The 177,651-nt window shown below is 65.1% G+C and carries 162 protein-coding genes and 1 pseudogene (1 of these 163 running past the window's edge); 61 read left to right on the plus strand and 102 right to left on the minus strand.

The window, feature by feature from the left end:
- From ACXJMY_RS03520 to ACXJMY_RS03530, 3 genes are all read right to left on the minus strand, one after another.
- Positions 1-154: the start of a glutathione peroxidase gene (locus ACXJMY_RS03520; protein ID WP_456617936.1), read on the minus strand. It extends 323 nt beyond the left edge of the window; 154 of the gene's 477 nt are visible here — the first part of the coding sequence; the start codon lies at positions 152-154; its stop codon lies off the left edge, out of view.
- Between the two features lie 2 nt (positions 155-156).
- On the minus strand, positions 157-1,557 hold the full coding sequence (locus tag ACXJMY_RS03525) for an amidase family protein (RefSeq protein WP_456617937.1): 1,401 nt from the start codon (positions 1,555-1,557) through the stop codon (positions 157-159).
- Between the two features lie 258 nt (positions 1,558-1,815).
- On the minus strand, positions 1,816-2,073 hold the full coding sequence (locus ACXJMY_RS03530; protein ID WP_456617938.1) for a DUF6894 family protein: 258 nt from the start codon (positions 2,071-2,073) through the stop codon (positions 1,816-1,818).
- 249 nt (positions 2,074-2,322) lie between these two features.
- On the opposite strand from ACXJMY_RS03530, the gene pqqA reads away from it, so the two are divergent.
- The 10 genes from pqqA to ACXJMY_RS03580 all read left to right on the plus strand — a co-directional run bounded on the left by pqqA (position 2,323) and on the right by ACXJMY_RS03580 (position 12,336).
- Positions 2,323-2,403, plus strand: coding sequence for a pyrroloquinoline quinone precursor peptide PqqA (gene pqqA / locus ACXJMY_RS03535; RefSeq protein WP_007595659.1), 81 nt, complete (start codon positions 2,323-2,325; stop codon positions 2,401-2,403).
- Positions 2,404-2,535: 132 nt separating this feature from the next.
- Positions 2,536-3,465, plus strand: coding sequence for a pyrroloquinoline quinone biosynthesis protein PqqB (gene pqqB, locus ACXJMY_RS03540; RefSeq protein WP_456617939.1), 930 nt, complete (start codon positions 2,536-2,538; stop codon positions 3,463-3,465).
- Positions 3,462-4,241: a pyrroloquinoline-quinone synthase PqqC gene (pqqC, locus tag ACXJMY_RS03545; RefSeq protein WP_456617940.1), complete on the plus strand. Its 780-nt coding sequence runs from the start codon at positions 3,462-3,464 to the stop codon at positions 4,239-4,241. Before pqqB ends, pqqC begins: the two co-directional genes overlap by 4 nt.
- Positions 4,242-4,252: 11 nt before the next feature.
- Positions 4,253-4,564: a pyrroloquinoline quinone biosynthesis peptide chaperone PqqD gene (pqqD, locus tag ACXJMY_RS03550; protein WP_456617941.1), complete on the plus strand. Its 312-nt coding sequence runs from the start codon at positions 4,253-4,255 to the stop codon at positions 4,562-4,564.
- Positions 4,561-5,760, plus strand: a complete 1,200-nt coding sequence (gene pqqE, locus ACXJMY_RS03555) for a pyrroloquinoline quinone biosynthesis protein PqqE (RefSeq protein ID WP_456617942.1) — start codon at positions 4,561-4,563, stop codon at positions 5,758-5,760. Before pqqD ends, pqqE begins: the two co-directional genes overlap by 4 nt.
- Positions 5,750-6,736: a prolyl aminopeptidase gene (gene pip / locus ACXJMY_RS03560; RefSeq protein WP_456617943.1), complete on the plus strand. Its 987-nt coding sequence runs from the start codon at positions 5,750-5,752 to the stop codon at positions 6,734-6,736. The genes pqqE and pip overlap by 11 nt, the downstream gene beginning before the upstream one ends.
- A 15-nt stretch (positions 6,737-6,751) precedes the next feature.
- Entirely contained in the window at positions 6,752-7,429 is a 678-nt protein-coding gene (locus ACXJMY_RS03565) for a hypothetical protein (RefSeq protein ID WP_456617944.1), read from the plus strand.
- 238 nt (positions 7,430-7,667) lie between these two features.
- On the plus strand, positions 7,668-9,467 hold the full coding sequence (locus ACXJMY_RS03570) for an FAD-dependent oxidoreductase (RefSeq protein WP_456617945.1): 1,800 nt from the start codon (positions 7,668-7,670) through the stop codon (positions 9,465-9,467).
- A complete protein-coding gene (locus tag ACXJMY_RS03575; RefSeq protein ID WP_456617946.1) occupies positions 9,437-11,284 on the plus strand; it encodes a 2-oxoacid:acceptor oxidoreductase subunit alpha in 1,848 nt (615 codons plus the stop codon). The genes ACXJMY_RS03570 and ACXJMY_RS03575 overlap by 31 nt, the downstream gene beginning before the upstream one ends.
- Positions 11,281-12,336 (plus strand): 2-oxoacid:ferredoxin oxidoreductase subunit beta, encoded by a 1,056-nt coding sequence (locus tag ACXJMY_RS03580; protein ID WP_456617947.1) that lies wholly within the window; start codon positions 11,281-11,283, stop codon positions 12,334-12,336. The genes ACXJMY_RS03575 and ACXJMY_RS03580 overlap by 4 nt, the downstream gene beginning before the upstream one ends.
- On the opposite strand, the gene ACXJMY_RS03585 is transcribed toward ACXJMY_RS03580, so the two are convergent.
- The 3 genes from ACXJMY_RS03585 to ACXJMY_RS03595 all read right to left on the minus strand — a co-directional run bounded on the left by ACXJMY_RS03585 (position 12,337) and on the right by ACXJMY_RS03595 (position 15,255).
- The gene (locus ACXJMY_RS03585) at positions 12,337-12,783 is read right to left on the minus strand and encodes a DUF4399 domain-containing protein (RefSeq protein WP_456617948.1); all 447 of its coding nucleotides are present in this window, start codon (positions 12,781-12,783) and stop codon (positions 12,337-12,339) included. It abuts the gene before it with no gap.
- 17 nt (positions 12,784-12,800) lie between these two features.
- The gene (locus tag ACXJMY_RS03590) at positions 12,801-14,402 is read right to left on the minus strand and encodes an SUMF1/EgtB/PvdO family nonheme iron enzyme (RefSeq protein WP_456617949.1); all 1,602 of its coding nucleotides are present in this window, start codon (positions 14,400-14,402) and stop codon (positions 12,801-12,803) included.
- A 268-nt stretch (positions 14,403-14,670) separates the two neighbouring features.
- A complete protein-coding gene (locus tag ACXJMY_RS03595; RefSeq protein ID WP_456617950.1) occupies positions 14,671-15,255 on the minus strand; it encodes an STM3941 family protein in 585 nt (194 codons plus the stop codon).
- Between the two features lie 209 nt (positions 15,256-15,464).
- Here ACXJMY_RS03595 and ACXJMY_RS03600 point away from each other — a divergent pair, with 209 nt between their 5' ends.
- From ACXJMY_RS03600 to ACXJMY_RS03625, 6 genes are all read left to right on the plus strand, one after another.
- On the plus strand, positions 15,465-16,085 hold the full coding sequence (locus ACXJMY_RS03600; protein WP_456617951.1) for a hypothetical protein: 621 nt from the start codon (positions 15,465-15,467) through the stop codon (positions 16,083-16,085).
- Positions 16,086-16,126: 41 nt separating this feature from the next.
- Complete coding sequence (locus ACXJMY_RS03605) at positions 16,127-16,576, plus strand: DsrE family protein (RefSeq protein ID WP_456617952.1); 450 nt, start codon at positions 16,127-16,129, stop codon at positions 16,574-16,576.
- Positions 16,577-16,880: 304 nt separating this feature from the next.
- Positions 16,881-17,204 (plus strand): ArsR/SmtB family transcription factor, encoded by a 324-nt coding sequence (locus ACXJMY_RS03610; protein WP_456617953.1) that lies wholly within the window; start codon positions 16,881-16,883, stop codon positions 17,202-17,204.
- Positions 17,201-17,632 (plus strand): SRPBCC family protein, encoded by a 432-nt coding sequence (locus ACXJMY_RS03615; protein ID WP_456617954.1) that lies wholly within the window; start codon positions 17,201-17,203, stop codon positions 17,630-17,632. The genes ACXJMY_RS03610 and ACXJMY_RS03615 overlap by 4 nt, the downstream gene beginning before the upstream one ends.
- A gap of 58 nt (positions 17,633-17,690) precedes the next feature.
- Entirely contained in the window at positions 17,691-17,903 is a 213-nt protein-coding gene (locus tag ACXJMY_RS03620; RefSeq protein ID WP_456617955.1) for a hypothetical protein, read from the plus strand.
- On the plus strand, positions 17,900-18,361 hold the full coding sequence (locus ACXJMY_RS03625) for a DUF1801 domain-containing protein (RefSeq protein ID WP_456617956.1): 462 nt from the start codon (positions 17,900-17,902) through the stop codon (positions 18,359-18,361). Before ACXJMY_RS03620 ends, ACXJMY_RS03625 begins: the two co-directional genes overlap by 4 nt.
- Positions 18,362-18,620: 259 nt before the next feature.
- Here the strand turns inward: ACXJMY_RS03625 and ACXJMY_RS03630 are convergent, their stop codons facing one another.
- From ACXJMY_RS03630 to ACXJMY_RS03645, 4 genes are all read right to left on the minus strand, one after another.
- Positions 18,621-20,156 carry a SpoVR family protein gene (locus ACXJMY_RS03630; RefSeq protein ID WP_456617957.1) on the minus strand — a complete coding sequence of 512 codons (1,536 nt, stop codon included), beginning with the start codon at positions 20,154-20,156 and terminating at the stop codon, positions 18,621-18,623.
- Positions 20,153-21,427: a YeaH/YhbH family protein gene (locus ACXJMY_RS03635; RefSeq protein ID WP_456618096.1), complete on the minus strand. Its 1,275-nt coding sequence runs from the start codon at positions 21,425-21,427 to the stop codon at positions 20,153-20,155. The genes ACXJMY_RS03630 and ACXJMY_RS03635 overlap by 4 nt, the downstream gene beginning before the upstream one ends.
- Positions 21,428-21,446: 19 nt before the next feature.
- Entirely contained in the window at positions 21,447-23,390 is a 1,944-nt protein-coding gene (locus ACXJMY_RS03640) for a PrkA family serine protein kinase (protein WP_456617958.1), read from the minus strand.
- Positions 23,391-23,689: 299 nt separating this feature from the next.
- Positions 23,690-24,298: an STM3941 family protein gene (locus ACXJMY_RS03645; RefSeq protein ID WP_456617959.1), complete on the minus strand. Its 609-nt coding sequence runs from the start codon at positions 24,296-24,298 to the stop codon at positions 23,690-23,692.
- A 311-nt stretch (positions 24,299-24,609) separates the two neighbouring features.
- On the opposite strand from ACXJMY_RS03645, the gene ACXJMY_RS03650 reads away from it, so the two are divergent.
- From ACXJMY_RS03650 to ACXJMY_RS03675, 6 genes are all read left to right on the plus strand, one after another.
- Positions 24,610-27,459, plus strand: a complete 2,850-nt coding sequence (locus ACXJMY_RS03650) for a bifunctional transaldolase/phosoglucose isomerase (RefSeq protein WP_456617960.1) — start codon at positions 24,610-24,612, stop codon at positions 27,457-27,459.
- 13 nt (positions 27,460-27,472) lie between these two features.
- The gene (gnd, locus tag ACXJMY_RS03655; protein ID WP_456617961.1) at positions 27,473-28,471 is read left to right on the plus strand and encodes a phosphogluconate dehydrogenase (NAD(+)-dependent, decarboxylating); all 999 of its coding nucleotides are present in this window, start codon (positions 27,473-27,475) and stop codon (positions 28,469-28,471) included.
- Positions 28,472-28,538: 67 nt separating this feature from the next.
- Positions 28,539-30,050 (plus strand): glucose-6-phosphate dehydrogenase, encoded by a 1,512-nt coding sequence (gene zwf / locus ACXJMY_RS03660; protein ID WP_456617962.1) that lies wholly within the window; start codon positions 28,539-28,541, stop codon positions 30,048-30,050.
- Positions 30,050-30,799: a 6-phosphogluconolactonase gene (pgl, locus tag ACXJMY_RS03665; protein WP_456618097.1), complete on the plus strand. Its 750-nt coding sequence runs from the start codon at positions 30,050-30,052 to the stop codon at positions 30,797-30,799. The genes zwf and pgl overlap by 1 nt, the downstream gene beginning before the upstream one ends.
- Positions 30,786-31,388, plus strand: coding sequence for a gluconokinase (locus tag ACXJMY_RS03670; RefSeq protein ID WP_456617963.1), 603 nt, complete (start codon positions 30,786-30,788; stop codon positions 31,386-31,388). The genes pgl and ACXJMY_RS03670 overlap by 14 nt, the downstream gene beginning before the upstream one ends.
- A complete protein-coding gene (locus ACXJMY_RS03675) occupies positions 31,385-32,197 on the plus strand; it encodes an HAD family hydrolase (protein ID WP_456617964.1) in 813 nt (270 codons plus the stop codon). Before ACXJMY_RS03670 ends, ACXJMY_RS03675 begins: the two co-directional genes overlap by 4 nt.
- A gap of 4 nt (positions 32,198-32,201) precedes the next feature.
- Here ACXJMY_RS03675 and ACXJMY_RS03680 read toward each other — a convergent pair whose 3' ends face one another.
- Complete coding sequence (locus ACXJMY_RS03680; protein WP_456617965.1) at positions 32,202-34,004, minus strand: glycoside hydrolase family 15 protein; 1,803 nt, start codon at positions 34,002-34,004, stop codon at positions 32,202-32,204.
- A gap of 30 nt (positions 34,005-34,034) precedes the next feature.
- Complete coding sequence (gene malQ, locus ACXJMY_RS03685; RefSeq protein WP_456617966.1) at positions 34,035-35,996, minus strand: 4-alpha-glucanotransferase; 1,962 nt, start codon at positions 35,994-35,996, stop codon at positions 34,035-34,037.
- A 204-nt stretch (positions 35,997-36,200) separates the two neighbouring features.
- Between malQ and ACXJMY_RS03690 the strand changes: the two genes are divergently transcribed.
- Genes ACXJMY_RS03690 through treY form a run of 6 tightly spaced genes read left to right on the plus strand, consistent with a single transcriptional unit; the run spans position 36,201 to position 50,223 of the window.
- Positions 36,201-38,159 carry a maltotransferase domain-containing protein gene (locus ACXJMY_RS03690; protein ID WP_456617967.1) on the plus strand — a complete coding sequence of 653 codons (1,959 nt, stop codon included), beginning with the start codon at positions 36,201-36,203 and terminating at the stop codon, positions 38,157-38,159.
- A 12-nt stretch (positions 38,160-38,171) separates the two neighbouring features.
- Positions 38,172-41,465, plus strand: coding sequence for a maltose alpha-D-glucosyltransferase (gene treS, locus ACXJMY_RS03695; RefSeq protein WP_456617968.1), 3,294 nt, complete (start codon positions 38,172-38,174; stop codon positions 41,463-41,465).
- Entirely contained in the window at positions 41,458-43,605 is a 2,148-nt protein-coding gene (glgB, locus tag ACXJMY_RS03700; protein ID WP_456617969.1) for a 1,4-alpha-glucan branching protein GlgB, read from the plus strand. The genes treS and glgB overlap by 8 nt, the downstream gene beginning before the upstream one ends.
- Before the next feature lie 3 nt (positions 43,606-43,608).
- A complete protein-coding gene (gene glgX / locus ACXJMY_RS03705) occupies positions 43,609-45,687 on the plus strand; it encodes a glycogen debranching protein GlgX (RefSeq protein ID WP_456617970.1) in 2,079 nt (692 codons plus the stop codon).
- Entirely contained in the window at positions 45,684-47,438 is a 1,755-nt protein-coding gene (treZ, locus tag ACXJMY_RS03710; RefSeq protein ID WP_456617971.1) for a malto-oligosyltrehalose trehalohydrolase, read from the plus strand. The genes glgX and treZ overlap by 4 nt, the downstream gene beginning before the upstream one ends.
- A 1-nt stretch (position 47,439) precedes the next feature.
- Complete coding sequence (gene treY / locus ACXJMY_RS03715) at positions 47,440-50,223, plus strand: malto-oligosyltrehalose synthase (protein ID WP_456617972.1); 2,784 nt, start codon at positions 47,440-47,442, stop codon at positions 50,221-50,223.
- Positions 50,224-50,226: 3 nt separating this feature from the next.
- Here treY and ACXJMY_RS03720 read toward each other — a convergent pair whose 3' ends face one another.
- On the minus strand, positions 50,227-50,544 hold the full coding sequence (locus ACXJMY_RS03720) for a polyhydroxyalkanoic acid system family protein (protein WP_456617973.1): 318 nt from the start codon (positions 50,542-50,544) through the stop codon (positions 50,227-50,229).
- Between the two features lie 179 nt (positions 50,545-50,723).
- On the opposite strand from ACXJMY_RS03720, the gene ACXJMY_RS03725 reads away from it, so the two are divergent.
- A complete protein-coding gene (locus ACXJMY_RS03725; protein WP_106945843.1) occupies positions 50,724-50,888 on the plus strand; it encodes a DUF3309 family protein in 165 nt (54 codons plus the stop codon).
- Positions 50,889-51,001: 113 nt separating this feature from the next.
- Here the strand turns inward: ACXJMY_RS03725 and ligD are convergent, their stop codons facing one another.
- Positions 51,002-53,677: a DNA ligase D gene (ligD, locus tag ACXJMY_RS03730; RefSeq protein ID WP_456617974.1), complete on the minus strand. Its 2,676-nt coding sequence runs from the start codon at positions 53,675-53,677 to the stop codon at positions 51,002-51,004.
- A 120-nt stretch (positions 53,678-53,797) separates the two neighbouring features.
- Here ligD and ku point away from each other — a divergent pair, with 120 nt between their 5' ends.
- Complete coding sequence (gene ku / locus ACXJMY_RS03735; RefSeq protein WP_456617975.1) at positions 53,798-54,682, plus strand: non-homologous end joining protein Ku; 885 nt, start codon at positions 53,798-53,800, stop codon at positions 54,680-54,682.
- Positions 54,683-54,779: 97 nt separating this feature from the next.
- Here the strand turns inward: ku and ACXJMY_RS03740 are convergent, their stop codons facing one another.
- The 6 genes from ACXJMY_RS03740 to ACXJMY_RS03765 form a co-directional block, all read right to left on the minus strand.
- The gene (locus ACXJMY_RS03740) at positions 54,780-55,469 is read right to left on the minus strand and encodes a response regulator (RefSeq protein WP_456617976.1); all 690 of its coding nucleotides are present in this window, start codon (positions 55,467-55,469) and stop codon (positions 54,780-54,782) included.
- Entirely contained in the window at positions 55,466-58,189 is a 2,724-nt protein-coding gene (locus tag ACXJMY_RS03745) for a DUF4118 domain-containing protein (protein WP_456617977.1), read from the minus strand. The genes ACXJMY_RS03740 and ACXJMY_RS03745 overlap by 4 nt, the downstream gene beginning before the upstream one ends.
- A 40-nt stretch (positions 58,190-58,229) precedes the next feature.
- Entirely contained in the window at positions 58,230-58,835 is a 606-nt protein-coding gene (locus ACXJMY_RS03750; RefSeq protein WP_456617978.1) for a K(+)-transporting ATPase subunit C, read from the minus strand.
- 109 nt (positions 58,836-58,944) lie between these two features.
- Positions 58,945-61,059 carry a potassium-transporting ATPase subunit KdpB gene (gene kdpB / locus ACXJMY_RS03755; RefSeq protein ID WP_456617979.1) on the minus strand — a complete coding sequence of 705 codons (2,115 nt, stop codon included), beginning with the start codon at positions 61,057-61,059 and terminating at the stop codon, positions 58,945-58,947.
- Positions 61,060-61,108: 49 nt separating this feature from the next.
- Positions 61,109-62,812, minus strand: coding sequence for a potassium-transporting ATPase subunit KdpA (kdpA, locus tag ACXJMY_RS03760; RefSeq protein WP_456617980.1), 1,704 nt, complete (start codon positions 62,810-62,812; stop codon positions 61,109-61,111).
- Between the two features lie 112 nt (positions 62,813-62,924).
- On the minus strand, positions 62,925-63,014 hold the full coding sequence (locus ACXJMY_RS03765; protein WP_456617981.1) for a K(+)-transporting ATPase subunit F: 90 nt from the start codon (positions 63,012-63,014) through the stop codon (positions 62,925-62,927).
- 619 nt (positions 63,015-63,633) lie between these two features.
- On the opposite strand from ACXJMY_RS03765, the gene ACXJMY_RS03770 reads away from it, so the two are divergent.
- From ACXJMY_RS03770 to ACXJMY_RS03815, 10 genes are all read left to right on the plus strand, one after another.
- The gene (locus ACXJMY_RS03770; protein WP_456617982.1) at positions 63,634-64,101 is read left to right on the plus strand and encodes a hypothetical protein; all 468 of its coding nucleotides are present in this window, start codon (positions 63,634-63,636) and stop codon (positions 64,099-64,101) included.
- 21 nt (positions 64,102-64,122) lie between these two features.
- Positions 64,123-64,401 (plus strand): hypothetical protein, encoded by a 279-nt coding sequence (locus ACXJMY_RS03775; RefSeq protein ID WP_456617983.1) that lies wholly within the window; start codon positions 64,123-64,125, stop codon positions 64,399-64,401.
- Between the two features lie 132 nt (positions 64,402-64,533).
- Positions 64,534-64,788, plus strand: coding sequence for a hypothetical protein (locus tag ACXJMY_RS03780; RefSeq protein ID WP_456617984.1), 255 nt, complete (start codon positions 64,534-64,536; stop codon positions 64,786-64,788).
- 24 nt (positions 64,789-64,812) lie between these two features.
- Complete coding sequence (gene dapA / locus ACXJMY_RS03785; RefSeq protein ID WP_456617985.1) at positions 64,813-65,730, plus strand: 4-hydroxy-tetrahydrodipicolinate synthase; 918 nt, start codon at positions 64,813-64,815, stop codon at positions 65,728-65,730.
- A 26-nt stretch (positions 65,731-65,756) separates the two neighbouring features.
- On the plus strand, positions 65,757-66,152 hold the full coding sequence (locus ACXJMY_RS03790; protein WP_456617986.1) for a hypothetical protein: 396 nt from the start codon (positions 65,757-65,759) through the stop codon (positions 66,150-66,152).
- Positions 66,153-66,264: 112 nt separating this feature from the next.
- Positions 66,265-66,456 (plus strand): hypothetical protein, encoded by a 192-nt coding sequence (locus tag ACXJMY_RS03795; RefSeq protein ID WP_456617987.1) that lies wholly within the window; start codon positions 66,265-66,267, stop codon positions 66,454-66,456.
- An 18-nt stretch (positions 66,457-66,474) separates the two neighbouring features.
- Positions 66,475-66,876: a hypothetical protein gene (locus tag ACXJMY_RS03800; RefSeq protein WP_456617988.1), complete on the plus strand. Its 402-nt coding sequence runs from the start codon at positions 66,475-66,477 to the stop codon at positions 66,874-66,876.
- A gap of 90 nt (positions 66,877-66,966) precedes the next feature.
- A complete protein-coding gene (locus ACXJMY_RS03805) occupies positions 66,967-67,095 on the plus strand; it encodes a hypothetical protein (protein WP_456617989.1) in 129 nt (42 codons plus the stop codon).
- A 168-nt stretch (positions 67,096-67,263) separates the two neighbouring features.
- A complete protein-coding gene (gene upp / locus ACXJMY_RS03810) occupies positions 67,264-67,899 on the plus strand; it encodes a uracil phosphoribosyltransferase (protein WP_456617990.1) in 636 nt (211 codons plus the stop codon).
- Positions 67,900-67,932: 33 nt separating this feature from the next.
- Positions 67,933-69,516: an AMP-binding protein gene (locus tag ACXJMY_RS03815; protein ID WP_456618098.1), complete on the plus strand. Its 1,584-nt coding sequence runs from the start codon at positions 67,933-67,935 to the stop codon at positions 69,514-69,516.
- A 6-nt stretch (positions 69,517-69,522) separates the two neighbouring features.
- Here the strand turns inward: ACXJMY_RS03815 and ACXJMY_RS03820 are convergent, their stop codons facing one another.
- The 11 genes from ACXJMY_RS03820 to ACXJMY_RS03870 form a co-directional block, all read right to left on the minus strand.
- On the minus strand, positions 69,523-70,434 hold the full coding sequence (locus ACXJMY_RS03820; protein WP_456617991.1) for a flagellin: 912 nt from the start codon (positions 70,432-70,434) through the stop codon (positions 69,523-69,525).
- A 13-nt stretch (positions 70,435-70,447) separates the two neighbouring features.
- Positions 70,448-72,223 carry a flagellar hook-associated protein FlgK gene (gene flgK, locus ACXJMY_RS03825; RefSeq protein WP_456617992.1) on the minus strand — a complete coding sequence of 592 codons (1,776 nt, stop codon included), beginning with the start codon at positions 72,221-72,223 and terminating at the stop codon, positions 70,448-70,450.
- Between the two features lie 18 nt (positions 72,224-72,241).
- Positions 72,242-72,697 (minus strand): flagellar protein FlgN, encoded by a 456-nt coding sequence (locus ACXJMY_RS03830; protein ID WP_456618099.1) that lies wholly within the window; start codon positions 72,695-72,697, stop codon positions 72,242-72,244.
- A 15-nt stretch (positions 72,698-72,712) separates the two neighbouring features.
- Positions 72,713-72,973 (minus strand): hypothetical protein, encoded by a 261-nt coding sequence (locus ACXJMY_RS03835; RefSeq protein WP_456617993.1) that lies wholly within the window; start codon positions 72,971-72,973, stop codon positions 72,713-72,715.
- Between the two features lie 3 nt (positions 72,974-72,976).
- Positions 72,977-74,242, minus strand: a complete 1,266-nt coding sequence (flgE, locus tag ACXJMY_RS03840; RefSeq protein ID WP_456617994.1) for a flagellar hook protein FlgE — start codon at positions 74,240-74,242, stop codon at positions 72,977-72,979.
- Between the two features lie 19 nt (positions 74,243-74,261).
- Positions 74,262-74,927 carry a flagellar hook assembly protein FlgD gene (locus ACXJMY_RS03845; RefSeq protein ID WP_456617995.1) on the minus strand — a complete coding sequence of 222 codons (666 nt, stop codon included), beginning with the start codon at positions 74,925-74,927 and terminating at the stop codon, positions 74,262-74,264.
- 399 nt (positions 74,928-75,326) lie between these two features.
- Positions 75,327-75,599 (minus strand): hypothetical protein, encoded by a 273-nt coding sequence (locus ACXJMY_RS03850; protein WP_456617996.1) that lies wholly within the window; start codon positions 75,597-75,599, stop codon positions 75,327-75,329.
- A 170-nt stretch (positions 75,600-75,769) separates the two neighbouring features.
- Entirely contained in the window at positions 75,770-76,198 is a 429-nt protein-coding gene (locus tag ACXJMY_RS03855; RefSeq protein WP_456617997.1) for a flagellar export chaperone FliS, read from the minus strand.
- Complete coding sequence (gene fliD, locus ACXJMY_RS03860; RefSeq protein ID WP_456617998.1) at positions 76,198-77,883, minus strand: flagellar filament capping protein FliD; 1,686 nt, start codon at positions 77,881-77,883, stop codon at positions 76,198-76,200. The genes ACXJMY_RS03855 and fliD overlap by 1 nt, the downstream gene beginning before the upstream one ends.
- 79 nt (positions 77,884-77,962) lie before the next feature.
- Positions 77,963-78,787, minus strand: coding sequence for a flagellin (locus ACXJMY_RS03865; RefSeq protein ID WP_456617999.1), 825 nt, complete (start codon positions 78,785-78,787; stop codon positions 77,963-77,965).
- Positions 78,788-78,928: 141 nt separating this feature from the next.
- Positions 78,929-79,627, minus strand: coding sequence for an RNA polymerase sigma factor (locus ACXJMY_RS03870; RefSeq protein ID WP_456618000.1), 699 nt, complete (start codon positions 79,625-79,627; stop codon positions 78,929-78,931).
- 513 nt (positions 79,628-80,140) lie between these two features.
- Here ACXJMY_RS03870 and ACXJMY_RS03875 point away from each other — a divergent pair.
- Genes ACXJMY_RS03875 through ACXJMY_RS03885 form a run of 3 tightly spaced genes read left to right on the plus strand, consistent with a single transcriptional unit; the run spans position 80,141 to position 84,484 of the window.
- Positions 80,141-82,555: a hypothetical protein gene (locus tag ACXJMY_RS03875; protein ID WP_456618001.1), complete on the plus strand. Its 2,415-nt coding sequence runs from the start codon at positions 80,141-80,143 to the stop codon at positions 82,553-82,555.
- 60 nt (positions 82,556-82,615) lie between these two features.
- Positions 82,616-83,935, plus strand: coding sequence for a hypothetical protein (locus ACXJMY_RS03880; RefSeq protein ID WP_456618002.1), 1,320 nt, complete (start codon positions 82,616-82,618; stop codon positions 83,933-83,935).
- Positions 83,936-83,947: 12 nt separating this feature from the next.
- Positions 83,948-84,484 carry a hypothetical protein gene (locus ACXJMY_RS03885; RefSeq protein WP_456618003.1) on the plus strand — a complete coding sequence of 179 codons (537 nt, stop codon included), beginning with the start codon at positions 83,948-83,950 and terminating at the stop codon, positions 84,482-84,484.
- A gap of 4 nt (positions 84,485-84,488) precedes the next feature.
- On the opposite strand, the gene ACXJMY_RS03890 is transcribed toward ACXJMY_RS03885, so the two are convergent.
- The 6 genes from ACXJMY_RS03890 to ACXJMY_RS03915 are packed head-to-tail and all read right to left on the minus strand — an operon-like array spanning position 84,489 to position 91,450.
- Positions 84,489-85,736: an acetyl-CoA hydrolase/transferase family protein gene (locus tag ACXJMY_RS03890; RefSeq protein WP_456618004.1), complete on the minus strand. Its 1,248-nt coding sequence runs from the start codon at positions 85,734-85,736 to the stop codon at positions 84,489-84,491.
- A 7-nt stretch (positions 85,737-85,743) separates the two neighbouring features.
- Positions 85,744-87,297, minus strand: coding sequence for a class I adenylate-forming enzyme family protein (locus tag ACXJMY_RS03895; protein ID WP_456618005.1), 1,554 nt, complete (start codon positions 87,295-87,297; stop codon positions 85,744-85,746).
- A 31-nt stretch (positions 87,298-87,328) separates the two neighbouring features.
- Positions 87,329-88,495 carry an acyl-CoA dehydrogenase family protein gene (locus ACXJMY_RS03900; protein ID WP_456618006.1) on the minus strand — a complete coding sequence of 389 codons (1,167 nt, stop codon included), beginning with the start codon at positions 88,493-88,495 and terminating at the stop codon, positions 87,329-87,331.
- 39 nt (positions 88,496-88,534) lie between these two features.
- The gene (locus ACXJMY_RS03905; protein WP_456618007.1) at positions 88,535-89,824 is read right to left on the minus strand and encodes a TRAP transporter large permease; all 1,290 of its coding nucleotides are present in this window, start codon (positions 89,822-89,824) and stop codon (positions 88,535-88,537) included.
- 12 nt (positions 89,825-89,836) lie between these two features.
- Positions 89,837-90,391 carry a TRAP transporter small permease gene (locus ACXJMY_RS03910; RefSeq protein ID WP_456618008.1) on the minus strand — a complete coding sequence of 185 codons (555 nt, stop codon included), beginning with the start codon at positions 90,389-90,391 and terminating at the stop codon, positions 89,837-89,839.
- Between the two features lie 30 nt (positions 90,392-90,421).
- Positions 90,422-91,450, minus strand: a complete 1,029-nt coding sequence (locus ACXJMY_RS03915) for a TRAP transporter substrate-binding protein (protein ID WP_456618009.1) — start codon at positions 91,448-91,450, stop codon at positions 90,422-90,424.
- Positions 91,451-91,677: 227 nt separating this feature from the next.
- Here ACXJMY_RS03915 and ACXJMY_RS03920 point away from each other — a divergent pair, with 227 nt between their 5' ends.
- The 4 genes and pseudogenes from ACXJMY_RS03920 (at position 91,678) to ACXJMY_RS03935 (ending at position 95,010) form a co-directional block, all read left to right on the plus strand.
- The gene (locus ACXJMY_RS03920; RefSeq protein WP_456618010.1) at positions 91,678-92,880 is read left to right on the plus strand and encodes a CaiB/BaiF CoA transferase family protein; all 1,203 of its coding nucleotides are present in this window, start codon (positions 91,678-91,680) and stop codon (positions 92,878-92,880) included.
- A gap of 30 nt (positions 92,881-92,910) precedes the next feature.
- Positions 92,911-93,378 (plus strand): annotated as a pseudogene (locus tag ACXJMY_RS03925) (MaoC family dehydratase); the annotation flags it as partial.
- Positions 93,378-94,229: an HpcH/HpaI aldolase/citrate lyase family protein gene (locus ACXJMY_RS03930; RefSeq protein WP_456618011.1), complete on the plus strand. Its 852-nt coding sequence runs from the start codon at positions 93,378-93,380 to the stop codon at positions 94,227-94,229. The pseudogene ACXJMY_RS03925 and the gene ACXJMY_RS03930, both read left to right, overlap by 1 nt.
- A 37-nt stretch (positions 94,230-94,266) precedes the next feature.
- Positions 94,267-95,010 (plus strand): IclR family transcriptional regulator, encoded by a 744-nt coding sequence (locus ACXJMY_RS03935; RefSeq protein ID WP_456618012.1) that lies wholly within the window; start codon positions 94,267-94,269, stop codon positions 95,008-95,010.
- Between the two features lie 10 nt (positions 95,011-95,020).
- On the opposite strand, the gene ACXJMY_RS03940 is transcribed toward ACXJMY_RS03935, so the two are convergent.
- The 11 genes from ACXJMY_RS03940 to ACXJMY_RS03990 all read right to left on the minus strand — a co-directional run bounded on the left by ACXJMY_RS03940 (position 95,021) and on the right by ACXJMY_RS03990 (position 107,546).
- The gene (locus ACXJMY_RS03940; protein WP_456618013.1) at positions 95,021-95,437 is read right to left on the minus strand and encodes a hypothetical protein; all 417 of its coding nucleotides are present in this window, start codon (positions 95,435-95,437) and stop codon (positions 95,021-95,023) included.
- Positions 95,438-95,590: 153 nt separating this feature from the next.
- Positions 95,591-96,382 carry a transporter substrate-binding domain-containing protein gene (locus tag ACXJMY_RS03945; RefSeq protein WP_456618014.1) on the minus strand — a complete coding sequence of 264 codons (792 nt, stop codon included), beginning with the start codon at positions 96,380-96,382 and terminating at the stop codon, positions 95,591-95,593.
- 197 nt (positions 96,383-96,579) lie between these two features.
- Positions 96,580-97,371: a fumarylacetoacetate hydrolase family protein gene (locus ACXJMY_RS03950; protein WP_456618015.1), complete on the minus strand. Its 792-nt coding sequence runs from the start codon at positions 97,369-97,371 to the stop codon at positions 96,580-96,582.
- A 60-nt stretch (positions 97,372-97,431) separates the two neighbouring features.
- Positions 97,432-99,591 carry a carboxypeptidase-like regulatory domain-containing protein gene (locus ACXJMY_RS03955; RefSeq protein WP_456618016.1) on the minus strand — a complete coding sequence of 720 codons (2,160 nt, stop codon included), beginning with the start codon at positions 99,589-99,591 and terminating at the stop codon, positions 97,432-97,434.
- Positions 99,592-99,654: 63 nt separating this feature from the next.
- Positions 99,655-100,473, minus strand: coding sequence for an alpha/beta fold hydrolase (locus ACXJMY_RS03960; protein ID WP_456618017.1), 819 nt, complete (start codon positions 100,471-100,473; stop codon positions 99,655-99,657).
- Complete coding sequence (locus ACXJMY_RS03965) at positions 100,473-101,261, minus strand: SDR family NAD(P)-dependent oxidoreductase (RefSeq protein WP_456618018.1); 789 nt, start codon at positions 101,259-101,261, stop codon at positions 100,473-100,475. Before ACXJMY_RS03965 ends, ACXJMY_RS03960 begins: the two co-directional genes overlap by 1 nt.
- 9 nt (positions 101,262-101,270) lie before the next feature.
- On the minus strand, positions 101,271-102,242 hold the full coding sequence (locus ACXJMY_RS03970; protein WP_456618019.1) for a Bug family tripartite tricarboxylate transporter substrate binding protein: 972 nt from the start codon (positions 102,240-102,242) through the stop codon (positions 101,271-101,273).
- Between the two features lie 40 nt (positions 102,243-102,282).
- Positions 102,283-103,719 (minus strand): MmgE/PrpD family protein, encoded by a 1,437-nt coding sequence (locus ACXJMY_RS03975; RefSeq protein WP_456618020.1) that lies wholly within the window; start codon positions 103,717-103,719, stop codon positions 102,283-102,285.
- Positions 103,720-103,736: 17 nt separating this feature from the next.
- Complete coding sequence (locus tag ACXJMY_RS03980) at positions 103,737-105,191, minus strand: MmgE/PrpD family protein (protein WP_456618021.1); 1,455 nt, start codon at positions 105,189-105,191, stop codon at positions 103,737-103,739.
- Positions 105,181-106,215 carry a PdxA family dehydrogenase gene (locus tag ACXJMY_RS03985; RefSeq protein WP_456618022.1) on the minus strand — a complete coding sequence of 345 codons (1,035 nt, stop codon included), beginning with the start codon at positions 106,213-106,215 and terminating at the stop codon, positions 105,181-105,183. Before ACXJMY_RS03985 ends, ACXJMY_RS03980 begins: the two co-directional genes overlap by 11 nt.
- A gap of 17 nt (positions 106,216-106,232) precedes the next feature.
- Positions 106,233-107,546 (minus strand): cation:dicarboxylate symporter family transporter, encoded by a 1,314-nt coding sequence (locus ACXJMY_RS03990; RefSeq protein ID WP_456618023.1) that lies wholly within the window; start codon positions 107,544-107,546, stop codon positions 106,233-106,235.
- A gap of 136 nt (positions 107,547-107,682) precedes the next feature.
- Between ACXJMY_RS03990 and ACXJMY_RS03995 the strand changes: the two genes are divergently transcribed.
- Both ACXJMY_RS03995 and ACXJMY_RS04000 read left to right on the plus strand, forming a co-directional pair.
- Positions 107,683-108,648: a LysR family transcriptional regulator gene (locus ACXJMY_RS03995; protein ID WP_456618024.1), complete on the plus strand. Its 966-nt coding sequence runs from the start codon at positions 107,683-107,685 to the stop codon at positions 108,646-108,648.
- A gap of 66 nt (positions 108,649-108,714) precedes the next feature.
- A complete protein-coding gene (locus tag ACXJMY_RS04000; protein WP_456618025.1) occupies positions 108,715-109,614 on the plus strand; it encodes a LysR substrate-binding domain-containing protein in 900 nt (299 codons plus the stop codon).
- Between the two features lie 220 nt (positions 109,615-109,834).
- Here the strand turns inward: ACXJMY_RS04000 and ACXJMY_RS04005 are convergent, their stop codons facing one another.
- From ACXJMY_RS04005 to ACXJMY_RS04040, 8 genes are all read right to left on the minus strand, one after another.
- Positions 109,835-111,325 carry an amidase gene (locus ACXJMY_RS04005; RefSeq protein ID WP_456618026.1) on the minus strand — a complete coding sequence of 497 codons (1,491 nt, stop codon included), beginning with the start codon at positions 111,323-111,325 and terminating at the stop codon, positions 109,835-109,837.
- 16 nt (positions 111,326-111,341) lie between these two features.
- Entirely contained in the window at positions 111,342-112,139 is a 798-nt protein-coding gene (locus ACXJMY_RS04010) for an FAD binding domain-containing protein (protein WP_456618027.1), read from the minus strand.
- Positions 112,140-112,150: 11 nt separating this feature from the next.
- Positions 112,151-114,538 (minus strand): xanthine dehydrogenase family protein molybdopterin-binding subunit, encoded by a 2,388-nt coding sequence (locus ACXJMY_RS04015; RefSeq protein ID WP_456618028.1) that lies wholly within the window; start codon positions 114,536-114,538, stop codon positions 112,151-112,153.
- 2 nt (positions 114,539-114,540) lie between these two features.
- On the minus strand, positions 114,541-115,026 hold the full coding sequence (locus ACXJMY_RS04020; protein WP_456618029.1) for a (2Fe-2S)-binding protein: 486 nt from the start codon (positions 115,024-115,026) through the stop codon (positions 114,541-114,543).
- Between the two features lie 27 nt (positions 115,027-115,053).
- Positions 115,054-116,157, minus strand: coding sequence for an ABC transporter ATP-binding protein (locus ACXJMY_RS04025; protein WP_456618030.1), 1,104 nt, complete (start codon positions 116,155-116,157; stop codon positions 115,054-115,056).
- Between the two features lie 7 nt (positions 116,158-116,164).
- Positions 116,165-117,055, minus strand: a complete 891-nt coding sequence (locus tag ACXJMY_RS04030; RefSeq protein WP_456618031.1) for an ABC transporter permease — start codon at positions 117,053-117,055, stop codon at positions 116,165-116,167.
- Positions 117,052-117,930 (minus strand): ABC transporter permease, encoded by an 879-nt coding sequence (locus tag ACXJMY_RS04035; protein WP_456618032.1) that lies wholly within the window; start codon positions 117,928-117,930, stop codon positions 117,052-117,054. The genes ACXJMY_RS04030 and ACXJMY_RS04035 overlap by 4 nt, the downstream gene beginning before the upstream one ends.
- Before the next feature lie 84 nt (positions 117,931-118,014).
- Complete coding sequence (locus ACXJMY_RS04040) at positions 118,015-119,364, minus strand: ABC transporter substrate-binding protein (RefSeq protein WP_456618033.1); 1,350 nt, start codon at positions 119,362-119,364, stop codon at positions 118,015-118,017.
- A 247-nt stretch (positions 119,365-119,611) separates the two neighbouring features.
- Between ACXJMY_RS04040 and ACXJMY_RS04045 the strand changes: the two genes are divergently transcribed.
- Positions 119,612-121,102, plus strand: a complete 1,491-nt coding sequence (locus ACXJMY_RS04045; protein ID WP_456618034.1) for a hypothetical protein — start codon at positions 119,612-119,614, stop codon at positions 121,100-121,102.
- A gap of 6 nt (positions 121,103-121,108) precedes the next feature.
- Here the strand turns inward: ACXJMY_RS04045 and ACXJMY_RS04050 are convergent, their stop codons facing one another.
- A complete protein-coding gene (locus ACXJMY_RS04050) occupies positions 121,109-122,410 on the minus strand; it encodes an MFS transporter (RefSeq protein ID WP_456618035.1) in 1,302 nt (433 codons plus the stop codon).
- Between the two features lie 527 nt (positions 122,411-122,937).
- On the opposite strand from ACXJMY_RS04050, the gene ACXJMY_RS04055 reads away from it, so the two are divergent.
- From ACXJMY_RS04055 to ACXJMY_RS04065, 3 genes are read left to right on the plus strand one after another with little or no spacing between them, the layout of a single operon-like run.
- Positions 122,938-124,152 carry an ABC transporter substrate-binding protein gene (locus ACXJMY_RS04055; RefSeq protein ID WP_456618036.1) on the plus strand — a complete coding sequence of 405 codons (1,215 nt, stop codon included), beginning with the start codon at positions 122,938-122,940 and terminating at the stop codon, positions 124,150-124,152.
- A 7-nt stretch (positions 124,153-124,159) separates the two neighbouring features.
- Complete coding sequence (locus tag ACXJMY_RS04060; RefSeq protein WP_456618037.1) at positions 124,160-125,893, plus strand: FAD-dependent oxidoreductase; 1,734 nt, start codon at positions 124,160-124,162, stop codon at positions 125,891-125,893.
- An 18-nt stretch (positions 125,894-125,911) separates the two neighbouring features.
- Positions 125,912-126,706 carry an IclR family transcriptional regulator gene (locus tag ACXJMY_RS04065; protein WP_456618038.1) on the plus strand — a complete coding sequence of 265 codons (795 nt, stop codon included), beginning with the start codon at positions 125,912-125,914 and terminating at the stop codon, positions 126,704-126,706.
- Positions 126,707-126,891: 185 nt separating this feature from the next.
- Here ACXJMY_RS04065 and ACXJMY_RS04070 read toward each other — a convergent pair whose 3' ends face one another.
- The 8 genes from ACXJMY_RS04070 to ACXJMY_RS04105 form a co-directional block, all read right to left on the minus strand.
- Positions 126,892-127,671: an SDR family NAD(P)-dependent oxidoreductase gene (locus ACXJMY_RS04070; protein ID WP_456618039.1), complete on the minus strand. Its 780-nt coding sequence runs from the start codon at positions 127,669-127,671 to the stop codon at positions 126,892-126,894.
- Positions 127,672-127,728: 57 nt separating this feature from the next.
- Positions 127,729-128,319 carry a thiamine pyrophosphate-dependent enzyme gene (locus ACXJMY_RS04075; protein ID WP_456618040.1) on the minus strand — a complete coding sequence of 197 codons (591 nt, stop codon included), beginning with the start codon at positions 128,317-128,319 and terminating at the stop codon, positions 127,729-127,731.
- A 5-nt stretch (positions 128,320-128,324) separates the two neighbouring features.
- Positions 128,325-128,885: a thiamine pyrophosphate-binding protein gene (locus ACXJMY_RS04080; RefSeq protein ID WP_456618041.1), complete on the minus strand. Its 561-nt coding sequence runs from the start codon at positions 128,883-128,885 to the stop codon at positions 128,325-128,327.
- Between the two features lie 255 nt (positions 128,886-129,140).
- Positions 129,141-129,842, minus strand: coding sequence for a GntR family transcriptional regulator (locus ACXJMY_RS04085; RefSeq protein ID WP_456618042.1), 702 nt, complete (start codon positions 129,840-129,842; stop codon positions 129,141-129,143).
- 108 nt (positions 129,843-129,950) lie between these two features.
- A complete protein-coding gene (locus ACXJMY_RS04090; protein ID WP_456618043.1) occupies positions 129,951-130,694 on the minus strand; it encodes an aspartate/glutamate racemase family protein in 744 nt (247 codons plus the stop codon).
- Between the two features lie 9 nt (positions 130,695-130,703).
- Complete coding sequence (locus ACXJMY_RS04095) at positions 130,704-131,969, minus strand: NAD(P)/FAD-dependent oxidoreductase (protein ID WP_456618044.1); 1,266 nt, start codon at positions 131,967-131,969, stop codon at positions 130,704-130,706.
- Positions 131,970-131,972: 3 nt separating this feature from the next.
- On the minus strand, positions 131,973-133,634 hold the full coding sequence (locus ACXJMY_RS04100; protein WP_456618045.1) for a thiamine pyrophosphate-binding protein: 1,662 nt from the start codon (positions 133,632-133,634) through the stop codon (positions 131,973-131,975).
- A gap of 147 nt (positions 133,635-133,781) precedes the next feature.
- Positions 133,782-134,699: an NAD(P)-dependent oxidoreductase gene (locus ACXJMY_RS04105; RefSeq protein ID WP_456618046.1), complete on the minus strand. Its 918-nt coding sequence runs from the start codon at positions 134,697-134,699 to the stop codon at positions 133,782-133,784.
- A gap of 103 nt (positions 134,700-134,802) precedes the next feature.
- Here ACXJMY_RS04105 and ACXJMY_RS04110 point away from each other — a divergent pair, with 103 nt between their 5' ends.
- Both ACXJMY_RS04110 and ACXJMY_RS04115 read left to right on the plus strand, forming a co-directional pair.
- Positions 134,803-135,639 carry a transporter substrate-binding domain-containing protein gene (locus tag ACXJMY_RS04110; protein ID WP_456618047.1) on the plus strand — a complete coding sequence of 279 codons (837 nt, stop codon included), beginning with the start codon at positions 134,803-134,805 and terminating at the stop codon, positions 135,637-135,639.
- Between the two features lie 62 nt (positions 135,640-135,701).
- On the plus strand, positions 135,702-136,352 hold the full coding sequence (locus ACXJMY_RS04115; RefSeq protein WP_456618048.1) for a TetR/AcrR family transcriptional regulator: 651 nt from the start codon (positions 135,702-135,704) through the stop codon (positions 136,350-136,352).
- A 285-nt stretch (positions 136,353-136,637) separates the two neighbouring features.
- Here ACXJMY_RS04115 and ACXJMY_RS04120 read toward each other — a convergent pair whose 3' ends face one another.
- From ACXJMY_RS04120 to ACXJMY_RS04145, 6 genes are read right to left on the minus strand one after another with little or no spacing between them, the layout of a single operon-like run.
- Positions 136,638-137,423, minus strand: a complete 786-nt coding sequence (locus ACXJMY_RS04120) for an ABC transporter permease (RefSeq protein WP_456618049.1) — start codon at positions 137,421-137,423, stop codon at positions 136,638-136,640.
- Positions 137,420-138,277: an ABC transporter permease gene (locus ACXJMY_RS04125; RefSeq protein ID WP_456618050.1), complete on the minus strand. Its 858-nt coding sequence runs from the start codon at positions 138,275-138,277 to the stop codon at positions 137,420-137,422. Before ACXJMY_RS04125 ends, ACXJMY_RS04120 begins: the two co-directional genes overlap by 4 nt.
- A 28-nt stretch (positions 138,278-138,305) precedes the next feature.
- On the minus strand, positions 138,306-139,364 hold the full coding sequence (locus ACXJMY_RS04130) for an ABC transporter substrate-binding protein (protein WP_456618051.1): 1,059 nt from the start codon (positions 139,362-139,364) through the stop codon (positions 138,306-138,308).
- 29 nt (positions 139,365-139,393) lie between these two features.
- Positions 139,394-140,701 carry an NAD(P)/FAD-dependent oxidoreductase gene (locus tag ACXJMY_RS04135; protein ID WP_456618052.1) on the minus strand — a complete coding sequence of 436 codons (1,308 nt, stop codon included), beginning with the start codon at positions 140,699-140,701 and terminating at the stop codon, positions 139,394-139,396.
- A gap of 15 nt (positions 140,702-140,716) precedes the next feature.
- Entirely contained in the window at positions 140,717-141,433 is a 717-nt protein-coding gene (locus ACXJMY_RS04140; RefSeq protein ID WP_456618053.1) for an HAD family hydrolase, read from the minus strand.
- A gap of 36 nt (positions 141,434-141,469) precedes the next feature.
- Positions 141,470-142,552: an ABC transporter ATP-binding protein gene (locus ACXJMY_RS04145; protein ID WP_456618054.1), complete on the minus strand. Its 1,083-nt coding sequence runs from the start codon at positions 142,550-142,552 to the stop codon at positions 141,470-141,472.
- Positions 142,553-142,763: 211 nt separating this feature from the next.
- Between ACXJMY_RS04145 and ACXJMY_RS04150 the strand changes: the two genes are divergently transcribed.
- Entirely contained in the window at positions 142,764-143,702 is a 939-nt protein-coding gene (locus ACXJMY_RS04150) for a LysR family transcriptional regulator (protein ID WP_456618055.1), read from the plus strand.
- A gap of 178 nt (positions 143,703-143,880) precedes the next feature.
- Here the strand turns inward: ACXJMY_RS04150 and uxuA are convergent, their stop codons facing one another.
- The 6 genes from uxuA to ACXJMY_RS04180 all read right to left on the minus strand — a co-directional run bounded on the left by uxuA (position 143,881) and on the right by ACXJMY_RS04180 (position 150,106).
- Complete coding sequence (gene uxuA, locus ACXJMY_RS04155) at positions 143,881-145,071, minus strand: mannonate dehydratase (RefSeq protein ID WP_456618056.1); 1,191 nt, start codon at positions 145,069-145,071, stop codon at positions 143,881-143,883.
- A gap of 15 nt (positions 145,072-145,086) precedes the next feature.
- Positions 145,087-146,136 carry an L-idonate 5-dehydrogenase gene (locus ACXJMY_RS04160; protein WP_456618057.1) on the minus strand — a complete coding sequence of 350 codons (1,050 nt, stop codon included), beginning with the start codon at positions 146,134-146,136 and terminating at the stop codon, positions 145,087-145,089.
- A complete protein-coding gene (locus ACXJMY_RS04165) occupies positions 146,133-147,539 on the minus strand; it encodes a TRAP transporter large permease (protein ID WP_456618058.1) in 1,407 nt (468 codons plus the stop codon). The genes ACXJMY_RS04160 and ACXJMY_RS04165 overlap by 4 nt, the downstream gene beginning before the upstream one ends.
- A 4-nt stretch (positions 147,540-147,543) precedes the next feature.
- A complete protein-coding gene (locus ACXJMY_RS04170) occupies positions 147,544-148,122 on the minus strand; it encodes a TRAP transporter small permease (protein WP_456618059.1) in 579 nt (192 codons plus the stop codon).
- A 108-nt stretch (positions 148,123-148,230) separates the two neighbouring features.
- The gene (locus tag ACXJMY_RS04175; RefSeq protein ID WP_456618100.1) at positions 148,231-149,190 is read right to left on the minus strand and encodes a sialic acid TRAP transporter substrate-binding protein SiaP; all 960 of its coding nucleotides are present in this window, start codon (positions 149,188-149,190) and stop codon (positions 148,231-148,233) included.
- A gap of 88 nt (positions 149,191-149,278) precedes the next feature.
- Positions 149,279-150,106, minus strand: a complete 828-nt coding sequence (locus ACXJMY_RS04180) for a FadR/GntR family transcriptional regulator (RefSeq protein WP_456618060.1) — start codon at positions 150,104-150,106, stop codon at positions 149,279-149,281.
- A gap of 140 nt (positions 150,107-150,246) precedes the next feature.
- Between ACXJMY_RS04180 and ACXJMY_RS04185 the strand changes: the two genes are divergently transcribed.
- Positions 150,247-151,716, plus strand: a complete 1,470-nt coding sequence (locus ACXJMY_RS04185; RefSeq protein WP_456618061.1) for a mannitol dehydrogenase family protein — start codon at positions 150,247-150,249, stop codon at positions 151,714-151,716.
- Positions 151,717-151,816: 100 nt separating this feature from the next.
- Positions 151,817-152,224, plus strand: a complete 408-nt coding sequence (locus ACXJMY_RS04190) for a nuclear transport factor 2 family protein (RefSeq protein WP_456618062.1) — start codon at positions 151,817-151,819, stop codon at positions 152,222-152,224.
- Between the two features lie 57 nt (positions 152,225-152,281).
- Here ACXJMY_RS04190 and ACXJMY_RS04195 read toward each other — a convergent pair whose 3' ends face one another.
- Complete coding sequence (locus ACXJMY_RS04195; RefSeq protein ID WP_456618063.1) at positions 152,282-152,998, minus strand: HAD family hydrolase; 717 nt, start codon at positions 152,996-152,998, stop codon at positions 152,282-152,284.
- A gap of 155 nt (positions 152,999-153,153) precedes the next feature.
- Here ACXJMY_RS04195 and ACXJMY_RS04200 point away from each other — a divergent pair, with 155 nt between their 5' ends.
- Positions 153,154-154,005 (plus strand): SDR family oxidoreductase, encoded by an 852-nt coding sequence (locus ACXJMY_RS04200; protein WP_456618064.1) that lies wholly within the window; start codon positions 153,154-153,156, stop codon positions 154,003-154,005.
- Positions 154,006-154,098: 93 nt separating this feature from the next.
- On the opposite strand, the gene ACXJMY_RS04205 is transcribed toward ACXJMY_RS04200, so the two are convergent.
- The 3 genes from ACXJMY_RS04205 to ACXJMY_RS04215 form a co-directional block, all read right to left on the minus strand.
- Positions 154,099-154,986 (minus strand): dienelactone hydrolase family protein, encoded by an 888-nt coding sequence (locus tag ACXJMY_RS04205; RefSeq protein ID WP_456618065.1) that lies wholly within the window; start codon positions 154,984-154,986, stop codon positions 154,099-154,101.
- Between the two features lie 100 nt (positions 154,987-155,086).
- Positions 155,087-156,379 carry an MFS transporter gene (locus tag ACXJMY_RS04210; RefSeq protein WP_456618066.1) on the minus strand — a complete coding sequence of 431 codons (1,293 nt, stop codon included), beginning with the start codon at positions 156,377-156,379 and terminating at the stop codon, positions 155,087-155,089.
- A 121-nt stretch (positions 156,380-156,500) separates the two neighbouring features.
- Positions 156,501-156,788 (minus strand): hypothetical protein, encoded by a 288-nt coding sequence (locus tag ACXJMY_RS04215; RefSeq protein WP_456618067.1) that lies wholly within the window; start codon positions 156,786-156,788, stop codon positions 156,501-156,503.
- Positions 156,789-156,855: 67 nt separating this feature from the next.
- On the opposite strand from ACXJMY_RS04215, the gene ACXJMY_RS04220 reads away from it, so the two are divergent.
- On the plus strand, positions 156,856-157,434 hold the full coding sequence (locus tag ACXJMY_RS04220) for a MarR family winged helix-turn-helix transcriptional regulator (protein WP_456618068.1): 579 nt from the start codon (positions 156,856-156,858) through the stop codon (positions 157,432-157,434).
- Positions 157,435-157,447: 13 nt separating this feature from the next.
- Here ACXJMY_RS04220 and ACXJMY_RS04225 read toward each other — a convergent pair whose 3' ends face one another.
- A complete protein-coding gene (locus ACXJMY_RS04225) occupies positions 157,448-158,401 on the minus strand; it encodes a hypothetical protein (RefSeq protein WP_456618069.1) in 954 nt (317 codons plus the stop codon).
- An 810-nt stretch (positions 158,402-159,211) separates the two neighbouring features.
- Here ACXJMY_RS04225 and ACXJMY_RS04230 point away from each other — a divergent pair.
- Positions 159,212-159,982: a response regulator transcription factor gene (locus tag ACXJMY_RS04230; RefSeq protein WP_456618070.1), complete on the plus strand. Its 771-nt coding sequence runs from the start codon at positions 159,212-159,214 to the stop codon at positions 159,980-159,982.
- A gap of 125 nt (positions 159,983-160,107) precedes the next feature.
- Here the strand turns inward: ACXJMY_RS04230 and ACXJMY_RS04235 are convergent, their stop codons facing one another.
- The 20 genes from ACXJMY_RS04235 to ACXJMY_RS04330 form a co-directional block, all read right to left on the minus strand.
- Complete coding sequence (locus ACXJMY_RS04235; protein WP_456618071.1) at positions 160,108-160,566, minus strand: hypothetical protein; 459 nt, start codon at positions 160,564-160,566, stop codon at positions 160,108-160,110.
- Entirely contained in the window at positions 160,563-161,075 is a 513-nt protein-coding gene (locus tag ACXJMY_RS04240; protein ID WP_456618072.1) for a flagellar biosynthesis protein FlgN, read from the minus strand. The genes ACXJMY_RS04235 and ACXJMY_RS04240 overlap by 4 nt, the downstream gene beginning before the upstream one ends.
- A gap of 39 nt (positions 161,076-161,114) precedes the next feature.
- Complete coding sequence (locus ACXJMY_RS04245; protein WP_456618073.1) at positions 161,115-161,597, minus strand: rod-binding protein; 483 nt, start codon at positions 161,595-161,597, stop codon at positions 161,115-161,117.
- On the minus strand, positions 161,594-162,013 hold the full coding sequence (locus ACXJMY_RS04250) for a hypothetical protein (RefSeq protein ID WP_456618074.1): 420 nt from the start codon (positions 162,011-162,013) through the stop codon (positions 161,594-161,596). Before ACXJMY_RS04250 ends, ACXJMY_RS04245 begins: the two co-directional genes overlap by 4 nt.
- Before the next feature lie 5 nt (positions 162,014-162,018).
- On the minus strand, positions 162,019-162,771 hold the full coding sequence (gene fliR, locus ACXJMY_RS04255) for a flagellar biosynthesis protein FliR (RefSeq protein ID WP_456618075.1): 753 nt from the start codon (positions 162,769-162,771) through the stop codon (positions 162,019-162,021).
- Positions 162,768-164,849: a flagellar biosynthesis protein FlhA gene (gene flhA, locus ACXJMY_RS04260; protein ID WP_456618076.1), complete on the minus strand. Its 2,082-nt coding sequence runs from the start codon at positions 164,847-164,849 to the stop codon at positions 162,768-162,770. The genes fliR and flhA overlap by 4 nt, the downstream gene beginning before the upstream one ends.
- Before the next feature lie 73 nt (positions 164,850-164,922).
- The gene (gene fliQ, locus ACXJMY_RS04265) at positions 164,923-165,189 is read right to left on the minus strand and encodes a flagellar biosynthesis protein FliQ (RefSeq protein WP_456618077.1); all 267 of its coding nucleotides are present in this window, start codon (positions 165,187-165,189) and stop codon (positions 164,923-164,925) included.
- A complete protein-coding gene (gene flgD / locus ACXJMY_RS04270; protein ID WP_456618078.1) occupies positions 165,186-165,599 on the minus strand; it encodes a flagellar hook assembly protein FlgD in 414 nt (137 codons plus the stop codon). The genes fliQ and flgD overlap by 4 nt, the downstream gene beginning before the upstream one ends.
- 14 nt (positions 165,600-165,613) lie before the next feature.
- Positions 165,614-166,024, minus strand: coding sequence for a flagellar biosynthesis repressor FlbT (gene flbT / locus ACXJMY_RS04275; RefSeq protein ID WP_456618079.1), 411 nt, complete (start codon positions 166,022-166,024; stop codon positions 165,614-165,616).
- Entirely contained in the window at positions 166,024-166,368 is a 345-nt protein-coding gene (gene flaF, locus ACXJMY_RS04280; protein ID WP_456618080.1) for a flagellar biosynthesis regulator FlaF, read from the minus strand. The genes flbT and flaF overlap by 1 nt, the downstream gene beginning before the upstream one ends.
- A 68-nt stretch (positions 166,369-166,436) precedes the next feature.
- Positions 166,437-167,483 carry a flagellar hook-associated family protein gene (locus ACXJMY_RS04285; RefSeq protein WP_456618081.1) on the minus strand — a complete coding sequence of 349 codons (1,047 nt, stop codon included), beginning with the start codon at positions 167,481-167,483 and terminating at the stop codon, positions 166,437-166,439.
- Positions 167,484-167,486: 3 nt separating this feature from the next.
- A complete protein-coding gene (flgK, locus tag ACXJMY_RS04290) occupies positions 167,487-168,962 on the minus strand; it encodes a flagellar hook-associated protein FlgK (RefSeq protein ID WP_456618082.1) in 1,476 nt (491 codons plus the stop codon).
- A 34-nt stretch (positions 168,963-168,996) separates the two neighbouring features.
- A complete protein-coding gene (locus tag ACXJMY_RS04295; protein WP_456618083.1) occupies positions 168,997-170,229 on the minus strand; it encodes a flagellar hook protein FlgE in 1,233 nt (410 codons plus the stop codon).
- Positions 170,230-170,319: 90 nt separating this feature from the next.
- Positions 170,320-170,901, minus strand: coding sequence for a transglycosylase SLT domain-containing protein (locus ACXJMY_RS04300; RefSeq protein WP_456618084.1), 582 nt, complete (start codon positions 170,899-170,901; stop codon positions 170,320-170,322).
- Positions 170,852-172,192 (minus strand): flagellar hook-length control protein FliK, encoded by a 1,341-nt coding sequence (fliK, locus tag ACXJMY_RS04305; RefSeq protein WP_456618085.1) that lies wholly within the window; start codon positions 172,190-172,192, stop codon positions 170,852-170,854. The genes ACXJMY_RS04300 and fliK overlap by 50 nt, the downstream gene beginning before the upstream one ends.
- Complete coding sequence (locus ACXJMY_RS04310; protein WP_456618086.1) at positions 172,189-173,376, minus strand: chemotaxis protein; 1,188 nt, start codon at positions 173,374-173,376, stop codon at positions 172,189-172,191. Before ACXJMY_RS04310 ends, fliK begins: the two co-directional genes overlap by 4 nt.
- Positions 173,373-174,698, minus strand: a complete 1,326-nt coding sequence (locus ACXJMY_RS04315) for a MotB family protein (RefSeq protein ID WP_456618087.1) — start codon at positions 174,696-174,698, stop codon at positions 173,373-173,375. Before ACXJMY_RS04315 ends, ACXJMY_RS04310 begins: the two co-directional genes overlap by 4 nt.
- Positions 174,699-174,704: 6 nt before the next feature.
- Positions 174,705-175,400 carry a hypothetical protein gene (locus ACXJMY_RS04320; protein ID WP_456618088.1) on the minus strand — a complete coding sequence of 232 codons (696 nt, stop codon included), beginning with the start codon at positions 175,398-175,400 and terminating at the stop codon, positions 174,705-174,707.
- A complete protein-coding gene (fliF, locus tag ACXJMY_RS04325) occupies positions 175,397-177,022 on the minus strand; it encodes a flagellar basal-body MS-ring/collar protein FliF (protein ID WP_456618089.1) in 1,626 nt (541 codons plus the stop codon). Before fliF ends, ACXJMY_RS04320 begins: the two co-directional genes overlap by 4 nt.
- A gap of 298 nt (positions 177,023-177,320) precedes the next feature.
- A partial coding sequence (locus ACXJMY_RS04330) for a flagellin (protein WP_456618090.1) occupies positions 177,321-177,651 on the minus strand: 331 nt, incomplete at its 5' end.

The following is a 177,651-nucleotide window of genomic DNA, read 5'->3' on the forward strand; positions in this document are numbered from 1 at the left end:
GATCGCGATAGAGATCCTCCAGGCCGCGATATTGCGGCGTGAAGCCGCATTTGCTCGCGGTGTTGACGATCAGGAGCACCTGCCCCTCGAAGCGGCGCAGGGCGACTTCCTCGCCGAGAAGCGAGTTGGCCTTGAAGTCGTAGATCGCAGACATCGCTAACCCACGGGATCGATCGGCGACGGCGGCACGCCGCCCGCCTCGATCGCTTCGCCGGCGAGCAGACACAGATCCTCGCGGTAACGGCCGGACACGATATGCACGCCGACGGGGGCCTTGCCGACGAGACCGGTCGAGACCACCAGGCCCGGCAGGCCCATGAAGGGAATCGCGATCTGCGGCAATTGCGCCTCCCAGACGCGCTTGAAGGACTCGTCATCCTTGCGGTCGAGATGGTCGGGGAACGGCAGTTCGCCGGACACCGGTGTCAGCACCACCGCATACTTTTCGAAGAACAGCATCCAGTCGCGGGTCAGCGTGGCGCGGCGGGTCAGGGCCTTGGCGTAGTTCGCCTGGTCCATTGGCGTGACCTTGGCGCGGTTGCCGCGCAGGCAGGCCAGCGCGCCGGGATCGCCCTCGCGCTCGGCCATTTCGAGCTGCGCCTCGTAGCCGTCGCCGAGCCAGAGCTTGGTCTGCCACTCGACCGCCTCGCGCATTGGCGGCGTGTTCTCGATGGTCTCGACCGTCCAGCCCGCGCGTTCGAGGCGCTTGCCGGCGTCGGTCACCGCCGCCTTCACCTCCGGCGTGGTCGCAAGGCCGTCCGGGTTGAGGCAGATCGCGGCGCGCTTCGGCCGCGCGGGGCCTTCCAGCGGCGCCGGCACATACCAGGGGTCGCGGATGTCGCGCGCCGACATGGCCGCAAGCGAAATCCTGATGTCGTTGACGGTGCGCGCCAGCGGCCCCGACACCGCCATGATCTGCGGGCCGATCGGGCGTTCCGGCAGCGCCGGATTGAAGGCGGGGATGCGGCCGAGGGTCGGCCGCAGGCCATGCACGCCGCAGGCATAGGCGGGATAGCGGATCGAGCCGGCGATGTCGGTGCCATGGGCGATGTGGCCGATGCCGGCCGCGACCGCCGAGCCGGCGCCGCCGGACGAGCCGCCCGGCGTCAGCGAGGCATCGCGGGGGTTCTTGGTGTCGCCGTGGACCAGGTTGGTGGTGAACCAGCGATAGGAGAAGGCCGGGCAATTGGTGCGGCCGAGCAGGATGGCGCCCGCTTTACGGAAATTGGCGACCACCGGATTGTCCTCGCGCGCGATCAGGTCGCGCTGAAGCTTGAGGCCGTTGGTGGTGGCAAAGCCCTCCTGGTCGACATTGGCCTTGATGGTGACGGGCACCCCGGCCAGCACGCCGGGATCCTCGCCCCGGGCGATGGCGGCATCGACGGCGTCGGCCTGCTTGAGCACATCCTCCGGCCGGTGGTCGATCACCGCATTGAGCTTGGGATTGACCGCATCGAGCCGGGCAAGGCCGGCCTTGGCCGCCTCCCTGGCGGATACCTTCCGGGACTTGACGAGGGTGGCGAGGTCGGCGGCCGACAGGCGCCAGAGATCTTGCATGGCTTGCTCCGTATAACCGGCGTCTTTTAGCGCCGGGAACGCGGCAAAGCCATGCAGATTTCGCAGGGAAAATGGGGGATGTCAGTGCCGTCCTGGTCTCACCACAGGCACGCTGCAACCTCTCCCGCTTGCGGGGGAGGTCGACGCGCGAAGCGCGGCGGGTGGGGGCTTTCTCCTCTGGGGGATTGTCCCGTTGCGGATGCACCCTCTCCCCAACCCTCCCCCGCAGGCGGGGGAGGGAGCGCACCTCGCGTGCCTCTAGTGCCTCGTCGCCGACTGAACCGGCATATCCAGCAGCGCCTCGGTGAAGGGAAATTCGAGCACGATCTCGCCGGCGACGTCGGTGACCTCGATGACCGCCTCCATGAGCGCCGGCTGGGCGCCCTCGGATTTCACCACTTCCAGGATCATCTGGCGGGCGACCTCCCAGGCGCGATCGGGATTGCGCAGATCCTCGCCTTCAGGATCCACGATCAATTCATCGCCGATACGGGTGTTGAAGAAGTATTTGGGCATCACCGAGATCCAATTGGGTCGCCTGTACCGGATTGAAAGCTGCACTGCACTCACAACTGCTTTATCAGGACAGGGTTCACGACCGAATGCGCCAAGCGCAAGACTGCCTCACCAAATACGGTGTTCCAACCGCGATATTTCGCGGCGCAACATGGACTTCTCGGGAAGATTTCACTAGCGAACTTTTGTGCTCGCGGTAATTTAACCCATGGGCGGACGCGTCCGAATTCTAGAAAATGGAGAGCCGAAATGGCCTGGAAAGCCCCGAAGATCGTCGAAGTGCCGTGCGGCATGGAAATCAACATGTATGTGAGCGCCACCCGCAAGTAAGCGGTTGGCGAGTTCGCGTTCAGCGCAGGTGGATCTTTCGGTCGGATTCTTTCGGTCACAATGCGTTTCCGGAAGACAGGATTTGTGTCGGCCTGAGACCCACCTCGCGACGTTGCTTCCAGGAGACGGATCATGCTTCGCGTCGTCGTCCTGGGCGCCGCAGCCGGCGGCGGAGTTCCGCAATGGAATTGCGGATGCGAGGGCTGCCGGGCGGCCCGTACGAACGGCCATGAGCTTCAGCGGACGCAAGCCTCGGTCGCCTTCAGCGGCGACGGCGAGCACTGGTTCCTGATCAACGCCGCGCCCGATCTCCGCCAGCAGTTGAATGCCGCGCCACAGCTGCATCCCAGGCAAGGCGCGCTGCGCCATACCCCGATCGCCGGCGTGATCCTGACCAATGGCGAGGTGGACGCGGTTGCGGGCCTGCTCTCGATGCGCGAGGGCTCGCCATTCACGATCTACGCCCATGAGAAGGTGCTGGCGATCCTGAAGGCCAACAGCATCTTCAACGTGCTGAACGAGAAGAACGTGCGGCGGCAGCCGATCGGAATTGCCGAGCCGTTCCAGCCGCGGCTGCCCGATGGCGCGCGCGCAGGCGTCGAGGTGCTGGCCTTCGCCGTACCGGGCAAATCGGCCTGGTATCTCGAAGGCACGGCGCATCCGGGCGGCGAGACCGGCGATGGCGACACGCTGGGCCTGAAGGTCACCGACAAGGCCACCGGCAAGTGCTTCTACTTCATTGCCGCCTGCGCCGAGGTGACCGACGCGCTCAAGGCGGAGATCGATGGCGCCGCACTGGTGTTCTTCGACGGCACGGTTTGGCAGGACGACGAGATGATCAGGGCCGGGCTCGGCCACAAGACCGGCAAGAGCATGGGCCATGTCGCAATGTCCGGCGCGGACGGCGCGATCGCGCGGCTTGCCGATCTCACACTCGACAGGAAGATGTTTCTGCATATCAATAACTCGAACCCGGCGCTGCTGCCCGGCTCAATCGAGCGCAAGGCCGCCGAGGCGGCGGGCTGGCAGATACCCGCCGACGGAACGGAGATCGTGCTGTGAATGCCGCGTCACTGACAGGAATGACCGCGCTCTCGATCGGCAAGGACATCAGGCTCAACTCGGCCGAGGAGCTCGAGGCGACGCTGCGCCATATCGGCGCGACGCGCTATCACAGCCTGCATCCGTTCCATAAGCTCTTGCACGGCGGCAAGCTCAACAAGGGCCAGGTGCAGGCCTGGGCGCTCAACCGCTACTATTACCAGAGCACGATCCCGATCAAGGACGCGGTGGTGATCTCGCGCTTCCGCGACCGCGCCACGCGGCTGGAATGGCGCCACCGCATCGAGGACCATGACGGCGATGTCGGCTCCGAGGGCGGCATCGAGCGCTGGCTCAAGCTGACCGAGGGCCTCGGCCTCGACACATCTTACGTGGAATCCACCGAGGGCATCTTGCCGGCGACGCGCTTTGCGGTCGAAGCCTATGTCCATTACTGCCGCGAAAAAAGCCCGCTGGAGGCGATCGCCTCCTCGCTCACCGAATTGTTCGCGCCCAACCTGCACGAAGAGCGCATCTCCGGCATGCTGGAGCATTACGACTTCGTCAATCCTGACATCATGAGCTACTTCAAGCGGCGCCTGGCGCAGGCGCCGCGCGATGCCGGTTTTGCGCTCGACTATGTCAAGGCGCATGCGCGGACGCCGGAGGAGCGCGCATCCGTGTGCAATGCGCTGATCTTCAAGACCAACGTGCTGTGGGTGCAGCTCGACGCGCTCCAGCACGCCTATGTCGAGGGCCACATTCCACCGGGTGCGTTCGTGCCCAAGGCGAGCTGAGAGGAACAGCGATGGCCGGGCCGCGGAACATCAGCGTCAGCGAGACAAGCCGTCCCGTGCTGCCGCGGCATGCCAAGCTGAAATATGACGAAACGCGACAAGTCTGGGTGATCCTGGCGCCGGAACGGGTGCTGGCGCCGGACGAGATCGCGGTCGAGGTCTTGCAGCTCTGCAATGGCGAGCGCAGTGTCGGCGACGTTTCCGACCAGCTGGCGGCGAAATACGCCGCGCCGCGCGAGGCGATCCTCGCCGACGTCATCGTCATGCTGCAGGATCTCGCCGACAAGGGCTTCCTCACCGAGGCCCGGGAGAAGACGTCATGAGCGATGTGCTCGGTAATCCGGCTCTGCCGCCCGACGCCAGCGACAGTCTCGCGGTGCTGGAGAAGAGCCGCTCGACGGCGGAGACCTTTGGCATCCCGCTCGCCGTGCTGCTCGAGATCACCCATCGCTGCCCGCTGCAATGCCCCTATTGCTCCAACCCGGTCGAGCTCGACCGCTCGGGCAAGGAGCTGACCACCGAGGAATGGAAGAAGGTCCTGAGCGAGCTTGCCGAGATCGGCGTGCTCCAGGTCCACTTCTCCGGCGGCGAGCCGACCGCGCGGAAGGACCTCGTCGAGCTGGTCAAGCATGCCAGCGACGTCGGCCTCTACACCAACCTCATCACCTCGGCCGTGCTGCTGACGCGCGACAGGCTGAGCGATCTCGCGGACGCCGGRCTATGCCATGTGCAGATCAGCTTCCAAGGCGTTGAAGAGGGGTTGGCTGATCGTGTCGCCGGCTACAAGAACGGCCACCGCAAGAAGCTCGAAGTGGCAAAATGGACGCGCGAGCTGGATCTGCCGTTGACCGTGAATGCGGTGATGCACCGGCAGAACCTGCACCACCTCCCCGACATCATCCAGATGTCGATCGATCTCGACGCCGACCGGCTCGAGGTCGCCAATGTGCAATATTACGGCTGGGCGCTGAAGAACCGCGCCGCGCTGATGCCGACGGTGGCGCAGCTCGACGAGTGCACCCGTATCGTCGAGGAGGCGCGCGAGCGGCTCAAGGGCACGCTCGCGATCGACTATGTGGTGCCGGACTATTATGCGCTGCGGCCGAAGAAGTGCATGGGCGGCTGGGGCCGGCAGTTCTTCAACATCTCCCCGGCCGGCAAGGTGCTGCCGTGCCACGCCGCCGAGAGCATCACCGGGCTCGACTTCTTGTCCGTGCGCTCCAACCATTCGATCGCCTGGATCTGGCAGAACTCGGACGCCTTCAACCGCTATCGCGGCACCGGCTGGATGAAGGAGCCGTGCAAGAGCTGCGAATTCCGCGAGATCGATTTCGGCGGCTGCCGCTGCCAGGCCTTCGCGCTGACCGGCGATGCCGCCAACACCGATCCGGCCTGTGCGCTGTCGCCGCTGCACGAGACCATCTTCAAGCAGGCCGAGCGCGAGGCCGAGGGCGAGACCAACCGCTTCCTCTACCGCAACTTCGCCGGCGGCACTTTGGAATCCGAGAATGGTGCCTGACGCCGACGCGGCCGCGGCGGCAAAACGCGCCGATCCCTTTACGCCGCTGACCTCCGACATGCTCGATGTCGGCGACGGCCACGAGCTCTATGTCGAGAGCGTCGGCCGCGCCGACGGCATCCCCGCGGTCTATCTGCATGGCGGGCCCGGCAGCGGCTGCCAGCCCGACCATCGCCGGCTGTTCGATCCCGACCGTTTCTGCGCGGTGCTGTTCGACCAGCGCGGCTGCGGCCGCAGCCGGCCGAAGGGATCGCGCGCCCACAACACGACGGCGCATCTGATCGCGGACATGGAGAAGATCCGCGACAAATTCGGCTTCGAACGCTGGATGGTGGTCGGCGGCTCCTGGGGCGCGACGCTGGCGCTGGCCTATGCGCAAGCCCATCCCGCGCGCGTCTCCGGCATCGCGCTGCGCGCGACCTTTCTGGGTACGCGGGCCGAGGTCGAGACGGCCTTCACCTCGCGCCTGGCGCAGTTCTATCCCGCGCTCCACGCGGATTTCCTGAGCGTGCTGCCGCCGGAGGAGCGGGACCGGCCGATCGAGGCCTATTGGCGCCGCATCCTCGACGCCGATCCGGCCGTGCATGGTCCGGCGGCGCGGGCGTGGCACGACACCGAGCGCGCCTTGTCCGAGCACAAGCCGGCAAAGCCGCGGCTGGATCTGGCCTCGCTGAACGTCTGGCGCACCTTGCCCGCGACGCCGTTCATGGAGGCGCATTATTTCGTCAACGACAGCTTCATGACCGAAAACCAGTTGTTGCGAAACGCAGGGCAATTGGCCGGCATTCCCGGCATCATCATCCAGGGCCGCTACGATCTGTTGTGCCCTCCTGAGACATCGCACGGGCTCGCGCAGGTCTGGCCGGGTTCCGAGATTCGCATCGTGGAAGAAGCCGGACATTCGCTCTATGATACCGGCGTCAGGGACGCGGTCATGAAGTCGATCGCCGATCTTGCGTCGAAGGCCGCGCGATAAGAGGACAACAACAAAATGCCGCTCGCCGGGAAAGGCATGCTGCTGACGTCGATGAATATCGACGCAGCCGATGAAGCCGATTTCAACCGCTGGTACGATCGCGAGCATCTGGAAGAGCGCGTCGCGATCGACGGCTTTCTGGAGGCGCGGCGCTATGTCGCGCATGCCGCCAACCCCAAATATCTCAGCCTCTATTCGACCGCGACACTCGACGTGCTCGACAGTCCCGCCTACCGGGCGCGGCTCGCGGGCCCGACCGACTGGTCGCGGCAGAGCATGGCGCGCTTCAAGAACATGCTCCGCGTGGTCGCGCGCATCACCATCAGCAACGGGACAGGCCGCGGCGCCGCGCTCGGCGTGGTGCGGCTGCGCCCGACGCCCGACAATGCGGGGACGTGGCGTGATGCACTGCAAGAAAGGCTGGCGCCGGAAAAACTCGACGGCATCATCTCGATGCATCTGCTGGAGAGCGAGCCCGAGTTGTCGGGCGCAACCGCCGGCATTCCGGCGGCGCGAAACGAGGGCGCGCGCGACTGGTTCGTGCTGATCGACGGCACGCATGTCGGCGCGGTCTCGGCTGTCATCGCCGAGCGCTTCACCGGCCCTGCTGCATCGCCCTTCCCGCTGCCCGTCTCCGTCGGCACCTACAGCCTGATGTGGGATCTTGCGAAGAGCGACATCGCGCGCAGCTGAAGCAATCCGACGCATTGCAACATATTGCACCGCCGCATGCTTGCGCGCAGCCGTTAATGCTGTGTGCGCGCAGCTCCCATGAAAGCCGGTGATCACCCAAATTTGCCGTTGTACTTCGGAACGGTTCTAATAAGCTAACCCAATGACGTCATTCAGAAACCAGATCGAGGCGCATTAAGCGTTCGCCAAGCTCAAGAAAAGGCCGCCGGGTCTTTGAGCCTGCGCGGACAGGGTAGGAATGAAACCGACCGATATCGCGGCCCCCGACTACTTTCACAAAGTGGTCGATTGCCAATGGGCCTGTCCTGCACACACCCCGGTTCCCGAATACATCCGACTGATCGCACAAGGCCGCTACAGCGACGCCTACATGGTCAATTGGAAATCGAACGTGTTTCCCGGAATTCTGGGACGCACCTGCGATCGTCCATGCGAGCCGGCATGCCGCCGCGGCCGCGTCGAGGAAACGCCGGTCGCGATCTGCCGCCTCAAGCGCGTCGCCGCCGACTTCAAGGACGACATCAACCACCGTCTGCCGCGCCCCGCAGCGAAGAACGGCAAGCGCGTTGCATTCGTCGGCGGCGGCCCGGCGTCGCTGACGGTGGCGCGCGATCTCGCGCCGCTCGGCTATCACTGCACGGTGTTCGACGGCGATCCCGAAGCCGGCGGCATGATGCGCACGCAGATCCCGAAATTCCGTCTGCCCAATTCGGTGATCGACGAGGAGACCGGCTACATCCTCAACCTCGGCGTCGAGTTCAAGGGCGGCCATCGCATCGAGAGCATGAAGGCGCTGCTTGCGGAAAAATACGACGCGATCTTCGTCGGGTCCGGTGCGCCGCGCGGACGCGAGCTCGACATTCCCGGCCGGAAGGAGGCCGCCGCCAACATCCATATCGGCATCGACTGGCTGTCCTCGGTGTCGTTCGGCCACACCGACAAGATCGGCAAGCGCGTGATCGTGCTCGGCGGCGGCAACACCGCGATGGATTGCTGCCGCACCGCGCGCCGGCTCGGCGGCGAGAACGTCAAGGTGGTCGTGCGCTCCGGCTTCGAGGAGATGAAGGCCTCGCCCTGGGAGAAGGAGGACGCGATCCACGAGGATATTCCGATCCTCAACTACATGGTGCCCGTGGCATTCAAGCATGTCGCGGGCAAGCTCATCGGCGTCACCTTCCAGAAGGTGAAGGCCGAATACGACGCCAAGGGCCGTCGCAACCTGGTGCCGTCAGGCGAGCCGGACGAGACGATCACCTGCGACGACGTGCTGGTCGCGGTCGGCCAGGAGAACGCCTTCCCCTGGATCGAGCAGGACTGCGGCATCGAGTTCGACAAATGGCACATGCCGAAGGTCGACCCCAAGACCTTCGTCTCGACCAACCCAAAAGTGTTCTTCGGCGGCGACGCCGCGTTCGGTCCGAAGAACATCATCTGGGCGGTGGCGCAGGGCCATGACGCCGCGCTGTCGATCCACAAGCTGCTGTCGGGCGAGGACATCACCGAGCGGCCGCTGCCGGAGGTGCATGTCTCCTCGCAGAAGATGGGCATCCACGAATGGAGCTATGACAACGATATCTCCGTCGACAAGCGCTTCAAGGTGCCGCATCGCGACAAGGTGATCGCGCTGAAGGACATCCGCACCGAGGTCGAGCTCGGCTACGACGTCAAGCTCGCGCTCGGCGAAGCCCATCGCTGCCTGAACTGCGACGTGCAGACGGTGTTCTCGACTTCGCTCTGCATCGAGTGCGATGCCTGCGTCGACATCTGCCCGATGGACTGCATCACTTTCACGGAGAATGGCGAGGAAGCCGATCTGCGCCAGCGCCTGAAGGCGCCGTCGCCGCATCCCGACCAGGATCTCTACGTGTCCTCTGATCTCAAGACCGGGCGCGTGATGGTGAAGGACGAGGATGTCTGCCTGCATTGCGGGCTGTGCGCCGAGCGCTGTCCCACCGGAGCCTGGGACATGCAGAAGTATTTGATCGAAATGACTCACGCAGGTTCAGCATGTCCGACAAAAAGCCGATCAGCAGCGTAAACGACTTCGTCGTCCGCTTCGCCAACGTCAACGGATCGGGCTCGGCCAGCGCCAATGAAATGTTCGCGCGCGCGATCCTGCGTCACGGCGTGCCGGTGTCCCCGCGCAACATCTTCCCCTCCAACATCCAGGGCCTGCCGACCTGGTACGAGGTGCGGGTGACGGAAGAGGGCCATCTCGGCGCCCGCGGCGGCGTCGACATGATGGTGGCGATGAACCCGCAGACCTGGGACAAGGACGTCGCCGGCATCGAGCCTGGCGGCTATCTGTTCTACGATTCCACCAAGCCGATGCCGTCGACCAAATTCCGCGACGACATCACCGTGATCGGCGTTCCCCTGACCGCGATCACCAACTCGACCTACACCGATCCGCGCCAGCGCCAGCTGTTCAAGAACATCATCTATCTGGGCAGCCTCTCGGCGCTGCTCGACATGGATCCGAAGCTGATCGAGCAGCTGATCGGCGAGCAGTACAAGGGCAAGGAGAAGCTGCTCTCCTCCAACGTCCACGCGCTGCATCTCGGCCGCGACTGGGCGCTGCAGAACCTGAAATGCCCGATCGGGCTGCGGGTCAAGAAATCCGACAAGGTCGGCGACCGCATCTTCATCGAGGGCAACAGCGCGGCTGCGCTCGGCGCCGTCTATGGCGGCGCGACCGTGTGCGCGTGGTATCCGATCACGCCGTCATCGTCGGTGGCCGAGGCCTTCACCGCCCACTGCAAGAAGTACCGGCACGATCCCGAAACCGGCAAGGCGAAATACGCCATCGTGCAGGGCGAGGACGAGCTGGCTTCCATCGGCATCGTCATCGGCGCGTCCTGGAACGGCGCCCGCGCCTTCACCGCGACCTCGGGCCCTGGCATCTCGCTGATGACGGAGTTCATCGGCCTGTCATATTTTGCCGAGATTCCGGCCGTGATCATGAACATCCAGCGCGCCGGCCCCTCGACGGGYATGCCGACTCGCACCCAGCAATGCGACATCATCGCCTGCGCCTACGCCTCGCATGGCGACACCAAGCACGTCCTGCTGTTCCCGGAAGATCCCGCCGAGGCGTTCGAGTTCGCGGCCGCGGCCTTCGACCTCGCCGAGCGGCTCCAGACCACGATCTTCCTGATGCTCGACCTCGACATCGGCATGAACCACCGCCTCTGCCGCCCGCTGAAGTGGGACGATTCGCGGCAATATGACCGCGGCAAGGTCATGACCGCGGAGATGCTCGAGGAGGGCCGCGATTTCGGCCGTTATCTCGACGTCGACGGCGACGGCATCCCGTACCGCACCTATCCCGGCACGCACCCGACCAAGGGCTCCTACTTCACGCGTGGCACCTCGCGCGACCGCTATGCGCGCTATTCGGAGGAAGGCACGGTCTATGCCGACAACATGCAGCGTCTGGTGCGCAAGTTCGAGACCGCACAGGATCTGGTGCCGCGGCCGCTCCAGGCCAATGCGGAACGGCCGACCAAGTACGGCGTGATCTATTTCGGTTCGACCTCGCCCGCGATGGACGAGGCGATCGGATTGCTCGAGCTACGCGGCCATCAGCTCGACCGCCTGCGCATCCGCGCCTTCCCGTTCCACTCCAGCGTGGCGAGCTTCCTCGCCGAGCACGACTTCGTCTACGTGGTCGAGCAGAACCGTGACAGCCAGCTCCGCCAGCTCATCGTCAACGAGAACGGCATCGACCCGGTGCGGCTCGTCCCGATCGTGCATTACGACGGTTCGCCGATCACCGCCCGCTTCATCGCAAAAGCCATTGGCGACCACCAGGATCACCTCAAGGTGACCCCGCTCCGCAAGGCCGTGTCATGACCTATATTGCCAAGCCAAAGTTCCATCATCCCGGGCTGAAGAAGAACGAGCTCGGCTACACCCACCGCGACTACGAGGGCAAGATCTCGACGCTGTGCGCCGGCTGCGGCCACGATTCGATCACGGCCTCGATCATCGAAGCCTGCTACGAGCTCTCGATCGAGCCGCACCGGGTGGCGAAGATCTCCGGCATCGGCTGCTCGTCGAAGACGCCGGACTATTTCCTCGGCAATTCGCACGGCTTCAACTCCGTGCACGGCCGCATGCCGTCGGTGCTGACCGGCGCCAATCTCGCCAACCGCGACCTGATCTATCTCGGCGTGTCCGGCGACGGCGATTCCGCCTCGATCGGCTTCGGCCAGTTCGCGCATTCGATCCGCCGCGGCGTCAACATGACCTATATCGTCGAGAACAACGGCGTCTACGGCCTGACCAAGGGCCAGTTCTCGGCGACCGCCGACCGCGGCTCCAAATCCAAGAAGGGCGTCACCAACACCGACAACGCCATCGATCTCGTCGCGATCGCGTTGCAGTTAGGGGCGACCTTCGTCGCGCGCTCATTCTCCGGCGACAAGAGCCAGCTCGTGCCGCTGATCGCGGCCGCGATCGGCCACAAAGGCGCATCCTTCATCGACGTCATCAGCCCCTGCATCGCCTTCAACAACCACGCCGGTTCGACCAAGAGTTTCGACTATGTCCGCGAGCACAATGACGCGGTGAACCGGCTCGACGTACTGGTCGGCCGCGATCCGATCGCCGTCGACTATGCGCCGGGCACGGTCCAAATGGTCGAGCAGCACGACGGCAGCAAGATCGCGCTGCGCAAGATCGACGCGGACTACGATCCGCACGACCGTCTCGGCGCCATGACCTTCCTCCAGAAGCACGCGGCCAAGGGCCAGATCGTCACCGGCCTGCTTTATGTCGACCCCGATGCGGACGATCTGCACGAGCATCTCAACACGGTCGAGACGCCGCTCAATACGCTGGAGGCCGACACGCTCTGCCCGGGCTCGGCGGCGCTGGACAAGTTCAACGCCAGCTTGCGGTGATCATCTGCCGCGCTGAGGCGGCTGCCTGACGCGTACGGTGATTTTCTCCGACACGACGGGCGGCTCGAACGGATAGTGCTTCGCATCGCCCAGCACCAGCTGCAGGGTGTGCGTGCCGGGTGGAAGCTCGAGAAATGTTTCGGTCTGCCCCGCGCCGAAATGCAGATGCGACTTGTCCTGCGGGATCGGCTCCTTCGGATCGATGGGGTCGTTGACGTCGACCAGCAGATGATGATGGCCGGCATTCTGGTAGTCGTCGCCGGCATGGGTCACGCCCATGTTGCGCAAGCCGAACCGGACCAGGAATCCGGCGCGCACCCTTTGCCCGTCATACGGGGTGATAAAATATACCTTTGCGTCCTTTGGAGCTGTCTTACCCTGCGAGAAGGCTATGCCCGGGAGCAATGCGAGCACCGCCGACAGCGCAACGCAGCGAAGGATTTGCATCGAATCCACTCCAGCAGTTAAGGACTGAGCGCGACACGGAATCCATGTGTTGGGTAACGAACATTGGTATCGTAACCGTCGCGGTTGGACGCCCGCACGTATCGCGAGTCGTTCTTCCAGGAACCCGAGCGCAGGACGTGCGCGTTGCAGTCCCCACCGCTCCATGCTGAGCCGTCATTGGGCGCGCCCTGATAGGTCTTGTGCCAGCAATCTTCGACCCACTGATCGACGCCGCCACCCATGTCGTAGAGCCCGAATGGATTGGGCTTGAAGCTGCCGACTTTCGCCGGCTGCTCGGCCGCGACATCACCGCAATCCTTGCATCCGGCCATGCCCGGCTGAAGCTTGTCGCCCCACCAATACTTGCCCTGCGTTCCCCCGCGCGCCGCATACTCCCATTCAGCTTCGCTCGGAAGCCGGTAGGGCTTCTTCGTCGCCTGGGCGAGCCAGGCGGCATATTGCTTCGCGTCGGTCCAGCTCACATTGGTGATCGGCGCATTATCCTTGCCGACGGCGGTGAAGCCGCATGCCTTGGCAGCGGCGCAATCGTTCCACTCCTGCACCGTCACCGGATATTTGCCGATCGAGAACGGCTTGATCGTGACCTGGTGGACCGGACGTTCGGTCGGATCATCGTTGCTTCCCATCGCGAAGCTGCCGCCGCGAATGGCGATCATCTCGGGTTCGCGGACCGGCGGCGCCGCCGGGCTTGGCGCTTGACTTGACGCTGAAGTACTTGGTGCTGAAGCACTTGGCGCTGGGGCACTTGCCGCCGGAGCACTTGGCGCTGGAGCGGGCGATGGAGATGATGCCACCAATGAAGGAGACGGCTGCGGCGTTTGTGTCGCTGCCTCTCGCGGTGGAGGTTGCGGGCTCGGTGATGCGACCGGAGCAACAGTCGGCGCGGCAGCCCGCTCGTTCACCCTGCCCGACGGCAGCGCCAGCAGATACCACARCACACCGGCAGCGATCACGAGAAGCGTGACGCCCAGAAAGAAGATCAGGGTATTCTCGCGCCGGCCTCGCGTCCTCCCGACCGCATCTGCGTCCGGCAGCACCCGATAGATGCGCACCGGATCGGTGATGTTCTTGACCTTGCGGTCGCCGAGCGACTCATAGCCGCACACCACCTTGTGCTTGATCTGCTCGTAGATCGCGCCGGAGATATAGACCTGACCGGGTTCGGCGATACCCTCGATGCGCGTGGCGATATTGACGCCGTCGCCATAGACGTCGTCCGGCTCCACGATGACGTCGCCAAGATTGACGCCAATCCGGTATTCGATCCGGGAGTCCCTCGGAAGCGAAGCGTTGCGGCCGACGAGATTCTGCTGAATGACGATGCTGCAGCGAACGGCCTCGACGGGACTGTCGAAGATCGCGATGAAGCCGTCTCCCGTCGTCTTCACCAGACTTCCATGGTGCTCGACGATGCTGGGCTGGATGAGATCCCGCTCGATGCGCTTGACGCGAACATGCGTGCCTTCCTCGTCGGCCTGCATCAAGCGGCTGTAGGAAGCGATGTCCCCGACAATGATCGCGGCGAGACGACGAGGCATCCCGCCATGTGGCGGCGGGTCATCGTGGCTTCCCGATCTGAAGTTGCGAATTTCGCCCATTGCGGGGTACTCCACAAACTTGCAAAGGCGGGCGAGGTTACGACGCAGAATTTCGACTGTCTGTGAAGACTATCACATTGATGATCCGCGACAATGTCGTAGAAATCATCGGCGCCGAGTTCCCAGCCAGAATCGCAGCACGGATTGAACCTTCTCGGACCGACGGCGGACTAAGCCTCGCGCGACCGCCCGGCAATGTCGGCTATGCCTGCTTCGTCCGCCGCAGCGATGCGCGGCATCTGACCCGATGCCAGCGCTTCCTCGCCGCTCAGCTGACGGCCTCGGGCTCCGGTTCAGGCTCCGGCACGGCGTGGCCCGAAGAGGGCGGTCGTCCGGCACCCCAATATTGCTTGCAGGTCTCGAGCAATGTTTCGACGTCCATGGTCAGTCCGCCCGCATTGACGATCACGCCGTCAGCGCCAAGCGCGTTGTTCATCAGCGACAAGGCACGATTCAGGAAGCCCCCGGAGAATCGCTCGGCGACAAGGGGATCGAGCTTGAGCACCACGAACTTCTGCACGCGCTGCTCCCGGAGCAGAATCTTCCGCACGGAGCTCCAGGCAATGGTCTCGTCGGCGAGCCTGGTGTCGCGAATGCCGATGCGGCTGATGAAGACGACCGGCGACCTGGCGGAAGTCAACCTCCAGAGCATCCTGCAGGTGGTAAGGCCGAAAAACACCGCGCCGACATAGCAGGCGGCGACCTGGAACGTGGTGATGTTTTTACCTTGCTGCCACATGAATGCGAGCGCAGCACAGAGCAGCGTCAGCAGCAGACCGACGCCGAAAAACATCAGCAGCCGGCCCCGGGAATAGCCGATCGTGATGTTGGGCAGGTTCTGACCCACGGACATGTTCGACCCCCATCAGCCTTTTGCATCAACTTTGGGTTTACGAACGCCCCCTCTTCCAAAAGATTAGGGCTGGAACCTTGCGCGAGGCTGCCCACGGGAATGCGGGGCACCGGCACTTGAACGCGTGGCGTTCGGCCTGCGACTAACCGCCAGTCGGCTCTCACCGTCCTCCGATGCGGCCGTCAACAGTTCACGCGCCCGGTGCGATCATGAAGCTTGCCCTCCTGCTTCCGCTTGTCCTTGCCGCCTTCGTCGGTGCCGCCCGGGCCGAAGAGGCCGACGACATCCGTGAGGCCAGCAAGGCCGAGGCCGAAACCTTCAACGCGCGGATGTATGCGGGCCCACCCGGCGGCAAGGCCTATGCCTGCTTCGTCCGCCGCTACGATGCCGCGCACCTGGCGCGGCATCCGAAGCAGAAGGTCGCCTCGATGAAGCTGCTGGTCTCGGCGGAATTGGACAAGGAGGACAAGGAGCTCCACAACTCCTTCCGCCTCGGCTTCAGATATCGCCACCGCTCGGGCGATTTCGACTCCAGCGGCTCATGCAACCACGCGGTATTCGCCAAAGAGGGCAACGACGTCCGTCTCGGCTGTGGCGTCGACTGCGAGGGCGGCGGCATCGGCGTTGCACTGTCCAAGGACGACAAGTCGGCGATCGTCCGGCTTGCGAGGGTTAGGGTCTGGCAGAACAACAAGCCGGATGACGATGCCGAGCAATCGCTGGTCGCCGGCGCCGACGACGGGATTTTTCGCCTCGACCGCACCGACACCAGCGAATGCACCTCGCTGGTGACGGACCGCAAGGAACTCGCCGCGCTGCGCCACAAGTGATATGTGTCCGGCAAAGTCGGGCGCCGCCGAGGGAGATCGCCATGAACCGCCGGAACATCTTGTGGAGCGCAGTTTCAGCCTTGGGCGCAGCGCTTGGCGCCTCTGGCGCAAAGGCGGCGACGGAAGCGAGCGCAGGCAACAAGCTCAAGGTCGTCTACCATCTCAGCGATGCCGAGAAGGTCAATTTCGTGCTCGGCAACATCCAGAACCACATCGACGGCGTCGGTGGGCCTGACTATGTGACGATCGCGCTGGTGATCCACGGTCCGGCGCTGAAGGCGTTCCACGCGGCACAGGCCAATCCCGATGTCAGCAAGCGCGTGGGCGACTTCTCCAGGGACGGCGTCGAACTCGCCGCCTGCGGCAACACGATGAAGGTGCAGAACGTCGCGCTCACCGACCTGTTGCCCGGCTTCGTCAGCGCGGAAAAAGGCGGCGTGGTGCGCTTGGCCGAGCTCCAGGCTCAGGGCTATCTCTATCTGCGGCCTTGAGGCACTTCGGTTGCCCCGAAAGGGGTGCGCCCCCTCCCCCGCTTGCGGGGGAGGGCTGGGGAGAGGGTGTCTCCGCAATGAAGAACCCCCAAGAGGAGAAAGCCCTCACCCGACGCCATAGCCGATGCGAAGCATCGGCGTTTTTGAAGAACGGCGGCCAAGGGCCGCCTATGCGACCTCTCCCGCAAGCGGCAGAGGTCAGGGGAGCCCGCGGAGCCCACCTCCCAACCGATCCGCACCGCTCTTGACACACCCATAACTCTACGGTTATGAGTTATCCATAACTGATTGGTTATGGATTTCTATGTCCGCCGCCCACGATCTCCTGTTCAGGACGCTCGCCGATCCGACCCGGCGGGCGATCTTCGAGCGGCTGTGCCGCGAGGGCGAGCAGACGGTCGGGGCACTGACGGCGCGATCAGGCGTTTCCCAGCCAGCGGTCTCGAAACATCTCGGCGCGCTGAAACAGGCTGGCCTGGTGCGCGACCGCCATGAAGGACGGCAGACCCATTACAGCGCGCAGCCCGGCGCGCTCAATCCACTGGTCAACTGGACCAGCCAGATGGCCGGGTTCTGGCAGAACCGGCTCGATGCCCTCGACGATCTCCTGAAGAGGATGGACCAATGACCGAAGCTGCGACCGAGACGCGTTCCGTGGTCATCGAGCGCGAGTTCTCCTTTCCGCCGGAGCGGCTCTGGCGCGCGCTGACGCAGCCTCACCTGATCGAGGAATGGCTGATGAAGAACGACTTCAAGCCAAGCGTCGGTCACCGCTTCAATCTTCGCGGCGAATGGGGCGGCGTGCTGGACTGCGAGGTCCTCGCCATCGAGCCGCAGCGAATGCTCGCCTACACCTGGAATTTCACGCATGAGGACGCCGCCTACGATCTGAAGAGCGTGGTGACCTTCACGCTGACGCCGGCGGGCGCAGGCACCCGTTTGCGCGTGGAGCAAGCGGGCTTCCGTCCCAGCCAGAAGCAGGCCTATGGCGGCGCGCACGCCGGCTGGAAGCAGTTCCTTGCAAAGCTGGACGAGCTGCTGGCGCGGGCGGAGTAGCTCGGCCGCCTGCGTCCATTCCAATCAACTCTCAGAGGAGGTCCCATTGAGTTCGAACATGTGGATTCGACAGATCCATCGCTGGCTGTCCATCGCCTTCACGCTCGCCGTCATCGCCAACATCGTCGCGATGACGCTGCAGCTGCAGGCCGTGTGGATCGGCTTCCTGGCGCTCGTCCCGCTGATTCCGCTGCTTGCGACCGGGCTGTATTTGTTTGCACTGCCCTATCTTGACCGGCGCAGCGGCATGCAGCGCGAGGCGAGGTCATGAAGAAGGCCGTCGCGGTGAAGAAGGCCAGCGCAAAGGACGCGGACGGAGCGTCGGCGTCCAAATCGATCGACGGCAGGATCAAGGAGCTCGGCGACTGGCGGGGCGAGATGCTGGGACGGATTCGCGCCCTGATCAGGGACGCTGACCCCGATGTGGTCGAGGAATGGAAGTGGCGCGGCGTTCCCGTGTGGGAGCACGACGGCATCATCTGCACTGGCGAGACCTACAAGGCCGTCGTGAAGCTGACCTTTGCCAAGGGGGCGGCGCTGGAGGACCCCGCGGGCCTGTTCAATTCCAGCCTCGACGGAAACGTGAGGCGCGCCATCGATATTCGCGAAGGCGAAAAAATCAACGAGAAGGCGCTGAAGGCGCTGATCCGCGCGGCCGTGGCCTTGAATGCCGCCAAGAAGAAGCCGGCCAAGAAACGGCCGGCGCAGAGCACCGCGGGTTCCCGTTGATCGCTTTAGCAGCCGCGAGTTCTGAAACCTCTCCCGCTTGCGGGAGAGGTCGGCATAGGCGGCCCTTGGCCGCCGTTCTTCAAAAACGCCGATGCTTCGCATCGGCTATGGCGCCGGGTGAGGGCTCTCTCCTCTGGGGGAGTCCCAATGTGGAGACACCCTCTCCCCAACCCTCCCCCCGCAAGCGGGGGAGGGAGCGCACCTCCCTCGCGGTCGTTGCAGGGCTAGTTTCATGGCGCTGTAGGAGTTGCCGCCAGCCTCAAGCCGCCGCCGGGATCGGCCGCGGGCTCACGACATATTCGCGCAGGACCTTGTCGTTGGCGTCGACCTCGATCAGCGCGACGTCATAGGTCCAGAGGTCGGCGAGATGCTGGAGCACCCGCTTGGCATCGGTCTCGTTGAGCTGGGCGCCCTTGATGACGCGATGGTGCACGATCAACCGGCGGTCGCCGGACAGATCGACATCGACCACTTCGATATTGGCGTCGATGTAGCCGACGTCATGCTGCCGCGCCAGTTCGCGCCGCACCCGGCGGAAGCCACGCTCGTCGTGGATGGCGTCGACCCGGATGCCGGCGCGCTCCTCGGGATCGTCGTGCAAATGGAACATGCGGAACTGCCGCATCAGCTTGGGGCTCAGGAACTGGCCGATGAAGCTCTCGTCGCGGTAATTGGCCCAGACGTCGCGCAGCACGCCCATCACGTCGTTCTTGCCGGCAATGTCGGGGAACCATTCGCGGTCCTCGTCTTCCGGCCGGGCCACGATGCGCTCGATGTCCTGCATCATGGCGAAGCCGAGCGCATAGGGATTGAAGCCGGAGAAGCGCCGATCGTCGAATTCGGGCTGGAACACCACATTGGTGTGGGATTGCAGGAATTCGAGGAAGTTGCCGTCGGTGAGCCGGCCCTCCTGGTGCAGCTTGGTCATGATGCGATAGTGGACGTAGGTCGCCGTCCCCTCGTTCATCACCTTGGTCTGGCTCTGCGGATAGAAATATTGCGCGATGTGGCGGACGATGCGCAAAAGCTCGCGCTGCCAGGGCGCGAGCCGCGGCGCGCTCTTCTCCAGGAAGTAGAGCAGGTTCTCCTGCGGCAGGCCGAGCAGCTTGCGGCGCCGTTCCATGCTGAGCGCGGCCCGGGTCTTCGAGGCGCCCTTGGGCACGGTGCGCCAGAGGTCGTTGAAGACCTCCTCCTCATGCTGGCGGCGGCGCCCTGCCCGCTTTTCCTCGGCGCGAAGGTCGAGCTTCTTCTTGCCGGGGTAGCGGTCGATGCCGTGCGACATCAGCGCATGCGCGGCGTCCAGCGTGCGCTCGACCTCGACGCGGCCATAGCGCTCCTCGCAACTTGCGACGTAGTTCTTGGCGAAATCGAGATAGTCCAGGATGCCGTCCGCGTCGGTCCACTGCTTGAACAGATAGTTGTTCTTGAAGAAGTGGTTGTGGCCGAAGGCAGCGTGCGCGATCACCAGCGTCTGCATCGTCGCCGTGTTCTCCTCCATCAGGTAGGAGATGCAGGGCGAGGAGTTGATCACGATCTCGTAGGCAAGCCCCATCAGGCCCTTGCGGTAGGAGGCCTCGTGGTAGGCGAAGTGCTTTCCGAACGACCAGTGCTTGTAGAACAGGGGCATGCCGACGGAGGAGTAGGCATCCAGCATCTGCTCGGCGGTGATGACCTCGATCTGGTTCGGATAGACGTCGAGCCCGAGATCGTTCATCGCCACCTCCTCGCAGGCATCGGTGATGCGCTGCAAGGTGTGGAAATTCCAATCCGCGCCTTCGAACAATCGTTCCGTCATGGAGCGGCCTTCTCCTGAGTGTCGCGGCGCTGGAACAGGTCGTGGAACACCGGAAATATCTCGCTGCGCTCGCTGACCTTGCGCATCGAGAGCGGTGCACCGCCGTTACGCAGGCGCTCGTAGAGGGTCCAGAGCGAGGAGTCGGAGAGGTCGAAGGCGCTGCCGCCGGACTCGCCGACCTCGAGATAGGCGAAGAACTGGCAGACCGGAAGGATCTTGTCGGTCAGCAGGAGCCCAGTGAGCTCGCCGTCGGAATAGGAGTTGTCGCCGTCGGAGGCCTGGGCGGCGTAGATGTTCCAGTCCGACGGGTTGAAGCGCTCGCGCACGATCTCGTGCATGGCCTGGAGCGCGCTGGAGACCAGGGTGCCGCCGGAGGCCGGACCATAGAAGAACGTCTGCTCGTCCACCTCCTCGGCGCGGTCGGTGTGGCGGATGAAGACGATCTCGACATGCTTGTAGCGGCGCTTGAGGAACACGTAGAGCAGCATGTAGAAGCGCTTGGCGAGGTCCTTCATGTGCTCGGACATCGAGCCGGAGACGTCCATCAGGCAGAACATCACGGCCTGCGCGACGGGCTTGGGCACCGTCTCGAAGCGGCGATAGCGGATGTCGATCGGATCGATGAAGGGAATCCGCTTCGATTTCGCCTTCAGCTTTTCGAGCTGAGCGAGGAGCACAATGCGCTCGTCCTCGTCGGTGCACGCGGCGATCGCGGCTTCCAGCTCCTCGATCTCCTCCTTGCGGGGACGCTTGAGCGCGATGCGGCGCGCCAGCGCGAGCCGCACCGTCCGGCTGACCGAGATGTTGGCGGGCGAGCCCGAGGTGGTATAGCCGGCGCGCTGGATGCCCTCGCTCTCGCTCTGCGCGATCTTGCGCTTGGCGAGATCGGGAAGCTCGAGATCGTCGAGGAACAGATCGACGAATTCGTCGCGGCTCAGGACGAAGCGGAAGGCATCCTCGCTGTCGCCTTCGCCCGGACCGGAATCCTTGGCGCTGCCCTGGCCGGATCGAGGGAGATAATCGCCCTCGATGAACTTCTTGTTGCCGGGCAGCACCATGTCGCGGGTGCCACCTTCGCGGCGGAAGCGCGGCTCGTGCATGCCGTCGAGCGGGATCGTGACCTCACCACCCTCCAGGACGTCCTTGATGTCGCGTTCCTGCGAGGTCTTCTTGACGGCGCCCTGCACCAGGGATTTGGCCCGACGCAAGAACCGCTGGCGGTTCTCAAGACTCTTGCCGCCTGGATTCAGGCGCCTGTCAATAATGTGAATGGCCACTTTCTCATCCGTCTCAACCGGCCTGCTTTACGCGCATGTACCACTCGACGAGCCGGCGAACCTGACGCTCGGTGTAGCCGCGCTCCACCATGCGTGCGACGAACTCGCCGTGTTTCTTCTCCGTCTCACCGTCCTTTTTGGACCCGAACGAGATCACCGGAAGCAGGTCCTCGACCTGGGAGAATATCCGCTTTTCGATCACATCGCGAATCTTCTCGTAGGAAATCCAGGTCGGATTCTTGCCGCCGTTCTGCGCCCGCGACCGTAACGAGAATTTGACCACCTCGTTGCGGAAGTCCTTGGGGTTGGCGATACCGGCCGGCTTCTCGATCTTGGTCAGCTCCTGGTTCAACAGTTCGCGATCCAGCAGCTGTCCGGTGTCGGAATCCTTGAAATCCTGGTCCTCGATCCATGCATCGGCATAATCGACGTAGCGGTCGAACAGGTTCTGGCCATAATCCGAGTAGGATTCGAGATAAGCCTTCTGGATCTCGTTTCCGACGAACTCGGCGTAGCGCGGCGCCAGGTCGGCCTTGATGAATTCGAGGTAGCGCTTCTCGACTTCCTCGGGCAACTGCTCGCGCTTGATCGACTGCTCGAGCGCGTACATCAGATGCACGGCGTCGGCGGCGACTTCCTGCGGATCGTGGTTGAAGGTCGCAGCCAGGATCTTGAAGGCAAAGCGGGTGGAGACGCCGTCCATGCCCTCGTCGACGCCGGCGGCATCGCGATATTCCTGGACGCTGCGCGCCTTCGGATCGGATTCCTTCAGGCTCTCGCCGTCGTAAACCCGCATCTTGGCGAACACCGTGGAATTCTCGTGCTTGCGCAGCCGCGACATCACCGAGAACCGCGCCAGCGTCTCCAGCGTCGAGGGCGCACAGGGCGCGGCCGCGAGCTCGGAGCCCTGGATCAGCTTCTCGTAGATCTTCTGCTCTTCGGTGATCCGCAGGCAGTACGGCACCTTGATCACGCAGATGCGGTCGATGAAGGCCTCGTTGTTCTTGTTGGCCTTGAAGCTCGACCACTCGGCTTCGTTGGAGTGCGCGAGGATGACGCCGGTGAACGGGATCGCGCCGATGTTCTCGGTGCCGATGTAGTTGCCTTCCTGCGTCGCGGTCAGCAGCGGGTGCAGCATCTTGATCGGCGCCTTGAACATCTCGACGAATTCGAGGATGCCCTGGTTGGCGCGATTGAGGCCGCCGGAATAGCTGTAGGCGTCGGGATCGTTCTGCGCATAGGTCTCGAGCTTGCGGATGTCGACCTTGCCGACCAGCGAGGAGATGTCCTGGTTGTTCTCGTCACCAGGCTCGGTCTTGGAGACCGCGATCTGGCGCAGCCGCGACGGCTGAATCTTGGCGACACGGAATTGCGAGATGTCGCCGCCGAAGGCCTCGAGGCGCTTGTAGCACCACGGGCTCATCAGGCCGGTGAGGCGCCGGCGCGGAATGCCGTACTTCTCTTCCAGCATCGGTCCGAGATGATCGGGATCAAACAGGCTGAGCGGGCTTTCGAACACGGGCGAGAGTTCGTCGCCGGCCTTCAGCACGTAGATCGGCTGCACTTCCATCAGCGACTTGAGCCGCTCGGCGAGCGAGGATTTGCCGCCGCCGACGGGGCCGAGCAGATACAGGATCTGCTTGCGCTCTTCGAGGCCTTGCGCGGCGTGACGGAAGAAGCCGACGATGCGCTCGATGGTTTCTTCCATGCCGTAGAAGCCGGCGAAGGCCGGATAGGTGCGGATCGTGCGATTCAAAAAAATACGGCCAAGGCGGGAATCCTTGGCCGTATCAATCGTCYGGGGTTCGCCGATCGCCGCTAGTAGTCGTTCGGCCGCATTTGCGTATTTCATGGGATCGCTTCGACACGATTCCAGATATTCCGCCATCGACATGTCGTGCTGGCTTCTCGCCTCGAACGACCGAGCGAAAGCGTTGAATAGAGAATCGTTGTACATGATCCCTCTCCGCGTGAGTTCCGCTACACAACTGAACGAAAGCAGCGATCGGACCGTTCCTTAGCGCCACTCTCGAATCAGCGTGAGCACATGACGATCATTCGACACCCGGGCGCCTTCTCGGCGCAACGCACAACGTAGGCACAGGGTGAGTTACGAACAGGCACCTGCCTGTTATTTGAGCGAATCTATACCTGTATTTGCTAATTTCCAGCAAATGTCGCCTCACCGCAACATCCGGGCATTACCGGGGGTAGGCCCATCCGGCACCGCAGCATAGCCGCCGGCCGGCGGCAGCTTTATGACCTTCGTGGGGCCAAGCTTTGCGGGCCGTGATCGCGCTCTCGCCGCAATGCGATGCGTGAATCGCTGGCAGCATGACAGTCGCGGCAGGCACGCAGCAATGTGTCGAAATCCGTCGTCAACCCCTCGGATCGGATGACGACGCGGTCGGCAGACGCAGCGCGGATGCAGGAGAGCTGACGCTGCAAGGCCGGCGTCGGCGTCAGCACGATCACCTTGTGCCCGCGGCAGTCTTCAGCCAAAACCTCCGCAATCGACTCCCACAGCAGAAATTCATTGCCGATGCGGCGATCGCGGATGCCGTAGGGGGTGACGATCACCACCGCGCCCCGTTCGGACGGCAGCATCCAGATCAGCCGGCAGGTGACCAGGGCGAACACCACGACGCCGGCATAGCCGAGCATCGTGTCATAGTCGCCGATGCCGTCCCACCAATCGAAGGCAAGGCTTGCACTGAGCAGCGTCATCGCAAACCCCGCCGCGACCAGCAGTCGCAGGCGCGTAACGCATTGACCGATTTCGAGGTCGTGGGATGCGTCGATACACATCACCGGTTGCGCACCGTCGGCGGCGGCGAGTGCCAGGCCCTCAGGACGTATGTGCATGCTTTCCCCCAGCATCGCGATTCGCGACCGAGCCGACGACCCATCAGGCGGATCGGAATCCGCGGACGGCAGTGCGTGCCGCGACAGGCAGACGTTACGCAACGAGACCTCGGCCGAACCATCCCGGCCAATGACTTTTACGCAAATCCACCAGTGCCGCCTGGATCGTCATGATCGCGACGGAGTTACACTGAGAGTATGACGCCAATACCCTTGATTGGTTCCCTCCCGGGAGCATGTAAGCTAGAGGATAGCGCGTCAGGACCGGCGCGGAAACCCCTCGCCCGCAGGCTTGGAGATAAATAAACATCATGAATCCCGTCAAAGAACTGGAAAAGCACGGACAAGCCGTCTGGCTGGACTTCCTCGCCCGCGGCTTCATCGCCAAGGGCGATTTGAAGCGGTTGATCGAGACCGACGGCGTCAAGGGCGTCACCTCCAATCCCTCGATCTTCGAGAAGGCGATCGGCAGCTCGGACGAATACGACGCCCCGATCGGCAAGGCGCTGAAGCGCGGCGACCGCACCGTCGCCGACCTGTTCGAGGCCGTCGCGGTCGAGGACATCCAGAACGCCGCCGACGTGCTGCGACCGGTCTATGACAAACTCAAGGGCCAGGACGGTTTCGTCAGCCTGGAGGTCTCGCCCTACCTCGCGATGGATACCGCGGGCACGGTCGCCGAGGCGCGGCGGCTCTGGAAGGACGTCAACCGCAAGAACCTGATGGTGAAGGTGCCGGCGACGCCGGAGGGCCTGCCGGCGATCGAGCAGCTGATCGGCGACGGCATCAGCATCAACATCACCCTGCTGTTCGCGAAGGCGGTCTATCTGGAGGTCGCCGAGGCCTATCTCGCGGGTCTGGAGAAGTACGTCGCAGGCGGCGGCGATCCTTCGCATGTCGCGAGCGTGGCGAGCTTCTTCGTCAGCCGCATCGACTCGGTGGTCGACAAGCAGCTCGACGAGAAGATCGCCCGCGCCAACGACCCATCGGAAAAGGAGCGGCTCGCCGCGCTCAAGGGCAAGGTCGCGATCGCCAACGCCAAAGTCGCCTATCAGGACTACAAGCGCCTGTTCTCCGGCCCGCGCTGGGACAAGCTCGCCGCCAGGGGCGCCAGGCCGCAGCGCATGCTGTGGGCCTCGACCGGCACCAAGAACAAGGACTACAGCGACGTCCTCTATGTCGAGGAGCTGATCGGCCCCGACACCATCAACACCGTGCCGCCGGCGACGCTGGACGCGTTCCGCGACCACGGCAAGCCGCGCGACAGTCTCGAGGAGAATGTCGACGACGCCCGCCGCGTGCTGGAGGAGCTGGAGCGCTCCGGCGTCTCGCTCGACGCCATCACCGAGGAACTGGTCAAGGACGGCGTCAAGCAATTCGCCGACGCCGCCGACAAGCTGTATGGCGCGGTCGCCCACAAGCGCGCCACCGTGCTCGGACCCGCGATCGACCGGCAGCAGCTCTCGCTCGGCGACGGGCTCGGCAGGGCGGTGGCCAAGAGCACCGAGGAATGGCGGGCGTCCGCAAAGATCCGCAGGCTCTGGCAGCGCGACAAGTCGGTCTGGACCGGTACGGACGAGGACAAATGGCTCGGCTGGCTCGACAGCGCGGCGAAGGCCGACGTCGCCGACTATGAAGATTATGCCAACCGCGTGAAGGGACAGAAATTCTCCGACGCCGTCGTGCTCGGCATGGGCGGATCGAGCCTCGGGCCCGAGGTGCTGGCGGAGACGTTTGCAAGAAAGTCCGGCTTCCCGAAACTGCACGTGCTGGATTCCACCGATCCGGCGCAGGTGCGGGCGATGGAAGCCAGGATCGACATCGCTAACACCGTGTTCATCGTGTCCAGCAAGTCCGGCGGCACCACCGAGCCGAACGCGATGAAGGATTATTTCCATGAGCGCGTCGCGCAGGCCGTCGGTCCAAAGGTGAAGACCGGCCATCGCTTCATCGCGGTGACCGATCCCGGCTCGTCGCTGGACAAGGCGGCCAAGAAGCTCGACTACGCCCGCATCTTCCACGGCGAGCCCACGATCGGCGGTCGCTATTCGGTGCTCTCGCCGTTCGGGCTCGTGCCGGCCGCAACCGCGGGCATCGACGTCAAGACCCTGATCAAGCACGCGCTCTCGATGGCCCGCTCCTGCGGACCCGACGTGCCGCCGCAGGAAAACCCGGGCGTGCAGCTTGGGCTCGCCATGGGCCTCGCCGGCCTCGAAGGCCGCGACAAGGTCACGATCCTGTCGTCGAAGAAGATCGCCGATTTCGGCGCCTGGGCCGAGCAGCTCATCGCGGAATCGACCGGCAAGGAAGGCAAGGGCCTGATCCCGATCGCCGACGAGCCGCTCGGCGAACCCGCGCTCTACGGCAACGACCGCTTCTTCATCGACATCCGCACCGAAGGCGAGGCGGACGCCGCGCACGACTCGAAGCTTGCAGCGATCGAAGCGGCCGGCCATCCCGTCGTGCGCATCGTCATGAAATCGATCGACCATCTCGGCCAGGAATTCTTCCGCTTCGAGATGGCGACCGCAGTGGCGGGCAGCATCCTCGGCATCAATCCGTTCGACCAGCCGGACGTGGAAGCGGCCAAGATCAAGACCCGCGAGCTCACCGCGGCGGTCGAGAAGACCGGCGCGTTGCCGGCCGAGCAGCCGGTCGTCAGCACCGATGAGGCCGATCTCTACACCGACGAGGCCAACGCCGCGGCGTTGCGCGCCGCCGGCGCCAATGGCGATCTCACCTCGTGGCTGAAGGCGCATCTCGCCCGCTCCCACCACGGCGACTACGTCGCCCTGCTCGGCTACATCGCCCGCGACAAGGCGACGATCGACGCGCTCCAGACCATGCGGCTCGAAGTGCGCGAGAAGCGCCAGGTCGCGACCTGCGCCGAGTTCGGACCGCGCTTCCTGCATTCCACGGGGCAGGCCTACAAGGGCGGGCCCGACAGCGGCGTGTTCCTCCAGATCACCGCGGATGATGCCAAGGACCTTCCGGTGCCGGGCCAGAAGGCGAGCTTCGGCATCATCAAGGCGGCGCAGGCGCGCGGCGATTTCGACGTGCTCACCGAGCGCGGCCGTCGCGCGCTCCGCGTCCATCTGAAGGGCGGGCTCAAGAAAGGTCTCGCAGCGCTCAACGCGGCGCTTAACGACGCGCTGAATTAAAGGAATCTCTCAAATGCAACTCGGCATGATCGGCCTCGGCCGGATGGGCGGCAACATCGTTCGCCGGCTGATGCGTCACGGCCATTCGACCGTGGTCTATGACAAGGACGCCAAGGCCGTCGCCGGCCTTGCCGGAGACGGCGCACAGGGCTCCTCGACGCTGGAAGAGTTCGTCGCCAAGCTGGAGCGGCCGCGCACCGCCTGGGTGATGCTGCCTGCGGGGCGCATCACGGAAGCGACCATCGACACCCTTGCGAACGTGATGCAGGACGGCGACGTCATCATCGACGGCGGCAACACCTTCTGGCAAGACGACGTCCGCCGCGGCAAGGCGCTGAAGCAGCGCGGCATCCACTATGTCGACGTCGGCACCTCCGGCGGCGTCTGGGGGCTCGACCGCGGCTATTGCATGATGATCGGCGGCGAGAAAATCGTGATCGACCGGCTCGATCCGATCTTCGCCGCGCTCGCGCCGGGCGCGGGCGACATTCCGCGCACGGAAGGACGTGAGGGGCGCGATCCCCGCATCGAGCAGGGCTACATCCATGCCGGCCCGGTCGGCGCCGGCCATTTCGTCAAGATGATCCACAACGGCATCGAATACGGCCTGATGCAGGCCTATGCGGAAGGCTTTGACATCCTCAAGAATGCCAGCATCGAAGCCCTGCCGGCGGATCATCGCTACGATTTCGATCTCGCCGATATCGCCGAGGTGTGGCGGCGTGGCAGCGTGATCCCGTCCTGGCTGCTCGACTTGACCTCGACGGCGCTCGCCGACAGCCCGCAGCTTTCGGAATATTCCGGCTTCGTCGAGGATTCCGGCGAGGGACGCTGGACCGTGAATGCCGCCATCGACGAGGCGGTGCCGGCCGAGGTGCTGACCGCCGCCCTCTACGCACGTTTCCGTTCCCGCAAGGAACACACCTTCGCCGAAAAAATTCTCTCGGCGATGCGCGCGGGTTTCGGCGGCCACAAGGAGCCGAAGCAGCCGGACGCTTCGAAGCCAAAGTAAGAAGCTGGAGCAAGAAGCCGAAGCAAGAAGCCGAAGTAACAAGTAACAGAGCGAAGGCCGATCATTCGTGACAAAAGACCCGCAGCCAAAGCGCAAGCCGGAACATTGCGCCTTCGTCATCTTTGGCGTGACCGGAGACCTGACCCATCGGCTGGTGATGCCATCTCTCTACAATCTGGCGGCCGAGAACCTGCTGCCGGACAAATTCTGCGTCGTCGGCGTGGCCCGCAAGGGCCAGTCGGATGGCGAGCTGCGCGACAGCCTGATGAAGGGCCTGCGCCAGTTCGCCACGAGGCCGGTTGACGATGACGTCGCAAAACAGCTTCTGCAATGCGTGACTTTCGTCGAAGCCGACCCGAACGATCCGCCGTCCTTCGACCGCCTGCGCGATCATCTCGATACGCTCGAATGCGCGCAGGACACCGGCGGCAACCGGCTGTTCTACCTCGCGACACCACCGACCGCGTTCGCGCCGACCGCGCGCGAGCTCGGCCGCACCGGCATGATGAAGGAGAACGGCGCCTGGCGGCGGCTGGTGATCGAGAAGCCGTTCGGCACCGACCTCGTGTCGGCGCGCGCGCTCAATGCCGAACTGCTGAAGATCATGGAGGAGCACCAGATCTACCGGATCGATCACTATCTCGGCAAGGAAACGGTGCAGAACATTTTGGTGCTGCGCTTTGCCAACGGCATGTTCGAGCCGATCTGGAATCGCAACCATATCGACCACATCCAGATCACGGTGGAGGAAAAGCTCGGCGTCGGCCATCGCGGCGGCTTCTACGACGCCACCGGCGCGCTGCGCGACATGGTGCCGAACCATCTGTTCCAGCTGATGTCGCTGGTCGCGATGGAGCCGCCGGCCCGTTTCGACGCCCATTCGGTGCGCTCCGAGAAGGCTGACGTGCTCACCTCGATCCAGCAGCCAAGCCGTGAAGAGGCGCTGAAAAATTCGGTGCGCGCGCAATATCTCGCCGGCCGCATCGGCAACGACGCGATCACGGACTATCGCAAGACCGAGGACGTCAAGCCCGGCAGCACCACCGAGACCTTTGTCGCGCTCAAGCTGATGATCGACAATTGGCGCTGGGCCGGCGTCCCCTTTTACTTGCGCACCGGCAAGGCGCTGGGTCACAAGCGCACCGAAGTCGCGATCAAGTTCAAGCAGGCGCCGCTGTCGATGTTTTCGGGCACGGACGTCGACCGCCTGTCGCAGAACTTCCTCACCATCGGCATCGCGCCGACCGAGACCATCGAGCTGCAGTTCAACGCCAAGATTCCCGGACCCAGCATCACCATCGACGGCGTCGAGATGAAGTTCCGCTACGGCGACTATTTCAAAGCCGATCCCTCGACCGGCTACGAGACGCTGATCTACGACTGCATGATCGGCGACAACATCCTGTTCCAGCGCGCCGATGGCATCGAGGCCGGATGGCAGGCGGTGCAGCCGTTCCTGGACGCCTGGAAGAGCGAGGGCACCAACGGCATCGAGACTTATGAAGCCGGCAGCGACGGCCCGGCCTGCGCCGACGAACTGCTCCGGCGCGACGGACGAAGCTGGCGGAAGTTTTCGTGATGGCGGCGGCCGGCCAGCCGGAGCTGATCGTCGCGGCCGATGCGGAGGCCCTCGCGCAAGCCGCGGCCGAGCGGGTGATGGCGCGGATCGCCGCCAATCCCGGGCGCATCGCGATCTGCCTGACCGGCGGCTCCAGCCCGAAGAAGCTCTATCAGCTGCTCGGAAGCGACGCCTGGCGCGGCAAGATCCCGTGGGATCGCGTGCACTGGTTCATCGGCGACGAGCGCTTCGTGCCTGAGAGCGATCCCCTCAACAACATGGCGGTCGCGCGCGCGACCTTTCTCGATCGCAGCGCGCCCTCCGACCATGTCCACCCGATCCCGACCGCGGCTGAAAGCCCGGACCAAAGCGCCGAGACCTATGCGCGCGAGCTGCAGGCCTTCTACGGTTCGGAAAGCCTCGATCCGGCCCGGCCGCTGTTCGACCTGGTTCTGATGGGCGCCGGCCCGGACGGCCACACCGCCTCGCTGTTTCCCGGCTACCCCGAAATCGAGGAAATGCAGCGTTGGGTCGTCGGGGTGCCCAAGGCCAATGTGGCCCCCTTCGTGCCGCGGGTCTCCCTCACCCTGCCCGTCCTTGCATCCTGCCGCGAAATGCTGTTCGAGATTGCGGGACATGACAAGCAGCCGATCTTGACGCGCCTCCTCAATGGCGAGACTCTGCCGGCTGTACGCGCGCGCTCGAATGGTGAGACCATCTGGATGGTCGACCAGGCCGCGCTTCCGGAGGAAATTCGTGGCGGGCGTTGAAGCACCTTGTGCATTGATCGTGATGGGCGTGTCGGGCTCGGGCAAGAGCACGGTTGCGGAAGCGCTGGGCGAGCGGCTCGGCTGGCGGTTCGAGGACGGCGACAGCTTTCACCCCGCCAGCAACGTCGCGAAGATGAGGGCCGGCCATCCGCTCACCGACGAGGACCGCTGGCCCTGGCTCAACGCCATCGCCGACGAGATCGCGCGGGTCTGCGACCGCGGCGAGCACGTCATCATCGCCTGTTCGGCGCTGAAGCACAGCTATCGCGACGTGCTCCTGCGTGGACGCGACGACGTCCGCTTCGTCTTCCTGAAGGGCACGAAGGAGCTGATCGCCGACCGGCTCGCCCGCCGCAAGGGCCATTTCATGCCGCCCGAGCTGCTGACCAGCCAGTTCAGCACGCTGGAGCCGCCCGAGGCGAGCGAGCACGTGATCAGCGTCTCGATCGACGAGTCCGTCGAGGCGATCGTGGACGGCGTCGTGCGGCAGTTGAAACTGGGCGGCGCAACATCCACGGCCGAGAAACCCAAGGTCGTGGAACCCAAGGTCTTGAAACCCAAGGTCCTGAAACCCAAGGTCCTGCCATGACGCACATCTCGCTCGTCGTCTCCGACGTCGACGGCACGCTGCTGACCAAGGACAAGACGCTGACCGATCGCGCCCGGGCCGCGGTGCAGCGGCTGCATCAGGCCGGCATCGGCTTCACCATCACCTCGAGCCGCCCCGCCATCGGCATGCGCTTCCTGATCGAGCCGCTGGCGATCTGGCTGCCGGTCGGCCCGTTCAACGGCTCCTCGATCATCGATCCCGAGATGAAGCCGGTCGAGCAGCACCTGATCCCCGCGAGCGCCGTCGAACGGTCCCTGCAAATCCTCCGGGAATTCGGCGCCGACATCTGGCTCTTCACCTACGACAAATGGCTGATCGATAACCCGGGCGGCAAATACGTCGCCCATGAGCGGCACACCATCCGCTCCGACCCGACCATCGTGACGGATTTTTCGCCGTACCTCGCCAGCGCCTGCAAGATCGTCGGCGCCAGCGCCGACGCCGCCGGGCTCGAGCGTTGCGAAATGGCGATGCAGGAGGCGCTCGGCAGCGAGGCGACCGCGGTGCGCTCGCAGACCTATTATCTCGACATCACGCCGCCCGGCTTCGACAAGGGCACCTTCGTGCAGGCGATGGCCAAGCGCCTTGGCATTTCCACCGACGCGGTCGCGACCATCGGCGACATGCAGAACGACCTTGCGATGTTCCGCGTCAGCGGCGTCTCGATCGCCATGGGCAATGCCACCGACAGCGTCAAGGACCAGGCCACCCACGTCACCGCAACCAACGAGCAGGACGGTTTTGCCGAGGCGATGGAGATGATTTTGAAACTGAATGGGGTTGGCTGAGTCACTACTTCGACCGCTGCACCGCCGGCTTCTCGCTCTCCTGCCTTGCCGCCGACAGGTTGTGCGCGGTGTTGATCAGCGCGATGTGGGTCAAGGCCTGCGGGAAATTGCCGGTCTGGCGCCGGGCGCCTGAATCATATTCTTCGGCCAAGAGGCCTACATCGTTCGCGATGCGGACCACGCGGTCGAGCAGCACTTGCGCCTTGTCGAGATCGCCGGCCAGCACATGGGCATCGGCCAGCCACAGGCTGCAGGCGAGGAACGCGCCCTCGATCGGCTGCTTTTCCTCGGACATTTCGCGCGGATCGTGCCGCAGCACGAAGCCGTCGCGCATCATGTGCTTTTCGACGGCCGCGATGGTGCCGCGGATGCGCGGGTCTTCCGCCGGCAGGAAGCCGACCGCCGGCAGCAGCAGCACGCTGGCGTCGAGCAGCTTTGAGCCGTAGGACTCGACGAAGGCGTTTTCCTCAGCATCGAAGCCTTTGTTGCAGACGTCGCGATGAATGGCCTCGCGCAGCGCGCGCCAATGCAGCAGCGGCGCCTTGAAGCCAAAGGTCTCGGCGCTCTTGATGCCGCGGTCGAAGGCGACCCAGGTCATCACCTTGGAGAAGACGTAGTGCTTCGGCTCACCGCGCCGTTCCCAGATGCCGTTGTCGGGATGGTCCCAGACCTCGGCGAGATGGTTGAGCACGGCGCATTCCAGCGCCCAGCTCTCGTCATCGAGCTTCAGCTTCGCCATGCGCGACTGGTGGAAGGCGTCGATCAGCTCGCCATAGACGTCGAGCTGGAGCTGTGCATGCGCGGCATTGCCGATGTGCACCGGCTTGGCGCTCTCATAGCCGTCGAGCCAGCCCGCCTCCCATTCCAGCAGCCGCCGCTGGCCCCAGATGCCGTACATGATCTGCATGTTCGCCGGCGAGCCGGCAGCGGCGCGCAAGAGCCAATTGTGCCAGGCCGAGGCTTCCTCGGTGTAACCCGAGTTCATCAGCGCCAGCAGCGTGAAGGTGGCATCGCGCAGCCAGCAGAAGCGGTAGTCCCAGTTCCTGCTGCCGCCGAGCTTCTCGGGCAGCGAGGTCGTGGGCGCCGCGACGATGCCGCCGGTCGGGTCGAAGGTCAGCGCCTTCAGCGTGATCAGCGAGCGCATGATGAGATCGTGATACTCGCCGTCCCGCGTGCAGCGGCTGCACCAGTCCTGCCAGAATTTTTCGGTCTCCTGGAGCGCGATCTCCGGGTCGATCGGCGCGGGCGGATCGAGGTGCGAGGGGCCGTAGGTCAGCACGAAGGGCACGGTGTCGCCGGCCTTCACCTCGAATTCGGCGACCGTCGTCAGGTCCTCGCCCCGGGTCTCGACCGGCGTGCGCAGCACGGTCATGTCCTGGCCGGCGACCGCCAGCAGCGAGCCGTCCTTGCACCGCCGCACCCAGGGAATATCGGCACCGAAGCCGAAGCGGATCACGAGCTGCATCCGCATCTTCACCGCGCCGCTGACGCCGCGCACCAGCCGCACGATGTCGGAGGCCTTGCCGCGCGGCGGCATGAAGTCGATCAGCGCGACGGTGCCGCTCTTCGTCTCGAAGCGCGTTTCGAGGATGAGGGTATCGCCGAGATAGCGGCGCGACGTAGCGGTGACGTCCTCGGCGGGCGCGACCAGCCAGCGGCCGTTCTTGTGCGTCCCGAGGATCGCGGCAAAGCAGGCATCGGAATCGAAGGCCGGCCAGCACAGCCAGTCGATCGAGCCGTCGCGCCCGACCAGCGCCGCGGTTTCGCAGTCGCCGATCAGCGCATAATCCTCGATGTTCTGCGACAATGTCTTGCGAGCCTGAAAATGCCCGGCTGTTCAACTCCCGCCGGTCAGGGAACGTTCCCGTGTCGCAGCTTTCAAGGCCGCGAGGTCGATCTTGGCGGCGATCTTGTCGAGCGCGACCGGCAGGCGCTGGCGCCAGTTCGGATGCTCGTCGATCGTGCCGGGAATGTTGGGCTGGTCGATCACGCCGAGCAGATCTTCCAGCGACACCGCCAGCAGCCGTGCCGGCGTGCGCGACAGGAAGGTGAGCACCGAACAGAGGTCGTTGGCCTGGATGCCGTTCTGCCGCAGGATCTCGTCGAGCGCCCCGAGCGCATCCCAGCGCGCCTGGTCGTCCTCGCCGGGGTCGAGCCCGAGCGAGCGCTTCATCTTGAGATCGCTGAAGGAGCGCCAGCCCGCATAGGTGCACAGATCATGCGTGTTCAGCGTCACCAGCGCGTTGGGCCGGTAATGGTCGATGTTGCGGAAGTGGCCGGCATCGTCGCGCTCGAACATCATGACGAGGTAGGACCAGATGCCGAAATCCTGCATGGTCTCGCGAAAACCTTCCGGCACCGTGCCAAGGTCCTCGCCGATCACGATGCATTGATGGGCCGCGCTCTCGCGCGCCACCGCGCCAAGCAGCGCCTCGAACGGCATCTGCACATAGGCGCCATTGTCGGGCTTGAAACCACGCGGCACCAGATAGAGCCGCTTCAGTCCGAGCACGTGATCGAGACGGATCGCGCCGGCATGGCGCATCGATGCAGCCAGCATGTCGGCGAACGGCACAAAGGACTGGGCTTCCAGGCCGCCTGCGTTGAAGCCGGCCAGGCCCCAGTCCTGGCCGACGGTGTTGAGCACGTCGGGCGGCGCGCCGACGGCGAGATGGCGCGAAATCGCCATCTGCTCATTCCAGGCATCGAAGCCGTTGGACTGCACGCCGACGGCGACGTCGAGATAGAGCCCGACCCGCATGCCGAGCTGGCCGGCGAGCTGCTTGGCGGCATGCAATTGGCTATCCGCGGTCCATTGCACGAACTCGACGAACTCGACCTCGCGCTTGTCGGAGCCATTGCGCATCTCGGCGCATTTTGTCGCGTCCGGCTGCCGCCACTCGGGCGGCCATTCCCACCACGGCCCGGTGAAGCGATGCCGCAGCACCTCGAAGCAGGCAAAACGGGACAACAGCGGCGCACGGGCGGCGCGGAAGGCGTCAAATTCCTTCCGGCGTGTGCTACTTGCCGTTGTCACGAAGCTGTCAAAGGCCGCGTGCAGGCCCAGCCATTTCAACGCCGCCATGTCGGCGTAGGGCACGCGATCACCTTCGCGCAATCGCGCAGCCGTCGTTGCGGCGCCAGGGACGAGGTCCGCTGAAAATTCCGGGATCGCTTCGACGTCGATATAGAGCGGGTTGAGAAACAGCCGGCTGTTCGGCGAATAGGGACTGCAATCGGCAGGCTGGTCGTCGAACAGGACGTGCAGCGGGTTGAGCCCGACGCCGTCGGCGCCGAGCTGCCTGGCGAGCCGGACGAGACCAGCCAAGTCGGTGAAATCGCCGATGCCCCAATTGCGATCCGAGCGGACGCTGTAGAGCTGCACCGCGAGCAGCCAGCCGCGGGCGAAATCCCCGCCGAAGGCCCGTTCAGGCGCCACAATCATCGGCACCTCTTCCGTCACACCTTCGGCATCGGTCAGTGTGAGGCGGTGATAGCCGAGCGGCAGGCCGGCGGGCCAGGCGATCACGGGCTCGCGCGTCTCGCCTTGCGCGATCAAATTGCCGTTTGCGGTCAATTTCCATTGCAGCGGCGCCGCGCCAATGGCCGCCAATTCGGTGCGCGGATGACCCAGGGCGCGCACCACGACCGGCCCGCCGACGAAGCGGTAGACCCGTTTCTCCGGCAGGGCGTCGAGGATGGATTTGAGGGCGGCGGGATCGGTGACCCGCAGCTTTCCGAGGGCGTCCACGAATTCGGACTGAACGCCCTTGATCTGGGCTTGAGCTAAAAGATCCATTCGGCACGCAGCTTGCAGGCCATTCTTTGGCCGGGGACATCGATTTTAATGAGGTCGCGGAAGACGTTAGTCAGGGTTAACTCGCAAACTGCGCCTGCCGTTCCCAGGGGGAACTAATGACACACAAGCGGCTTTCTATATAGGTATCAAGCGTAGGTTCCCGGCAAGGGAAACGGGCCCTGCTTTCTTGTCAATGGCATCACCGTGAACAAGACAATTCAAACTGTCGAGAGTGCCGCAGCCGGCGGTGCTTTCCTCATCGAAGATCTCTATCCGTCGATCGATGGCGGCCGCTTCGCCGTGAAGCGGATCGCGGGCGAGCGGGTCGAGGTCTGGGCCGACATCTATCGCGACGGCAGCAACGTGGTCGGTGCTGCGCTGGTCTGGCGCGGCGAAGAGGAGCGGGAATGGCGGAGCGAGCCGATGATCCATCACGGCAATGACCGATGGTCCGGCGCGTTCGTCCCGCTCGAGCCCGGACAACATGTCTATGCCGTCGAAGCATGGACCGATGAATTCGCCACCTGGCGTCATGGACTGGAGCGAAAGCAGCTGTCCGGCGCCGACGTCAGCCTCGATGCGATCGAGGGCGCCGGCCTCCTGACCAAGGCGCATGGCGCGCAGCAGGACGCCGCGGCGGTCATCATCAGGCAATGCGAGGACTATCTTCAGACCGGCGAGGTCACCCCGCTGCTCGCAGCCGAGCTCGGCGCGGCGATGGCCGAGAGCCAGTCGCGGCCCGACCTGACCCGTTCGCCGCTTTTCCCCCTGATCGTCGACCGCGACAAGGCGCGCTTCAGCACCTGGTATCAGATGATGCCGCGCAGCCAGAGCCAAAACCTGAGTCAAGCGCCGGGCCGGCACGGCACGCTTCGCGACTGCATCGCGCGCGTGCCTGATATCGCCGCGATGGGTTTTGACGTGCTCTACTTCACGCCGGTCCATCCCATCGGCCGCAGCCGCCGCAAGGGCCGCAACAACTCACCAGTGGCGGCCGAGGGCGATCCCGGCTCGCCCTATGCGATCGGCGCCACTGAGGGCGGGCACGATGCGCTGCATCCCGAGCTCGGCACGATCGAGGATTTCCGCGCGCTGGTCGCGACCTGCCTGGAATACGGCCTGGAGCTCGCGCTCGACTTCGCCGTGCAATGCTCGCCGGACCATCCCTGGCTGACGCAGCATCCGGAATGGTTCAAGTGGCGGCCGGACCGCTCGGTGCGGACGGCGGACGCGCCCTATCCGGATATCGTCATCCCCGATTTCACATCGGTCGACAGGATCGGGCTGTGGAACGCCTTTCGCGATGCGATGCTGTTCTGGATCGACCAGGGCGTGACCATCTTCGCCATCGACAATCACGACACCGCGCCGCTCCCGTTCTGGGAATGGCTGATCCGCGACATCCGCCGCCGGCATCCCGAGGTGATCCTGTTCTCCAAGACCTATGCGCGGCCGAAATTGATGAAGGGACTGGCCAAGCTCGGCTTCGCGCAATCCTTCAGCTATTTCCCCTGGCGCACTTCGAGGTGGGAGCTGGAGCAATATCTCGGCGAGCTCACCCGCTATCCCGAGCGCGACTTCTACCGGGCGAACCTGTTCGTCAACACGCCCGACCTGCTGCCCTATCATCTCCAGAGCGGCGAAGCCTGGGCGTTCAAGTCGCGCGTTGCGCTGGCCGCGATGCTGTCGGGCAATTACGGCATCTACAGCGGGTTCGAGCTGCTCGAGCATGAGGCGATCCCCGGCCGCGAAGAATATCTCGATTCCGAGAAGTATCAGATCCGGCAGCGCGACTGGGCCAAGCCCGGCAACATCAAGTCCTACATCACCGGGCTCAATCGCATCCGCAACGAAAACGCGGCGCTCCAGCAGACCGCCAATCTGCGCTTCCTCGGCATCGAGGACGGCGAGACGATCGCATTCGCGAAAGAGGCGGCCGATCCCGCCAATACCGTCGTCGGCGCGATCGCGCTCTCGGGCCACGCGCGCGAGTTCTGGCTGCCGCTTGGCGACGTCACCCTCGACGTCGGCGGCGAGCGGCGCCACGTCACCGCACTCGAAAATCTCCTCACCGGCGAACAGTCCCGCATCGAATGGGGCGGAATCAGATTGCGTATCGATCCCGATCGCGATCCGGCGCTCTTGTTCCGCTGCCTGGCGTAAAGGCCTAACGCCATGAATGTTCTGTCTTCCGTCGACACCAAGAAGGCTGAGGCTGCCGAGATCGTGGATGAGCTCTGGTACAAGGACGCCATCATCTACCAGCTTCACGTCAAGGCCTTTGCCGACAGCAACAATGACGGCATCGGCGATTTCGCCGGCCTGACCGAGAAGCTGCCCTATCTCCAGGACCTCGGCGTCACCGCGCTGTGGCTGTTGCCGTTCTACCCCTCGCCCGGCCGCGATGACGGCTACGACATCGCCGACTACGGCGCGGTCAATCCCGATTTCGGGACGATGAAGGACTTCAAGCGCTTCATCCAGGAAGCGCAGAAGCGCGGCCTGCGCGTCATCACCGAGCTCGTCGTCAACCACACCTCCGACCAGCACAATTGGTTCAAGCGCGCGCGCCGCAGCCCGGCGGGCTCGAGCGCCCGCAACTGGTATGTCTGGAGCGATACCGACCAGAAATACCAGGGCACGCGCATCATCTTCACGGACACCGAGAAATCCAACTGGACCTGGGATCCCGAGGCCGGCGCGTTCTACTGGCACCGTTTCTTCTCGCACCAGCCGGACCTCAATTTCGACAATCCGCGCGTGGTCAGCGCCCTCATCCAGGTGATGAAGCGCTGGCTGGACGCCGGTGTCGACGGCTTCCGGCTGGACGCCATTCCCTACCTCTGCGAGCGCGAGGGCACCTCGAACGAGAACCTTCCCGAGACGCATGCGATCATCAAGCGTCTGCGCCAGGAGCTGGATTCCTACTCCAAGGGCAAGCTGCTGCTGGCCGAGGCCAATCAATGGCCGGAGGACGTGCAGGAATATTTCGGCCGTGGCGACGAGTGCCACATGGCCTATCACTTCCCGCTGATGCCGCGCATCTACATGGCGATCGCGCAGGAAGACCGCTTCCCGATCACCGACATCCTGCGCCAGACGCCGGACATTCCCGCAAGCTGCCAATGGGCGCTGTTCCTGCGCAACCACGACGAGCTGACGCTGGAGATGGTCACCGACGTCGAGCGCGATTATCTCTGGACCACCTACGCCAACGATCCCCGGGCCCGCATCAATGTCGGCATCCGCAGGCGGCTTGCGCCGCTGATGGACAATGACCGGCGCAAGATCGAGCTGATGAACTCGCTGCTGCTGTCGTTCCCGGGCACGCCGATCATCTATTACGGCGACGAGATCGGCATGGGCGACAACATCTATCTCGGCGACCGCAACGGCGTGCGCACGCCGATGCAGTGGAGCCCGGACCGCAATGGCGGCTTCTCCCGCGCCGATCCGGCCCGCCTCTACGCGCCGCCGATCATGGACCCTGTCTACGGCTACGAATCGGTCAACGTCGAGGCGCAGTCGCGCAGCCTGTCCTCGCAGCTCAGCGCCACCAAGCGCCTGATCTCGGTGCGCAAGTCGACGCTCGCCTTCGGCCGCGGCACCATGACCTTCATCCGCCCCGCCAACCGCGCCGTGCTGGCCTATGTCCGGCAATATGGCGACGAGGTGATCCTCTGCGTCGCCAACCTCTCGCGGGCGGCGCAGGCGACCGAGCTCGACCTGACGCCCTGGAAGGACCGCATCCCGCAGGAGATGCTCGGCCGCACCCGCTTCCCGGCGATCGGCGAGCTGCCCTACATGATCACGCTGGGGCCGTACGGCTTCTACTGGTTCCAGCTCATGGAGCGCGACAAGTCCGAGCCGGTGACGTCGCGCGCGGTGCCGGAGTTCGAGACGCTGGTCGTACCGGTGAATTCGAACTGGGTTTCTCTCGCCCGCGAGCGCGGTGTTTTCGAACGCGACGTGCTGCCGGGATTCTTGTCACGGACGAGATGGTATCCCGAGCACAATCCCAAGCAAATCGAGACCGCGCTGACCTCGGCGGTGCCGTTCTGCGACATCGGTGACAACCGGCCCTGGATCGCGTTCTTCGAGACCAAGCAGGAGGACGTGGCGACACGCTACGTGATGCCGTTACAGATCGAGTGGGTGCGCTTCGACCGCGAGCGCTTCAATCCGAGGGCGCTCGCCGCCGTGCGCCAGGGTGCGCGCGAGGGCACGCTGCTCGACGTCGCGACCGACCAGATCTTCATCGGCCTGTTCCTGCGCAACCTGTCGCAGAACCTGGTGGTGGAAGAGAACAATCTGCGGCTCGAGTTCAAGGCGACCGGCCGGTTCGCCGATTACACCATCAAGGAGCCCGAACGCATCCGCGCGATCGAACAGTCGAACAGCACCGCGCTGGTCGACAACCAATACGTCGCCAAGATCTATCGCCAGCTCGAAGGAGGCACCAATCCCGAGATCGAGATCGGCCGCTACCTCACCGAGATCGCCCGCTTTGCCAATACGCCGGCGCTGCTCGGCAGCGTCGAGCTGGTCGAGGGCGACCAGCGCAGCGCGCTGGGCGTGCTGCACGCCTATGTCGAGAACCAGGGCGACGGCTGGGCGGTGACGGCGGCCTATCTCGACCGCTACGTGGATGAACAGCGGCTGGCGCCGGCGGGCGAGACCTCCCGCGCGAAGCCGGACCAGGTGCCCTATCTGCACCATCTGGCGCAAACCGGCCGGCGGCTTGCCGAGCTGCACATCGCGCTCGCCGCCGCAAAGGCCGGCGACCTCGCCCCCGAGCCGATCAGCCCGGCGCACCTCAAGCGCTGGACCTCGGACCTCAAGGCGCGCGCCGAGCGCGTGTTCGAGCAGCTGGCCGAGAACCGCGGCAATTTGCGGGAAACCGACCGGCCGCTGGTCGACCAGCTCGCCGCGGCGGGCGGGCGCCTGTCCGCCCGGCTGAATGCGCTATTGCCATCCGGCATCGGCGGGTTGAACATTCGTCATCATGGCGACTTCCGCCTCGGGCAAACTCTGATCGTGAAGGACGATATCTTCATCATCGACTTCGACGGCCATCCGCGCCTGGCCCTGGCCGACAAGCGGCGCAAGGCGCCGGCCGCGCGCGACGTCGCCGGGCTGATCCGCTCGATCGATCTGGCGGTGGCCGCGGCGTTCAACCGTGCGTTTTCGGGGGCCTCCGACGAGCAGGGCCGGCTCGCGGCCGCGCTCGGCGAATGGCGCGAGCGCGCCGTCTCGACCTTCCTGTCCGCGTACCGCGAGGCCATGACCGATCGGCGGCTGTGGCCGAAAGACCAGGATTCCGCGGAAGGCCTGTTAATGTTTTTCCTGCTTGATCAAGCGTTCGACGAAGTAGAGTACGAGCTGTCCAACCGGCCGGAAGGGCTCAATGCGCCGCTGACCCGGCTGCTTCGCATGCTGTCCAATGCCGAGAGCGAAGCCGATGCCTAAACTGCCTGCCGAGGCCTACGCGATCATCGAGGGCCGCCATTCCGACCCGTTCCACTATCTCGGGCTGCATCCCGAGGGCGGGAGGAGCGTGGTGCGCGCTTTTCTCCCCGAGGCCTCCAACGTCGAGGCGGTCGGCGAGCATGGCGAGGTGGCAAGGCTCGACCGCGTCCACGATTCCGGCCTGTTCGTCGGCGCCCTGCCCAACGGCTCCAAGCATTACCAATTGCGCGCGAAGTTCGGCGACAATGTCGTCGAGTTCGAGGACGCTTACCGCTTTCCGCCGATCCTGACCGACTTCGACCTCTATCTGCTCGGCGAAGGCACCCATCAGCGCCTCTACGACAAGCTCGGCGCGCATCCGATGACGCTCGAAGGCGTCGCCGGCATCGGCTTCGTGGTGCTGGCGCCGAATGCACGGCGCGTCGCCGTGGTCGGCGATTTCAACTTCTGGAATGCGCGGCGCCATCCGATGCGGGTGCGTGGCGCCGGCTACTGGGAGTTGTTCATCCCCCACGCCAAGGCGGGCGATCACTACAAGTTCGACATCGTCGGGCCGCACGGCCATCAACTGCCGCTGAAATCCGATCCGCTGGCGTTTGCAAGCGAGGTCCGGCCAAAGACGGCCTCCATCGTCTTCGACGAGGCGCATCTCGCACGTCCCCGCCCAGCGCCGGACGGCATCAACGCATTGTCGGCGCCGATGTCGATCTACGAGGTCCATCTCGGCTCGTGGCGGCGCAAGAACGGCGATGAATGGCTGACCTATCGCGAGCTCGCCGAGCAGTTGCCGGCCTACGCCCGCGACATGGGCTTCACTCATCTCGAATTCCTCCCCGTGAGCGAGCATCCCTTCGACGGCTCATGGGGCTATCAGCCGACCGGGCTCTATGCGCCGACCAGCCGCTTCGGCGGGCCGGAGGATTTTGCCGCGCTGGTCGATGCCTGCCACCGCGAGGGCGTCGGCGTGCTGCTCGACTGGGTGCCCGGCCACTTCCCGGACGATCCGCACGGGCTCGGCAGCTTTGACGGCACCTCGCTTTACGAGCATGCCAATCCGCTCCAGGGCCGCCACCTCGACTGGGGCACGCTGATCTACAATTACGGCCGCACCGAAGTGACGAACTTCCTGGTGTCGAACGCGCTGTTCTGGCTCGAGCGCTACGCGATCGACGGCCTGCGGGTCGATGCGGTCGCTTCGATGCTCTATCTCGACTACAGCCGGCCGCCGGGCGCCTGGATTCCGAACCAGTATGGCGGTAGGGAAAACATCGAGGCGATCGCATTCCTGCGCCGCTTCAACACCGAGCTATACGCGCGCTTCCCGCAGGCGACCACCGCGGCGGAGGAATCCACGGCCTGGCCGCAGGTGTCGCGCCCGGTCGAATTCGGCGGGCTCGGCTTCGGCTACAAGTGGAACATGGGCTGGATGCACGACACGCTGAATTACATCAGCAAGGATCCGATCCACCGCAAGCATCATCACGGCGAGATCCTGTTCGGCCTGCATTACGCGTTCTCGGAGAACTTCATCCTGCCGCTGTCGCATGACGAGGTCGTGCACGGAAAGCGCTCGATCCTCGGCCGGATGCCCGGCGACGAGTGGCAGCGCTTTGCGAATTTGCGCGCCTATTACAGCTTCATGTTCGGCCATCCCGGCAAGAAGCTGTTGTTCATGGGTGCGGAGATCGCGCAGAGCCGCGAATGGAATCACGACCAGTCGCTCGACTGGCACCTGCTCGAATACAAGTACCATTCCGGCATCCAGGCGCTGATCCGCGACCTCAACCGCCTCTATCGGGCGGTGCCCGCGCTGCACCAGATGGATTGCGACCAGGCCGGCTTCGAATGGGTGATCACCGACGACGCCAACCGCAACGTGTTTGCCTGGCTGCGCAAGGGATTTGACGAGCACGCGCGCTGCCTGGTGGTGGTCAACTTCTCACCCAACGTCTATCGCAACTACCGCGTTCGCGTGCCCTTCGCCGGCAAGTGGAAAGAGGTGTTCAATTCCGACTCCGCCCATTATGGCGGCAGCAATGTCGGAAACATCGGCGAGGTTCATGCCGTCGACGGCAAGGCGCCGGAGCTTCGCCTCACCATCCCGCCTCTGGCCGCGATCTTCCTCGTTCCGGAAAGCTGACCCATGCGCCTGACCGCTGGATCGCCCGCACGCCTCGGCGCAAGCTGGGACGGACGCGGCACCAACTTCGCGCTGTTCTCCGCCCACGCCGAGAGGGTCGAGCTCTGCCTGTTCGACAGCCAGGGCCGGCGCGAGCTCGAACGCATCGAATTGCCGGAGCGCACCGAGGACGTCTGGCACGGCTATCTCAACGACGTCTCGCCGGGCCAGCTCTACGGCTATCGGGTGCATGGCCCCTACGAGCCCGAGCACGGCCACCGCTTCAACGCCAACAAGCTGCTGCTCGACCCCTACGCCAAGCGCCTTTCCGGGCGGCTGGTCTGGAGCGATGCGCATTTCGCCTATCGCACCGGCAGCGCGCGCGAGGATCTGTCGTTCGACCGGCGCGACAATGCGCGCGGCATGCCCAAGGCCGTCGTCGTCGACGAGACGTTCAATTGGGGCCGGCGCGAGATCCGCCCCAATATCGCCTGGGAAGACACCATCGTCTACGAAGCCCATGTCAAGGGCCTGACGCAGAAGCGCGAGGACGTGCCGCCGAACCTGCGCGGCACCTATGGCGGCCTGTCGTCGCCGGCGATGATCGAGCATTTGAAGAAGCTCGGCGTCACCACGGTCGAGCTGCTGCCGATCCACAGCTTCGTTGACGACCGTATTCTGGTCGAGAAGAAGCTCGCCAACTACTGGGGCTACAACACGCTGTCGTTCTTCGCGCCGGAGCAGCGCTACGCCCAGGACAACGCGCTCGATTCCTTTCGCACGACCGTGGCGCGCCTGCACGATGCCGGCATCGAGGTGATGCTCGACGTCGTCTACAACCACACCGCCGAAGGCAATCACCTCGGTCCGACGCTGTGCTATCGCGGCATCGACAACGCCTCCTATTACTGGCTGAACCGCGAGAACCCGCGCTACTACGACGACTTCACCGGTTGCGGCTCGTCGGTGAACCTCACTCATCCGCGCGTGCTCCAGATGGTGATGGATTCGCTGCGCTACTGGGTCGAGGTCTGCCATGTCGACGGCTTCCGCTTCGACCTCGCCACCACGCTCGCGCGCGGACCGAACGGTTATGATCGCGGCAGCTCGTTCCTGACCGCGATCCGGCAGGACCCGGTGCTGGCCGCCGTCAAGCTCGTCGCCGAGCCCTGGGATCTCGGCCTCGGCGGCTATCAGGTCGGCGCCTTCCCCTCGCAATGGTCGGAGTGGAACGACCGCTACCGCAGCGCCATGCGGCGCTACTGGAGCGGCGAAGGCAGCCTGATCGGCGACATTTCCAGCCGCATGACCGCGTCATCCGACCTGTTCAACCACGACGGGCGGCGGCCGCGCGCCAGCATCAATCACATCACGGTGCACGACGGTTTCACCCTCGCCGACCTCTTCAGCTACAACGAGAAGCACAACGAGGCCAATGGCGAGGACAATCGCGACGGCTCCAACGACAACCACAGCAACAATTGCGGCGTCGAGGGCCCGACCGACGATCCCGAGATTCTCGGCCTGCGCCGTCAGCTTCGCAAGAACGTGCTGGCCTGCCTGATGCTGGCGCAGGGCATTCCGCTGATCCTCGCCGGCGACGAGGTCGGCAACTCGCAATCCGGCAACAACAACGCCTATTGCCAGGATAACGAGGTGGGCTGGATCAGCTGGGACAATCTCGGCAGGGACGGCGACGACATGATCGATTTCGTCGCTCATCTCGCCGATATCCGGCGCCGGTTCTCGCAGCTGCGCAGCCACCGCTGGCTCGACGGCCGCCCCGCTGACGGCGTGGCCTACGGGGTGTTGTGGCTGACGCCGGCCGGCGACGAGATGACGGAGAACGACTGGAAATTCCCGGAAGGCAGGTTCCTCTCCTATGTGATGGGGCCGATGGAACCGGGTGACGCCGCGATCTTTATCATTCTGAACGCCGCCCCCGAAGAGATCGCATTCAAATTGCCCAAGATGACCGGATACAAGAGCTGGCAGCAGATCCTGAACACGACCGAAGCCAAGCTGAACACGGTTGACTTTCAGCCCGGAAGCGACAGCAAGGCGCCGCCGCGCTCCGTGCTCGCCTTTGCGGGGGCGCTATGAGGCCATCCTTCGGCGCCAGGCCGACGAAGGACGGCGTATCGTTCCGCTTGTGGGCGCCCGGTGCGCGCCGTGTCGATCTCCTGCTCGACCGGCGGCACGCGATGCAGCGCCGGCAGGATGGCTGGTATGTGGCCGACATTTCCGGCCTGACCACGGGCAGCCCCTACAAATTCAGAATCGACGACGAGATCGACGTGCCCGATCCGGCCTCGGCGTTCCAGCCCGAGGACGTGTTCGGCCCGAGCGAGGTGGTCGATCACGACGCCTTCACGTGGCGTGCGAGCGATTGGCGTGGCCGTCCCTGGGAAGAGACGGTGTTGATCGAAACGCATGTCGGCACCTTCACGCGTGAGGGGACCTACCGCGCCATGATCGGCAAGCTCGATCATCTGGTCGCGACCGGCGTCACCGCGCTGGAGCTGATGCCGCTGGCCGATTTCGCCGGCCGCCGCGGCTGGGGCTATGACGGCGTGCTGTGGTACGCGCCCGACAACGCCTATGGCCGTCCCGAGGACCTGAAGACGCTGATCGACGAAGCGCATCTGCGCGGGCTGATGGTGTTTCTCGACGTGGTCTACAACCATTTCGGCCCCGAAGGAAATTACCTCGGCCGCTACGCGCCGGCCTTCTTCACCGACGCACACACGCCGTGGGGCAGCGCGATCGACTATCGGCTGCCGCAGGTACGCGCGTTTGCAGTCGAGAGCGCGCTGTCCTGGCTCACCGACTACCGCTTCGACGGCCTGCGATTGGACGCCGCCAACCACATCATGGCGATCCCCGGCGAGCAGTCGATGCTGCAGGATCTCAGCGTCACCGCCGGCGAACTCGCCAAGGCGACGGGACGGCACATCCATCTGGTGCTGGAGAACGGCGACAATCGCGCGAGCCTGCTCGATGCCGCGCAGGATCCGCCCAACGGCAAATATCGCGCGCAGTGGAACGACGACTACCATCACGTCTGGCATGTGATGCTGACCGGCGAGCTCGCCGGCTACTATGCCGATTATCAGACCCCGCGCATGGATCTCGCGCGAGCAATGGCGTCCGGCTTCGTCTACCAGGGCGAAATCTCGGAATTCTGGGGCAAGAAGCCGCGCGGTGAGCCGAGCGGCGCATTGCCGCCGGCGACCTTCGTCAATTTCCTCCAGAACCACGATCAGATCGGCAACCGCCCGCTCGGCGACCGGCTCGAAAGCCTGGCATCGCCCAGGCAGATCGAGGCTGCGCTGGCGGTGACGCTTCTGGCTCCCATGATCCCGATGCTGTTCATGGGCGAGGAATGGGGCTCGACGGCGCCCTTCCCGTTCTTCTGCGACTTCCAAGGCGGGCTCGCCGATGCCGTGCGCAAGGGCCGTCGGCAGGAATATGCCTGGGCCTACGAGAAATACGGCGACGAGGTGCCCGACCCGCTCGACCCCGCGACGCTGCAATCGGCCGTGCTCGACTGGACCGGCCGCACGCCGGAGCAGAATGCACGGCTCGCTCTGGTGCGAGACCTGCTCACGCTCCGCCGCAAGGAGATCGCGCCGCGGCTGAAGGGCGCGACCTTCGGCGACGCCGAGGCGAGCGACAACGGCTTGCTGGCCGCGCATTGGCGCATGGGCGACGGAACGACGCTACGCCTCGCCGCCAATCTGTCGGACCGGGAGATCGCGCATTCCAACGACAGCGCGGGCACGCCGATCTGGGGCGCCGCGGCGGGCGGCCGGCTTCCGCCCTGGTCGGTGGTCTGGCGCCTCGGAGGTTAGCATGCCTCCCGCCATCCCTCTTGCGACCTACCGGCTTCAGCTCACCGCGGATTTCGACTTCGACAAGGCCGCCGAGATGGTGCCTTACCTGAAGGCGCTGGGGATCACGCATCTCTACGCCTCGCCGGTGATGAAGGCCCGCAAGGGCTCGACCCACGGCTACGACACCGTCGATCACAGCCAGTTCAACCCCGAGCTCGGCGGCGAGGCCGGTTTTGCCCGGCTGAGCACGGCGCTGAGCCAGCATGACATCGGTCTCATCATCGATTTCGTGCCCAACCATGTCGGCGTGCATTTTGCCGACAATCCATGGTGGCTCGACGTGCTGGAATGGGGACCGACGTCGCCGCATGCGGCAGCCTTCGATATCGACTGGGACCTGCTGCCCCACCGCGCCCGCGGCGGCGTGCTGCTGCCGATCCTCGGCTCGTCCTATGGCGAGGCCCTGGAGCGCGGCGAGATCGAACTGCGCTACGATCCCGAACAGGGCAGCTTGTCCGCCTGGTATTTCGAGCATCGCCTGCCGATCGCGGCGGAGCGCTATGGCGAGGTGCTGCGGATGGTCGTCAAGGAAGCGGACGCCGCCGAGACCGAAGCCGGCAAGCGCGTGCTCGCGCTTGCGGCGCGCCACACCGGATTGCGCCGTCCCAATCGCAAGGAAGCGCCGGGCTTCAAGGCCGAACTCAGGGACATCGCGGGCGCGGCCGACATCATCGCGCGCGGCCTCGGCGCCTATCGCGCGGCAAAGGACCGCCCGGCGCAGACCCTGGCGCTGCATCATCTGCTCGAGCGCCAGCACTACAAGCTCGGCCATTGGCGGCTTGCCTCCAGCGACATCAACTATCGCCGCTTCTTCGACGTCAACGGGCTTGCGGGTCTGCGCGTCGAGGACCCCGGCACATTCGCCGCCACCCACAGGCTGGTGAAGCAATTGGTCGCCGACGGAAATTTGCAGGGCATCCGTCTCGACCACATCGACGGCCTGCGCGACCCCGCGCAGTATTGCCAGCGGCTGCGCCGCCTCGTGCGCGACGCGCAAGGCGCGACGAAACCGTTCTATACCGTGATCGAGAAGATCCTGTGCGAGCACGAGCGCCTGCCGCACTTTGCCGGCGTTCACGGCACCACCGGTTACGAGTGGATGAACGTCATCACCCAAATGCTGGTCGATCCCAGGGGACTGGACGCGCTGGACGAAACCTGGCGGCAGATCAGCAACCGGCCGCCGCGGCTTGCGCCCTATGTCAAGGACGCCAAGCGGCGCGTGCTGGAGACGCTGCTCACCAGCGAATTCACCGTGCTGACGCGGCTGCTCGCGCGCATCGCCAACGGCCACTACTCGACCCGCGACTTCTCGGCCGACAGCCTGCGGCAGGCGCTCGAGCTCTACGTGCTGCATTTTCCGGTCTATCGCACCTATCTCACGTCCGGCGCGCCTGCCGCGCACGACCGCAAGCTGATCGACGACACGATCGCGCGTGCCCGTGCGGAGTGGTTCGCCGCGGACGAGGGCATTTTCGACTTCCTGCGCGATGCCCTGACCATGGACCTGCTCAAGCCCGGCCGTCACCCGCACAGCGCCCCGCGCGTGCGCCGCTTCGCGCTGAAGGTGCAGCAATTCACCGGGCCGGTGATGGCGAAGTCGCTGGAGGACACCGCCTTCTACCAATTCCACCGCCTGCTCGCGTTGAACGAGGTCGGCGGCGATGCCGCGAGCACCGGTCTTGCGCTTCCCGCCTTCCACGAGGCCATGCAGGCCCGCGCCAGGGAGTGGCCGCACGGCATGACCGCGACCGCCACGCACGATACCAAGCGCGGCGAGGATGCGCGCGCGCGGATCGCGGCGCTCAGCGAGATTCCCGGCGAGTGGACCAGTACGGTGGCACGCTGGAAGGTGTTGAACGCACCGCACCTCGCGCTCCGCGGCAATCTGCGTGCGCCGTCGGCGACATTCGAATACATGCTCTACCAGACCCTGCTCGGGGCATGGCCGCTCGAGGGCCCGGACGAAGGCTTCGTCGAGCGCATCCAGGCTTACGCGCTCAAGGCCGCGCGCGAAGGCAAGGAGGAGACGAGCTGGCTCAATCCCCACGAGACCTACGAGGCCGGCATACGGGACTTCGTCGCCGGGATCCTCGATCCTGCGCGGTCGCGCGAATTCCTGGAGGCGCTGCAAACCCTGGCCCGCCGCGTCGCGCTGCTGGGTGCGTTGAATTCGCTGAGCCAGCTCACGCTCAAGGCGACGCTGCCGGGCGTCCCGGACTTCTACCAGGGCACCGAATTCTGGGACCTGTCGCTGGTCGATCCCGACAACCGCCGACCGGTGGATTTTGCCGCGCGGCATGCGGCGCTGGCATCGCCGGAAGCTCCGGATTGGCGCGGCCCGATCAAGACCTGGCCCGATGGCCGGCTCAAGCTGGCCTGGACGCGGCACCTGCTCAAGCTGCGCCATGAGCTCGCCGACGTCTTCACACATGGCGACTACCAGCCGCTCGGGGTGAGCGGCGCCCACGCCGACCATGTCGTCGCCTTCGCCCGCCGCCACGGCCGCACTGCTGCGATCGTGGTGACCGGGCGCATGTTGGCACCGTTCACGCAAGCCGGTCGCGAATGGCCGATCCTCGAGGAATTTGACGCGACGGTCGACATCACGGGCTATGCTGCGCCAGGCCTCGCCGGCAATCAATTGCCGCTTGCGCAGGCGCTTCGTGATTTTCCCGCTGCCGTCATCGCCGCGCGCAGCACAGCCGCGGCAAGGCCGGCCCGGCAGCGCGCCCGCGCCTGAACGCTATTTTTTCTCGTCCTTCGTCAACAGCAACTGGCCGCGCTTGCGGATCGTGGCCTGCGCCATTTCGGCGAAACGCTGCAACAGCCACGGCAACACCACCTCGACCCGCACATGGTCGTCGGCGACGTCGACCTGGCCGGTCGCGATCTGTCCGAGCGCACGGATGCGGAAATTCATGGTGTCGCCGCTCCAGCGCTCCTCCTCGACCTGCATCACGGGAATGCTGGCCGACGCGCGGCCGAGCCCGGTCTTGAGCCGCCGCACCGCCTCCTCGCGGCCGAGACGATGGGGAATTGAAACGACAAGCGGTGCTGTCATGGCCCTACCCAATAGCGATCGATCCTCACCGAGTCATGCCAGCTGGACGGACAAAGGTTCCATGCCAGTTGGCCAACCTTGCCGTGTTTCAGATTCGGAACTTTAGAACCTGCGGCAAGTTGCCCCTTCATAAGGGACAGGTGCAACGACCCTTTCGACAAAGGGCTGAGGAGATTCGCATGTCTATCGGTACAATCATTCTGATCATTCTGGTCATTGCTCTGCTTGGCGGCTTCAGCGGTATCGGCGGCGGCCCGTTCTACGGCACCGGCTATTACGGCGGCGGCGGCCTCGGGCTCATCATCGTCATCCTGCTGATCCTGCTCCTGCTGGGACGGATCTAGCCAAGTCGGTCATTCCGGGGCGCGCGCAAGCGCGAACCCGGAATCTCGCGCCGCAAACCTCTGGATTCCGGGTCTGCGCTTCGCGCAGCCCGGAATGACGTTTACAAGAGCGACTACTTCATCTTCGCCGCGAGCTTCTTCATCGCCGCCTTGATCGGCGTGGCGGCATCGTCATAGCCGTCCCACGCCTTCGATCGCGGCAGCAGGCCCGGCACGGTCCGCACCGTGTAGCGCTTCGGATCGAGATCGCCTTTGACCTGCGCCCAGGTGACCGGCATCGACACCGTTGCTCCATCACGTGCACGCGGCGACAGTGGCGCTACCGCCGTCGACAGGCGATCGTTGCGCAGGTAATCCAGAAAAATCTTCCCGTTGCGCAGCTTCTTGGACATGTTGAGCAGATAACGCCCGGGATCGTCGTCGGCCATCCACTGGCAGACGCCTTGCGCAAAGGCCTTGGCTTCCTTCCAGCTCACCTTGTCGCGCGCGCCATGGAGCAGCGGCACAACCACGTGCAGGCCCTTGCCGCCGGTGGTCTTGCAAAAGCTCTCCATGCCGACGTCGGCCAGCCGCTGCCGCATCTGCTTGGCCGCCTCGACCACGTCGGCAAAATCGACGTCCGGCGCCGGGTCGAGGTCGAACACCAGCCGGCCCGGCGTGTCATAGGCGTCCGGCGCGCAATTCCAGGGATGCAGTTCGAGGCCGCCGATCTGCGCCACCGCGGCAAGGCCCTCGACACGGTCGATCTGCAAATACGGCTTGCGATCACCGGAGACTTTGGCGAGCTCGAGCAGGTTCGAGCCGCCCTGCATCGCATGGCGCTGGAAGAATTTTTCCCCGCCGATGCCGTCGGGTGCGCGCAGGATCGAACAGGGGCGGCCCTTCAGATGTTCGATCATCCAGCCGCCGACCGCCTCGAAATAGCGCGCCAGATCGAGCTTGGTGACGCCCTCGCCGTCGCCGCCGTCCGGCCACAGCTCCTTGTCCGATTTCGAAATCACGACGCCCATCACCTCGGCGCTGCCGCCCGCCTTTGTCTGTTTGACGGACTTCGCCTTGGTGCGGGACCTGGCCGAAGGCTGGGCGAGCCCGGTATCGACGGGCGTTTCCGCCTCGACCTCCTCGGCCGGCTTGTCCTGCCGCAGGCCCTTGAATGCCGCCTGGCGAATGTTGCCGTCGGCGGTGAAGCCCGCGAACTCGATCTCGGCGACGAGCTCCGGTCGCACCCAGTGCACGTCGCGGGTCTTCTTCGGCGCATTCTTGCCGCCGAAGGGACTCTCACTCGACGCGGCCTCTTTCAGCAACGGCATGATGTGCTTGACCTTGTCGGCGCCAAAGCCGGTGCCGACCATGCCGACGAAGACGAGGTGATCGCCGCGATAGACACCGGCCATCAGCGAACGGAATTTTCCGGCCGTGGTCTTCCAGCCGCCGATCACGACCTCTTGGCCGGCGCGGCATTTTGCCTTGGTCCAGCTCTCGGTGCGGCCGGAGCGATAGGGTGCGTCGAGCTTCTTCGACACCACGCCCTCGAGCTCGAGCTTGCAGGCCGATTGCAGCACGGCGTCGCCGCCGCTCTCGAAATGCTCGACATAGCGGATCTGGCTCGTCTTCCGCTTGCGCGCGTCCAGCAGCTCCTTGAGGCGCGCCTTGCGCTCGCCGAGCGGAAGCCGGCGACAATCGAGGCCCTCGGCAAACAGCAGGTCGAAGGCAAAGAAGATGAGATCTCCGGTCTTGCCGTCCGACAGCGCGGCCTGGAGCGAGGAGAAGTTTGGCGCGCCATTGTGGCCGAGCGCGATGATCTCGCCGTCGATCATCACGTCCGGCAGCGCGTCCGCCTCCTTCGCGATCGACGCGAACTTGTCGGTCCAGTCGAGCCCCTTGCGGGTCTTCAGCGTCGCCTTGCCGTCCTCGACCCGGAGCTGCACGCGATAGCCGTCGAACTTGATCTCATGGTACCAGCCCTCGCCGGACGGCGGACGCTCGACCGAGGTGCAGAGCTGCGGCGCGACGAAGTCCGGCATCTCCGAGACTTCGCTGGCGGTCGTGGCCGTGGTCGGCTTCTTCCTTGCCGCCTTGGGCTTGCCGCCCTTCAACGCCGCGCGGGGCGCCGGCTTGACGGTCCGCCCTTTCGTCTCCTCCGCACGATTGGACTGCCAGACAGCATCGGCCTTGCTCACGGCGCCTCTCGCCAGCATGAACGGCTTTGGCGCACGGCCCTTGCCGTCCGCGATCTGCTCCATCGCGCGGCCGGAGGCGACAGACTTGTCCTCGGCTAGAATGTCCTCGCCCTCGGCGGCATATTCGTCGCGGTGCTTGATCAGGAGCCAGTTGGTGCGCTTGCCGCCGGTCCGGTCATTGCGCATCCGCACCAGCACCCAGCTCCCGTGCAGCTTCTCGCCGTGAAGCGTGAACTTCAAATCGCCCTTCTTGAAGCCGCGTTCGGGATCGTCGGCCTCCCAGGTGCCGCGGTCCCACAGCATCACGGTGCCGCCGCCGTACTGGTCCTCCGGGATCGTGCCTTCGAAATCGCCATAGTCGAGCGGATGATCCTCGACCTCGACCGCCAGCCGCTTGTCGTGCGGGTCGAGCGAGGGTCCCTTGGTCACGGCCCAGGATTTGAAGACGCCATCGAACTCGAGCCGCAGATCGTAGTGGAGCCGGGTCGCGTCGTGCTTCTGAATGACAAAACGCCGCTGCTTCGACGGTGCGACCGCCGACTCGCCCGATGGCTCCGGCGTCTTCTCGAAATCGCGCTTCTTGCGATAGGTGGAAAGGTTTCTCAGCACGACCGGGTCCCGCTCTTGTCCTCGCCCCTCAAGCCTATCACGGCAAAAGTCCGCCCCGGAACCAAAACCCCGGAGCCCCGTTGGAGTTCCGAAAACGCCTTGAAAACACTGGAGAATGAGATGGCTCCCCGCGCCTATTGGAAAGGGACGCTGAAGCTGTCCCTCGTGAGCTGCCCCGTCCTGCTCTACCCCGCCACGACGGCGGCCGAGAAGACGCGCTTTCACATGATCAACCGCGAGACCGGAAACCGGTTGAAGCAGCAGATGGTCGATTCCGAGACCGGCGACGTCGTCGAGAGCGATCAGAAGGGACGCGGCTACGAGCTGCGGAAGGGCAAATATGTCGAGATCGAACCGGAAGAGCTCGAGGCGGTCCAGATCGAGAGCAATCACACCATCGACATCGAGAGCTTTGTACCGAGCGACGAGATCGATCAGCGCTACCTCAACCATCCCTATTACATCGCGCCCGAGGGCAAGGCCGCGATCGACGCCTTTGCCGTGATCCGCGACGCCATGAAGGACGAGGGACGCGTCGCGCTCGCCAGGATCGTGCTCACCAATCGCGAGCACGTCATCGCGATCGAACCACTCGGCAAGGGCCTGCTCGGCACCACGCTGCGCTACCCCTACGAGCTGCGCGACGAGGACCAGTTCTTCGACGACATCAAGAGCCCGAAGATCACCAAGGACATGGTCGAGCTCGCCGGCCACATCCTGCACACCAAGGCCGCGCATTTCGACCCCGGCAAGTTCAAGGACGAGTATGAGAACGCGCTGAAGGCGCTGGTGAAGCGCAAGGCAAGCGGCAAGAAGATCGAGCTGCCGGAGCCCGAGGAGCGGCCGAGCAATGTCGTCAGCCTGATGGATGCGCTGAAGCAGAGCCTGAAGGGGCGCGGGGGAGGACGGACGTCGGCCAAACCGCGTGGGCGGCGGACGACAGGGCGAGGACGAGCCGCGAACAAGGTGCACCGGTCGACGGCGCGACAGAGGAAGGCGGGTTAGCAACCCCACCGTCATTCCGGGGCGCCTCGAAGAGGCGAACCCGGAATCTCGAGGTTCCGGGTTCGATGCTTCGCATCGCCCCGGAACGACGGCTAAGTCAATCCCCCGCCTTCAGCCGATACCCGATCCCCGTTTCCGTCAGCACATATTGCGGCCGTTCCGGATCGGACTCGATCTTCTGGCGGAGCTGGCGGACATAGACGCGCAGATATTGCGCGTCGGTCAGCTCGTCCCAGAGCTCCTTGAGCAGGAAGCGATGGGTCAGCACCTTGCCGGCGTGCTGGACCAGCACGCGCAAGAGGTCATATTCCTTCGGCGACAGTTTGACGTCGCGCTCACCGAGCTTGACGATCCGGCGCACCAGATCGACGGAGAGATCGCCGGTGCGGAAGACCGGGCGCTCGCCCTGGACCTGAAGCTGGTGCCGCAGCGCGGCGCGCAGGCGCGCCAGCAGTTCGTCCATGCCGAACGGCTTTGTCAGGTAATCGTCGGCGCCGAGGTCGAGCGCCTGCACCTTGCCGGCCTCGTCGCCACGGCTCGAGAGCACCACGATCGGCACGCTTTCGTTGCGCGCGCGTATCGTGCGCAGCAGCTCATGGCCCTGGATATCGGGCAGGCCGAGATCGAGGATGATCAGCGCGGGCTCTTCCGCGAGCTTTTCCAGCGCGGTCTTGCCGTTTGACGCCTCCAGGATCTCGTAACCCTGCGTCGTCAACCCCATCCGCAGCAGCTTGCGGATCGGCGGCTCGTCGTCGATGACAAGAACCTTGATCGGGGCAGCACTCATGCGGCGGTATCCAATGCCTGGGTCTGTGCCGGGATGGGCAGACGGATGGTGAGGATCGCGCCGCTCCGGTCGCCCCGGTTGGCGGCCGAGATCGTGCCCCGCATCGCCTCGACGAAACCGCGGGAGATGGCAAGCCCAAGCCCGGTGCCGGGACGGACATGGTCCCCCTTCTGCGCGCGATAGAACTTGTCGAATACGCTCTCGAGCTCGTCTGGCGGAATGCCGTCGCCTTCGTCGGCAATCTGGAGCACCACGTGATCCCTGTCGCGCTGGCCCTTGATCGAGATCGTGGTGTCGGGCGGCGAATATTTGGCGGCATTGTCGAGCAGGTTGAACAGCACCTGTTCGAACAGCACGGCATCTAACTGGAGCATCGGCAGATCGGCGGCCAGCACCAGCTCGACCTTGTGCGCGATCAGGATCTTGGCTGCCCGCCGGAGCGCGCTGCCGGCGATCTCGCCGAGATCGTGCAGCGCCGTGTTGGGCACGATGGCGCCGGATTCGAGCTTGGTCATGTCGAGCAGATTGGCGATGAAGCGGTTGAGCCGCTCGGACTCGTCGATCACGGTGGCGAGCAGGTCGCGCTTCTCGGTGTCGGACAGCGCACTGGCAAGATCGCGCATGGTCGAGGCCGCGCCGAGAACGGACGCCAGCGGCGTCTTCAGGTCGTGCGAAATCGACGTCAGCAGCGCCGAGCGCAGCCGCTCGGATTCGATGGTGCGCTTGACGCGATCCATGTCCTCGACCAGCAGCACGCGTTCGATCGCGAGCGCGCCCTGGTCGACCAGCGCGTCGAGCAGCCGGCGCTGGTCCGGCGTCAGCAACGGGCCGGTGCGATCGTTGTCGATGCCGATCACGCCGATCGGGCCGCGCCCGGTGCGCATCGGCAGGAACAGCCGCTTGGCGCCGGGCAGCGTATCCGAGCCGCGGCCGGCGGGACGATCATTGCTCCAGGCCCAATTGGCGGCGGCAAGATCGGCCTGGTCGAGCTGGTCCTCGGGCGGATAGCCGGATTTCACCGTGAGCAGCCCGTCCTCCGGCAGCAACAGCACGACGCGCACCTTCAGCATCAACGCAATCTGATAGGCGGTTGCCCACAAGACGTCGTCGAGCGTGGCGGTGCCGGCGAGCTTCCGGCTGAAGGCATAGAGCTGCTCGGTGGTCCTGATGCGACCGATCGCGGTGTCGGCCTGGGTGCGCACCCGTCCCGCGACGTTCGACACCACGAACGCAATCAGCATGAAGAAGAAGAACGCCGCGACATTGGTCGGGTCGGTGATGGTAAACGTATAGACCGGCGGCAGGAAAAAGAAGTTGTAGGCCAGCGACGCCGCGACGCTCGCAAGCAGCGACGGCCACAGCCCGTAGCGCACGGCCACGGCCACCACCGCGGTGAGGAACATCAGGTCGACGTTCTCGACACCGAAATACGGCTTGATGGCCGTTGCTGCCACAAGGCCGAGCGCGGTGATCCCGAGTGCCTTCAGATAAGGAAGCGCATCGAACGGCTCGGTCCGTGCCGCGGTCTGCACCGCGGTCTTCGGTGGCGGCTCGCTCGCGAGCTCGTCGCCAGGGATGACATGCACGCTGATATTGCCGGCGCGGCGCACCAGATCGTGCACGACCGAGCCGCGCGTCATCTCGAACCAGCGCGAGCGCGTCGACTTGCCGATCACGATCTGGGTGACGTTGTTGCCTTGCGCGAAATTGATGACGTCGTCGGCGATGCGGCGGTCGACGGCGGGAATGGTCAGCGCCTCGCCGCCGAGCGCTTCGGCAAGCCGCAGCGTATCGGCGAGCCGGTCGCGCTCCTCGTCGGAGAGCTGGAGCGAGCGCCGCGTCTCGATCGAGACGGCCGTAAACGGCGCATGCAGCCGGTCGGCCAGCCGCTTGGTATAGCGCACCAGCCCGGCCGCACGCGGATCCTCGCTGACGCAGACGAGGATGCGCTCACCCGCGGCCCAGGGGCCGGCGATCGCGTTCGCCTGCATGTGCGTGAGGAGCTGCTCGTCGACCCGTTCCGCCGTGCGCCGCAGCGCCAGCTCACGTAGCGCGGTCAGGTTGCCCGGCGAGAAATAATGCTCGAGCGCCCGCTCGGCCTGCCTGGGGACATAGACCTTGCCCTCCTTCAGCCGCTGGATCAAATCGTCGGGCGTGAGGTCGATCAGCTCGATCGCATCGGCGCGGTCGACGATGGAATCCGGCACGGTCTCGCGCACCCGCACATGGGTGATCTGCGCAACGACGTCGTTCAGGCTCTCGATGTGCTGGATATTGACGGCGGTATAGACGTCGATGCCATGGGACAGCAGCTCCTCGACGTCGAGATAGCGCTTGGGATGGCGGCTGCCGGCGGCGTTGGTATGGGCGAGTTCGTCGACCAGCGCGATTTTCGGGCGGCGCGCGATCACGGCGTCGAGGTCCATCTCCTCGACCGTCTGGCCGCGGTAGTCGAACTTCTTGCGCGGGATCACTTCGAGGCCGCGCACCAGCGCCTCGGTCTCGGCACGGCCATGGGTCTCGACGAAGCCGACCACGACGTCGATGCCGGCCTTGCGCCTGGCATGGGCGCTTTGCAGCATCTCGTAGGTCTTGCCGACGCCGGGGGCGGCGCCGACGAAGATTTTCAGCTTGCCGCTCGCGCTCTCCTCCCGGCGCGCGGCTTCCAGCAGCGCCTCGGGAGACGGACGTTGTTCGGGATCGCGGCGTTCACGGACCATCAGGCCAATATAATCATCCGCGCGCCGCCAGCCTAGAGCGCTACTTCGCGGCAACGCGATCGAGCGCGAGGTTTAGAGCAAGGACGTTAACCCGCGGTTCGCCGATCAGGCCGAGCAGGCGGCCCTGGGTATTGGAGGCCACGAGCTGCTTGACCTGATCGTCCGACAGATTCCGCGCCTTTGCCACGCGCGGTACCTGGAATTCTGCGGCTTCCGGCGAGATGTCCGGATCGAGGCCGCTGGCCGAGGTGGTGACCAGGTCTTCCGGTACGGCGGCGTTCGGATTCTCCGCCTTCAGCTTGTCCACGTCTTCCTTCAGCCGGTCGGCCAGCGCCTTGCTGGTCGGGCCGAGATTGGAGCCGCCCGAATTGGCCGCGTTGTAGGGCGCCGAGACCGTCTTGGTCGAATCATTCGGGTCGGGCGCAACCGTCGCCGAGAGGCGGCCGTGGAAATATTTGTCGTCCTTGAACTCCTGCCCGATCAGGGCGGAGCCGACCACCTTGCCGTCGCGCTCGATCAGGCTGCCCTGCGCCTGGGCCGGGAAGATCGCGCCGGCAATGGCGGTCATCGCGAGCGGATAGGCAAGTCCGGTGATGGCGGTGAGCACCAGCAGCAGGACGATGGCGGGGCGGATTTCTCTGAGCATTTTTGGTCTCCTATGTCTTCCGTCATTGCGAGCGAAGCGAAGCAATCCAGTGTCTTTCCGCGGAGGCAGTCTGGATTGCTTCGTCGCTTCGCTCCTCGCAATGACGTGGTTAAGCCAGGTGCAAGGCAACGACGACGAGGTCGATCGCCTTGATGCCGATGAAGGGAATGACGATCCCGCCGAGGCCGTAGATCAGCAGGTTGCGCCGGAGCAGCGCGCCGGCACCGACTGCGCGATAGGCGACGCCTTTCAGCGCCAGCGGGATCAGCCCGATGATGATCAGCGCGTTGAAGATGATCGCCGACAGGATGGCGCTCTGCGGGCTCGACAGGTTCATGACGTTGAGCACGTTGAGCTGCGGGTAGAACGCGAGGAACATCGCCGGGATGATCGCGAAGTATTTTGCGACGTCGTTGGCGATCGAAAAGGTCGTCAGCGCACCGCGCGTCATCAGGAGCTGCTTGCCGATCTCGACCACCTCGATCAGCTTGGTCGGGTTGGAGTCGAGGTCGACCATGTTGCCGGCCTCGCGCGCGGCCTGGGTGCCGGTGTTCATGGCGACGCCGACGTCGGCCTGGGCGAGCGCAGGCGCGTCATTGGTGCCGTCGCCGCACATGGCGACCAGCTTGCCCTTGGCCTGCTCGTCACGGATCAGCTTGAGCTTGTCTTCGGGGGTTGCCTGCGCCAGGAAGTCGTCGACGCCGGCTTCCGCCGCGATCGCGGCCGCCGTCATCGGATTGTCGCCGGTGATCATGACGGTGCGAATGCCCATGCGGCGCAGCTCGGCAAAGCGCTCGCGGATACCACCCTTGACGATGTCCTTGAGCTGGATGACGCCGAGCAGCTTGCCGTCCTTGGCGACCGCAAGCGGCGTGCCGCCGGCCTTGGAGATCTCGTCCGCAATGGCCTGGACCTCGCGGCCGACCTCCGAGAGCACCGCAGGCTGGATGGCGCGGGCGGTGTTGCCGGACGCAACCGCCAGCGTTGCACCGCCACCGACATAGTTCAGCATCGAATCGACCGCGCCCTTGCGCACCGACGAGCCGCCGGCATCGACACCGCTCATGCGGGTCTGCGCCGTGAACGGGATGAAAGTGGCGCCAAGCTCGGCCATGTCTCGGCCACGGATGCCGTATTTCTCCTTCGCCAGCACGACGATGGAGCGACCTTCCGGCGTCTCGTCCGCCAGCGAGGCGAGCTGGGCCGCGTCCGCGAGCTCCTGCTCGGTCACGCCGCGAACGGGGCGGAACGCGGTGGCCTGGCGGTTGCCAAGCGTGATCGTACCGGTCTTGTCGAGCAGCAGCGTGTCGACGTCGCCGGCGGCTTCCACCGCGCGTCCCGACATCGCCAGCACGTTGAAGCGGACCAGGCGGTCCATGCCGGCGATGCCGATCGCCGACAGCAGCGCGCCGATCGTGGTCGGGATCAGCGTCACGAACAGCGCGACCAGCACGACCACCGAGATCGAGCCGCCGGCATAGGCCGCGTAGCTCGGAATGGTGACGGTGGCGAACACGAAGATGATGGTGAGGCCAGCCAGCAGGATGTTGAGCGCGATCTCGTTCGGCGTCTTCTGTCGTTCGGCGCCCTCGACCAGCTTGATCATGCGGTCAATGAAGGTCGAGCCCTGGGCTGCCGTGATGCGGACGCGGATCCAGTCGGACAGCACCTGCGTGCCGCCGGTCACCGCCGAGCGGTCGCCGCCGGATTCTCGGATGACGGGCGCGGACTCGCCGGTGATGGCGGCCTCGTTGACGGACGCGACACCCTCGATCACCTCACCGTCGGAGGGAATGGTATCGCCGGCCTCGACCAGCACGATGTCGCCGACCTTGAGGCTCGTGCCGGGCACGAGCTTGAAGGTCTGGCCGGTGCCGGTCAGCAGCTTGGCCTGGCTCTCGGTGCGGGTCTTGCGCAACGATTCGGCCTGCGCCTTGCCGCGGCCTTCGGCGACCGCTTCGGCGAGATTGGCGAACAGCACGGTGAACCAGAGCCAGAGGATGATCTGGAAGGTGWAGCCGAGGTTCTCGCCACCCGTGACGAGGTCTCGCAGGAAGATCACCGTGGTGAGCGCGGCCACGATCTCGACCACGAACATCACGGGGTTCTTGATCATCAGCCGCGGATCGAGCTTGGTGAAGGCAGCGCGGATCGCGGGCACGACGATCTTGGGATCGAGCATCGCCGAGACGGAAGCGCGTTTTTGCAGTTTCATGGTATCCATGGAGGTCACTCCAAACAATCAGAAGGCTGTCGATCAGAAGACTTGTCGATCAGAAGACTTGGCCGGCGTTCATCGCGAGCTGCTCGACGATCGGGCCGAGCGCGAGCGCCGGGAAGAAGGTCAGGCCGCCGATGATCAGGATCACGCCGACCACGAGGCCGACGAACAGGCCGCCGGTGGTCGGGAATGTGCCCGCCGACGGCGGAATGGATTTCTTGGCGGCCAGCGAACCCGCGATCGCCATCGCCGGGACGATCATGAAGAAGCGGCCGACGAACATCGCGCTTGCGAGCGTGAGGTTGTAGAACAGCGTGTTGCCGGTGAGGCCCGCAAAGGCCGAGCCGTTGTTGCCGGTCGCCGAGGTGAAGGCGTAGAGCACCTCGGTGAAGCCGTGCGGCCCGGCATTCGCCATCGAGGCGACCGCCGCCGGATAGACCACGCCGACCGCGGTCCAGCCGAGATACATCAGCGGCAGCACCAGGATCGCGAGCATCGCCATCTTGACCTCGCGCGCCTCGATCTTCTTGCCGACATATTCCGGCGTGCGGCCGACCATCAGGCCCGCCACGAAGATCGCGAGCACGACGAACAGCAGCATGCCGTAGAGGCCGGCGCCGACGCCGCCGATGATGATCTCGCCGAGCTGCATGTTGATCAGCGGGATCATGCCGCCGAGCGCGGTGAAGCTGTCATGCATGGCATTGACCGCGCCGCAGGACGCCGCCGTCGTGATCACGGCGAACAGCGACGACGCGACGATGCCGAAGCGCACCTCCTTGCCCTCCATGTTGCCGCCGGTCAGGCCGAGCGCATGCAGCGTCGAGGTACCGTTGGCTTCGGCCCAATAGGTGACGGCGACACCGGCGAGGAACAGCACGCCCATCACGGACAGGATTGCCCAGCCCTGGCGCTGGTTGCCGACCATGCGACCAAACACGTTGGTCAGCGCCGCGCCGATCGCGAAGATCGACAGCATCTGGATGAAGTTCGACAGCGCGGTCGGATTCTCGAAAGGATGCGCGGCGTTGGCGTTGAAGAAGCCGCCGCCATTGGTGCCGAGCATCTTGATCGCGACCTGCGAGGCGACGGGGCCAAGCGCGATGGTCTGCTTGGCGCCTTCGAGCGTCGTGGCCTCGACATACGGCCCCAGCGTCTGCGGGATGCCCTGCCAGACCAGGAACAGCGTGTAGACGACGCAGATCGGCAGCAGCACATAGAGCGTGGTGCGGGTGACGTCGACCCAGAAATTGCCGACCGTGCGCATCGAGGCGCGCGAGAAGCCGCGGATCAGGGCGACCGCGAGCGCAATGCCGGTTGCCGCCGACAGGAAGTTCTGGTGCGTCAAACCAAGCATCTGCACGAGGTACGAGATCGTGCTCTCGCCGCCGTAGTTCTGCCAGTTGGTGTTGGTGATGAAGGAGATCGCGGTGTTGAAGGAGAGATCCTGGGCGACCGCACCCTGCCCGGCCGGATTGAAGGGCAGCACGGCCTGGAGCCGCATCACGCCGTAGATGATGAGGAAGCCCCCGATATGGAACAGCAGCATGGAGACCGTATAGGTCAGCCAATGCTGCTCGCGCCTCTCGTCGACGCCGGAAAACCAGTAGATGCCGGCCTCGATCGGGCGCAGCACCGGCGACATGAACGTCCGCTCGCCGTTGAACACGCGCGTCATGTACCAGCCGAGCGGCTTGGTCAGCGCAACGACGATGGCGCAATAAAGAATGATCTGGAGCCAACCGATCATAGTCATGGCATTAACCCTTTAGGCTTTGTGTCCGGCGCAGGAGCGGCAGGAGCAGCGCAAGCAGGCAGGCGACGAGCGTGGCGTCGGCCAACAGCAATTTGACAAGCAGCAGCACGGATCAGAACCGCTCGGGCCGCAGCAACGCGTAAGTGAGGTAGAACAGCAGGCCGAGCGAGACGGCGCTGGCGAGCGAATAATCGAAGATCATGGTCCGCTCCATCAAAGCCGTTCGCAGGCGTAGGTGTAGCCGATCGCGAGCGCGAAGAAGCCGAAGCCCAGCGCCAGCATCAGAATGTCCATCATGGCGATACTCCTCATTACGAGACGATATCCGGCGCAACCTGTGTCTGGCCCCGGCGGACCGCTTGCCGCGCCCGAATGCAACGCGTCTCGCGCGGCGCCCGGCCGGAACTTTCACCGCGATGAAGTGCCATCGCGCACATAGGTTTTCGAGATGAGGCCTATGGCGAAGTTATAGGAATCTCATAAAGGCCGGCACGTCGCGACCGGCGGCATGTGACACCGACAACGCATTCCAGGCGGTCGTGCGGAGAGGCGGCACAGCGACGCGGTCCACCATCACCATCGCCACCGATTGTTACGGCAGACCGCGGCCAGGGTCTTTTCAAAAAGCCTGTTTGTATAGGACTCCACCTGCGGCAGAGACGACAGTCGGGAATGGGCGCCGTCCGTGCTTCTCGCCCGGAAGCACGGGCACTTATGAAATCCTTATATCTCCCGCCCCCTTCTCATCTCGTTTTCAAATGCCCTTCCAGCCATCTTGGGAATGCCGGCCGACTGACCGACACCAATTCCAGGAGGCCTACATGACCGCCGCACTCCGACGCTACGATCCACCTTCGCTCGGCGAACGCCTGCGCAATGCGCATACGATGACACGGCCACTGATGCGCGAGATCATTGATCTCGCCTGCCGGCGCCTTGCTTCGCCCGGACAGAGCGAGCGCTCGACGCACGTCATGCGCCTGATCGATGCGGAGGCCTGGACTGATGCCGCGCTGGCGCTGATGGCTGTCGAGCTGCCGCTGTGGCAGGTCCGCCGCATCGCCTATGACGAAGGCGAGTGGCATTGCGCGCTGTCGCGTGAACGCGAATTGCCGGACTGGCTGGACGCCGCGGTCGAAGCCCACCACACCGATCTCGCCCTCGCCCTGCTGTCGGCCTTCGTCGAGGTGCGAGCATTGGCCGTGGAGGTGTCGCGGCCCAGCGTCCCCTCCGTGCGCCCGACCCTGGACCCGCTCTACGAACCGGTCGGCTGCGATAATTTCGGCTAGGATGCCAAACGGGATTTGGCCTTGTCGCAATCTCCGGACATGCCGCGCACGCTGAGCCCGACGCGCGTGATGGCTCGATTTGCCGTCCGCATCGCGCTGCTCGCCACCTTTGCCGCATTCGGCAGCATCGGCTTTGGCCGAAGCCTCGCCGCCCTGCTCTGGATGTCGATTATCCTGTGCGCCCTCGCCGGCCTCATCAGGCGCGAGCCGCTGTTCGGCGCGGCGCTCAATCATTGGGACGAAGCTGTCGCCTTCGGCGCGCTGTTCGCGCTGGTCCACATCGCCAATGATGTGGCCTGAGCGGCCGGCTTTATGAGCTTCCTATGAGATCGTCGCGCGGCCTCACTCGAAATCATATTCGCTTGAACTGATATTGATCGAACGGTTGCGGGCTCGCGCCCGCCACCTCCGTCAATCGGAAGGAATAAGTAAATGAAACTCGTCGAACCTCCCTCGTGCAGCTCCCCTTCGACCATCGTTTTCATCGGCCGTAACCACAGGGGACAATGGGTCGCGCAGGAGCAGAACGGCCTCTATGGCGGCCTGTTCGTCAGCCGCGCCCAGGCCATCAAATACGCGCTGTTCGAGAACGGGCAGCATCCGGAGACCATCGTCGAGCTGCCGCGCGAGATCGAGCTCGACATGGGCAAGAGCCCCAACAGCGATATCTCGCGGCGCGCCGCCTGAGCCGGCGCCTTCAGGCGAAAAGCCATGTTCATCCCTCCCTCAGCCTGGTTCACCGGCTTCATCCCGGACATGCCGACCCCGTTCGATGCGGCGGATGCGATCGACCTCGAGGCGTTCGCCGCACTCTGCGAGCGGCAGGTCGCCGCCGGCGTTCCCGCGCTCGTGGTCTGCGAGACGGCCGGCGAGGCGCCGACGCTCTCGCCGGCCGAGCAGGAGCTCGTCATTCGCACCGCCATCGACGTCGTCCGCGGCCGCGTGCGGGTCATCGCCGGCGCGATGTCGAATGCGACCGGCCATGCCATCGAACTCGCGCGGCGGGCGGAGGCGGCCGGTGCCGATGCCGTCATGTCGGTGGTGCCGGCCTACAACAAGCCGATGCAGGAGGGGATGCTGGCGCACTTTCGCGCCATTTCCGGTTCGATCGGTTTGCCGATGATCCTGCACGATGTTCCCTCGCGCACGCTGCGCCCGCTCGCCGACGAGACGCTTCTGCGTCTCGTCGAATCCCGCCGGTTCGTGGGCCTGCGCGATGGCAGCGGTGACATCACCCGCCCGCTGCGCCTCGCCCGACACCTGCCGGCGGGCTTTCGCCTGCTGTCCGGCGACGACGCCACCACTTTCGGCTTCATCGCGGATGGCGGCGACGGCGCGATCTCGGAGATTGCCAACGTCGCGCCGGATCTCTGCCGTACCATCTACTCGCACGTCAGGCAGGGCCGCCTGCAGTCCGCGCGCTACCTGCACAGGCGCCTCGTTCCGCTCATCGTCTGCCTCTCCAGGGAGAGCCCGGCGGCGCTCAAATACGCCCTCAGCGTGCTTGGCCTGATGTCGGCAGAGACACGGCTGCCGATTGTGCCGCTGGACGCGGCCGCGCGGAGAGAGGTGGTACGAGCATTCGCCGCGATCGCCGATGAGGAGCTGATCGACAGCATCAGAGCCTGACGCGTCGAGGGCGATCCGGATATCGCATGCTGCAATCAGTCGAAGGACCCCATAGGCTGCTCCGCGCCTGGAAGCTGGCGCTGCTGCGCTTTGCCGTGACGCTGGATGATTCCGACAGGCTCAATGTCGCGGCACTCGCGGCTGAGCTCGATCGTCAGGGCGGCCGCCACAGCACCGAGGACTCTCTCCACTTCTTCCGGCGAACCAGCTCCCAGCTCTGTGCGGCCATCAGCGGTCAGCAACAGAATGCGGAAGCGACCCTGCAATGCTTCTGCGAGCAGATCGAGGAACCGCGATTGCGGCTCGCCTTTGCCGCTGCCATCGGGATGACGCTTTCGGCCCCCGCATCGTCTCAGGCTCGACCGAAGCGCAATCCCGACCTGTTCAGAGGGCTGCCGTCGCGGCGATCGGCGTCTTTATGACATTCCTATACGGCGGCCTCGGCGCTCATCTCGCAATCCTACGCGGCGATCGACATCATACGAGGTGGAATGGAGCGGCCGTTTCGCCGCGCCACGGACAAGGACTTCCAAAATGTCGATGCTGACACATGGCTTTGACCGGCCCTTCGACGAGGTCGAACAACGGCCGCGAATCTCGAAGGAACGCAAGGCCCAGCTCAAGCGCCTCGCGCTGAGCGCACTGGCCCTGCTCTCGATGGGCACCGTGCTCACCGCGTTCATCGCGCTGAAGACCGCGATCTATGTCTGGCACCTTCACGCCTGACCGACATGGCACATCATCATGACTTTGCAGATGTGTGAGGAGGCCGCCATGGCGGCGATAGCTTTCCAAGCTGCTCGTCGCGGACCCGAAGCCCGGCAGACGCAGGTGCCGCTCAAGCCGCTCGATCCCGATGTCGTCAGCGCCTCCATTCCCGCCTTCTTCGTCGGGCGCAACACGGCCGGCCTCTGGGTCGCCCGGGAAGCGAGCGGACGCATCGGCGGCCTGTTCCTGTTCAAGAGCTCGGCGGTCGATTTCGCCAACCGGCACAGCAGGCCGGCAACATGCGCGCTGGTGTTTCCCACCGAGACTTTTGAGCTCGACATCGAGAACCGCGGCAATCCGCTGATCGTGCTGGCCACGCGATTGCTGGCGGGTGCCAGGCAACTGCTCGCGCGCGTGGCCGCAAGGCGGCGGACATGATCGAGCTCAAGATCGCCGTCCTGGTCGCGCTGATGGGTGCGTTGCTGTTCGGCATGCGCCTCACCGCAGCGCCAGCTTCGGACGGCTAGCATGCAGCTCCTCAAGGGAAATCTGGAGCATGCGGTCACCACGACAATCCTGACCATGACGCTGAGCCTGGTCTGGGGCGCGATCCTGACGCTCGTGATCACGCTTCTCGCACGCGGGCTCGGGGTTTAGCTCCACATCGCCACGCGCGCGGCGATCGACCGCGAATTGACCATGGCTGCCTACGAGGCAAGCAACCGGGCCCGCGCGGCGGTTGCGACGCCTGCTCGAGGCCTCGTATCCCGCGGAAAATGCCCGCCCGATCTGGCGCAGTTTCACGGAACCGTGTAGATCGGTTTCATGAGCACCAGCAACGTCAACGTCGTCGCCCACCCCCTGGTCCAGCACAAGCTCTCCCTGATGCGGGAGAAGGACCGCTCGACCAAGAGCTTTCGCGAGATCCTGAACGAGATCGGGATGCTGCTCTGCTACGAGGTGACGCGCGACCTGCCGCTGGAGCTGGTCGAGATCGAGACGCCGATCGCCCCGATGCTGGCGCCGAAGATCGCCGGCAAGAAGCTCACGCTGGCACCGATCCTGCGCGCGGGCGTCGGCTTCCTCGACGGCATGCTGGCGCTGATGCCGTCGGCGCGCATCGCCCATATCGGGCTCTACCGCGATCCCCAGACGTTGCAGGCGGTGGAATATTACTTCAAGGCGCCGCAGGACCTGTCCGACCGTACCGTGATCCTGATGGATCCGATGCTGGCGACCGGCAATTCGGCCTGCGCCGGCGCGTCCCTGCTCAAGGCGCGCGGCGCCCGCGACATCCGCTTCGTGTGCCTGCTGGCCGCGCCCGAAGGCATCAAACGGTTCCAGCAGGAGCATGGCGACGTGCCGGTCTGGACCGCCGCGATCGATGAGCGGCTCAACGACCACGGCTACATCGTGCCGGGCCTCGGCGATGCCGGCGACCGGATGTTCGGCACCAAGTAGACAGCTTTGCGCGATCGGGTTACTCCGGTCGCCATGCACGCCGAGGATTTTTCACTGCACGCGCTGATCGGGTCCGAGACCGCCGGTCCCGCCTTCGTCGTCGACGGCACACCCGTCTCTCGCACCGAATTTCTCGGAAAGGTCGAGCAGACCGCCGCCTGGCTTGCTGCGCAAGGCATCGGTAGAGGCGACGTGGTCGCGGTCTGGCTGGTCAACCGGGTCGAATGGATCGCGCTGCTGTTCGCCGCCGCCCGCCTCGGCGCGGTCGTCGCCGCCGTCAACACCCGCTACCGCAGCGCCGAGGTCGCGCATCTGCTCAAGGTGTCCGGCGCCAGGCTGATGGTGGTCGAAGCCGCGTTCCGCTCGATCGATTTCGCGGCGATTCTTGCCGACGTCCCCAAGGCCGACGTGCCCGCGCTGCAAGAGCTCGCGGTGGTCGGCGCGGACGCGATCCCCGCGCACTGGCCCTGCGTGCGGTTCGATGCCTTCGACAAGCCCTATCCGCCGGCGCCCCCGGCCCAGGACGATGCCGACCTGCCGGTCCTGCTCTACACGACCTCGGGCACGACCAAGGGTCCCAAACTCGTGGCGCATTCGCAGCGGACGCTGGCCTCGCACGCCACCTCCGTCGCCAGGGCGCTTGCGCTCTCGCCGCAGCGTCATTCGCTGCTGGCCATGCTGCCGTTCTGCGGCACCTTTGGCATGACCAGCCTGCTCGCCTTCCTCGCCGCCGGTGTGACGATCCATGTGCTGGACGCCTTCGAGGCGGCGCCGGCGCTGAACATTCTCGGCCGGCACAAGATCACGCATGCCTTCGGCTCGGACGAGATGTTCCGCCGCATTTTGGCGCTGACTGATTTGCCGCGTCCGTTCCCGCAGGCTGAAGCGTTCGGCTTCGCTGCGTTCCAGCCCGGCTGGCGCGAGCTGGCCGCGGAGGCGGAGGCGCGCGGCATGCCGCTGTTCGGCCTCTACGGTTCGAGCGAGGTGCAGGCGCTGTTCTCGATCGGCCGCGCCAGCGACACCTTCGCTGACCGCGTCGAGGGTGGCGGCTGGCCGATGTCGCCCGAGGCAAAAGTCCGCGTGCGCGACACCGAGACGGGCGAGCTGGCCGCGACCGGCGTTTCCGGCGAGATCGAGATCAGCGCACCGTCGCGCTTCCTCGGCTATTTCAACAATCCGCAAGCCACGCGCGACGCGCTCACCACCGACGGCTTCTTCCGGACCGGCGACATCGGCCGCCTGCGCGGCGACGGATCGTTCGTCTACGAGACCCGCGCGGGCGACGCCATGCGGCTCGGCGGCTTCCTGGTCGCGCCCGGCGAGATCGAGGACGAGCTCAAATCCTGCCCCGGCATTGCCGACGCCCAGGTGGTTGCCATCGACCTGAAGGGACAGGCGCGCTGCGTCGCTTTTGTGATTCCGACCCAAGATCCACACCAAGAGCCGCCACAGCAGGATGTTCTGGTCGCGCGCCTGCGCGAGCGGCTCGCCGGCTACAAGGTCCCGGCCCGCCTTTACGTCGTGGACGCCTTCCCCATCACCGACAGCGCCAATGGCGTGAAGATCCAGCGCGCCCGGCTCCGCGCCATGGCGATGGAACGGATCGCCGCCGAATAGGCCGGCCTATTTCAGGTAGCTCGCGAGATTCAGGCTGAGTATCTTGCCAAGCGCCGAGTAGGACGCGGTCAGTTGCGACTCGTAGGTCGAGAGCTCCGCCGTAATGGCGGCGACGTCGACGCTGGTGAGGTCGCTCGACAACGTCTCGGCATAGCTCTTGTAGTCGGTCTGGCGGGCGCTCGCCGTCTCGATCGAGGACGCCGCGCTGGAAAGCCTGGCCTGCACCGCCGCCGTGTCGTCGAGCGCCGTGCTGGCGAGATCGAGTGCGCTGGAGATGTCCGCGGACGACAGCGAGGTGCTGTTCGCCACGAATTTCAGGACGCGCATCACCTCCTCGAACGCCGAATTGTCGGCGGTGACGCCATAGGACACGGTCTCGTCGGCACCGACGCGCACCGAGGCGATCTCGTCGTCGCCATCATAGTAGCTGGTGTCTGCCGTCGTGGTGGAGCCGGTGCCGGTCGAAAAGCTGGTGAGATCGACCGGCGCCGTGTCGGTCTTGCCGCCGGCAAAGACGTACTGGCCGTCATATTGCGTGTTCATGAGCGAACCCATCTGCTCCAGCATCTGCTGGGCGGAGCTGATCACCGAGTTCGTCTCGGTCGAGCTTCCGGTCGAGGCGGCGCTGAGCTGGGACCGGAGCTGGGTGAGGATGTCGGTCATCGAGCCGACCGCCGAATACATCACCTGGACCTTGCTGTCTGCGAGCGTGGCGGCATCGATATAGGATTGCGCGCGCGTCACCGAGACCTGGAGGTTGACGACGTGCTGCGCGCCCGAGCCGTAGCCGCCGAAATCGCTCGAGACCACGCCCGACGATTCCTGGACCTGCTTCCCGGCCATGACCGACTGCACGCGCATCGCGTCGGCGATCATCTTGTTCGACTGCGCGAAAGTCGCGACCCGCATCGCCACCATGGCTACTGCCCCTCTAGGTCGACTGCACGGCGGAGAGCAGCGCCGAGTACATGGAGTTGATGGCCTGGATCAACGCGGAAGCCGCCGAATATTTGTTCTGGAGCGTGCTGAGCTTCGCCGATTCCTCGTCGAGGTTGACGCCGGACTGCGACGACAGCGAGTCCGCATAGGTCGACTGCGCGGTCTCCTTGGCGGTGTAGTTGGTGGACGCCTGCGACGACTTGCTCGCGACCTCGGCGACGATGGTCGAGGCATAATCGGCAAGGGAGCCAGTGGTAGCGGCGAGCCCGCCGGTGGACGAAAATGTCCGGGACTCCGTCAGGGCGTCGTAGAAGGCATTGACGACGGTGGCGGACCCCGACGACAGCACCGTGCTGCCGACCGCTGGGCTCGACGAGGAGTCCAGTGTCGCGAGCTGAAGCTCGTTGGTTCCGGACAGGATCTTGCTGTTGACCGCGATATCCGACGCACTCGTTCCCGTCACCAGATCGTTGAGGCCGAAATACTCCGAAAATCCTTCGCCGGAGCTTCCCACCGAGCTCGTCATCTCGTTGATGGCGACGCCGTTGCCTGAGCCGGTCGCCGTGATCGAGAGGTGGCCGTCCGAATCGACCGATGCGGACAGTCCGGAGATGCCGTTGATCGCGGTGACGAGATCGCCGACCGTGGAATAGGACGAGAGGTCGAGATCGCCGTACGAGACCAGATTGCCGCTCTGGTCGGTGGCGGCGATGCGCACCGTGCCGGTGGCGGAGAGCGCGGCGCTGCTGGTGACGGCCGTCGTGCCGGTCAGGCTGGTGGGGGCCGGCACTGAGGAGGCGCTGTTCGAAATGCCGTTCATCGCGGAAGCGAGCTGCTGCGCGAGCTGGTCGAGCTGGGACTGCGCCGCCGGCAGGGTCTTGTCGCGCAGCGTGACCAGCGCGCCGATGTCGCCGCCGGTGATCTGGGAGGTGATGTCGACCCCGTTCACCGTGATCGCGCTGAAGCCGCTCGACGAGGAGCCGGCTGTGTAAGTCGTCGATGATGTCACATTCGACGCGGCAGTATAGCTGATCGTATGCGCGCTGCTGTCGACCAGCGCCTGGCCGGACGTGGTATAGATCTGGAGATCGCCGTTCGACGCCGTGAAATAGCTGATGTTCATCTTGGAGGCGACGTCCTGGAGCGCGGTGTTGCGCTGGTCCTCCAGATCCGCGGTCGACTGGCCGGCCGCCGCCGTCTGCTTGATCGCGGCGTTGAGGTCCGCGATCTCTTGCAGATCCGAATTCACGCCGTCGATCGAGGACGAGATGTCCTGGTCGGCGTCGGCGCGAAGCTTCTGGATGCCGCTCGACGTCTCCCGCAACTGGCTGGCGACGTCGTCGAGCGCGCTGACGACGTTGGATTGCAGCGACGCGCTGCTCGGCGTGCTCGCCAGCGCCGACAGCGCCGATTCCAGCGAGGCAATGCTGTTGGCGAGCGAGGTTCCGGTCGAGCTGTCGCCGGTGCCGCTGGTCGAGCCGTAGAGCTTTTCGAGCGAGGTCAGATAGGTGCTGGTCGTGTCGGCCGAGCCGAGATCGGAGGTCGCACCGACCAGCGACTTCAACAGCAGCTTGTCGACCGTCGAGGTGATGCCGGTCACCGTGACGCCGGTGCCGACGCCGTTGGTGACGCTGCTCGACTGGTTCGCGGTCTTCTCGGTATAGCCCGTCGTGTCGGCATTCGAGATGTTCGACGACGTCACGCTGAGCTGCACCGACGTGGCCGACAGCCCGCTGAAGGCGATCGATCGTGCGATATTGAGTGACACGGCGAACCCCTCGAATCGTCAGGCGCTGCGGCTGGTGCCGCTGGAGACGGCGCGTGCGGCGACGCGGCCGGAGGCGCCATAGGGCGACACCGCCGCGATCTGCTCGCGGATCGCCTGCATGACGGCCTCGATCCGCCGGTTGCTGGCCTCGATCGCCGCGCGCAGCCGCACCAGGTTCTCGTCCATCGCCGCGCGCAGCTTCAGGATCCGCTCCATGAGCTGCTCACGCAGGATCCGATCCGATACGTTCAGGCTGGTCGTCCCCGCCGCGCACTCGGCAACGGTCCGTTCGAAAACCTCCGCCAGCCGGTTCTTCTCGTCGACCTGCTTCAGGCGCGAAGCCGGCAGGCCCTTGGCGAGCTCCGCATTCTCCTCGGCGACCAGCGCGGTCAGGACGTCGATGAGCGCGATCAGCGACTTGATCCGCATGTCGCCATTTGCGGCGCCCGTCCTCGTGGCTTGAGCTACAGTCATGGTCATCGCCTTCTTCTAGTTATTCCGTTTGCCGCGGCCAGCCTGCGAGTTGCGCAGGTAAGCGCCGATCGCGGTCGCCCTGGCGGTGGCCTGCCTCATCTCGCCCTCGACCTCCGCGCATTCCCGCAACAGGCCGCGGCGGGCCGTCTCGACGTCGTCGATCAGCGCGAGCAATTGCCTGCGATTGCCGCCCTTGGCGATCGCGACCCGCGCCACCAGCCGTTGCAGCCGCCGCAGCAGCGCCTCTCCGGCAGCATTGGCCTGTTCGCTGCGCATCGCTCACCTCATCGCCGAGATCAGGGTGTCGTACATCTTGTTGACGGTCGAGATGACCTGCGAGGCCGCGGAATAGGCCTGCTGCGCCGAGATCATGTTGGAGAACTGGCTAGAGGTGTCGGTGGTCGAGGATTCCAGCTCGCTGCCGTAGATCGTGCCCGCGCCATTCTCGCCGGAGCCCTGCAACGAGGCGTTTCCCGACGTCACGGTCGCCGAATAGATCCCGTCGCTGGAGACGGACAGGCCGTCGGGCGCGGCGAAAGTCGCCACCGCGATCTTGTAGATCGCGATCGTCTGACCGTTGGAGTAGGTGGCGTCGACCACGCCGTTCTTGCCGATCGAGATGCTGGACAGCTTGCCGTAGGACAGACCGTCCGAGTCGATGCTGGTGACGTTGACGGACGGCGTGGTCTCGCCGGAAGCGTATTGCGTCAGCCCGTCGGTCTTGCCGGCGGTACCGAGGGCCATGGTGATGGTGCTGTCGGCCGCGCCATCGGTCCAGCCTGTGATCGAGACGGTTGCCGGGTCCGGGCTGGTGCCGGCCAGCGAGCCGTCGCTGTTGAAGGTGATGTCGATCGTACCCGAAGCCGTGCCGGTCGCGGTCGTGGTGTCCGACGCCGACGTCGGATTGGCAAAACTCGCACTCCAGGTGTTGGTCCCGGTCTTGCTCCAGGTGATCTGCATCGAATTCGCCGCGCCAAGCGAATCGTAGACCGTCATCGAGCTGGTATAGGTGTCGCCGGTCGCGGCATCCGACGGCAGGTTGGCCGCGATCGTGGTCTTGGTGGTGGCACTGCCGCTGGTCGAGGCGACCTGGGTGTTGATGGCCTCGAGATTGCTCGCCGACTCGCTGCCGACGACATTGCCGTCGGCGTCGGTGCGCCAGCCTTCGAGGTAATAGCCGTTGTTCTCGAGATAGCCGGCATTGTCGGTCGTGAAGGCGCCGTTGCGGGTGTAGGAGACAGTGCCGCCCGACGTTGCGTCGGTCACCGCGAAGAAGCCAGACCCCTGGATCGCGACGTCGGTGGCGTTGGAGGTCGCGGCCAGCAGGCCCTGCTGGGTGATGTTGGCGCGGCCGGAGACGGTGACGCCGCCCGAGGCATAGGAGGTCGTATTGCTCGATGCGGTCACGAGCGCGTCGAACATTCCGGACGTCGTCTTGTAGGCGGTCGTGTCGGAATTGGCGATGTTATCGCTGATCATCGACAGGGACTGGCTCTGCGCGCTGAGCGCCGAGATCGCCGAGGACAATGCGCCGCTGAGACTCATGATAGAACTCCGGAAGTGATCAGGACGTGACGCCGATGATGTTGGCGGCGCTGACGGACACGCCGTTCACGGTGAGCGAGGGCGTGGAGGTCGAGGTGTCGATGCCGGTCACCTTGCCAGTAACGGTCGTGTAGCTGAGGACCGAATTGCCGGTGGAATTCGTCGCGGTCACCGAGATCGTGTACTGGCCGCCGTCGGTGAGCTGGTTGCCGCTGGAGTCCTTGCCGTCCCAGGTGAAGCTGTTAGATCCGGCATTGCCGGTCCCGGTGCCGGTCCACACCGTGTTGCCCGAGGAGTCCTGAATGCTGATCGAGACGTTCGAGGCGGCCGATGACAACGAGTAGCCGAACGTCGCCGAGCCGTTGCTCAGCGTCGTAGTGTCCGTCTTCGCCTCGACGGTGTGGCCGATATAGTTGACCGAGTTGAGCGTCACGAGGCTCGAGAACGAACCCGCGAGCGAAGTGAGACTGGAGTTGATCGACTGCTGGGAGGTGAAATTGGCGTAGGAGGTGAGCTGATTGACGAGGTCGGTGGTCGAGGTCGCATCCAGCGGATTCTGGTTCTGGAGCTCGCTGACCAGCAGGGTCAGGAAATCGCTCGATGTCAGCGTCGAGCTGGACGACGTGCTCGACGACGACGACGTCGTCGTGGCGGTCGACGCGGAACTCGTTGCGGAAACGGTCATCAGAAAACTCCGGCTTCCCCGCGCCTCCGGCGACAAAGATGTCGGCTGGCGGCGCTTGAAATCTGTGTGCTGATGAAACGCGTGGGCGTGCGAATTCAGGCGGGGATTCGCACCCTCCCCTCGTCGTCCCGGACAAGCGTAGCGCCTGGCAGCGCGAAGCGCTGTCCAGTAGCGAAGCGCCGATCCGGGACCCATAACCACAGGGAGTAGTTTTGCGAAGACTCGGAGTGGGAGTCTTCGCGCCACAAGCATTTGGGGTTATGGGTCCCGGCCTTCGCCGGGGACGACGGCGAGTTTGAAGAACGGCCGTCGCGCCTCACTGTGCGCGCGACACGCCCATACAGTGGTCTTCAAAGGGATACGAGAATGTGTGCGTCGCTAGGACACGTCGAGAGCCCTTCAGCTCTCCGCCGTCTCGCCTTCGGTGCGCGGCTCGGCGGTGTCGTCCTTCATTTTCGCAGCCGCGGCGACGATGCGGTCGGCGAGGCCTGCGGGCGCTCGCACCGGCGGGGCTGCGAGGGCGCGGCGCAAGGCGCATGCCTCTTCCAGCAGCGCTTGCGCAGCGGACGATCGCGCCAGCAGCTCCTCGGCGGGCAAGCGCCGGTCATCGGGCCAGAGCGAGAGGTCCTCGCCCAGCCGATCGATCAATTGCTCAAACTCGGTGACGTCCATCGCCCGCCGATCCCGCCTCGGTCAGGCCCGTCATAACGCATTGCAGCCGTGGCGGAAACGGGATTTCGGCGGACCCAGGCGCCAAAAGCGCCCGCAGCACGACGGAAAGCGGTGGAGATTGCAGGCCGGACGATCGCCGGAACCACTCGGCATGGGGGAGCCCGAGCTTTTCAGCCCTGGCGGGCCGAATCGGCCGGCACCGCCTTGCCGCCGCGCATGGTCGCATCGACCTGGTCCCAGGCCTCCCGCAGCTCGGTCAAAGCGGCGATGATGCGCCGGAAACTCTCGCGTACCTGTGGGCGGCCGTAGGCCTTGTGGCTCGCCAGGATCAGGGCGTTGTAGGTCTGGAACAGATGCTCCGCCACCGCGCCACCGTTGGTGAAATCGAGATTGTGGCTCAGCCCGCGCAGAATCGCGGTCGCCTTCATCAGGTGCTCGTGCCCCTCCTCGAAGCGGCGCGCCTCCTGCGCGGCGACCGATTTCTGAAGAAAGGTGATCGTGCCGCCAAGCAGCATCGAGACCGCCTTCAGTGGCGGCACGCTCGTTGCCGTTCCCCGATAGGCCTGGTTGGCCATGTACGCCATCGGATTATGCATCATCAATCACTCGAGCTGGAATTGAGCAGGGCCTTGAGATAATCTAGCGTGCTGTTGGCGCTCTCGATCGCCGCCTGGTATTTCGCGTATTGCGTCTCGAGCTGCGACTGCAGCGTCGACGCCGCGCTGTTGATGTCGTCGACCTTCTGCTGGAGCTCGCCGTCGCGCGTCGTCAGACTGGTGATCTGCGTTTGCAGCGCGCCGGTCGACGCCGAGTAGTTCTTCGCAATCTGATAGAGCTGCGTAGCAAGGCCGGAGGTCGATGTCACCGTGATCGACTGCGAGGTCGAGCCGCTATAGGTGAAGGCCATGCCGGCATAGATCGAACCGGAGGCGCCGATGATCGTGGTGCCGCTGACGGTGAAGAGCGATGAATCGCCGCCGACCGAGGCCGAGCTGAGATTGCCGGAGGAATCGACCGTCAGATCCAGGGTGAAGGATTGCGGCGAGGTTCCGGTATTGACGACGCTGAGCTGGCTCGACGAAGTCGTCGTCTGGGCCGACAACAGGGTGGTCACGCCGCTCAGATTTGTGCTCAGGATGTCCGACAGCGTCGAGGTGTCGAGCTCGAGCTCGTTGTTCTCGTTGAAGGACAATCCAAGGTCGGCCATGGTCAGACCGCCCACGGTGCTGTTGAGCGCAGCCTGGAGCTGATCCATGATCTCGCGCATGGTTCCGTCGCCGAACAGCACCGCACTCGAGGACGCCGTGCCGTCCGTGTCGGTCGCCTGCTGGGCAATCACCTCGTCGCGAAAGGTGTTGTAGTTGGTGACGAACGTCTCCAGCGTCGATTCGATCTGGCTGGTGTCGGTCTCGATACTGATGTTCAGCGTCGCTCCGTCCGGCGTCTCCTGGAGCAGGCTGAAGGTGACCCCGCTCAGGACGTCGGAGATGTCGTTGGTGTCGCGGCTCATCGCGATGCCGTCGAGCGTGAATTCGGCGGCCTGCGCCCCCTGGAGCACGTCGGCGAAGCTTCCCGAACTGTCGGTCACACCGAGCTTGTTCAGGATATCGTCGCCGGACGTGCTCGAATAGCTGATGTCGGCCGCATCTTCGGTTCCCGTCAGCACCATCTCATAGGACCCGCTCGAGACCTGGACGATCGAGGCCTGCACATTGGTGGTCGAGGTCTGGGCGTTGATGGTGTCGACGATGTCCTGAAGCGACATCGTGCTGGTGACGCTGATGTCGGCCGTGCTGCCGCCCTCAAGGCCGATTGAAAACGTGCCGGAGTAGCCGAGCTCGTCGGTTTGGCTCGACTGCGACGTACCGGCCACCTTCTGCGCGGTGGCGAGCTGACTGATCGTCAGCGTGTGGTCGCCGACCGCCGCCCCGCTCTTGATGGTCATGGAGAGCGCCGACGAGGCGCTCACGTCGCCGGTGGAACTGATGCTCGCCGCGCGCGTCGCAAATGCACTGCTGGAAAGCGAGTTGACCACCGCAGTCGAAAGCGACGCCAGCCCCGAATACAACGTCTTCAGATCGCTCTGGAGCGTCTGATAGGCCGTGATCTTGGCCTCGTTGTTGGTAATCGTGGTCGATATCGTCGTCGCCTGCGCGGTCTTGGCGTCGACGGCGGATTGGATCAGCGCGGTCCAATCGATGCTGCTCGAATTGGTGGTTCCACTGGTCGTGACCGACGCGGCCGAGGAGCTCGTGCTGCTGGTGCTCGAACTGACGCTGGTCACTGTGCTGCCCGATTCATCGCGAGGTGGACCAGGCCGGCATCACGCCGGCCTGGTATGACGATCGTTTCGGCTCGGCGCCTTAGCCGAGGAGCTTGAGGAGGTACTGCGGCATCTGATTGGCGGCGGCCAGCGCCGACACCGCAGCCTGGGTCTTCACCTCGGCCGACGACAGCTTGGACTGCTCGGCCGCGATATCGACGTCCTTGATCGCGGAGTTTGCCGACTGGAGATTCTGCGTCTGGGTCGAGATCGAATCCGACGAGAAGTTGAACCGCGACTCCTGCGCGCCGATCGAGGCGCGCGCGGCGGAGACCGTGTCGATCGCGGTATCGAGGGCGTCGAGCGCCGAGGTCGCGCCGGACTGGGTGCTGACGTCGAGCGAGGTGACGGCGAGCGACGACGCCGTCAGGCTGGTCAGCGTGATGGTGATGGTGTCGGAGCCGTCCGAGCCGACCAGCACGGACACGCCGGACGAAAACACGCTGGTGCCGTCGAGCAGGCTCTGGCTGGAGTAGCGGGTGCCGGTCGAGATCGAGTCGATTTCGTCGTTGAGCTGCGAGAATTCCGATTGGATATAGGCGCGGCTGGAGTCGGTCGTGGTGCCCGAGGCCGATTCGGAGGCCAGCGACTTCATGCGCGCGAGAATGTCGGAGATGTTCGAGGCGCCGCCGTCGGCTGTCTGAAGGATCGCGGTGGCCTGCGAGGCGTTGGTCGCGGCCTGCTGCAGCGTGGTGACGTCCGAGGAGATGCGCGTGGAGATCGCAAGGCCGGCGGCGTCGTCGGACGCCGAGGTGATGCGCGAGCCGCTCGACAGCTTCGAGAGCGAGCTGCTCTCCTGCGCGGAATTGATGTTGAGATAGCGGACCGCGGCGTTGGCGGCCGTATTGGTGTTGATTGCGGGCATTGGAAGCTCCTGTGCTGATGGGCATGGCGTGCCGCATCGTTGAAGACGATTGACGACGCGGACCGCAGCCCCGTCCGTTCGCTCAAACGACGGAGCGCAAGCAGATCAGGCGCGAAAATTTTCGCAGAGCCAATTTTATGGTTAGCAGTCGGTAAATGCGGTGCGGATGTCGCGCTCGTGCTTGCGCAGCAGCTGGCGAAGCTGCTGGCGACCGCGCTTGAGCAGGGACTCGACCGCAGCCACCGTGGTGTCCATCACCTGCGCGATCTCGCCGTTGCTCATGCTCTCGTGGTACGACAGGATCACCGCGATGCGCTGCTGCTCGGGCAGGCGCTGCATCGCGAGTTCCAGCATGCCGTTGAGCTCGTTGCGCTCGATGAGTTCGACGGCACCCGGCTGGCCGTCGGCGACTTCCGGCACCGTCTCGACATTCTCGGTGCGCGGCTTGCGGCGCAGATCGATGCAGCGGTTGGAGATGACGCGGTAGAGCCAGGTCGAGAATTTCGCGCGGCCGTGCTGCCAGCGCCCGCGATGGCTCCAGATCTTGAGCATCGTGTCCTGCACGACGTCTTCGGCGTCGGCCGCGTTGCCGACGATGCGCAGCGCGATCGCGTAGGCGCGATCGATATGACGTTCGACCAGCATGCGGAACGCCACCTCGTCGCCGGCCGCGAGCCTGTCGAGAAGCTCGCTGTCCTCGTCGAAGACGACATCGGCGGTATCAGGCGCACTATCCGGCGCGAGCGGCACCGACGGCATCACCGGCACGATCGCATCGACCGGTGCCGTCGTCGTGATCTCGGCTTCGGCGGGAGCCCAGACATCAGCAGCGTAACTCATCCCGCAACCTCCAACCCGCAATGCCGGCGACGCACATGCCACACGGCTTCCAGGCGTTGAACGCGGGGCGAAAACAATCCAGGCGGAGAATTTTTGTTATTTTTCAAGATGTTAGCCGGTATCTTTTGCCGAGTGTCGGGCAATAATTGCCGACTGCGCGATACTCTCGCGCATCAAACCTGCAATCATCACATCGTCTCGCGCCATGGCGGATCATCCATCCTGAAGAGATGTATGTGGGAGAAAACGCTGACATTACGCGGCACTAGGTGATCAAACGCGACGCGCGCGCAGCGCATCAAGAAGCGATTGTTTCCGAGTGTGAATGAACGCGAGACGACTTCCGCACTCGGCAATTTTTTCCGAATCACCTTTTTCGAACCTAGCGATTTTTTTGAATCTGTCAGTCGCGACGAGTGCGATTTTGAATCGCGCATGACTTTTTTTCGTACTTGTGGCGCCTGACCTCGCGCATGCGCACGTTAATCGCTCTGATTGGTGGGGAATCTTGGCATGACGATCGCAACGGCCGGCCTCGAGCGCCGCGCGCAAATTGTTTCTGCTTGGTCGTTCGATGTTTTCGATACATTTCTGCTTCGGGCCTGCGCGACGCCGGATGGCGTATTTGAAAGGACTTACGAGCTCTCCGGCATTTCAAGAACTTGTCCGAATGTTTCCGCGAGTTTCGTTCAGCATCGCATTCAGGCCGAAGCGCGAGCGCGCAGGACCGCGAAGGAGAAGCGCGGCACGAGCGAAATCCACATCGCCGAGATCTATTCCTGTTTTCCGTTCAGGCTGTTCGGCCTCACGCGCCGCGACCTGAACGATCTCGTCGAATCGGAATTCACAGCCGAGCTCGAGCTCTGCCGCGCCAATCCGGACATGCTTCGGCAATATCTGGACATGAAGCGCGCCGGCCACCGCGTCGGATTCATCTCCGACACCTACTGGGATTCCGACCGGCTGGCGCGGCTGCTGCAGGCCTGCCGCCCCGGGCTGACATGGGACTTTCTCTACGCGTCCTGCGACCACGGCAGCGGCAAGAGCGAGGCCCTGTTCGCCAAATATTTGTCTGAGCAAGGCATCGACGCCGCCAGCTCCTTTCACGTCGGCGATAACGACAAGGCCGACATCAAGGGCGCGAAGCGCCACGGCATTCGGCCGCGGTACTATCCGCAGGCCACGCCCCAACTGGCATCGAAGTTCCAGCGCGAGACGGCGCTGTACGGGCTTTTATGTGCGGGCACTCCGTCGCGGCTCGATCACGGCGCACGCACCTTGCGGCGCATGGTCGCCGCGCGCAGCGCCGAAAAATCTCCTGCCTTTCACCTGGGGCTGGCGGTTCTCGGCCCGGTGATGGCGGCCTTCGATGCTTTCGTCGCGAAGCGTTGCCAGGACGTTGCAGGCCCCGGCCGAAAGGTCGCGCTCGGCTTTCTCGGCCGCGACGGCTTTCTGCCGCACCGGATCTGGCAGGACCTGCACGGCACGACGGCGGCCTATCTCGAGATCAACCGCCGCGTCAGCCTGATCGCCTCGGCCGATACGATGCAGCCGCTGGTCGATCTCCTGCGCAAGGTCTTCAAGATCGACGCCCCGACCTTCGGCGACATGATCAAGATCCTGCCGCCGAAGGTTGCCGCGTTCTTTGCCGGCTTCCCCGACGGCATCGCCACGGGCGAAGCGCTGGCCGAAGCGCTTCCCGACCTGATGGATGAGTCCGACATCGTCGAGCTCGCGGCGGGCCTGCGCGCGCGGTTGCTGGCCTATCTGCGTCATGCGATTCCCGGCTTCGACGGCTGCACCGACCTCGTGCTCGCCGATCTCGGCTATTCGGGCAGCGTGCAGAAGGCGTTGCGGCGCATCTTCGACCGGGAAGGCATCAGGATCCGCCTCCACGGCGCCTATCTGATCTCGCTCGACGACGCCTTCGACGATCTCGCCGAGGACGACAGCGCGGAAGGATTCGTTTCCGACCTCGTGGTGACGCCCCACGTCAAGCGCATGCTGATCCGCAACGTCGCGCTGCTGGAGCAGGCCTGTTGCTCGGCGGACGGATCGGTCCGGGATTATGACGGCGGCCAGGTGCTGCGCGAGATCAATCCGCGCCCCCCAAGCCAGATCGCGCTCGCCGCGGAGATCCAGGCCGGTGCCGTGGCCTTTGCAGCGAGCGCCGAGGATGTCGCGCTCGCCTTTTGTCTCAATCCCAACGCCGCGCCGGACATCGCCGCACGCTGGAGCGCGGTGGTGCTGGCGCGCCTCTTACTGCTTCCCGACCATGACGAACTGACGCTGCTCGGCGGATTGAAGCACGACGTCAATCTCGGCACACATGCGCTGGCGCCGTTGCTCGACCGCGATTTTGTCCGCAACCAGATCACCGCCCGCGGCCTCTCCGCGGCCTGCACGTCGGCCGCGCCGCCGATGTGGCTCGCGGGCAGTTTTGCGCGCCTGTCACCGTCCCACGCTTATCTCTACGTATTGTTCGGCGCGAACCACCTGCCGGCTGACGTCTTTGAAGAGAGCCCTTGTGGCACGGTCCGGATCGGCTTGTTCGGCGCGACTGGCGAAGCGACGCTGGAGACGGCAACCGTCCATCGCACCGGCCTCGGCGAGTTGCGCGTGCGCATTCCGATCTCACGTGCCATGGGCATCGCAACGATCGCGCTGCCGCTGCCGAGCCTCGCGCCGGAAGGCCTGCTTCATGGCGTGACCATCCAGTCCGGCGACGACATCCGCGACGCCGCCGAAAGCCAGGACGTCATCGGCATTGCCGCCGAAAGCCTGGTCTATGCCGGCTTGCAACGGAACGGCCAACATTACCGTGCCGAGAGCGACGATGGCTGCCTGCTGATCCCGGCCGCCCCGACGAGGCAGGACGTCACGATCTATTCCGTCGCAATCACGCCGCTCGGTTCCACCGCCAAATAGTGCGCCTGATCGCGCCGCGCCGGCCGTTGAAGTTCAAGGGCTGGCACGAGGGGCGCGGAATTGACGGACGGGACGCACGAAAACCTTGATCGGCTGCTGCACTCCGGCGGCATCCGGCTCGGCCGGGCCCAGCGCGACCGGCTGGGCTGGCTGACCGGCCAGTACGGTGCGCCGGCGCTGGACGGCACCACCGAGGGACGGCGAAACGGCGTCATCATCCTGAAGGAACCAATGAGCGGCGCGGCCGCCGAGCTGTTCTACCGCGCGCTCAATCCCGCCTGCGCTGTCGTCATTCCAGCAAGCGAGAATCCCGGCTTCGATTTCCTCAAGTCCAAGCTGACCGAGTTCGGCACCGTCGGTCCCTGCGGTGCGGACGGCCCCCACGAGATGTGGTGGGGCGGCATCGGCTGGTCGACATTTCTCTCTGCCGCGGATGCCTCCGCCGTCCGGCCGCGAATCGTCTCCTGCTATCCGCGCGGCAGCGACGACAGCGCATCCTTGGCCTTAAGGCAATCGCTCGAACGCCTGCGGCTCGATGGCCACATCGAGCCGATCGACACCCAGTTCGACGACCGCATCCTCTGCTTCGAGAAGGCCGAGTTCATGGTGCGGATGTGGAACAAGTATCGCGAGCCGCTGCTCTTCGTCGAATCCGGCGCCGCGTTGTGGGTGCCGCCTTTGCTGCCGTCCTTCCTCGGCTGCGACGTCGCGCTCAACAAATGGAATCGCTGGGAGATGTCGGCGCGCACGCTCTATCTCGGGCGCTCCGAGGCCGCCGAACGGCTGCTGCGCAGCTGGCACCAGCTCGCCGCGTCCTATCCCGCAATCTGGGAGGGCTATCTGCTCGACCAGGCCTGGAGCCTCACCTCGTCCCAGGTGCCGCTCGACACGGTGTGGCTGCCGCGGTCCTATCATGCGCTGAAGGGCGACCTCGCCGCGTCGCGCGCCACGATCCTGCATGACCGGCAGACGACGACGATGGAGCTCGGCCCCGACCCGGCCTTTGCGAGCCTCGTGCGCGTGGCGCGCCGCGCCGGCCGCACCGGCGCCCGCGACGCCTTCATGGTGATGACGTCGAAGGCCGAAGCCGGCAACGGCATCGCCGTGATCCTGCGCGACATCTCGGCCAGCGATGCGGGCGCGGTGGCTGCGACCGTGGAGGCCGTCACCGGCGCGTATGCGGCGGACTGCGGCGGATATGGCCGGCTGGAGCTGTCGCTCTGCGCCTGGCAGGAGGACGTCGGTGCCGCGCGCGACGCCGCGGCACAGGCCCGCTACCGAATCCTGGAGATCGCGCCGGGACAGCGCATCGCCAACGACTTCTTCGCAGCCCACGCCTCCGACGACGCGACCCTGACCGCTCGCCATCTTTTCCCCTGAGGGACATCCGAGATGCTCAAGACCATCATCCTGCTCACCGACACCGTGCAACAGCAACAGCCGCTGGCCAATCTGCTCAGAGAGCACCATCCCGACCTCGCCTTCTGCTCGGCGCTGCGGGCGAAGGACCTCGCCGCGATCGAACCGGACGTGCTGAGCCAGGCGCGCCTGGTGTCCTTTGCCGCCGACGTCGCCGTCTCCGAGAAATTGCTGCTCCGGCTCGGCTATGGCGCCTACAAGTTCTATGCGGCGCCGGTGCAATATCCGGGCCTGCCGGTCGCGCCGGACGAGAGCGATGACGATCCGCGCTGCTACTCGGTGATCGCGCAGTCGATGACGATCTGGCCCGATTTCAAAAGGATCGTCGGCCTGGAAACCGTGACGATCCCGGACGGCACGGTCCCCGCCGAGCGCGAGCGGCTGGTGTTCTCCCGCCTCGCCCACCTGTTCTGGCGGATGTCGGGCATGATCGCGGGCGAGGCGACGGATCTGCCCGGGATCATCGACGCCGGAGAGAGCCAGCGTCCGACGCTGGCGATGATGAACTGAAGCGCTAGAACGCGGCGCGAAGCTGCGCGGAGAGCGCGTCGCGGTGTTCGGGCGCCGCGATCGCGATCATGCGGCGCGCGCGCTCGGCAAGACCGCAGCCGCGCAGCTCCGCGATGCCCCATTCGGTGACGATGGCGTCGACGTCGGCGCGCGGTGTCGTCACGGTCTCGACATCAGCGACAATCCGGCTGGTCCCGTCGGAGGCCGTCGCCGGCAGCGCGATGATGGCCCTGCCCCCGGGTGACGAATTGGCGCCGCGCACGAAATCGAGCTGGCCGCCAATCGCTCCGATCGCAACGCCATTCAGCGTCTCGGAATTGACTGCACCGTCCAATCCGACCTGAAGCGCCGAATTGATCGCGACCAGCCGGTTGATCCGCGCCAGCACGCCCTGGTCGTGCGTATGGGACGTCGGTCGCACCGCAACCGATTTGTTCTGGTGCACGAAGCGATAGAGCCGCTTTGTGCCGATCACCTGATTGGTGACGGTGATCCCCGCATCGATACCCTTCTCCGCATTCGTCACCGCGCCGCGCTCGATCAGGTCGACGACCGCGTCGTTGATCAGGCCGGAATGGATGCCGAGATGGCGCGCATGGGAGAGCGAGGACAGGATCGCATCCGGAATTCGCCCCACCCCAAATTGCAGCGTGCTGCCGTCGGCAATCAGGCTTGCCGCATGTGCGGCGATTTTTCGCGAGACGTCATCGAGCGGCGTCGGCGCCAGTTCGACAGGCGGACGGCGCGCCGCCACCCGCATATGGATCGGCGCGTCTTCCGGCCATTCCGCGCCAAACGTCCAAGGCGTATCCGGGTTGATCTCGGCGATGACCAGGCGCGCGCCCCGGGCGGCGTCGATGACATAGTCGTTGGACAGGCTCGCGCTCAATTGGCCGCCGCCGGCTTCCGCGAGTTGCACCAGCACCACATCGGCGCGGTGGCGGCGCACGGTAAAATCGGCGCAGAAGGCGCTGTAATTGCTCGGGATCATTTCGAGCCGTCCGGCCTTCGCAAGCCGCCGCGCATTGCCGATCACGCCATAGCTCTGGAATGAGACGTTGGGCGCGCACGCCGCCGAGAACGTGTCCGAGAAGATTGGTCCGACCATCATGCGGAACGAAGGCAGATGCCCGGCCTGCGCCATCAGTGCTTCAGTCAAAGTGACCGGCTCCGCCGTCGCCTGCCCGCACACGACGAGATCGCCCTCCCGGATCAGGCCGGAGAAGTCGATCGGCGACGTGTCCCCTGGCATCTCCGCGTCAGTCCATCGGCGCCAGCCGCGCGGAGCACTCGCTGAGGAGCGTGCGCAGCTCGGTCTTGACGATCTTGCCATAACTGTTCTTCGGCAATTCGCCGATGACGTAGTAATGCTTCGGCCGCTTGAAGCGCGCGATCCAGGCATTGCAGATCTGGTCGAGCTCGTCCCGCGTGACCGCCCTGCCCGCGACAGGCACGACGACGGCCACCACCTCCTCGCCCCATTCCGGATGCGGTCGGCCGATCACCGAGACCTCGGCCACGGCCTCATGCCGCAGCAGCGCTTCCTCGACCTCGCGCGGATAGATGTTGGTGCCGCCGGAGATGATGACGTCCTTGGAACGGTCCTTCAGCGTGAGGAATCCGTCCGCGTCGAACGCACCCATGTCGCCGGTGTAGAGCCAGCCGTCGCGCAGCGTGGTCGCGGTCGCTTCCGGATTCTGCCAGTAACCGGACATCACGGTATCGCCGCGCACGATGATCTCGCCGATCTCGCCCGGCGCAACATCGTGCCCGGTCTCGTCCACAGTGCGGACCTGCACCACGCCCTGCGCGATGCCGACCGAGGCCAATCGCTCCTCGTGGCGCGGATGCCCGGCATCGACATGCATGGATTTCGGCAAATACGTGATGGTCATCGGCGTCTCGCCCTGACCGTAGATCTGCGCCAGCTTCGGCCCGAACACGGCGAGCGCGGCCTTGCAATCGGCCACATACATCGGGCCGCCGCCGTAGATGATGGTCTTCAGCCCCGGCGCGCTCACGCCCGCCGCTTCCGCCGCGACCGTCAGGCGCCGCACCATGGTCGGCGCGGCAAAGAAGGAGATGCCGTCGCGCTTCGCCGTCAGCTCCAAAATCTCGTCCGGCTCGAAGCGGCCGCTCTCCGGAATGATCTGCGCGCCCATGCCGAGCACGTGCGGCACCATATACAGCCCGGAGCCGTGCGACATCGGCGCGGCATGCAGCAGCGCCTCGCCCGGCGTAATCGGATTGATCTCGGCGAGATAATTCAGCGCCATGGCGAGCAGATTGCGGTGGCTCAGCACCGCGCCCTTCGGCCGGCCCGTGGTCCCGCTGGTGTAGAAGATCCAGGCGAGGTCGGTGATCGCGACATCGGCGATGGCGACGCCTTCAGTCTTTTCGAGGCCGCGATGCTCGGTCGAGCCGATCTCGATGATGCGCGGCTTGGCTGCGCTGGCTGCCAGCGCTTCTGACGCCACGCCCGCCATGTCCTCGGTCACGAAGACCACCGCGGCAGCCGAATTGTCGAGAATGAACGCAACTTCGCGCGGATGCAGCTTCGCGTTGATGGGAACTGCGATCAGTCCGGCGTGCCAACAGGCATAGAGACAGGCGACATAGTCCGGCACGTTCTTCATCAGCAAGGCGACGCGGTCGCCCCTGGCGAGACCAAGGCGCTGCCGCAACGAGGCCGCCAGCGAAGCCACCGTCGCAGCTAGCCGGCCGTAGTCGGCCACCGGCGTCAGGCCCTTGAACAGGGCCGGCGCCGACGCGTCGGCCTTGGCGGCACGCAGAAGGTGATGAGCGAGGTTCATGGCGATCCCGCCGACATGTTCGCGCTTCAGCCTAGTACGATTTCGCCAGCCCGAGCACCTTTTCCGCGATGAAGCTGAGCGCAAGCTGCGGGCTGACCGGCGCGATGCGTGGGATCAGGATCTCGCGCAGGTAGCGCTCGACGTGGAATTCCTTGGCGTAGCCGAACCCGCCATGGGTCATCACCGCCTGCTCGCAGGCCTGGAAACCGGCCTCGCCCGCGAGATATTTCGCGGCATTGGCCGCAGCGCCGCAGGGCATGCCCTTGTCATACTGCCAGGCGGCCGACATCACCATCAGCCAGGCGGCCTCCAGCTCGACCCAGTTGATCGCGAGCGGATGCTGGATGCCCTGGTTCTTGCCGATCGGACGGTTGAACACGATGCGGGTCTTGGCATATTCGGTCGCGCGCGACAGCGCGAGCTTTCCGAGGCCAACCGCCTCGGCGGCGATGAGAATACGTTCGGGATTCATGCCCTCCAGAATGTACTCGAAGCCACGCCCCTCTTCGCCGATGCGATCCTCCATCGGAATCTCGAAGTCCTCGAAGAACAGCTCGTTGGAGTCGACCATCTTGCGGCCCATCTTCTCGATCTCGTGGACCTTGATCTTGTTGCGGTCGAAATCGGTGTAGAACAGGCTGAGGCCGTGGGTGGGCGAGCGCACCTCTTCAAGCGGCGTGGTGCGTGCGAGCAGCAGGATCTTGTGCGCGACCTGGGCGGTGGAGATCCACACCTTCTGGCCGTTGACGATGTAGCGGTCGTTCTTGGCGACCGCGCGGGTCTTGAGTTGCGTGGTGTTGAGGCCGGTGTTGGGCTCGGTGACCGCGAAGCACGCCTTTTCGCGGCCTTCGACCATCGGCGGCAGCATGCGCCTGCGCTGCTCCTCGGTGCCGAACACGACCACGGGATTGAGCCCGAACACGTTGATGTGCACGGCCGAAGCAGCGGACATGCCGCCACCGGCCTCCGAGATCGTGCGCATCATGATCGCGGCTTCGGTGATGCCGAGGCCGGAGCCGCCATAAGCCTCCGGCACGCAGATGCCGAGCCAGCCGGCATCGGCCAGCGCCTTGTGGAAGTCGTGCGGAAAGCCGCCGTCGTGGTCCTTCTTCAGCCAATAGGCGTCGTCAAAGCCTGCGCAGATCTTTGCGATGGCGTCGCGAATGGCTTCCTGCTGATCGGTGAGCGCGAAATCCATGTTTATGATCTCCTTCTTGGAGCCGCGACGGCCCGTATCTTAGCGTCCCATCTGCGAGGGCAGCCAGAGAATGATGCTCGGAAATGCCACCAGGATCGCAATGACAATCAGGTGCGCGATGAAATGCGGGAAGGTGCCGTGGAACACTTCCGCCACCGGCCGCTTGGCATAGCGGGCCACGATGAAGCAGTTCAGCCCGACCGGCGGCGTGATCATGCCGACTTCGGCGGTGACGATCTTGATCACGCCGAACCAGATCGGATCGAAGCCGAGCGTCTTGATCAGCGGCAGCACGATCGGCACGGTCAGCACCAGAATCGCGATCTGGTCCATGAAGGAGCCGAGCACGATATAGCCGCACAGGATCAATGTAATGATCACCCAGCGCGAGGCCGGCAGCGAGCCGATCCAGGCGACGAGATCCTGGGTGACGTGGGTGAGCGTGAAGAAATAGCCGAAGATCGAGGCGCCGACCAAAATCATGATGATCATGCAGGTGCCGTGGCAGGCGCGCAGCAGGGTTCTGTAGAGCGACGACGGCGTGATCTTGCCCTTGACTATCGCGAGCAGGAAGGCGCCGAACGCACCGAACGCGGAGGCTTCCGTCGGCGTCGCGACGCCGAGATAAATGGTGCCGGTGACGATCGAGAACAGCACCACCATCGGCGAGACCTGCCACAGCAGCGAAAATTTCTCCCGCCACGGCACCGATTTCGCGGCGGGCGCCCGCGAGGGATCCTGCCAGACCAGGAAGTAGATCGTGGCCATGATGGTGATGGTCACCAGGATCGCGGGGATGATGCCGCTGATCAGGAGCTTGCCGATGTTCACCTCGGCGAGCAGACCGAAAATGACCAGCGCGACGCTGGTCGGCAGCAGCATCGACAGCGTGCCGGAGATCGCGACCACGCCCGCGGCCATCTTCGGCTCGTAGCCCTGGCGGATCATCGCCGGCAGGCTGGTCGAAGACAACGTCGCAGCCGACGCCGTCGAGGTGCCGCAGATCGCGCCAAAACCGGCGCCGGCAAGCGCGGTCGCCATGCCGAGCCCGCCGGGGATGCGGCCGACCCAGGCGGAAGCCGTCTTGAACAGATCGTCGGCGACGCCCGACAGCAGCACGAGGTCCGCCATCAGCAGGAACATCGGGATGGTGATCAGCTCGTAGGACGAGACGGTCGAGAGCGGCGCGGTCTGGAGGATACCGAACAGCGTTCCCCAACCGCCGACCATGACGAGGCCGACCGAGCCGGAAAAGGCCATGGCGAAGCCGACGGGCGTGCCGAGTGCGAGCAGGCCGAACAGCAGGGCGAGAACGATGAAGGGGGTCATGGATGCCTGCCGTTACTCGAAGGTTCGCGCTTCGCCGACGCCAGTCACCGGCGGCAGCGGATAGAGGTCGCGCCCGCTCACCAGGCTCAACACATTGCCGATGAGTTGCATGGCCAGCCGCAGCACCAGCACGCCGCAGCCGAACGGCACCAACGCCGCCGAGATCCAGGTCGGCCAGGGAATGGCGCCGGCCAGAACGTCGTGCTGCTCGTAATTCTCCAGCGCGCGTTCGAAGCCGACCTTGCAGATCAGGACGAACACGAACAGGCCGGCAAGCGCGGTGATGATCTCCGACAGCCGGCGTCCCGCCGGCGAGAAGCGCGACAGCAGGATGTCGACGCCGACATGGGCGTGCTCGCGCAGGCCATCCGACAGCGTGAAGAAGAACACGCCGGCGAGGAGATAAAGCCCAATCAGATCGTAGGTGAAGGAGAACGGACGGTTCAGCGCGTAGCGCATGAACACGTCGGTCACGACCAGCATCATGATCACGAACAGGAACACCACCGCGATCACCGTCAGCGCGCGCTCCAGCACGCCGAGCACATCCCCTGCCCGCTTGATCACCTCAGGCGTCTCCCTTCGTGGATACCGTCGTCACTTCGCGCCGCCGGCGGCGAGCAGGCCTTCGAACTCCTTCAGCGCGGCGGAGGCCTGCTTGCCGCGGCTGTCGAGGCCGGTGGCCCATTCCTGGCCGACGCCCTTGAGCTTGTCCTTCATCTCGGCGCGGGTGGCCTCGGGCAGCGGATCGAAGCTGACGCCCTGGTCCTGGAGATGCTTCTTGGTCGTATCCGTTTCCTTGTCGACGTCGGCGCAGGCTTTCGGCTCGATCGCGTCGGAGGCCTCGTTCATGGCCTTCTTCACATCTTCCGGGAGCTTGTCCCAGACCGACTGGTTGATGGAATAGGAGACGATGAAGCTGCCGAAGCTGACGCCTTCGGTGGCATGCTTGACCAGCTTGTCGAGGCCGTAAGCCACGACGCTCTCCATCGGGAACAGCAGACCGTCCATGGTGCCGCGCGACAGCGACTCATAGGCATCGGGCGCCGCCATGCGCACCGGCACGGCGCTCAGCGCGCGCAGCGTCAGGTCCTGCGCGCCGCCGGTGGTGCGCAGCTTCAGGCCACCCATGTCCTTGGTCGTTTCGACCTTCTGCTTGGCGGTCCACACCTGATAGGGCGGCAGCACCACGGCGATCAGCAGCTTGATCTTGTTCGGCGCATATTCCTGCTTGGCCAGAAGCCCCTCGCGCGCGGTCTTCCAATAGGCGAGCGTGCCCTGGCAGCTGGTCTGGAATGCACCCGGCAATTGCGCCACTTCCGAGAGCGGCATCTTGTCGGAGACATAGGACGGCCCGATGTAGCCGATGTCGACCACCCCGGACTGGGTCAGCCGCAGCATGTCGGCGGCCTTGCCGATCTGCTGGTTCGGATAATAGGTGAAGGTCACCGCGCCGTTGGTGCGCTTGGTGACGTCGTCCATCCAGGGCTTCAGCATCAGGCGGACGAGATAATGGCCGGCGGGGAAGCTATCGGCGACCTTCAGCTCCAGCGCCTGCGCCGACATCGTCGAGACCGGCAGCGACAGCGCGAGCGCCGAGACCGCCCAGACCAGATTTTTCCTCATTCGTTTCTCCCTGACGCGCCGCAAACCGCGGGGCGACGGCCACCTGCCGCCGCGCCACAGGTGCCTCACCCACTTCTTGCTTGAGCTAAAAGTACATATATGTGAATTTATATGTCAAGTATATGAATTGTGCATAGGGCTATGCGCCGCGGCGCTATCCAGCCAAATTGACTATCCTGCTATGTGAATTCTAACTCCACGTATGTGAACGCATTCAACGAGGCCTCATGGGACCGCTTGCCGGCTTCACCATTCTCGACCTGACCAGCGTGTTGATGGGCCCCTACGGCACCCAGGTGCTCGCGCACATGGGCGCCGACGTCATCAAGGTCGAAAGTCCCGAGGGCGACATCGTTCGCCAGATCGGACCCGGCCGCACACCCGGCATGGGCGGCATGTTCCTCAACGCCAACCGCGGCAAGCGCAGCATCGTGCTCGACCTGAAGCAGCCGGAAGGGCGCGACACGCTGCTGCGGCTGGCCAAGCGCGCCAACGCGCTGATCTACAATGTGCGCCCGCAGGCGATGGCGCGGCTCGGTCTCGACTACGAGACGCTGGCCGCGATCAATCCGGCCCTGATCTATGTCGGCGCATTCGGCTACGGCCAGTCCGGCCCCTATGCCGCAAAACCCGCTTACGACGATCTGATCCAGGGTGCGGCCACGATTCCGACGCTGCTCGCGGCCGCCGGCGACGGCACGCCGCGCTACGTTCCCGTCACGATCGCGGACCGTATCGTCGGCCTGATGATGGTCAACGCCATCATGGGCGGGCTGATGCATCAGAGCCGCACCGGCATCGGCCAGCGCATCGACGTGCCGATGTTCGAATCGATGACGGAATTCGTGCTGGTCGATCATCTGGGCGGACTGACCTACGATCCGCCGCTCGACCATGGCGGCTATGCCCGCCTGCTCTCGCGCTATCGAAAACCCTACAAGACCAGCGACGGCTATCTCTGCGTCCTCATCTACAACGACAAGCACTGGCGCAGCTTCTTTGAGGCGATCGGACAGACTGAGTTCTTGCAGCAGCCCCGCTTCGCCAACCATGCGTCGCGAACGAAGCACATCGACGAGATCTACGAGGAGATCGGCCACATCTTCCTGACGCGCAGCACCGCGGACTGGCGTGAGCTCTTGGAGCGCGCCGACATTCCGGTCATGCCGATGCATACGCTGGAGACGATTTTGGACGATCCGCATCTCAATGCGGTCGGCTTCTTCAAGACGGTGGATCATCCCGTGGAAGGCCGCATCCGCCAGATGCGCGTTCCCTCGACCTGGAGCGTGACCCAGCCCGAGCCGGCCGGCCCGGCGCCAACGCTCGGCCAGCATGGCCGCGACATTCTGCACGAAGCCGGCTTCTCGGGGGACGAGATCGAAGCGCTCGCGCAGCAAAAAGCAGTTCACCTGGCAGCGCCGCCCTAAAGCGCGGGCGCTGGCCAAGATCGCAACGACAGGGAGGAAACCGCGATGGCCGGACTTTATTTCGAGGAGTTTTCCGTGGGCCAGGAGTTCAGGCATCCGCTGACCCGGACCGTCACGGAGATGGACAACACCATGTTCAGCCTGCTGACGCTCAATCCGCAGCCGCTGCATATCGACGCCCATTTCTCGGCCCAGACCGAGTTCGGCCAGCGCATTTTCAACAGCCTTTACACCCTGGGCATCATGATCGGCATGACGGTGTATGATACCACCATGGGCACCACCGTCGCCAATCTCGGCATGACCGACGTCACCTTTCCGAAACCGGTCTTCCATGGCGACACCTTGCGGGCGACGACGAAGGTGCTTTCGTTGCGGGAATCCAAATCGCGCCCCAAGGCGGGGATCGTCGAGTTCGAGCACCACGCCTGGAACCAGAACGACGAGATCGTCGGCAAATGCCGCCGCATGGCGATGATGCACAAGAGGCCAGTCTGATGCGTTCGATGCTGTTCGTCCCGGGCGATTCCCCGCGCAAATTCGAGAAGGCCAGCGAAGGCAATGCCGACGCCCTGATCATCGATCTCGAGGACTCCGTCGTCACCGAGAAGAAGGCCGAGGCGCGCACGCTGACGCTAGCAATGCTGAAGGGCCGACGCGGCCCGCACCAGCTCTATGTCCGCGTCAACGCGCTCGACACCGGCATGACGCTGGCCGATCTCGCCGCGGTGATGCCGGGGGCGCCCGATGGCATCGTGCTGCCGAAATCGCGCGGCGGCGACGATGTTCGGCAAATCGCGACCTGGCTCGAAGCCTTCGAGGCGGCGGCCGGGACCACTGTCGGCTCGACACGTATCGTGTGTGTCGCGACCGAAACCGCCGGCTCGATCTTCGGCCTCGGCACCTACAAGGACTCTTCCCCTCGCCTCGCCGGCCTGATGTGGGGCGCCGAAGATCTGTCGGCCTCGCTCGGCGCTACCGAAAAGGCCGCGGGCGGTGTGTTCCATAGCCCCTATCGTCTCGCCCGCGATCTCTGCCTGATGGCGGCGGCCGCGGCCGAGGTCGCACCGATCGACACGGTCTATACCGACATCGACAATCTCACCGGGCTCGAGCAGGAAACGCGCGCGGCGCGGCGCGATGGATTTTCGGCGAAGGCGCTGATCCACCCCAAGCATGTCGACGTCGTCAACGCGGCGTTCGAGCCGACCGAGGCCGAGCGCAGCTGGGCGGAGAAGGTCATTGCGGCGTTCGCAAGCAATCCCAACTCCGGCACGCTGCGCCTCGACGGCATGATGATCGACAAGCCGCATCTTCGCGCCGCGAAGAAAATCCTCGGCCAGCCATAGATCCGGGACAACGCGTCGCGACAGACGGGATCCGAGCATGATCGTTCGCCAAGCTGCAAACGTCCTGGAGATCATGGAGTTCTTCGCACAGACGAGGAAGCCGGCGACGCTTGCCGAGATCGCCGATCATTTCGGCTGGCCGCGCTCGTCGACCTTCAACCTGCTCGCGACGCTGTCGGAGAAAGGCTACCTCTACGAACCGCGGCCGCGCGCCGGCTTCTATCCGACGCCGCGATGGCTGGCGATGGCGCGGATGATCTCGGAGGTCGAGCCGCTGCCGCCCTGGACGCACACGCTGATCGCCGACCTCTCGGCGGAGACCGGCGAGACCGCTTCGATTGTGGCGCCGGCCGGCGTGATGGCGGTCTTCATCGACGTCGTCGAGTCCCAGGCCGCGATCCGCTATTTCGCCACCATCGGCCATCGCGTGCCGATTCACGCCACCGCCAGCGGCCGCGCATTGCTGCTGCAATATTCCCAGGAAGAGCGCGACTCCGTCTACCGCAAGATCGAGTTCAGGCAGTATGGCCCGTCGACGCCGATCAGCATCGAAGCCGTCGAGGCGGAGCTGCGCAATTCGATTCAACGCGGCTACTGCCAGAGTTTCGGCGACTACAGCCGCGATCTCGCCGGCGCTGCGATCCCGCTCCCGATCAGCGATCGCAGACTCTCGGTCGTCGTCGCCGGCCCGGAGTTTCGGATTGGGCCGAAAGTCAGCGAAGTGGCCGCGCTGATCGCACGGACGGTCGACCGGCTGCGGCCGAAGACGACCGCGGCCTGAAGCCGAAACCTCATTCGAATCCCTGAATGGGCGGCGCCGACGTCTGCTCCGGCGCAACCGGAGCAGCTTGAACAGGCTGCGCCGCAGGCGCGGCTTGAGCCGGCGAATTGCTGGCAGCCCTGACTTGGCCGTTGGCATTCATCGCCTCACGCGCGCGCGGCGGAGCGCCGGTCGCGGCTGCACGATAGGCCTCCCGGCGCGGCGGCTGGCGGTGTCTCGCCGAGCGCGAGTCTCTTGCGCCCCAGGACCGGGCGATTGCAGGTCCGGCGGTATAACCGACCACCGCGCCCGCGACGGCACCGATCGGCCCCAGCACGACGGCGCCTGACACGGCTCCGATCGCCGCAGCACCCGCGCGCTCCTGCGCGGCGGCGCTTGCAGGCACGCCAGCCAGCAGCACGACGGCAATGATCAGAGCTTTATTCATCGGAGCGCCTCCCTCACGGGAGATCACTCTTACTCAAATATGGCCACAGGACGTTTGTTCGTTGCCCAACACGGGGCAATCGCCCATGGAACTCCGGCAATACAAAGGCTTCCGCGGTCAGATCGCAGTTCCAGCGAAGGCAGATCGGCGCAACTACGGCGCGACCTTGTCGCCGGTGAATCCGTTGCCGTCGAGCGCGCGACGCACCGTGCCGTCCACCTTGGCCTCATCGAGGAAATGCGCGGCCCAGGCCTTCGCCAAGGTCTTGCCCCTGGGAACGACCACGACCACGCCGGTCGATTGAATCACCTCGTCCAGCACCCTGGTTCCGGGCAGTTTTCGCGACAGGTCTTCCAACGCCCCCATACCCATCGCGAGCGCATCGAGCTCACCCTTGCCGATCAGCTCGGCCGCCTCTTCCGGCTTCACGAATTTTGTCAGCCTGGCTTGCTTCAACGACCTCTCGACGGTGCGCGATGTCGACGTCCCCTCGATGCAGCCGACCCGCATTCCGGCGCGATCGACATCCGCAACGGAACGGATGTCCGAGCCGGCGCGAACGAGATAGCCACTCATATAGGCGACATAAGCGGGCCCCTGGTCGACGAACTGCTCGCGCTTGACGTCCGCCGGCATGAAGGAGAGATCCCAGACGTCCTTGCCGCTCACCGCGGCGATCTCGTCGGAACTCTGGTACTCGACGAGTTGCAGCGGCACATGCAGCTTGTCGGCCGCAGCCTTGGCGAGCTCGACGGTGACGCCGCGCGGCTTTCCCGTCGCCGGATCGCGCGTGGTCCAGAACGCCGACGCGGCGGGCCCGACCGCCACCGCCACGCGCAGCGATCCCGTCGGCGCGATGTCGCTCGGCCCCTCGGCTTTCGCATCGAAGGCAGGGATCGTAAGGAAGACAAAGCCCAACGCAGCAATCAAGCTATGCCGCAGCATGTTACTGCCTCCAGGGTTGAACGATCGCCGACAAAACGGCGGTGCACTCCCTCGCCCCGTTCTTACGGGGAGAGGGTTGGGGTGAGGGGCCTCTCTCCACACGCGAGATCGGCGTGAGACCTGTACCCCCTCACCCGGATTGCTGCGCAATCCGACCTCTCCCCGCAAGCGGGGAGAGGTAAAGAAAGCTGCAGCCGCTACACAATCTTGATCGACATGTCCGGCAGGCCCTCGAGCTTGCAGAGGAGCACGTCGCCCTTCACCACGGGGCCGACATTCTCCGGCGTGCCGGAATAGATGATGTCGCCCGCCTTCAGCTCGAACGCTTCCGAAAGCTTTGCGATCTGCTCGGCGACGCTCCAGATCATCTTGCTGAGATCCGAGCTCTGCTTGACCGTGCCGTTGATTGCCAGCGAGATGGCGCCCTTCTCGAAGTGGCCGGTCTTGCTGGCCGGATGGATCGGACCGATCACCGCGGCGTGGTCAAAACTCTTGCCGATCTCCCAGGGCTTCTTCTCCGCGGCCATGCCGTTCTGGAGATCGCGCCGGGTCATGTCGAGGCCGAGCGCGTAGCCATAGACATGGTCGAGCGCCTTCTCGGCCGGGATGTTGGTGCCGCCGGATTTCATCGCTGCGACCAGCTCGACCTCGTGATGATAGTTCTTGGTCAGCGACGGATAGGGATGGTCCGCGACCTCGCCGACCGCGACGTTCTGGATCGCATCGGTCGGCTTCTGGAAGAAGAACGGCGGCTCCCGGTTGGGATCCGAGCCGCGCTCGATCGCGTGTGCGGCATAGTTGCGCCCGATGCAGTAGATGCGGCGGACCTGGAACACGCTTGTCTCGCCGACGATCGGGATCGCGATCATCGGCACCGGGAAGATCGGCTTCGGTCCGGCCTGCGCCGCGGCGGGAGCCGTATCGGCGAGGCCTGCCGCGGTCATCGCGGCTGCGGCGGTGAGCAGGTCACGTCGAGAGGTTTTTGTCATGGTTCTGTTCCCTTGGCTTGGGCACTCGTTTGTAGCGGAGCGATCGATGGGATCAAACAATCAATGGGCCAATGGATCTGGCCGCATCTGCACCTTGTAGACTTTAGGCGAGGCCTCCTTGCCGCCCTCACCGTGGAAGCTCGCGCGCGTTCCCGTCGTGCTCCACAGGCCGCGCCCCTTCCAGCCCGTATTGGGGTCGTCGATACGACCGTCGACATTCTTGGTGAAGAAGCCAAGCGGATAGGGATTGCGCAGATTCACCAACTGTCCGTTGACGAGCGCGAGCAGCGACTCGCTGCCATTGGCGCTGGCGATCGGCACGTTGGCGCCGAGTCCGAAGGTGTTGTAGCGGTCCACCCAGACGTAATAGGCGTGGTTTGCGCTGCCGCTGGCATCGAGTCCCTTGAACTGCGGCCCGGGCATGCGCCAGATCTTCCATCCTTCGGGACATTGCCTGCCGTCCGCCGTGGTCGGCCCGTTGAGCGGCCCTTTGCAGAGCTTGCGGTCGAAGCTTGTGAGATGACCGCTGGACAAGACCGTCCACACCACGCCGTCAAGCCCGATGTCGAGACCACGCGGCCCGAACGTGCCCTCCGGCGGCTGATACACTTCGGACAGCGCGGTGTTGGCGGGATCGGGTCCCGGCATCACGCGAACGATGTAGCCGGGCTGATCGATGCGCGAGAAGCCGCGGTCCATCGCCTGGCCCCAGATCGAATCGTCGACCGGGCTCGGCATGATGCCGTAGAACGACGCCGCGATGCGCTTGTCCTTGGTCGGATCGACGGGATCCTTGTGCTCGACATAGGCGTCGCGCTTGCCATTGCCGTTGGTGTCGATGATCAGCGGCGTCCAGCCCTGCGATTTCACGTCGTCGAGGGTTTCGCGATACTGCCTGGTGTTGAGCCAGCCGACCAGGCCGCCGCCGAGGCCGGGGCCGCCGGAGCTGGTCCACAGCGTCTGATTGGCATCGTCGTCGAAATACAGGTGGTGGGTCGTGAAGCAGGTGTTGATCAGGTCCCATTTGCCGGTTGCGGGATCGAAGCGCGACAGCTGGCGCAATGAGGTGGCCTGCGGCGCCACCTTCGCCGACGGCAGGTCCGAGCCCTGCTTGCAATAGTCCGGATTGGCCGGCGGGCGCAGGCGCGCCGTGAACCACACCTTGCCCTGCTCGTCCATCATGACGTTGTGGATGCTGGTGTGGCCATCCCAGATCGGCTCGTCACCCCAATAGGCCGACGGGCCCCGCGGCGCGTCGGTCGACGACGGCGTGTTCGGATCGAGATAGGGATGCTTGATGGTGCCGGCGATGTTCTTCACGGGATCGAGCGTCGGCACGAGATCGGAGCTTTCCTCCGACGATCCGTAGATCAGGCCGTTGGCGTTGAGGCGCGGGTTGCGCTTGTCGGTCGAGATCGCATCGTGCTGATAGCGCGTCGGCGCCGCCCAGTCCCACATCGTGAAGACCACATTGCGCTCGATGCCCTTGGGCCGCTCGGGCTTGTCGAACGGCAGTTCGCCGCCAGCGATGCGATCGGTCCATTTCGAGAACAGGTCGTAGACCTTCTCGGGGCCCATGCTGGCGAGCACCGTCGCCATGTATTCCTGGGCCTGGCCGGCCTGGGTGCGGACCGCCCAGGCCGTATGCGAATCATAGCCGTCGGTGAACACCTTCGGGACTTCGCGAATGCCCCGCGTCCCGAGCGCGTGGCAGGACTGGCACATGTTCTTGACCGTATCGACCCACTGGGCCTGCGACTTCATGGTCTCCGGCATCTTGTTGCCCTTGTCGCCGGTGCCGGGAAATTCCTCGGGTCTCGGAATGTCGAGCATCGAGTACCAGTACATCCCCGGATAATTCTGCGCGTCCTCTTTGGGCGAAGCGGCAGCGGCCTTGAAATCCACCACCTTGCCGGGACGAACCTCCTGCTGCGCGGTGTCCCGCAAACCGTAGCCCCGCACCCAGACCTTGTAACTGGCGGCGGGAAGATCCGGGATGACGAACCGGCCCTGATCGTCGGTCACCACCACCTTCGCATATTTGGTGGGCAGGTCCCTGGTCTCGGCGATCACCCAGACGCCGGCCTCTCCACCCTTGTCGCTGGTCACCTGTCCACCGATGTCGCTCGCGGATATCTCGACATTCGCCGCCATTCCGGTGCCGGCATGCAGCAGCGCCGTCGCGCCGAGACAGCCGGCCAGCATTTGCTTCAAGCTCATCGTTCCTCCCCTTTCGTCATGCGTTTCGTCCGAGCCTCTTGGTGGGCTATTCGGACTCATCTCTCATGTTTTGAGCCGATCGAAGAACTCCCTGACCATCCGGGCGCAGACATCCGGGTCCGTCGCGGCCACATGATAGGAATCGCCGGGCAGCACCTCGAGCTTCGAGCCCGGAATCGTCTCCTGCCAGGCCTTGACCGAGGCGACGTCGCCGAGCCCCGAGCCGGTCGTGGTGATCACCAGCGCCGGGCGCTTGATCGAGGGCAGCTCGCCGGTGACATCGACCGTCGGCACCATCTGGAGAAATGCTTCGAGCGTCGAGGCCTTGGTCTTCGACATCAGCTTGATCCACCAGTCCAGCGCCGCCGGCGGCAGCGACGATCCGAGCCGGCCGGCGGTGGTCTCGCGCACCCAGGGCTCGACGCCGTGCTCGCGGATCTGCTTGCGCCAGGTCGGCGCCCGCTCGTTGAACGAGGTGAGTGACGCCGGCGCGCCGACCGCGGCGACCGCGATCACGCGATCCGGGTGCTTGGCCGTCAAGTGCATCGCCAGCGTGCCGCCGATCTTGCCCCCGACCAGGAACACACGATCGAGCTTCAGCGCATCAAGCAGCCGGACGATGTCGTCGCCGAGACCAGCAAAACGATAGGCGTAATCACCCTGCATCGGCGTCGAATCGCCATAGCCGCGCAGATCGGGCCGCACCACGAGATGATGCGTGGCGAAATACGGCACCCAGCGCCGGAACGCCTCGCCGCTCTCGGCGAGCCCGTGCAGCATCACGACCGGCGGCCTGGTGTCCCACGGCAGGAGATAGTCGTCGAGGCGAACCGCGAGCTCGCAATCGTCGCTGACACTGATCTTCCGCAGTTCGCTAGCCATCAGATACACCTCGTTCCACCGCCATCGACATTGATGCAGGTTCCAGTAATGAAGGACGCGCGGTCTGAACAGAGGAACGCAACAAGGCCCGACACCTCGTGCGGCTGCCCGACGCGACCGAGCGGCACCGAGGCAATCGCTGCTGCATTGGTCGTGCCCTGATCCTGACCCGCAATCGCCGCGCCCTGCGAGATCAGGCTGTCCCAGCGATCGGTCTGCACGGGACCGGGATTGACGCCGGTGACCAGCACATTATCCGGCGCGCATTCCTCGGCGAGCGCCAGCGTGAAGTTCAGCAGCGCCGCGTTGACCGCGCCGCCCGCCATATAGGCCGCGCGCGGCTGGTGGCCGCTGCGGCCGATGATGTTGATGACGCGGCCCCAGCGGCGGTCGCGCATTTCGGGCAGGACATTGCGGGCGCAGCGCATGTAGCCGAGCAGTTTCAGCTCGATCGACTTGGCCCAGGTCGCATCCGGCGTCTCCGCGATCCGGCCCATCGGCGAGGCCCCGGCATTGTTGACGAGAATGTCGATGCGGCCGAACGCCTTGCGCGCCGTGTCCATCGCCCGAGCGATGTCGTCGGGCCTGGTCATGTCTCCGGCGCAGGCGATCACGCGCCGGCCGGTGTCTCGCGACATCTCCTGAGCTGACGCCGCAAGCCGCTCGGCGTCGCGCGCGACGATCACGACATGCGCTTGTTCGCGCGCGAGCTCGGCGGCGATGGCACGGCCGATGCCGATGCTGCCGCCGGTGATGACGGCAACCTTGCCGCCGAGATTCAGATCCATGACGCAGCCCTAGTCTACCGTGGCGCCAGAGGCCTGAACGAGCTTGCCCCACTTCGTGGTCTCGTCCACCATGAACTGTCCGAACGCGACGCCGGAAACCGTGCCGGGCTCGGCGCCAAGCTCAGCAAGCCGCTTCCTGACGTCGGGCATTTTCAGGATGACTTCAAGCTCGCCGCTCAGCTTGGCGAGCGCAGGCTGGGGCGTCTTCGCCGGCGCCACCAGTCCGAACCAGGACGAGGCCTCGAAGCCCGGAATGGTCTCGGCGACCGTCGGTACGTCGGGCAGCGCCTCCGCGCGCTTGGCGCCTGCGACCGCGATCGCATTGATGGCCTTGCCCTGCACCTGCGGCAGCACCGCGGGCATGTTGTCGAACATGAAGGGGATCTGGCCCGCGAGCAGGTCGTTCATCGCCGGCGCCGCGCCGCGATAGGGCACGTGCACGATATCGACGCCCGCCATGCTCTTGAGCAGCTCGCCGGCGAGATGATTGGTCGATCCGATGCCGGACGAGCCGAAATTCAACGAGCCCGGCTTGGCCTTGGCCAGCGCAATCAGCTCGCCCACGTTCTTCGCCTGCACCGACGGATTGACGACCAGAACGATCGGCACAGACGCGATCAGCGCCACCGGCGCAAAGGCCTTGGCGGGATCGAACGGCAGCTTCTTGTAAAGCGATCCGTTGATCGTCAGCGGTGGCGGTGCGGTCAGCAGCAGGGTGTAGCCGTCGGCATCGGCGCTCGCGACCGTCTCGGCGCCGATATTGCCGCCGGCGCCGCCGCGGTTCTCCACCAGGAAGGTCTGGCCGTTCCGCTCGGTCAGCTTCTGCGCAACGATGCGGGCGATGATGTCGTTGGACCCGCCGGCCGGGAACGGCACGATGATCTTGACCGGACGGGAGGGATAATCCTGCGCTACCGCAAAGCCGGAGAACAGAACGGCCGCACAGGCGGCCACAAAGATGCGTCGAATAACCCCGCGCATGGGCACTTCCTTGATGTTTGTCTTGTTATTGATTGAATCATCATGCCGTCAGCAATGGCCTCAATTGTCCGACGTCGTCAAGCCGTTCGAGATTGGCGATCTGCTCGATCAGCTTCTCGGCCCTGTCGCCACCCAGCACCGGCGCGATCAGGTCCCGCGTCTTCGCCGCCACTGCTTCCGTGCTCAGCGGATTCTCCTTGGTACCCGGCGGGTACTTCGTGAAGTGCTCGACCTTCCTGCCATCGGTTAATGTCACCTCGACGACAGCACCGCGCGGCGCGGCCGGATCCATCAGCGCCTTGTCGCCGGCCAGCGTCACCTTGGCGCGCTGCTCGAGAATCTTCGGGTCATGCATCAGCGCGACGTCGTGGCTGTCGGTGAACGACACGGCACCCTTGACCAGCGCGACCGCAACGAGGTGCTGGCAATTGACGTCGGGCATCGCGCTCTCGCCCACGATCCCCATCGCATCGGTCGGCAGCTTGACCAGGATGCTACGAACGTTATCTGGCGTGAGGCTGTGCTGCTTGCGCAGCGTCAGGGTCGCATCCAGCGGCGACTGGATGGGATAGCCGACCGAAAAGGTCTTGATCGCCGTCTCCGTGACGTAGAAGCGGCTGCCGAGATCCTTGACCATCTCCTCGGGCTTCGGATCGCTCGACAGCGCGATGAAGAGGTTATGGGTGCCGTCGAGCACGTCGTCGACGCCGGTCAGGCCGTTCTTGACCATGTCGACGGCCATCACGCCGTTGCGGGCGCCCATGCCGGCGAAATCGAACGCCTTCTCGATATGGTCCTTGTCCTTGACCCAGCTCCAGAGGCCGGACACCTGCTGCGACGAATAGGAGATCGCGTAGCGCATCCCCTTCTCGTCGAGCCGCGCCAGCGATGCGGCGGCGCCGAGCGCGCCGAAGGTCGACGACGTTCCCTCGGCGCTCCGATGCGAGCCGCGCACGAGATCCGGCCCCAGCGCCATCAGCAGGCGGCAGGTCAGGTCGTAGCCGAGCGCGACCGCGCGGATGACATCCTGGCCGCTGCGATGCTCCCGCTCGGCCATTGCGAGCGCGGCCGGCACCACGGCCGATCCCGGATGCGCCTTGGTCACAGGCTCGAAGTCGTCGGTCTCGTCGGCATGAGCGCACATGGCGTTGGCCAGCGCCGCATTGACCGCCGTGGTCCGGAAGTCGGAGCCGACCACGGAGGCCTGCGCGTCGCCGCCGAGCGTACGAACATATTTCAGCGCCATCTCGCCCGGCCGCATGCGCGAGCCGGACACCATCGCGCCGAGCGTATCGAGAATGCGATGCTTGCATTCGAGCACCACCTGCCCGGGCAGCTCCTGATCGCGCGCAGCGACCATGTAGCGAGCGAGCCGCTCGGTGACGCCTGGGCCCGCCGCGCGAGCCGTGCGGCCGCCAGTTGCAGCGAGAGCGGCAATCGAGCCGGCGGATTGAAGGAAACGGCGGCGTGAGGGCATTCCCAGTAACTCCAGAATCAAGATGAGACCGACATCTTGGCGATTTCCGCCGCGCTGACCAGACCTTCGACATTCCAGCATGCATCCATGACACGCCTGACCATCGCAGCAGGAATGATGCCGTCCGCGAGATCGGAGAACTTGGTCTCGAGCTGCTTGTCGGTCATCGGCACCTCGACGCTGCCGATGGCGTGCTCGATGTACCGGTTGAGCTTGCGCCCATCCTTGAGCACGATGGTGAGATCGACCTGCTCAGGCTTGATGCCGGCCGTGATGACAGGATTGACCTTGCCGCGCAGCGCGACAATGGTCGGATCGGTCACGGCGCGGTCGCTGAACTGCTTCTCGCCGCCGGCGCCCTCGATGATCGCGACCGCGACGGCGTGGTAGATGCTGAACTTGCCTTCCAGCCCCTGCTGCGGCGTCTTCTTGCCGGTGAGCTCCAGCACCAGCGGATGGACCTTGAGGTCGACACGCTCGATCTGGTCCGCCGTCACCTTGTTCTCGTTGCGGAGCTGGATCGCGGCATCGATCGCCGGATGCAGCACGATGCCGCAGGCGAACGGCTTGTAGGTGTTGAGTGCGGCCTCATAGCGCTTGCCGAGGTCGCCCAGGATCTCGTTGTAGTCCTGCTTGGTGCTGATCGTGTTGGCCCAGCCGCGCTTGGCCTCGATCATCGCGTCGGACGAGGTGAAATTCTTCGAGGCCAGAATGGCCGCGAAGATGCCGCTGGAGGCGGCGCGGCCCGGGTTGAAACTCTTGTTCATCGAGCCGAAGGATTCGCGAAGACCCACGGGCTGGGAAGCGGCCAGTCCAAGCGCCCATGTCATCTGCTGCTCGTTCAACTTCAACAGCTTGCCGACGGCGGCCGCCGCGCCGAACACGCCGGCCGTGCCGGTGATGTGCCAGCCGACATCGTAATGGTTGGGATAGACGGAATTGCCGATCCTGCACTCGGTCTCGACGCCGAGCACCAGCGCGTTCAAAAATTCCTTGCCGGAGACCGGCTGCATTTCCGACAGCGCGAGAATGGCCGAGGCGACGGGACCCGCGGGATGGATGATCGTCTTCAGATGCGTGTCGTCATAGTCGAAGATGTGGCTGGACACGCCGTTGATGAAGGCCGCGTTCATGATGTCGAACCGCTCGCGCCGCCCGAACAGGGAGGCCTGCTGCGGGCCCGAGAACGGGCCGAGCGCGGCGACCGCAATGTCGACGGTCTGGTGATGCGAACCGCCGATCGCGACGCCGACCCAGTTCAGAAGGGTGCGGACGCCTTCCTTGCGGACATTGGCAGGCAGGTCGTCATAACTTGCGGTGACGATATAATGCGCCAGCGCACGCGTGACCTCCTTTGGCGGCGCGGCCGCGGGCACCGCGGCCGGGGTTTGTGCGAAAGCAGTGCTGGTGCCGACGGTCGCGAGCGGGAGCGCGGCCACGGCCTGAAGCAGGGTCCTGCGATCAGTGTGCATAAGATGCCTCCTTGACCTTGATCGATACCAGTTGGGCCGCGAGACGGACCGCGCTTTCCAGCGCGCCGGTCTTGGCCACGCCCTGGCCTACGATATCGAACGCCGTGCCGTGCGACGGCGTGGTGAAAACGGTCTCGAGGCCGGCGGTGACGGTGACGCCGCGATTGAAGCCGCGCAGCTTGGTCGCGATCTGGCCCTGGTCGTGATACATCGCGACCACGCTGTCGAACTCGCCGGCGAAGGCCCGGACATAGACGGTGTCGGCTGGATACGGTCCCGTGCAGGCAATCCCGGTCTTCGCAGCCGCTTCCACGGTCGGCCGGATCATCTCGATCTCGTCACGGCCGAACAGGCCACCCTCACCGGCATGCGGGTTGAGCGCGGCCACCGCGATGCGCGGCTTGGCGACGCCGGCTTTCCGCATCATGCGGTCCACCAGCGCGATCGAGTCGGTGATGCTCGCCGGGTTGATGCCGTCGAGCGCCTCGCGCAGCGACTGATGCCCGGTGACGCGGGACATCCATTGTCCGTCCAGCACGTTCATCTCGGAGAAGTAGGTCTTGTGGCCGAGCAGGCTCGCGAACATCTTGTGCTCGTCGGGAAACTTCCAGCCGCCGTCGAACATCGCGCGCTTGTTGAGCGGCGCAAACGTGATCGCATCGACTTCGCCAGCCTTGGAGAAATCGATCGCGCGCGCCAGCGTCTCGCCGGTGAGCCGGCCCGACTCGGCGCTGGCCTTGCCGATCGGGAATTTGGCGGGGTCGGTGTTGCCGAGATCGACGAGCTGCACCGTGCCTCGGCCCCATGAAGCGGCCTTGGGCGAAGATATCCGCTCGACCGTCAGCTTCACCCCGGCCTGCGCCATACCCATCTCGAGCACGCGGGCGTCGCCGATGACGACAAGGCGCGCGGCGTCAGCGAGCCGGTCGTCGGAGAGAATGCGCGCGATCTGCTCGGGGCCGATGCCGGTGCAATCGCCCGGCGTCAGCGCGACGACGGGCAGTTCATTGGTGTTGGTGGTCATTTGGAAGCCTTGGATCCTTACTTCACTGTCTGGATTTGCGCGGCGGACTGAGTCCAGTCCTCCCGGTTGAATTCCCCATCCCACTTCGCGACGACGATGGCGGCCACGGCGTTGCCGATGGTGTTGGTGATGGCACGCGCCAGCGACATGAAGCGGTCGATGCCGAGCAGCAGCGCCAGTCCCTCCGCCGGCAGCCCCGCGGCGACCACGGTCGCGGCCAGCGCAGCGAACGCACCGCCGGTGACGCCGGCAGCGCCCTTGCTCGTGAACAGCATCACCACGAACAGGCTCAGCTGCTGTGCGGCGGTCAGCTCGACGCCGTAGACCTGGGCGACGAAGATGGTCGAGAGCGGCAGCGTCAGCGCGACGCCGTCGAGATTGAAGGAATAGCCGGAGGGAATGACGAGGCCGGCGACCGCACGCCCCACGCCTGCCTTCGGCAGCTTCTCCATCATGCCGGGGATCGCGGTTTCCGACGACGAGGTGCCGAGCACGACCAGCAGCTCGGTCCGCAACAGCCGCAGCAAATCCATCAGGCGGATTCCGACCAGGCGGCAGATCGTCCCGAGAATGACGAAGATGAAGAAGGCCATCATCGCCCAGGCGGTACCGACCAGCAACGCCAGCGCATACAGCGTGGCGGCGCCGAATTTCGCCACCGTGAAGGCCATGGCGCCGAAGGCGCCGATCGGAGCCAGCGCCACCACGACATGGACGACGCTGAACACGAGCTCGGTCACCCGTTCCATGCCGGTCCGCAATGGCGCAGCCTTCTCGCCGAGCAGCAACAGGCCGATGCCGCAGAGCAGCGCAAGCACGAGCACCTGGAGCACGTCGCCGGCGGCAAACGCACCGACAAAGCTTTCCGGGATCATGTGCTGGATGTAGGCCGACAGCGAGCCGACATGGGCTTGCGAGTAGCGGGCGACGGTCTCGGCCTGCTGCGCGGTCGCATGCGCCACGCCCGCGCCGGGCTGGACCCAGCGCACCACGACGAAGCTGAACAGCAGGCACAGTGTCGTCACCACCTCGAAATAGACGAAGGCCTTGAGGCCGATGCGGCCCACGGCCTTCATGTCTCCGACCTGTGCGATGCCGGTGACCACGACCAGGAAGATCAGCGGCGCGATCGTCATCTTGATCAGCGAAATGAAGGCGTCGGCAAGCGGCTTGAATTCGACGGCAACGGTCGGAAGGAGGGCGCCGAACAGGACGCCGAGCGCGGCGCCGGCAATCACCAGGACATATTGCTCGCGCCAGAGCGGCTTGCGGCGGCCTTCGGTAACCGGCCTCGAGATGGGCTCGGACAGCGGCGTTGCGGCGACCTGCAATTTGCTTCCCTCCAACGGCATCGTCGCGCCATGCGTCGATGGCGCTTTGTTCTTGTCTTCCGATGCCGTTTACATTGGACCAGCGGTCTTTCAGGCGCTAATGCCGTATCGGTATGATTTAAGGACAAAACGTCATATGGACCTGATTTGGCTGGAGGATTTCCTTGCCATCGCCGAGGAGGGCGGGTTCTCGCGCGCCTCCCAGCGCCGGCATGTGACCCAGCCGGCGCTGAGCCGCCGCATCAGGTCGCTCGAAGAGTGGCTGGGAACGGCGCTGTTCGAGCGCTCGACGCACACGATCACGCTGACGCCGGCCGGCGAGAGTTTTCGCTCCGTTGCCGAGGACGTGCTGCGCCGGGTGCTGGTCGGACGCGAGGAAGCGCTGGAAGTGGCGCGGCTGAAGGCCGAGACCATCACCTTTGCCGCCACGCATGCGCTGTCACAAACGTTTTTCCCGGAATGGATTCGCAACGCGGACAGTGCACGTGCCGGCTCGGCCGTGCAGCTCGTCGCCTCCAATTTCGCCGGCTGCGAAAAGCTGCTGCTGGATGCGCAGGCGCACTTCCTGCTGTCACACCATCATCCGTCGCTGGTGAGCCGGCTCGACATGGACCGCTTCCAGCGCATCGAACTCTCGACCGACGTGCTGGTCCCGATCAGCGCGCCGATCGCCCGGCCCGCGCGCGGCGGACGCCGCAGCAAGGCAAAACCGCGCTATGCCCTGCCCGGCGCGGCCGGTGCGGCGCTGCCCTATCTCGCCTACCACCCCGGCTCCGGCGTCGGACGAATCGTCACATCGTTCCTGGCGACCAAGGATCCGGCGGCCTGGCTCGTTCCGAGCTTCTCCGCGCCGGTCATGCTCTTGATCGACATGGCACGCGAGGGGCGCGGCATCACCTGGGCGCCGCTGAGCCTCGTGCGGCATGATCTCGAAAACGGCCGCCTGCTGCGCGCTGGCGGCACGGACTGGGATATCGCGATCAGCATCTCGCTGTTCCGCGTGCGTGCCCGCATGACCCGGGCGGCCGAGACTTTCTGGAACGCGGTACGCAAGGGCCGGTCGAGCGGAAAATCCGCCGCCACCGTCCCGCGAGCGAGGTAACGGACGAGCGGGCCGCGCGGCCGCTAGCATGGAAATTGCATAAAATCTGGGCGACATGGACGCCGCATGAACCTCATCAGTCTGGACATCCGCATGCTCCGGTCGCTGATCTCGGTGGTCGAGACCGGCAGCATCACCGAGACCGCGCGACGGCTGGGCCGCACCCAGCCGGCGATTACGCTGCAATTGCAGCGCCTGGAGGAGCTCACCGGCAAGCAGCTGTTCGAGCATGCCGGCCGCCGGCTGACACTGACCGAGGACGGCACCACGGTCCTCACCTACGCCAAATCCATCCTGCGGTTGCATGACGAGCTGATTTCGCAACTGGCGTCGCAGGAGATCGAGGGCCAGGTCGTGCTCGGCACGCCCGACCTCTACGCGGCGTTCATGCTGCCTTCGATCCTCAGCGTGTTCAGAAAGTCGTTTCCGCGCATCCAGGTCGAGCTCAACTGCGCGCTGTCGACGCCGCTGGTGGGCCTCGTCAAGCGCGGGGACGTCGACATCGCGCTCGTCACCCGCATGAACGACTTTACCGGCGGCCAGGTGGTGCGGCGCGAGCAGCTGGTCTGGATGACCGGCGAGCAATCCGCCGCGCACCAGGAGCGGCCCATTCCGCTGGCACTGCTGCCGCCGGGCAACATCTATCGCGACTACGCGATCGACACGCTCGAGCGTGCCAACCTGCGCTGGCGCATCGCCTGCGTCAGCGAAAGCGTCGGCGGATTGCAGGCCGCAGCCTTCGCCGGCATGGCCGTCACCGTGCTCGGCCGCAGCGCGCTGGTGCCGGCGATGCGCGAGATCGGCCCCAACGAAGGCCTGCCGCCGCTGCCGAAGGTCGAGCTCCTGCTCTACAAGTCCAGCGGCGCCACGTCGAAGGCCGCGACCGCGCTGCACGATTATCTCGCGCACTATCTGCGCCTGGACGAAGAGCTCAGCGGACGCGGCGTCCCGATCGAGCTGTCGTAAGGCGCAATGAGGTCAACCCGATCTGTCCCCGCATCGGTAGTGAGCTCCCTCGCCCCGCTCTTGCGGGGAGAGGGTTGGGGTGAGGGGCTCTATCGGCAAAGCCGGTGAAAGCTGGACTCGCGGAGAGTCCCCCTCACCCGGAATTCAAGCTGCGCTTGAATTCCGACCTCTCCCCGCAAGCGGGGCGAGGTAAGGCGGCGCCGACCTCGCCAAGTATGCCTCACGCCTTCGCACGCGCCAGATCCGGTTCGCGCAACGCCAGCGCCGGCCAAAATTTTGCCCAGGGCTGCGCCTGCTCGAACGCAGCGGCGATGCGGAAGATCGTCGGCTCGTCGAGCCAGGGGGCCACGATCTGCAAGCCGATCGGCAGGCCATCGCGGTCGAAGCCGCAGGGCAGCGTCGCCGCCGGAAGGCCGGCGAGGTTGATCGGCCAGGTGAAGGGCGACCAGCCGAGATGCGGATCGACCTTGCTGCCGTCGATCTCGTCGACGCCGATCTGGCCGGCCTCGAACGCGGTCACTGCGACCGTCGGTGTCACCAGCGCATCGACGCGCTCGAACAATTTCAGGAAGGCGTTGCGGGCCTGACCGCGCCGGTAGCCAGCCTCGATATAGTCCGTGCCAGTGTAATGGCGGCCGGCGCTGACGACGTCGCGATAGTCGGGCTCGCAACCCGCGAGGTCGGCCGTCGTCTTGCCGGCGACAGCAGCGGCCTGCTCCGTGAACGCGATCGGCTTCAGCGTGTGCTCGAGGATTCCGGGATCCAATCCCGGCCCGTCCATGCTCACCTCCGCGCCGCAGGATTCCAGCATCGCCAGCGCCTTGTTGAAAGCCGCGCGGACGTCGGGGCTGACGGCGGCATAACCGAAATCGGCGCTGGCGCCGATGCGCATGCCGTTCAACGGAACGGCATGCGTATCGAACCGCCGCGGCGACACCGGCAGGCTTGCGGGATCGCGCAAATCATAGCCCGCGATGATCTCCAGCGTCAGCGCGGCATCCGCGACCGTGCGGGTGATCGGTCCGGTATGCGCCAGCGAAGCCCAGGACGGCGGCGAAAAGCCGGGCGAGCGCGGCACCAGGCCGAAGGTCGGCTTGAGCCCGAACACGCCGCAGAACGACGAAGGCACGCGGATCGAGCCGACACCGTCGGTGCCGATCGCGATCGGACCGCAGCCGGCGGCCACACCGGCGGCCGCGCCGCCGCTCGATCCGCCGCTGGTGCGACCGGAATTCCATGGGTTTCGCGTGGTGCCGGTGACCGGGCTGTCCGCCGTCAGCTTGTAGCCGGACTCGCAGGTCGTGGTCTTGCAGGTGATGATTGCGCCGGAGGCCTTCAGCGACGACACCACGGCGGCATCGGCCTCGGGCACGAATGTCCTGTTCATCGGCGAGCCGCCATAGGCCGGCACACCCGCGACGAAGACGAGGTCCTTGATCGTGACCGGCACGCCGGCGAGCGGCCCCTTGGCTTCGCCCGCGCGCATTTCCCTGGTGAGACGGTCGGCCTCCGCCCTCGCCTGCTCGTACATCGGCGTCGCCACCGCGTTGCAGGCCTCATTCGTCGCCTCGAGCGCGGCGATGGTGTCGTCGACGACATCGCGCGGGGTGAACGCCTTGCGCCGGTAGCCGGCAACGATCTCGGTAGCAGAGAGCGCGCCGAGGCCAGTCGGCGCCGGCGGGAAGGCCGTTCGGCCGGAACCATCAGTCATCATCAACCCTAAGGAGCTAGCTGAGCGCCGCGTCGACGGCGCGCTTGGCCATGACCGTGACGAGATGCGCACGGTAATCGGCTTCGGCGTGGATATCGGAGGTGAGGCCGTCGGTATCGATCTTGATCACCGCGACCGCGGACGGATCGAAATTTTGCGACAGCGCCGCTTCCATCGGCGGCACCCGGAACACGCCCGCTCCTGCGCCGGTGACGGCGACGCGGACGCCATCGGCGAATTTCGCCACAAACACGCCGACCAGCGCATAGCGCGACGCCGGCGCCTTGAATTTGGCGTAGCCGGCCTTGAGCGGCACCGGAAAGCGGATCGCGGTGATGATCTCGCCCGGCTCGAGTGCGGTCTCGAACAGTCCGAGGAAGAATTTGTCGGCCGCGATCTCGCGCGCGCTGGTGACGATGGTGGCACCGAGGCCGAGAACGCCGGCCGGATAATCGGCCGCCGGATCGTTGTTGGCGACCGAGCCGCCGATGGTGCCGCGACTGCGTACGGCGGGATCACCGATCATGGACGCCAGCGCGGCGAGGCCGGGAATTTTCGTCTGCACCAGCTTCGATGCGGCCACGACCGCATGCGGAGTCATCGCACCGATGGTGATGGTGGCGCCATCATCGGTGATGCCTTTGAGGTCTGGCAGCTTTGAAAGATCGACCAGCGCGACCGGGCTGGCGAGCCGCTGCTTCAGCGTCGGGATCAGCGTCATGCCGCCGGCGACGGGCTTGCTGTCCTCGATCGAGGTCAAGAGCTTCGCGGCGTCGGGAATCTGGCCCGGCTGATGATAGGCAAACGGTTTCATTGTTGTCCTCCCTATTCCGCGGCGACCGGCAGTGACGCGTTCTGCAACAGGCGCCAGATCCGGTTCGGCGTGGCCGGCATGTCGACATGGGTGACGCCGAGATGCGCCAGCGCATCGACCACCGCGTTGATGACGGCCGCCGGCGAGCCGATGGTGCCGACCTCGCCGCAGCCCTTCACGCCCATCGGCGTGTGCGTGCAGAGCGTGGAATGGGTTTCGACCTTCATCATCGGCAGGTGGTCGGCGCGCGGCATGCAATAGTCCATCAGCGAGCCCGACAGCAGCTGGCCGGAGCCCTCGTCATACACCGCGTTCTCGAACAGCGCCTGGCCGACGCCCTGCACGATGCCGCCGTGCAACTGGCCCTCGACGATCATCGGATTGATCACCGTGCCGACGTCGTCCACCGCCGTATAGTTGACCAGCGTCACCGTGCCGGTCTCCGGATCGACCTCGACCTCGGCGATGTGGCAGCCGCCGGGATAGGTGAAGTTGACCGGATCGTAATAGGCCTGCTCCTCCAGCCCCGGCTCCAGCACTTCGAGCGGATAGTCATGCGGCACGTAAGCGGCGCCCGCGATCTCCTCGAACGTCTTGGTGCGGTCCGTGCCCGCGACCGAGAATTTTCCGGCCTCGAACTGGATATCGACTTCGGCGGCCTCGAGCAGATGAGCCGCGATCTTCTTGCCCTTGACGATCACCTTGTCCGTCGCCTTCGACAGCGCCGCGCCGCCGACCACCAGCGAGCGCGAGCCGTAGGTGCCCATGCCGAACTGCACGCGATCGGTATCGCCGAACACGATGTCGACATTCTCAAAGGACACGCCGAGCTTTTCCGAGACGATCTGCGCAAACGTCGTCTCATGGCCCTGGCCGTGATTGTGGGTGCCGATCATGACCGTGACCTGGCCGGTCGGATGAACGCGCACCGTGGCGCTCTCATAGAGACCGCCGCGCGCGCCGAGCCGTCCCGCGAAGCGCGAGGGCGCAAGACCGCAGGCCTCGACATAGGTCGAGTAGCCAAGCCCGCGGAATTTGCCTTTGCTGGCCGAGGCCGCCTTGCGCACGCCAAAATTCTTGACGTCGGCTGCGACGAGCGCGCCGTCGAGGCAGCCCATCGGATCACCGGAATCGTACTGTACCAGCACCGGCGTCTGGTACGGATAGGCCTCCTTCGGAATCATGTTGCGGCGGCGGATCTCGACGCGATCGATCCCCATTTCGCTGGCTGCGACATCGACGATGCGCTCCAGCACGAAGGTCGCCTCGGGACGGCCGGCGCCGCGATAGGCATCGACCGGGACGGTATTGGTGAACACCACCTTCACATTGCAGTAGATTGCGGGCGTGGTGTAGACGCCGCCGAGCAGCGGGCCATAGAGATTGGTCGGAATGTTCGGCCCGAAGGTCGAGAGATAGCCACCCATATTGGCGAGCGTGTTGACGCGGAAGGCGAGGAACTTGCCGGTCTCGTCGAGCGCGAGCTCCGCCTCGGTGACGTGATCACGGCCGTGCCGATCGGAGACGTAGCCTTCCGAGCGGCTCGCCACCCATTTGATCGGCCGCATCACCCGCTTGGCGGCCCAGGTGATCACGGCCTCCTCGCCGTAGTGGAATTGCTTGACGCCAAAGCCGCCGCCGACATCGGGCGCGACCACGCGCAGCTTGTGCTGCGGGATGTTCAGCACCAGCGCGCCCATCAGGAAGCGCACGACATGCGGAAACTGGCTGGTGGTCCACAGCGTGAAGCGATCGGTGCCGGGCTCATATTCCGCGATCGCCGCCCGCGGCTCCATCGGATTGCCGATCAGGCGGTTGTTGACCAGGCTGAGCTTTGCGACATGCGCCGCTTTCCGGAATGCGGTCTCGACCGCGGCCTTGTCGCCGAGCTCCCAGTCGCAGCAGATGTTGTTCGGCACATCGTCGAACAATTGCGGCGCGCCCGGCCGGACGGCCTCGAGCACGCCGACCACGGACGGCAGCACCTCGTAGTCGATCTTGAGCAGCTCGGCCGCCGCATTCGCCTGCTCCGGCGTCTCGGCAATAACGAAAGCCACCATGTCGCCGACAAAGCGCACCTTGTCCTGCGCCAGCATCGGGAACGGCGGCTCCTTCATCGGTACGCCCTTGGCGTCGGTAATGCCCCAGCCGCAGGGCAGCGAACCGAGTCCATCGTCGGCGACGTCATCCCCGGTCAGGACAGCGATGACGCCGGCTGCCGCAAGCGCCGCGCTCTTGTCGATGCCGCGCAGCTTCGCATGCCCATGCGGAGAGCGCACGAACACGCCGGCCGTCATGCCGGGACGCTTGATGTCGGAGACGTAATTGCCGCGGCCGGTGAGGAAGCGCTGGTCCTCTTTCCGCTTCGGTGAGGCGCCGATCCCGATCACATTGCCCATGGTCACTCTCCCTTGGCCGCGTTCATGGCGGCCGCGCCGGCCATCACTGAGACCACGATGTTCTGGTACCCGGTGCAGCGGCAGATATTGCCTTCGAGGCCGTGGCGGATTTCGGCTTCCGTCAGCGACGGCTTCTCGGTCGCGAGCGCCACCGCCGTCATCAGCATGCCGGGCGTGCAGAAGCCGCATTGCAGGCCATGATGCTCACGGAAAGCCTCCTGCATCGGATGCAGCCGGTTCGAGCCAGGCGCGCCTTGCAGGCCTTCGATGGTGAGCAAGGTCGCGCCGTCGAGCGCGGGCGCGAGCAACGTGCAGCTCTTCACCGGCAGCCCGTCGAGGTGCACGACACAGGCGCCGCACTGGCTGGTGTCGCAGCCGATATGGGTGCCGGTGAGGTGGAGCTGCTCGCGCAGCAGCTCGGCGACCAGCGTCGCCGGTTCGACATCCACCGTGGTTGGCCGGCCGTTGAGTGTGAAGGATATCTGCACGATAATACTCCTGTGCGCGACGGGGCTTTAGGCGAGTGGAAGCGCGCGGCCGGTGGCCCATGTGGCCAGCACGACATCGCCAACGGTGAAGGGGTCCGCGAAGAAGGTCTTTTCCGGCACGTAGGCCACGAACTCGTCGTCCGGCACGGTGTCGAGCATGACCTTGACGAAATAGCCCTGGTACTCGATCGCGAGCACCCGGCTCGGCAGCGACGTAGAGCCGGGCGGCAGCGCCTTGCCGGGCCGGACCAGCGCGACGTCGTCGCGGCGCACCGCGATATCGACCTTGTCGCCGACGCTGACCGTGGAGCGCGCCTGAAGCGGAACCTCGATGCCATCAGGCGCGGCCTGCGCGAGCGTAAAGCTCGAGCCATTCACCCGCTCGACCCGGCCCGACAGCACGTTCTGGCCGCCCATGAACTCGGCGACGTAACGGTCGTGCGGATGGGCGTAGACGTCGCGCGCGGCGCCGGCCTGCTTGATCCTGCCCTGCTCCATCACCACCACCAGGTCGGCGAGCGCAATCGCCTCGAGCTGGGTGTGGGTGACGTGAATGAAGGTGATGCCGAGCTCCCGCTGCATCCGCCGCAGCTCCTGGCGCATCTGCACGCGGAGCTGCTCGTCGAGCGCTGACAGCGGCTCGTCCAGCAGCAGCACGCGCGGCTCGGTGATCGCCGCGCGCGCCAGCGCAACGCGCTGCTGCTGGCCGCCGGAGAGCTGCGCCGGCAGCCGATCGGCGAATTGCGTCAGCCGCACTTTTTCGATCATGGCATCGGCTGCGCGCAGCCGGTCGGCCTTCGACATGCCGCGCACACGCAGCGCAAAGGCGATGTTCTCGCGCACCGTGAGATGCGGGAACAGCGCGTAGGACTGGAACATCATCGCGGTGCGCCGCTGCACCGGCGCCAACCCCACGACGTTCTGCCCACCAATGATGATCTCGCCCGCGGTCGGGTCCTCATGGCCGGCGATCATGCGCAGGATCGTGGTCTTGCCGCAGCCGGACGGGCCGATGAAGCAGCAATAGGCGCCGTCGGCGATCCTGAGATTGACGCCGTCGACCACGTTGGTCGCGCCGTCAAAGCTCTTGCAGATGCCCGCCAGTTCGATATCGCCGCGATCGCTCTTCATTCCCAGCTCAACCCTTTGCGCTGCTGCCGCGCTTCTTCTGGATCAGCACGATGCTGCCCAGGCTCGCGCCGATGACGATGAAGGAGACGATGGTCGTCACCGTGCCGAGCGCGTAGAGCGAGGGCGACGTGACGTTCAGCGTCATGCTCCAGATTTCCAGCGGCAGCGTGTTCAGCGAACCGGCGGTCTGGAGGCTGCGGGCGAACTCGTCGTAGGACAACGTGAAGCCGAACAGCGCGACCGCGACGAGGCCGGGCGCCAGCACCGGGATCATCACCAGCCGGATCGACTGCCAGCGGCTGGCGCCGAGATCGTAGGCCGCCTCCTCCCAGACGTGGTTGAAGCGCGACATCACCGCGAACATCACGAGCACGCCGAACGGCAGCGTCCAGGACAGCTGCGCGCCAAGCGCGGAGGTGTACCAGCTCGCATTCAGCCCGAGCGCCTGGAACAGGAGGCCCGTGCCGAGACCGAGCACGAGGCCCGGCGCGACCAGGCTGCCGATCATCATGTAGAACACGACGGTGTCGCCGCGGAAGCGCTTGCGAAAGCCGAGCCCGGCCAGGAACGAGACCACCACCGTGATGATGGTGACGATGACGGCGAGCTTGATGGAACGGTCGAACGAGCCCTTGACGTCGCCGGTCCGCACCTGGGTGAAAAGATCGACGAACCAGTGCAGCGAATGGCCCTTCATCGGAAACACCAGACCGCCGCGGATATCCTGGAACGACAGCACATAGATGCAGAACATCGGGCCGTAGAGCGCAATCACGTAAAGCGCGAACAGCGTCGCCAGCACGTAGAACGTCCAGGGTCGCTGCCCGCGGCTCGGCGCAATCGCCTTGCTTGTCGCGGGCGCGACCGTCTCGGGCATGCCGGCAGTTACCGCGCTCATCGCGTGATTTCCTGCCTGATGTCCACGGTGCGCAGGATCAGCGAGACGATCGCGACCAGCACCAGCGTCAGCAGCACCGCGCTTGCCGCTGCCGTCGGATATTGCAGCACGCCGACGTCCTCGTAGAACGCGCTCACCACCGAGGCCGAACCGCCGCCGGACATCACCTTGACCACGAAGAAATCGCCCATCACGATCGAGACCACGAAGATGGTGCCGAGCGCGATGCCGCTCTTGGACATCGGCACCACGATCAGGCGCATGATGTCGAAACGGCTGGCGCCGGCGTCGATCGCCGCCTCGATCAGCTTCTTGTCGATCCGCGCCATCGAATTGAAGATCGGCACGATCATGAAGATCGTGAGCTGGTGGACATAGGCGATGACCACCGCCAGATCGGAGAACAGCAGCACTTCCAGCGGCTGGCGGATCACCCCGAGCGCGAGCAGCGCCTGGTTGATCAGGCCTTCCTTGCCGAGCAGCGGAATCCAGGAAATCATCCGGATGATGTTGGAGGTCCAGAACGGCACCGTGCAGAGCAGAAACAGGCCGATCGCCAGCAGCTGGTTGCGAACGTGGAACACCAGGAAATAGGCGACGAAGAAGCCGATGATCAGGGTGAAGATCCAGGTCAGCACGGTGAACTTGATGGTCGCCAGATACAGCTTCAGCGTCAGCGCCGAATGCAGCACCTCGACATAGCTCGCCAATGTGAAGCCCGGCGTCAGCCCGCCGAAGCCGTCGGTGGCGAAGAAGCTCGCGGCCAGCACCACCAGGATCGGCGCCACGAAGAACGGCACGAGCACCAGGACCAGTGGCGACACGTAGAGCCAGCCGGCGAGATTTGCGCGTGATGGGTTTTGACTTGACTGCATGTCGGCAAAAGCCACGCTTCAGTTCGGTCTGTCTGCCGGCGCGTCGCCGCGCCGGCGCTCGTGTCAGGTCAGGGAAAGCAGGATTTACGCCACCTTGAAGTCGTTCCAGCGCTTGTTCATGTAGGCCGCCTCGTCCATCAGCGTGTTCCAGCACGAGATGTTCTTGACGCGATCCAGGAACGAGCCGCCGTCGCGCTTGGTGCCGGTCTTTTCCATCGGCACGCCGTAGGGATCGTTGATCACTTCCGGCGCGGGCTGGCCCTCGTACCAGAACGCCCATTCGGCCGGCGTCAGGAACTTCTTCGCGGTCGACGGCACCGGGCTGTAATAGCCGTAGCGTGCGACGAAGCCGCCCTGCCAACCCGAAAGATACCAGTTGAGATATTCGTAGGCTGCGTCGAGCTTCTTGCCGGAGAGGTGCTTCATCAGGCCCATGCCGTTGCACCAGCCGCGATAGCCTTCCTTGCCGTTCTTGACGTTGACCGGCGCATAGACGCAAGGGATCTCTTTCACGCGCACCGCGGCGACCGCCGGCGACCACATCGACTGGATGATCACCTCGCCCGCCGCCATCAGCTGCACCGACTGGTCGAAGGTGGTCCAGGTCGCGCGGAACTGGCCCTGCTTCTTCAGCTCGATCAGCTTGTTGCAGGTGAAGTCGATCTCCTCCTTGGTCATGTTGCCCTTGTTGCCGTACTTGATCAGGCCGGCGCTCTCGAAGCAGAGCGCGGCATCCATGATGCCGATCGCGGGCACGTCGAGGATCGCGGCCTTGCCCTTGAATTTCGGATCGATCAGATCCTTCCACTCGGTCACTTCATGGCCGACGAGATCGGGGCGATAGCCGATGGAGTCGGCGTTGTAGACTTGCGGCAGGAAGGTTGCCCATTCGGTGACGCCGTCGTTCAAATCGGTTGAATCGGGCTTCGCGATATACATGGCCTCGAAGGGCGAGATGCCCTGGCGCGGGATCTTGTGGCCGTCGATCTCGCCCTTGGTGAAGATCGGCAGGATGTTGTCGAAGTCCTTGATCTTCTTGACCTCGATGCCCTGGATGACGCCGCGCTTGGCGGCGAGCTTGGCCTGCCAGCCCTCGAGATCGGCGATATCGACCGTATTAGGCTGGCTTATGAAGCGGTTGATGGCGGCGGAGGTGTCGAGGTTCTGCATCGTCACCTTGAAGCCGAGATCCTTGGCCGCCTGGTCGCCGATCGCCTTCACCACGGAATAGGAAACGCCGACATGGCGGAGCTCGATGTCCTTGATCTCCTGGGCCCAGATGGTCGGGAATCCGCGGATCGCATCCGACCCTGCGGCCGCGCCGGCAACGGCCGCGGCACCCTTCAACAGCGTGCGCCGGCTCAGCTTTTTCGCAGACTTGTCGCTCGTCCCCGCCGGATTGGCAGTGGATGTCCCCTTGTCCCTGTCAAGCATGGCAACCCTCGTTGGTTACGATAAGCGCTCGCTCCGATCGTCATTGACCGGCTGCGGATGTGATCAATTGCGCGCGAGGCTATGGGCGGGGTTCTGCGAAGTAAAATTGGAAGTAAAAATCGGCCGCATAAACGCGGCTAATGGTTCTTCCCGGTGCATTTGGATTTGGCAGGGCGCATAAGAAGGCGTCAGGGACATGCATACAGGGCGGCGAATGCGACAGGTCCGGCCTTTTCGCGCAGCAGGTGTGACAGGGGCTGCGCTGCTCGTTGCCGCAACGTTGTGCGCGGCGCGCGCCGGCGGGACGCCGATCGCACCCACTGAGCTGAAAGCAATCGGCACGATCGATCCGCGCTTCCAGTCCTACAACATCGAGATGGTGGAGGTGACCGGCGGGCGGTTCTGGAGACCTTATCCGCGAACGATGCGCGTGCTCGCCGGGCGCGATCGTTACAGCGAGAGACTTCCGATCGATCTCGCCAACGCTCGTCTGCGCAGGCTTGCGGCGGCGTTGTCGCCAGCCTATCTGCGCGTGAGCGGCACCTGGGCCAATGCGACGTTCTTCGCCGGCAGCGAACAAGCACCAGCCGCACCGCCGCCGGGGTTTGACGCGGTGCTGAGCCGCGCGCAGTGGCGCGGCGTCGTCGACTTCGCGCGCGCGACTGATGCGGAGATCATCACCTCCTTCGCGGTCAGTCCCGGCAGCCGCGGTGCGGATGGCGCGTGGAGGCCGGATCAGGCGCAGCGTCTTGTCGATGACACGCGATCGCTGGGCGGCCACATCGCGGCCGCCGAGTTCATGAACGAGCCGACGCTCGCGGCGACGGGCGGAGCGCCGCAAGGATATGACGCGAAAGCCTATGTCCGCGATTTCGAGGTCTTTCGCGACTGGATACGGCGCGCGGCGCCGGAAACGCTGATCGTCGGCCCGGGCTCGGTCGGCGATTCCGCGTCCCCTTCCGCATCGGGTATTCGCACCCGCGACCTGCTCGCCAATTCCGGAGCCGACGTCGATCGCTTCTCCTACCATCACTACAACACGATCTCGCCACGCTGCGGCGGCCGCGACGCGCCGGCAGACGCGTTATCCGGAGAATGGCTCGCCCGCACCGATGCGACGCTGTCGATCTACCGCGGCCTGCGCGATGAATTCGCGCCCGGCAAACCGATCTGGCTGACGGAAACCGCCGATGCGGCTTGCGGCGGCAACCGCTGGGACAGGACGTTTCTCGACACCTTCCGCTATCTCGACCAGCTCGGACGCCTGGCACGAGCCGGGGTCCAGGTGGTGATGCACAACACGCTGGCGGCGAGCGATTACGGCCTGCTCGACGAGACGACGTTCCGCCCGCGACCGAACTACTGGGGCGCACTGCTCTGGCATCGGCTGATGGGAACGACGGTGCTCGACGCAAGCGCGGCGATGGCGCCCGACCTGCACGTCTATGCGCACTGCCATCCATCGACGCCCGGCGCCGTGACCGTGCTCGCGATCAACATCTCACACGGCGCATCGCGCGCGATCGTGCTGCCGCGTCCCGCCGACCGCTACACCTTGCAGGCAAGACGGCGGCAAGGCGCGACGGTGCAACTGAACGGCACGACGCTCGCGCTGACCGGCAGGGATGAGCTGCCGCACCTCGCCGGGCGGGCGACGGCAGCCGGTGCGGTCCGCCTCGCGCCTGAGACCATCACCTTCCTCGTCGTCGCGGGCGCTGCGAACCCCGCGTGCCGATGACCGCGCTCAGGATCTGAGCGAGTCCCGCGCCGTCTCCGGCGCCATCAGGGTCGCGACGATCGTGATGATCGACAGCGCGATGATATAGACCGACACCGCCCATGAGGCGCCGGCCCATGCGAGCAGCGCGGTCGCAATCAGCGGCGAGAAGCCGCCGCTGAGCGCTGCCGCAACATTGGCCCCCAACGAGGCGCCGCTGTAGCGCACCTGGGTGCGGAACAGCTCCGGCATGAACGCAGCCTTCGGCCCGAACAGCAATGCGTGCGTCAGCGTCATCGTGACGACGAGCGCCAGCGTGATCAGCGCCGGCTCCCTGGTGTCGAGGAACCAGAACAGCGGAAACGCCAGCGCCACCGAGAACACGCCGCCGGCGAGATACAGCGCCTTGCGGCCGAAAATATCCGACAGCCAGCCCGCGAGCGGCAGCGTCGCGAACTCGACGATGGCGGCATAGACCACCGCATCCAGGATCACCTGGCGCGGCAAGCCGAGCTTTGTGGTGGCGTAGACCACGGTGAAGACGGTGAGGAGATAAGCGAGCCCGACTTCCGAGACCGTGATGCCGATCGCCAGCAAGAAGCTGCGCCAGTCCCGCCGCAGCACTTCCATCACCGGCTGCGCCAAAACCTCCTTGCGCTCCACGACCTCCTTGAAGTGCGGCGTCTCCGCGAGCTTGAGCCGCACGATGAAGCCGACGCCCACCAGCAAAATGCTGATCAGGAACGGCACGCGCCAACCCCAGCTCAGGAAATCGGCCTCGGGCAGCTTCGTCATCAGGCCAAAGATGCCGGTGGAGGCGGCGACGCCGACGGGAAAGCCGATCTGGACCAGGCTGCCGTAGAAGCCGCGGCGATTGCCCGCATGTTCGACCACCATCACCACGGCGCCGCTCCATTCGCCGCCGAGCCCGATGCCCTGAACGAAGCGCAGGATGATGAGCAGGATCGGCGCCCAGACGCCGATCTGGCTGTAGGTCGGCAGACAGCCGATCAGGAAGGTGCCGAGCCCCATCGCGATCATGGTCACGACCAGCATCTTCTTGCGCCCGAGCCGGTCGCCATAGTGCCCGATGATGGCGCCACCGATCGGGCGCGCGACGAAGCCGACCGCATAGGTCGAGAACGCCGCCAGCGTGCCGACGAAGGGATCGAAGCTCGGAAAGAACAGCTTGTTGAACACGAGCGCGGCGGCCGTGCCGTAGATCAGAAAATCGTACCACTCGATCGCGGTGCCGAGCGCGGCTGCCCACACCACATGCGCCGTCGCCGATCTCTCCGTCGCGCCGGAGACCCCCGTTGCTGCCGTCATGCCCTGCCCCACGATTCCAGGATGGCATCATGGCCAATCGCGGCGACGGTTGCAACCTGTCCGGGTAATGGCTTTCGCCAGGATGACGACGAGCGATTTGCGCGCAACTGCTTCAACGCGGTCATTGCGAGGAGCCCTTGCGACGAAGCAATCCGGACTGTCTCCGCGGAAAGATACTGGATTGCTTCGCTGCGCTCGCAATGACGATCTCGAAACACCGTGTTCAAAGCCATTCTCAGTGTCGTCCCGGCGAAGGCCGGGACCCATAACCACCGAGAGGAGTTTGGCGAAGAACCGCGCTCCGGTACTGCGACCGTCCGGCATCGATAGATCACCCGGTATGGGTCCCGGCCTTCGCCGGGACGACACCGGGAACGTGGCACCAGCGCTCTGTTTGTCCGCAGTCGCGGCGGTCCGGAACCCATCCAAATCCCATATTCGCCATTGACAAATCTATTTGCTAATATCTAACTAGCCGCCAATCCATAACCACCGCGGCAAGCGGACCCAGAAGAGAGGAAACGACGATGAGAGGGCTTTTGGCCTGCGCCATGCTCGCGGCCATGACTTCAGCGGCGATGACGTCCGTGGCCACCGCGCAGGTCTCCGACGACGCGGTGCGGATCGGCGTGCTGACGGATCTGTCGAGCTGGGGGCGCGACAACAGCGGGCCGGGGTCGGTCGAAGCCGCGAAAATGGCGGTCGAGGAGTTCGGGCCGACCGTGCTCGGCAAGCCGATCGAGATCATCAGCGCCGACCACCAGATGAAGACCGACGTCGGCGTGCAGATCGTGCGTGGCTGGTTCGACAACGGCAAGGTCGACGCGGTCGTCGACATCCCGAACTCCGGCATCGCGATCGCGGTCCACAACATGGTGCGCGAGCGCAACAAGATCGCGCTGCTCTCCGGCCCCGGCGCAAGCTCGCTGACCGACGAACTGTGCAGCTCGAACACCGTACACTTCACCTACGACACCTACGCGCTGTCCAAGGTCACAGCCTCGGCCGTGATCAAGGAAGGCGGCAAGTCCTGGTACTTCATCACCGCGGACTATGCCTTTGGCCAGCAGCTCGAAAAGGACGCCACCCGTTTCATCAACGAGATGGGCGGCAAGGTTTTGGGCGGCGTGAAGCATCCGACCAACACGGCCGACTTCTCCTCCTTCGCGCTGCAGGCGCAGAGCTCGAAATCCGACGTGGTCGCGTTCGCGAACGCCGGCCAGGACACCGACAACGCGATCAAGCAGTCCGGCGAGTTCGGCCTGGTGCAGGGTGGCCAGAAGCTCGTCGGCCTGTTGATGTTCGACACTGACGTGCACGCGATCGGCCTGAAGGCGGCCCAGGGCACCTACATGACCACGGCGTCGTACTGGAACATGGACGAGGCGACCCGCGCCTGGTCGAAGAAATTCTACGAGCGCACCAAGGTGATGCCGACCATGATCCAGACCGGGGTCTACGGCTCGGTGCTGCACTATCTCAAGGCCATCAAGGCCGCCGGTACCGACGATCCCGCCAAGGCGATGGCCAAGATGCGCGAGCTGCCGATCGAGGATACATTCGTCCACGGCGGACGCTTGCGCGAGGACGGCCGTGTCATCCGCGACATGTATCTGGCCAAGGTGAAGGCACCCGGGCAGTCCAAGGAGCCCTGGGACTATCTCGACATCGTCAAGACCGTGAAGGGCGAGGACGCCTTCCGCCCGGTCTCCGAGTCCAAATGTCCGCTGCTGAAGAAGTGAGGTCGGCATGATCGGCAACGAGCACAACGCAAGCGAGACCTACGAGTGCGACGTGCTCGTGGCCGGATCCGGCGCCTCCGGCATGTCGGCGGCGATCACCGCGCGTTATCGCGGGCTGGACGTGCTGATCGTCGAGAAGGAGCCGCGCTTCGGCGGCACCACTGCCCGCTCCGGCGGCTGGCTGTGGATTCCCGGCACGTCGCTGGCGCGGGCCTACGGCATCGAGGAGACGCCGGAGCATGCGCGCACTTACTTGCGGCACGAGGCCGGCAACAATTTTGACGCCGCCCGCGTCGATGCTTTCCTCAGCGCCGGCCCCGAGGCGGTCGATTTCTTCACGAGCAAGACCGCGCTGCGCTTCGACATGCCGCTGGTGTTTCCGGACTATCACGCGGAGGCGCCCGGCGGCGCGCAGGGCGGCCGCTCCATGGTGACGCGGCCGTTCGACGGCCGCGAGCTCGGCGACCTCATCAAGACGCTCGGCATGCCGCTTCCGGAGCTCACCGTGTTCGGCATGATGCTCGGTTCGGGCAAGGAGATCATCCATTTCATGCGCGTGACGAAATCGCTGACCTCGGCGGTCTACGTCGCCAAGCGCCTGTCGCGCCATCTGATGGACGTGCTGCGCTACGGCCGCGGCATGACCTTGACCAATGGCAACGCGCTCGCCGGGAGGCTGGCGAAATCCGCGCTCGATCTCAAGATTCCAATGTGGCTGTCCGCGCCGGTGCGCGAGCTGACGGTCGAGAACGGCACGGTGACCGGCGCGATCGTCACCCGCGAGGGCCGCGAGGTACGTGTCCGCGCGCGGCAGGGCGTCGTGCTCGCTTGCGGCGGCTTCCCGCACGACATCGCACGGCGCCAGAAAATGTTTCCGCACGCGCCGACCGGCAACGAGCACTATTCGCCCGGCCCCACCGGCAATACCGGTGACGGCCTGCGCCTCGCGGAAAGTGCCGGTGGCCAGGTCGAGAACCGCTTGCCGAATGCGGCAGCCTGGGTGCCGGTGTCACTGACGACGCGCAAGGACGGTTCGCGCGGCGTGATGCCGCATTTCATCGACCGCGCCAAGCCGGGCGTGATCGCGGTGATGCGCGACGGCAAGCGTTTTGCCAACGAGGGCAATTCCTACCACGACTTCGTCCAGGCCATGGTGAAGKCGGCAAAACCCGGCGAGGAGATCGCGGCCTTCCTCGTCTGCGATCACAAGACGCTGCGGAAATACGGCCTCGGCTGCGTGCCACCCTTCCCGATGCCGCTCGGACATCACCTGAACACCGGCTATCTCATGCGCGGCGACACCCTGGAGGCGCTCGCGGCGCAAGCCGGCATCGACGCCACGGCCTTCGCCGAGACCGTCAAGAAGTTCAATGCGACCGCCCCGCTGGGACACGATGCCGCCTTCGGCAAGGGCTCGAAGGCCTATAACCGCTACCAGGGCGATGCCATGCACGGCCCGAACCCCTGCGTGGCGCCGCTCGAGAACGGCCCGTTCTACGCCATCAAGATGGTGATCGGCGACCTCGGCACCTATGCCGGCATCGTCACTGACGAGAATGCGCGGGCGCTCGACGGCGAGGGCCGCGTCATCCCCGGCCTCTATGCCGCCGGCAACGACATGGCGAGCATCATGGGCGGAAACTATCCCGGCGCCGGCATCACGCTTGGGCCGGCGCTGACCTTCGGCTACATTGCCGGCCGTCATCTTGCCGACAGCGCCGCCAAGCGCAACGCGGCGTAAGCATACGCCAGGAGGCGCATGAAGAGAGAAAGCCGCGGTATCCAGTCGATCGAGGTCGGCGGCGAATTGCTCCGCGCGCTCGCGAGGTGCGGCGAGCCGATGATGCTGCGCGATCTCGCGCGCGAGGCCGGCATGGCGCCGGCCAAGGCGCATCCCTATCTCGCCAGCTTCTCGCGCATCGGGCTGATCGAGCAGGACGAGACCACCGGCCGCTACGAGATCGGCGCGTTGGCGCTCGAGCTCGGCCTGATCAGCCTGCGCCGGCTCTCAGGCGTGCGCATCGCCGGACCGAAGATCGCGACGCTCGCCGCCCAGATCGGTCATGCCGTCTCGCTGGCGGTCTGGGGCACCCATGGCCCAACTGTCGTGCAGCTCGAGGAACCCGGCCAGCCGGTTCACATCGTGATGCGGGCCGGATCGGTGATGGCGCTGCTGGAGACCGCGACCGGCCGGGCGTTTGCGGCCTTCCTGCCGGCGAAGACGATCAACGCCGCGCTCGACAGCGGCCTCGATCGCTTCGGCGTCGGCTACAATCCGAAACGCTCGCCGAAAAGTCCGAAGACTGCCGAGATGCTCGCCGAGGTCCGCAAGCATGGCCTGGCGCGCGCGCTCGGCGATCCCCTCCCCGGTGTCAACGCGTTCTCCGCGCCCGTGTTCGATCACGCCGGCCATGTCGCCTTGGTCATCACCGCGATGGGGCCGGAAGGCACGTTCGATGCGCGCTGGGACAGCCCGATCGCCAATGCCCTGCGCGACTGCGCCGGCGGCATCTCGAAACGGCTGGGACACGGGATGACTGTTGCGGCGGAGTGAAGCTTCACAGCCCAACACAACAACCGCTGTCATGCCCCGCCACCGGGTCTCGCCTCCGGCGAGCCCGATGACAGGCTCCGGCGGGGCATCCAGTACGCCGCGGCGGATCGGTTCAATCGCAGGTGTCACGGCGTACTGGATCGCCCGGTCAAGCCGGGCGATGACAGCAAGGATAGGACGCGCCCCTATTTCTCCTTCACCGGCACCGTGTAGTTCAGGATCAGCCGCCCTCCATCCGGATAGATGGTCTGCCCCGTGATGTAGGACGCATCGTCGCTGGCCAGGAAGGCGACCACGGACGCAACTTCGCTCGGTTCGCCGCCGCGGCCGATCGGGGTGCGCGACAGCACGCCTCTGCGGGCATCTTCGGACGTGTAAATGGCGGAGGTCACCATGTCGGTCAAAATCGTGCCCGGCCCGACCGCGACGACGCGGATGTTGTGCGGGGCCAGCGCGACGGCGGCCACCGAGGTGAGCTGCTTCATGCCGCCCTTGGAGATGGCATAGGTCGCAAGCGTCGGGATCGCCAGCAACGCATTCACCGACGACATGTTGATGATGACCCCGCCGCCGCCCTGCGCGATCATCTGCTTCGCAGCGGCCTGGACGCCGAAGAACGCGCCCTTCAGGTTGATGGCGATGACGTCGTCAAAGTCCTGCTCCGAGATCTCCAGGATGTCCTGGTTGCGGGCGACGCCGGCATTGTTGACCATGATGTCGAGCCGGCCGAACTCCTTCGCGGCGGTCGCAACGAGCTGGTCGACGTCGGTGCGCTTGGCGACATTGCCGACCACGGTACGCAAGGCGTCCGGCCGCCCCAGCTCGGCGGCCGTCGCGGCGAGGCCCTCGGCATCGACGTCCGAGATGACAACCTTGACGCCGTCATCCAAAAATCTCTTCGCACAGGCCTTGCCGATGCCGCGCGCCGCGCCGGTGATGGCGGCGACCTTGCCGGATAGTTTCATGGGTCTCACTCCAGAATAGCTGCTTGCGGCGAACCTATTCCGGGCAAGGGCCTCAGCTCAAGCCGCCGCAAATCCGAGATGAGCACGGAACCGGTTCTTGATAAAGACGGCATCGCGCGAGGGCAGCGAGCGCGGCGGATTTTCCGCGGCCACCTTGATGACGAAGAGTCGCGGACCCTGGCCCGGCTCGGCGATCCCTGCGGCGAGGCGTTCCACCTCCTCGGGCGTCCGCGCGGTTCCGGTTGCGGCAAAACCGCAGGCCGCGGCAATCGCCGTGAGATCGACGCCGCGCCCGGTGTGGCTCGCCTGCATCCCGGTCTCGCCGAAATGCTGGTTGTCGATCACGACGATGTCGAGATTGCGCGGACGGGCGACGCCGATGGTGGCGATGCCGCCGAGCCCCATGAGCTGTTCGCCATCTCCAGTCAGGGCGAGCACGCGCTTGCCGGGCTGGGCTTGCGCCAGCCCGAGCCCGATCAGCGCGGCGCCGCCCATCGCGCCCCAGAGATAGAAATTGCCGTCATGGTCGCCGACCGAATGCAGGTCATAGGTGGGCGAGCCGAGGCCGGAGACGACCAGCGTATCCTTGCGGTTCTTGAGAAGAGCCGCGACGGCGACCCGGCGATCGAGTTGAGCAGGACCAGACATCGACATCACCACTTCTTCTTGCCGACCAGGCGCTGTCCGATCAGCACCGCGACCTGTTGATCGGATTCGTAGGCGAGCGCAGCTGCGGATTCGACGGTCTCGACCAGATCTTCCGGCGTCTCCGCGCGCATCACCTTCAGCCCGATCGCCTCCAGCGAGGGCTGCGTCGCCCGGCTCATCGGCACCTGCCAGGGATTGAACTCGGCCCACTCGCCGCGCATCGTCACCAGCATCAGCAGCGGAAAGCGGCCTATCGCCGAGAGCGACAGCATGTTGATGCAATTGCCGACGCCGCTCGACTGCATCAGCAGCACGCTGCGCTGGCCGCCGAGCCAGGCGCCCGCGGCAATGGCGATGCCCTCCTCTTCCGTGGTCAGCACATTGGTGGTGACATCACGGTCGGCCGAGAACATGCGGATGAGCTGGCTGTGGCCGGCATCCGGCACGTAGGACATCTGCCTGACGTCGGCGGCTTTCAGGATGCGATAGAGCGCGGACGGCCAGTCGTCACTGCTGCGCGCTTCGGGATGGGGTTGAGGGCTGTGCACCGCGTGTCTCCGTGACATTCGGGAGGCACGCTAGCCATGTTCCTGCGCGAAAGCTCTGACCGTCTGGCACGACCAGATATCGAGGGATTGTATAGCTGCTGTTGGCGGCAGCGGCAGTGCCTCTGCTCCCTCGCCCCGCTTACGGGGAGAGGGTGGGGTGAGGGGCTCTCTCCATACGAGGAGTCTACCGATAGACCTGTACCCCCTCACCCGGATTGCATCTTCGATGCAATCCGACCTCCCCCCGCAAGCGGGGCGAGGTGAAGAAGAACCTCAATTCGCCGCGGACCTCGTCGCCGGCATATAAATCTGCGCGTAGCCTTCCTTGATCGCGGACGTGATGCGATCTAGCCGCCGGTCGATGTGCTTTTCCAGCACGGAGACGCACCTGTCCTCGTCGCGCACCTTCAGCCCCTCGACCACGGCGCGGTGCTCGGCCTGGGTGTTGGAGCGGTTGATGCTGTCCATGTCGATCCAGCGCACGAAGCGGATGCGGGCGTTGACGTTGCGCAGCACGCGCAGCATCTCGGCGTTGTTCGACATTGCCATCAGCCGCTCGTGAAAGGTCTCGTCGAGCTCGACCAGTTCCACCGACGTGCGCTCGCCGGGATCTGGACCGGTGGCTTCGAGGAACTTCAGCAGCGCGTCGATGTCTTCATCCTTGGCGCGCTTGATGGCGAGGCGAACCGAAGCGACCTCGATCGACTTGCGCAATTCGTAGAGATCGAAGATCTCGTGCGCGTCGAGCTCGCGGCAGAAGAAGCCCTTGCCCGGCGTGAAGCGCAGGAAGCCTTCGGTGTTGAGACGGTTGAGCGCCTCGCGCAGCGGCGTGCGGCTGACGCCGAGTCGTTTGGCCAGCTCGCCTTCATTGAGCCGCTCGCCCGGCTTGAACTCATAGCTCACGGCCATGGCCTTGAGCTGTTCATAGACGCGATCGACGATGCTATCGGAAGCCAGTTCCACGTTGCTCTTCATAAGCTGCATTCATGCCCGAACACAATTCAATATACCGGGGCTGAACGGACGATGGCAATGCAAACGACAGCTTAGGCGCGTTTGTTCAGAGCTTTGCGACGATCGGAATCAGGCAAAGACGCGCGGGCGCAGTCCCGCATGAAACCAGGTGATCATGGAATAGATGTCATAGACAGGCAATCCGACCTCGGCCTGAAGTGCCGCCGCATAAGGCGGCATATTGGTGCATTCGAGCACGATGGCGCCGACATCCGGATTTTTGGCGACGAGCTCCTTGCCGGCCTCGACCACGTCACGCTCGGCCTGCGCGATGTCCATATCGTCCTTCTCGGCCTTGATCAGAACGCGAAAGAACTCCTTGCCGTTCTCGGTGCCGACCAGCGGCGTGTCGAGCGGCACGCCGGCGCCTTCGAGATGGGCCGGCGTCAGCGTCGAGCCCGACACCGTGACGAGGCCGACGCGTTTGCCGGGCGGCAGGGTCGCCTGCACCCATGGCACCTGCATCAGCGACGAAGTCGCCACCGGCACGCCGACAGCGGCTGCAATCTCCTTCTGGAACAGCGAGAGGAAGCCGCAATTGGTGGTGATCGCCTCGGCCCCCAGCCGCACCAGGTCCTTCGCCGCATCGATGAAGTCGGGCAACAGGCCTGCCGCGCCCTTCAGCACGACCTTCTCCGGCGAGGCCCCGCTCACCACGCGATAGAGCACGGGGAACGGCCAGGTCGTGCCGTTGCCCATGTCGCCGGGAATGCGCGGGAAGCGCGCTTCCAGCATCAGGATACCGAGCGGCGCGCCGTAGATGGCCTTGCCGCCACGGGCGATGCGGGAGGATGAGTTGGCTGGAGAGGTCATGGTGCGGTCTCAGAGGAAACGATCGGGCGCGAACGGCGCCAGCGGAATTTCCGGCGCCTTGCCGCTCAGGAGCTGGGCGACGAGACGGCCGGTACGGGCGGAGCCGACCAGGCCGACATGACCGTGGCCGAAGGCATAGACGATGTCGCGCGAAGCCCGCGCGTAACCGATGCAGGGCCGCCCGTCCGGCATGCTCGGCCGATGGCCGAACCAGGTTTTGATGCGCGAGGCCGGAATATCTTTCGGCAGCTTCGGGAACATGCTGAAGAGATGATCGCGCAAAATCTCGGCGCGCTTCCAGTTCGGCGCGGCCTCGAGGCCGGCGATCTCGACGGTGCCTGCGGCGCGCAAGCCCTTGTCGGTCCAGTTCACCACCATCTTGGCGTCGGATGCCATGATCGAGCTGCGCGGGCCTGATTCCGGATTCTCGATCATGACGTGATAGCCGCGCTCTGTCTCGAGCGGCAGGGGATCGCCGACCGATGCGGTGAGCTGCCTGGACCGCGCCCCCGCGGCGACCACTGCGGCATCGCAAGCGATCTCGCCGGTCTCGGTGAGGACCGCCACGAGCTTGTTGCCGTTGAGCTTGAGCCCTGTCGCCCTGGCGCGCACGTGCTTGGCGCCACCTGCGAAAGCATGTTGCGCAAGAGCTGCGACATAAGCCCCGGGATCGCGGCAGCGCCCGGCTTCCTCCACCACCACGCCAAAGCTGTAGCGTGGATGCAGGTCCGGCTCGCGCTGACGCATCTCGTCGGCATTGAGCTCCAGCCACGCGACCCCGACCTTCTTGCGCAGGCGCCAGCCGAGATCGTTGTCGAAATTGCCGCGCGACGGAAAGGCATGCATCAGGCCGTTGCGCTCGATCAGCTCCGGGACGCCGGCCTCCTCCGCGAGCTTCCTGTGCAGCAGCGGCGCGTCCTTCAGCAGGTCGCGCAACGCGAACGCCGTCTTTTCGACCCGCGCCTCGGTCCAGCCCGAGAGCAGGTACTTGATCAGCCAGGGCAAGGCCTTCGGCAGATACGACCAGCGGATCGCGAGCGGGCCGAGCGGGTCCATCAGATAGAACGGCACCTTCTTCCAGATGCCAGGTTCCGCCGGCGGGATCACCGAATGCGACGACAGCCAGCCGGCATTGCCATAGCTCGCCGCCTGTTCGCCGCCGGGCTCGCCCGGATCGATCAGCGTGACGCGATGACCCTCGCGCAACGCCTCGATGGCGCTGATCACGCCGACCGCACCGGCTCCGATGATCGCGACGTGGCGGCCGGTCGCCATCGCTTACGCCTTCACCGCGGGCGCAAAATCCTTGCCGACCGAGATCGCGCGCGGATCGATGATGCAGTGGAGGATCGACGGCTTGCCCGAGGCCAGCGCGCGCTCGAATGCCGGCGCAAACTCCTCGGTGCGCTCGACCCGCTCGCCATGCCCGCCGAAGGCTTTTGCGTACATCGCAAAATCCGGGTTCTTGAGCTGGGTGCCGACGACGCGGCCGGGATAGTCGCGCTCCTGGTGCATGCGGATGGTACCGTATTGCGAATTGTCGACGACGATGACGACCAGCGGCGCGTCGTACTGCACGGCGGTCGCGAATTCCTGGCCGTTCATCAGGAAACAGCCGTCGCCGGCGAAGGCGACGACGGTACGATCCGGATATTGCCGTTTTGCCAACACCGCCGCCGGCACGCCATAGCCCATCGAGCCCGAGGTCGGCGCGAGCTGGGCGGCAAAGCTGTGGAAGCGGTGATGGCGATGGATCCAGCCGGCATAATTGCCGGCGCCGTTGCAGACGATCGCGTCCTTGGGCAGGCGGTCGCGCAGCCAGGTCATGACCTGACCATACTGGAACGTGCCCGGCAGCTCGCGCGCCTTTTCGGTCCAGGCCAGATAATCGGCATGCGCCTTGGCGGCCTCGCCCTTCCAGGCAACCGCGCCGGCAGGTTTCAGCGTCTCGACGGCGGCGGCAAACGCGGCGGGCGTCGCCTGGATCGCGAGCTCCGGCTGATAGATGCGGCCAAGCTCTTCGGAGCCGGGATGCACGTGGATCAGCTTCTGCTGCGGCGTCGGAATATCGAGCAGCGTGTAGGACGACGACGGCATCTCCGACATCCGGCCGCCGATGAGCAGGATGACATCGGCGCCGTCGACGCGGGCTTTCAAGCCCGGGCTCGGCCCGATGCCGAGATCGCCGGCATAGTGCGAATGATCGGCGTCGATCAGCGAGGCGCGGCGGAACGAGGTCGCGACCGGCAGGTCGAACCGCTCGGCAAAGCGCGCGATGCTCTTGGTCGCCTCGTCGGTCCAGCGCGAGCCGCCGAGAATGACCAGCGGCGCCTTGGCGCTGGCGAGCATGGCGCCGACGCGCTCGATATCTGACGGCGCCGGCCAGCTCACCGCCGGCTCGATGCGCATCGCGTCGGCCACCGCCGCGGTCTCGGTCAGCATGTTCTCCGGCAAGGAAATCACCACGGGACCGGGACGGCCCTGCATGGCGACGCGGAAGGCGCGCGCCACCAGCTCCGGAATGCGATCGGGACGGTCGATCTCGACCGCCCATTTCGCCATGGTGCCGAACACCGCCTTGTAGTCGAGCTCCTGGAACGCCTCGCGCTCGCGCATGCCGATGTCGACCTGGCCCACGAACAGGATCATCGGCGTCGAATCCTGCATCGCGATGTGGACGCCATGGCTAGCATTGGTCGCGCCGGGGCCGCGGGTGACGAAGCAGACGCCGGGGCGCCCGGTGAGCTTACCATAGGCCTCCGCCATCATGGCGGCGCCGCCTTCGGCGCGGCAGATCATGACGTCGATCGGGCTGTCATGCAGCGCGTCGAGCGCTGCGAGATAGCTCTCGCCCGGCACGCAGGTGACGCGGTCGACACCTTGAGCGACCAGTTGATCGATCAGGATCTGGCCCCCGGTGCGGGTGTTACGAATGGTCATGACAGCTCCCTGCAGGCTTTGGCGACACTTTCGAGCGCCTCGCGATAATTTCGTTCGCAGGTGGCGTAGGACAGGCCGACAGGAGGTGCAAGATCGAAAGGCTTCCCGCTCCCTGCGCAGGCGTCATGCCCGCCCCTGCTGTTTGCACTACCGCCCATTCGCCATGATGCGGCGGCAATGATCGAGCGCGGCGCCGATGAGGTTGTCGCTCGCCTCCGGCGTGCGGAACGCCGAATGCGCCGACAGCGTCACGTTCGGCAGCCTGGTGAGCGGATGCCCGGCCGGCAGCGGCTCGACGGTGAAGACGTCGAGGCCCGCATGGGCAATGTGGCCCGAGCGCAGCGCATCACACATCGCGTCCTCGTCGACGACGGCGCCGCGCGCGGTGTTGATCAGGATGCTGCCCGGACGCATCATGGCGATGCGCTCGCGGGACAGGAAACCCTTGGTGTCGTCGTTGAGGAGCAAATGCAACGAGACGACGTGGCTCTTTGCGAGGAGCCTCTCCAGCGGGACGAATTCGACGCCGGCATGCGTCTTCGGCGATCTGTTCCAGGCGATCACCTTCATGCCGCAGCCAAGCGCCATGCGCGCGGCTTCCGCCGCGATGCCGCCGAAGCCGATCAGGCCGAGGGTCTTGCCGGTGAGCTGCACCGCGTCGCGGCGCAGCCAGTTGCCCTCGCGCATGCCGCGATCCATCTCGCCAAAGCTCTTGGCCGAAGCCCACATCAGGGCGATCGCGCATTCGGCCACCGCGGTGTCGCCATAGCCCTTGATGGTGTGAACCGCGATGCCGTGCTGGCTCAGCTCGTCCGGATTCATGTAGCTGCGCGCGCCGGTGCCGAGGAAGACGACGTGCTTCAGCTTGGTGCACTTGGCCGCAATCGCGGTCGGCACCGCGGTGTGATCGACGATCATGATCTCGACGCCGTCGAGCAGGCCGGGCAGGTCGTCGGGCTTGATCGACGGGTTGCGGTTGATGCCGACCGAAAGGTTGGTGCCGCGCAGCAGCTTTTCAGTCACGGTAGCAAGGGTGTCGTTGGCGTCGACAAAAAGGGCGCGCACGGCTTCTCTTTCATGCTCGGCAGAAGAAATACTGTCTTGCATTTTATCCTGAATACAAGAATAGTCCAGAAGCCGGGCTGAATCTCTTCAGGAGCAACTGCCCATGAATCGCAGGGACGCACTTACCACCGTCGCGCTCGCCGGCGCGGCAATGGCCGCGGCCGGTTCGGCCAAGGCCGACACCGCGCCGACCTCCACGCTCGACCGCATCAAGAAAAGCGGCGTGCTGCGAATCGCCGTCATCGCCGGCCAGGATCCCTATTTCCACAAGGATCTCGCCACCAATCAATGGTCGGGCGCCTGCATCGACATGGCGAACGACATCGCCGGCAAGCTCGGCGCCAAGGTCGAGACGCTGGAATCGACCTGGGGCAACCAGATCCTCGACCTTCAGGCCGAGAAGATCGATCTCGCCTTCGCCGTGAATCCGACGCCCGAGCGCGCGCTGGTCATCGACTTCTCCTCGCCCATCCTGGTGCACTCCTTCACCGTCATCACCAAGAAGGGTTTTGCCAAGCCGCAAACCTGGGCGGAGATCAACAAGCCCGAGGTCAAGATCGCCGTCGACATCGGCTCGACCCATGAGACGATCGCGCGCCGTTATTGCCCCAAGGCGACGATCCTCGGCTTCAAGGAGCGCAACGAGGCGATCCTCGCGGTATCCACCGGGCGCGCGGACTGCAACATATCGCTGGCGGTGCTTTCCGTGGCGACCCTGAAGAAGAACCCGACGCTCGGCGAGCTTGCGGTACCGCGACCACTGCTCACGCTGCCGACCAATCTGGGCATCCGTGCCGAAGGCGACCGGCGCTACAAGGACTTCCTCAGCGCCTGGGCCGACTACAACCGCGCGCTTGGCCAGACCCGCGAATGGATGCTCAAGGCCTTTGAGACCATCGGCCTCAGCGCGGACGACATTCCCGGCGAAATCCAGTTCTGACGGCTTTGTCGTTCGGGTTGCCGCGCCCCCGGTTTCCATGGAAACTGGCGGGAGAAACAGCGATGCCCGAGCGCATGCCGCCCCCATCGAAGCGCACCAACGACCCCGAGCGCACCAAGCGCGACATCCTCGAAGTGGCGATGGCCGAATTCGCCTCGGAAGGCTATTCCGGCGCGCGCGTCGATGCGATCGCGGCGCGGATGCGCACATCGAAGCGGATGATCTATTACTATTTCGGCGGCAAGGAGCAGCTCTACCTCGCGGTGCTGGAGGAGGCCTATCGCAGCATCCGCGCGCTGGAGGACCAGCTCGACATCGCAAGCTGCGACGCGCGCGAGGGACTGCGCCGGCTGATCCAGGCGACCTTCGACCATGACGAGCGCAACCCGAACTTCATCCGCCTCGTCTCGATCGAGAACATCCACCACGGCAAGCACCTGAAGCAGAATTTGCCACTGCGCCAGCTCAACGCCAGCGTGATCGCGACGCTCGACGGCATCCTCGAGCGCGGCCGCGACGAAGGCGTCTTCCGCGACGACGTCGACGCCATCGACCTGCACCTGGCCATCAGCTCCTACTGCTTCTTCCGCGTCGCCAACCGCCACACTTTTGGCGCGCTGTTCGACCGCGATCTGAGCGAGCCGAAGGTGCTGGCGAAGAGCCGGACGCAGATCGTGGAGATGATCTTGGCGTGGCTGGGGGCGAAGGGGTGAGGGACGGTGCCATAACCGGGGACCCGTAGCCTGCATGAGCGAAACGACATGCGGGGCCGGTTGTCCCGGATATCGCTTCGCTCATCCGGGCTACGCCGCTGCGCGCCGCAGACGAAAGCCGGCCGCCATATATTCGGTGTCGTCCTGGCGAAAGCCAGGACCCATTTCCACCGAGCGTAATTTGGCGAAGACTCGGGGTTACCAGCTCGCGCTACGACATCTCCCTGGGGTAATGGGTCCTGGCTTTCGCCAGGAAGACGTGAAGAGACACCGCGCAGACGAAGCTCACCCGCCCTTCTTCCCCCGCGCGCTCGCCAGCAGCACCAGCATGAAGGAAGCCGCCGTCATCAGCGTCGAGATCGCGGCGATGGTCGGGTCGATCTCGTCGCGGAGCGCGGTGAACATGCGCTTGGTCAGCGGCTGATACTGGCCGCCGGAGATGAACAGCGCCACGATGGTCTCGTCCATCGCCGAGATGAAGGCGAAGATGCCGCCGGCGACCACGCTGGACTTGACCTGCGGCAGCGTCACCGCGAAGAAGCTGCGCAGGCGGTTCATCCCTAAGCTGCGCGCCACCATCTCCTGCGCCGGATCGAAGCTCTGCAAGCCCGCCAGCACCGAAATGATGACGTATGGCAGGCCCAGCATCACGTTGGCGAGCACGAGGCCCGGCAGGGTCGCGACGAGGCCGACCTTGGCATAGACGAAGAAGATGCCGACGGCGGTGATGATGATCGGCACCACCAGCGGCAACAGCAGCATCATGTGGATGATCCGCATGATACGCAGCTTCGACTGGCTGATGGCATAGGCGGCGGCAACCCCGAGCGGCGTCGCGATCAGGACGGTCAGCAGCGCGACTGTCAGCGTCACCCGCGTCGCCTGCATCCAGGCCGGGTTGGAAAAATACTGCTGATACCAGCGCAGCGAGAAGGACGGCGGCGGGAAGGTCAGGAAGCGCGCGCTGGAGAACGAGATCGGCACGATGATCAGCACCGGCAGGATCAGATAGACCAGCACTAGGGCGCTGATCACATACAGAGCGATCCTTGCGGGCGACACGCGCGTCATTTCTGCCCCAATATGCGATCGAGCGAAATGAAGCGGCTGACGACGAGGAAGATCAGGAGCACGCTGACGAGCAGCACCACCGCGACCGCGCTCGCCGCGCCAAACTGGTTGTAGAGCTCGACATTGCGGCTCACCAGCATTGACACCATCACCGTACGGCCGCCGCCGAGCAGTTCCGGCGTGATGTAGAAGCCGAGGCAGAGCACGAACACCATGGTGCAGCCCGCGAGCACGCCCGGCAGCGACAGCGGCAGGAAGACGCGGACGAAGGTCAGCGACGGGCTCGCACCCAGGCTGGCGCCGGCCTGCATGAGATCGCCGGGGATTTTCTGCATGGTCGCATAGAGCGGCAGCACCATGAACGGCAGCAGAATGTGCACGGTCGCCACCACCGTGCCAAAAGTGTTGTGGACCAGCGCGAGCGGTTCGGAGATCACATCGAGATAGCGCAACAGCTGGTTGATCACGCCGGTGCGCTGGAGCAGCGCCAGCCAGGCATAGGCCCGCACCAGCACGCTGGTCCAGAACGGCAGCACGACCAGCGACAGGATCAGGATGCTCCAGCCTTTCGGCACGGCGTTGGCGAGATAGGCCACGGGATAGCCGAGCAGCAGCGCGAACAAGGTGACCGCGAGGCTGATCTCGAAGGTCAGCGCAAAGCTGCGCCAATAGATGTCCTCGGTGAAGATGCGGCGATAGTTCTCCAGCGTGAAGCCGTCATGGTAGATCGACTGCCAGGCCAGCCAGCCGACCGGCAGCACGATCAGCAGCAGAATCACGAGCAGCGCCGGCGACGCCAAGGCCAGCATCAGCCCGTGCTCGCGGCGCTGATGCTTTTGCGATGAATCCGGCATGGATGTCGTCACCACTGCCTCGCTTCGCTTACTTCTGCATGAACGACGCCCAGCGCTTCTCGGCCGCCTCGCCCGCCGGCGACGACCACCAGGCATAGGACATCAGCGCCTGTTTGGCCGCATTGGCCGGCTCGCTCGGCAGTTGCGCGGCGCGCTCCGGCTTGATCACGTTGGTCTCGAACGCCTTGGGATTGCCTGGACCGTAGTCGATGTGGAGCGGCAGATTGGCCTGGTGCACGGGATCGACGGCCTCGTTGAGGAATTTCACTGCCGCGTCGAGATTCGGCGCGCCCTTGAGGATGCAGAGCGAGGTGCTCTGCAAAATGCCCTGGTTGTAGGTGAAGGACACTTTTGCGCCCTCCTTGGCGACGGCGCTGACGCGGCCGTTCCAGGCCATCTCCATGTCGACCTCGCCGTCATTGAGGAGCTGCGCCGACTGCGCGCCGGAGGTCCACCACACCGTGATATGCGGCTTGATCTCCTCCAGCTTCTTGAAGGCGCGGTCGACGTCGAGCGGATAGAGCTTGTCCGGCGCAACGCCGTCGGCCATCAGCGCCGCCTCGAGCGTCGCGAACGGGTGGTTGCGCAGCGCGCGGCGGCCGGGAAATTTTTTCACGTCCCAGAAATCCGCCCAACTGTTCGGCGCGTCTTTCGGAAAGGTCTTCTGGCTGTAGGCCAGCACGCTGGAATAGAACTCGTAGGACACCGAATAGGGGCTGCGATAGGCCTCCGGCATCGCTGCGCCGTTTGGAATCTTCGAGAAGTCCAATTTCTCGATCAGCCCCTGCTCGCCGCCGCGCAGGCAGTTGCCAGTGGGGGTGTCGACAACGTCCCAGATCGGCTTGCCGCTGCCGACCTGGGTCTTGATCGCGGGCCAGGCGTCGGGGATGGAATCCTGGTTGATGGTGATGCCGAGCTTCTTGGCGGAAGGATCGAGGATCGCCACCGTCTGCGCCTGCTGATAGGCGCCGCCTTGCGAGACGAAGGTGATCTGTTCGGCGGCGTTGGCCGCGGTGCCGGCCAACGCAATCGCACCGCACGAAGCGCCCAACAGGGCGTAGCCAAATCTGAAGTGCCGTATCGTCATCCTCACCTCCTCTGTCGCCAAACTGGATCTCACTGACCGATCGCATCGAGAAACTGGTACCAGCCGGCGACCATGCGCACGGCGGGCTCGCGCAGCGGATAGAACGGAATCGCCTTCATGCGCCGCGCGTCGAGCAGCCCGACGTCGGGCGTCTCGCCGCGCACGAAGGCGGCGAGATAGCGCCCCATCAGGCTCGACATCGCAACGCCGGCGCCGTTGTAGCCCATCGAGAACAGCGTGCGATCGTCGAGCCGGCCGATATGCGGCACCGAGTCCAGCGTCATGCCGACCAGGCCCGACCATTTGTAGGCGAGCGGGACATCGGCGAGATCAGGGAAGATGCCGACCATCGCCTTGCGCAAAGCGTCGAACGCGGCTTCAGAGTCCTCTTTGCCGAACGCGCCGCGGCCGCCAAAAATGACGCGGTTATCGACCATGCGGAACCAGCGCATCATGCGCTTGGTCTCGGTATAGGTGCGCCCGGTCGGCATCAGCTTTCCGGCGAGATTGCGCGGCAGTTTTTCCGTTGCGACCATGGCGCTGCGGAACGGGATCAGCGTGCGCTGCATCTGCGCGGTGGCGCTGGTGAGGTCCGAGTAGCTGTTGGTGGCGATGATCGCCTGCTTCGCGCGCACGGCGCCATTCGGCGTCTCCGCGACGATGCCGCCCTGCTCTCGCCTCAGCTTGAGCACCGGCGATTCCTGGAAAATGGAGACACCGCGGCGCGCCACGCCGTCGGCGAGGCCGCGCAGATAGTTCAGCGGATGAATGCCGCCCGAGCCGGGATTGAGCACGCCGCCGACGAAGGTGTCCGAGCCGGTCTCCTCGCGTACCCCGCGCTTGTCGAGGATGCGGACTTCGACATCGCCCATCTCGCGCGTCATCCAATTGGCTTCGTCGATCGCGGCCCTCAAGGTCGTCTCGTTGTGCGCGGCCTTGACCTGGCCTGCGCGCGTCAACGCGGCGCTGGTGATGCCGAACTCGGACACCAGCTCCTCGACGATGTCGGTGGATTCATGCGCGATCTCGTACATGCGCCGCGCCATGGCGCGGCCGTGCACGGCGTCGATTTCGCGAAACGACAGGCGGAACTTTGCGGTGATCACCCCGCCATTGCGCCCGCTCGCGCCCCAGCCGGGGCGGTTGGCCTCGAGCACGACAGGGGCAAGCCCGCTTTTGGCGATGTGGTGCGCTGCGGACAGGCCCGTGTAGCCCGCACCGATGATCACCACGTCCGCCTGCTGCTCGCCCGACAGGACCGGAAATTCGCGCGCCGGTTCCGCCGTGGCTTCCCACAGCGAATTGGCCGATGGCAGCGCGCTCCAGTTCCGTGTCATGCTGCCACTCATGCGTTACGCCGCCGGCCCAATGGCGGCGTCGGCGAGCGCCTTCAGCGTCGGGAAATGGAAGTCCGGCTTGGTCAGCGTCTCCACCGCCGGCGTGCCACCGAAACCGGCGATGCCCTGGCGGCGCTCGATCCAGCACACCTTGTAGCCGAGCTTCCGCGCGATCCCGATGTCGTGGTACTGGCTCTGCGCGACGTGGAGAATGTCGGACTGCTTGTAGCCGAAGGCCGACTGGCGGCCCTTGTTGTAGGCGAAGAATTCCGGGTTCGGCTTGGCAACGCCGGTGTCGTCGGCGCAGACGGTGTCGTCGAAGGGATTGCCGAGCGCGTGCGCGTAACACGAGAGCGCGACGCGGTCCGCATTGGTCATCGCAACCAGACGGAATTTCGTGCGCAGGCGCCTCAAGGCCTCGACCGAATCCGCGAACGGGCCCCAGCGAAGCACCGAGAGCTGGAAGACGTCGCAGGACGCATCGTCGGAAGGCAATCCGAGCTCCTTGGCGAGATGGCGGTAGACGTGGAACATCGCCTCGCTGGAGCGCTCATAGTGCTTGTCGCGGCCGCGCTTGTAGGGTTCGAAGATCTGCTCGTCGCTGAGCTCGGCTGGCGACTTGCCCGAGATCCTGCGCACCGCGGAGAGCACGCCGGTCTCGAAATCGATCAAGGTGCCGACGACGTCGAAGGTGAGGACCTTGAAATTGCTGAACGCGGCTTGGGACGACATTTTGGTCTCTTCTCTCGGGTTGGACTGGGCTTAAGTTCAGTCCCCCACCCTGGGCACGACGATGGTGTCCTCGGGGTGGAGGGTGACGGTGAGGTTGCCGCCGAGCGGCGGGATGCGGCTGTAGGCCTGGTGGTAGCTCGGCTGGCGCAGGCTGAGCGCGATCCCGCCTTCGAGCGCCAGGAAAATGCGCAGGCTTTCGCCCTGGTAGACGATGTCGGTGACGGTGCCGCTGAGCCGGTTGCAGGCGGCATCCTGCGCGCCGTCGTCGATCAGCAGCTTCTCGCTGTGTACGGCCAGCATCAGGGCATCGCCGTCGGGAATGGCGCGGGCACTACGCAACAGGGCGTTGCCGAGCGCGACACTGGAGGCATCGACGCGGCGGACCGGCAACATCGTCGCCTCGCCGATGAAGCTTGCAACGAAGGAATCGGCGGGATGGTCGTGCAGGCGCGCCGGCTCGTCGATCTGGATCAGCCGGCCGTCCTTCATCACGGCGACGCGGTCGCTCATGGTCAGCGCCTCGCGCTGGTCGTGGGTGACGTAGATGATGGTGGCGCCGATGCGCCGGTGCAGCGCACGCAACTCGATCTGCATGGATTCGCGGAGCTGCTTGTCGAGCGCGGAGAGCGGCTCGTCCATCAGGATCAGCCGCGGCTCGAAGATCATGGCGCGTGCGAGCGCCACGCGCTGGCGCTGGCCGCCGGAGAGCTGCGCGATGCCGCGTTCCTCGTAGCCGGCAAGGCCGACCATCGCCAGCGCGGCGCGCACCTTGTCCGGCCAGCTCGCCTTCGGCAGGTGGCGCGCGCGCAAGGGGAAGGCGACGTTCTCGCCGACGCTCATGTGCGGGAACAGCGCGTAGTTCTGGAACACGACGCCGATGTCGCGCTTGTGCGGTGGCATGTAAGTGACGTCGCGGCCGCCGAACAGGATAGTGCCTGACGATGGCAGGATGAAGCCGCCCAAAATGCCGAGCAGCGTGGTCTTGCCGGAACCGGAGGGGCCGAGCAGCGAGACGAACTCACCGGCGCCGACATTGAGGGACACGTCGTCGAGGGCGCGAACCGCGCCGTAAGCCTTGCTCGCGGACCTGATCTCGACGCTTTCCGCTCGTTTGTCCAACGATCGACCTCGCCATGTCCTCAGCCGGCGTGCCTCACTGCGCGCCATAAGCCTGCATTATAGACAGGGATTTGGAGCACTCCTGGTTGCAGCGTGCACTGCAACCAATCCTTCGCTCGAAGCCCCTGTCTTTGGGCTGTCATGCCAATGACACCAGACTTGGCAAAACTCAGCAATTGCCAAATTCTCACCGCGCCCATAACATGGCGTTATGCCCGAGCTGCGCCGGATGCTGCCTTCCAGTAACGCCCTGTTCGTCTTCGACGCAGCGGCGCGCAATGGCAGCTTCACGGCTGCTGCCGCCGAACTGAACGTGACGCAACCGGCGGTGAGCCGGATGCTCGGACAGTTCGAGGAGCATCTCGGCGTCCGCCTGTTCGATCGCACGGCTGGCCGCGCGGTGCTCACCGAGGAGGGCGAGCTTTTGTATCGCCGCGTGCTCGAAGGCTTTCGCAGTATCGAGAGCGGCCTCGTCGAGATCGAGCGGCGCCGCAAGGGCACCGAGACGGTGACGCTGTCGGTCTCCTCCGCCTTCACCACGCATTGGCTGATGCCGCGCATCGACAAGCTGCAGCGCCAGTTTCCTGAGGTCGATCTGCGCTTCCAGCTGATCTCCGGCGCGCTGCGCGGGCCGGTGGAGAATGTCGATCTCGGGATGCGCTTCCGCGACCGCGACGAGCCGTCATCCGGCGGCACGCTGGTGATGAAGGAAGTGATGCTGCCGATGTGCAGCCCCGCCTATCTCGGCGCGACCGATCCCGCCGAGGGCAACACCATCATCCGCCTCGCCGAGACGCCCGGCGACTGGGCCGCGGATTACGCATCGCTTCTCACCGGGCGCCGCGGCGCGGCCAAGGCGCTGAGCTTCACCGACTATGCCGTCGTGATGCAGGCTGCGCTTCTTGGCCAGGGCATCGCGCTGGGCTGGCTGACGGTCGCCTCGCACTGGCTCTTGACCGGCGCGCTGGTGCCGGCCTCCGACACGCTCACCACCACGCGCCGCATCTGCGAATTCCTGCCGCCGCGCAACCGGCCGATGCGCCCGATTGCCGCCGAAATCCGCGACTGGATCATCGCGCAGATGCAAAGCGAGATCGCGGCGATCAACCGGCTCTATCCGAAGCTCGGCGCGCTGGCGGCGTGCTATTAGGCGGATGTGGTGCTCCCTCTCCCCGTTCTTGCGGGGAGAGGGTCGGGGTGAGGGCTGCGTCCGCAATCACAGTGAGAATTGAACTCGCGGAGAGTCCCCCTCACCCGGATTGCATCTTCGATGCAATCCGGCCTCTCCCCGCAAGCGGGGAGAGGCGAAGAGTCCTTCCATCACGGGGTCAGTGATGTTCGATCGCGCGGATGGCGCCGCGGAGCTCGGCGAGGCCGCGCAGGCGGCCGATCGCGGTGTAGCCGGGATTGGTGCGCTTGGTGGCGGCGAGATCGTCGAGCATGCGGTGGCCGTGATCGGGGCGGAAGACGATTCTTTTGTCGGGCGAACGCCGGGCGTTCTCCTTCAGCAGCGCCTTGAGCACGGCGACCATGTCGACGTCGCCGTCGAGATGATCGGACTCATAGAACGACAGGCCGTCGGCCTCGCGCTTGGTCGCGCGCAGATGCGCAAAGGCGATGCGCGGGCCGAAGCGTTCGGCCATCTCTGGCAGGTTGTTCTCAGGCCGCACGCCGAGCGAGCCCGTGCACAGGCAGATGCCGTTGGCCTTCGACGGCACGGCATCGAACAGCGCCTGATAATCATCCGCGCTGGAGGCGATGCGCGGCAGCCCGAACAGCGGCCGCGGCGGATCGTCGGGATGCAGCGTCAGCGAGACGCCGAGCTGCTCAGCGACAGGTGCGACGCGCCCCAGGAACTCGGCGAGGTGCTGCCGCAGGATCACCGGCGTGATGTCGCGATAGGTCTCTAACCGGTCGCGGAATTGCGGGATCGTCATCGGCTCGGTGGTCGAGCCCGGCAACGCACTGGCGATCGTCATGATGAGGTAGTCGATGTCCGCCTGGCTCATCTTGTCGAACAGTTTTTTCGCGCGCGCCTGCTGCTCCGGTGAATATTCCTGCGCGGCGGCCGGGCGCTTCAAAATGTGCAGCTCGAAGGCGGCAAAGCGGTCCTGGTCGAAGCGCATGGCGCGGGCGCCGTTCGGCAGCTCCCATTCCAGATCGGTGCGGCACCAGTCGACCACGGGCATGAAGTTGTAGCAGATGATCTTGATGCCGGACGCGGCGACCGCCTCCAGGCTCGCGATCCACGCCTCGATCGACTTCGTCGCTTTGGCCCCGAGACGCTTGACGTCGTCGGGGATCGGAATCGATTCCACCACCGACCAGGTCAGTTGCGAGCGGCCGGGCTGGCCGCGCTCGATAAAGTTCTTGCGCTCCTCGACCGCCTTGCGCGTCCAGACTTCGCCAATCGGCACCTGATGCAGCGCCGAGACAATGTCGGTCGCCCCAGCCTGCCTGACATCGTCGAGCGATACCGGATCATCCGGCCCGTACCAGCGCCATCCCTCTAGCATCATGAATAGTCTCCCGGATCAGTTCGCGGTCAGCACGACCTTGACGCTCTGCGAGCGGTCGAGCGCCAGCCGCAGCGCGTCCGGCGCGGTCGACAGCGGCCGCTCGGCGGTGACCAGCGACAGCACGTCGACGCTGCCGGCGCCGATCAGTTCCACCGCGGTCATGAACTCGAAGCCGAAGCGGAACGAGCCGCGCAGGTCGATCTCCTTCGCCATCACGGCGTTCGACGGCGTCGGGATCTGGCCACCTGGCAGATTGCCGATCTGCACCACCACGCCGCCACGCCGGACGATGCCGATCGCACTGGCAAGGCCGGCGGCCGTGCCCGAGACCTCGAACGCGACATCGTAGGGACGCGAGGCGGCCTGCGCTTTCAGACCTTCTTCGCCAGCCGAGACGTTCTCGACATGCGAGGCGCCGAGCCGGGTCGCAAAGGCGAGCGGCGCCGGCGCGATGTCGGCCACCGTGATGTCGGCCATGCCGGCGCGGTGCGCAGCAAGCATGGTCAAGAGCCCGATCGGGCCGGCGCCGAAGATGATGCCGCGCTTGCCCTCGATGTTGCCGGCGCGCGCGACCGCGTGCAGGCAGACCGCGAGCGGTTCAGCCAACGCCGCGGCCTGATAGGACACATGGTCGGGGATCTTCACGCACTGCGCCGGGACCGCATCGAAGTAATTGGCGAAGCCACCCTGCATGTGCGGCGTCTTCGAGGCCGAGCCCATGAAATAGATGTTCTCGCAGAGGTTCGGCCGGCCCTCGCGGCAGGCGACGCAATGGCCGCACCAGCGCGACGGGTTGACGGCGACGCGGTCGCCGACCTTCAGGTTCGCCGCGGGACCGGAGATCTCCACGACCTCGCCCGAAATCTCGTGTCCCAGCACCAGCGGCGACTTCACGACAAAATCGCCGGTCCGGGCATGGCGGAAATAGTGCATGTCCGAACCGCAGATGCCGCCGGCGCCGAAGCGGATGCGCACCATGCCCGATGCCAGCTTGTCGAGCGGATGCTCGATCATGCGCAGATCTTCGGGGCCGAACAGGGTTGCAGCGAGAGCGGTCGAGGTCATTTGGAGAGTCCCATATATTTAGGCAGCCAGAGGGTCAGTTCGGGAATGTAGGTGATCGCGATCAGCGCCACCATCAGCGGCACCAGCCAGGGCAGGATCGCCACCGTCGTGCGCTCGACCGAGAGCTTTGCCACGCGGGCGAGCACGAACAGCACCATGCCGAGCGGCGGATGCAGCAGGCCGATCATCAGGTTCAGCGTCATGATCAGGCCGAAATGGATCGGATCGATCCCGAGCTTGAGCACGATCGGCAGCAGGATCGGCACGAGGATGGTGATCGCCGCCGTGGTGTCGATGAAGCAACCCACGAACAGGATCAGGACGTTGGCGAGCGCCAGGAACACCCATTTGTTGTGGGTGATGCTGAGCATCCAGTCCGACAGCATCTGGGCTGCCTGCGACACCGTCAGCAGCCAGGCGAAGATCGACGCAGCTGTCACGATGAACAGCACCGAGGCCGTGGTCTCGATGGTGTCGAAGGTCGCCTTCGCCACCGTCTTCAGCGTCATGGTGCGATAGCGCACGAGGCCGAGGAACAGCGACCAGATCACGGCGGCAACCGCGGCCTCCGTCGGCGTGAACCAGCCGAGCGTCATACCGCCGATCAGGATCACCGGCGCCATCAGCGCCATCACCGCCGAGAAGTCGAAGTACCAGTCGATCGCGAGCAGCACGCCGAGCCCGATGACGACCGCCATGTTGGTCGACATGCCGGCAACCACCATCAGCCAGATCGTGAGCGGGAAAGCGAGCACGATGGCGATCTCGAGGCCGGCCGAACCGAGCTGCGGCCAGGAGAACGGCGTATCGCTGCCCCATTTGTTCTTGTGCGCGAAGTAGGTGACGGTCGCCATCATCAGCAGTGTCATCACGATGCCGGGGATGACGCCGCCCAGGAACAGCGCGCCGATCGAGACGTTGGCCATCATGCCGTAGATCACGAAGGGCAGCGACGGCGGGATGATGGGCCCGAGCGTCGCGGAGGCCGCGGTGACGCCGACCGAGAACTCGGTGGAGTAGCCGTGGTCCTTCATCGCCTTGATCTCGATGGTGCCGAGACCGGCGGCATCCGCGATCGCCGTGCCGGACATGCCGGAGAAGATCACCGAGCCGATGATGTTGACGTGGCCGAGGCCGCCGCGCATCCAGCCGACCAGAGCAACGGCGAATTTGTAGATGCGTCCGGTCACGCCGGCGATGTTCATGAGGTTGCCGGCCAGGATGAAGAACGGCACGGCGAGCAGCGGAAAGCTCTCGACGCCGGCGATCATGCGCTGCGCCAGCGTGACATCGGGCGTCACGCCGCTGACCAGAATGTAGAGCAGCGACGACGCAGCCATGGCGATCGCCACGGGAACGCCGAGCAGCATCAGGAGGAGAAATCCACCAAGCAACAGCAGCATGACTTTACCCTTCAAAGCCGTCGTAGGCGCCGGGACGTTCGAGGATCGAGTAGCCCTGTCGCAAATGTTGTATGGCCACCTGCACCGAGCGCACGAACATCAGCACGAAGCCGGCCAGCACGGCGTAATAGACGTAGTCCTTGGGCAGATTGATCGTGGTCATCGATTCATCGCCGATGATCTGGATGTAGACCCAGACCAGCTTGATGGCGTAGCCGAAGAAAGCGATCCTGATCAGGTCGATCGCCGTCGACAGCGCGCGCGCCACGAGATGCGGCAAATAGCGGTAGATCAGGTCGACCTGGATATGCCGCGACAGCCGCACGCACATCGAGGAGCCGATGAAGACCACGCCGATCAGGCAATAGGTCGCGATCTCCTCGGTCCAGGCATAACTGTCGTTGAGCACGTAGCGGGTGAAGAACTGGAGGAAGACGGCGAGCGCCATCACCCAGAAGATCGCCAGCGCCACCCAGTCCTCGAAAGCGTAGACGCCGAGATCGACCTTCGGCGCCGCCTCCTCCTCGAAGGTATGGGCGATCTCGTCCGCAGTGATCTGCCGGTGTATTTCGGCGGTCGACATGGGGTTACCTCTCTCCAAATCGTCGTTCCGGGGCGACGCGTCAGCGTCGAACCCGGAACCTCGAGATTCCGGGTTCTCGCTTCGCGAGCCCCGGAATGACGGCGTGAATTACTTGACCGCCTGAATCCGTTCCCAATCCGCCTTGCGATAGCCAAACGTCTCGAACGCGACGTTCTTCAGCACGGTGTCGCGGAACTCGTTCTTGTCGACCTCGGTCACGGTCAGGCCCTTGTCCTTGAAGAAGGCGACCAGCTTGGCCTCGTTCTGCTTGATCTCCGCGGTCGCTTTCGCAGCGGCCTCCTGCGCAACGTCGGTGAAGATCTTCTTGTCCTCGTCGCTGAGCTTCTTCCAAAGCGCGCCCGCCACCACCGTGTTGAGGTGGTCGACGATGTGGCCGGTCAGCACGATGTGCTTCTGCACCTCGTAGAACTTCTTGGCCTCGATCGTGGTCAGCGGGTTCTCCTGCGCCTCGACGGTGCCGTTCTGGAGCGCGAGATAGACTTCGGCGAACGCGATCGGCGCGGTGTTGGCGCCGCAGGCGCGCGGCATCGCCAGATAGGCCGGAACGTCGGGCACGCGCATCTTCAGGCCCTTGAGGTCGGCGCAGCTCTTGATCGGCTTGTTCGACGAGGTCTGGCGCACGCCGTAATAGGTGACGGCGACGATGTGGTGGCCGCTCTTGTCCTCATAACCCTTGGCGAGTTCCTTGAAGATGTCGCTCTTGGTGTAGGCAAGGAGATGGTCCGCATCGCGGAAGGTGTAGGGGTAATAAGTCACGCCGATCGGCGCAAAGCTCTTGGCCGCAAAGCTCGAGCCGGAAATGATGATGTCGACCGAGCCGAGCGAGAGGCCCTGGTTGATGTCGGCTTCCTTGCCGAGCTGGGACGCCGGATAAACATCGACCGTATAGCGCCCGTTGGTGCGCTTGCCGATCTCCTGCGCGGCCCAGACCGAAGCGGTGTGGAACGGCTCCGAGGTCTCGTAGACATGGGCCCATTTCAGCTTGGTCTGCGCCATGCCGGCATGGGTCGTCGCACACATTGCCGCGGCCGAGACCGCCAGCACCATCGTCATCTTTTTCAACACTGACTTTTCCTCCATCGTTTAAGTCTGCTTCTTGTTCGCCCACCCCGAAGCTGAGGTGGACCGCCCAATGTCATCGCCGCCGCGCAGTGCCGCTCTTGACCTGTTTTTTGGCCTGCCTCTTCGGCGCTTGTTCTGGTTTTGACGGCTTTGCCGGTGATCGCGCGGTCCGGCCCCGTTCCGAGGACGATCCAGCCGCGGTCTCGGCGCCAAAATTCTGCGCAAAGCGCTCCTGGGAGCGCACCAGATGATCGCGCATCGCCTCGCGCGCGGCCTGCGGATCGTGCGCTGCAATCGCGTCGCGCACGGTGCGGTGCTCGTCGAGCGCGGTGCGCCACGTGCCCGGGTTCTCGAAATAATGTGCGAGCTGCGCGAAATAGGGATTGAGGCGCTGATCGAACAGTTCGCCGACCACGCGCACCAGCACGGCATTGCCGAGGCTCCCGGCGATCGCGACATGGAAGGCGCGGTCGTGGATCATCGAGGCTTCGCCGGGATGCTCGACGTTCTCCATCGCGACCAGGGCTGCGTCGATGCGGGCGACGTCATCCTTCGTCGCCACGCGCGCGGCCTGCTCGGCAATGGCGCTTTCGAGAAATTCGCGGGCACGCAGCAGCTCGAACGGGCCTTCGATGACCACGGCGGCAGGAAGGGTCGTCGCGACGCCCGCGGGATCGATCACATAAATGCCGGAACCGACACGGATACGGACACGGCCCTCGACTTCGAGCGCGATCAGGGCTTCGCGCACCGTCGGCCGCGAGACCTTGAGCTGCTCGGCGAGCTCGCGTTCGGTCGGCAAGCGGCTGCCGACCGCGTATTCACCGCTGTCGATCAGGCTTCGCAATTGATCGGCGACCTGGCGATAGAGCCGTCTCGCCTCCACAGCTTCCAGCGGCACGCTGGCCTCCCCGAAAGGGCCGCGCCGGTCGGTTCCCGGCGGCCCGCCAATTTTGGATAATTGGCCTTACCAATTGACCGCAGCATTGACCGAGCACGGGCGCCATGTCAAGCAGCGGCAAAACAAGGGGAGAGACGACCATGCGCCTTGGCTGCGCCAATCTCGACCGGCTGCCGCCGGCCATTCGCGGTCCGGCCTATGACCGCTCGGGCGTCACGCCCGGCATCGTGCATCTGGGCCTCGGGGCCTTTCATCGCGCCCATCAGGCCGTCGTCATCGACGATTGCCTTGCCGCCGGCGCCACCGCCTGGGGCATCGTTGGCGCCAGCCTGCGCAGTCCGGATACGCGCGACGCCCTCGCGCCGCAGGACCATCTCTACACCGTCGCCGTGCGCGCGGCCGAAGGCACCGAGCACCGCGTCATCGGCGCGCTGCTCGACAGCGTCGTCGCGCGCGAGAACCCGGCGCGGCTGGTCCAGGGGATGGCCGATCCCGCCATCCGCATCGTCTCGCTCACCGTCACCGAGAAAGGCTATTGCCACACGCCGCAGACCGGCGATCTCGACGAGCGGCATCCGGACGTCGTGCACGATCTGAACAATTTCGACGCGCCGCGCTCGGCGCCCGGCTTCATCGTGGCCGCGCTTGCGCGGCGGCGGGCGCAAGGTCTTCCGCCCTTCACCGTGCTGTGCTGCGACAATCTCGCCGCCAACGGCCACACCGTGCAGCGCATCGTGACGCAGTTCGCGGCGCTGCGGTCGAAGGACCTCGGCAAGTGGATCGCGGATAACGCCGCCTTCCCCTGCACCATGGTCGACCGCATCGTGCCGGAGACGCTGGAGGCCGACCGCGAAGCGGTTTCCGCTGCGCTCGGCGTGCGCGACGCCTGGCCGGTGATGACCGAGCCGTTCACGCAATGGGTGGTCGAGGACCGCTTTTGCGCGGGCCGGCCTGATCTCGCGGCTGCAGGCGTCGAGCTCGTCGCCGACGTCAAGCCGTTCGAGCTGATGAAGCTGCGGCTGCTCAACGCCAGTCATTCGGCGCTCGCCTATCTCGGCTATCTCGCCGACTACGAGACCATCGCCGATACCATGCTGGATCCGCATTTCGCGCGTCTTGCCGCGCAGGTGATGGAACAGGCCGCGGTGACGCTGACCATGCCATCAGGCACCGACCTTGCCGCCTACCGCGCCTCGCTGCTCAGGCGCTTCGCCAATCCGGCGCTGCATCACCGCACCTGGCAGATCGCGATGGACGGCTCGCAAAAGCTGCCACAGCGCCTGCTTGGCGCGATGCAGGACCGCCTGCGCCAGAACTTGCCGATCGCGACCCATGCGCTCGCGGTGGCGGGCTGGATGCGCTACGTCACGGCCACCGACGAACAGGGCCGCGCGATCGACGTGCGCGATCCGCTCGCCGGCGAATTCGCGGCGCTGGCGCGCGAGGCGGGTCCCGTTGCCGAGCGCTTGGCGCCCGCGCTGCTCGGCGTCGGACAGGTGTTCGGGCCGCTCGGCGCCGAACCGCGCCTGCGCGAAGCCGTGACCGCGGCGCTCGGCCGTCTCTATGCGGACGGCGCGCGGCGGGCGGTCGAGACGCACGTCTCCACGTGACCACAAAGCGGGCAGCAATGCTGCACTGCGGTCCAAATCGAACGCAAAGTCGACGGAAGTCGCGCTTGATTTTTGCCTGTCATTGCCTCACCCGAGAGCCATGGCAAAGGACAGCAAGGTCATCGCCGCAAACGCGGCCTTCTACGCCGCCTTCTCAACCGGCGACTTCGACGGCATGGAACGGATGTGGGCGGATGACGACGCCATCTCCTGCATCCATCCCGGCTGGCCGGCCATCATCGGGCGCGCCACGGTGATCGGCAGCTGGCGCGACATCCTGCAAAATCCGGAGCGGCCGCAGATCGTCTGTGCCGAGCCGCAGGCGATCATCGACGGCGACAGCGCGCGCGTGCTCTGCATCGAGATCGTCGACGGCACCGCGCTGGCCGCCTCCAACCATTTCCGCCGCGTTGGTGGCGACTGGCGCCTCGTGCACCACCAGTCGAGCCCGATTGCGCAGATTGTCGAGCAGGCTGAAGACGATAGCCCGAGTCACCGCGTCCACTGACCGCCGGCGTGATCTACTGTGCATGGGGTTGTTTGTCAGTTTTTTTAGTTGGCGACCTCATCCAAGTGCCGACAGATCGTCCAGCACGAACCGCGCCTCGGTGAAATCATCGTCCCGGAAGAACATGCTGCGGGTGATCACGACGGGAATGCTGGCGCGCGAGGCCGCGATCAGGCCGTTGGCGGAATCCTCGATCGCGACGCAATCGGAAGCGTCCAGCTCCAGCCGCGCCAGGGTTTCGAGATAGACGTCCGGCGCGGGTTTCTTGTGCCGCACGTCGTCACCGGCGACGATGGCGTCGAAGTCCGCGGCCCAGCGCGTGCCCAGCGCCCGCGACAGCAGCACATCGATATTGCCGCGCGAGGTGGTCGTTGCGATCGCGAACCGCTGGCCGCGCGACCGCGCCGCCGCCAGCAGGTCGGCGACGCCCGGACGCAGCGGGCAGCAGCCGGTCTCGACCAGTTCGGCATAGCGTGCGGTCTTGATGCGGTGGAGCTCTGCGACGTCCTCATCCGACAATGGCGGGGCGATCCGCTGCCTCGCATGGTAGGCGCGGATCCGCTCCTTGCCGCCCGTCACCCGCAGCAGGTCCTTGTAGACGCCACGATCCCACTGCCAGCCGAGCCCGCCGCGCGCGAAGGCCTCGTTGAAGGCCTGCCGATGCAGCTCCTCGGTCTCGGCCATGGTGCCGTCGACATCGAAGATCAGCGCGCTGGCGCGCCGGATCAGTTCCACGGCGTCGCATAGCGCTACGGCGGGCGCTTCCGCCTGCATGATCGGCTTCCCTTCTGACGCCCCTGTGACAAGCGAGCATCGCCCGCGGAGGCAGGCGAGTAAAATTGCAATATCTTTTGCCGGACCCAAAAATCTCTTATGAGCAGAGATGCGCGCAGCGGCGCGACCGGAACTCCGACCAGCACGGCAGACGCATGCGGCTCTTCATCCTCGGCTTCGGCTATAGCGCAGGGCATTTCGTCCGCAGATTCGGCGGCGCGTTCTCGCACGTCGCCGGCACGGTGCGCGATCCCGCGAAGCGGGAAGGTCTCGCCGGCATCGAGGCGCACGCGTTTTCCGGCAGCGATCCGGACGGCGAGACGATCGAGCGCGTTCGCGACGCCGACGTTCTTGTTGTATCGATCCCGCCCGGGAGCCATGGCGATCCCGCCATCACGGCGTACGCAGAGGCACTGGCATCGGGCCGTCGCCGGAAGATTATCTATTTGTCCACGCTCGGCGTGTACGGCGACCACGGCGGCGCATGGGTCGACGAGAGCACGCCACCGCAGGCCGCGCTCGACCGCACGCGGATGCGGCTCGCGGCGGAGCAGGCCTGGATGGAGACGGGGCGCGGCGACGTCGCGATCCTGCGGCTTGCAGGCATCTACGGCCCCGGCCGCAACGCGCTGGCGACGCTTCGCGCGGGTTCGGCCCGCCGCATCGTCAAGCCGGGACAGGTCTTCAACCGCATCCATGTCGATGACATCGCAAGCGCGATCATGGCCGCGGTGCGCCATCGGGGCGGCGGCACGTGGAACGTCTGCGACGACGAGCCCGCGCCACCGCAGGACGTGATCGCCTATGCGGCGAAGCTGATGGGCATTCCAGCGCCAGCCGAAGAAGCGTTCGAGACGGCCGAGATGTCGGTGATGGCCCGCAGCTTCTATGCCGGCAACGCCCGTGTCTCCAACGCGCGGGCGAAGCGCGAGCTCGGCGTGAGCTTCGCCTATCCGACCTATCGGCACGGCCTGGATGCGCTGTGGAACGCGGGCGAAGGACGATAAGGCAAAGACAGTTCCGTTGTATCCGAACGTGCCCCTCCTGGACACGCCGACCAGATTGGGGCGGCCGTTGCGGCCGCCCCTCGAAACGCGGCGTCAGCTCAGCACGCCGTTCTTCTTGAACCAGGCCTGCGCCCGCTTCCAGGCATCTTCGGCCGCGTCCTTGCGGTAGCTGCCGCGGTAGTCGGCATGGAAGCCGTGCGGGGCATCCGGATAGATCTTGAATTCGGCCGTCTTCTCGTTTTGCCCGAGCGCCGCCTTGAGTTGCTCGACCTGCGCAACGGGGATGCCGGTATCGGCTCCGCCATAGAGGCCGAGCACCGGCGCCTTCATCTCGGGCGCAAGCTGGAGCGGGCTCTTCGGCCACAGCGGATTGGGGGCATCGACCGGCGGACCGTAGAAGGCGACACCGGCCTTGAGGGCGCCGTTGTGCGCGGCATATTCCCAGACGGTGCGCCCGCCCCGGCAGAAGCCGATGATGCCGAGCTTCGCGGTGTCGCCGCTCTGCGATCCCGCCCACGCCACCGTGGCATCGAGATCGGACAGCAACTCCGCGTCCGGCTTGGCATTGACGACCGCCAGCAGGTCCTTGATCTCGGTGACCTTGGTCAGGTCAACGCCCTTACGGAAGTAATAGTCGGGCGCAACGGCGAACGCGCCGAGCTTGGCGAGACGCCGGGTCACATCCTTGATGTATTCGTGCAGGCCAAATATCTCCATCGCCACGATGATCACCGGCGCCTTGGTATTGCCGGCGGGGCGGGCAAAATAGGCAGGCATCTCCTCGGAGCCGACCTTGATCTTGGCGTCGCCGGTCTGGAGACCATTGGTGTCCGTCGTGATGACCTCGGCGCGGACCGGCCCGGCCGCAAGCGTATAGCCGGCAGCCACGGCCGCGGTGGCGCTCATGAATCCGCGACGCGAGACCGGAGCGACTTTGGTCAGCCCGACGACGTCGGATGTCATGGTGGTTTCGATACTCATCGATCTATCCTTCCTGATGCGTGGCCCTGATCCTTCAGCCGGCGCATCGTCAACAGTTGCCGGCGAAACGCAAATCACCAGCCTGCGAGCACCGTCGCCATCAGGCTTCGCGCCTCTTCACCGGCGCAGTTTCCGGCATCAGGCTCATCGCGACCAGGCCGACGATCGCCGCTAGCAGCAGATACCAGGCCGGCGCCAGCGGATTGCCGGTGACGTGGAGCAGCCAGGTGACCACGAGCTGCGCCGTGCCGCCGAAGCTCGCGATCGCGACCGCATAGACGGTGGCGAACACGCCGCCGCGGATGTTCTGCGGCAGCGCCTCGGTGAAAGTCGCGTAGAACGCGGTGAACGGCAGCGAGCCGATGATCGATAGCACGCCGAAGCCGACCAGGAGCGACGGCGCGCCCGGCGCATGAACGATCCACAGGAAGACCGGATAGGTCAGCAGGAGGGTTGCGAGCTGCGGCCAGATCATGACCGGCTTGCGGCCGAGACGATCGGCGAGCCATCCGCCGACCAGTGCGCCGACGAACTGAATGGCGTTGCTGACGAGCGACACGGCGAAAGCCAGTGTCGACGACACATGCAGGGTATTCTGCGCATAGGTCGTCATGTATTGCGTGACATAGGTCGAGATAGTGCCGCTGGCCAAAATCATCAACGCCAGCGCGATGACGCCGAGGTGACGCCGAGCCTGCGAGAGGTGACCCGTGCGTTCTTCCGCTGCGACACCGGCTTCAGCATGCGGGATCGTCTCCGGCAATGTCCGGCGCATCCAGAGCCCGAACGGCAGGCAGACGGCCCCGATCAGGAATGCCACCCGCCAGCCATAGGACTCGAGCATCTCCGGTGCCATCGTCTTGCTCAGGATGACGCCGACCAGGGCGCCGGCGGTCGCGGCGATCTCCTGGCTCGCCGGCTGCCATGCCACCGTCAGCGCCCGGTGTTCGGGCGGAGCGATCTCGATCAGATAGGCGGTGGTCGGCCCGACCTCACCGCCGAGGGCGAAGCCTTGCGCCATGCGTGCCACGATCACGATGATCGGTGCCGCAATGCCGATCGCATGATAGGAGGGCGTCAGCGAGATGGTCAGGATCGCACACCCCATCAAGGCAAAGCTCAACAGCATGGCAGGCCGCCTGCCGATCCGGTCGGAATAGATGCCGAGGACGATCCCGCCGATCGGCCGTGTGACGAAGCCGGCGCCGAAGGTCGCCAGCGACAGCATCAGGCTGCCGTATTCGCTCTGTGTCGGGAAGAAGGTGTGCCCGATCTGAATGGCGAAGAAGCTGTAGGTGATGAAGTCGTAGAACTCGAGCATGTTGCCGATGGTGGCGGCCAGTGCTGCGCGTTTGACGTTGAACGGCTTTGCTTCCTTGCGGACAGGCGGCACTCGGACATTCCCTGGGCTCGATCGTGTGCCCGATTTAACCGTCAGGCCGCACTGCGACGCAACATCCATTAACTGAAAAAAGCGGTTCTCCCATCCGCGCCGACGCCGTCATGCGTTGCAGTCACTCCGCAACTTCGCGCAATTCGAGACGTCCAACCGCAACAAATGGGCGCCACAGCGGCCGCAACGACACATCATGTTGCCCAGGCATCGCACACGACCCGAATCCGCGCGCAAGCCTTCGTGATTTGACTGAAATTTTCAGAAGAGTTGAGCCGAACAATTTACTCGAACTTTCTTTGTGACGCTCTAGTTCCACGTCCGAAAGTTCCATCTCCAGAATGGAGAGGCGCGCTCCCGGCGCGGCAAGCGGTCCTGCTTCGCGCGAAGGATCGCTCGAGAGCTTCATTATCGCCCACCCAGATTGCGCTACCAAAGGCTCAATTGAATAAAGCTTTATCCGACGTGGAACTGAAATGATTTTGGCTCGTGAATCGATTGAATTGTTGGAGCAGGTCGCGCGAATCCTGTGGTTCGAGGGCACCAAGCACGGCTTGCGCGATCGCGAGTGGATGGCGCTGCGCTTCCTCTCCCGCGCCAACCGGTTTTCCAGAACGCCATCGGCGCTGGCGAGCTATGTCGGCACCACGCGCGGCACCGCCTCGTTCATCATCAGCGAACTCGAGCGGCTGGGATATCTGGAGCGAAAGCGCTCGGCCAAGGACAAGCGCTCGGTGATGTTGAGCGTGACGCAGCAGGGCAAGAAGTTCCTGGTGCGGGACCCCGTCAACGTTCTCGTCGACGCCATCGGCGTCCTCGACAATGACGCCAAGATCCACTTCCGCGACACGCTGCGGCACGTGCTGGATCAATCGGACGCGGCCGAACAGCGGCACCATACCGATGTTTGCAAGCGGTGCATCTTCCTCCGGGAGGACCGCACGACATCCGACAGCAAGACGACGGTCGAGTTCACCTGTCGCCTGTTTCGCGCGCCGATCGCGGAGGCCGAGGTCGAGCTTCTATGCACCAGCTTCGAGCATCACCGCCAATAGCAGGGTTCGCGGACTACGGCGTCGCCTTGCGCGACGAATAGACCACGCCGCCACTGGTCTCCACGACGAGGCGGCCGTTCTCGCTCCTGATCTCCTCGATGCGGCCAAGGCCGGGCACCTGTTGTCCCAACACGGCCTCGACGACGCCGTTCGGACTTTGCAGGATCGCAATCCCCTCATAGGCCTGACGGACCGACCAGCCCTTGACCGCCTTGCGCGGCGCCGACGAGCGCTCGGATGGAGACACCGAGCCCGTGATCTCGGGCGCTGCGACCGAGGCCATCATCGGCATGGCCTGCGACGACGGCTGAGGCTGCGCGGCAACAGGCGCCGGAGCCTGGGTCTGCGCCAGGGCGAGCCTGTCGAGCTTCGCCGTCGAGGACGAACTCACCCGCTCGATACGATCCAGATTCTCGGCAAACCGGCCGAAGCGGTCGTTGGTCGCCTTGCTCGAGAGATCGACCGCCGTACGCAGGCCGTCCAGGTTCTCGGACACGCCCGACACCTGTTTGCGCAGCTGCGCCACCGTCTCGCGCAGGTTCCTGATCTCCATATTGGCCGCGGCGTTGGTCTGGCCCGGCTGCGTGGTGGTGAGATAAGCGATCACGCCGGTGCAGGCACAGACCACGAGAACCGCGGCGACCGCCAATGTCGCGAGCGGCGCGACCCATGTCGGACGGGGCGGCGGCGGTTTGGCAACGATCACGGCCGGGCGCATGACGGTCGGCGCAGGCTTTGGTATCGCCATCTTGTCGAGGCGCGCCTTGGCGCGAATGCGCTTCAGTCCCTCGAGCGCTTCCTTGGCGAGAACTTCGTCACTCGCAGACGCCGACGCCGGTCTCGCGCTTGCAGCGGGCTTGGCCGTACGCGTCGTATTGTCCTTTGCGTCGCTCGCTTCCGGAGCCGGCTTTGCAGCCGCAGACACATCCGCGGTCTCGTTGGGACGAGTTTTTCCATCGGACGACATGTGAAAATGCTCCGTTCATTCGATCTGTCGAACGACGCTAGTTGCCGAAGCTTGCCTGAAACGTGCGCGTCGAAAATTCTTCGTCACGCGCGACACGAATGAGTCAAACGCGTCATGCACGAGGCGAAAGTGCGACTCGAAAGACACACACTCGCCAAGATTTCGCCAAGCTGGAGTCGCCTCGCCATACATGAGTCGAATTGTCGCACGCGGGGGCGCGATCGCGGGAGTCAATCGGGAGTTGAAAACCCCTCAAAACGCCTGACCCGCGGCACCGACAAAAACAGCTGCAATTCTACGGAGATGCGGAAATTTGGAACCACCCCAACGCGAAAGTAGTTCGGAAACAAAATCAACTGATGCGATTTAACATATCAAGAAACAACTCGAAACAAACCAACAGCATCAAGCACGTGTAGCAATCGCTTTGTTGCGGGCGCTTGATCGGAAATCGGCAATTGTTACGGTCCTACTCAAGTGATTCTCGCCGGTAGGCGAGGAGATCGACACAGTCCAGTGGTGTTCGGACGCGATGAGCAACTTGGCACAACTGTTCTAGGTCGCTGTCTCAATCCGCTCCGCGAGGTGATCCGTAAGACACCCGCCGAGCCTCAAGCAGTAAGCGTTCAGTATCGAGTCGAAGTAGCAGGCCTGCACATGCAGGCACTGAATGCGTAGGGCTGCCCGCGAATATCGAAACCATAATAACGGTTCGCGGGATGGAAATATCGTCAAACAGCATAGTTGCGAGCCGGGGCATCACAACAACCAGCCGGCCGCGACAAGTGCGAAACAGGGGCGAAAAGACTGATGTATATAATCGTTGATGATCGCGAGAGCGTCGCGAACAGCTACGTTGGAGGGCTCGTTCGCGAAGGTGTATCGTCGATCGGCTTCTCCTCGGGAGAATTCTGGGACTGGCTGCAATCCGCCAATGAATCGGATCTGGCAGCGGTCGACGCCTTCCTCCTCGGGGACTGCGATGCCCGCGGGAGCCTTCCACGGGCGATGCGCAAGCGCTCTTCGGCTCCCATCATCGCCATGAGCGGCCAGAAAATGCTCAAGAACACGCTGGAGCTCTTCGAATCCGGCGTCGACGACGTGGTTCACGTGCCGATCCATCTTCGCGAAATCCTGGCCCGAACGGCCGCGATCGCGCGACGCAGGGTCGGCGACCTGCCAAGGCCCTGCGAGACCAGAATCCAGGTCTTCTTCAACGGACGCGACCCCGAGATCGGCGGCCGCGCCCTCACCCTGCCCCGCCGCGAGCTGCGGATTCTCGAATACATGGTCGGCAACCATGGAAAGTGGATCACCAAGACGCAGATCTTCAACGCGGTCTACGGTATCTTCGAGGCGACCTTCGACGAGAGCGTGATCGAGAGCCATGTGAGCAAGCTGCGCAAGAAGCTCCGTGACCGCCTCGGCTTCGACGCGATCGTGGCACGGCGCTACGTCGGGTACCGCCTCAACATCCCGGCCGGCGAGACCGTCGACGTTCCGATGCAGGATCTCGACGAGGTCGGCATCCTCCTGAACAGGGCCCATGCCGCCCCGGCGGCGTACCCGGCAGGAAACTGACGCGGCACGACGTCGATACCAAACGACACCGGCCTCTGCGGAGACACCCCGCAGAGGCCGGTGCATTTTCAGCGGCAGAGAAACCGAAGGGCGCTGGCCGGCTTCGCGGCGCAGACGCCGTTGCGCTACGGTTTCTGCTGGAATTCGTCTTTCGAGACGTAGTTGAAGTCCTCGACCAGTACGTCCTGGACAACTGCGGCCTGCATCCGCTCGTTGACGCGCTGCTTGATGGCCGTCGTGAGCACGGAGAGGTCGTAGCGGGCGAGCTTCCTGAAATCCAGCCGCTCGTCCGCATAGATCCTGCGGAAGGCCTCATCCACGACGAACGGCTCCGGCGGGACGTTGAGCTGGTGCAGGGTCCGCGCCTCCACGGTGTAGACGAAGCGCGCGACGATGTAGCCCTGCACGTTTCCGTTCTCGACCATCGGCACGCTCAGCGCACGCGTCTTCTGGTATTGCAGCCCGTCGAGATATTCGTCCTTTGGCGACAGCGGGCTGCCGTTTTCCTTCCAATAGGCCACGGCATAGCTCGTGCCTGCGGTGAGGATGCATACCCAGAGTCCGGCCAGCACCAGTCTGATCATTTTGCGTCCTGCGCTACGCGACCGCTATAGGTGCCGTCCGAATCGGCCTCCTTGACCGCCCTGACGATGATGGCCGCAACCTCGCGCACGGCGTCGTAGTGCATCTCGAGGATGGCGCGGTTTCGCTCGAGCTTCTCGCGCAGCCGCTGGATTTCCTCGGTGATCTCCACCTCGCCGCCGAGATGCATCCGCGCCCGCATCAGGCGGACGAATTCCAGCATGCTCCGGCTCTTCCGCGCGCTGAAGTCGTCGAAATCGATCTTCTTTCCCGTCGCGAGCGCGACCGTCTCCTCCTCGACGATGCTTTCGAGCCGGCGGATCGACGCCAGCAGGCCGCGCATCTCATCCGATCTCGCCGCATCGGCGCCTTCGGGCGCCACCTCGCCGCCGACATTCGGCAACAGCACGGGCAACAGCGCATCGGCGGCCGCAGCTTGCGTCGTCATCGCCTCGGTGTCCACGACCGGCTGCTCCATCACCAGGGCCGCCGCGCCATCTTGTGCCTGCATAGAAAATTCACCCCTCAACTTCTGTCACCCATTCCCTGATCATGATCCGGCCTTCGCCGTAGCCTCCGCCTTCGCCGCGTTCGAGGCGGCCAGCTGCTTGGCAATGCCGATACCCTTGCCCTTTGCCAGTTGCGCACCGAGCTGCTCCGCCAGCATCGACTTCCAGATGCCGCCTGCCGTGCCCTTGCCGAAGACTTCCTCGGATTCCTTCGGCAGCATCGTCTCGACGAAGGTCTGGAGGATGAAAGCCTCGAACTTGCGGTAGACCTCGCCGGAGGCAGGCGCCTTGATCACCTGCACCGGCGCCCCGTTCACCGCAGTCGACTGGGTCTCGGCAACCTTCGTCGCGGATTGATCGGCGGTTGCCGCCTTGGCCTTGCCGACCTCCGCGTCCATCGTCGCGGCGAAATCGGCATCGGAGGACTTCAGCGCATCGAGCTTCGCGGTCGCCGCGCGCTGCGTCACGGGATCGGCGGCATCGAGGACGTCGAGAACGAGGTCGGGCGTCGCTGTCACGATCATGTCTTGTTCCGGCTGGCTGGCCGTGGCGCCCAGTCGCGCACGGTGGGGCTTGTCCCCGTCATTTCCTCGAGCGAACGCTTCTCCGCGTCGCGAAGCTTGTCCGCCAGCGCCGCTTTCGCGACCTGCTCGAGCTGTTTCACACGGCGACTCTCCGAGCGGACCTGGTCGAGCTGCTGCGATGCCTGCGCCTGAACCGCGCGTGCACCGACGCTCGCCCTGGTCAGTCGCCGCGCGATCGACTCGCTCGATGACCCCGCCGGCGGCTTCCCCTCGTTCAGGGTTCCGACCAGCCATTCCTGCTCATCCTGCAAGCTTCTCTCCTGCTGCCGCAATTGCGCGAGCTGCCATTCGGACAGCCGGAGCTGGAGCTTCACGAGCGAGACCATCCGACCGAGCTTGTCCGCGCGCGATGTCATGCCGATCATCCCGCCAGCCACGACGAAACGCCGAGCATGAATTGCGTCAGCAGCTCGTCGCTGGTGAGATAGAGCAGCAGGAAGCCGCCGAACAGGACGAAGGGCACCGAGATGAAATAGACGGGAATCGCCGGTGTCAGCTTGTTGAGGAGGCCGACCGCCAGGTTGACGATGACCGAATAGACGATGAAAGGGCTGGTGATCCGCAGCGTCAGCACGAACGCCTCGGACAGGCGGCCGACGAGCTGATCGAGCGCCATGCTACCGCCGATCTTGTCGCCGGGATGCCAGACGTCGTAGGAGTTCATCAGCCCGCGCAGGACCTGCCAGTGCTGGTCGGTCATGAAGAACAGCGTGGTGACGGCCGCCATGATCAACGGCACCAGGGCCGGCGCCGGATCGGTGTCGCCGATCGGCGTGCCCGGGATGCTGCTGAGGCCGATCGCACTCGCCATCACGCTTACCATGGTCTGGAGCGCGAGGAAGAATACGCGCCCGCCGAGCCCGATGACGCTGCCGACCAGCAGCTCGGAGCAGATCAGGAGCGCGAGCGACAGCGGTGCCGCATTGTCCGTGAGTGGTTTCAGGACGGCGATCAGGATCGGCGTGAGCGCGAACGTCGTCACGAGCGCGACGAACAGGCGAACCTGGGCCGGAACGTTGACGCTGGAATAGCCGGGCACGAGCATCAGGCAGGCGCCGATGCGGCAGAACACGATGAACGTCACCAGCACGCTGTCGGCGAGACCGCTGATCACGATATGGCTCCGAGCGATCTGATCTCGGCGCTGCGCGCCACCTCGACATGCGACAGAATCGGCAGGGTCGGGAACACCCGCTCCAGGATCATGCGAACGTAGGGGCGCGCTTCCGGCGTCACCGCCAGCACCACGCTGGTGCCGTTCTCGGTGAACTTCCGGATCGCGGCGCTGGCTTCGGTCGCGAACTGCTCGATCAGCCGCGGGTCGGCGTCGAACTCGGCGACGTCGCCCTTGGCGTCGCGCTTCAGGCTCTGGTGGAACGCCAGGTCCCAGCGATTGCCGAGCCGGATGACGTTGAGCACGCCGTTGTCGGACAGATCCCCGCAGATCTGCTGGGCAAGGCGCATGCGCACGTGCTCGGCGACCTGCTCGGATCGCCGCACATGGGGCGCGATCTCGGCGATCGCCTCGAGGATCAGATGCAGGTTCCGGATCGATACGCGCTCGGCCAGGAGGATCTTCAGGATCGCCAGCAGGCCGGAATAGGAGATCTGCGACGGACAGATGTCGTCGACCAGGCGCTTGTATTCGGAATCGAGCCGGTCGAGCAGGCTCCGCATGTCCTTGTAGGACAGCAGCTGGGCAAGGTTGGCCCGGAGCACCTCGCTCATATGCGTGAGCAGCACCGACAGATTGTCGACGGGCTTGCAGCCCTGCCGCTTGACCTCTTCGGTGAAGGCCTCCGTCACCCAGAGCGCCTTCATGCCAAAGGCGGGCTCGATCACCTCTTCGCCGGGCACATCGGGGTTGCCATCCTTGTCCACAAGCACCAACACCTCGCCGATCCGCAGCTCGCCGTGGGCGACGCGGGTATCGTGAATCCGGATCTGATAGCTCTTGGGATCGATCGACAGATTATCCGTGAGCTTGATCTCGGGAACGACGAAGCCGTATTGCTTGGCGAATTTCTTGCGGATCTTGCCGACGCGGTGCCCAAGCTCGTTGCGCGAGCCCAGCAGATGGACCGAAAGGTGGCCGCCGAGCGCCAGCTCGATCTCCGCGGTCTTGAGCGATTCCTTGACGGAGTCCTTGGCTTCGGTCTGGGCCCGTTCGTCGGCCTTGCGCGCATGCTCTTTCTTCTCCCGTGCCGCCTGCCGCCTCGGCAGCGAGTAGCCGACGAAGGCCATGACACTGCCGAGCAGCACGAAGGGTGCCATCGGCAGTCCGGGCATCAAGGCGAGCACGAACATCATCAACGACGCCGCCGACACCGCGCGCGGGTAGCCACCGAGCTGCCGCAGCACGGCCTGCTCCGCCGAACCCCTGGTGCCGCCCTTGGAGACGAGAAGGCCCGCCGACAGCGACACGATCAGTGCCGGCATCTGCGTGACAAGACCGTCGCCGACGGAGAGTTTTGTGTAGACGTCGGCGGCGCGCGACAGCGTCAGACCGTGATGGGTAACGCCGATGATGATGCCGCCGAAGATGTTGATCGCGGTGATGATCAGGCCGGCGATGGCATCGCCGCGGACGAATTTCGAGGCACCGTCCATCGCACCGAAGAAGGAGCTCTCCTCCTCGAGCTCACGGCGCCGACGCTGAGCTTCCTTGTCATCGATCAGGCCCGCGGACAGGTCCGCGTCGATCGCCATCTGCTTGCCCGGAATGGCGTCCAGCGTGAAGCGGGCGCCGACTTCGGCGATACGCGTCGCACCCTTGGTGATCACGACGAAGTTCACCGTGACCAGAATCGCGAAGATGATCAGGCCGATGACGAAGTCGCCGCCCATGACGAACTTCGAGAAGCCTGCAACGACGTGGCCCGCGGCGGTTTCCCCCTCCCCGCCACGCGACAGGATCAGGCGCGTCGTCGCGACGTTGAGCGCCAGCCGCAGGATTGTCGCGATCAGGAGCACGGTCGGGAAGGCCGAGAAATCCAGCGGCCGCTGGATCCACAGCGCGACCATCAGGATCAGCGCCGACAGCGCGATCGAGAAGGCGAGGCCGAGATCGATCAGGATCGGCGGGATCGGCAGGAACAGGATCGTGAGCATGGCCACGATGCCGCCGGCGAAAAAGGCGTCGGCCCCCAGTCGTCGCGGGGTCGGCAGGCTAGCAGCTAACGTATCGGCCATGGGTCACCGGCAGCAGATTCCGTCCTGCAATCTGCCGCGCAAAGCTTACGCGAGGGTGGTGGACCGGTGCGGATCAGAAGCCGCGTTCGATATGCGAATAGACCATCTCGGTGAAGGTGGAGAGATGCGCGCCGATGAAGGAGCCGGACACGGCGACGACCAGGAGAATGACGAGGATCTTCGGAACGAAGGTCAGCGTCACTTCCTGGACCTGGGTCAGGGCCTGAATCAGCGCGATGATGGTGCCGACCAGCATCGCCGCGCCGACCGCAGGCCCGGAGGCGACGATGATCGTCCAGATCGCCGCCTGGACGATATCGAGGGCGTCCCGCTCGTTCATGACTGGCTGATCGTGAGTCCGGGCCCGACCGCGACCTTCGTGCCGTTCTCGAGGGTCGCGATCGAGCCGTCGCTGTTGATGGAGACGGACGCGACCTTGCCGCTGAAGGTCGCACCGGTCGAGTCGGTAAAGCTGACGGTCTTTCCGATCAGCCCGTCCGCCTGCGACAACGACTGCGAAGACAGCAGCGCATCGAGCTTGGTGTTGGTCTGCATGGCCTGCTCGACCGTCGAGAGCTGGGCGAACTGGCTCATATATTGCGAGGTGTCCATCGGATTGGTCGGATCCTGATTCTTCATCTCGGCGACGAGAAGCTGAAGAAACGTATTGTAGTCGACACTGTTGCTCGACGAGGTCGAGCTGGTCGAACTGGTCTTGCTGGTGCTGTCGGTCGCGCTGGTGACGTTCATGTATCTCTCCGCTGTCAGGCAGCCTGGAATGGGGACTCGGTGGTGGCGCCGGCCAGGATTGCCTGCTCCAGCGGGAACAACGCCCGGATTCGCTTGAGCGCCTCGAAATAGCGGGTCGAACCGACCAGCTCGTCGATGGCGGCAAGCCCGTCCAGCATCTCGCGGTTCTCGCATAGCGCGAGAAGAGCCGCGTGATGCGGCCTGTAGAGCGCCATGGGGTCCCGGACGTCCGTCGGATTCATCAGCATGAGCTGGACGACGAAATAGAGCTGCCGCATCGCCGTGGTGGCGTCGGAAGCCTGCATGACCTGCGCTTCGAGCAGGAACATGACGTCGTTGACGAGCTCGATGGAGACCTTGCGATCAACGCGGATGACCGCGCCGTTGATGTAGATCAGTTCGCCCGCCCGCAAGGATATCTTCATCAGAGAGCGTCTCGGATCAGGCGGTTGATTTCGATGAGCTGCATGACGTCACCCGATTTCTCCTCGCGCAGGCGATCCGCTTCCTTGATCACCCACAGGCCGATCGAGATGATGTCGGCGCGCAGCTTGTCGGGAAGCCCGTTCTCCGGATGGGCGAGATCCTCGATGAAGATCGTCCACAGCCGCCGCACGTAGAGCAGGCTCTCGACCAGATCCTCGAAGGTGAAGCGCCCCTTCTGGATCCGCTCGAGCCGTTCGATGCCGAGGCTGAGCGCCTGTCGCTCGCGGCCTCTCTCCTGATAGCCGCTCTCTTCAACGACAGCTTCATAGGCTTCAAACGTCATCAGGACCACTCTGCGCAGAAAACTGGATAGCAAGACAAACGGTGCGAACCTTGCAACTGAGCCCTCGCTCAGAGATAGTTGATGAGGCTGATCTTCTGGAGCTGCGAGGTCAGCGCCAGCGCCGTCTGGATCTGGGTCTGCAGGGTGTTGACCCGGACCGCGGCTTCCGCCGGATCGACCTTCTCGATCCCGACGATCTGAGTGTTGAGGATGTCCTGCTGCGCCTTGAGCTTGTCGGTTGCGGAGGTGATCCGCTGCTGGACCGTGCCGACGTTGCCGCCGAGCTGAGCAAGATCCGTGATTGCGTTACCAACGAGGCCGATGGCCTTGTCCACGACGACCTGGAACGTTTCTTGGCTCAGTTTCGCGTTCCCGAGATCCGCCATCATGGTGTAGGCCTCGGCGAGCCTGCGGAAGCCGATCTGGTTGGCGCTGACGGACGTATCGGCGATCTCGGTCGTGGAAATGCGGCTTTGCATGACCTGGTCGGTGGCCGTTGACCAGTTGGTGTTCCAGGCCGGGCTCGCGAACTCGGCATCGAAGGTGGTGTTGAGAAAGGTCTGCATTTGCGCCGGGGTAATGCTGCTGACGCTCGCTGAGGATTGCGAGAAGCCGAAGGCCGCAAGGAAATCGGCGTCGACCTGGGTCTTGGTGGCCGAGCCCGCGGTGTAGGCCGTGATCGGTGTGTTCTGCGTGTTGATGCCCGAGAAAAGATACGAGCCGTTGTAGGAGACGTTCAGCGCGCCGATCAGATCCTGGAGGTTGGAGGACGCAGGCGGCAGGATGATCCGCCCGCCGCCGTCGGTGCTGCGGGCCGTGATCAGGTCCTTGAGGAAGGACGTTGCGGTCGTGTTGAGCTGGGTGATCCGGCTCTGCGTCACGTCCAGGCGTCCCGCGACGAGTCCGTTGGTATCGACGAGCTGATCGGCGAAGCTCAGGTCCGCCCGCAGGGTGACGTCGCCTCCCGTCGTGGCACCAAGCTCGAGGCCAACATCGGCGAAGCGGCCGGTGGTGGCTTCCTTCGAGGCCTTGGCCAGCGCGGACTGATTGTTCGTGATCGAGGACCTCAACGACGAAGACAGCATCAAGGTCGAGATGTAGTTCGCGCTCATCATGGCTTAATTCCCCACGGCAGCCAGCAGGCTCTGCAACATTTCGTCGACGGTCGAGATGATCTTCGACGAGGCCGAATAGGTGCGCTCGACCTGAAGCATCAAGGACATCTCGTCGTCCATGTTGACGCCGCTGACGTTGGACAGCGCCGCAGTGCTGCGGTCGAGCAGCGTTTTCTGGTAGGTGACGTTGGAGTCCGCGGTCTTGCGCTGGTTCTCGATCCAGCTCGTCGACGACGACGCGTAGTCGATCAGGCTGCCGCTCGGCTTGCCTTGCGTGGTTGCATCGAACGGCTGCGCCGCATCCATGCCGCCGATCAGCTGCTGTAGCCGGACCGAGTAGCCGGCGTTGCCGGCGGTGTTGTATCGGTATGCGACGTTGCCGCTGATAGCGCCGTCGCGCAGCAGATTTGGATTGCCGCCCTGGGCCGGATCGACCGATGCCGCGACACTGATCAGGCCGGCCAGGCCGACCGAGACGGTGGCGCTCGCCGGCATCGCCGGCGCGCCGGGATAGGTGAAGAGACCGGGCACGTCGGGCAGCGCCGCGGCGGTCTGATCACTCTCCCTGAAGGTATTGATCAGGCCGCGCGCGATTTCGTCGAGCTGGCTCTGATAGGTGACGGTGTCCTGGTCACGCAGCTGAGCGAGACCCGCCAGTTTGCCCGACTTCAGCGGCATCACTGAATTGGCGCCGGTGACCGGGACGCCGTCGATAAAGACCGCGTTGCCAGTGGTGCCGGGCGTGTAGATGTTGGTCGCCGTGAAGCTGACCGTTCGCGCCGTCTTGTCGAACAGCACGACGCCGCTGTCGGTATAGAGCGCCGCGTCGCCGTTGGCGCGGATCGACATCGAGACGCCGACCTCCTGCGACATCTTCGAGACGATGCTGTCGCGCTGGTCGAGGTAGTCGGTGACGTCGTCACCGGCAATCGTCCCTCTCACGATCGCGTTGTTGACCTTGTCGAACTGCGTAAGGAGCTGGTTGATGTTGGCGACCGAGGTCGCCATGTCGGCATCCGCGCCCTCACGGACCGACTGCACGGTATTGGTCGCCTGGTTGAGCGCCGTCGCCATGTCCTTGGCGGAGGTGACGGCCGCCTGTGCCAGCGTGGTGTTGTCGGGGGCGTTGGCATATTGCTGCAGCGCCTTCTTCAGCGCATTGAGCTGCGCGGTCGGCGACTGGTCGAGCTCCGGATCGTCCACCGTGGCAGATGCGATCTTCTGGAGACCGTCAAAGATCGCGCCCTGCTTGGCCGACGACGAGGTCGCGACCAAGACGTTGTCGTAGAGACCCGAGCTGGCGGCGCGCTGGATCGCCGCCACATAGACGCCGGCCCCGGGAAGATTGTCCAGCACGGCGATCTTGCGCGAATAGCCGGCGGCGCTGGCACCGGCGATGTTGCGCGAGATCGTCGAGGACTGGATGCCCGACGCCATGAGTGAAGCGCGGGCGGAGTCGAGAGCGGCGGTAAGGGACATGATTTGCTCTTGCCCGGAACGGGCGCTGGAGGATTCAGCGCTTCAGGTTGACGACGACGTCGAGCAGGTCGGCGCCGGTCTGGAACGATTTCGAGTTGGCGGTGAAGCCGCGCTGGGCCTCGATCATCCCGGTGAGTTCGTCCGCGAGGTCGACGTTGGAGTCTTCCAGAGCGCCGGACTGGACCGTGCCGAGGCCGCCGGTGCCGGCATTCCCGGCCTGCGCGTTGCCGGAGTTCATGTTGGTCGAATAGACGTTGCCCGGCTCCGGCGTCAGATTGTCGGGGCTCGGGACGTCGGCGAGCATGATCGTGTAGAGCGTCGTCTGCTGGCCATTCTTGAGGATCGCCGTGACGTAGCCGGCGTCGTCGACGTCGATTTTGTCGATGGCGGAGGGGGCGCTACCGTTGACGGTTGCCTTGAAGCTGAAGTCGGTTCCGGTCTGCGTCATGTTCGCCAGGTTCATGGTTACCGCCGCACCGCCGGGAACGGTGAAGGAAAGAGTCGTCGGGCTCGCCGCGGCCAGCGCGCCTTTGCCGGTCGCCGTGGTATCGAAGGTGAAGGTGGTGGCGGCGCCGACCGACGCACCCGTCGCGGAGTTATAAGCCTGAATCTGCCAGGTGTCAGAGCCGGCGGCCGTCGCCGTGTGGGACATGTAGACGTCGAGCGTAACGGCCTGACCGATATTGTTGTAGGCCACGATCGAGCTCTTCGATGAGTACGACGCCGGGCCGGGCGGACCGGCGATCACAGCCGCTTTCGGATCCATATTGCCGGTCGTGAGCGTCCCCGCCGTCGACGGCACGGGCACCTGCGAAACCTGGGCAATGTTGACGATCTGCATGCCGGAAAGGCTGTTCTGCGAGAAATTGGTCACCTTACCGGGCTGACCCAGAAGGTAGTAGCCGGCCGCGTTGACCAGGTTGCCCTGGGCGTCCGGCACGAACGAGCCGGCGCGCGTCAGATATTGCTGCGTGTTGTTGGCGTTCGACACCACGAAGAAGCCGTTGCCCTGGACGGCGAGGTCCGTGGTCGACGTGGTGAACTGCGTATGTCCTGCGTCGCTGATGGCGTAGCGGACCGTCGTCTCGACGGCGCCGGAATCATAATTGCCCGAACCGCTCTTCAGGATCAGTGACGAGAATTCCGTCGAAGCCCGCTTGTAACCGGTGGTGTTGACGTTCGCGATGTTGTCCGAGACCGTCGACAGCTTGTTGGATTGCGCGGACATGCCGGAAACGCCGGTGCGCATAACACCATACAGGCTCATGGATTGGGCTCCTTTGATAGGTTGCAGCTACAATGAGGGTTCTTGCTTGCGCGGGGCTGATGATTTGGAACCATGCACAACTTCGAGTGGTCAGGTCGTTTTCGGCTGACAGAACGAGCGCGCCTTGTCGGTCCACGCGCCGAAGCCGCTCGAGACGAGATGAGCGACGATGTGGCAGACGTAGCGCTTCTGCGCCGGCTGATTGTTGGGGCCCGCATTGTAGCGGGCCACCGCCATGGTCCAGCTGCCCTCGCGCTGCTTCAGCTCCTTCAGGAAGCGCGCCGCATATTCCACGTTCTTGGAGGGATCGAACATCGCGCGCACCGAGGCGAACTTGTCGCCGTGATAATAGTGGTTGATCTGCATGCAGCCGAGATCGATCAGCTTGATGCCCTTGGCCCGCATCGCCTCGAAATTCACGATCGCATCATTCATGTCCTTGGCGAACACGGTCTGTCCTTCCGCGCCGAGCGCGTAGGGATAGAGCGCGCCGCGCCGCCCGGTCTCGGTCAGGCCGACCGCATAGAGGATGCCGAGCGGAATCCCGTGCTGCTGGGACGCACGCGCCATCTCGCGCTCGCAGGGGCGCGCAATGTCGGTCGCCGCCTCCGCGGCGCCCGCGTTAAAGATAAACAGGGCCGCGGCGAATCTGCGGCGCCACGTCCTGGTCATGACGCGTCTCCTGGTTGGGCTGGCGTTCCTGCCGGGTCTGCTTGGCTCCATCGTCCGATTGGCCGGACGATGTGCTTGCGCCGCCGAACGTGCCTTGCGACTGCGACGATTGCTGTTGCTGGCCCGAAAGCTGCGGCTGCGACTGGCCGGAGCCGGCCTGGAATCCGTCCAGCGAGCCGTGCTGGACCGGTGCGACCTCGGCGACATAACCCGCCGATTGCATGAGGTCGCGGATCGAGTCGCGCTGCTGGTCCAGCATCTGGCTCGTGTCCTTGCGTTCGGCCGCGAGGTGGACGGACACCTCCGTGCCGACAAGACGAAGACGAACGGTGACATTACCGAGCGCCGGAGGCTCGAGATTGATCGTGAGAATCTTCAGCGGCTCGGGTGCAGTGCCTTGGGGCGCCGCGAGATCGGGCGCGGTGGAGGCCGCAGGCGCGGACGACTCATTCAGCTCGGACACCACCGCGTTGGCGACCTGTTGGGTCGCGCTGAACTGCGCGACCGGCGGCAGATGCGTCTCCTGCTGAACCACCGTGACCTTGGTCGCTTCGGGCAACGCGTCTCGCGCCGACGCCTTTGCGGCGCGTTCCACATTGGCCGTGACGGCTTCGAAGCCGGGTGCGGTGGGCATCGCCTTCGGCGAAGCATCGCCGCCTTGCGGCGCGCCTGCCTGCGCGGCCGCCGCCTGCGGACGCGCGCCGGTGGGAGCGGCGGCGGGTGGAGCGGCATCGGCCGCCGCCGCCTTCGTCGTGCCCGCGCTCTGAACGTCGCGCCTTGTCGTGGAGGCGCGCTCATCTCGCGCGGACGTGTCTTTCTTGTCGCCGGCCGACGGTTGCACCTGCGGCTTCACGGCCGGCACGGCGGCGAGCTCCTGCCCAACGATCGTCGGGATGCTCGATCGGCTCTCGAGTTCAGCCTTCACGACCTGATCGGCCGGACCTTGCTTCTCCAACAACCTGTCGGCCGCCTTGTCAGAAGACTTGTCAGTGGATTTGGAGTCCTCGGCCGCCTCGGTGCGTTCGTGCACCGTGTCGTCCTTCGGCTTGTCCTTCTCGACCGGGTGCACCAAGCGCGCGCGCAGCGTTCCGGCCTTCACGGTCGTGTCGCTCTCCTGATCGTTCAGCGCCCGCTTCGCGAGGTTCGAGACGGTATGGAGCAGATCGTTAAACCCCGAGTCTCCCTGCGATTTCCCCCCGGCGGTCTTGCCGGAGCGCGACGTCCCGCGCACATTGAGGCTTTCGGCGAGACCCGAGAAAAGCTGTCCGGAGGTTCCGTTGAGCTTGGTCATGGTCGAGGGTCCTTGGTGAGGAGTTCCAGTTCGCCGAGCTGCTTGCGGCCGCGCGCAAGCGTCGCGGTCGACGACGCGAGATCGAGCCGCGCCGGCATCAGCGGAGGCTTGTCGGCCGCGGCGGCGGCGGCGGAAACGCCTGCGATCGGCTTGCGGATGTCGAGCGCGAGCTGGACCGTTGCATTCAGTAGCGGAATGTCACGCTCCGGCAGCTTCGACCGGTCGAGCGCTTTGAGCTCGGCGAGTCCGCCGTCATATTCGTCGGTGAGCGCCCGCGAGACGCCGCGGAACAAATGCGCACGCTCGCGGTCCGCCGAGGCGTCGGCGCTGAGCGTCAGTGCCCGCTCGCCTGCAAGCCGGGTCACGGCCAGCCGTCCGCGGACCATCGCCGCGCGCGCGATCACGAGATAGAGCTTGAGACGGCTCGCGCGGTCGATCTGCTCCAGCAGGGTGACGATCCGCGCAAAGCGGCGCTCATCGAGAGCGAGGCTTGATTGCGTCAGGCCCGAGGAAAAGCGCTGCCAGAAATCGCCGGCATAGATGGAGTTGCGGTAGTGGCGGATATAGGCCAGCGTCAGGAACTCGAACTTGTCGAAATCCTCGGCCTGCCCGATCAGCAGGATCTCGCGCCGCAGCGCCGCCTCCTCGACCAGCGTGCCCGGCAGCAACAGCCGGGCATCATCCAGACGCTCGATCGCGAGCGACGCCTCGGAGCGCGCGAACAGCGCGCCCTGAACCAGCGCGACCTGTCCGCCCAGGCCCGAGGGGATCGTGCGCGGCTTGACGTCCTTGAGCAGTTCGCGCGCCTCGTCCTGGCGACCCTCGACATAGGCGAGCGCGCCATTGAGCAGCTTCTCGTCGACGTTCAGCTTGTCGCGCGGCAGCTTGCGGACGATCTGCGGCGCACCGCCGCTGAGCAGGTAGATGACGACAGCCTGGCCGTTCTGCGGATTGCTCCACACGCCCGCATCGGCGGCGAGAAATTTCTCGCCGATCTGCCGGATCAACGCGATGTGGCTGCCATGCGCCGCGGTGTCGCCATTGGCGATTCCGTCCTGGACCGCCTGCAACGAACGGACGAGCTCATACGGCTCGGCCGATGCCGGCGCAGGCTCGGCAATTGCGCGCGCCGCCGCGAGCGGCAGCACCATCAGAACGGCGGCATAGACGAGCGACCTGATCAAGGGCGCTTCTCCCGGATCAGGATCTCGATCCGCCGGTTCTGCGCAGCCGCGGGATCGTTCGGAAGTTTCGGCCGCCGGTCGGCATAACCTTCGACGTGCTCGATCCGCTGTGCATCGACGCCGGAACGGACCAGCATGTAATAGGCCATCTGCGCCCGCGCGGTCGAGAGCCGCCAATTGTCGTAGGTCTCCGACCGGTAGGGCCGATTGTCGGTGTGGCCGCGAACGATGATCGTGCCCGGGCGCTTGGTCAGCAGCGGCCCGATCTTGTCGATCACGCGGATGAGCTCGGGCCGCGGCTCGGCCGAGCCGACCGCGAACATGCCGAAGCTCGCATCGTCGGTCAGGCTGATCAGAAGACCTTCCTCGACCTGACGGACCTCGGCGACCGGTCCCGCGCCGGCCTTGATATCCGACAGCGCATCCGCGACCGCGGCCTGAAGCTGCTTGACGGTCGGCTGCTGCGTTTGCGCCGCGTCGCGCGGCTCGGATTCTTTCGTCGTGTCGGCGGGACGTGCCTGCGCCGCAGCGTTGGCTTGAGCGCCTGGCTGCGCGTTCGCTTGAGCGCTGCCCTCGCGCGAAGCCGGCGACGGGGCCGGGCCCGGCGGCAGCAGAGGCGACAGGCTTGCGGACGACGCATCCGCGTTCGGCGCGACGCTTCCGCCGGCATCGTCCGACTTTGCACGGCGCGCCTGCGGCTCGCCCTGACTTGTACCGGCCGGATTGTCGCGCGCCGAGGCATTCGGCTTGGGCTCGCTCTCGATGATGCGGTCCGCATCCTTGGAAGCTTCCGGAGCAAGCTTCCAGTAACCCGGGTCGAACGGATCGCGATAGGCGTCGCCGCCCTTGAGACCGTCTTCTTCCGCGGACGTCAGCGCGCCGGCGCGGCGCTGGCCCGAGGACTGGTTCGCACTATTGGCGATCTCCGCGAGGGTCGCGTAGGGATCGCGAAACAGGACCTTCTCTTCGTAGTAGGGCGGCTTCTCGGCCGTCGGCGAGTCGCCACGGCGCTCCGCGCTCGTTCCGGCCGGCTGACGCTTGCCGTCCTGGCCTTCGGATGGCGTCGGATCCTTCTTGTTCAAGTCCTTGAGGCCCTTGGGAGCGGGCGCGTTCTCCGCGAGCTGGATCGGATTGAAATAGCTCGCGACCACCTGCTTCTGGTCCTGGTTGAGCGCATTGATCAGCCACATGACCAGGAAGAACGCCATCATTGCGGTCATGAAGTCCGCATAGGCGATCTTCCAGACGCCACCATGCGGCTTCTCGTCGTCGAAGGCGCTCCGACGGCGGATGATGACGAGTTCTGGCTTGACCTCATTCATGGCGAATTACCGGCGCGCCTCCTTCAGGCGTTCGCTCCATGCCGAGATCTGCGTCTCGATCACGGTCTGATCGGCCACGACGCGGACCTCGACGGTCTCGGCGGCCTCATACTCGATGCCCGTTCGCCGGGCCGTCTCGAGCTGCGCCCGCACGAGATCGAGCAGCTCGCCCGGGCCGGTGATCTTGAACGCCGGCACCGACGAATTGCCGGTCAGCGCGGCGATCTGCTCGACCAGGGACCCGATCGCCTTGTCGCGCACGGCGTCGGCGAGGAACGGCAGCAATATTCGCGCAACGGAGCTCGCGATGTTGGTTTCGATCTCGCGGCAGGCCGCCTCGAAGCCGCTGACGATCGCGACCGCCTGCTGGTCCGACCATTTGGCCCGCTCCTCGCCGAGCCGGATCGCGCTGCGCACGCGCTCCTCGGCAACCCTGGCATCGCCTTCCGCAACGCCGGCGGCGTGGCCGCGCCGATAGGCATCGTCCAGGAGATTGACCGGCGGGGCTTCCGTCGCGGGCGCCGGAGACGGCGACTGATGCTGCGGCTGCGACTGGGTCTGAGGCTGCGGTTGCGACTCGCGCCGGACCTCCTTCGGCCTCGTCAGCACGTCCTGGATCTTGGGCGGCGGAGCCGGCGGCGGCGACTTGACCCGGCCGTTCGCGTCGAACTGCGTCAGGAGTTTTCCAATTGCCGCGTTCATGCCGCCTCCTCGCGTCGCATCCAGTCTTTAAGGATTGCTGCCGCCTGCGCCTGATCGAGGCGGACGATCTGCTCGAGCCGCTTCTGCGGGGTTCGCTGCATCTTGCCTTCGAGGTCCTCGACGAGGTTGAGCTCGGCCTCGTCGCTGTCCGGCAGCGCAAGCGCGGCGGCCGCCTCGAGCTGGGCAGCCTCCGCCGCCTCGGTCTGTTCCTGCTGCGCGCGGTGGGTCAGGATGCCGTTGACCGCAGGTCGCAGGCCGAACCACACCAGCATCGAAGCAACGGCGAGGATGGTCACCGCGTTGATGACGCTGCCCAACTGCTTGTTGATCATCTCGACGAAACTGATCGGCGGCACCGGCGCCAGCTCGCGCGAACCTTCGACGAAGTCGACGGCCGTGACCTGGATCTGATCACCGCGCTGCTTGTCCAGCCCGCCGGACGTTGCCGCGAGCTGGCTGATCTCGGCGAGCTTGCTGTCGACGATCGCCTGGTTGCTCTTGTCGCCGAGATCGGCGACGAGCCGCGCGCGGTTGACCAGGACGGCGATGAAGAGTTTTTTCACCGAATAACCGTCGCTCACCGTCGTCGTGGTCTTGGACGACACCTCGAAATTGGTGACGTCCTCGCGGCGGCTCTTATCCTCGTTGGAGTTCTTGCCGCCGCCGGCGTTCACCTGCTGGTCCGGAAGATTCTGCTGCACCGTGGTCGGGGTCGAACGATCCGCGTTCTGCGACGACTCCTTCTCGCGGACGTTCCGGACCGATCGCTCGGCGCGGTTCTCCGGGTCGTAGACGGTCTCGTTGATCTGCCGCTTGTCGGTCGAAAGCTGCGTCGCGACGCTCACCTCGAAATTGTCCAGGCCCAGATAAGGAGTCAGCGCCTTGCGGATGTTCTCCTGCACCATCGCGCCGACCGTCTTCTGGAGACTCGCCATCTTGGTCGGCGCAGCGCTGGCCTCATCTTCTTCGGCCAGCAGCATCGAACCGTCGGCATCCAGCACCGTCACCTTGTCACGGGTCATGCCGGGGATGGCGGCCGCGACCAGGTGCCGGATCGACTGCGCCGTACGCGCCTCGATGGCACCGTCCGTGCGCAGCACGACCGATGCCGAGGGCGGCTGCTGCGTCGCGCGGAACGAGCCGCGCACGGGCATGACGATGTGCACCCGCGCCGCCTTGACGCCCTTCATCAACTGCACGGTGCGCGCRATTTCGCCTTCCAGGGCGCGGAGCTTGGTGACCTCCTGCATGAACGAGGTCAGACCGAGCGAGCCGATCTTGTCGAACAGCTCGTAACCGGAATTGGCGCTGGTCGGCAGGCCTTTCTCGGCGAGCAGCATCCGCGCCTGCATGGTCTGGCTCGGCCGCACCGAGACCGCGTCGCCGGCTGTATTGACGTCGAAGGTGATGTTCTGCTCGCGCAGCGCCGCGCCCATGCGCGTCACGTCTTCGCGGCTAAGGCCCGTATAGAGCGTTTCGAACTCGGGCCGGCTCAGATAATAGGCGCCGCCGACGACGGTAACGAGAACGGCAAAACCAATCAGCCCCAAGGCCATCAGACGCCGCGGCCCAAGCTCCAGTATGTTGTTGAGCAGTTGCTGTAGCTGCGCGCGACTGAGCATATGACCTCGTACCAATGCGAACGTAGAGGACAGTCGGCTGCGAACCTTGTCTGAAGGTTGCGCGCAGATACGAACGTGTCAGTTCGCGGACAAGGCGTTGCAATTTTACAAGAATCCTACGTGACGCAATTGGTTCACCGCGGGCGTGCGAGCGCATGGCAGCGCGATCGGCTGCGGCGTGCCGCGTGAAGGCTGGCGTCAGGAGGTCGATTGCGGGCACGTCTTGTGCCCTCGAAATCCGCCGTTCATGGCGGAGGCCGTGCTCCCTTGGGAGCACGGCCGATTTCGAAGCCGCGGCTTAGCGGAACAGCGACAGGATGCTCTGGCTGTTCTGGTTGGCGATCGAGAGCGCCTGAACACCGAGCTGCTGCTGGGTTTGTAGCGCCTGGAGGCGCGTCGATTCCGCGTTCATATCGGCGTCGACGAGCTGGCCGACACCGCGGTCGACGGAGTCCATCAGGGTCTTGACGAATTCCGTGTTGGTCGCGAGGCGGTTCTTGACGGCACCGAGATTGGCGGCGGCCGAGGCCACCGTGTTGATCGCGGTGGTGACCTTCGTGATATAGGTATCGAGCGTGGCCTGGTCGACCGCCGAGTCGGTCAGCGCGCTGATGCTCATCGTGTCGACC

Source organism: Bradyrhizobium sp. P5_C12, from assembly GCF_054049735.1.

Coding starts and splice junctions, on each gene's coding strand:
- ACXJMY_RS03525 (WP_456617937.1), bottom strand. CDS start 1,557: ATGCAAGATCTCTGGCGCCTGTCGGCCGCCGACCTCGCCACCCTCGTC.
- ACXJMY_RS03530 (WP_456617938.1), bottom strand. CDS start 2,073: ATGCCCAAATACTTCTTCAACACCCGTATCGGCGATGAATTGATCGTG.
- pqqA (WP_007595659.1), top strand. CDS start 2,323: ATGGCCTGGAAAGCCCCGAAGATCGTCGAAGTGCCGTGCGGCATGGAA.
- pqqB (WP_456617939.1), top strand. CDS start 2,536: ATGCTTCGCGTCGTCGTCCTGGGCGCCGCAGCCGGCGGCGGAGTTCCG.
- pqqD (WP_456617941.1), top strand. CDS start 4,253: ATGGCCGGGCCGCGGAACATCAGCGTCAGCGAGACAAGCCGTCCCGTG.
- pip (WP_456617943.1), top strand. CDS start 5,750: ATGGTGCCTGACGCCGACGCGGCCGCGGCGGCAAAACGCGCCGATCCC.
- ACXJMY_RS03565 (WP_456617944.1), top strand. CDS start 6,752: ATGCCGCTCGCCGGGAAAGGCATGCTGCTGACGTCGATGAATATCGAC.
- ACXJMY_RS03570 (WP_456617945.1), top strand. CDS start 7,668: ATGAAACCGACCGATATCGCGGCCCCCGACTACTTTCACAAAGTGGTC.
- ACXJMY_RS03580 (WP_456617947.1), top strand. CDS start 11,281: ATGACCTATATTGCCAAGCCAAAGTTCCATCATCCCGGGCTGAAGAAG.
- ACXJMY_RS03585 (WP_456617948.1), bottom strand. CDS start 12,783: ATGCAAATCCTTCGCTGCGTTGCGCTGTCGGCGGTGCTCGCATTGCTC.
- ACXJMY_RS03595 (WP_456617950.1), bottom strand. CDS start 15,255: ATGTCCGTGGGTCAGAACCTGCCCAACATCACGATCGGCTATTCCCGG.
- ACXJMY_RS03600 (WP_456617951.1), top strand. CDS start 15,465: ATGAAGCTTGCCCTCCTGCTTCCGCTTGTCCTTGCCGCCTTCGTCGGT.
- ACXJMY_RS03605 (WP_456617952.1), top strand. CDS start 16,127: ATGAACCGCCGGAACATCTTGTGGAGCGCAGTTTCAGCCTTGGGCGCA.
- ACXJMY_RS03610 (WP_456617953.1), top strand. CDS start 16,881: ATGTCCGCCGCCCACGATCTCCTGTTCAGGACGCTCGCCGATCCGACC.
- ACXJMY_RS03615 (WP_456617954.1), top strand. CDS start 17,201: ATGACCGAAGCTGCGACCGAGACGCGTTCCGTGGTCATCGAGCGCGAG.
- ACXJMY_RS03620 (WP_456617955.1), top strand. CDS start 17,691: ATGTGGATTCGACAGATCCATCGCTGGCTGTCCATCGCCTTCACGCTC.
- ACXJMY_RS03625 (WP_456617956.1), top strand. CDS start 17,900: ATGAAGAAGGCCGTCGCGGTGAAGAAGGCCAGCGCAAAGGACGCGGAC.
- ACXJMY_RS03630 (WP_456617957.1), bottom strand. CDS start 20,156: ATGACGGAACGATTGTTCGAAGGCGCGGATTGGAATTTCCACACCTTG.
- ACXJMY_RS03645 (WP_456617959.1), bottom strand. CDS start 24,298: ATGCACATACGTCCTGAGGGCCTGGCACTCGCCGCCGCCGACGGTGCG.
- ACXJMY_RS03650 (WP_456617960.1), top strand. CDS start 24,610: ATGAATCCCGTCAAAGAACTGGAAAAGCACGGACAAGCCGTCTGGCTG.
- gnd (WP_456617961.1), top strand. CDS start 27,473: ATGCAACTCGGCATGATCGGCCTCGGCCGGATGGGCGGCAACATCGTT.
- pgl (WP_456618097.1), top strand. CDS start 30,050: ATGGCGGCGGCCGGCCAGCCGGAGCTGATCGTCGCGGCCGATGCGGAG.
- ACXJMY_RS03675 (WP_456617964.1), top strand. CDS start 31,385: ATGACGCACATCTCGCTCGTCGTCTCCGACGTCGACGGCACGCTGCTG.
- malQ (WP_456617966.1), bottom strand. CDS start 35,996: ATGGATCTTTTAGCTCAAGCCCAGATCAAGGGCGTTCAGTCCGAATTC.
- treS (WP_456617968.1), top strand. CDS start 38,172: ATGAATGTTCTGTCTTCCGTCGACACCAAGAAGGCTGAGGCTGCCGAG.
- glgB (WP_456617969.1), top strand. CDS start 41,458: ATGCCTAAACTGCCTGCCGAGGCCTACGCGATCATCGAGGGCCGCCAT.
- glgX (WP_456617970.1), top strand. CDS start 43,609: ATGCGCCTGACCGCTGGATCGCCCGCACGCCTCGGCGCAAGCTGGGAC.
- treZ (WP_456617971.1), top strand. CDS start 45,684: ATGAGGCCATCCTTCGGCGCCAGGCCGACGAAGGACGGCGTATCGTTC.
- treY (WP_456617972.1), top strand. CDS start 47,440: ATGCCTCCCGCCATCCCTCTTGCGACCTACCGGCTTCAGCTCACCGCG.
- ACXJMY_RS03720 (WP_456617973.1), bottom strand. CDS start 50,544: ATGACAGCACCGCTTGTCGTTTCAATTCCCCATCGTCTCGGCCGCGAG.
- ACXJMY_RS03725 (WP_106945843.1), top strand. CDS start 50,724: ATGTCTATCGGTACAATCATTCTGATCATTCTGGTCATTGCTCTGCTT.
- ku (WP_456617975.1), top strand. CDS start 53,798: ATGGCTCCCCGCGCCTATTGGAAAGGGACGCTGAAGCTGTCCCTCGTG.
- ACXJMY_RS03740 (WP_456617976.1), bottom strand. CDS start 55,469: ATGAGTGCTGCCCCGATCAAGGTTCTTGTCATCGACGACGAGCCGCCG.
- ACXJMY_RS03745 (WP_456617977.1), bottom strand. CDS start 58,189: ATGGTCCGTGAACGCCGCGATCCCGAACAACGTCCGTCTCCCGAGGCG.
- ACXJMY_RS03750 (WP_456617978.1), bottom strand. CDS start 58,835: ATGCTCAGAGAAATCCGCCCCGCCATCGTCCTGCTGCTGGTGCTCACC.
- kdpA (WP_456617980.1), bottom strand. CDS start 62,812: ATGACTATGATCGGTTGGCTCCAGATCATTCTTTATTGCGCCATCGTC.
- ACXJMY_RS03765 (WP_456617981.1), bottom strand. CDS start 63,014: ATGATCTTCGATTATTCGCTCGCCAGCGCCGTCTCGCTCGGCCTGCTG.
- ACXJMY_RS03770 (WP_456617982.1), top strand. CDS start 63,634: ATGACCGCCGCACTCCGACGCTACGATCCACCTTCGCTCGGCGAACGC.
- ACXJMY_RS03780 (WP_456617984.1), top strand. CDS start 64,534: ATGAAACTCGTCGAACCTCCCTCGTGCAGCTCCCCTTCGACCATCGTT.
- dapA (WP_456617985.1), top strand. CDS start 64,813: ATGTTCATCCCTCCCTCAGCCTGGTTCACCGGCTTCATCCCGGACATG.
- ACXJMY_RS03790 (WP_456617986.1), top strand. CDS start 65,757: ATGCTGCAATCAGTCGAAGGACCCCATAGGCTGCTCCGCGCCTGGAAG.
- ACXJMY_RS03795 (WP_456617987.1), top strand. CDS start 66,265: ATGTCGATGCTGACACATGGCTTTGACCGGCCCTTCGACGAGGTCGAA.
- ACXJMY_RS03800 (WP_456617988.1), top strand. CDS start 66,475: ATGACTTTGCAGATGTGTGAGGAGGCCGCCATGGCGGCGATAGCTTTC.
- ACXJMY_RS03805 (WP_456617989.1), top strand. CDS start 66,967: ATGCAGCTCCTCAAGGGAAATCTGGAGCATGCGGTCACCACGACAATC.
- upp (WP_456617990.1), top strand. CDS start 67,264: ATGAGCACCAGCAACGTCAACGTCGTCGCCCACCCCCTGGTCCAGCAC.
- ACXJMY_RS03815 (WP_456618098.1), top strand. CDS start 67,933: ATGCACGCCGAGGATTTTTCACTGCACGCGCTGATCGGGTCCGAGACC.
- ACXJMY_RS03820 (WP_456617991.1), bottom strand. CDS start 70,434: ATGGTGGCGATGCGGGTCGCGACTTTCGCGCAGTCGAACAAGATGATC.
- ACXJMY_RS03830 (WP_456618099.1), bottom strand. CDS start 72,697: ATGACTGTAGCTCAAGCCACGAGGACGGGCGCCGCAAATGGCGACATG.
- ACXJMY_RS03835 (WP_456617993.1), bottom strand. CDS start 72,973: ATGCGCAGCGAACAGGCCAATGCTGCCGGAGAGGCGCTGCTGCGGCGG.
- flgE (WP_456617994.1), bottom strand. CDS start 74,242: ATGAGTCTCAGCGGCGCATTGTCCTCGGCGATCTCGGCGCTCAGCGCG.
- ACXJMY_RS03845 (WP_456617995.1), bottom strand. CDS start 74,927: ATGACCGTTTCCGCAACGAGTTCCGCGTCGACCGCCACGACGACGTCG.
- ACXJMY_RS03850 (WP_456617996.1), bottom strand. CDS start 75,599: ATGGACGTCACCGAGTTTGAGCAATTGATCGATCGGCTGGGCGAGGAC.
- ACXJMY_RS03855 (WP_456617997.1), bottom strand. CDS start 76,198: ATGATGCATAATCCGATGGCGTACATGGCCAACCAGGCCTATCGGGGA.
- ACXJMY_RS03865 (WP_456617999.1), bottom strand. CDS start 78,787: ATGCCCGCAATCAACACCAATACGGCCGCCAACGCCGCGGTCCGCTAT.
- ACXJMY_RS03870 (WP_456618000.1), bottom strand. CDS start 79,627: ATGAGTTACGCTGCTGATGTCTGGGCTCCCGCCGAAGCCGAGATCACG.
- ACXJMY_RS03875 (WP_456618001.1), top strand. CDS start 80,141: ATGACGATCGCAACGGCCGGCCTCGAGCGCCGCGCGCAAATTGTTTCT.
- ACXJMY_RS03885 (WP_456618003.1), top strand. CDS start 83,948: ATGCTCAAGACCATCATCCTGCTCACCGACACCGTGCAACAGCAACAG.
- ACXJMY_RS03890 (WP_456618004.1), bottom strand. CDS start 85,736: ATGCCAGGGGACACGTCGCCGATCGACTTCTCCGGCCTGATCCGGGAG.
- ACXJMY_RS03895 (WP_456618005.1), bottom strand. CDS start 87,297: ATGAACCTCGCTCATCACCTTCTGCGTGCCGCCAAGGCCGACGCGTCG.
- ACXJMY_RS03900 (WP_456618006.1), bottom strand. CDS start 88,495: ATGGATTTCGCGCTCACCGATCAGCAGGAAGCCATTCGCGACGCCATC.
- ACXJMY_RS03905 (WP_456618007.1), bottom strand. CDS start 89,824: ATGACCCCCTTCATCGTTCTCGCCCTGCTGTTCGGCCTGCTCGCACTC.
- ACXJMY_RS03915 (WP_456618009.1), bottom strand. CDS start 91,450: ATGAGGAAAAATCTGGTCTGGGCGGTCTCGGCGCTCGCGCTGTCGCTG.
- ACXJMY_RS03920 (WP_456618010.1), top strand. CDS start 91,678: ATGGGACCGCTTGCCGGCTTCACCATTCTCGACCTGACCAGCGTGTTG.
- ACXJMY_RS03930 (WP_456618011.1), top strand. CDS start 93,378: ATGCGTTCGATGCTGTTCGTCCCGGGCGATTCCCCGCGCAAATTCGAG.
- ACXJMY_RS03935 (WP_456618012.1), top strand. CDS start 94,267: ATGATCGTTCGCCAAGCTGCAAACGTCCTGGAGATCATGGAGTTCTTC.
- ACXJMY_RS03940 (WP_456618013.1), bottom strand. CDS start 95,437: ATGAATAAAGCTCTGATCATTGCCGTCGTGCTGCTGGCTGGCGTGCCT.
- ACXJMY_RS03945 (WP_456618014.1), bottom strand. CDS start 96,382: ATGCTGCGGCATAGCTTGATTGCTGCGTTGGGCTTTGTCTTCCTTACG.
- ACXJMY_RS03950 (WP_456618015.1), bottom strand. CDS start 97,371: ATGACAAAAACCTCTCGACGTGACCTGCTCACCGCCGCAGCCGCGATG.
- ACXJMY_RS03955 (WP_456618016.1), bottom strand. CDS start 99,591: ATGAGCTTGAAGCAAATGCTGGCCGGCTGTCTCGGCGCGACGGCGCTG.
- ACXJMY_RS03960 (WP_456618017.1), bottom strand. CDS start 100,473: ATGGCTAGCGAACTGCGGAAGATCAGTGTCAGCGACGATTGCGAGCTC.
- ACXJMY_RS03965 (WP_456618018.1), bottom strand. CDS start 101,261: ATGGATCTGAATCTCGGCGGCAAGGTTGCCGTCATCACCGGCGGCAGC.
- ACXJMY_RS03970 (WP_456618019.1), bottom strand. CDS start 102,242: ATGCGCGGGGTTATTCGACGCATCTTTGTGGCCGCCTGTGCGGCCGTT.
- ACXJMY_RS03975 (WP_456618020.1), bottom strand. CDS start 103,719: ATGCCCTCACGCCGCCGTTTCCTTCAATCCGCCGGCTCGATTGCCGCT.
- ACXJMY_RS03980 (WP_456618021.1), bottom strand. CDS start 105,191: ATGCACACTGATCGCAGGACCCTGCTTCAGGCCGTGGCCGCGCTCCCG.
- ACXJMY_RS03985 (WP_456618022.1), bottom strand. CDS start 106,215: ATGACCACCAACACCAATGAACTGCCCGTCGTCGCGCTGACGCCGGGC.
- ACXJMY_RS03995 (WP_456618024.1), top strand. CDS start 107,683: ATGGACCTGATTTGGCTGGAGGATTTCCTTGCCATCGCCGAGGAGGGC.
- ACXJMY_RS04000 (WP_456618025.1), top strand. CDS start 108,715: ATGAACCTCATCAGTCTGGACATCCGCATGCTCCGGTCGCTGATCTCG.
- ACXJMY_RS04005 (WP_456618026.1), bottom strand. CDS start 111,325: ATGACTGATGGTTCCGGCCGAACGGCCTTCCCGCCGGCGCCGACTGGC.
- ACXJMY_RS04010 (WP_456618027.1), bottom strand. CDS start 112,139: ATGAAACCGTTTGCCTATCATCAGCCGGGCCAGATTCCCGACGCCGCG.
- ACXJMY_RS04015 (WP_456618028.1), bottom strand. CDS start 114,538: ATGGGCAATGTGATCGGGATCGGCGCCTCACCGAAGCGGAAAGAGGAC.
- ACXJMY_RS04025 (WP_456618030.1), bottom strand. CDS start 116,157: ATGAAGAGCGATCGCGGCGATATCGAACTGGCGGGCATCTGCAAGAGC.
- ACXJMY_RS04030 (WP_456618031.1), bottom strand. CDS start 117,055: ATGAGCGCGGTAACTGCCGGCATGCCCGAGACGGTCGCGCCCGCGACA.
- ACXJMY_RS04035 (WP_456618032.1), bottom strand. CDS start 117,930: ATGCAGTCAAGTCAAAACCCATCACGCGCAAATCTCGCCGGCTGGCTC.
- ACXJMY_RS04040 (WP_456618033.1), bottom strand. CDS start 119,364: ATGCTTGACAGGGACAAGGGGACATCCACTGCCAATCCGGCGGGGACG.
- ACXJMY_RS04050 (WP_456618035.1), bottom strand. CDS start 122,410: ATGACGGCAGCAACGGGGGTCTCCGGCGCGACGGAGAGATCGGCGACG.
- ACXJMY_RS04055 (WP_456618036.1), top strand. CDS start 122,938: ATGAGAGGGCTTTTGGCCTGCGCCATGCTCGCGGCCATGACTTCAGCG.
- ACXJMY_RS04065 (WP_456618038.1), top strand. CDS start 125,912: ATGAAGAGAGAAAGCCGCGGTATCCAGTCGATCGAGGTCGGCGGCGAA.
- ACXJMY_RS04070 (WP_456618039.1), bottom strand. CDS start 127,671: ATGAAACTATCCGGCAAGGTCGCCGCCATCACCGGCGCGGCGCGCGGC.
- ACXJMY_RS04075 (WP_456618040.1), bottom strand. CDS start 128,319: ATGTCTGGTCCTGCTCAACTCGATCGCCGGGTCGCCGTCGCGGCTCTT.
- ACXJMY_RS04080 (WP_456618041.1), bottom strand. CDS start 128,885: ATGTCACGGAGACACGCGGTGCACAGCCCTCAACCCCATCCCGAAGCG.
- ACXJMY_RS04085 (WP_456618042.1), bottom strand. CDS start 129,842: ATGAAGAGCAACGTGGAACTGGCTTCCGATAGCATCGTCGATCGCGTC.
- ACXJMY_RS04090 (WP_456618043.1), bottom strand. CDS start 130,694: ATGACCTCTCCAGCCAACTCATCCTCCCGCATCGCCCGTGGCGGCAAG.
- ACXJMY_RS04095 (WP_456618044.1), bottom strand. CDS start 131,969: ATGGCGACCGGCCGCCACGTCGCGATCATCGGAGCCGGTGCGGTCGGC.
- ACXJMY_RS04100 (WP_456618045.1), bottom strand. CDS start 133,634: ATGACCATTCGTAACACCCGCACCGGGGGCCAGATCCTGATCGATCAA.
- ACXJMY_RS04110 (WP_456618047.1), top strand. CDS start 134,803: ATGAATCGCAGGGACGCACTTACCACCGTCGCGCTCGCCGGCGCGGCA.
- ACXJMY_RS04115 (WP_456618048.1), top strand. CDS start 135,702: ATGCCCGAGCGCATGCCGCCCCCATCGAAGCGCACCAACGACCCCGAG.
- ACXJMY_RS04120 (WP_456618049.1), bottom strand. CDS start 137,423: ATGACGCGCGTGTCGCCCGCAAGGATCGCTCTGTATGTGATCAGCGCC.
- ACXJMY_RS04125 (WP_456618050.1), bottom strand. CDS start 138,277: ATGCCGGATTCATCGCAAAAGCATCAGCGCCGCGAGCACGGGCTGATG.
- ACXJMY_RS04130 (WP_456618051.1), bottom strand. CDS start 139,364: ATGACGATACGGCACTTCAGATTTGGCTACGCCCTGTTGGGCGCTTCG.
- ACXJMY_RS04135 (WP_456618052.1), bottom strand. CDS start 140,701: ATGACACGGAACTGGAGCGCGCTGCCATCGGCCAATTCGCTGTGGGAA.
- ACXJMY_RS04140 (WP_456618053.1), bottom strand. CDS start 141,433: ATGTCGTCCCAAGCCGCGTTCAGCAATTTCAAGGTCCTCACCTTCGAC.
- ACXJMY_RS04150 (WP_456618055.1), top strand. CDS start 142,764: ATGCCCGAGCTGCGCCGGATGCTGCCTTCCAGTAACGCCCTGTTCGTC.
- uxuA (WP_456618056.1), bottom strand. CDS start 145,071: ATGATGCTAGAGGGATGGCGCTGGTACGGGCCGGATGATCCGGTATCG.
- ACXJMY_RS04160 (WP_456618057.1), bottom strand. CDS start 146,136: ATGACCTCGACCGCTCTCGCTGCAACCCTGTTCGGCCCCGAAGATCTG.
- ACXJMY_RS04165 (WP_456618058.1), bottom strand. CDS start 147,539: ATGCTGCTGTTGCTTGGTGGATTTCTCCTCCTGATGCTGCTCGGCGTT.
- ACXJMY_RS04170 (WP_456618059.1), bottom strand. CDS start 148,122: ATGTCGACCGCCGAAATACACCGGCAGATCACTGCGGACGAGATCGCC.
- ACXJMY_RS04175 (WP_456618100.1), bottom strand. CDS start 149,190: ATGGTGCTGGCGGTCTCGGCCGCGGCAATGTGTGCGACGACCCATGCC.
- ACXJMY_RS04185 (WP_456618061.1), top strand. CDS start 150,247: ATGCGCCTTGGCTGCGCCAATCTCGACCGGCTGCCGCCGGCCATTCGC.
- ACXJMY_RS04190 (WP_456618062.1), top strand. CDS start 151,817: ATGGCAAAGGACAGCAAGGTCATCGCCGCAAACGCGGCCTTCTACGCC.
- ACXJMY_RS04195 (WP_456618063.1), bottom strand. CDS start 152,998: ATGCAGGCGGAAGCGCCCGCCGTAGCGCTATGCGACGCCGTGGAACTG.
- ACXJMY_RS04200 (WP_456618064.1), top strand. CDS start 153,154: ATGCGGCTCTTCATCCTCGGCTTCGGCTATAGCGCAGGGCATTTCGTC.
- ACXJMY_RS04205 (WP_456618065.1), bottom strand. CDS start 154,986: ATGAGTATCGAAACCACCATGACATCCGACGTCGTCGGGCTGACCAAA.
- ACXJMY_RS04215 (WP_456618067.1), bottom strand. CDS start 156,788: ATGAAGCTCTCGAGCGATCCTTCGCGCGAAGCAGGACCGCTTGCCGCG.
- ACXJMY_RS04220 (WP_456618068.1), top strand. CDS start 156,856: ATGATTTTGGCTCGTGAATCGATTGAATTGTTGGAGCAGGTCGCGCGA.
- ACXJMY_RS04225 (WP_456618069.1), bottom strand. CDS start 158,401: ATGTCGTCCGATGGAAAAACTCGTCCCAACGAGACCGCGGATGTGTCT.
- ACXJMY_RS04230 (WP_456618070.1), top strand. CDS start 159,212: ATGTATATAATCGTTGATGATCGCGAGAGCGTCGCGAACAGCTACGTT.
- ACXJMY_RS04235 (WP_456618071.1), bottom strand. CDS start 160,566: ATGATCAGACTGGTGCTGGCCGGACTCTGGGTATGCATCCTCACCGCA.
- ACXJMY_RS04240 (WP_456618072.1), bottom strand. CDS start 161,075: ATGCAGGCACAAGATGGCGCGGCGGCCCTGGTGATGGAGCAGCCGGTC.
- ACXJMY_RS04245 (WP_456618073.1), bottom strand. CDS start 161,597: ATGATCGTGACAGCGACGCCCGACCTCGTTCTCGACGTCCTCGATGCC.
- ACXJMY_RS04250 (WP_456618074.1), bottom strand. CDS start 162,013: ATGACATCGCGCGCGGACAAGCTCGGTCGGATGGTCTCGCTCGTGAAG.
- flhA (WP_456618076.1), bottom strand. CDS start 164,849: ATGGCCGATACGTTAGCTGCTAGCCTGCCGACCCCGCGACGACTGGGG.
- fliQ (WP_456618077.1), bottom strand. CDS start 165,189: ATGAACGAGCGGGACGCCCTCGATATCGTCCAGGCGGCGATCTGGACG.
- flgD (WP_456618078.1), bottom strand. CDS start 165,599: ATGAACGTCACCAGCGCGACCGACAGCACCAGCAAGACCAGTTCGACC.
- flbT (WP_456618079.1), bottom strand. CDS start 166,024: ATGAAGATATCCTTGCGGGCGGGCGAACTGATCTACATCAACGGCGCG.
- flaF (WP_456618080.1), bottom strand. CDS start 166,368: ATGACGTTTGAAGCCTATGAAGCTGTCGTTGAAGAGAGCGGCTATCAG.
- ACXJMY_RS04285 (WP_456618081.1), bottom strand. CDS start 167,483: ATGATGAGCGCGAACTACATCTCGACCTTGATGCTGTCTTCGTCGTTG.
- flgK (WP_456618082.1), bottom strand. CDS start 168,962: ATGTCCCTTACCGCCGCTCTCGACTCCGCCCGCGCTTCACTCATGGCG.
- ACXJMY_RS04295 (WP_456618083.1), bottom strand. CDS start 170,229: ATGAGCCTGTATGGTGTTATGCGCACCGGCGTTTCCGGCATGTCCGCG.
- ACXJMY_RS04300 (WP_456618084.1), bottom strand. CDS start 170,901: ATGACCAGGACGTGGCGCCGCAGATTCGCCGCGGCCCTGTTTATCTTT.
- fliK (WP_456618085.1), bottom strand. CDS start 172,192: ATGACCAAGCTCAACGGAACCTCCGGACAGCTTTTCTCGGGTCTCGCC.
- ACXJMY_RS04315 (WP_456618087.1), bottom strand. CDS start 174,698: ATGAATGAGGTCAAGCCAGAACTCGTCATCATCCGCCGTCGGAGCGCC.
- ACXJMY_RS04320 (WP_456618088.1), bottom strand. CDS start 175,400: ATGAACGCGGCAATTGGAAAACTCCTGACGCAGTTCGACGCGAACGGC.